Here is a 230,686-nt window from a genome sequence, read left to right on the forward strand (position 1 = left end):
CGGCGCCGCGACCACCACGATCTACCCGTCGACCAACGCCGAGGAATCGTCGTTCATCCTCGCCGACTCCGAGAGCCGGGTGCTGATCGCCGAGGACGCCGCCCAGCTGGCCAAGGCCCGCGAGCGCCGCGCCGACCTGCCGAACCTCACCCACGTCGTCGTCATCGACCCGGACGGCGTCGAGCCCGACGCGGCCGACCCCGAGGGCTGGGTGCTCTCGCTGGCCGATCTGGAGGCCCGCGGCGCCGAACTCCTGGCGAAGAACCCGGGAGCGGTGAAGGAGCGGGTCGACGCGATCACCGCCGAACAGCTGGCCACCCTGATCTACACCTCGGGCACCACCGGCCGCCCCAAGGGCGTACGGCTGCCGCACGACAACTGGTCGTACATGGCCAAGGCCACCGTGGCGACCGGCCTGATCACCAAGGACGACGTCCAGTACCTCTGGCTGCCGCTCGCGCACGTCTTCGGCAAGGTCCTCACCTCGGGCCAGATCGAGGTCGGCCATGTCACCGCCGTCGACGGCCGGATCGACAAGATCATCGAGAATCTGCCGGTGGTCCAGCCGACGTACATGGCCGCAGTGCCCCGCATCTTCGAGAAGGTCTACAACGGGGTCGCGTCCAAGGCGCGGGCCGGTGGCGGCGCCAAGTACAAGATCTTCCAGTGGGCGGCCGGGGTCGCCCGCGAGTACGCGAAGGTGTCCCAGGACAACTTCCGGCGCACCGGCACGGCCTCGGTCCCGTTCGGCCTCGGCGCCAAGCACAAGGTCGCCGACGCCCTGGTGTTCGCCAAGATCCGTGAGGCCTTCGGCGGCCGGCTGCGCGCCTGTGTCTCCGGCTCCGCGGCGCTCGCCCCCGACATCGGCTACTTCTTCGCAGGTGCCGGCATCCACATCCTGGAGGGCTACGGACTCACCGAGTCCAGCGCCGCCTCCTTCGTCAACCCGGGCGAGGCCTACCGCACCGGCACGGTCGGCAAGCCGCTCCCCGGCACCGAGGTACGGATCGCCGACGACGGCGAGATCATGCTGCGCGGCCCCGGCATCATGCAGGGCTACCACCGGCAGCCGGAGAAGACCACCGAGGTGCTGGAGGCCGACGGCTGGCTGCACAGCGGTGACATCGGCGAGCTGTCCGTGGACGGCTACCTGCGGATCACCGACCGCAAGAAGGACCTGATCAAGACGTCGGGCGGCAAGTACGTCGCTCCGGCGGAGGTCGAGGGACAGTTCAAGGCGGTGTGCCCGTTCGTCTCCAACATCCTGGTGCACGGCGCGGACCGTAACTACTGCACCGCCCTGATCGCCCTCGACGAGCCGACCATCCTCGGCTGGGCCGCCGAGAACGGCCTGGAGGGCAGGCCGTACGCCGAAGTGGTGGCGTCCCCGAAGGCCGTGGAGCTCATCGACGGCTATGTGAAGCGGCTCAACGGGGGGTTGCAGCGCTGGCAGACCATCAAGCAGTTCCGGCTGCTGCCGCGCGACCTCGATGTCGAGCACGGCGAGCTGACGCCGAGCCTCAAGCTCAAGCGGCCGGTCGTCGAGCGCGAATACAAGGGCCTCATCGACGAGATGTACGTGGGCGCCCGCGAGGCGTAGGCACGGCCCATGGTGCGGGCGGGGCGGACTGCCCCGTCCGCACCGCTGTTCCTGGTCCCGTTCCTGATCGTGGTTCCTGCGTCTTCTCCTCCCACTTCGGTAACTCGGTGCTTCTGGGAAGGATCGGTCTGTCACTCTGTCCGTGTCGTCAGCGGCACACGGCGCGAAACAGGCCGTGCGAGAACAGGTCAGGAGCGGCGCCATGGGGCCCATTCCCTTGCAGCGGGACACCGTTCAGCGTCCCGGTACCCACGCCGGGCGGGAGGACGCGCAGCCGGTGGCCCGGACGAGCCTGCCGGGGAATCTCCTCGCGCCGGCCGCCGCGCGCCGGTTCGTCCGGGCCGCCCTCGCCGAGTGGACCGGGCTCGGGCTGCCCGCGGCCGTGGGCTTCAGCGACCGGCTGGCCGACGACGCGGTGACCGTCGCCGATGAGCTCGTCACCAACGCCGTCGTGCACGCCGGGACCACCGTCGACCTGCTCTTCCGGCTGGAGGAGGCGGCCGAGGACGAGGCCGCAGCTCTGGTTCTGGAGGTCGCCGACCACCACCCCGCCCGTTCCGTACGCAGCGAACGCCCCGGCCCGGTGCCCGCGGCGGACCCGGACGACCCGGCCGAGGGCGGGCGCGGGCTGCAGGTCGTCGCCGCACTCGCCGAGCGCTGGGGCATCACGTATCGCACCGGCCTGAAGACCGTCTGGGCCCGGCTGCCCGTCGACGACTGGACCGCGTTGCCCGAGCCGGCCGCCGAGCCGGAACTCCGGAGCGGGCTGCGCACCGCCGAACTGCTCGCCCCCACTGCCCGGCGCGCTCTGCGCGACGACGCGGACTGGGCGGGCCGCGGTGCGCTCTCGTTCCTCGCCGAGGCCTCCGACCTGCTCGCCGGTCAGCTCGACGAGGACATCGTGGCGGCGCTCGCCGGGCAGTTACTGGTGCCCAGACTCGCCGACTGGTGCGCGATCTGGCTGGAGCCGGAGAACGGCGGGCCCGCGGCCGTCCCCCGGCTCGCGAGCGTCTGGCACCGTGACGAGGCCGAGACCGGGCAGCTGCGCACCGTGTTGGAACAGGACCCGATCCGGCTGCCGGAGCGGGTGGGCACCGGGCCGGTCTCCATGCCGTGGCCCGGGGCCGACGAGGACGGGACCGGCCCGGGCGCCGACGAGCGCTCCAGCGGCCGTGCGGGGGCCGCGCTCGCCTATCGGATAACCGCCGGCGGCCGCACGCTCGGAGCCGTGCTCCTGGGGCGGGAGGGCATCGCCCGCGTCCCTGACGGGGTGACCGCGCTGATCGAGGACTTCGTACGCCGTGTCGGCCTCGCCGTCGGCGCCGCCCGCGCCTACACCCGGCAGGCCACCATCAGCCGCATCCTGCAACGCGGACTGCTGCCCAGCAAGGTCGCCGACATCCCCGGAGTCACCAGCTCGCTGGTGTACGAGCCCAGCGACGACGGCGTCGTCGGTGGTGACTTCTACGACATCTTCGCGTGTCCCGGCGACCGCTGGTGCTTCATCCTCGGCGATGTGCAGGGCAGCGGTCCCGAGGCCGCTGTCGTCACCGGTCTCGCCCGGCCCTGGCTGCGGCTGCTGGCCCGGGAGGGCTTCCGCGTCGGCGAGGTGCTGGACCGGCTCAACCGGCTGCTCCTCGACGACGCGATGGAGACCGCCGAGGCCGCCGCCCTCATGGTCGCTGCGGCGGGCGGGCAGCACCTGCAGGAGGGCGGCCAGCGTCTGCGGGAGGACGGTCAGCAGCTGGCGGACGGCGGGCAGCCCCGGTTCCTCTCCCTGCTGTACGGGGAGATGGTGCCGCTGCCCGGCGGCGGTGTGCGCTGCACGCTGGCCAGCGCGGGCCATCCGCTGCCGCTGCTGCTGCGCCCGGACGGCACCGTGCGGCCCGCCGCCGAGCCGCAGGTGCTGCTCGGGGTCGTCGAGGACGTCGCGTACGAGAGCCAGAGCTTCGACCTGGCGCCGGGCGACAGCCTGCTCTGTGTCACGGACGGCGTGACGGAGCGGCGCTCCGGGCCGCTGATGTTCGACGACGGGGACGGTCTGGCCCGGGCACTGGCCGGCTGCGCCGGGCTGACCGCGGAAGGGATCGCGGACCGGATCAAACGGGCCGTCCACGAGTTCGCCGAGCGGCCGCCGGACGACGATCTGGCGCTGGTCGTGCTGCAGGCCCAGTGAGCGTGGGCCGGGAACGGTCGGCGGCGAGTGACAATGGACGGTATGCCTTCCGTACTGCCCGATGGTGAACCCGTGCCCGACGACGGGGCCCTGCCCCGCCATGCCCTGGAAGGCGCCGCCGACCGCCCGCTCGGCTTCTACCTGCATGTGCCGTACTGCGCGACCCGCTGCGGCTACTGCGACTTCAACACGTACACCGCGACCGAGCTGCGCGGCTCCGGCGGTGCGCTGGCCTCCCGTGACAACTACGCCGCCCACCTGATCGGCGAGGTCCGGCAGGCCCGCAAGGTGCTCGGCGACGACCCGCGGCCGGTCCGTACGGTGTTCGTCGGCGGCGGCACGCCCACGTTGCTGGCCGCCGGCGATCTCGTACGGATGCTGGCGGCGATCCGGGACGAGTTCGGGCTCGCCGACGACGCGGAGATCACGACCGAGGCCAATCCTGAGTCCGTCGATCCGGCATATCTGTCGGAGCTGCGGGAAGGCGGCTTCAACCGGATCTCGTTCGGGATGCAGAGTGCGCAGCAGCACGTGCTGAAGATCCTCGACCGTACGCATACGCCCGGGCGGCCCGAGGCCTGTGTCGCGGAGGCGAGGGCCGCGGGCTTCGAGCACGTCAACCTCGACCTGATCTACGGCACCCCCGGGGAGTCCGACGACGACTGGCGGGCCTCGCTGGACGCGGCGATCGGGGCGGGGCCGGACCACGTGTCCGCCTACGCGCTGATCGTCGAGGAGGGGACGCAGCTGGCGCGGCGGATCCGGCGCGGCGAGGTGCCGATGACGGACGACGACGTCCACGCCGACCGCTATCTGATCGCCGACGAGGCGATGGCCGCGGCGGGCTTCTCCTGGTACGAGGTGTCGAACTGGGCCAGGACGCCGGAAGGGCGGTGCCTGCACAACGAGCTGTACTGGCGGGGCGCCGACTGGTGGGGGGCCGGCCCGGGCGCGCACAGCCATGTGGGCGGGGTGCGGTGGTGGAACGTCAAGCATCCCGGTGCGTACGCGCAGGCCCTGGCGGAAGGGCGGTCCCCGGGCGCGGGACGCGAGGTGCTCTCCGAGGAGGACCGTCGCGTCGAACGGATCCTGCTGGAGCTGCGGCTGGTCGACGGCTGTCCGCTGTCGCTGCTGGCTCCGGCCGGGCTGGCCGCGGCGGGACGCGCGGTGGCGGACGGGTTGCTGGAGGCGGCGCCCTATGCGGAGGGGCGCGCCGTGCTGACTCTGCGGGGTCGGCTGCTTGCGGATGCGGTGGTCAGGGACCTGGTGGACTGAAGGGTGAGCGGGGGCGGGTGCGCCTGCGGCGGGCCTGATCCCCTACGCGCCCCTGCCTGGAAACGGGGGGCTCCGCTCCCGGACCCCGGTCCGCAAACCCCGGACGGGCTGAAGGAGCCCGGTCACGGGGGCAGAACCAGCCCCGCCTACTCCCTCGGCGCCGTGACGAAGTCGATCAGCTCCTCCACCCGGCCCAGCAGCGCCGGTTCCAGGTCCCGGTACGAGCGGACCGTGGACAGGATGTGCTGCCACGCCGCCCCCGTGTTCTCCGGCCAGCCCAGTGACCGGCACACGCCCGTCTTCCAGTCCTGCCCGCGCGGCACCACCGGCCAGCTCGCAATGCCGACCGACGACGGTTTCACCGCCTCCCAGACGTCGATGTAGGGGTGGCCCACCACCAGCACGTTCGCGTCCGTGACCTCGCTCGCGATCCTCGACTCCTTGGAGCCGGGGACCAGGTGGTCCACCAGGACGCCCAGTCGCGCGTCCGGGCCGGGGGCGAAGTCGCGGACGACGGCCGGGAGGTCGTCGACGCCCTCCAGGTACTCGACGACCACGCCCTCGATGCGCAGGTCGTCGCCCCAGACCCGTTCGACCAGCTCCGCGTCGTGCCGGCCCTCGACATAGATCCGGCCCGCCCGGGCCACCCGCGCCCGCGCCCCGGGGACCGCGAGCGAGCCGGAGGCCGTGCGGGCGGGGCGTACGGGACCGGGCGCCGACGGGCGTACGAGGGTGATGACCCGGCCCTCCAGCAGGAAGCCGCGCGGTTCCATCGGGAACACCCGGTGCTTGCCGAAACGGTCCTCCAGGGTCACCGTCGGGCCCTGGGCCGTCTTCTCGCAGCGGATCACCGCACCGCAGAAGCCGCTGGAGACCTCCTCCACGACCAGATCGGGCTCGGCGGGGACCTCGGGGACGGGGGCGGACTTCTTCCACGGTGGGGTCAGGTCCGGGTGGTAGCTGCGCATCGGACGACGATAGGACGGGAACGGGTCACGACACGCCGAACGCAGTGGACAGTTGGTCACGTTGCGCACGTACGAACGAGGCGTCCACGAGCGCACCGTGCCCCGGCACGTACACCGCATCCTCGCCGCCCAGCGCCAGCAGCCGGTCCAGCGCGGCCGGCCAGCGCGACGGGATCGCGTCCGGGCCCGCCTGCGGTTCGCCGGACTCCTCGACCAGGTCGCCGCAGAGCACGACGGCGGGGGAGCCGGGCACCAGGGCCGCGAGATCGTGGCCGCTGTGGCCGGGGCCCACGTTCGCCAGCAGCACCTGGCGGCCACCGCCCAGGTCGAGGGTCCACTCGTCGTGCACCTGGTGGTGCGGCGCCACCAGCACATCGGCCGCCTGCGCCGCGTCCCCCTCGGGCACCCCGTGGCGCACCGCGTCGGCACGCAGCTCGTCCGCTCCGCGGGCCAGGAGATCCGTCACTCCGACCGCCCCGTACACCTCGGCCCCGGAGAAGGCCGCGGTGCCGAGCACATGGTCGAAGTGGGGGTGGCTGAGTGCGATATGCGTCACCCTCCGGCCGATCAGTGCCTCGACCTGGGCCCGGACCTCCGCGCCTTCGCGCAGTGTCGATCCGGTGTCGAAGAGCAGCGCCCCGTCCGCCCCGACCACCAGTGCGACCGTCGCGTCCCACCCGGGAAGCCGCCGCCGGCCCACACCGTTGCCGAGTCGCTCCCAGCCGAACTCTTCCCAAGAGGCGTCCATGCGGCGACGCTATCGGCAACGACCTGCGCAGTCTCGGGGTAGCGTGGCCGGTCGCCCTTGCTAGGGCCCTACCCGACCGCCGTACACTGGCGGGGGATTACTGGCACTCGTACGCATCGAGTGCCAGGGCTCTTAGAGGAACGACCGAAACGACCGGGATCCACCGAGTGACACAGCTGGAGGTGTGCGCCATGCTCAGCGAACGCAGACTCGAAGTGCTGCGCGCCATCGTCCAGGACTATGTCGGCACCGAGGAGCCCGTCGGTTCCAAGGCGCTCACCGAGCGGCACAAGCTGGGGGTCTCCCCGGCCACGGTCCGCAACGACATGGCAGTGCTGGAGGACGAGGGCTTCATCGCCCAGCCCCACACCAGCGCGGGACGCATCCCGACGGACAAGGGCTACCGGCTCTTCGTCGACAAGCTCGCGGGGGTCAAGCCCCTGTCGTCGCCGGAGCGCAGGGCCATTCAGAACTTCCTCGACGGCGCGGTCGACCTCGACGACGTCGTGGGCCGCACCGTACGGCTGCTCGCGCAGCTGACGCGGCAGGTTGCCGTCGTGCAGTACCCCTCGCTGACCCGGTCGACGGTGCGGCATGTGGAGCTGCTGTCGCTGGCGCCCGCCCGGCTGATGCTCGTGCTGATCACGGACACCGGCCGGGTCGAGCAGCGCATGATCGACTGCCCCGCGCCGTTCGGTGAGACCTCTCTTGCCGATCTGCGGGCCCGGCTCAACAGCCGGGTCGTGGGACGCCGTTTCTCGGACGTCCCGCAGCTGGTGCAGGATCTGCCGGAATCCTTCGAGAGCGAGGACCGGGGAACCGTGTCCACCGTGCTCTCGATCCTGCTCGAAACCCTCGTCGAGGAGACGGAGGAGCGGCTGATGATCGGCGGCACCTCCAACCTCACCCGCTTCGGGCACGACTTCCCTCTGATGATCCGGCCGGTGCTGGAGGCATTGGAGGAGCAGGTCGTGCTGCTGAAGCTGCTCGGCGAGGCCAAGGACTCGGGCATGACCGTACGTATCGGGCACGAGAACGCCCACGAGGGGCTCAACTCCACGTCCGTCGTCGCGGTCGGCTACGGTTCGGGCGACGAGGCAGTCGCCAAACTCGGCGTGGTCGGACCGACCCGCATGGACTACCCCGGAACGATGGGAGCGGTACGCGCAGTGGCACGTTACGTCGGACAGATCCTGGCGGAGTCGTAAGTGGCCACGGACTACTACGCCGTACTCGGCGTGCGCCGCGACGCATCTCAGGACGAGATCAAGAAGGCCTTCCGGCGGCTCGCACGCGAGCTGCATCCGGATGTCAACCCCGATCCGAAGACCCAGGAGCGGTTCAAGGAGATCAACGCCGCCTACGAGGTGTTGTCGGACCCGCAGAAGAAGCAGGTCTACGACCTCGGCGGCGACCCGCTGTCCGCCTCCGGCGGCGGTGGCGCGGGCGGATTCGGACAGGGTGGCTTCGGCAACTTCTCCGACATCATGGACGCGTTCTTCGGTACGGCGTCGCAGCGCGGACCCCGTTCGCGCACCCGGCGCGGCCAGGACGCGATGATCCGGCTGGAGATCGATCTCGGCGAGGCCGCGTTCGGCACCACCAAGGACATCCAGGTCGACACGGCCGTTGTCTGTACGACCTGCAGCGGCGAGGGCGCCGCCCCCGGCACCTCCGCCCAGACCTGTGACATGTGCCGCGGCCGTGGTGAGGTCTCGCAGGTCACCCGGTCGTTCCTCGGCCAGGTCATGACCTCGCGGCCCTGCCCGCAGTGCCAGGGCTTCGGTACGATCGTGCCGACCCCGTGCCCGGAGTGCGCCGGTGACGGCCGCATCCGTTCGCGGCGCACGCTCACCGTGAAGATCCCCGCCGGTGTCGACAACGGCACCCGCATCCAGCTCGCGGGCGAGGGCGAGGTCGGCCCCGGCGGCGGCCCGGCCGGCGACCTGTATGTCGAGATCCACGAGCTGCCGCACGCGGTGTTCCAGCGCCGCGGCGACGATCTGCACTGCACTGTCACGATCCCCATGACGGCGGGCGCGCTCGGCACCAAGGTGCCGTTGGAGACGCTCGACGGCCTGGAGGAGGTCGACATCCGGCCGGGCACCCAGTCCGGTCAGTCGGTCCCGCTGCACGGCCGCGGCATCACCCACCTGCGTGGTGGCGGGCGCGGCGATCTGATCGTGCACGTCGAGGTGATGACCCCGTCGAAGCTGGACCCGGAGCAGGAGCGGCTGCTGCGTGAGCTGGCGAAGCTGCGCGGCGAGGAGCGGCCGACCGGTCAGTTCCAGCCGGGGCAGCAGGGGTTGTTCTCCCGGCTCAAGGACGCGTTCAACGGCCGCTGAGGGCCGTCCGTCGCGTCACCGCCCTCTGCAACGCACCGCCCGCCGGTCCTGGACCGGCGGGCGGTGCGCATATGGCGGTACCCCTTCCGGTCACCCTTCGGCTCCCCTTCCGGATCCCGCTTCGGATATCTTTCGGGCCGTCTCATGGCTGATTCGGCACGGTGCAGGCGACGTGGCACGATGCGGTCATGTCATCCGCGTTGACCGATCTCTGCCGGTATCCGATCGTGCAGGCCCCGATGGCGGGCGGTGTGTCCTGTCCACAGCTGGTCGCGGCCGTCGCCGAAGCGGGCGGGCTCGGCTTCCTCGCTGCCGGGTACAAGACGGCGGACGGCATGTACAACGAGATCAAACAGCTGCACCGACTGACCGGGCAGCCGTTCGGCGTCAACCTCTTCATGCCGCAGCCGAACCTCGCGGACCCGAGCGCCGTCGAGGTGTACCGGCAGCAACTGGCCGGTGAGGCCGCCTGGTACGAGACTCCGCTCGGTGACCCGGACTCGTCCGGCGACGACGGATACGAGGCCAAGCTCGCCATCCTTGTGGAGGACCCGGTTCCGGCGGTCTCCTTCACGTTCGGCTGCCCCACCCGCGACACCTTCGACGCGCTCGCCGGAGTCGGTACGTACACCGTCGTGACGGTCACCACGCCGGAGGAGGCGCAGACCGCCCAGTGGGCGGGCGCCGACGCGGTCTGTGTCCAGGGCATCGAGGCGGGCGGCCACCGGTCCACCTACCGCGACGACCCGGAGACCGACGGCACCGGCATCGGCATCGGGCTGCTCTCCCTGGTGGCCGAGGTCCGCGAGACCGTTCAGGTGCCGGTCATCGCGGCGGGCGGCATCATGCGCGGCTCCCAGATCGCGGCGGTGATCGCGGCGGGCGCGGAAGCGGCGCAGCTCGGCACGGCTTTCCTGGCCTGCCCCGAGTCCGGTGCCCATCTGCTGCACAAACAGGCGCTCACCAACCCGTTGTTCGCACGGACGGCGCTGACCCGGGCGTTCTCCGGGCGCCCGGCCCGCGGCCTGGTCAACCGCTTCATGCGCGAGCACGGGCCGTACGCCCCCGCCGCCTACCCGCAGGTGCACCATGTCACCAGTGGGCTGCGCAAGGCCGCCGCCAAGGCCGGGGACGCCCAGGGCATGGCCCTGTGGGCGGGCCAGGGCCACCGGATGGCACGCGAGCTGCCGGCCGGCCGGCTGACCGAACTGCTCGCCGAGGAACTGGATGCCGCACGCGCGGCAGTGAGCACAAGGAGCACGCAGTGACCGCACCGGTCTTCGTCGTCGAGCAGGTCCCCAGCGGCCCGCGGTTCGTCCTGGACGGGCCCGAGGGGCGGCACGCCGTATCGGTGAAACGGCTGCACGCCGGTGAGGACGTCGTCCTGACGGACGGGCACGGCCGTTGGGTGGAAGGCGTCGTGGAGGCTGCCGAGGGCAAGGACCGGCTCGTCCTGACGAGCCTCGGCACGGTCCACGAGGAGCCCCGGCCCGCGCCCCGTATCACCGTGGTCCAGGCGCTCCCCAAGGGCGACCGCGGCGAGGTCGCCGTCGAGACCCTCACGGAGACCGGCGTCGACGCGATCGTGCCGTGGCAGGCCTCGCGCTGCATCACCCAATGGAAGGGTGATCGTGGCCTCAAGTCCCTGGCGAAATGGCGGAACACGGCTCGCGAGGCGGGCAAGCAGTCGCGCCGGGTGCTGTTCCCGGAGGTGACGGACGCGATGACGACCAAACAGGTGGCCGCACTTCTGGCCACAGCGGACTTCGCGGCCGTCCTGCACGAGGAGCGGGCGTACGACAGCGAGCCGCTGGCCACCGTCGGACTCCCGGCCGGCGGCGAGATCATGCTGGTCGTGGGGCCCGAGGGCGGTGTCTCGCCGGACGAACTGGAAGCCTTCGCCGAGGCCGGTGCCCGGACCTGCCGGCTCGGCCGGAGCGTGCTGCGCACCTCCACGGCCGGCACCGCGGCGACGGCCCTGCTGCTGGGGCGCACCGGCCGCTGGGCGTAACCACCCCATACAGCAAGTACGGTGTGGCCGCAAGCGGTCTACCGCGCGGTGGGGGAGTAGTGGGACGCTTCCACGTATGGGGACATTGAGGGCATCAAGTCCATGGGGGCGCGGCCGGACCCGTCGCATTCCGGCCGTACTGTGCCTCGTCGGTGCGGCGGTTGCGGGGGCCGTCGCCTGTGAGCCGATCGACGGGCTGAACTCCGCGTCCGTCGCCCTGACCACGGACCGGACCGGCACCGGGGCGCTGGAGCGCAAAGGGGTCGATGTGCGGTGGCTGAACTGCACGGCCGAGGTCGAGGGCGGCGGTGCGACGCGGTCCTCTCCCTCACCCTCCGCGTCCGTGCGGCAGGTGGCGCAGGTCGACTGCCGCGGCCGGACCGTGGGCGGCAAGGACATCACGCTCGCCGGCAAGGTCACGAAGGAGGTCAACGGGGTCTGTGTGCGGGGGGACTTGACGGGGAGGGTCAGCGACAGGACCGTCCTGCGGGCCGATGCGCTCGGCAACTGTGACGCCGCACCCTCGACCGGCGGTGCGACACCGCCGACGGGAGGTGGAGCCGGCGGAAGCGGCGGCGGTGGCGGCGGTGCCCGGCCGACGGTCACCGTGACAGCCACGGTGACCGAATATCCCGGGGGCAAGTGAGCGCGTCCGACACGCAGGTGTGGGCGGACTCCGGCCAACCCCGTTCCCCGGAGCGCGACCGCAGCCTAGGGTGATCGATGTGACACAGCCTGCCTATCTCCGGTACCCCCATGTCCAGGGCGAATTGATCGCCTTCACCGCTGAGGACGATGTCTGGCTGGCGCCGCTCGACGGCGGCCGGGCCTGGCGGGTCAGCGCCGACAACCGGCCCGTCAGCCAGCCGCGGATATCGCCCGACGGCACCCACGTCGCCTGGACATCCACCCGGGACGGTGCCCCCGAGGTGCACCTCGCGCCCGTCGACGGCGGCCCCTCGAAGCGGCTGACCTACTGGGGCGACGCCCGGACGTCCGTACGCGGCTGGACCCCCGAAGGTGACGTCCTCGTCATCAGCACCCAGGGACAGGTGTCGCTGCGCCGCAGCTGGGCCCGCGCCGTCCCGATCGACGGCGGGCCCGCCCGGACCCTGCCGTACGGACCGGTCGGCTCCCTCGCGTACGGACCCGGCGGACGGGTCCTGCTGCTCTCCGCCACCATGGGGCGCGAGGCCGCCACCTGGAAGCGCTACCGGGGCGGCACGGCAGGCAAGTTGTGGCTCGCGCAAGCACCCGGGGAAGGCCAGGGACCGGACGGCGTCGCGGAGTTCGTACGGATCCACGAGGGCTTCGACGGCAACATCGAATGCCCGATGTGGGTCGGCGACCGTCTCGCCTTCCTCTCCGACCACGAAGGCGTCGGCGCGCTCTACTCCTCGCTCCCCGACGGCTCCGACCTGCGCCGGCACACCGAGGCCGACGGCTTCTACGCCCGCCACGCGACGACCGACGGCACCCGCGTCAGCTACGCCTCGGCCGGTGAGCTGTGGCTGCTCGACGACCTCGAAGGCGCCGGACCCCGCCGCCTCGACATCCGCCTCGGCGGCCAGCGCGCCGACCTCCAGCCGCACCCCGTGCACGCCGGGAGCCACCTCGACTCGGCGTCCCCGGACCGTACCGGCCGCGGCAGCGCCGTCGGGACGCGCGGCGCCGTCCACTGGGTCACCCACCGGGAGGGCCCGGCCCGCGCACTGGCCGTCGAACCCGGGGTACGGGCCAGACTGCCCCGTACCTTCCAGGCCGACGGCGATCAGCACGTCGTCTGGGTCACCGACGCGGAGGGCGACGATGCCCTCGAGTGCGCACCCGCCACCGGGATCGCCCCTGGCACCGCACCGCGCCGGCTGGCCGCCGGCCGGCTCGGCAGGGTGCTCGACCTGGCGGCGTCCCCCGACGGCAGCCGGTTCGCCGTCGCCTCGCACGACGGCCGGATCCTGATCGTCGAGCGGGAGAGGGGAGAGGTCCACGAGGTCGACCGCAGCGAACACGGCGACGCCTCCGGGCTCGTCTTCTCGCCGGACTCCGCATGGCTCGCCTGGTCCCACCCCGGGCCCGAGCCGCTGAGCCAGCTCAAGCTCGCGCACCTCGCCGACCTGTCGGTCGCCGAGGCCACGCCGCTCCGCTTCCGGGACTACGCCCCGGCGTTCACCGTCGACGGCAAGCACCTCGCCTTCCTCTCCGAGCGGGCCTTCGACCCGGTCTACGACGCGCACGTCTTCGACCTGGCCTTCGTCGGCGCGTGCCGCCCGCACCTGCTGACGCTCGCGGCCACCACACCCTCCCCGTTCGGGCCGCAGCGCCACGGCCGCCCGACCGAGAAGGAGAAGAGCTCCGGCGAGGGCGACCAGGACAACCCCACCGCGCTGCCCGTCACCCGGATCGACCTCGAAGGGCTCGCCGACCGGATCGTGCCGCTGCCCGTCGAGGCCGCCCGCTACTCCTCGCTGCGCGCGGCGAAGGACGGACTGCTGTGGCTGCGGCACCCGGTGACGGGCGTGCTCGGAACGGCAGGGGCGACGCCGGACTCCCGGGGGCCGGAGACCGTCCTGGAGCGGTACGACCTGGAGAAGCTGCACAGCGACGAACTCGCCTCCGACGTCAGCCGGTTCGCCGTCAGCGGCGACGGCAAGCGGCTGGTCCTGCACACCCGGGGCAAGCTGCGCGTCGTACCCGCCGACAGCCGTGTCCCGGCGGGCTCCGACGACGACCACGACGGCGGCAGCGACACCGTCGACCTCTCCCGGATCCGCCGGACCGTCGAACCGGCCGCCGAATGGCGCCAGATGTACGACGAGGCCGGCCGCATCATGCGCGACAACTTCTGGCGGCCCGACATGGGCGGCGTCGACTGGGACGGGGTCCTCGACCGCTACCGGCCCGTGCTGGCGCGCGTCGCCACCCATGACGACCTCGTAGACCTGCTCTGGGAGGTGCAGGGGGAGCTCGGCACCTCGCATGCGTATGTGACGCCGCCGGGCGGCCGGCACGAAGACACGAGCCGGCAGGGACTGCTCGGGGCCGACATCTCCCGTACGGACGACGGCTATTGGCGCATCGACCGGATCCTGCCGTCCGAGACGTCCGACCCGGCAGCCCGCTCGCCGCTCGCCGCGCCCGGCGTCGCGGTCCGCGCCGGGGACGCGATCCTTGCCGTCGACGGGCAGGAGATCGACCCCCTGACCGGGCCCGGACCGCTGCTCACCGGCTCGGCGGGCAAGCCGGTCGAGCTGACCGTCGAGCCGGCGGACGGCGGCAACCTGCGTCATGTCGTCGTCGTGCCGACCGCGGACGAGGAGGCGCTGCGGTACCACGCGTGGGTGGCGGACCGGCGGGCGTACGTGCACGAGCGGTCCGGCGGGCGCCTCGGCTACCTCCACGTCCCCGACATGGTCGGCTCCGGCTGGGCCCAGCTCCACCGGGACCTGCGGGTCGAAGTGGCCCGTGAAGGGCTGGTGGTGGACGTGCGGGAGAACCGGGGCGGCCACACGTCGCAGCTGGTCGTGGAGAAGCTGGCCCGCCGCATCGTCGGCTGGGACCTGCCGCGCGGCATGCAGCCGTACAGCTACCCCGGGGACGCGCCGCGCGGTCCGGTGGTGGCCGTGGCGAACGAGTTCTCCGGCTCGGACGGCGACATCGTGAACGCGGCGATCAAGGCGCTCAGGATCGGGCCGGTGGTCGGTACGCGGACGTGGGGCGGCGTGGTGGGCATCGACAGCCGGTACCGGCTGGTCGACGGCACGCTGGTCACGCAGCCCAAGTACGCGTTCTGGCTGGAGGGGTACGGCTGGGGCGTGGAGAACCACGGGGTGGATCCCGATGTGGAGGTCGTGATGGCGCCGCAGGACCATGCGTCGGGGCGGGATCCGCAGCTGGATGCGGCGATCCGGATCGCGCTCGAGGGGCTCGCGGAGAGCCCGGCGAAGACGGCACCGGGTCTGCCGGAGTAGGGGGCGGGGGCTTGTTCCCCTACTCGTCCGTTCCCGAAGCCGGGGCTCAGCCCCGGCTTCGGGAACGGGGCAGCCGCGCCCGATAGCATGCCCGTGTACGGATCAACCACGCGACCGAGGAGCCCGGCCATGGCGGGAGAACCGCAGCCCGACTGCCTGTTCTGCAAGATCGTCTCGGGAGACGTCCCGGCAACCATCGTCCGCGAGACCGAGACGACCGTCGCCTTCCGCGACATCAACCCCCAGGCCCCCACCCACATCCTCATCATCCCGCGCGTCCACCACCGCGACGCCGCCACCCTCGCCGCCGCCGAACCGCAGATCGCCGCCGACATACTGCGCGAGGCCGGGCACGTCGCCGCCGACGAGAAGATCACCGACACCGGTTACCGGGTCGTCTTCAACACCGGCGCCGGTGCCGGGCAGACCGTCTTCCACGCGCACGCCCACATCCTGGGCGGCCGCGGAATGCAGTGGCCTCCCGGATAACAGGCCACCGCACCATGTCCGTACGAGAACTCGTCGTCCTCGGCACCGCCAGCCAGGTCCCCACCCGGCACCGCAACCACAACGGCTATCTGCTGCGCTGGGACGGCGAGGGCATCCTCTTCGACCCGGGCGAGGGCACCCAGCGTCAGATGCTGCGGGCCGGGGTCGCCGCGCACGACATCAACCGGATCTGCATCACGCACTTCCACGGCGACCACTCGCTCGGCCTGGCCGGGGTGATCCAGCGGATCAACCTTGACCAGGTACCGCACCCCGTCACCGCGCACTACCCGGCGAGCGGCCGGCACTTCTTCGAGCGGCTGCGGTACGCGACCGCCTACCGCGAGTCCGTCGAGCTGACCGAGGCCCCGGTCGCCACCGACGGGATCCTCGCCGAGACGGACGCGTACACCCTGCACGGCCACAGGCTCTCGCACCCCGTCGAGTCGTACGGCTACCGCCTCGTCGAGCCCGACCGGCGGCGCATGCTCCCCGACCGGCTCGCCGAGCACGGGATCAGCGGGCCGGACGTCGGACGGATCCAGCGCGAGGGCTCGCTGGGCGGCGTCGGCCTCGACGAGGTCTCCGAGCGCAGGCGCGGACAGCTCTTCGCGTTCATCATGGACACAAGGCTCTGCGACGGCGTGTACGCGCTCGCCGAGGGGTGCGACATGCTGGTCATCGAGTCGACCTTCCTCGACGAGGACGAACGTCTCGCCACCGACCACGGTCATCTCACCGCCGGACAGGCGGCCCGGGTGGCCCGGGAGGCAGGCGTGCGGCATCTCGTACTCACGCACTTCTCGCAGCGGTACGCAGACCCGGATGTCTTCGCCACCCAGGCTCGCGCCGCCGGGTTCGAGGGCGAACTGACCATCGCCCAGGACCTGATGAGCGTTCCCGTCCCCACCCGCCATCAGCAGCAGTGACAGCAACAGCACCACCATTCGTTAGCGAGAAACCCGTGCAACTCCCCAAGGCTGAACTCCACCTCCACATCGAAGGAACCCTCGAACCCGAGCTGGCCTTCGTCCTCGCCGCGCGCAACGGCGTGTTGCTGCCGTACGCGGACACCGAAGAGCTGCGCACCGCCTACCTCTTCGACGATCTGCAGACCTTCCTCGACCTGTACTACGCGCTGATGGCCGTCCTGCGCACCGAGCAGGACTTCGAGGAACTCGCCGACGCCTATCTCACCCGCGCCGCCGCCCAGGGCGTGCGCCACGCGGAGATCTTCTTCGACCCGCAGGCGCACACCGCCCGTGGCGTCCCGATCGGCACCGTCGTCGAAGGACTCGGGCGGGCGCTGGACCGCAGCGAGGAGGTGCACGGCATCTCCACCCAGCTGATCATGTGTTTCCTGCGCGACCAGTCCGCTGCGTCGGCCCTGGAGACCCTCGACGCCGCGAAGCCCTATCTGCACCGGATCAGCGCCGTCGGCCTCGACTCGGCGGAGGTCGGGCATCCGCCCGCGAAGTTCCGTGAGGTGTACGAGGCGGCCGAGGCGCTCGGGCTGCGGAAGGTCGCGCACGCCGGCGAGGAGGGCCCGCCCGAGTACATCCGGGAGGCGCTCGACATCCTCGGGGTCGAGCGCATCGATCACGGGCTGCGCTGCATGGAGGACCCGGAGCTGGTGAAGCGGCTCGTCGTCGAGCGGGTGCCGCTCACGCTCTGCCCGCTGTCCAACGTGCGGCTGCGCGCCGTCGACACCCTGGAGGACCACCCGCTGCGGGCCATGCTGGACGCCGGGCTGGTCTGCACGGTGAACTCCGACGACCCCGCCTACTTCGGCGGATACGTCGGAGACACCTTCCACGCCGTCCATGAGGCCCTCGGCCTGGAGCGTGAGCAGCTGCGCACGCTGGCCCGCAACTCCTTCGAGGCGGCCTTCCTCGACCACGACGAGGAGCGCAGGTCGCGCTATCTGTCGGAGGTCGAGGCGTACGCGTTCGACTGACCGCCCGCACCCGACGGACCGGCCGTCCGGAACGCGTTCCTGCCGAGACGCCTGCGGCGCAGCGCGGGCACGCTGATCTCCGTGACGGCCTGTTCGGGCGACCCCAACTTCGGCACCGCTCCCGACAGCGTGCCGGTGGTCGCGGCGAGCAGGGCCGCGGGAGCGCCGCCCCGGCGGCGGACCGAACCGGGCACCAGCGGACGGCCACCGGTGTGCAGTGCGACGGCCGTGACCGGGGCGGCGACCAGCAGCGTCACGGCGCCCAGGATCAAGCCCATGACCGGGTAGCCGGCCACCTCGGACAGCACACTGCCGAGGACCGGGCCGCAGGCCACGCCGACGGACGACGCGGAGCCCGCAAGGACCGCCCAGCGTCCGCGTACGTCCAGGGCCGCGGCCAGACCGATCAGATACGACAGGACCACCGGGTAGACGGTGTTCCACGTGATCTCGCCGGCGGCGAACGAACCGAGGCCGCCCGCCGACGAGCTCAGCACGATGCTGGCCGCGATGATCATCGTCCCGAGACCGATCGGCAGGGCCCGGCCGAGCCGTGCGCCCAGCACCCCGGCACCCATCACACCGAGCAGCGCGGCGCCGAGCGCGGCGGCGAACACCGCTCCGACGGTGACCTCGGAGAGCCCGGCCTGGACCACGCCGATCCGGCTGCTGACGCCCCACAGTGCGTTCTGTGCCATGGACCAGACGAGCATGCCGCCCGCCAGCACCAGACCGGAGCGGCGGTGCGGCAGCCGCCCGGAGGCGGGCGTGCCGGTACCGGTGGCCGCCGAGCCGCCGAGCCGTGCGGTGGCGGGCCAGACGAGCAGGGCGACCAGCGCGATCGAGGCGAACGGCAGCCGGTGGCTGCTGCCCAGGTGCGGCATCGTCAGATAGAGGGCTCCCGCGGTCGCGGAGACGCTGAGCAGTCCCAGGGACGAGGTGCGGTGCGGATCGCGCTGCGCGGCGATGCCGGCCGCGGCCACCGCCGTCGCCGTACCGGAGCCGAAGCCGCCGATCATCGCGCCCATGACCACCAGCGGCACGGAGCCCGTCAGCGCGGCGCAGCCGTACCCGGTCACGGCCAGGAGCAGCCCGATCCGCGCCGGTCTCCGCAGTCCGTACACCTCGACCCGGCCCGCCAGCGAGAACCCGGCGGTGGCCGAGCTCAACAGCAGCGCGCTGCCGACCAGGCCGGCCTGGGCTGCGCTGAGGCCCAGATGGGAGAGCCTGGCGACAAGGGTGGGGAGCAGATAGGCGGCGAGGTAACCGGCGGTGAACACGGCGACCAGGGGCCACGCGGCGCGAGGGCGCGAGGACATGGGAGTTCCTGAAGACATGCCGAAGAAGGCAGGGGAGGGCAATGAAGGAAAATGCGGGGGAAAGCGGCGCACCCGTCGGTGACGTCGACGGCGATGCTCGCGCGCCAATTTGTATCAAGTGCGCACAGCTGACCGAAAGGCGCCCTCATGTGATCTGGATCACATTTGTGTTTACAGTTTTACGGACCGGGTAGCAGCGAATGTTTACGCAGGTCAGCGCGCGTACGCGCAGGCCGGCCGCACGCCCTCCCGGCGCGGCGGCGCGGACCCTCCGGATGTGTACGCGTATCGGGCACACTGGCGGGATCTGCCACGACCGGGGAGTGCAAGGTGAGCACAGACAATCCAGGCATCGACCCACTGGACGGACTGCGCGCCCCGCAGGACCCGGCCTGCGATGTGTTCCTCACCGGCACGGTCTTCCTCGACATCGTCTTCACCGGCCTGGACAGCGCCCCGGTGCGCGGCACCGAGTCCTGGGCGCGCGGCATGGGCTCCAGCCCCGGCGGGGTCGCCAACATGGCCACCGCACTGGCCAGACTCGGACTGCACACCTCGCTCGCCGCGGCATTCGGTGACGACCACTACGGGGAGTACTGCTGGGACGCTCTCGAGCAGGGCGAGGGCATCGACCTCTCGATGTCGCACACCGTCCGCGGCTGGCATTCGCCGGTGACCGTGTCGATGGCGTACGAGGGCGAGCGGACGATGGTCTCGCACGGCCACGAGGCCCCGCCGCCCGCCACCCCGGCGAACCGGACCTTCCCGCACTGCCCGCCGCGCGCCCGCGCCGCCATCGCCTCACTGGCTCCCGGCCGCAGCGAACCGTGGGTGGCCACCGCGGCCCGGCACGGCGCCCGGATCTTCGCCGACGTCGGCTGGGACGAGACCGGCCGGTGGGACCTGGACGCGCTGCCCGACCTGGAGCACTGCCAGGCCTTTCTGCCCAACGCGGAGGAGGCGATGCGCTACACCCGCACCGACTGCCCGCGCGCCGCCGCCCACCACCTGGCCGAGCGGGTGCCGCTCGCCGTCGTCACGCTCGGTGCGGAGGGCGCGTACGCGGTGGACGCGGCGACCGGCGTGACCGCCGAGGTGCCCGCGATCGAGGTCGAGGCGCTCGATCCGACCGGAGCGGGCGACGTCTTCGTCGCCGGTTTCGTCACCGGCACCCTGGCGGACTGGCCGCTGGCCGACCGGCTGGCCTTCGCCGGACTGACCGCGGCGCTCTCCGTGCAGGAGTTCGGCGGGTCCCTGTCGGCGCCGGGCTGGGCGGAGATCGCCGCCTGGTGGCAGCGGGTCCGCACCTGCGACGGCCAGGATCCGGCGGCGCTGCAGCGGTACGCCTTCCTGGAGGACCTGCTGCCCGCGGCCGCCCGGCCCTGGCCGCTGCGCCGGGCCGTACCCACGATCGGCTTCCGCAGACCGGCCTGACAGTGAGGCATGCGGGCACGCATGTTCGCCATGCGTACGAAAAAGCCCTCGGTGTTGTCCGTGCGGAGTCGTACGCTTGGTAATCCAGAGGTTGTCGAGCAGCGAGAACCCTGCAACGGGAGGTATGTGCAGGCCCGAGGGCCGGCCCATGACTCAGACACCCACACAGCCGCAGGCGCGTGCCCAGATCAGGATCCCGGCCGCACACCCCATGGTGATGCTCCTGGGATCGGGAGACTCGCTGCTGCGCGTGATCGAAACGGCGTTCCCGGCCGCCGATATCCATGTCCGGGGCAATGAGATCAGTGCCATCGGGGATGCGGTCGATGTCGCCCTGATCCAGCGCTTGTTCGACGAGATGATGCTCGTGCTCCGCACCGGGCAGCCGATGACGGAGGACGCAGTGGAACGCTCGATCGCCATGCTCCGGGCGAGCGGCAACGGTCAGGGGGAGCCGCAGGGCGAGACTCCCGCCGAGGTGCTCACCCAGAACATCCTTTCCAGCCGCGGTCGCACGATCCGCCCCAAGACGCTCAACCAGAAGCGGTACGTGGACGCGATCGACAAGCACACGATCGTCTTCGGCATCGGACCCGCCGGTACCGGCAAGACCTACCTCGCCATGGCGAAGGCGGTCCAGGCCCTGCAGTCCAAGCAGGTCAGCCGGATCATCCTGACCCGGCCCGCCGTCGAAGCGGGGGAGCGGCTCGGCTTCCTGCCCGGCACGCTCTTCGACAAGATCGACCCGTATCTGCGTCCGCTCTACGACGCGCTGCACGACATGCTCGACGCCGACTCGATCCCGCGGCTGATGGCGGCGGGCACGATCGAGGTGGCGCCGCTGGCCTACATGCGCGGCCGCACGCTCAATGACGCGTTCATCATTCTCGACGAGGCGCAGAACACCAGCGCCGAGCAGATGAAGATGTTCCTCACCCGCCTCGGCTTCGACTCGAAGATCGTCGTCACCGGTGACGTCACCCAGGTGGACCTGCCGAACGGCACGAAGAGCGGCCTGCGCCAGGTCCAGGACATCCTCGACGGTGTCCAGGACGTGTACTTCTCCCGGCTCACCTCCCAGGATGTCGTCCGGCACAAGCTGGTCGGCCGTATCGTCGACGCGTACGAGAAGTACGACAACCGAGACAGCCACAACGGGAAGTAGTCGCAGCGCACCATGTCGATCGACGTCAACAACGAGTCCGGAACCGAGGTCGACGAGCAGGCGATCCTCGACATCGCCCGTTACGCGCTCGCGCGGATGCGGATCCACCCGCTCTCCGAACTCTCGGTGATCGTGGTGGACACCGACGCCATGGAGCAGCTCCACATCCAGTGGATGGACCTGCCGGGTCCGACGGATGTCATGTCCTTCCCGATGGACGAACTGCGTCCGCCGGCCAAGGACGACGAGGAGCCCCCGCAGGGCCTCCTCGGTGACATCGTGCTCTGCCCCGAGGTGGCGAAGAAGCAGGGCGAGGACGCGGAGACCCAGCACTCCATGGACGAGGAGCTCCAGCTCCTCACCGTCCACGGAGTGCTGCATCTCCTCGGGTACGACCACGAGGAGCCGGACGAGAAGGCCGAGATGTTCGGTCTCCAGGCGGCGATCGTCGATGGCTGGCGCGCCGAGCACGGCCTGACCGGTCCGTCGCCCGCTCCGACCGTGTCGTGAGCGTCCCCCTCATCACCGGAGCCGTCCTGCTGATCGTCGTCGGCTGGCTGGCGGCCTGCGCCGAGGCGGGCATCGCCCGGACGTCGAGCTTCCGGGCCGCCGAGGCTGTCCGGTCCGGGCGGCGCGGCAGCGACAAGCTGGAACAGGTCGCGGCCGACCCGACCCGCTATCTCAATGTCGCCCTGCTGGTGCGGGTCGCCTGCGAGATGGCGGCCGGGGTGCTCGTCACGTACGCCTGCCTGAAGGAGTTCACGGAGACCTGGGAGGCGCTGGCCGTCGCGATGGGCGTGATGGTCCTCGTCTCCTATGTCGCCATCGGGGTCTCGCCGCGGACCATCGGCAGGCAGCACCCGCTGAACACGGCGACGGCCGCGGCATACGTCCTGCTGCCGCTGGCCAGGATCATGGGCCCGATCCCGCAACTGCTGATCCTGCTGGGCAACGCGCTCACACCCGGCAAGGGTTTCCGCAAGGGGCCGTTCGCGAGCGAGGCCGAACTGCGCGCGATGGTCGACCTCGCCGAGCAGGAGTCGCTGATCGAGGACGAGGAGCGGCGCATGGTGCACTCCGTCTTCGAGCTCGGCGACACGCTCGTACGCGAGGTGATGGTGCCGCGGACGGACCTGGTCTGCATCGAGCGGTACAAGACGATCCGGCAGGCGCTGACCCTGGCCCTGCGCTCCGGGTTCTCGCGGATCCCGGTCACCGGGGAGAACGAGGACGACATCGTCGGGATCGTCTACCTCAAGGACCTCGTCCGCAAGACGCACATCAACCGGGAGTCGGAAGCCGATCTGGTCTCCACGGCGATGCGGCCGGCCGCGTTCGTGCCGGACACGAAGAACGCCGGGGATCTGCTGCGCGAGATGCAGCAGGACCGCAGCCATGTCGCCGTCGTCATCGACGAGTACGGCGGCACGGCGGGGATCGTCACGATCGAGGACATCCTGGAGGAGATCGTCGGCGAGATCACCGATGAGTACGACCGCGAACTGCCGCCCGTCCAGGCGCTGGAGAACGGCTGCTTCCGGGTGACCGCCCGGCTCGACATCGGTGACCTCGGCGACCTGTTCGACCTCGACGAGTACGACGACGAGGACGTGGAAACGGTCGGCGGGCTGCTCGCGAAAGCGCTGGGCCGGGTACCGATCGCCGGGGCGTCGGCGGTCGTCGACCTGCCCGACGGGCGTCGGCTGCGGCTGACGGCGGAGTCTCCGGCGGGGCGCCGGAACAAGATTGTCACGGTGCTGGTGGAGCCGGTGGGGCCGGAGGAGGAGAAGGCGGAATGACTCCGCAGGAGCTGAGGGTGTTCTGCCTGGAGTTCAACGCGAGCGTCGAGGAGTTTCCGTTCGGACCGGAGACCTCGGTGTTCAAGGTGCTCGGCAAGATGTTCGCGCTCAGCACGCTGGACGCGCGGCCGCTGACGGTCAATCTGAAGTGCGATCCGGATGACGCGGTGCGGTTGCGGGAGGAGTACGCGGCGATCGTGCCGGGCTGGCACATGAACAAGCGGCACTGGAACACGGTGACGGTGTCCGGGGTGCCGGGACGGTTGCTGCGCGAGCTGATCGAGGACTCGTACGACCTGGTGGTGGCGGGGCTGCCGCGGGCGGAACGGCTGCGGCTGGACCGGGCGTAGTTCTCTGCGGGGGCGGGGCGGGGAACGAGCCACCCGCTTCGTATGCTCGGCACATGACTGAGAGCACCGACCTCGGCCCCGAGGACCGCAAGATCGTCACCCTGGCGCGCAGCGCCCGCGCCCGCAACGGTGTGCCGGAGGGCGCGGCCGTACGGGACGAGACCGGGCGTACGTATGTCGCGGGGACCGTGCAGCTGGAGTCGCTGAGGCTCAGCGCGCTGCAGACCGCCGTCGCGATGGCGGTGGCCAGCGGCGCCACCTCCCTGGAGGCGGCCGCGATCGTCTCCGAGGCCGAGGCCCCGTCGGACGCGGACCGTGCGGCGGTACGGGACCTGGGCGGGCCGGCGACCCCGGTGCTGCTGGCCGGGCCGGACGGTGTGCTTCGGCTCAGCGTGACGGCCGGCTGACGTCGGGCCGACACACCGCCGAGCGCACCCGGGCGCGGGTCCCCGGCACCGGAAAGACCCTGGCCGGCATCCCGTGCCGGGCCCGCCGGAGCCGCACCGGTACGGCCTGGGACGACGCCCGGGGAGCCATGCGGCGGCCCGCTGTGCGGCAGGGCCGTCCGGATCGGGGACAATGGGCGCCATGAGCGCTCGACCTAACCCAGAAGCTGCTGCGCAGCAGGCTGAGAACAATGCCCCCCACCGGGCCGGCTTCGCCTGCTTCGTGGGCCGCCCCAACGCGGGCAAGTCCACCCTTACGAACGCTCTGGTCGGCCAGAAGGTGGCGATCACCTCCAACCGGCCCCAGACCACCCGGCACACGGTGCGCGGCATCGTGCACCGCGAGGATGCGCAGCTGATCCTGGTCGACACCCCCGGCCTCCACAAGCCGCGCACCCTGCTGGGCGAGCGGCTCAACGACGTCGTACGCACCACCTGGGCCGAGGTCGACGTCATCGGCTTCTGCCTGCCCGCCGACCAGAAGCTCGGCCCCGGCGACAAGTTCATCGTCAAGGAACTCGCGGGGATCAAGAAGACCCCGAAGATCGCGATCATCACCAAGACCGACCTGGTCGAATCCAAGCAGCTCGCCGAACAGCTGCTCGCCGTCTCCCGCCTCGGCGAGGAGCTCGGCTTCGAGTGGGCCGAGATCATCCCGGTCTCCGCCGTGAAGGACAGCCAGGTCGACCTGCTCGCCGACCTGATCGCCCCGCTGCTCCCCGAGAGCCCACCGCTGTACCCGGAGGGCGACCTCACCGACGAGCCCGAGATGGTCATGGTCGCGGAGCTGATCCGGGAGGCCGCGCTCGAAGGCGTACGCGACGAGCTGCCGCACTCCATCGCGGTCGTCGTCGAGGAGATGCTGCCGCGCGAGGACCGTCCCGCGGACAGGCCGCTGCTGGACATCCACGCGAACGTCTACATCGAGCGGCCCAGCCAGAAGGGCATCATCATCGGCCCGAAGGGCAAGCGGCTGAAGGAGGTCGGCATGAAGTCGCGCAAGCACATCGAGGCGCTGCTCGGTACGCCGGTCTTCCTGGACCTGCACGTGAAGGTCGCCAAGGACTGGCAGCGCGATCCCAAGCAGCTGCGCAAGCTCGGATTCTGAGGCGGGTCAGCCGCGCACCGATCTCACGCGCCCTCCTTGAGGACGCGTGAGATCAGTGCGCGCTGCGCGTCGGTCAGATGCGGATCCGCGCAGTGGACGGTGCGGTCACCTACCGTGATCCGGTACTGGAAGCCGTCCGGCACTCCGGGCGGTGGGGTGCCCCGGCCGTCCGCGAGCGCGGATTCGGCCAGGGCCTCCCAGTCGGCGGCGTCGGCCAGGCCCGAGGTGTCGACCTCGCGGTGGCGTGCGATGCCGGCGAAACCGCCGGTGCGACGTACCTGGATGCGCAAGGTCCGACTCCTCTCGGGTTGTCCCCGGGGCTCTGCCCCGGACTCCGCTCCTCAATCTCCCCCCATGGCCTCAAAAAGACATGGGGACCTCCGAGGGGCTTGCTCCTGCGACTACGCAGACGGCACGCCGACCTCCGACCAGGCCTTCCGTACCGCCTCCAGTTCGTCGCCCTCGCCGTAGCGGTCCTTCGCCGCCTCGACCGTCAGACGGGCGAAGTCCGAGAAGTCCGCGTCCCCGGCCAGTCCGCCGCCCGTGAGCACGTCGAACCAGAGCTGTCCCGCCCGCTCCCACGCGTTGCCGCCGAGCGCCGTGGCCAGCAGGTAGAAGGCGCGGTTCGGGATGCCGGAGTTCAGATGTACACCGCCGTTGTCCTCGGTGGTGTGGATGTAGTCCTCCATCGACGCGGGCTGCGGGTCCTTGCCGAGCACATCGTCGTCGTACGCCGTTCCCGGCGCCTTCATCGAGCGCAGCGCCTCCCCCTGGACCCGGGGGGCCAGCAGTCCGGCGCCGATCAGCCAGTCGGCCTGGTCCGCGGTCTGGCCCAGCGAGTACTGCTTGACCAGGGAGCCGAAGACGTCCGACATGGACTCGTTGAGCGCGCCGGACTGGCCGAAATAGCTCAGGTTGGCCGTGTACTGGGTGAGGCCGTGCGTCAGTTCGTGACCGATCACATCGATGGCGACGGTGAAGTCGAGGAAGATCTCCCCGTCCCCGTCGCCGAAGACCATCTGCTCGCCGTCGAAGAACGCGTTGTTGTACTGCTCGTCGTAGTGCACGGAGCCGATCAGCGGCAGCCCGTTGCTGTCGATCGAACGGCGGCCGTACGCCGTGAGCAGCAGTTCGAAGGTGGCGCCGAGCCCCGCGTACGCGCGGTTGACGCTCGCGTCCTGCGTCGGCTGCTCCCCCTCGGAGCGGACCTTGAAGCCCGGCAACTGCGTGCCGTGCCGACAGTCGTACAGGATGCGCTCGGGCTTGTCGGACTCCGTCCCCGTCGCCACGGTGGGCACGGAGGGGACGAGGGTGGTCATCTGGCGGCGGGTACGCCGGGCGGCGTCGCCCTCCAGGGTGCGGCGGGCCGGACCGGAGAGACCGGGGTCGTCGGCCTGTGACAGCTTGTCGAGAACATGGGGCGGCACGATCGTGCAGAAGACGGGATGGAACCCGTGCTGAGGTCGAGGCTGCATGGGGTCGACTGTGGCACCGCGTCACCGTCGTGTCACTGGTTGCCATCAGGATTGACGAAATGGAGTGACTGATCACTCTTTACCCGTTACCGGCACCCGGTCCCGCATACTGATACGGACCGACATCCCAGGCACCCCTCGGTTAGTCTCGTTGCATCATGCGTTACGGGCTGCTTCTTCTTAGCTGCCGCGGCGAGGGCCTGTAGTCGTAGGCCGACCCCCTCCCCGCGGAGTCTGGTGCTGCAGCGACACAGTCGGCCGTCCCATTGCTGGACCCCGAGGAGCCGTACGCCATGACCGCCGTGAATCCCGCCCGGACCTCTGCCGAGAACTCCGTGGGCCGCCCCACGCCGATCACCAACGCCACCGCGCTGCAGAAGCCGTCCGGGATGCCGATCCACAAGTACGGCCGGTACGAGGCCGTCGACATCCCCGACCGCACCTGGCCGGACAACCGGATCACCGTGGCGCCCCGCTGGCTGTCCACCGATCTGCGTGACGGCAACCAGGCGCTGATCGACCCGATGTCGCCGGCCCGCAAGCGCGAGATGTTCGACCTGCTCGTACGCATGGGCTACAAGGAGATCGAGGTCGGTTTCCCGTCCTCCGGCGAGACCGACTTCGCGTTCGTCCGCTCCATCATCGAAGAGGGCGCGATCCCCGAGGACGTGACGATCTCCGTCCTCACCCAGGCCCGCGAGGAGCTGATCGAGCGAACTGTTGAATCACTGGTCGGTGCGCGGCGCGCCACCGTGCACCTGTACAACGCCACCGCCCCCACCTTCCGCCGCGTGGTCTTCCGCGGTTCGAAGGAGGAGGTCAAGCAGATCGCGGTGGACGGCACCCGGCTGGTCATGGAGTACGCGGAGAAGATCCTCGGCGACGAGACGATCTTCGGCTACCAGTACAGCCCGGAGATCTTCACCGACACCGAACTGGACTTCGCGCTGGAGGTCTGCGAGGCCGTCTGTGACGTCTGGCAGCCCGAGGAGGGCCGTGAGATCATCCTCAACCTGCCCGCCACCGTGGAGCGTTCGACGCCGTCCACACACGCGGACCGGTTCGAGTGGATGTCGCGCAACCTGTCGCGCCGCGAGCACATCTGTTTGTCGGTCCACCCGCACAACGACCGCGGCACCGCCGTCGCCGCCGCCGAACTGGCGATCATGGCCGGCGCGGACCGGATCGAGGGCTGCCTGTTCGGCCAGGGCGAGCGCACCGGCAACGTCGACCTGGTGACGCTGGGCATGAACCTGTTCTCGCAGGGCGTCGACCCGCAGATCGACTTCTCGCAGATCGACGAGATCCGCCGCACCAGCGAGTACTGCAACCAGATGGAGGTCCACCCGCGCCACCCCTACGCGGGCGACCTGGTCTACACCGCCTTCTCCGGCTCCCACCAGGACGCCATCAAGAAGGGCTTCGACGCCATGGAGGCCGACGCGGCCGCCCAGGGCAAGACCGTCGACGAGATCGAGTGGGCGGTGCCGTACCTGCCGATCGACCCGAAGGACGTCGGCCGCTCGTACGAGGCCGTCATCCGGGTCAACTCGCAGTCCGGCAAGGGCGGAATCGCCTACGTCCTGAAGAACGACCACAAGCTGGACCTGCCGCGCCGGATGCAGATCGAGTTCTCCCGGATCATTCAGGCCAAGACCGATGCCGAGGGCGGCGAGGTCACGCCGACGCAGATCTGGTCCACGTTCCAGGACGAGTACCTGCCCAACCCGGAGAACGCCTGGGGCCGCGTACAGATCCGTTCCGGTCAGACGACGACCGATTCCGACGGCCGGGACACGATCACCGTCGACGCGACCGTGGACGGCGCGGACACCGTGCTGACCGGATCCGGCAACGGTCCGATCTCCGCGTTCTTCGAAGCGCTGCAGGCCATCGGCATCGACGCCCGTCTGCTGGACTACACCGAGCACACGATGAGCGAGGGTGCGAGCGCCCAGGCCGCCTCGTACATCGAGTGCGCGATCGACGGAAAGGTCCTGTGGGGCATCGGCATCGACGCCAACACCACGCGGGCCTCGCTGAAGGCGGTCGTCTCCGCGGTCAACCGCGCGACCCGCTGACCCGGCGCCCGAAAGGGCGCACAGGTGCATGATCGACGAACCCCGTCACCCGGTTCCCGGGGGCGGGGTTCGGCCATCTCCCGACGGTTGTGACGATCGAGGTGCTGACGCCACATCGTGACTGTGGTTAACATCACGTCGACACGGCAATGTTGCCGGAGCGTTACGGAGGTGTGCGACGTGCGGTCAGCCCTGGGACAACGCGCCATGAAGCTGCGTATCTGCGGCATCCGCACCATCTGGGACGCCGTCGCCGACGGCGAGTTCTTCTGCCCCGGCTGCGGCGGCGACCGCAACTACCGCCGTCTCACCGGCCGTCGGCGCTTCACTGTGCTCGGCGTGCCGCTGATGCGTCGCGGCACCGTGGGCCCCGTCGTCGAATGCGCGGCCTGCCGCACACACTTCGACACCGACGCGCTCGACCACCCCACCACCACCCGGTTCTCCGCGATGCTCAAGGACGCCGTCCACACCGTCGCCCTCGGCGTCCTCGCCGCCGGTGGCACCACCTCGCGCACGGTCCTGGAGACCGCGGTGGCCACCGTGCGCGGCGCCGGATTCGACGACTGCACGGAGGAGCAACTCTCCACCGTCGTCGAGGTGCTTGCCGCGGACATCGGCCACGGCTCCGCCTTCGACGCCGCGGCCGAGGCGTGCGGCGCCGCCCTCGCCATCGAGCTCCACGAGGCGCTGGAACCACTCGCCCCGCATCTGGCGCCCGCCGGACGTGAATCGATCCTGCTGCAGGGTGCCAGGATCGCGCTCGCCGACGGCCCGTACAGCCAGGCCGAGCGCGAGGTACTGACCACGGTCGGTGCGGCGCTGCAGCTCTGCGCGGACGACACGGCCCGGCTGCTCGCCGCGGCGGCGCGTACCCCGTCCTAGCGCCTGCTCCCCGTGCCCCGGCGCGCCCCGCCCCGGCAGTTCCGGGCGGCGCAGCACGCGGTACCGGCCGGCGGAAGCCGAACCGTACGGTCTTCGGGGGCGGGCCCGCTCCGGTGCGCGCGTACAGGACAATGGACGCATGAGCTTGTTCCGGGACGACGGCGTGGTGCTGCGCACGCAGAAACTGGGCGAGGCCGACCGGATCATCACGATCCTGACCCGCGGCCACGGCCGGGTGCGGGCCGTCGCCCGCGGTGTGCGGCGTACGAAGTCGAAGTTCGGCGCCCGCCTCGAACCGTTCTCCCATGTGGACGTGCAGTTTTTCGCGCGCGGCAGCGAACTGGTCGGCCGCGGTCTGCCGCTGTGTACCCAGAGCGAGACGATCGCGCCGTACGGGGGCGGCATCGTCACCGACTACGCCCGGTACACCGCGGGCACCGCGATGCTGGAGACCGCCGAGCGCTTCACCGACCACGAGGGCGAGCCCGCGGTCCAGCAGTATCTGCTGCTCGTCGGCGGACTGCGCACCCTCGCCCGGGGGGAACACGCGCCGAACCTGATCCTCGACGCCTTCCTGCTGCGTTCCCTTGCCGTCAACGGTTACGCACCCAGCTTCGAGGACTGCGCGAAGTGCGGAATGCCCGGACCGAACCGATTCTTCTCCGTCGCGGCGGGCGGCGCCATATGCGGCGACTGCCGGGTGCCCGGCAGCGTCGTACCCTCAGCAGAGGCCGTCGCCCTGCTGAGCGCGCTGCTCACCGGTGACTGGGAGACGGCCGACGCGTGCGAGGCGCGGCATGTCAGGGAGGGGAGCGGGCTGGTGTCCGCCTATCTGCACTGGCATCTGGAGCGCGGACTGCGCTCGCTGCGTTACGTAGAGAAGTAACCGACACCGGCACAGCAGGCACAGGGAGACGAGACAGCTCATGGCAGTACGCGGGATCCTCGGTGGCCGTAACAGGCGCGTATACAAGACCCCCGAGCCGCACCCCTCCGGGGCCACGCCCCCGAAGATCCCCGGCGAGCTGGTGCCCAAGCACGTCGCCGTCGTGATGGACGGCAACGGCCGCTGGGCCAAGGAACGGGGCCTCCCGCGCACCGAGGGCCACAAGGTCGGCGAGGGCGTCGTCATGGACGTCCTCAAGGGCTGCATCGAGATGGGCGTCAAGAACCTCTCGCTGTACGCCTTCTCCACCGAGAACTGGAAGCGTTCGCCGGAAGAAGTGAAGTTCCTGATGAACTTCAACCGGGACGTCATCCGCCGCCGTCGCGACGAGATGGACGAACTGGGCATCCGCATCCGCTGGGTGGGCCGGATGCCGAAGCTGTGGAAGTCCGTCGTCCAGGAGCTCCAGGTCGCCCAGGAGCAGACGAAGGACAACGACAAGATGACGCTGTACTTCTGCGTCAACTACGGCGGCCGGGCCGAGATCGCCGACGCCGCGCAGCGCCTCGCCGAGGACGTCGCGGCCGGAAAGCTGGACCCGGCCAAGGTCAACGAGAAGACCTTCGCGAAGTACATCTACTACCCGGACATGCCGGACGTGGACCTCTTCGTGCGTCCCAGCGGTGAACAGCGCACCTCCAACTACCTGATCTGGCAGAGCGCGTACGCCGAGATGGTCTTCCAGGACGTGCTGTGGCCGGACTTCGACCGCCGCGACCTGTGGCGGGCCTGCCTGGAGTACGCCCAGCGCGACCGGCGCTTCGGCGGCGCGGTGGAAGCGTCGGAAAAGGCGGAACCGACGGTCTGACCCTTCCCGGTACGACCACGGCTCTCCCACAGCTCTGTGGGGGCCGTGAGCGAGGAACAGGGGCCGTGCACGGCGCGGTGTCGAGCTGAGATGCCGGCCGGTGCTGCAGGACTGCTCGAGGGCGCTCCGGGAGCGCCACCGGATCAGTGCGGCGGGCCGGCGGCAGCAGGTCCTGGGCGGTCGCGACCGTGTGCGGGGTCGCGTCCGCCGTGCTGCCCCTGGTGGCGGACGGCAACGTCCCGGCGGGATCGTCGACCGAAGCGGGCCGGACAGCCCGTCCGGTGAATGAGGAAAGAGGTCCGGGGGCCGAGCCCCCGGAAGCGGTCACCCCGCCGTCGGGCACTCCGCGCACTCCGCACACGTACCGAAGACCTCCACCGTGTGCGCCACGTTCACGAACCCGTGCTGCGAGGCAATCGTCGCCGCCCACTGCTCCACCGCCGGCCCCTCGACCTCGACGGCCTTGCCGCAGACCCGGCACACCAGATGGTGGTGGTGCTCCCCGGTCGAGCACCGCCGGTACACGGACTCGCCGTCGGTGGTGCGCAGGACGTCCACCTCGCCCGCGTCGGCGAGGGACTGCAGGGTGCGGTAGACCGTGGTCAGCCCGACCGAGTCACCGCGGTGCTTGAGGACATCGTGCAGCTCCTGGGCGCTGCGGAACTCGTCCACCTCGTCGAGCGCCGCCGCCACCGCGGCGCGCTGCCGGGTCGACCGGCCGCGTACCGGGGATGCGTTCGTTCCACTGATCGGCGCCGTCGCCACAGGTGCCTCCTCGTGTCGCCCGTACATGTGTCGGGCCATTGTGCCAGTCCGCCCGCGTGCCGGGGTCAAACCCGGACGTCGTCCGAGGCCGGTCGGGCAGCCGGTACGTCCGGAGTCTTCCCTTCCAGGGTGCACTGCGCCGTAGCCGTTTCGCTGCGGCGGGCGCGCCGTGCGGCCAGCGGTGCGGCGAGCAGGGTCAGGGCGACGAAGACGCCGATGGCCAGCAGCACGATCGTCGCGCCGGGCGGCACGTCCTGGTAGTACGAGGTCACGGTGCCGGCCAGGGTCACCGCCGTACCGATGACGACGGACAGCACGAACGTCACCTTGAAGGACTTCGAGATCTGTTGCGCGGCCGCGACCGGCACCACCATCAGCGCGCTGACCAGCAGCAGACCGACGACGCGCATCGCGACGGTGACGGTCACCGCCGCCGTGACCGCGATCAGCAGATTCAGTGCACGCACCGGCAGCCCGGTGACCCGCGCGAACTCCTCGTCCTGGCTGACCGCGAACAGCTGGCGACGCAGCCCCAGCGTCACCAGCAGCACGAAGGCGGCCAGCAGACAGATCGCGGTGATGTCCTCGGACGAGACCGTGGACAGCGAGCCGAAGAGGTACGAGGTGAGGTTGGCGTTGGAGCCGGTGTCGGAGAGGTTGATCAGCAGCACACCGCCCGCCATGCCTCCGTAGAACAGCATGGCCAGCGCGATGTCGCCGCGCGTACGCCCGTACCAGCGGACCAGCTCCATGACGACCGAGCCGACGACGGCGACGGCCGTGGCCATCCAGACCGGGCTGGTGGAGAGCAGGAAGCCGAGGCCGACCCCGGTCATCGCGATATGGCCGATTCCGTCGCCCATCAGGGCCTGGCGGCGCTGGACGAGGTAGATGCCGACGGCGGGGGCGATGACGCCGACGAGTACGGCGGCGAGCAGGGCCCGCTGCATGAAGGGGGGCTGGAGGAATTCCGTCATCAGGTCAGCAGTCCCGTCCGGGCGGGCTCGGAAGCCGCGTGGGGGTGTACGTGGTCGTGGCCGGGCAGCGCGTGCTGACCCAGGGCCTTCGGGGGTGGCCCGTCGTGCATCACACAGCCGTCGCGCAGCACGACCGCTCGGTCGATGAGGGGCTCCAGCGGGCCCAGTTCGTGCAGCACGAGCAGCACGGTGGTGCCGGTGGCGACCTGCTCGCGCAGCGTCTCGGCGAGGATCTCCTGGCTGGCCAGGTCGACGCCCGCCATCGGCTCGTCCATGATCAGCAGCTCGGGTTCGGCGGCGAGCGCGCGGGCGATGAGCACGCGCTGGTGCTGTCCGCCGGAGAGGGCGCTCACCGAATCCTTGGCCCGGTCGCCGAGGCCGACGAGCTCGATGGCCCGGTCGACGGCGTTCCGGTCCGCCTTGCGCAGCAGTCCCAGCTTCGTACGGGACAGCCGCCCGGCGGAGACGACCTCGCGGATCGTGGCAGGGACGCCGCTCGCCGCCGTCGTGCGCTGCGGTACGTAGCCGATCCGCGCCCAGTTACGGAAGCGGCGCAGCGGGGTGCCGAACAGCTCGACCGAGCCGCTGGTGAGCGGGACCTGGCCGATGACGGACCGGACGGCGGTCGACTTGCCGGAGCCGTTGGCGCCGAGCAGGGCGGCGACCTCACCGCGGCGCACGGTGAGATCGATGCCGCGCAGTACGGGGCGCGCGCCGAGCGTGGCCGTGGCCCCGCGCAGGGTGATCACGGGGTCGGGCTTGGTGCTCCGGGGCTCGGGCATGAGCGTCTCCGATACTGCTGTGGCGAGTGTTGCGTGGGTCACTTCGCGCCGAGCGCCTTCTGGAGCGCGGCGAGGTTGGACTGCATGACCTCGATGTAGTTATCGCCCTTGGACTTGGCGGTGATTCCCTCGAGGGGGTCGAGGACGTCGGTCTTCAGGCCGGTGTCCCTGGCGACGGTCTTCGCGGTCCTGTCGCTGGCGAGCGTCTCGAAGAAGACGGTGGTGGCCTTGTTCTTCTCCGCGATGGTGTGGATGTCCTTGACCCGGGCGGGGCTGGGCTCGCTCTCGGGGTCGACGCCGGCGATGCCCTCCTGGATGAGCCCGTAGCGCTCGGCGAGGTACCCGAAGGCGGAGTGGGTGGTGATGAACGTCTTGGTGGCGATGTCGCTCAGGCCCTTCTTGTACGACGTGTTCAGCGCGTCGAGCTTCTTGACCAGGGCGTCCGTGTTGGTGCGGTAGTCCGCGGCGTGGTTCGGGTCGGCCTTCTCCAGGGACTTTCCGACCCCCTTGGCGACCTCGGCGTACTTCACCGGGTCCAGCCAGATGTGCGGGTCGGCCCCGGCCCCCTCGCCCTCGTGCGCATGGCCGTGCTCGTCGCCGCCGGTCTCCGTGCCGTGGTCCTCCAGCGTGGTGAGCTTCGCCGCGTCCACGGAGTTCCTGACCCCGGACTGCGCGATCGCGTCGTCGACGGCGGGCTGGATACCCTTGAGGTACAGGATGTAATCGGCGTCGCCGAGCCCGCCGATCTGCCGCGGGCTGAGCTCCAGGTCGTGCGGCTCGACACCCGGCTTGGTCAGCGTGGTGACCGAGACATGGGTCCCGCCGATCTCCTCGGCCAGGAACTGCATGGGATAGAACGAGGCCACCACATCCAGCTTGTCCCCGTTCTTGCTCTCGGCGGCGTCGGAGGTGGAGCAGGCGGAGAGCGCGGTGAGACCGAGGGCGACGGCCCCGGCGACAGCGGCGGTGGGTATGAGGCGGCGTACGTTCATGACACTCATTTTCAACAAAAGTGGAAACGATTGTCAACAAGCTCGGTGAGAGGCCCTGCTCACCATCTGTCCGCGCACCGATTTGATCCAGGGGGCGTGCCCGCCGGTAATCTGAAGCATTCGCCGTTCGTCGTCGTCGTAATGAAGAGAGCACCGTGGCCGCCGACAAGATCGACTCCATCGTCAGCCTGAGCAAGCGCCGTGGCTTCGTTTACCCCTGCAGTGAGATCTACGGCGGCCAGCGCGCCGCCTGGGACTACGGGCCGCTGGGCGTTGAGCTCAAGGAGAACCTCAAGCGCCAGTGGTGGCGCTACATGGTCACTTCGCGCGAAGACGTGGTCGGTATCGACTCGTCGGTCATCCTCGCCCCCGAGGTGTGGGTCGCCTCCGGCCACGTCGCCACGTTCACCGACCCGCTGACCGAGTGCACCTCCTGCCACAAGCGCTTCCGCGCGGACCACCTGGAGGAGGCGTACGAGGAGAAGCACGGCAAGCCGCCCGTCAACGGCCTCGCCGACCTCAACTGCCCGAACTGCGGCAACAAGGGCACCTTCACCGAGCCCAAGCAGTTCTCGGGTCTGCTCTCCACGCACCTCGGCCCGACCCAGGACTCCGGCTCGGTCGCCTACCTGCGCCCCGAGACCGCGCAGGGCATCTTCACCAACTTCGGTCAGGTGCAGCAGACCTCGCGCAAGAAGCCGCCGTTCGGCATCGCGCAGATGGGCAAGTCCTTCCGGAACGAGATCACTCCGGGCAACTTCATCTTCCGCACCCGCGAGTTCGAGCAGATGGAGATGGAGTTCTTCGTCAAGCCGGGCGAGGACGAGCAGTGGCAGGAGTACTGGATGGAGCAGCGCTGGAACTGGTACACGGACCTGGGCCTGCGCGAGGAGAACATGCGGTGGTTCGAGCACCCGAAGGAGAAGCTCTCCCACTACTCCAAGCGCACCGCTGACATCGAGTACCGCTTCCGCTTCGGCGGCAGCGAGTGGGGCGAGCTGGAGGGCGTCGCCAACCGCACGGACTACGACCTCAAGGCCCACTCCGCCGCTTCCGGCACGGACCTGTCGTTCTTCGACCAGGAGGCCGGCGAGCGCTGGACTCCGTACGTCATCGAGCCGGCGGCCGGTGTCGGCCGTTCGATGCTCGCCTTCCTCCTCGACGCCTACATCGAGGACGAGGCGCCCAACGCCAAGGGCGTCATGGAGAAGCGCACCGTGATGCGCCTCGACCCGCGCCTCGCGCCGGTCAAGGTCGCGGTGCTGCCGCTCTCCCGCAACCCGCAGCTGTCGCCGAAGGCCAAGGGCCTCGCCACCGACCTGCGGAAGAACTGGAACATCGAGTTCGACGACGCGGGCGCCATCGGCCGCCGCTACCGTCGTCAGGACGAGATCGGCACGCCGTTCTGCGTCACCGTCGACTTCGACACCCTCGACGACAACGCGGTGACGGTGCGCGAGCGCGACACCATGAAGCAGGAGCGCGTCTCGCTGGACCAGATCCAGGCCTACCTCGGCGCCCGACTGCTGGGCTGCTGACGCACCACGGTTCCACGGCGAAGCCCCCGGTTCCTTGTACGGAACCGGGGGCTCCGTTGCACACTGGGCACACGCGACCACGCGTCAACAGGAGGCTCGGATGCCGTCCATGACCACCAGCAAGGTCAGCAGATGGGATCAGCACGGCCGTGAACATGTCGTCCATGTGCGGAAGTCGGGGATCCAGCGGCAGCTGAGCTGCGACACCTGCGACTGGCGCAAGGGTGTGCAGTTCCTGCCCTGGCTCAAGGCCGAGGAACACCTCGCCGAGGTCCACCAGGCGACGGTCGACCCGACGGCCTGACCCCGACGGCTGTCCGGCGGCGGCCTGCCGCGACCGGCTCCGTGTGCAGCGCTGTTACGCGCGCAGGCCGCGCAGCAGCAGGTCCGAGACGGCGGTGAACTCGGCGCCGATGGCGGGGTTCTGCCATTCGGTGGCGTACGCCGGGTCGTGGAAGCGCGCCGTCGCGTCGAAGACCGCCTGCGCGGCGACCGCCGGATCGTCCACCGCGAACTCCCCGCTGCGCACACCCTCCTCGACGATCTCCCGCAGCTGCCCGACCAGTTCGCGGATGTGCGCCTCGACGACCGTGCTCTCGCCGATCAGCACGATATAGGTCGCGAACAGCTCGGGGTCGTCACCGGCCTTGTGGCGCTTGGCCTCGAACAGCGCCGTCAGCCAGTGCTGCAGCTTCGCCGGGGCGGGCTCCGCCGACGTGTTGATGATCTCCGTGAGCGCCACCTCGGTCCGGGTCAGCCAGCGAGCGGTCACCGCCTCGCGCAGCGCCGACTTCGTACGGAAGTGGCGGTAGACGCTGCCGTGGCTGACGCCGAGCGCGCGGGCCACGTCGACCACCGTCGCCTTGGCGGGGCCGTAGCGGCGCAGCACGTCCTCGGTGGCCTCGAGAATGCGCTCGGGGGTCAGTGGGTCGGCTGACGGCATGGTGTCTGTGCTGCCTTTCGGAGGGCGCCGGTCGGGGAGCTGCCCGGCGGGGGCCGCACCCCGACGACCGTACCCGGAGCTCAGCGCTCGCTGTCGAGGTGGGCCATCTGGTTCTCCGGGTAGCGCGCACCGGCGGCCGCACCTGGCGGGACGGCCTCCTCGATCGCGGCGAGGTCGGCGGCGTCCAGCGTGACATCCAGGGCGCCGAGAGCCTCGGTGAGCCGATCGCGGCGGCGGGCGCCGACGAGCGGCACGATGTCCGTACCCCGGCCGAGCACCCAGGCGATGGCGATCTGGGCGACCGAGACACCCTTCTGCTCGGCGATCTTGCGCAGGGCATCGACCAGATCGAGGTTGTGCTGGAGGTTTCCGCCCTGGAATCGGGGGCTCATGGCACGGAAGTCCCCGGGGGCCAGCTCGCGGTCACGGCTGAAGTGCCCGCTGATCAGGCCGCGCGACAGCACCCCGTATGCCGTGACGCCGATGCCCAGATCGCGGCAGACCGGCAGGATCGCATCCTCGACGGACCGGGAGATCAGCGAGTACTCGATCTGCAGATCGGAGATCGGGGCCACCGACGCCGCCCGGCGGATCGTGTCCGCGCCGACCTCGGACAGGCCGATGTGGCGGACATGGCCGGCCTCGACCAGCTCGGCAATGGCACCGATGGTCTCCTCGACCGGCACATCGGGATCGACACGGGCGATCCGGTAGATGTCGATGTGGTCGGTGCCGAGCCGCTGGAGCGAATACGCGGCGAAGTTCTTCACGGCGGCAGGGCGGCCGTCGTACCCCGTGAAGGCGCCTTCGACCGTGCGCAGCGCGCCGAACTTCACGCTGGTGAGCGCCTGCTCGCGAGCGGCGCCGGGGGCGGTGCGCAGCGCCTCGTTGATCAGTAGTTCGTTGTGACCCATGCCGTAGAAGTCGCCGGTGTCCAGCAGGGTGATGCCCGCGTCGAGCGCGGCGTGGATGGTGGCGATCGACTCGGCGCGGTCGCTCTCGCCGTACAGCGCGGACATGCCCATGCAGCCGAGTCCCAGTGCGGAGACCTGCGGGCCGGTGGAGCCGAGCGTGCGGGTGGTGGTCATGAAGGACTCCCGTGGGGAAAAGGGGGGCGGGCCGTACACAACTGTGGCATGAGGGATGACAGATTTCAATATCTGTCAGTCCATTGTCGTGACGCTCCACCCGGGCGGCCCGAAAAGCTGGTGCTGGGCCCGGTGCGGCCGGGGTACGGTTCCCGTATGTCTTCGTTCTTCCAGATCTACGAGTGAGAGCGCGGCGGGCCCGGAATCTCTCCGCCCGCCGCCCATCGGTTCGATCCCAGGTCGCTCACGACCTCACGACTCACCACGAACGGGAGAACCCCGTGGCCAAGAGCCGCAACAACCTTCTCGGCGTCGGCGGACAGCGCAAGAAGCTGTCCCGCGCCGAACAGCAGGGCGCGGGCACCGCGCGCGACGCCGACCGCAAGACGGCGGCCGACCAGAAGCAGGAGCTGCTGCGCAAGATGCGTGAGCGCGCGCAGTCCGCCGGGTCCGCACAGTCGGACGACTCCTCGGAGCAGGACCGGCAGGCGCAGAGCTGACGCCTTCTCATCACCCGTACGACGGTGGGCCCGGATCACTCGATGTGATCCGGGCCCACCGTCGTACCTGAACCGTGCCGTGTCCGTCCCCCGCACTCACGCCACCACGCGCGGCAGCCGCAGGCTCAGCAGCGTCGTCAGCGCCACCGCCGCCAGCTGCACCAGCAGCGCTACGATCAGCGCGTCCCGCATGCCCCATCCGGGCACCAGGGCGAGGAACAGCGTCCCGAGCGTCGCCACACCCAGTGCCAGCGCGGCCTGCTGCGTCGTCGTCATCACTCCGCCGCCCACCCCGGCCCGCTCGGCCGGCACGTCGGAGAGCACGATGCGGAACAGGACCGGCAGTTGCAGCCCCTGGCCGAGACCGGCGATCGCGACGCCCGGCAGCAGGGCCGGGAGCCCCAGGTCGGGCCAGCCGAGCCACACAGTGAGCGCGAGCACCGTGACACCCGCGCCCTGGATCAGCCCGCCCGCCGTCACGACCCGGCTGCCGAACCGGCGTACCAGCCGCGGACCGGCCAGCGAGGCCGCGAAGAAGGCCACCGCCATCGGCGCCAATGCCAGTCCGGCGGCGGCCGGTCCCAGCTTCAGGCCCTGCTGCAGCGCCACCGCGATGACGAACATGAAGCCGCCGAAGCCGAGCGAGAACGGCAGTACCAGCGCCAGACCGCGCCGCAGCGAGTCGAGCCGCAGCAGGCTCGGCGGGATCAGCGGGATCTGTCCGCGCCGGTCGGCCCGCTGTTCGACGCGGTAGAAGGCGGCCGCGGCGATCGGGAACAGCGCGAGGGAGATCCAGGTCCACACCGGCCAGCCCGCGGCCCGTCCCTCCGTCAGTGGCGCCAGCAGCGTCACCAGTGAAACGGCGAGCAGCAGCGTCCCCGGTACGTCGATGGGCGCGGGCCGGTCCGAGCGTGTCTCCGGCACCGCACGGGCGGCCAGGACCAGCCCCACCGCTGCCACCGGCACGTTCACCAGGAAGACCGACCGCCAGCCCGCGCTCTCGCCGAACACCGACGACAGCGGAGCGGCGGCGACCAGTACGCCGCCGAGGATCTGGCCGGCGACCATCGAGAGCCCGGCCGTCGCCCCGTAGAGGCTCATCGCACGCGCCCGCCGGTGTCCGGAGGTGGCGGCCTGGATGGTGGCGAGCACCTGCGGCAGCATCAGCGCCGCCGAGGCGCCCTGCGCCACCCGTGCCCCGACGAGCGTCCAGGCATCCGGGGCGAGCCCGCAGGCCAGTGAGGTGAGTGCGAAGGCCGCCATGCCGGTGAGGAAGAGCCGGCGCCGCCCGGCCATGTCGCCGAGCCGGCCGCCGAGGACGAGCAGGACGGCGTACGCGAGTCCGTAGCCCGCGACGACCAGTTCGAGCAGTGCGGGGCCCGCGGCCAGATCCTTGTCGATCGTCGGCAGGGCGACGTTGACGATGAAGAAGTCGATGAGCGGCAGGGCCGCACCGATCAGCACGGTGAACAGTCCGAGCGTGCCGAGTACCGGGGTGGGATGGTCGTGCCGCACCACACGGGTGGTGAGGGCGGATGTCTGCGTCCGTGCGGTGGATTCACTCACGGCATCGACGATCGCCCGAATCGCAGCCTGGTACCAGAGTGTCTTTATCCTGGTAGAAACGGCACCTGGCACAGGGCCGGGGCGTTCGGCAGGCTGGGAGCATGACGACGATGGTGACCGAAGCGCAGCAGCTGCCCCACGGTCCCCGGTCGGCCGGTTCGGCCGAGCCGCCGGAGACAGAGGTCCGGCGGCATGAACTCGCGGGCTTCCTGCGCAGCCGGCGCGAGCGCATCACCCCCGAGCAGGTGGGTCTGCCGCGCGGCCGCCGCAGGCGCACCCCCGGGCTGCGCCGTGAGGAGGTCGCCCAGCTCTCGGCCGTCGGCGTCACCTGGTACACCTGGCTCGAACAGGCTCGTGACATCCAGGTCTCGCCCCAGGTGCTGGACGCCCTCGCCCGCGCCCTGCTGCTCGACCGGAGCGAGCGCACCCATCTCTTCTTCCTGGCGGGCGCCGTCGACCCCGCCCCGGGTACGGAGTGCCCGAGCGTCACCCCGGCGCTGCGCGAGATGCTGTGGCAGCTGGACCCGATCCCGGCCTGTGTGCAGAACAGCCGGTACGACATCCTCGCCTACAACAGGACCTACGGGCGGCTGCTCTGCGACCTGGACGCCGTCGCCCCCGAGAACCGCAACTGCATGCTGTTGTCGTACACCGACGAGAACTGGCGCGCGTCCGTCGTCGACCTCCCTGAGATGAACCGGGTGATGGCCGCCAAGTTCCGCGCCTCGATGGCCGAGCATCTCGCCGAACCCGCCTGGAAGGCACTGGTCAATCGGCTGGAGACGGCCTCACCGGAGTTCCGGGAGATCTGGGCGCGCCACGAGGTCGTCGGCCCCGGCGGCCGGACCAAGTTCTTCCGCAACCCCCAGGTCGGACTGGTGCGCCTGGACCACACCGACCTCTGGCTCGGCCCGTCGACCGGTCCGCGCATGGTGACGTACGTCCCCGCCGACGAGGAGTCCCGGGAGCGGCTCGAGCGCCTTCACGCCTTCGCGCTCACCGACGCCTGACCTCCGTACCCGGCCCCGGACCCGGTCTCGGCCCCGGCCGGGGCCTCCAGCCGTCCGGCCGTGCGCTGCGCCGTCTCGCGGGCCCACCGCCCACTGGTCAGCGCCCCCACCAGCAGGACGGCCAGACCGCAGCCGGTGATGATCCACCAGGCGGGCTTGCTCGCGTCCACGAAGGCGGTGGCATACCCGGCGCCGCGCGGGGAACCGCTACCCGCCACGCCCGCCGCCAGCACCGCGCCGATCACGGCGACGCCCAGCGTGCCGCCGATCTGCCGGCTGGTCGAGGCGACCGCCGCCGCCACGCCCGCCTGAGAGCGCGGCATCCCGGAGACGGCGGTGTTGGTGATCGGCGCGTTCACCATGCCGAAACCGAGACCGAACAGCACATAGCCGGTGAACAGCAGCACGTTCTGCGTCTCCGCGTCGAACGCCGCGAACATCAGCCCGCACGCCGTCATGGCCGCACCCGCCACGAGCAGCGAGAGCCGCGGCCCCCGGCTGCCGACGAGCCGCCCCGACAGCGGGGCGCAGACAAAGGTGAGAGCGGCCATCGGAAGCATGTACAGACCGGCGTGCAGGGCGCTCAGACCGCGCACGTTCTGCAGGTACAGCGTGTTCAGGAAGAGGAAGCCGCTCAGGGCGGCGAAGGCGCAGACCGCGATGGCGGTGGCGCCGCTGAACGGGGCGCTGCGGAAGAACCGCAGTTCGATGAGGGGCTCGGCGCGCCTGGGCTCGTACAGCAGGAGTCCGATCAGGGCGCACGCGGCGAGCGCCGCGAAGCCCAGGATCCGCGGTGAGGCCCAGCCGGCCGAGGGCGCCTCGATGATCGCGTAGGTCAGTGAACCGAGCAGTGCGATCACCAGCAGCTGTCCCACGGGGTCGGGGCGGCGCGGCTTCGGGGCGCGGGACTCGGGGACGTACCGCCAGGTGAGCAGCAGCGCGGCGAGACCGACCGGCAGATTGATCCAGAAGATCGACCGCCAGCCGACCGAGTCCACCAGCAGGCCGCCGACCACCGGTCCGGCTGCCATGGAGATGCCGACGACACCGCCCCACACACCGATGGCGCGGGCGCGCTCGCGCGGGTCGGTGAAGGTGTTGGTGATGATCGACATCGCGACGGGGTTGAGCATCGAGCCGCCGACCGCCTGCACCATCCGGAAGGCGACCAGCGACTCCAGGTTCGGAGCGACGGAGCAGAGCACCGAGCCGAGGGTGAAGAGCACGAGCCCGATCTTGAAGACCTTCGCCCGTCCGATCCGGTCGGCGGTGGAGCCCGCCAGCATCAGCAGCGAGGCGAGGACGAGGGTGTAGGCGTCGATCGTCCACTGCATGCCGGCGACGGTCGCATGGAGCTCCCGCTGCATGGAGGGCAGAGCGACATTGAGGACGGTGTTGTCGAGACTGACGATCAGCAGACTCATGCAGCAGATCGCCAGAACCAACTGCCGTCGGCGGTGGGTGAGCTCAGGCATACATAGATAGTACGGTTAACTAACGACTGCTGCCGCCGGAAGGCCCCGACCGGCGCCCCTGGTATGTCTGTCCGGCGCCATCGCCGGTACGGACTGCGGCGCCCGTCCCCCGTTCCGCGGTGCCTGCCGAAGCTGCTTCCGTCGTACGCGACAATGGAGCAATGACCACGCTCGCCCCCTCGCTCCCGCTGCTCCGGATCGGCCCGCACACCGTGCAGCCGCCGGTGGTGCTCGCACCCATGGCCGGTATCACCAACGCGCCGTTCCGCACCCTGTGCCGGGAGTTCTCCGGCGGCAAGGGACTGTTCGTCAGCGAGATGATCACGACGCGGGCGCTGGTCGAGCGCAACGAGAAGACCATGCAGCTCATCCACTTCGACGCGAGCGAGACCCCGCGCTCGATCCAGCTGTACGGAGTGGACCCGGTCACGGTCGGCAAGGCCGTCCGCATGATCGTCGACGAGAACCTCGCCGACCACATCGACCTGAACTTCGGCTGCCCGGTCCCCAAGGTGACCCGCAAGGGCGGTGGCTCGGCGCTCCCGTTCAAGCGGCCCCTGCTGCGCGCGATCCTGAACCAGGCGGTCTCCAATGCGGGTGACCTGCCGGTCACCATCAAGATGCGCAAAGGCATCAACGACGACCACCTCACCTATCTCGACGCGGGCCGGATAGCGGTGGAGGAGGGCGTCACGGCCGTCGCGCTGCACGGCAGGACCGCCGCTCAGCACTACGGCGGTACAGCCGACTGGGACGCGATCGCCCGCCTCAAGGAGCACGTTCCGGAGATCCCCGTCCTCGGCAACGGCGACATCTGGTGCGCGGACGACGCCCGCCGGATGATGCGCGAGACCGGCTGCGACGGCGTGGTCGTGGGCCGCGGCTGCCTGGGGCGCCCGTGGCTCTTCGGCGACCTGGTGAGCGCCTTCGAGGGTACGCAGACGCGGCAGGCGCCGACGCTGCGGGAGGTCGCCACCGTCATGGTGCGGCACGCGACGCTGCTGGGGGAGTGGATCGGCGACGAGACCCGTGGCGTGATCGACTTCCGTAAGCACGTGGCCTGGTACCTCAAGGGCTTCTCGGTCGGCTCCGAGATGCGCAAGAAGCTCGCGGTCACCTCGTCGCTGGACGAGCTGGGCGCGCAGCTGCACGAGCTCGACCTGGACCAGGCGTGGCCGGACGGGGCCGACGGGCCGCGCGGGCGCACCTCGGGCAACAACCGTGTGGTGCTGCCGGACGGCTGGCTGAAGGACCCCTACGACTGCTCGGGCGTGAGCGCGGAGGCGGAGCTCGACACGTCGGGCGGCTGAGGCGACGGCTCCGGTTCGGACAGGGCCCTGCGGAGGGTGTCACTCCACCCCCGCGGGGCTCTTTCGTATCCGGCATCAGGCACCGGGTGCCCTTGCCTCGCGGCTGCTCATCTGAGCGCAGATCGGGTGCGGGTTGGCGGCGAACCGGGCGGCGTGAGGTGCCGCGCCGGGCGATCGAGGCGCTCTGCTCCGATTTTACTCGCCCTGTGCGGTCGGCCAGTGACCATACGTGGCTCTCGGGGTGTCCGGATGATGACATCTGAGCGCCTGGTGCGGCGTGATTCTCACCACCCCTGAGGTCATCATTGCTCAGATGAGCGGGATTTTGGGGACTGCATTTCTCAAATGATGGCACTCGGTGCCACCCGACTTTACTTTGATCGATCGATGCATCCACTACCCAGCGTGCCGAATACCTGCCATCTTGAACGCTCTGGGTGATTATGAGTTCAAGAGTCGAATGACCGTGTCCGAGAGGCGCAGCCGTACGCAACTTTCGATCTGCTGGCGGACGAGTGGTTAAGGCCGCATGACGCGCAAGTGGACGTACCCAGGCACCTTCGATCTGGGTATGTTCCTGGCCGTCAGGGCAGCCACCCGCGTCCTCGAGGAGTCGAGACCCGTGTCGGAAAACAAAGATCCCCACGTATCCACCCCGGAGCTCCAGGGTCAGAAGTTCGTTTATGACTTCACCGAGGGCAACAAGGATCTGAAGGACCTGCTCGGCGGGAAGGGCGCCAACCTCGCCGAGATGACCAACCTCGGGCTGCCCGTCCCTCCGGGCTTCACCATCACCACCGAGGCGTGCAAGGTCTACCTCGACAGCGGCGAGGAGCCGAGGGCGCTGCGCGACGAGGTCAGTGCGCACCTCGACGCCCTCGAGAAGCAGATGGGCAAGAAGCTCGGCCAGGCCGACGACCCGCTGCTGGTCTCCGTCCGCTCCGGCGCGAAGTTCTCGATGCCCGGCATGATGGACACGGTTCTCAACATCGGCCTCTCCGACGCGTCCGTCGTCGGCCTCGCCGCCCAGGCCGGCGACGAGCGGTTCGCGTGGGACTCGTACCGCCGCCTCATCCAGATGTTCGGCAAGACCGTCCTCGGCGTCGACGGCGACCTCTTCGAGGAGGCGCTGGAGGCCGCGAAGCAGGCCAAGGGCGTCACCGTCGACGTGGATCTCGACGCGGCCGACCTGAAGAAGCTGGTCAAGCAGTTCAAGAAGATCGTCACGCGGGACGCCGGACGCGACTTCCCGCAGGAGCCGCGCGAGCAGATGGACCTGGCCATAAAGGCCGTCTTCGACTCGTGGAACACCGACCGGGCCAAGCTCTACCGCCGCCAGGAGCGCATCCCCGGCGACCTCGGCACGGCCGTCAACGTCTGTTCCATGGTCTTCGGCAACCTCGGCCCGGACTCCGGTACGGGGGTCGCGTTCACCCGCGACCCGGCCAGCGGCCACGCCGGCGTGTACGGCGACTACCTGCAGAACGCGCAGGGCGAGGACGTCGTCGCCGGTATCCGCAACACCGTCCCGCTCGCCGAGCTCGAGTCGATCGACAAGAAGTCGTACGACCAGCTGATGCAGATCATGAAGACGCTCGAGACGCACTACAAGGACCTGTGCGACATCGAGTTCACCATCGAGCGCGGCCAGCTGTGGATGCTCCAGACCCGGGTCGGCAAGCGCACGGCCGGTGCCGCCTTCCGGATCGCCACACAGCTGGTCGACCAGGGGCTCATCGACGAGGCCGAGGCGCTGCAGCGGGTGACCGGGGCGCAGCTGGCGCAGCTGATGTTCCCGCGCTTCGACGAGGACGCCAAGACGCAGCTGCTCGGCCGTGGCATCGCCGCGTCTCCGGGCGCCGCGGTCGGCAAGGCGGTCTTCGACTCGTACACCGCCGTCAAGTGGTCCCGCTCCGGCGAGAAGGTCATCCTGATCCGCCGGGAGACCAACCCCGACGACCTCGACGGCATGATCGCCGCCGAGGGCATCCTGACCTCCCGCGGCGGCAAGACCTCGCACGCCGCCGTCGTCGCCCGCGGTATGGGCAAGACGTGTGTCTGCGGCGCCGAGGAGATCGAGGTCGACACCAAGCGGCGTCGGCTGACCGTCGGCGGGACCGTCGTCGAGGAGGGCGACATCGTCTCCGTGGACGGCTCCACCGGCAAGGTGTACCTCGGTGAGGTCCCCGTCGTCCCGTCCCCGGTCGTCGAGTACTTCGAGGGCCGGATGCACGCGGGCGCCGACGACGCCGACGAACTGGTCGCCGCCGTGCACCGGATCATGGCGTACGCCGACCGTGTCCGCAGGCTGCGGGTGCGGGCCAACGCCGACAACGCCGAGGACGCTCTGCGGGCCCGCCGCTTCGGCGCCCAGGGCATCGGCCTGTGCCGCACCGAGCACATGTTCCTCGGCGAGCGCCGCGAGATGGTCGAGAAGCTGATCCTCGCGGACACGGACGAGGAGCGCGAGACCGCGCTGGCCGAGCTGCTTCCGCTGCAGAAGGCCGACTTCATCGAGCTGTTCGAGTCGATGGACGGACTGCCCGTCACCGTACGGCTGCTCGACCCGCCGCTGCACGAGTTCCTGCCGGACATCACCGAGCTGTCGGTACGCGTCGCGCTCGCCGAGTCCCGCAAGGACGCCAACGAGAACGACCTGCGTCTTCTGCAGGCCGTGCACAAGCTGCACGAGCAGAACCCGATGCTCGGTCTGCGCGGCGTACGGCTCGGTCTGGTCATCCCCGGCCTGTTCGCGATGCAGGTCCGGGCGATCGCGGAGGCGGCCGCGCACCGCAAGAACGCCAAGGGCGACCCGCGCGCCGAGATCATGGTTCCGCTCGTCGGCACGGTCCAGGAGCTGGAGATCGTCCGCGAGGAGGCCGACCAGGTCATCGCCGAGGTCGAGGCGGCCACCGGCACCGCGCTGAAACTGACCATCGGCACGATGATCGAGCTGCCGCGCGCCGCGCTGACCGCAGGTCAGATCGCCGAGGCCGCACAGTTCTTCTCCTTCGGTACGAACGACCTGACCCAGACCGTGTGGGGCTTCTCCCGGGACGACGTGGAGGCCTCGTTCTTCACCGCGTACCTGGAGAAGGGCATCTTCGGGGTGTCGCCGTTCGAGACGATCGACAAGGACGGTGTGGGCTCCCTGGTCCGCAGCGCGGTCGCGGCCGGCCGGGCCACCCGCCCGGACCTCAAGCTCGGCGTCTGCGGCGAGCACGGCGGCGACCCGGAGTCGGTGCACTTCTTCCACGAGGTGGGCCTCGACTACGTCTCCTGCTCGCCGTTCCGGATCCCGGTCGCGCGTCTGGAGGCGGGCAGGGCTGCCGCGGAGTCGAAGGGCAGCGACAGCCGCTGACCTGAATCCACCCCGGACTCCAGGGCTGTCGTCGGCTCACCCGGACCCTCACCGACTCGACGACAGCCCCGGACAACCCGGAAGCGGCGGCACCCTGTGCGGGGGTGCCGCCGCTTCGTCATGTCCGGCAGCCGCCAGGGAGGGGGCCGGGTTCCGTAGGCCGGACGGTGTGTGGAAACGGTCGGTCGTGAGTGGCCGTGGGTGAATGGGTCACCCGGCCTCGCACAAAGGAAAAAGGGCGCAAGCGCTTTCGGTGTTCGCCGTTCGCCCATCGGCCCATTGCATCGTTCAATACGCAAAGATATAGGCGGTGAACGGACCGGGGTGCGGCCCATGGATCCCCACCCATGGGCCGCACCCGGCTTACCCCCGTCGGACACGGAGCCGCACCGTCCGCCGACCGCCGCCGAACGAGCAAAACCCCCCACGGCCTTCACTCGCTCTTACGGTCGGCTCAGGTTCGTGCCCGACGTCGTACAGCTTTTCCGGTGACGGTGGGGTTCGGCGAGACGTTTCACCTCTGGCCGAAACCCCGTGGTGACGTCCTGTGACGGTGCGCATACCCTTGAGCGGGGGTAATTGCGGATGCAACAGATGGGGGTTCGGTGCTGCGTATCCATGTGTCCGGGATGGACCTTTCCAAGGTGCGGATGGCCACACGGCCGGACGCATTGTGGGAAACCATTCTGAGTTTTCACCGGCTGCGGGACCGGCGCGCTTCCACGGTGTTCGGGAAATGGCGCACGGAAACCCGGCCCCGGCTGAATGGTGAGACACGCCTGCTGGCAGCCCTCGTGCCACCTCGCGGCTATTTCCCGGACTTTCTGACGCCCTCCCGGGAAGGCAGTGAGCCGCACGGCTTCGATGCCGGAATGGAGGCGCTGCGCGACACCCCGCCCGAGCGGCTCCACGCCGAACTGGGCCTGCTGCGCGCCGACTGCCGTGAGCCCGGACGGCCGTTGTCGCTGGGCGGGCGGCACGGCGGCGGGCACGGCTCCGGGCGCGGGGTGCGGTCCGGTGGCGTACGGCCCGCGGGCGGACGGCCGGGGGACGGTCGGCCGGTGCCGCCCGTCCGGCTGGACGCGCTCTCCGAAGGGCGGACCGAACCTCTCGGGCGGCTCATCACCGCCCTGCGCGGTTACCACCGCGCCGCCGTCGAGCCGTACTGGCCGCATATCCAGGCCAGCATCGAGGCCGACCGGGCCGTCCGCGGCCGCGCCCTCCTCGACGGCGGCGCCGACGAACTCCTCGCCTCCCTCCCCTCCATGATCCGCTGGCGGGCCCCGGTGCTGGAGGCGGACTATCCCGTCGACCGTGAACTGCACCTGGACGGGCGAGGGTTACTGCTCCAGCCGTCGTTCTTCTGCCGCTCCACCCCGGTCGTCTATCGCAACTCGAAGCTCACACCCGTCCTCGTGTACCCGGTCACCCACTCCGTCGCCCCGGTCTTCGCCGAGCCCGGCCCGGGCCCCTGGCTCGGCAGGCTCCTGGGCAACACCCGGTCGACGGTCCTCCAGGCCATCGGCACGGGCTGCACGACCAGCGAGCTCGCCCGCCGGGCCGGGGTGTCCCTCGCCTCGGCCAGTCAGCATGCGTGCGTGCTGCGCGAGGCGGGGCTGGTACGCACCCTGCGGCACGGCAGTTCGGTCCTGCACACGCTCACCCCGCTGGGCGGCTCGCTCCTCAGGGGAGACGCACCGCTCGCGCTCTCATGACAGGTGGGAGCGGACGGCTCGGGGGGTGGGGACACTCCGCTCAATGGGTGGGGCGGGCTGCTCCGGATGATTTCCTCGCCCGTCGCGATGAGTTCCGCGCCGACCTGCCGTCTACCCTTCGACCGCGCTCACCCGGAGCGCCGCCGAGGAGAAGAGACGGACATGACCCAGATGATCTTCGTGAACCTTCCGGTCAAGGACCTGGAGACGACCAAGGGCTTCTTCGGCAAGCTCGGCTTCTCGTTCAACCCGCAGTTCTCCGACGAGACCACCGCGTGCCTGGTCATCAGCGACACCATCTTCGCCATGCTCATCACCGAGCCGCGCTTCAAGGAGTTCACCAAGAAGGAGATCGCCGATGCCTCGAAGACCACCGAGGCGATCATCGCGCTCAGTGCCGAGAGCCGCGAGGAGGTCGACGAGCTGGCCGACACGGCGCTCGCCTCCGGGGGATCGCCCGCCAACGAGCCCGTGGACCACGGGTTCATGTACGGCCGTTCCTTCCAGGACCCCGACCACCACATCTGGGAGGTCGTGTGGATGGACCCGGCCGCAGTTCAGGGCCAGGGCTGAGCCGTCCAGGGCCGAGCCGCAGCGTTCGCCCCGGGCCCGGTCAGGACTTGAGGCCCGGCCAGGTCACCCCCGTGAGCTGCTCGGACGCCACCCACAGCCGTTCGCCCGCCACGTCGTTCAGCGTCCAGCGCGCCCGCCAGGACGGGGCGGGCGCACCCCGCCAGCCCAGCAGCTTCGGGCCGGTGAACGAGTCGGGGCGCACGCCGGGCGCGGTGGCCGCGTACAGCGTCGGCAGCGCACCGGACGACGCGGGCTGGGCAACGAGCCGGTTGCCCAGTTCGAAGACCCGTTCCGCCGCCCTGCGGTTCTCCATCCGTACGCCCGCGGTCTGCAGATTGGTCGCCGCGTAGCCGGGGTGTGCGGCGGCGGCCACGATGTCGGAGCCGGACGCCGCGAGCCGGCGCGCCAGCTCGTGGACGAAGAGCAGGTTTGCGGTCTTCGAGCGGCCGTACGCGATCCAACGGCGGTAGTTGCGCTCGCTGTTGAGATCACCGATGTCGATGTTGGACGCGGCGTGCATCGCGCTGGACACGCTCACCATCCGGGCCCCGGGGGTGTCGAGCAGTTTGGGCAGGAGCAGGCCGCCCAGAGCGAAATGCCCGAGGTGGTTGACGCCGAACTGGGTCTCGAAGCCGTCGGCCGTCCTCCCGTACGGCAGGGCCATCACACCCGCGTTGTTGATCAGCAGATCCAGCCGGTCGAACGGGTACGCCGCGGCGAACTCCCTCACCGAGGACAGATCGGCCAGATCCAGGGGTGCGAACTCCACCCGCGCGTCCGGCACGGCAGCCCGGATGCGTGACTCGGCCTCCTTGCCGCGGCTCTCGTCACGGCACGCCAGCAGCACCCGCGCGCCGCGGCGCGCCAGCTCCCGCGCCGTGACGAGTCCGATGCCGCTGTTGGCTCCGGTGACCACGGCCGTACGGCCGCTCTGGTCGGGGATGTCGCTCGCGTTCCAGCCCTGGGTCATGGATCAAGCGTACGGCCGGGACCTGTTGGCCGGAATCGGCTGCGGAGCGTTCCTGTCCCGGGCTTCGCGGCGCCCGTCAGGCGGCGCGCACCGCGAAGACCGGGACGCGCACCTCGTCGTCGTCCAGGCAGGCGCCCGTCGCCAGGTCGAAGCGCTGCTTCAGCAGCGGCGAGGCGACGAACGGACGCCCCTCGACGGACCCGAGCAGGCCGCGCGAGAGAACGTACGCCCCGGTGAACGGATCGCGGTTGTCGATCGCGTACGCGCGCCCTGCCCGGTCGACGAAGAGCGCGACCTGCCGGCCGTCCGGGAGGAGTGCCGCGATGCCGCGCCCGGGAGTCAGCCGCGACAGCTCGCAGACCGTGAACCAGTCCGCTCCGTCGGCGAGTTGGAGCACCGGAGTCTGCTGTGCCGTCTCCATCGTCTGTGCGGTCATCGGGAAGAGGTCCCTTCGAGAGTGCGGACAGCGAGCACCGGGCCGGCGAGGATCTCCAGGTCGGGCTTGACCTGGTCGCGTTCCGGGACGAACTTCACCGACGGGTCGGGTGCGTCGGGTGCGTTGACGAAGGTGACGAACCGCCGCAGCCGCTCCGGGTCGTTGATGGTCTCGGCCCACTCGTCGCGGTAGCCGGCGACATGGTCGGCCATCAGTCGCTCCAGCTCCTCGCAGAGCCCCAGCGAGTCATGGACGACGACGTCCCGCACGTGGTCGAGGCCGCCCTCGATGCGGTCCAGCCAGGTCGAGGTGCGCTCCAGACGGTCCGCGGTGCGGATGTAGAACATCAGGAACCGGTCGATGAGGCGCACCAGTTCTGCGTCGGAGAGATCCTGGGCGAGCAGGTCCGCGTGGCGCGGTTCGGCGCCGCCGTTGCCGCCCACGTACAGGTTCCAGCCGCCTGCGGTGGCAATGATCCCGAAGTCCTTGCCACGGGCCTCCGCGCACTCCCGGGCGCAGCCGGACACCGCCGACTTCAGCTTGTGCGGCGAGCGCAGCCCGCGATAGCGCAGCTCCAGGTCGATCGCCATCCGTACCGAGTCCTGCACGCCGTACCGGCACCAGGTCCGGCCCACGCAGGACTTGACCGTGCGCAGCGACTTTCCGTACGCGTGCCCGGACTCGAATCCGGCGTCCACCAGACGCGTCCAGATCAGCGGCAGCTGGTCGACACGGGCGCCGAACATGTCGATCCGCTGGCCCCCGGTGATCTTCGTGTAGAGGCCGAAGTCGCGGGCGACCTCGCCGATCACGATCAGCTTCTCCGGGGTGATCTCGCCTCCCGGGATGCGCGGCACGATCGAGTACGAGCCGTTGCGCTGGAGGTTGGCCAGGAAGTGGTCGTTGGTGTCCTGCAGAGCCGCCTGCTCGCCGTCCAGCACATAGCCGCTCGCGCCGAGCGTCGGAGCCAGCGACGCGATGATCGAGCCGACCGTCGGCTTGCAGATCTCGCAGCCGTCCCCGCCGCGCGCGGCCTCACGGCCGTGCGAGTCGAGCAGTTCCGCGTACGAGGCGATACCGAGGGTGCGGACGATCTCGTACAACTCGCTGCGGGTGTGCGAGAAGCAGCCGCACAGACCCTTGTCCTGGCTCTGCGGCAGCAGCTGCCCGATCACCTTCACGCAACTGCCGCAGCCGGTACCGGCCTTGGTGCACTTCTTCACCTCGGGCAGCGTGGTGTGCTCGCAGATCGCGCCCTTGGTGACGTTGTGGCAGGAGCAGATCACCGCGTCGTCCGGCAGCGCGGACGGGCCGAGCGTGACCGGGCCGCCCGCACCGGCCGGCAGCACCAGCTGCTCCGGGGCGACCGGCAGGACCGTACCGGTCATCGGCCGCAGCGTGCCGTACTGCTCGGCGTCCCCGACCAGCACCCCGCCGAGCAGGGTGCCGTCCCGGCCGATCACCAGCTTCTTGTAGACGCCGGTGCGGGAGTCCGCGTACACCACGTCGAGGCAGCCCTCGGCCGTGCCGTGCGCGTCGCCGAACGACGCCACGTCCACCCCGAGCAGCTTCAGCTTCGTCGACAGATCGGCGCCGGTGAACGCCGCCGCCCTGCCCGCGATCACCTCGGCGGCCGTCTGCGCCATCTCGTAGCCGGGCGCGACGAGTCCGTACACCCGGCCGTCCGCGGCCAGTGCGCACTCGCCGATCGCGAAGACCGCCGGGTCGGAGGTGCGGCACTCCTCGTCGACGATGATGCCGCCGCGTGGTCCGACCGCGAGACCGCAGTCGCGGGCCAGCTGGTCCCGGGGGCGTACCCCCGCCGAGAAGACCACCAGGTCGGTGGCGAGCGACGAACCGTCGGAGAGTTCCATCCCGGTCACCGCGCCGTCCTCGCCCGCGGTGACCTCCTGCGTACCGACGCCCGTGTGCACGGTGAGGCCCATGGACTCGATGGTGCGCAGCAGCGCCGCGCCGCCGCCCTCGTCGACCTGCACCGGCATCAGCCGGGGCGCGAACTCCACGACGTGCGTGTCGAGCCCGAGCCCCTTCAGCGCGCCCGTCGCCTCCAGCCCGAGCAGCCCGCCGCCGACCACCGCACCGGTGGTCGCCGTCCTCGCATACTCCTCGATGGCGAGGAGGTCCTCGATGGTGCGGTAGACGAAGCAGCCCACGGCGTCCTTGCCGGGGACCGGCGGCACGAAGGGGTACGAGCCGGTGGCCAGCACCAGCGTGTCGTACGCGAAGGTCTCCCCGGAGCGTGCGGTGACCGTACGGGCCTCGCGGTCCACGCTCTCGGCAGGGTTGCCGAGATGCAGCTCGAAGCCGTGCCGGTCCATGAAGCCCGGCTCGGCGAGCGACAGGTCGTCCGGGGTCCGCCCGGCGAAGTAGGAGGTGAGCTGGACCCGGTCGTAGGCGGCGCGGGGTTCCTCGCAGAGGACGACGACCCGGGCGGTGCCCGCGGTCGCGGTCAGTCCGCGGTCGGCGAGCGCCTCCAGGAACCGCTGGCCGACCATGCCGTGTCCGACGACCACGATCGTGGGCACCGGGGCGGTGTGGTCGGTCGGGGGAGTGGACACCGGCATCTCAGAAGCCTCCGTCGTTGGTGAGCAGATGGAGCAGGGACGTTTCGGCGGGGAGCGGTTCGTCGTCCTCCCAGGTCCGGGCGAGCGTGCCGACCGCGGCGAGATCGCCGAGCAGCACCCCGCCCGCCAGCCGGTCGCCCCGCACGACGACCGAGCGGTACGCGCCACGCGTGGCGTCGGCGAGCCGGACGACGTCGTCGCCGGGCAGCGGCCGGGACTCCCCGAACGCGGCCAGATCGAAGGGGCCCGCGGGGTCGGCGGCCGGACCGTGCAGAGTGAGGCGGGTCAGGGCGCGGGTCCCCTCGTAGCGGGCGGACCGCCCGGCCAGCACCTGGGCGAGCACATCGGCCTGCTCCAGCGCCGGGCCCGCCAGGCCGTACACGGTGCCGCGGTGCTCGGCGCAGTCGCCGATCGCATGGATGTACGGATCGGAGGTACGCAGCTCGTCGTCGACGACGATGCCTCGGCGTACGTCCAGGCCGGCCGCCTGCGCGAGCCCGGTCCTGGGACGTACACCGCAGGCCAGCACCGTGATCTCGGCCGCCAGCTCGTAACCGTCGGCGAGCTCCACCGCCCGCACCGCGCTGTCGGCGCAGCGCAGTCCGCGAACCCGGCACTCGGTGTGCACCTCCACGCCGAGACTCTCCAGGTGGCGCCGGAGCAGCCCGGCCGATTCGGCGTCCAGCTGCCGCTCCATGAGGTGCTCGCCCTGCTGGGCCAGCACCACCTGCGCACCGCCTGCGGCGAGCGCCCGGGCGGCGGACACACCGAGCAGTCCGCCGCCGATGACGACGGCGCGCGCACTCCGGCTGCCGGCACGCACCGCTTCCCGCAGCGCAAAACAGTCGTCGAGGGTACGAAACGCATGCACCCCGTCCGGCATCTCGGTGCCGAGCCCGCGCAGCGGCGGCAGCACCGGGTTCGACCCGGTGGCCAGTACCAGCCGCCCGTACCGCACGACGCTTCCGTCGTCGCAGTGGACCAGCCGGTCCGCCCGGTCGATCCGCACCACCCGCACCCCGCGCCGCACCTCGGCCGGGGGCAGGGCGATGACCTCGGCCGCGTACCGTCCGGCCAGCACCTCGGCCAGCAGCACCCGGTTGTACGGGGCGTGCGTCTCCTCGCCGATGACGGTGACGCCGGGCATCCGGGCGGCGAGCCGTGCGCCCGCCATCCCGGCGCCGATCACCACCACACGTGCCGTGTCCGCCGTCTCTGTCGTCATGGTGAGCAGCCTGTGCGGCGGGTGTTACCCGACCGGATCCTCGCTGTTTCCCGGGAGGAACCTTGCGCTCAGCGTCCCCGCAAGCCGTCTGTGAGGGTGCTGCGGACCGGGAACCTCAGAGTTGGCTCAACTTTCCGATGATCCGGACGGGAAAGTTGGACGGGACACGTATCTCGTCCTTACAGTCGCGACCATGCCCGACATCACGCTGACCACCCTTGTCGTCCTCTGCCTCGCCGCTGCCGCCGCGGGCTGGATCGACGCGGTGGTCGGCGGCGGCGGACTGCTCCTGCTGCCCGCGCTGCTGCTGGGCCTGCCGCACGTCCCGGCCGCGCATGTCCTCGGCACCAACAAGGCGGTCGCGATCGTCGGTACGTCGGGCGCCGCCGTGACCTACGCGCGCAAGGCGCCGGTGAAGGTCGGGACGGCCGTCCGGATCGGGCTCATGGCGCTGGCCGGATCGATGACCGGAGCCTTCTTCGCCGCCGGGATCAGCAGTGACGTGCTGCGTCCGGTGATCATGGTGGTATTGCTGGCGGTCGCGGCATTCGTGATGCTGCGGCCGCAGTTCGGCAAGGAGGCCGCCGAGGCCACGGACCGCAAGGTCACCCGGGCCCGTACCGTCACCGCGGTCGTGCTGGTCGGCGGCGGCATCGGCTTCTACGACGGGCTGTTCGGACCCGGCACCGGCACGTTCCTGGTGCTCGCGCTGACGGCCGTGCTCCACCTCGATCTGGTGACGGCGTCCGCCACCGCCAAGATCGTCAACGTCTGCACCAACGGTGGCGCCCTCGCGATGTTCGCCTACCAGGGCAATGTGATGTGGCAGCTGGCCGCGCTGATGGCGGTGTTCAACCTGGGGGGCGGGCTGCTGGGCGCGCGGACGGCGCTCCGGAAAGGCAGTGATTTCGTCCGGGGCGTACTGCTGGTCGTGGTGTTCTCACTGGTCGCGCGACTCGCCTTCGACCAGTGGTCGTAAGGGTGCGGGCGGGGGTCACCGCACGCCGGTGAGGTGCGCGTACGCCACCACATTGCCCTGGTAGCCGGTGGTCTTCGAGAAGCCGCCGCCGCAGGTGATCAGCCGCAGCGAGGCGTTCGGCGATGCGCCGTACACCCTCTGGTCGGGGAAGTCCTTGTTCGCGTACACCTCGATGGCGTCGAGCGAGAAGATGGCGGTGTGCCCGTCCCGGCGGTCCACCTCGATGGTGCTGCCCTTCGCCAGGGACCCCAGGTTGTAGAAGACGGACCGCCCCTGCGCGTTGTCGACATGACCGGCGACGAGCGCGGTGCCCTTGGCGCCGGGCGGGGTGCCGTCCTTGTACCAGCTGACGACGTTACGGTTCTCGGCCGGCGGCACGGCGAGACTGCCGTCGGACCTGAGTCCGAGCCGGATCATCGGGGCGTCCACCCTGATGCTGGGGATGCGGAGACGGATGGGTGTCGAAGGGCGTAGCGGTTCGGCGACCGGTGAGCCGGGCTGCACTTCGGGACCGGCCGCGAAGGCCTGGGCAGCGGTCGGCTGCGGCGGCATCAGCTGGGTTTCGGAGCCGTTCCGGATCAGCCAGATGCCGACCAGCACTGCGAGGGCGACCAGCCAGCCCTTGGCCTTCTGGGGCACGGTTGTCCTCCGGGGTGGGAAAGGTGGGAAATGGGTCCCGTCCCGGTGGCGCGAGGCCACCGGGACGGAATCCTGGCGGTGACGGGGGCGTGGATACGCCTCCGTCAGCTGCCGGCCTGCGTGCCGCTCGCCCGACGACGCAGGAGCCAGGCTCCGCCGACGGCGGATGCGGCGAGAACGCCGACGCCCGCCGCGATCTGGGTGGTGTCCGGGCGGACGGAGCCGCCTACACCAGTTTTGACGTGCCCGGAAGGACCGGTGGGCGAGTCGTAGCCGCCGCCGTCCCCGTTTCCGGTGTCGCGTCCGCCGTTCCCGTTTCCGGTGTCGCGTCCGCCGTTCCCGTTTCCGGTGTCGCGTCCGCCGTTCCCGTTTCCGGTGTCGCGTCCGCCGTTCCCGTTTCCGGTGTCGCGTCCGCCGTTCCCGTTCCCGTTTCCGTTCCCGTTTCCGGTGTCGCGTCCGCCGTTCCCGTTCCCGTTCCCGGTGTCGCGTCCGCCGTTCCCGTTCCCGTTCCCGTTCCCGTTTCCGGTGTCGCGTTCGCCGTTTCCGGTTTCGCGTTCGCCGTTCCCGTTTCCGGTGTCGCGTTCGCCGTTTCCGGTTTCGCGTTCGCCGTTCCCGTTCCCGGTGTCGCGTTCGCCGTTTCCGGTTTCGCGCCCCGTGTCGCTTCCCGTGTCGCGCTCGGGTGGGGTATCGGATTGCTCGGTGGAGGTGCCGAGCCCGAAGGGGTTCGCGTTCCCGATGAGGCTCTCGCCCCTGGCGGCCAGGTCGTCCAGGGAAGGCAACTTCGACCCGGTGCCCGGGTCGTCACCGGAGGCGTTGTCCTGCCCGGTGTCCCTACCGTCGTCCTGTCCGGTGACCCTTCCCGCACCGGTCTTCTCCGGCACCCTGAACGTGTCGGCGAGCGCCTCCGTTTCGCTGGCCGGTGTCCGTGCGAATACCCCTGCCTCCAGGGAGTCCGCATGCCCGGTGGCCTTCGTTTCGCTTCCGGAGGCCGTGGTTCCGACCGTGTCCCCCGAAGCCGCGGCGGCCGGAGGTATCTCCAGTGGACCGAGCTCACCTGCGTACGCTGACGGCGCGGCAGTGAAGAGGCCGATCGCAGCAACGGTGAGAGCTGCGGCGGCGGTGCCGGTCACGGAGCGGGCAGGACGGGGCATGGGGGGTTCCTCCGAGCGAAGGCGCTGGCTGGTGTCTCCTGACTCCGAGCTAACGGGCGGCCCGCCACCCACGCCTGCTGACGTCGAGTCAGCTTTCACTCGATCGGCCCGGCCCTGCCTCCTTGCCGGGCGGTATATCCGCAGGTCACAACCCTGTTCGAGGAGGGATCGGCCCGCCTCGCGACACGCCGTGCCGATTGGGTGACGACCTTCGGGGCGGGAGTGGTGTACGTCACATGCATGGCCTCGCCGACCCCGGGCACACGCACATCACCCCCCACGGGACGGCTTCCTCCGGCCGCCCGGCCGCCGTCCCCATCGGACCCACTCCCCCCTGGGCCCGATGGGGACGGCCTCCCTGTGTGTGGGGAGGGCGAAGCTGGGCGGCCCGGCGACGGCGATGCAGCCGGCCGGACGGTCGAGCACCCCGGAGCCGCCGCGTGGGCGGCCTCAGACGGCGTCCCAGGGGGCGCCCTCGTACGCCAGCCCCACCTGCTTCATCAGTTCCTCGTCGACGGTGAACTCCGTGTCGTCGATCCGCCGGATCGGCGCGATGCCCTGTGAGTTGGTGAGGAACGCCGACCGGAAGGCGCCGATCCCGTCCAGCGTCACCGGCCGCCGTGCGGATGCCAGCCCGGCCCCCGGAAGCTCCTGTTCCAGCAGGGCCATGGTGACACCGCGGAGCGACGGGGCGGCGGGCCAGACGACCGAAGTGCTGTCCCAGAAGGCGATGTTGGTGATCGCGCCCTCGGTCACCGCCCCGTCCGGCGCGGTCAGCAAGGCCTCGTCGAAGCCGGAGCGTGCGGCGAGCCGCCCGTAATACGTCTGGCCGAACTCGCCGGGGCGCTTGATGTGCGGCACGGTGCGGACGTACGGAACGGACATCAGGCTGTGCGGTTCGGGGGACTTCTGTGCCGGTCCGCGCACCGTGACCATGACCGTCGCCTCCGTGTCGCCGGGCGGCAGGAAGGCGTACACCCGGGTCGAGGCGTCCCGTACCCCCGCACCGTCGAGTGCGTGCCGGATCAGCCCGCGGATCCGTTCGCCGTCCAGGCCATGGCCGAACAGTTCCTGATTCGCGGCGTCCAGGCGGGCCAGGTGGAAGGCGAGGCCCCGCACCCTTCCGTCCCTGACCTGCATGGCTGTGAAGTGGCCGTAGTTGGAGAAGGCGGGGATCAGGAGATCCGCCTCCGTGGCTGCGTGTCCGTTGAACTCGGCGTACAGGGGTTCGGCGGTCGTCATGTGTTCCACCGTAAGCCGAAAGGGTGGACGATGCGGCTTGACCTCAACCTTGGTTGACGTACGAGGCTCGCTGCATGGACCTCATGACACCTGCCCCTGTCGCATCCGCCACCACCGCGCCCCTGAAGGTCGCGGTCATCCTCGCCAGCAACCGCGAGGGCCGCTTCGCCCCCGTGATCGCCGACTGGTTCCTCTCCCGTACCGCGGACCACCCGGACATCGAGACCGACCTCATCGACGTCGCCGACCTCGATCTCCCGTTCGCCCTCTCCCACCGCCCCGGCCCCGACGTACAGGCGCAACTGGCCGAGGTCTCGCCCCGGTTGGCCGCCGCCGATGCCTTCGTCGTCGTCACGCCCGAGTACAACCACTCGTTCCCTGCCCCGCTGAAGAACCTCATCGACTGGCATCACGCGGAATGGCAGGCCAAGCCCGTCGCCTTCGTCTCGTACGGGGGAGTGTCCGGCGGTCTGCGGGCTGTCGAGCACCTCCGTCAGGTCTTCGCCGAACTGCACGCCGTCTCCATCCGCGACACGGTGTCGTTCCACAACGCGGGCGCCCTGTTCGATGACGACCGCAGGCACAGGGATCCGGCGGCCGTGGACGCGGCGGCGAAGACGCTGCTCGATCAGCTCGTCTGGTGGGGCCAGGCGCTGCGCGAAGCCAAGGCGGTGCGTCCGTACGGTAATTGACGGTTGACCGAGCAGGTGCAGGTCCCGAAGCGGGCAGCCGCTCCGGGACCTGCTCCAGGTCAGCCGACCGACACCGCCGACCAGGCCGCGGCCACCGCGTTCTGCTCCGCGCTGCCGGTGCCGTACAGGTCCTTCGCCGCGTCGAGCGTCGCGGTGCGGGCGCCCGCGTACTTGGTGGAGGACGTCATGTAGACGGTCAGCGCCCGGTACCAGATCTTGCCGAGCTTGTCCTTGCCGATGCCGCTCAGCGTCGCCCCGTTGCACGTGGTGCCGTTGTGCTGGACGCCGCCGATGACCTTCGGGCCGCTGCCCTCGGCCAGCAGATACGCGAAGTGGTTGGCGACGCCGGACGAGTAGTGCACATCCAGATTGCCGACCGAGGAGCTCCAGCAGTCCGCCGAGTTGCCGTCCTTGGAGGGCTGGTCCATGAACCGCAACGCGGCCTTCCCGAAGCCGGACTTCACGATCTTCTCGCCGATGAGGTAGTCGCCCGGGTCCTGCGGGTTGTTCGCGTGGAACTCCACCAGCGTGCCGAAGATGTCGGAGGTGGCCTCGTTGAGACCGCCCGACTCACCGGAGTAGGTGAGGGCCGCCGTCTTGGACGTCACGCCGTGCGACATCTCGTGCCCGGCCACATCCAGCGCGACCAGCGGTCCGAAGGTCGAGCCGTCGCCGTCCCCGTACGTCATGCAGAAGCAGCTGTCGTCCCAGAAGGCGTTGTTGTAGCCATTGCCGTAGTGCACCCGGTTGTACGAGCCCTTGCCGTCCCCGGCGATGCCGTTCCGGCCGTGCACGTTCTTGTAGTAGTCCCAGGTGGTGTCCGTGCCGTACTGGGCGTCGACCGCCGCCGATGCGCGGTCGGAGGTGGTGCCGTTGCCCCAGTGGTTGTCGGCGTCGGTGAACAGCACCGCGGGCGCCCGGCTCCAGCAGATGGTGAGGATGCAGCCGTCGGTCTTGTTCTGCGCGTCACCGGAGTAGGTGTTGCCGCGCGTCGCATCCTTGAGCTGGTACGTCGATCCCGACTGGGTCGTCTGCAGCGGGACCGTACCGCTGTACAGCGACCGGCCGTCGCCGGACGCCGTCTCCAGGCTGTCCCAGGCATCGATCTGCCGGCCCGTGCGCGCGTCGGTGAGCACGACGCGGGCGACCGGGTTGCCCAGTGAGTCCTTGCCTGCCGCCTCGGTGCGCCAGGCCAGCTTGGGCGCGCCGTGCAGGGCGTCCACGACGAGCTGCGGCTGTGCGGCGACCTTGCTGAGCTTCACGCCGCGGTGGGCCGAGCGCAGTGCGGCCGCGCCCAGGTCGGCGGCGCCCGACGCGGAGAGCGAGGGGGTCACGGTCGGCACGGCGAGATCGCCGCGGACGGCCCGGTCGGCACTCCGGTACGCGCCGCCGGGTGCGAGGTGGACGATGAAGTCGCCGCCGAGGACCGGAAGATGGCGGTAGGTGCGGTCGTAGCGCACATGCTGGCTGCCGTCCTTGTCGACGACCACATCGCGCACCGCGGTGTCCTGGGCGCCGGTGAGGCCCAGCGCGGCGGCGTGCCCGGTGAGCGCGGCCTCGGCGTGACGGACGGCGGTGGCGGGGCTCGGGGCCGGGTGGCCGGCCGCGGCGGCGCCCGTGGTCGCGGTGAGGGCGGAGGCCAGCAGGGCGGCGCCGACAGCGGCTGTGCCGAGCGGGGTGAGGCGCGATGCATGCCGAATCGATCTCATCGGACTCCTCGGGGTGCGGGGGGAAAGGGCGATCTGAGCGGTGCTTCTGAGCTCGCCTCAGATTTAAGGGTTCATGACATGTCATGTCCATACCGCAACGGTGATGAAGGAGGACACGGCACCGAACCGCCCCGACAATCGACGAGAAGGACACGCCACAGGCACAAGATCCGAAGAGCAGGGCCGAAGAGCTGAGGAGACCGACGGTGACAACGCCGGCATGGCTGACCGTTCTGACCACCACGGACAGCGAGGAGAAGGCCCACGCCCTCGCCCAGGGCGCGGTGGAGGCGCGACTCGCGGCATGCGCGCAGATCTCCGCGCCCGTCACCTCCGTCTACCGGTGGCGGAACGCCATCGAGACCACGGAGGAGTGGCAGGTGCTGTTCAAGACGGTGGCCGGACGCTACGACGAACTGGAGGAACACCTCCGGGCGGCGCACGACTACGAGACCCCGGAGATCATCGCGACGCCGGTGGTACGGGGAAGCGACCGCTACCTCGCCTGGGTGACTGCGGAGACGGCCCCGGTCACGGCCCTCTGACCATGCCGCGGACCGACCCCGAACTGCCCTTCTTCGTCTACGGCACGCTGCTGCCCGGCGAACCCAACCACGACCTGTTCCTCCGGGGCCGGGCGATCGCGGAACAGCCGGCCCTGCTGTCGGGCGCCCTGCTGTACGAAGGCCCCGGCTACCCGTACGCGATCGAGGGCCACGGCACCGTGCGCGGCACGCTCGTCACGGCCGCGCCCGCCGGGTACGCGGAGCTGCTCGTCGTCCTCGACCGGCTGGAGGAGTACGTCGGACCGGGGCACCCGCGCAATCTCTACGAGCGGGTCGCCCGCGAAGTCCGCCTTCCGGGCGCGGTCCCGCCCGCCACCGGAACCGCCCGCGCCTGGGTCTACCTCGCCGCCGCCCCCGTCACCCGCACCCTCCGTACCGGCGGCATCCTCATCCCCGGAGGCGATTGGCTCACCCGGCGGCCGCCTCCACCCGCACCGCGCACACCTTGAACTCCGGCATCCGCGACACCGGGTCCAGGGCCGGGTTCGTCAGCGTGTTGGCCCGGCCCTCACCCGCCCAGTGGAACGGCATGAAGACGGTGTCCTGCCGGATCGCCCCGGTGATCCGGGCGGGCGCCACCGCCCGCCCGCGCCGCGACGTGACCGCCACCGGATCGCCCTCCGCCACCCCGATCCGCTCGGCGAGCCGAGGATGCAGTTCCACGAACGGGCCGGGGGCTGCGGCGTTCAGCTCGTCGACCCGGCGGGTCTGCGCACCCGACTGGTACTGGGCGACCACCCGACCGGTCGTCAGTACCACCGGATACTCCCGGTCGGTCTCCTCGGCGGCCGGACGGTGCGTCACGGGTACGAACCGCGCCCGCCCGTCGTCGGTGGCGAACCGGTCCAGGAACAGCCGCGGTGTACCGGCATGCTGCTCGTCCGGGCACGGCCAGAACATCCCGTTCTCCGCCGCGATCCGCCCGTACGTGATCCCCGCATAGTCGGCGGGACCGCCCGCGGAGGCGCGCCGGAGCTCGTCGAAGACCTCCTCGGGCTCGGTGGGGAACCCCTTGCCGTGCCCGAGGAGCGCGGCCAGCCCGTGCAGCACCTCCAGATCGCTGCGGACGCCGTCCGGTGCGGTGACCGCCCGCTGCCGCAGCAGCACCCTGCCCTCCAGACTGGTCGTCGTCCCGGTCTCCTCCGCCCACTGCGTCACCGGCAGCACCACATCGGCCAGCGCCGCCGTCTCCGACAGCACCACGTCCGCGACCGCGAGGAAGTCCAGTGACCGCAGCCGCTCCTCCACATGCGCGGCGTGCGGCGCGGACACCACCGGGTTGGACCCCATCACCAACAGCGACCGCACGTCCGTCCCCAGCGCGTCGAGGAGCTCGTACGCACTGCGCCCCGGCCCCGGCAGCGAGTCCGGGTCGACCCCCCACACCTGCGCCACATGGCGGCGCGCCGCCGGGTCGGTGATCTTGCGGTAGCCGGGCAACTGGTCGGCCTTCTGCCCGTGTTCGCGCCCGCCCTGGCCGTTGCCCTGCCCGGTCAGACAGCCGTAGCCGGACAGCGGTCTGCCCGCCCGGCCGGTGGCCAGACAGAGGTTGATCCAGGCGCCGACCGTGTCCGTGCCCTTGGACTGCTGCTCGGGTCCGCGCGCGGTCAGCACCATGGCGTTCTGCGCATCGCAGAACATCTCGACTGCCTCCCGCAGTTGCGGCACCGGCACCCCGGTCAGCCGCTCCACCAGCTCCGGCCAGTGCGCCATGACTCCGGCCCTGGCCTCGTCCCAGCCGGTCGTACGGTCGCGCACGAACTCCTCGTCCACCCGGCCGGCCGCCACCACCAGATGCAGCATTCCGAGCGCGAGCGCGAGATCCGTGCCGGGCCGGGGCGCCAGATGCAGATCGGCCTGCTCGGCGGTGCGGGTCCGGCGCGGATCGATGACGATCAACCGGCCACCGTTCTCACGCATTTCGGTCAGAAAGCGCAGCGCGGGCGGCATGGTCTCGGCGAGGTTCGACCCGACGAGGATCACGCACCCGGTGCGCGCGATGTCCTCCAGGGGGAACGGCAGCCCGCGGTCGAGGCCGAAGGCCCGCTGGTGCGCGGCGGCCGCCGACGACATGCAGAACCGCCCGTTGTAGTCGATCTGCGAGGTCGACAGGACGACCCGGGCGAACTTCCCGAGCGCGTACGCCTTCTCGTTGGTGAGCCCGCCGCCGCCGAACACCCCCACGGCATCGGGCCCGTGCACGGCCCGGGTGCGCCGGAGTCCGTCGGCGATCGCGGCCAGCGCCTCGTCCCAGCCGGCCGGCTCCAGCTCGCCACTGACCGCGTCACGCACGAGCGGTCCGGTCAGCCGTACCCGTGAGGAGAGCACGGCCGGCGCGGTCCGGCCCTTGCCGCACAGGGCGCCGCGGTTGACGGGGAAATCGGTACGCTCCACGACCTCGACCACCGCGCCGCCGGTGACCGGTCGCAGATTCATCCCGCACTGCAGTGAGCAGTACGGGCAGTGGGTCGCGGTGGGGGCAGTCTCGGTGCGGGCCATGTGCCCCAGCGTGCGAGCCAGGTGTTACGCGGACGCCCGCGACCGGTTACGCCGCCGGAACGTGGACCTCAGCCCGCCTCCGCCGGGCCCGTGAGGTCGGCCTCCGCCGGGCCGGTGAGGCCGGTCGGCGTCCTCACCGCCCGCCGGTCGCCAGGGCCTCCCCGACCCCGGGCTCCTCGGGCCCCAGGAAGTGCGGATCCGGCTTGAACATCGCGTCCAGTGCCGCCTTCCCCGCCGCGAACACCTCTCGCGTCCCGCCGTAGTACCAAGTCGCATCGTGCTTGGCGTCGACCCCGACCCCGTACGCGTCGATGCCCGCGGCCCGGCACAGCGCGATTGCCCGCCGGATGTGGAACCCCTGGCTCACCAGCACGGCCCGGTCGACCCCGAAGATCTTCTTGGCCCGCACACAGGAGTCCCACGTGTCGAACCCGGCGAAGTCGCTGACGATCCGCTTGTCCGGGACCCCGTGCGCCACGAGATACGCCCGCATGGCATCCGGCTCGTCGTACTCCTCCCGGCTGTTGTCCCCGGTCACCAGTACGACCTTCACCTTGCCGTCGCGGTACAGCTCGGCGGCCGTGCTCAGCCGGTTCGCGAGGTACGGCGACGGCTTCCCGTCCCACAGCCCGGCCCCGAACACCACGGCGACCTGCTGCGCGGGCGCGTCCGCGGTCGTCCGGACACGGGCGTCGGCGACGGAGTACATCCAGGTCGCGGGAGCCAGGCCCAGCACACAGGCTGCCATCACCCCCTGCACGACCCACCGCTGCCCACGCCGCGTACGCGGCCGGCGCGGCCGCAGCCGCCCGAGCCACCCCAGCCATTGCGGCCGCTTCCCTCGCATCGGAGTCCCTCGGTCGGTGTCATTGCGTCAACTGATCGGACGAGCATCAGGTCAAAAGGGTTCTCCACGCCGCGACTTTCTCCATCCGGACCGGCCCCGGTCGCAGGCCGGCGTGCCGTACGCACACCGGGCGCGGACCCCGCCCAATAAAATCGGCCGATGTTGCTTCCCCGGCTGATCGCCTCCGACCTCGACGGCACTCTTCTGCGCCGCGACGGCACCCTCTCGTCCCGCACCCTCCGCGCGCTGCGCTCGGCCGAGAGCGCCGGTGCGGAGGTCGTCCTCGTCACCGCCAGGCCGCCCAGGTTCGTCGACCGGCTCGCCGAGGCGACGGGTCTGACGGGGACAGCGGTGTGCAGCAACGGCGCGCTGGTCTACGACATCGGGACGCGTACGGTCGTCTCCTCCCGCGCCCTGCCCGTCACCGTCGCCCAGCGCGTGGCCACCGCACTCGCCGCCGTCCTGCCCGAGGTGGGGTTCGCCCTGGAGACCGGCAACCAGGTCCTGTACGAACCGGCGTACCGGCTGCGCCTGTCGGAGGACATCGACGCCGAACTGCCCGTAGCGTCCCTGGCGGACCTGTGGCTGACCGACGTACCCGTCACCAAACTCCTCGCCTGGTCCGACCGGCTGGACGCGGACACCCTGCTGGCCGCAGCCCGGCAAGGGGTGGGCCCGGCGGGCAGCGAAGTCCAGTTCACCCACTCCGGCGGGCGCGGGCTCCTGGAGATCAGCGCGTCCGGGGTCACCAAGGCGGACACTCTCGCGGAGCTCTGCGCCGGGCGCGGAATCGACGCCACGGAGGTCATCGCCTTCGGCGACATGCCCAACGACCTGACCGTCCTCGACTGGGCGGGCACCGGATACGCCATGGGCAACGCCCACCCGGCCGTGCTCGCCGCCGTACCGACACACACGGTGTCCAACGAGGAGGACGGGGTGGCCCACGTCCTGGAGCGCCTCTTCGGGCGGCCGACCGCGCCGTGAGCCCGTGGCAAAGACCCGTCACCCCTGCGCAACGACCTGGCAACCTGCGCCCGCCACCATCGGTGCATGACGGAGTCTGCATCGGCACAGCCCCGTGAGTCCCTGCCTCTCGACAGCACAGCGCAACTGTTGACCCGAATCACCGCCCAGCTCGGCGCCCAGCTCAGCCACGTCTCCCTGAACGGAAGGCGCAGACCCATGCACCACCGCACCGGCGACTCCGCACCGGGCTCCGCCACCACCACCCACGCCCCCGCACTCGTCGCCGTGGCGCACGGCAGCCGCGACCCGCAGGCGCTGCGCACGGTCATGAAGCTGCTGGACCGGGTGCGGGAACTGCGCCCGGGGCTGGACGTCCGGCTCGGCCACATCGAGCTGAACGAGCCGCTCCTGCCGGCAACCCTGGCCGGCCTGGGGTCCGGTGACGCCGTTCTCGTACCGCTGCTGCTCGGCCGCGGCCACCACGTCAAGCGGGACATACCTGCGGCACTCGCCGCCGCACCTGCCCTGCGGGCCACAATTGCCGCGCCGCTCGGGCCGCACCCCCTGCTCGTCGAGGCGCTGTACGGGCGGCTCGTCGAAGCGGGCTGGCCGGCCGAGGAGGCCGACAGCCGCGGCTCCGCCGTGGTCCTCGCCGCCGCCGGTTCCCGCGACCCCGATTCGGCCGCGGACACCCGCCGCACCGCACGGATGCTCAGCGAACGGCTCGGCGGGGTGCCCGTCGTCGCCGCGTACACCTCCGCCACCACGCCCACCGTGCCCGTCGTGGTGCGCGCCCTCGCCGCCCGCGGCCGGCACCGGGTCGCCGTCGCCTCGTACTTCACCGCACCCGGCCGCTTCGCGACGGCTGCCGCCGCTGCCGCCCCCGGCACCGCCGCGGCCCCGCTCGGCGCGCACCCCGCGATGGCGCGACTGCTCCTGCACCGCTACGACCAGGCGTTGGCCGGCGCACTCCCGGCACATGAAGTCGCGACGAACGGCCATCTCCTGGCGTCCGCCTGAGCATTCTTGTCGGTCCGGCCGTTTACTGTCGTGACCATGGACGGTACGCGGGGCACACAGGAACACGGCACCACGCCCTATGGTGCGGCCGACACCGAGCGCTGGGACACCGAGCCCGACAAACGGCCGGGCCGCACCGCCTTCCAGCGGGACCGCGCCCGGGTGCTGCACTCCGCCGCGCTGCGCAGACTCGCCGGGAAGACCCAGGTCGTCACGCCCGGCACCCGCAGCCTCGTCTGGGACGCCAGTCCCCGGACCAGACTCACGCACTCGCTGGAATGCGCCCAGGTCGGCCGGGAGCTCGGCGCGGCGCTCGGCTGCGACCCCGACCTGGTCGAGACGGCCTGTCTGGCGCACGACATGGGCCACCCGCCGTTCGGGCACAACGGCGAGCAGGCGCTCAACGACTTCGCCTCCGACTGCGGCGGCTTCGAGGGCAACGCCCAGTCGCTGCGGCTGCTGACCCGGCTGGAGCCGAAGCGGTTCGTGCGCGACGTGCGGACCGGCGAACTGGTCAGCGTCGGGCTCAATCTGACCCGGGCGGCGCTGGACGCCGCCACCAAGTACCCGTGGCCGCGCGGCGGCCACCCCACCGACCCCGGCTCCCGGAAATTCGGGGTGTACGAGGACGACCTGCCGGTCTTCGAGTGGGCCCGCAAGGGCGCCCCGTCGTACCGCAAGTGCTTCGAGGCCCAGGTGATGGACTGGTCCGACGACGTCGCGTACTCGGTGCACGACTTCGAGGACGGCCTGCACGCCGGTCACATCGACCCCAACTGCCTCTTCGCGGAGCCGGAGCGCCGCGAGATCTGGGACGTGGCGATCGGGCGCTACGTCCCTCTCGACACCGACCCGCAGGAGCTGGCCGACGCCCTCGACCGGCTCATCGGCCAGGAGTGGTGGCCGCACGGCTACGACGGATCCGCCGTCGCCCAGGCCCGGCTGAAGGACGCGACGAGCCAGCTGATCGGCCGGTTCTGCCTCGCCGCCGAGACCGCCACCCGCCAGGCGCACGGAGCCGGTCGCCTCGGCAGGTACGCGGCCGAGCTCGTCGTCCCGCGCGAGGCACGCAATGAATGCGCGGTCCTGAAGGCGGTGGCCGACCGCTATGTGATGCAGCGCGCCGAACAGGAAGCGATCCGTGCCGACCAGCGGATCGTCATCGCGGAACTGGCCGCGGCGCTGACCGCGCGCGCCCCCGAGGGCCTGGAACCACAGTTCCGCGCGCTGTACGAGCACGCCTGCGACGACCGGTCCCGCAAGCGCGTCCTGGTCGACCAGATCGCGGCCCTCACGGACGCCTCGGCCCGCTCACTGCACACCTCGCTCACCTCCCGGGGACGGTGAGGGGCCGCCGGGCGGTACCCCGGTGCGGTCACGTCTCCCAGCGCCCTGCCGCCGCGCGCCCTGCCGGAGGCGGACCGGCCGCCCGCGCTCCGGGCCACCGTGCGCTGCGGGCGAAAGGTGCCCCGGCGGGCCGCCGTCCGGGATACGGATGCCTGCCCCCGTACCCCCGTATTCGCCTGCCTGTTCGGCGGCCGCGGGCAAGTCCTGCGGCCGTGGGGCGCGGCGATGACGGTCGGCAACGCCGCAGGTGATGTGCTGGGAGCACATGCCACGCCGGGCGGGCGCGCGGCTCCGCCCGGGGCCCGTTCCGCGCGGCGTGGGCCCCGGCCCGTGGCCACCGGGTGTGACCTGATCGGGGTACACCCTCTTTCGCCATCACGCTGCGTGCGGGACGCTCGCAGGTGGCGGCGGAGCGCAGCAAGCACCGAGGAGGCACCAAAGTGGTCGACGCACATCGGACGTTCGTCATCGTCGGGGGAGGACTGGCCGGAGCGAAGGCAGCCGAGACACTCCGTTCGGAGGGTTTCAGCGGCCGGGTGATCCTGGTCGGCGATGAGCGTGACCATCCGTACGAACGACCTCCCCTCTCCAAGGGCTACCTGGCCGGCAAGGAGGCCCGTGAGAGCGTCTTCGTCCATGAGACGGCCTGGTACGCGGGTGCCGATGTGGAGCTCCACCTCGGCCAGCCCGTCACCGCCATCGACCGTGGCGGCCGCTCCGTGGAGCTCGGCGACGGCACGGTCATCCACTACGACAAGCTGCTGCTCGCCACCGGCGCCGAACCCCGCCGCCTCGACATCCCCGGTACGGATCTGGCCGGGGTCCACCATCTGCGCCGCCTCGCCCACGCCGACCGGCTGAAGAACGTGCTGTCCGCGCTCGGCCGCGACAACGGCCATCTGATGATCGCCGGGGCCGGCTGGATCGGCCTGGAGGTCGCGGCGGCGGCGCGGGGATACGGTGCCGAGGTCACCGTCGTCGAGCCGGAGGCGACCCCGCTGCTCCGGGTCATCGGCCCCGAGCTCGGCCAGATCTTCACCGAACTCCACAGCGACCACGGCGTCCGCTTCCACTTCGGTACCAGGCTCACCGAGATCATCGGTCAGGACGGCATGGTCCTCGCCGCCCGCACCGACGACGGCGAGGAACACCCCGCCCACGACGTCCTCGCCGCTATCGGCGCCGCCCCGCGCGCCGCCCTCGCCGAAGCCGCCGGTCTCGCGATCGCCGCCCGCAGCGACGGCGGCGGCATCGCGGTCGACGCCTCTTTGCGCACCTCCGACCCGGACATCTACGCCGCCGGGGACGTGGCCAACATGCCGCACCCGCTGTTCGGCACCCGGCTGCGCGTGGAGCACTGGGCGAACGCGCTCAACAGCGGCCCGGCCGCCGCCCGCGCCATGCTCGGCCGGGACGTCGGCTACGACCGCGTGCCGTACTTCTTCTCCGACCAGTACGACCTGGGGCTCGAATACTCGGGCTGGGCGCCGCCGGGCTCGTACGACCAGGTCGTCATCCGCGGCGACGCGGGCAAGCGGGAGTTCATCGCGTTCTGGCTGAAGGACCGCAGGGTGCTGGCCGGGATGAACGTCAATGTGTGGGATGTCACCGAGACCGTGCAGGAGCTGATCCGGACCGGCCGGCAGATCGACCCGGACGCGCTGGCGGACCCGTCGGTGCCCCTGGAGTCGCTGATCTGAGCGGTATCAGGACAGTGTTCTGCGCCGTGTTCCCCGCCGTCTTCTCCGTCGCGTTCTCCGTCGCCCGGCGGTCGTGATCAGGGTGTCGTCCGGCGCCCGCGACGACGACCGCGGGCTCCTGCTGTCCGCCCTCACCCGTAGACTTCACCCGTGGCAGGCAGGATCAATGACGACGATGTGAAGGCGGTCCGGGACGCGGTCCCGATCGACGCCGTCGTTTCGGAGTACCTCCAGCTGCGGAACGCGGGCGGGGGCAACCTCAAGGGGCTCTGCCCGTTCCACGACGAGAAGTCGCCCTCCTTCCAGGTCAGCCCGAGCAAGGGACTCTTCCACTGCTTCGGCTGCCAGGAGGGCGGCGACACCATCGCGTTCGTGATGAAGATCGACCACCTCTCCTTCTCCGAGACGGTCGAGCGGCTCGCCGCCAAGGCGGGCATCACCCTGCGCTACGAGGAGGGCGGCTACAACCCCTCCCACCAGCGCGGCGAGCGCATCCGGCTGGTCGAGGCGCACAAGGCCGCCGCCCAGTTCTATGTCGAGCAGCTGGACAGTCCCGAGGCGGAGATCGGCCGGAAGTTCCTCGCCGAGCGCGGCTTCGACCAGGCGGCGGCCGCCCACTTCGGCGTCGGCTACAGCCCGGCCGGCTGGGACCACCTCACCCGCTACCTCCGGGGCAAGGGGTTCAGCGACCGGGAGCTGATCACCTCGGGCCTCTCCCAGGACGGCCGCCGCGGTCCCATCGACCGCTTCCGTGGCCGGCTGATGTGGCCGATCAGCGACACATCCGGCGAGGTCGTCGGCTTCGGTGCCCGCAAGCTCCGCGACGACGACAACGGGCCCAAGTACCTCAACACCCCCGAGACCGCGATCTACAAGAAGTCGCAGGTGCTGTACGGCATCGACCTCGCGAAGAAGGACATCGCGAAGGCCAGCCGGGCCGTCGTCGTCGAGGGCTACACCGACGTCATGGCCTGCCACCTCGCCGGCATCACCACCGCCATCGCCACCTGCGGTACGGCCTTCGGCGGCGACCACATCAAGATCCTCCGCCGGCTCCTGATGGACAACGGCAGCGCCCGGGTGATCTTCACGTTCGACGGAGACGCGGCCGGTCAGAAGGCCGCCCTGCGGGCCTTCGAGGATGATCAGAAGTTTGCCGCGGAGACGTACATCGCGATCGCCCCGGACAACATGGACCCGTGCGATCTGCGGCTCGTCAAGGGCGACGAGGCCGTCCGCGACCTGGTCGAACCACGCACGCCGCTCTTCGAGTTCGCGCTCCGCCAGATCGTCGGGCGGTACGACCTGGAGACCCCCGCGGGCCGCGGCGCAGCCCTCGACGAGGCCGCCCCCGTCGTCGCCCGGATCAAGAACAGCTCCTCGCAGCACGAGGTCGCCGTCCAGCTGGCCGGGATGCTCGGCATCCTCGACACCCAGTTCGTCGTCAAGCGCGTCGCCCAGCTGGCCCGCTGGGCCCGCGACCGCGGCGACCGGGGCCCCGCCCCTGTGCCCACCCGCGGCGGCCCCCAGCACCAGCAGGCCCGGCCCACCGCCGGCCCGTCGGGTCCCGCGCTCCATCTCCGCAGTCCCGCCCACCGCACCGAGCGCGAGCTGCTCAAGCTCGCCCTGCAGCGGCCCGCCCTGGTCGCCCCGGCCTTCGACGCCTACGGGGTCGACGAGTTCACCGCCCCGCCGTACGCGGCGGTGCGGCAGTGCATCGCCGAGGCGGGCGGTGCCGAGCGGGGCCTCGCCGACACCCGCGAGTACCTGGTCGGCGTCCTCGGTGCCGCTCCCAACGACACGGTGCGCAAGCTGGTCACCGAGCTCGCCGTGGAGGTCTTCCACGGCAAGTCCATCGACGAGGCGTACGCGGGCGAGCACCTGGTCAAGGTCCGGCTGCGTGCCGTCGACCGCCGGATCAACGACGTCCAGGGCAGCCTCAGCCGTCTCGGCAGCAATGTGGCTCCCGACCATCTGGCGGCCGCGCAGAACGAGGTCTGGGTCCTCCAGCAGTACGCCCAGTCCCTGCGCAACAACGGCGCCGACGCGCTCTGACGCGACCGGGGCCGGTCCGGCGGATCATGGCCGGGCCCGGCCTCCGCGCGCGTAACCGGCCGGTTACGGACCGGACTCAGAAAGTCCGCGCACGCCCCTCGTGGCGGTGATGTGTCTTCCCCCACACTGGGGGGCGGTGCCTGAGTCATCGGAGCGCGGTCGGCCCACTGCACGGTGGACCTCCCATCCCCGCGATCCGGCAGCGATCACCTGGAGGTCGCCCCCGTGCAGACCCGGACCGTGACCACAACCGAGCGTGTCTCGGCCGTCCCCGCGCAGAACCGGGCCATGCATCATCCGGAGGCAGCGGTGGACCCACTGACACCCGAACCGCCCGAACCGTCGGAACCGCCCGAGTCGGTCGTCGCAGCCGACGCCGTCCTGGAGGAGCAGGCGGAGGTGCCCGAACTCCCGGAGTCGCGCGGCCGCACCGACACCAGCGGCCCGTCCTCCGACCTCTTCCGTCAGTACCTGCGGGAGATCGGACGCATCCCGCTGCTCACCGCCGCCGACGAGGTGGAGCTCGCCCGCCGCGTCGAGGCCGGCCTCTTCGCCGAGGAGCGGCTCGCGAGAACCCCGGACCCGGACTCCCGACTCGCCGTCGATCTGGACCGGTTGGTGGTCATGGGGCGGATGGCGAAGCGCCGCCTGATCGAGGCGAACCTGCGCCTCGTCGTCTCCGTCGCCAAACGCTACGTCGGCCGCGGGCTGACCATGCTCGATCTGGTCCAGGAGGGGAACCTCGGACTGATCAGGGCCGTCGAGAAATTCGACTACGCCCGGGGCTACAAGTTCTCTACGTACGCGACCTGGTGGATCCGGCAGGCCATGTCCCGCGCCCTCGCCGACCAGGCGCGGACGATAAGGGTCCCGGTCCATGTCGTCGAGTTGATCAACCGCGTCGTACGGGTGCAGCGCCGGATGCTCCAGGAACGCGGCTACGAGCCGACGCCCGAAGAGGTCGCCGCCCAGCTGGACCTGACGCCGGAACGGGTCGGCGAAGTGCTGCGGCTCGCTCAGGAACCCGTCTCGCTGCACGCACCGGTCGGTGAGGAGGACGACGTCGCGCTCGGCGACCTGATCGAGGACGGAGACGCGGCGTCCCCCGTGGAGTCCGCCGCGTTCCTGCTGCTGCGCGAGCACCTCGAAGCGGTGCTCTCCACCTTGGGCGAGCGGGAGCGGAAGGTGGTCCAGCTGCGCTACGGGCTGGACGACGGCCGGCCCCGCACACTCGAAGAGATAGGCCGGATCTTCGGCGTGACACGCGAACGCATCCGCCAGATCGAATCCAAGACCCTCAACAAGCTGCGGGACCACGCCTTCGCCGACCAGCTCCGCGGCTACCTGGACTGAGGTCGTACCGAAGAGATCAGTCGACCTCGGCGACCGCCTGCGCGAACTGCGCCGCATACAGCCGGGCGTACGCCCCCTGCGCCTCCAACAGCTCGTCGTGCGTGCCCTGTTCGACGATCGACCCGTTCTCCATCACCAGGATGACGTCCGCATCTCGGATGGTGGAGAGCCGGTGCGCGATCACAAAGCTCGTACGGCCGTGCGCGAGGCGGGCCATCGCCTTCTGGATCAGCACCTCGGTACGGGTGTCGACGGAGCTCGTGGCCTCGTCGAGCACCAGGATCACCGGGTCCGACAGGAACGCCCGCGCGATGGTGATCAGCTGCTTCTCGCCCGCGCTGACCCCGGTGCCCTCGTCGTCGATCACCGTGTCGTAACCGTCCGGCAGGGTACGGATGAAGCGGTCGGCGTGGGCCGCCCTCGCCGCCTCCTCGATCTCCTCCCGGGTGACCTCGCGCGAAGCGCCGTACGCGATGTTGTCCGCGATCGACCCGCCGAACAGCCAGGTGTCCTGCAGGACCATGCCGATCCCCGACCGCAGCTCGTCGCGCGACATCTGCGCCACGTCGACGCCGTCGAGTGCGATCCGGCCGCCCGTCACCTCGTAGAACCGCATCAGCAGGTTGACCAGCGTCGTCTTGCCGGCGCCGGTCGGGCCGACGATCGCGACCGTGTGGCCCGGTTCGACGTTCAGCGACAGATTCTCGATGAGCGGCTTGTCCGGCTCGTACCGGAACGACACCTTCTCCAGCGAGACGCTGCCGAGCAGCTCTGCCGGGCGCCCACCGGTCCGGGCGTCGGGACCCTGCTCCTCGGCGTCCAGCAGCTCGAAGATCCGCTCGGCCGAGGCGACACCCGACTGCACCAGGTTCGCCATCGAGGCGACCTGCGTCAGCGGCATCGAGAACTGCCGCGAGTACTGGATGAACGCCTGGACGTCACCGATCGACAGTGCACCCGACGCCACCCGCAACCCACCGACGACGGCTATCAGCACATAGTTCAGGTTCGACACGAACATCATCAGCGGCTGCATGATCCCGCTGTTGAACTGCGCCCGGAAGCTCGCCTCGTACAGTGCGTCGTTCTGCTCGGCGAAGTCCCTCGCGGACTCCTCCTGCCGCCCGAAGACCTTCACCAGGGAGTGCCCGGTGTACATCTCCTCGATATGGGCGTTGAGCTTTCCCGTCACCTTCCACTGCTGCACGAACTGCGGCTGCGACCGCTTGCCGACCTTCGTCGCCACGACCACCGACAGCGGCACCGTCACCAGCGCGACCAGGGCCAGCAGCGGCGAGATCCAGAACATCATGATCAGCACGCCGACGATGGTGAGCAGGGAGTTGATGAGCTGGCCCATCGTCTGCTGCATCGTCTGAGAGATGTTGTCGATGTCGTTCGTCGCCCGGCTGAGCACCTCGCCGCGCTTGGCCCGGTCGAAGTACGACAGCGGCAGCCGCGCCAGCTTCGTCTGGATGTCCTCGCGCAGCTGGAACACGACCTGGTTGATGATCCGGATCGACAGCCGGGTCGCCACCAGCATCAGCAGACCGGCACCGACATAGACCGCCAGCGCCGTCAGCAGTACGTCGCCCACTGCACCGAAGTCGATGCCGTGGCCGGGGATGAAGTCGACCCCGGAGAGCAGGTCGGCCAGGCCGCTGTTGGTCTTGCGCAGGCCCTCGACGGCCTGCTCCTTCGTCGTGCCCTCGGGCAGCCGCCGGCCGATGACCCCGGCGAACACCAGGTCGGTCGCCCTGCCGAGGATCTTCGGTCCCACCACCGAGAGGCCGACGCTCAGCACGCAGGCCGCCAGCATCCCGTAGAGCGAGGCCCTCTCCGTCGCGAAGCGCTTCAGCAGCCGCTTCGAGGACCCCTTGAAGTCCATGGACCGGTCGGTCGGCGCCCCGCCCGCCATCATGCGTCCGCCAGGCCCGGCCATTACGCGGCCTCCGCTTCCGTCAGCTGGGAGAGCACGATCTCCCGGTAGGTTTCATTGCCGTCCATCAGCTCGTGATGGGTACCGGAGCCGACGACCCGGCCCTCGTCGAGCACCAGGATCCGGTCCGCGTCACGGATGGTGGACACCCGCTGGGCCACGATCACCACGGTCGACTCGGCGGTCTCCTGCGACAGCGCCCGGCGCAGCGCGGCATCCGTCGCATAGTCGAGCGCGGAGAACGAGTCGTCGAAGAGATAGATCTCCGGTCGCTGCACCAGCGTCCTCGCGATCGCGAGTCGCTGCCGCTGCCCGCCGGAGACATTGGTGCCGCCCTGCGCGATCGGTGCGTGCAGCCCGTGCTCCAGCTCCTCGACGAACTCCTTGGCCTGCGCGACCTCCAGCGCGTGCCACAGCTCCTCGTCGGTCGCGTCCGGGTTTCCGTACCGCAGATTCGTCGCGACCGTCCCGGAGAACAGATACGGCTTCTGCGGAACCAGACTCACCGTCTTCGCCAGCAGCGTCGGCTCCAGCGTCCGTACGTCCGTGCCGTCGACCAGTACGTGACCGTCCGTCACATCGAACAGCCGCGGTACGAGACCGAGCAGCGTCGACTTCCCGCTGCCCGTCGACCCGATGATCGCGGTCGTCTCACCGGGCCGCGCCACCAGATCCACCGACCGCAACACCGGCTCCTCGGCGCCCGGGTAGCGGAAGTCCGCAGCCCGCACCTCCAGATGGCCGTGGGCGCGCAGCTCCCGCACCGGCTCGACCGGCGGCACCACGCTCGAATCGGTCTCCAGCACTTCCTGGATGCGCTCGGCACACACCTCTGCGCGCGGCACCATCATGAACATGAAGGTGGCCATCATCACGGACATGACGATCTGCATCAGGTAGGAGAGGAACGCGGTCAGCGCGCCGATCTCCATACCGCCGCTGTCGATCCGGTGCGCACCGAACCAGACCACGGCGATCGACGACACGTTCACGACCGTCATCACGGTCGGGAACATCAGCGCCATCAGACGCCCGGTGGAGAGCGCCACATCGGTCAACTCGGTGTTGGCGCCCCGGAACCGCTTCTCCTCGTACCCGTCGCGGACGAATGCGCGGATGACCCGGTTGCCGGTGATCTGCTCGCGCAGCACCCGGTTCACCGTGTCGAGCCGCTCCTGCATCGTGCGGAACAGCGGCCGCATCCGCCGCACGATGAGACTCACCGCGATGCCGAGCACCGGCACCACCGCGAGCAGCACCGCCGACAGCGGAACGTCCTGGCCGAGCGCCATGATGATGCCGCCGACACACATGATCGGCGCCGAGACCATCATGGTGAACGTCATCAGGACCAGCATCTGGACCTGCTGGACGTCATTGGTCGTACGGGTGATCAGCGAGGGTGCCCCGAAGCGTCCGACCTCACGTGCCGAGAACGACTGAACCCGGTCGAAGACCGACGCCCGGACATCCCGGCCCAGTGCGGCCGCAGTTCGCGCACCGTAGAAGACGGCCCCCGTGTTGCAGACGACCTGGGCGATGGAGACGGCGATCATGATGCCGCCGTACGTCAGGATGTAGCCGGTGTCCCCCTCGACGACACCGTTGTCAATGATGTCGGCGTTGAGAGAGGGGAGATAGAGAGTGGCGCAGGTCTGCAGCAGCTGGAGAGCCACCAACAGCATGATCGGTTTCTTGTACGGGCCGAGGCAGGCCCGCAGGAGTTTTATGAGCACGCGTGTCTCTCGGAGTCGGCAGGAGGTCGGGAGTCGACTCATTTTCCGGCAAGGCCCGGCGTGACCGCGAACGTTTTTCCTCAAGCCCAGGTCAAAAACATGACCCGGTCCACCTGTCGGGGACCGAACCTCCGGCCGGGGGACCGGCCTTGTCACCCAGAGCGGTCGGATCAGAGCGCGGAGTCGAACGCCCCGGGATGGATCTGGTCCCGCGTCGCCCGGTACTGCTGCCGCACCGCCTGACCGACCGGCAGCTCCTCGCCCGGCTCCAGCACCTGCGCCGCCGCGCCCTGCCAGGCCGGGGGGGTGCGCGGATCGAGCGTCCCTCGCGAGACCCCCAGCGCCCAGGCCGCCTGCCGGGCCGCGCCCAGCGCCGCGTACTCGGCCGGCTGCGGTACGACGACCTGCGTACCGAACAGCGCAGGCGCAAGCCCCTGCACGGCAGGCAGCTCGGCCGCCGCACCCAGGAGGAACACCCGCCGCACCTCGACCCCGCGGTCACGCAGCACATCGAGCGCGTCGGCCAGCGAGCACAGCATCCCCTCGAACGCGGCCCGGGCCAGATGCTCCGGCTTCATCGACTCCCGCCGCAGCCCGCTCAGCGTGCCCGCGGTGTGCGGCAGATGCGGGGTGCGCTCGCCCTCCAGATACGGCAGCAGTACGAGCCCGGAGGCGCCCGGCGTCGACTTCAGCGCCAGCGCGGACAGCTCCTCCAGACTCTCCAGACCCAGCATCTCGGCGGTGCCGCGCAGCGCACGCACCGCATTGAGCGTGTACACGACCGGCAGATGCATCCCGGTGGCATCCGCGAACGACGTGATCATCCCGGACGGATCGGCCAGCGCCTCGTGGTGCACCGCCATCACCGAACCCGAGGCCCCCAGCGACACCACCGCGTCGCCGGGCCCGACCCCGAGCCCGAACGCCGCCGCCATCGTCTCGCCGGTCCCGGCCGAGATCAGCAGTCCCTCCGGCGTCGTCCCGGCCGCATCGGCGGGGCCGAGCACCTCCGGCAGCGCGGCCTGGTGCCCGAGCGCGAGCTCCACCAGATCGGGCCGGTACGCCTCGCTCCCCGCCGACCAGTACCCCGTCCCCGACGCGGCACCCCGGTCGGTGGTCCGCCGGTTCGGCCGGCCCAGCAACTGCCAGACCAGCCAGTCGTGCGGCTGCATCACCGAAGCGACCCGCTGCGCCGCCTCCGGCTCGGTCCGCGCCAGCCAACGCAGTTTCGACACCGGTTGCGCGGCCTGCGGTACGGCCCCGACCGCCTGGGCCCAGGCCTGCCGCCCGCCGAGCCCGTCGATCAGATCGGCCGCGGCGACCTGCGCCCGCTTGTCGTTGCCGAGCAGCGCCGGACGTACGAGGTTGCCCTGCCGGTCCAGCGGCACCAGACCGTGCTGTTGCGCGGACACGCCGATGGCCTGGACGCCTTCGAGCAACCCGCCGGTGGCCGCCTCACCGAGTGAGAGCAGCCACACCTGCGGATCGACCTCGGTGATCTTCGCCTCGACGGGATGTGCGGCGTACCCCTGCCGGAGTACGGCACCCGTGTCCGCATCGCAGACGACGATGTGTGTGAAGGCCGAAGAACTGTCCAAGCCGGCGACTATGCCCATGATGAAGATTCTGCCGCACCGCCGGAGCTTTCCCGTACGGAAGGCGGGTGGCCACCCCTGTTACGTATTGCTGGTGCCCCAGTCGTCCTCGACACCCTGGCCCTGGCTCCGCTCCCGCACCGACCGCACCCGCGCGACCACCGAGGCGGGCACCTTGTCACCGACCTTGACGCTCACCGCGTGGTACGCCTTGCCGGCGAACTCACGGCTGCTCTGTGCCGCGGACTCGGCGGTATTGCGCACGGCCGGGTTCTGGGCGATCTGACGTGCGGACTTCTTCAGCTGCTCGTAGCGCTCGCGTCCGGCCCGAGTGCCGATGACGTAACCGAGGGCCAGGCCGGCGATGAACGTGAGCCGGTACCGCATGGCTGCCACCCTTCTCCTGCTCCGTGCTTGCTGCGTATGTGCTCGGCGCGACGTGTGCTGCCCGCCTACCCGCCGGGGCCCGAGATCACCCGGGGCGATACCGATTGGCGGAGCACCCCCCTGCTTGCGCTAATGTATGTGTCGCAGCGAACGCGCGCCGCCCGGCAGCAGCCAGGCAGGTAGGGTTCGGTGCAAACGCAGCAATCCCCTGTAGCTCAATTGGCAGAGCAGCCGGCTGTTAACCGGCAGGTTACTGGTTCGAGTCCAGTCGGGGGAGCGCGATCCCCTGTAGCTCAATTGGCAGAGCATTCGGCTGTTAACCGGAGGGTTACTGGTTCGAGTCCAGTCGGGGGAGCGGAACGGAAGAGGACCCTTCGGGGTCCTTTTTCGCGTGCCGGGCCGGAGGCTGATCCGACGGCCGGTGCCGGACTCTTTCGTGTCCGCTTCGCGCCGTCCGGAACCGGGCAGCCGGCAGCGCAGTCCTCAAGGTCAGGCGAAGCCGACCATCCGGAGCGAGAGATCGTATGACCGGCTATGCTGCGGCAGACGGCGCGCACACATGTGCGCGCCACGCCGAAAAGGGGCGGTAGCTCAGCCGGTTAGAGCAGCGGACTCATAATCCGTCGGCCGTGGGTTCGAGTCCCACCCGCCCCACCATGACGGCCGCAGCGCAGGAATGTTCCAGCCTCCTGGGAACAAGGATGCACGCGCGGCGGCGTCGAACGTGTAGGACACGCTGAAGGCCGTTCGCAGGCCCCCTGTCGGCTCAGAGGCCGACGCTCACGAGGTGACGGAGCCCCGACCGTGCATGCGGCCGGGGCTCCGTCGATACCTGCCTGCAGGTCCCGAACTCCGTGTGTACCGACCGGTTTCGTCCGGACGTGCGTCAAGTGGGTCGGCTGCTGGTGGTGTTGTTGAGGCGGCGGGTGAGGGCTGTGGCGCCTCGTTGCTGCGTACTGACGCTCAGTGCGAGCATTTTTCTTTGTGTTAGCAACGCACTTCGCTCATCGTGACTCCGGTACGAACCCTCGAACGGTAGTGGCGCGCCGTCACTCTCCGGGGTCGTTCCGTCGCGCCCCGCCCATGCCCGTGGGTATCTGGCGGCTGTACACCCGGATCTGCGGGGGCGTGGGGCCGCTGCGGCCGATTTCGTCAGGGATTCTGCGGGCGTGCTCCGCTGTGCCGATGAGGCGCCCCGTAGGCCGCTTCGTGCCCGCGCATCACGCCGGGCGATGCCCAAATATTCGCCTAGTAATATGGCTTTTGCCCGAATTCGTACGCGTACGACTTGTTGGTCCCGTGAAGGCGTCGTAGTGTCGATAGTGCCGCGGCAGAAACAGGGTGCGGCATACCAAACTTCCCAAAGGAGGCGAAGATGAACGTTCGCGACATCTTCCGCCATGGGGGTGGCAGGGACCGTTGGGGCGGCTGGGGCGGCTACGGCGGCTACGGCGGTTACGGCGGTTACGGCTACGGCTTCGGCCGACGTGGACGTGGACGCCGCTTCGGGCGCCGAGGCTACGGCGGCTACGGCGGCTACGGCGGCTACGGCGGCTACGGCTACTGACCGGTCACCCAGAATCTCCAAACCCCTTACACGAGGCTGGCCCGCGCAACCGCGCGGGTCACGCCTCGTGGTTTTGGGGCCCGCGCCCCGGGGCCTCCCATTCGGATCATGTCGACCTGCGGCCCCTGACAGACGTTCCGCAGGCGCTCTTCAAGGCTTCAATCACGACGGCATCGCAGTTGGCGCCGTGATCCGGCCCCGATCCGGGAACAGGCTCCGGCGGCGGTCCGCATTCCGCACTCTTCAGTGATGTGAGGCCCATGCGCCTTCTCGGCCCCCTCGCGCGCCCCGACGAGCCGCTCCCGGAATCGGTGACGGACGTTCCGATCCGTACCGACCCCATCAGCGTGGTGCGGTCGTTCCGGCGGTTCTGGCCGCTCACCTATGGCGACCGGCGCTGGCTCCTGCTCATCTGCGTCCTCGCCAGCGTGACCGCGGTCGCGGAGACCATCACCATCCTTCTCTTCGCGGAACTGACGGACAACGCTCTGCAGCAGGGATCCGTCAGTGCCTTCTGGAAACCTGCTGGTCAGTGGCTCACCGTGGCCGTCATCGGTGCGATCGTGGGGTATCTGTGCAGCTCGCTCGCGGTCTGGACCGCCGAACGCTTCGTGATGCGGCTGCGGGCCCGCGTCTTCAGTCATCTGCAGACGCTGCCGCCCCACTTCTACCAGCGCAATCGCCGCGGTGACCTGGTCGAGCGGCTCACCGGCGATGTGGAAGCCATCGAAGCCCTCGTGGTCTCCGGCATCGTCGGGGCTGCGACCGCCCTCTTCAACACCTTCTTCTACGCTGCCGCCGCTGTGTGGCTGAGCTGGAAACTGGCCCTCGCCACGTTTGCCATGATCCCGCTCTTCTACCTCGTCACCCGCGTGTTCACGGGGCCTCTGCGCGCGGTGTCCCGGCGCGGACGTGCGGCGGACGGCGCCATCACCGCCGTGGTCGAGGAGACGCTGGTCAACGTCGTCATGACCCAGGCGTACAACAGGCAGCACGACGAGGAGGAACGGCTCCTCGGCAAGGCGCGTGCCCGGTTCAAGGCGGCGGTGAGAGGCACTCGGCTCGCCGAGCTCTACGAACAACTCGTAGAGGTCCTCGAAACTGTGTGCGTCCTGGTGATCATCGGCCTGGGGGCGTGGCAGATCTCCACGGGCGGGATCACACTCGGGCAGCTCCTCGCCTTCGCCGCCTTCGTCGGCTCCCTCTACCCGCCGATCCGCTCCCTGGGCCAGCTCGGTCTGACGGCCACCGCCGCGACCGCCGGAGCCGAGCGGCTTCTGGAGATCCTCGACACCGAGCCCACCGTCACCGACCCGGGCGCATCCGTCGCGGCCCCGGCCCGGCGGCGCGCTGTCGGCGAGGTGGAGGCGCGGCAGGTCGACTTCCACTACCCCGGTAACCCGGAGCCGGTTCTCCGCGGTCTCTCGTTCACCGCTGTCCCCGGCGAACTGCTGGTCATCACCGGCCCCAGCGGAGCCGGCAAGTCGACCCTGGCCGCTCTGCTGCTGAGGTTCTACGACCCGGACTCCGGCAGCATCCGGCTGGACGGTACATCCGTGGACCAGTTGCCGCTGACCTACCTCCGCCGGAACATCACGCTGCTGCCGCAGGACACCCTCGTCCTGCACGACACCATCGAGCAGAACATCGCGTGCGGGCGCACCGACACAAACTTCCGTGACATCGAGGACGCCGCGCGGGCAGCCGACGCGCACGATTTCATCCGTGCGCTTCCCGACGGCTACAACACCGTTGTCTCACCCGGCACGTCCCGGCTCTCCGGAGGCCAGTTGCAGCGCATCGCGATCGCCCGTGCCATGGTCCGCGACGCGCCCGTTCTCCTTCTCGACGAGCCCACCACCGGCCTGGACGCACTGGCCGCACAGCGCATCCTCGGCCCGCTGCGACGCCTCGCCGAGGGACGCACCACCATCGTCATCACGCACGACCTGGCCCTCGCCGCCGATGCCGACCGCATCCTGGTGCTGGACGAGGGGCGTCTGGTGGAGTCGGGCACGCACGCCCAACTGCTCGACCGCAGCGGCCTGTACGCCACGCTGTTCGACGCCAAGCCCTCGCGTAGCAACGGAACCGTGGACGCACTCGCCAAGCATGCGCGCCCATCGGGGATCCATTGGCGGTAGGGCCCTAGAAGGAGCCGGATCCGGACCGGTCGTTACCATCCGCTGTGACCGAAACGACCGAAGAACCTGTACATCGCACGCGCATACTCGCCGACCTGACTCCGCTGCGGACCTCGCCCGACTACCGGCGACTCTGGTTCGGGAACACGGTTTCCTGGATCGGGCAGGGGATGACGGCGCTCGCCGTGTCGCTCCAGGTGTACGACATCACCGGGTCCGCCTTCTCGGTCGGGCTCATCGGGTTCTGTTCGTTTCTGCCGCTGGTCGTCTTCGGGCTGTACGGCGGAGCCATCGCGGACACCGTCGACCGGCGCAGACTGGGGCTGGCCAGCTCCTCCGGTTCGTTCGTCCTCGCCGTCGCACTGGTCGCGGCGACCGTCGCCGGGGTCGAGCAGTTGGGGCTGCTGTACGCGGTCGTCGCCCTCCAGGCGGTCTGCTTCGCGCTCAACTCACCGGCCCGCAGCTCGATGGTCGCGCGCCTCCTGCCGGCCGAGCAGCTGCCCGCCGCAAACGCGCTCAGCTCGATCACCAGCACCACCGGTGCGCTGGTCGGGCCGATGCTGGGCGGACTCATGGTCGGCTGGTGGGGGTACCGGGCCGCGTACACCGTCGATGCCGTCACCTTCACCGCCGCGCTGTACGCGATGTGGCGGCTGCCCTCGATGCTCCCCGAGCGCGGGGACGACGCGGGGAGCGAGAAGCGGGCGTCCGTGGTGGGCGGGCTGCGGTTCCTGGCGGCGCGGCCCATTCTGCGGATGACCTTCTTCACCGATCTGTGCGCCATGGTCCTCGCCCATCCGCGGGCGCTCTTCCCGGTCGTCGCCGTGGTCTGGTACGGCGGTGACGCGAAGACCACCGGGCTGCTGGTCGCGGCTCCGGCGCTGGGCGCACTTCTGGGCGGGGTGTTCTCCGGTTGGCTGAGCCGGATCAGACGGCACGGACTCGCGGTGATCGCCGCCGTGACCTGCTGGGGCAGCGCCATCGCCGTCTTCGGGCTGACCCGTCAGCTCTGGCTCGGGCTGGTCCTGCTGGCGCTCGCGGGCTGTGCGGACACCGTCTCGATGGTCTTCCGGAACACCATGCTCCAGGCAGCGGTGCCGGACGAGATGCGGGGGCGGCTGCAGGGCGTGTTCATCGTGGTGGTGGCCGGTGGGCCGCGGCTCGGGGACTTCCTGGCGGGTTCGGTCGCCGATCTGGCGTCCCCGACGGTGGCGGCCACCGGGGGCGGCATCGCATGCGTGGTCGCGGTGTCGCTGCTCGCGTTGAAGTGGCGGGGATTCGCCCGGTACGACGCCCGGGATCCGCAGCCCTGACAGGGCCGGGGCGGGGCCGTGGCCCGAGCCCGGCCGGTCACGCTGGCCGACCGGCCGCGGCGGCGTGGCTCCTACGCTCAGGCGGTCGCGTCGGAGAACTTCGGCATCTCGCCCTCGGTCGTCTTGACGTCGATCACGGAGAACGCCGCGCCCTGCGGGTCGCTCAGCGCCGCGAACCGGCCGAACGGGCTGGCCATCGGGCCGAACCGGAGAATCGCCCCGCGCTCCGTCGCCTTTGCGACCGCCGCGTCGCAGTCCTCGACGGTGAAGTGCACATTGAGGTAAGGCGCACTCGGTGATTCGGCCCGGGTTTTCACGCTAAGGGCTGTGTCCCGTAGTCCCTGGTGGACCGGCGCGCGGCGCCGGATGCGGTACATCGCAAGGCAGAGGGGCATCCTCATAGCGACCCGCCGGCGGCCGTGGCCTCCGGGCCCGCGATGCCGCGGGCGACCCCCAGCTCCACCAGGTCCTGCGGACGCAGGCGCAACTGGTCGGCCGTGGCGTGCACGGCGTCGGGGGAGCGCTTCAGGATGGCTGCCGCGAGCTCCGGGGCGATGACGGAGAAGTAGCTGTCCTGGGTGACATATGTGTTCTCCGGCGCCGCCAGGGCGAGTGCCCCGCCCGAGCCGCCCTCGCCGATCACCAGGGTCGTCACCGGGACCCGGGCCTCGGCGATCGCCGCGAACGCATCGGCGATGGCGGCCCCCGCGCCCGCCCGTTCCGCCTCGGCGTCGTTGGCCGCTCCCGGAGTGTCGATCAGGGTCAGGACGGGCACGCCGAGCCGGTCCGCGAGCCGGATCACCCGGGCCGCGGTCCGGTAGCCGGCCGGGCGGGTCGCGGTGCCGCACTGGGCGACGTACGCGATCGGCCGGCCGCCGCGTACCCCGAACCCACAGAGCAGCCCCGGATCCGTACCGCCGCACCGGTCGCCGCTGAGCGGCAGCAGGTGATCGAAGTACGCGTCGAGATACGTCCCGGCACGCGGCCGGGCCGAGGAACGGGCCTGCTGCACCGCGTCCCAGCCGGTCGCCGGCAGGCCGGTGGCCGCGAGAGCGCCCGGGACCGGCGCGGGGACGCCGGACTCGTCGACGACTGCCGCCCCCAGCGCGCCCAGCCACCGCCCCAGCGTCCGTGGCAGTTCGTCCGGGTGGACGACCGCGTCGATCTGGCCCGCCGCCAGCTGGCCCTCCGCCGCGTACGCCGACGGGTCCGCGTCCGCCGGCCGCACCCGCGATCCGGCGAACCCGATCTGGGCCCCGGGAAGCGCCAGGATCACATCGGCGCCCGCCCCCAGCGTGGCCCAGCCGCCGCCCGTCGTCGGATCGCGCAGGACCGCGAGCTGCGGCAGACCGGCCGCCCGCAGCCGTGCCGAGGCACGTGCCACCCGCTGGAGCTGGGTGAGCGCGATCATGCCCTCCTGCATCCGGCTGCCGCCCGTCGCGACGATCGAGACGAGCGGCAGCCGCCGGGTGAGTGCGGTCCCGTAGGCGGCTTCCAGTAGATCCCCGGTGCGCTGCCCCAGCGATCCGCCCAGGAATCCGAACTCGAACGAGACCAGCACACACGGCCGGCCGCCGACCGTGGCACGGCCGTGGACGACGGACTCCTCCTCGCCGGTACGTGCCGCGGCGCGGGCCCGGGAGTCCGCGTAACCGGACCAGGAGAGCGGACCGTCCGCCGGTATCTCCGCGCCGGGCGGGGTGTCGGACTCGGTGAAGTCGTCGGTGACCGCCGCGATCGCCTGCCGCGCCGTCAGGCGCCTACGCACCGAGCGACCGCTTCATGATCTTGCCCATGTCATTGCGGGGCAGCGCCTCCAGATAGCGGACCGTGCGGGGCCGCTTGTGCGGGGCCAGCTGGGCCGCCACGTGGTCTGCGAGCTCGGCCTCCGCGGGCGGTGCGGCCGGGTCGGCCGGCACCACCCAGGCGACGATCCGCTCGCCCAGGTCCGGGTCCGGCTCCCCGGTGACGGCGGCCTCGCGGACGCCCGGGTGGTCCAGCAGCGCGTTCTCGATCTCGCCCGCGCCGATCTTGTAGCCGCCGCTCTTGATCAGGTCGGTGGCCTTGCGGCCGACGATCCGTACATAGCCGTCCGCGTCGAGGGCGGCCATGTCGCCGGTACGGAACCAGCCGTCCTCGGCGAAGGCGGCCGCCGTCGCGTCGGGGCGGTTCAGATAGCCGGCGAAGAGGTTCGGGCCGCGCACCTGGATCTCGCCCACCGCACCCTCGGCCGTCGGATCGTCGAGCGGGGTGCCGTCCTCCTCGACGAGCCGGAGTTCGACGCCCCGCAGCGGTGCGCCGACCGTCCCGGGGCGAGGCTCGCCGTCCGCCCGGACGCCCGTGTTCATCAGGGTCTCCGTCATGCCGTACCGCTCGATGACCCGCCGGCCGGTCGCCGCCGCGATGCGTTCGTGGTCATGGACCGGAAGGGCGGCCGACCCCGATACCAGCAGCCGGGCCCCGGCGAGAGCCTTCGCCAGCTGGGCCGCCTCCGGTGTCGCCGTACCGAGCGCCTCGGCGAGCCGGTGGTACATCGTCGGCACGCCGAACAGCATCGTGGCGCCGGACGACAGCTCCCGGGCCACGCCCTCGGTGGAGAACCGCCCCAGATGCCGCACCGATCCGCCCCGGCGCAGCGGCCCGAGCACGCCCAGGATCAGGCCGTGCACATGGAACAGCGGCAGGGCGTGCACGAGGACGTCGTCGCCGGTCCACTGCCAGGCGTCCGCCAGCGCGTCCAGCGAGGCGGCGATCGCGCGGCGGGGCAGGATCGCCCCCTTGGGCGGGCCGGTGGTGCCGGAGGTGTAGACGATCAGGGCGGGGGACTCGGGGGAGGGTTCGGGAAAGACGACGCCCTCGGCCGCCGTCGCTGCCGTGTCGACATCCGTACGGTCCAGCGCGGCGAGCATCGGCGGGAGCACGTCGCCCGCCCGGGCCAGCACCACCGACGGGGCGCTGTCGGCCACGATGTGCGCCAGTTCGCGTGCGCCGGTCTTCGGATTGAGGGGGACGGCGGGCACCCCGGCCCGCAGCGCCGCCACCACCGCGACGACGGTCTCGGCGGTCGGCGTGGCCCAGACGGCGACCCTTCCCGCGCCCGCGAGCCGCGCGGCGAGCGCGTCGGAGGCCGCGGCCAACTGTGCGTACGTCAGGGTGTGTTCACCGAACCGGACGGCTTCCCGGGCGGCCGCGGGGCCGGTTCCGTCATGCAGCGCAGGCAGAAGAGAAGTCACCCTCCGACCCTAAGGGCTGTCCCGTGATCCCGGGCGGGTGCACGACGACGGCGACGGCACCTCGCCGCGTTGCCGGAACGCCTGCGGGACAGCCCTCAGACAGCCGGCTCGGGCGTCCTCCGGTCCCGCTGAATGTTCCGCATCCGCCCGTACGCGTACACGCATCCGGCCAGTGCCAGGTCGGACAGCAGCATGAAGCCGATCGAGTACGAGCCCTTCGCGCTGTAGATCGCGCCCATCACCAAGGGCGGGACGAAGCCGCCGAGTCCGCCCATCGCGCCGACGATTCCGGTGACGCTGCCCACCTTCGGCTGCGGTGTCACCTGCGAGACGAGGGCGAAGATGCTGCCGCTCGACGTGCCCAGTCCGGCCGCCATGCAGAGCAGTGCGATCGTGCCGCCCGGCGCCAGCTTCGGGTCGAAGGCCTGGATGATCGCCATCAGTGCGGCCAGCCCCAGTGCCGCCGAGGTGACCAGCGCCGGGTGGATGTGGTCCGAGAGCCAGCCGCCGATCGGCCGGAAGACGACGGTGACCAGGGCGAACCCGGCGGCCTTCGTGCCGGCGTCGGTCGGCGAGAGGCCGTACCAGGTCTTCAGATAGGTCGGCAGATAGACGCCGAACGCCACGATGCCGCCGAAGCCGATCGCGTACAGCGCGGAGAGTTCCCAGGTGACCCGCAGCCGGCCGGCGTCGCCCAGCCGGTGGCCGAGGGAGTCGGTCGGTACCTTCCGGTCCGGGTGGTCGCTGATCAGCACTGCGGCCAGTGCCGCGTACACCACCAGAGCACAGGCGACCACGAGGAACGGAAGGTTGTGGCCGTGCTGGGCGATCCGCGGGGTGAAGTAACCGGAGAGTGCGACACCCCCCATGCCCATGCCGAACACACCCAGCGCGAGCCCTCGATCGGAGGGCGGGAACCACGAGTTGACCAGCGGGATGCCGATCGCGAACGTCGTGCCGCCCAGCCCCAGCAGAAAGCCCACGGTGAGCATCGCCCCGTACGAGTTCCTCGCCGGGATCAGCAGCAGTACGGGGACGATGGTCAGCGCCGAGACCAGCGGGAACATCAGCCGGGCGCCGTACTTGTCGGTGAAGGCCCCCGCCGCGATCCGGCCCAGCGAACCGACCAGCACCGGCACGGCGACCAGCAGCGACTGCTCGAACGAGCTCAGCCCGAGCCGCTCCTTGTAGTCCCCGGAGAGCGGCGCGATCAGGTTCCAGGCCCAGAAACGTGAGTCCGAAGCCGATCGTGGCTACCACAAGGTTGCGGTATGCGGCTGCGGACGGCCGGCCTGTCCGAGCGGGAGACTGCTTGACGGCTTCCACCCTGCAAGTCAAGGCCGGGCGGCGTCGGTGGGCCCGTCGGCCTACGCCAGGCGGGTCAGGGGTCCACCGGCCCGGCCGACGCGGTCTCCGCAGTCGTAATCCGGCATAAGCTGCGACAATCGCGGTATGGACCGTCTGGACAGGGAAATCCTCAGCGTCCTCCAGGAGGACGCGCGGATCTCGTACCGCGATCTGGGGGTACGGGTCGGCCTCAGTGCCAACGCCGCGGCCGACCGGGTGCGGCGGCTGCGCCGCGACGGCGTGATCCGCGGCTTCACCGTGATCATCGACCCGGCCGCCGACACCCGAACGGGCCTGGTCGTCTTCATCGATGTGACGCTGCGTATCGACACGACCAACGAGGTGTTCGAACGGGCGGTTCTCGCCCTGCCCGGCATCACCGAAGTGGTGCACGTGACGGGCGGGCACGACTACCTCGTACGGGCCACGGTCGCCGACACCGCCGCCCTGGACGGACTGCTGCGCCGGCTCAAGCGGGAAGCGGGCGTCGCCCACTCCAGCACCCGGGTCGCGCTCAGAGCGGCGCCTGCCAGGTGAACGTCGTGGAGCGCGAGCCGTCGTCGCCGCGCCCGTCGTCGGCGACCGCCAGCCGGACTGCGGCCCGCCCGTCGGGCAGCCGTGCCGTCGCGTCCACCTCCACCTCGATGGCCGACACCCCGGTCCGCCGGTGGGCCGCCGCGAGCGCGCCGCGCAAAGCCGCGAGGAGCTGCCGGTCCGCGGGCTGCCGCACGAGTGAGTCCACCGCCCCGGTGAACTGCACCGACGGCTGGAAGCCGAGGACGGAGGCCGCGCCCCCGGTCTCCCGGAGCACCCGGCCGCGAAAGGTGCTGGGTGCCTCGGTGGGCGGCTGCTGGAGGGCGAAGATCGCGGTCCGTACTTCCTGAATGGTGGAGTTCAGCTCGTCGACGGCCTGGGTGAGCAGCTCGTCCGTCTCCGGGGCGGCCGCCCGGCGGCGGGTCGACTCCAGCATCATCTCGGTCGCGAAGAGCCTCTGGACGACGAGATCGTGCAGATCGCGGGCGATCCGGTCACGGTCCTCGTACACCGCGAGCTGTTCCCTGTTGTGCTGGGCGTCCGCCAGCACCAGGGCGAGCGCGGCCTGCGAGGCGAACTGGGAGGCCAGTAGCCGGTCCACGGCCGTGTACGGGCGGCCGCCGCGCCGCCGGGGCAGTGCGAGGGTGCCGATGAGCCTGCCGCCGCTCTGCAACGGCAGCATCATGCTGGGACCGAACCGGGTGCGCACATGTGTCGTCATCCGCGGATCCGTCGCCGAGTCGTCGATGAAGACCGGCTCTCCGCCCAGCAGCTGCACCAGCACGGGGGAGCCCGGCTCGATGGTGGTGCCGACGATGCCGGCCGGGTCGTCGAGCGTGGACGCGGTGACGATCTCCATCCCGCCGTCCTCGGTCGGCTGGAGGATCACCCCGGCCGAGGCATCGGCGAGAATGCGGGCCTGCTCGGCAACGGTCATCAATGCGTCCGTCGCGTTCGTGCCGCCCAGCAGGGCCGTGGTGACGGCTGCCGCGCCCTCGATCCAGCGCTCCCGCTGGCAGACCGTCTCGTACAGCCGGGCGTTGCCGATCGCGATCCCTGCCTGAGCGGCGAGGACCCGCAGCAGCGCCATGTCCGTGTCGGTGAAGTGCCCGGTGCGTTTCTCGGTGAGATAGAGATTGCCGAACACCTCGCTGTGCACCCGGATGGGTGCCCCGAGGAAGGACCGCATCCGTGGATGGCCGGGCGGCACGCCGCTGGAGCGCGGGTCGGCGGTCAGATCGTCCGAGCGCAGCGGTTCGGGTTCCTCGACGAGCACGCCGAGCAGCCCCGAGTGCCCGTCGGGGAAGCGGCCGATGCGCTGCCGTTCGGCATCGGTCAGACCGGAGGTGAACAGTTCGGTGATGGTGTCGCGGTGGGGGTCGAGGACACCGAGCGCGCCGTACCGGGCCTCGGTGAGCGCGGTGGCGGTGTCCACGATCTGCTGGAGGGTGGCCCGCAGTTCGAGATCGGTGCCGACGCTGAGCACCGCTTCCAGGAGTATCGGCAGCTTGCGGGGTCTGCTGCTCGGGGGCCCGCCCGCCGGACCCCGGCCTTCGCTCTCGAAAGTCATCCGCCGCCCCGGCGGTCGTCAGGCGACCAGCGGGTTGAGGACCATCGGCTCGACCTTGCCGTCCAGCATGGCGCCGAGCCCCAGGACGGCGCACACATCGGGGCGCTCCGCGATGTGCACCGGCATGCCCGTCGCATCGCGCAGCATCTGGTCGAGCCCGGGCAGCAGCGCACTGCCGCCGACCATCATGATCCCGCAGTCCGCGAGGTCGGCCACCAGATCGGGCGGGCAGTGGCGCAACACCTTGCCGAGACCGTCGAGGACCGCGGTCAGCGGGGTGTGGATGGCACGCCGCACGGCGGCGGTGTCGACCTGCACCGAGCGGGCCAGGCCGGTCACCACGTCACGGCCGTGGATCTCGGTCACGGCGGGCCCGTGCGGGGTCAGGCCGTTGCCGCTGAGGGCCAGCTGCAACGGGCGTACCGACTGGCTCGGCAGCATCAACTCGTGCTGCTGGCGCAGATGCTGGATCACCGCGTGGTCGATGGCGTCGCCGCCGATCGGGATCCGTACGGCGGTCACGATCGAACCGAGCGAGAGCACGGCGATCTGCGTGGTCGCCGCCCCGCACACCATGATCATGCTCCCGACAGGTTGCTCGACCGGGAGGTCGCAGCCGACCGCCGCGGCAAGCAGGGTGTCGACCAGCTCGACCCGCCGGGCGCCGAGCCCGACCAGGGTCTCGATGGTGGCGCGCTGGGCGAGCGGATCGCTGTCGTGCGGGGTGCAGGCGGCGGCGCGCAGCCGCGGCTTGCGGCGCAGCTGACGGCGGAGCTTCTCGCCGAGCAGATGGCGGAGCATGCGCTGGGCCATTTCGATGTCGATGACGCTCCCGCCGGAGACCGGGCGGACCACCCGGATGTAGTCGGGGGTGCGGCCCGTCATCTTCTCGGCGAGCTCACCGACGGCGATGAGCGAACCGCTACGGGTGTTGATGGCGGCGGCACTCGGTTCGTCGACGACGAGCCCGAGCCCTTTGATGTACACGCGGGTCCGGGCGGCCCCGAGGTCGACGGCGACGTGGCAGCGGCGCAACTGCTCAAGACTGACGGTCACGGCAGGTCTCCCGGGAGCGCTGATGGGGGTGCCGGCGGTGGCCGGCCCTCTTCGCATCGTGCGGCGCGCGCGGTGCCGCCGCCCGCTGGGATGGGCCATCAGGGGGCGCGGAGCCGGCGGACTGCCAGGTCAGGGTTGGGGTGTGCCCTGGAGCAGTCGCTGGAACAGCCCCCAGGTGAACTCGGCGACGTACGGCGCACCCGTCCGGGGGTCGGTGATCGCGAGCGCCCACCGGGTCGGTGCGCTGCCCTCCATCGGGCGGGCCGGCGGGAAGGCCCGGGCGACCTCGTCGACAGTGCACGACCAGGGGTGCAGATCGTCGGTCGTGCGGAGCTCGGGGCCGGTCGCCCCCGGGGCTCTGACCAGCCACTCGTTCCATACGGCCCCGCCCGGTGCGACCATCACCTCGAATCGCAGCTCCGGCCAGAGCGGCACCGGCCAGAGCAGGGCGTCGCACTCCAGATCGCCGATCCGGCGGTGTACGGAGGACTCGGGTTCGCCCAGCACCGAGCGGTAGCGGCGCAACGAGCCGCGGCCGCGGGGCGCCCGCACCATCGCCTGCCAGCGGCGGTTGGCCTCTCGCATCTCGGCGAGCGAGGCGCTGAGCTCGTGCCGGGCGTCCTCGACGAGGCCGGGCTGGTGGTCGGCCATCCGGCGGAGCAGGACGAGCTGGAACTCGAGTGGACCAAAAGGGGCGACGGTCATGGAATTGACGTTTCCACACAGGATCCTCACGTGAGCGGCTTTCTCTGTTGTCCTATCGGCACTTAATCTTCGGGCGCCATGGATTACTGCCACCCGTGTCAGCGGCATCTCAACGGCGCCCTCGCCTGTGCCGGGTGCGGAACCCCCGCCGAGGCGCTGAGCCACTACGCCACGCCCGCCCTCTCCGGCCACGAACCGGACGCGGAGCGTGTGAAAGCCCTGCCGTCAGCGCCGGGCGGACGTCGCCGCCGGTCCCGCGGCGCTACCGAGCCTGCCCCGGGCGGCCGCGGTGCGCGCGGGTCCGGAGGCAGACGCGGGTCCGCGAATGCGCGCGCATCGGGCGGCTCGCGTCGAGCGCGCCGGGACGAGCGAGACGGCATGGACGAGCGCGCTGCCGGGGACGAGCTCGTCGCCGGGGAGGAGCTTGTCGCCAGGGACGAGCTTGTCGCGAGGGATCAGCGTGGCGGCCGGGGCGGACGAGGCGCCAGAGGGCAACGTGGCGGCCGGGGAGGGCGCGGCCGTCGTTCGCACCGCCGTCGCGGCCGGACCGCCCTGCTCGCCGTCCTCGGTGTCGTGCTCGCCGCCGGGGCGCTGAGCCTCGCCGAGCTGGCCATCGAACCGAAGGGCGACGACGGCGCCTCGGACTACGTACGCGAGGCCACCGACGTCACGACCGCGCCGGCGCCGAAACCCTCGTCGAGTCACGACATCGACCGCCCCGGACCGGTGGACAGCCCCTCCACCGTCCCCTCCACCGACGCGCACACCTCCGGCACCGTCCGTCCGGGCACTGGGACCGGCACCGGCGCCGGTGCCCCCGGAGGTGCGGGCTCCGGCCCGCCCGCGGCCACCATCACGCCCTCCGACGGTGCCACGTCCTCCACGGATCCGTCGTCCGGACCGAGTCCTTCCGGATCGCCTCGCGACCCGTCGGGTACCCCGACCGGCAACCCGTCGCAGCCCCCGAACCCCGCGCCGCCCAAGCCCAGCCCGACCAAGACCGAGTCGTGCTGGCTCATTTTCTGCTTCTGAGGGCTGTCCCGTGATCCCTGGTGGATCAGCGTGCGGCGTCGGATGCGGTGTATCGCGAGGCGGAGGGCGTCCTCGTACGGGGCGTGTTCGGGCGTTCCGGCAACGCGGGGAGGTGCCGTGGCTGTCGTGCGCCCGCCAGGGATTACGGGACACCCCTCGGGCCTGCAGCTCTAGGACTCCGTGTCCACGCCCAGCATCCGTCGCAGCAGGTCCCGCAGCACCGCACGCTCCGCGTGCGACAGCTCGGCGAGCGGCTCGCGTGCGAAGCCGAGCGACTCGCGGAGCTGCAGCGCGGTCCGGGCACCCTTCTCCGTCGCGGCGGCCAGCTTCACCCGCCGGTCGGCCGGGTCGGGCCGACGCTCCACCAGGCCACGCGTCTCCAGCCGGTCGACGATCCCCGTCACGTTCGACGGCTCGCACTTCAGCTTCTGGGCGATCTTGCGCATCGGCGTCGGCTCCAGGGAGAGCAGCCCGAGGACCCGGGCCTGCGCACCGGTGAGCGAGTGCGCGGCCGCGGCCCGGTCGTACTCCTCGTAGTAGCGCGCCACGACCGTGCCGATGAGCTCGACGACTTCGAGGGTCAGTGGGTCTGTTCGCGTGGTGGCCATGACACCCAGGATACCCAGTTACTTGACAACATGAAATATTCAGGAGCATGGTTGTTTCACGTCATGAAGCATTTCTGCGACGGAACCCGGCGGTCCGAACCCGGCGGGACCCGGCGAAACGCTTCCCCCACTCGTAGGACATCGAGGAGAACCCGAGCCCATGTCTGCAGCACTTCCCACGTCGAGCCGTGAATGGCACCTTGTCGCCCGCCCCCACGGCTGGCCGAAGGCCGAGGATTTCGCGCTGCGTGAGGCCCCGGTCACCGCTCCCGCCGAGGGCCGTGTCCTCGTCCGCAATCTGCACTTCTCGGTCGACCCGTACATGCGGGGACGGATGAACGACGTGAAGTCGTACACCCCGCCCTTCAAGCTGGATCACCCCATGGAAGGCGGCGCGGTCGGCGAGGTCATCGCCTCCAACGCCGAGGGGATCGCGGTCGGTGACCACGTCCTGCACGGTCTGGGCTGGCGCGAGTACGCCGACGTCCCGGCCCAGCACGCCGTCAAGGTCGACCCGGACCTGGCCCCGCTCTCCGCCTACCTCGGTGTGCTCGGCATGACCGGGCTCACCGCCTACGCGGGCCTCTTCGAGGTCGCGTCCTTCAAGGAGGGCGACGCCGTCTTCGTCTCCGGTGCCGCCGGTGCCGTCGGCAGCCAGGTCGGCCAGATGGCGAAGCTCAGGGGCGCCTCGCGGGTCATCGGCTCGGCCGGATCCGACGAGAAGGTCAAGCTCCTCGTCGAGGAGTACGGCTTCGACGCCGCCTTCAACTACAAGAACGGCCCGGTTGCCGAGCAGCTGCGCCAGGCCGCCCCCGACGGCATCGACGTCTACTTCGACAACGTCGGCGGCGAGCACCTCGAAGCGGCGATCTCCTCGCTCCATGTGCACGGCCGCGCCACCATCTGCGGAATGATCGCCCAGTACAACGCGACCGAGCCGACCCCCGGCCCGCGCAACCTCGCTCTCGTCATCGGCAAGCGGCTGCGTCTGCAGGGCATGCTCGTCGGCGACCACGCCGCGCTCCAGCCGCAGTTCGTCCAGGAGGTCGCCGGCTGGCTGGCCTCCGGTGAGCTGAAGTACCGCGAGACCGTCGTCGAGGGCATCGAGAACGGCTTCGATGCGTTCCTCGGCCTGATGCGCGGCGAGAACACCGGAAAGATGATCGTTTCCCTCGGCTGACAGCCGTTCGCCGTCACCGTTAGTCTCATCCGCAGGCCGTCGCGATCGTGGGCGCGAGTTGCGGCGCTACAGCAGAGGAAACCTCAGCATGGCCATTCAGGAAATAACCGTCGCGTACACCGCTGTCGCCACTGCGGAGAACGGCCGTGACGGCCGCGTCTCCTCCGACGACGGCCGGCTCGACGTCGTCGTCAACCCGCCGAAGGCGCTGGGCGGCAACGGCGCGGGCACCAACCCGGAGCAGCTCTTCGCGGCCGGCTACAGCGCCTGCTTCCAGGGCGCCCTCGGTGTGGTGGCCCGTCAGGAGAAGGCCGACATCTCCGGCTCCACCGTGACCGCCGCGGTCTCCATCGGCAAGACCGCCGAGGGTGGCTTCGGCCTGGAGGTCGCGATCTCCGCGACCATCCCGAACGTCGACACCGCCACCGCGCAGTCGCTCATCGAGAAGGCCCACCAGGTGTGCCCGTACTCGAACGCCACGCGCGGCAACATCAAGGTCGAGCTGTCGGTCGTCTGATCGTCCGCACTGCCTGTACGCAAGTGGGGGCCGCACCCCCCGGGGTGCGGCCCTCAACTGCGTACCGCCCTGCTCATCGCGCTGCTCCGCCACGCGGACCGGGTGACCGTCGCCCGCCTCGCCCAACTGGTCGATGTGATCGCCCCGATCATGACGGAGCGAAGTCGCCCCGCACGGCTTCGACCTGGCGAAGATCGCCGAACACCAGGTTCTCGCGGACGCCGACCCGGACGCCCGCAACACCCTCACCGATCCGGACCGCGTCACCCCGCATCCGGCGCAGGGCACGACGCTCGACGGTGCAGTGCCGAGGGCGACACTGGAACCCATGTCCTGGAACATGATCCGCCTGACCTGACCGCGGACGGATCCGACCGCGCGGAGAGCGAGGACGGAACGTCCGGGGAAGTCCGGTCCGGCCCCCAACTCCCCGGTCAACACGACCCCCACCACCCCCGTTACGCTGACGCCATGCGCGATCTAGGGGTGGGTTTCAGCTATTTGATCAAGGGGCAACGCTGGGTCGGCCGGCACGGACGCTGGTTCGGCTTCGGCCTGGTCCCCGGCCTCGTCACACTGGTCGTGTACGCGGCAGCGCTCGTCGGACTCGGCTACGGCGCCGACGACTTCGTGGCCTGGGCGACCCCGTTCGCCGACGACTGGTCCTCGCCCTGGCTCGGCCTGCTCCGGGTCACGCTCACCGTGCTGGTCTTCGCCCTCGGGCTGTTCCTCGCCGTGATCACGTTCACCGCCGTGACGCTGCTGGTCGGCCAGCCGTTCTACGAGTCGCTCTCCGAGCAGGTGGACCGGTCGGAGGGCGGCGACGTCCCCGAGTCCGGGCTGCCGCTCTGGCGCGAACTGTGGATCTCCGCCCGTGACAGCCTCCGCATTCTCGTGCGCGTCTCGCTGTACGCCGTACTGCTCTTCGCCCTCGGGTTCGTCCCGGTCGTCGGCCAGACGGTGGTCCCCGCGATCGGTTTCTGTGTCACCGGCTACTTCCTCGCCGAGGAGCTCACCGCGGTCGCGCTCCAGCGCCGCGGTCTGGTCCTGGCGGACCGGCTCGTCCTGCTGCGCGGCCGCCGCATGCTGACCCTCGGCTTCGGAGTACCGCTGGGACTCGCCTTCCTGGTCCCGTTCGTGGCGGTGTTCCTGATGCCGGGCGCCGTCGCCGGAGCCACCCTGCTCGCGCGGGACCTGACGGCGCCGCCCTCCGACGACGAGGACGCGGCCCCTTCCCCGTACGCCCTCAACAAGGACTGAGGACCGAGGAGACCCCGAGCCATGACCGAGATCATCGCCGTCGCCGTCATCACCGTCCTCGCCGTCATCAGCCCGGGCGCCGACTTCGCGATGGTCGTGCGCAACAGCTACCTCTACGGCCGGACGACCGGTCTCCTCGCGGCCACCGGAGTCGCCGCGGGCGTCCTCGTCCATGTCACCTACACGATGCTCGGCGTCGGGCTGCTGATCGCGTCCTCGACAGCCCTGTTCACCGCGATCAAGCTGGCCGGCGCGGCGTATCTCGTCTACATCGGGGTACGGACGTTCTTCGCCCGCAACGATCTCGTCGTCGATCTGGAGTCGAAGCCGGCCCTGACCCGGCTCGGGGCTCTGCGCACCGGCTTCCTGACCAACGCGCTGAACCCCAAGACCACGCTCTTCGTCGTGTCGACCTTCACCCAGGTCGTCGGGGAAGACACCGGTCTGTGGCAGCAGGCGGGCTACGGGCTCTTCATGTCCGCCGCCCACCTCGGCTGGTTCGCACTGGTCGCGCTGTTCTTCTCGCACGAGCAGCTGCGCACCGCGATGCTGCGGTGGCAGAAGGTCCTCAACCGCGGCATCGGTTCGGTGCTCATCGGGCTGGGTGTCACGCTCGGCCTCGCCCGCTGAGCGACGCTCAGCCGCTGTGCACGTCGGGCTCGTCCGGGGCGTCCGCGGGCTCCGGCCGCAACAGTCGCAGGGCTCCGGCCGCGACAGTCGCAGAACGCCGTCAGGCGTACGTCCCCGAGCGAGCGAGCCGCCTGCACCTCGTAGCTGCCGGGCACGAGGGTCCGTCCACGGAGATCAAGGAGTAACACCCCCTCGGACGGAAGAGCCCCGGAGCGGCACCTGACCCCGCCCCGGGGCTCTTCCCCTGCCCGTCGTCCGCCGCGTTCCCGCGTCAGCGCGTCGAGAACCCGTACACCGTCGTCGACACGTACTCCTCGCCCGGCCGCAGCACCGTGCTCGGGAACTCCGGCCGGTTCGGCGAGTCCGGGAAGTGCTGCGTCTCCAGTGCGATCCCGTCGCAGGGCCCGTACGGCCGGCCGTCGAAGTGGTCGGCGGTGTACAGCTGCAGACCCGGCTCGGTCGTCGTGACGGTCAGGACGCGCCCCGACGCGGGGTCGCACAGCTCGGCCACCGGACCGTCGGCGGCGGCGTCCAGAACGAAGTTGTGGTCGTACCCCCCACCGACGGTTTTCGTCTCCCGGAAGTCGAACCGGGTCCCGTCCACCGGCAGGAACTCACCCGTCGGCAGCGACTCGGCGTCCGTCGGCGTGATCCGCCCTGCCGCGATCCACAGCGTGTGCCCGACCGCGCTGCCGCTGTCGGCGCCGGCCAGGTTCCAGTACGTGTGATTGGTCAGGTTGAGCACGGTCGGCGCGTCCGTCGTCGCCCGGTACGCGATGCGCAGCGCCCCGTCCTCGTCCAGGGTGTACGCGGCCGAGACCGTCAGCCGCCCCGGGAAGCCCTCCTCGCCGTCCTCCGCGACCAGGGAGAGCTCCACACCGTCGATGAGCTCCCGCGCCTCCCACACACGTCTGTCGAAGCCACGGGCCCCGCCGTGCACATGGTTGCGCCCCTCGTTCCGGGTCACCCGGTGGGTCTGCCCGTCGAGTACGAAGGAGCCGCGCGCGATCCGGTTCGCGTACCGCCCGACCAGCGCCCCGAAGTACGGGCCGGAGGACTTCTCGTACGCCGCGAGATCCGGCAGCCCGAGCGCCACCGGGGCCCGTACGCCGTTCCGCCCGGGCACCTCGACCGACTGCACGACGCCGCCGTACGTCAGGACGCGTACGCGCGTACCGGCCCGTTCCAGCGTCCAGCGGTGGACGGCGGTGCCGTCCGCGAGGGTGCCGAAGACTTCCGCACGTATCGCCGTGCTCAAACCCGTGTTCATGATCACGGACCTTAGACCACGTGGCTGTGCTACGCCGGTGGCTTCCGCGCCGTGACATTGCGGTACGCGATCTCCGCCAGCCGGGCCTGTCCGTTGCGCCCCGGATGGAACCAGTCCCACTGGCTGAGCTGCCTGCCGGTGAACCGGTAGCCGAAGACCGCACCGCCGTCGTACCGGCAGCGCAGATCCTTCGCGCACACGTCCCGCAGCACCTTGTTGTAGGCCACGACCCGCTTCTGCACCGAGGCGCGGCGTGCCACGGCCGCGGCACTCATGTCATCCGCCTCGCCCAGCATCGACCTGCAGATGCCGAGCTTCCAGATCTGCTTGCCCAGTGCGTTGCCACGCCCCGTCGACCAGAGGCGCTTGAGATCCGGCACGCTCGACACGTAGACCTGCGTCTTCGGCGCCGTGCTGCGCAGCTGACGCATCGACGCCTTGAACGACGCCCGGAAGTCCGCCACCGGTGTCATCACCTCCGCCGAGTCCCGGCAGGCGTCATTGGCGCCGATCATCACCGTCACCAGATCCGGCTTCTGTTGCGCGGCGAGGGCCATCTGCTCCGGCAGCTGGGCGATCCGGGCGCCCGTCTCGGCGTGGTTCCAGCTGTGCGCGGCCGCGCGCGAGGTGCCGAGCAGCCGCACCGCGAGGCTCCGGACCTCGTGGTCAGTGCCGGTCGCCCAGGACACCTCCGGGCAGTCGGTCAGCACCGAACAGGCATCGAACCCCCGTGTGATGGAGTCCCCGACGGCGGCGACCGACTCGGGACTGCGGTCCCAGACGGGGGCATGCGCAGCGGAGGAGCGGTGCTTCGCGGCGGCCGTTCCCTTCGTCGTCCCGTCCTGCCCGGCGTCACAGCCGGTCAGCGCGGCTGCGGCGATGACCGGAAGCACCGTCAGCACGGCGGCAGCGGTGCGCGAGCGGTGGCTTGCGAAACGATTCTGCATCCCTCGTGCCCTCCCGTTTATGCCCCCGGCAACTCCTTATAGCCCCAGGCGGCAGGCCCGGGCGCCCTGCCGGGTGAATGCTGAGCGAATCATGGGCCCAGGACCGACGGTACGTCACACCTGGGGCGCCGCCGCACGGTAGCTTTTCCCCGTCGAACCAGCGCCACGTTCCGCCACCCGGCTCCAATTGAGTGGTATCGGAAAATCACATCACGTCACTTACTGTCCCTTTTCAGGAGATTCACTCCCGATGCTGTTTACTGATGACGACCTCGGGATCCGGCCAGGAAGAGGCGGTACGGGCGCGAGGCCGCTGGGGAAGGCGAACCTCGTCCCACACTGGAGGTCCCGGTGACGACACGTGGAGTTCTGTACGTTCACTCCGCACCGCGCGCGCTCTGCCCACATGTCGAATGGGCGGTGGCGGGTGTCCTCGGTGCGCGGGTCCAGCTCGACTGGATCAGACAGCCGGCCGCGCCCGGCACCTGGCGGTCCGAGTTCTCCTGGGAGGGCGCCGCGGGTACCGCGTCGAAGCTTGCCTCCGCGCTGCGCGGCTGGGATCTGCTGCGCTTCGAAGTGACGGCGGAGCCGTGCGCCACGGCAGAGGGCGAGCGCTACAGCTCCACGCCCGAACTGGGCATCTTCCACGCGGTCACCGGCATGCACGGCGACATCCTGGTGCCGGAGGACCGGCTGCGGGCTGCGCTGGCGCGATCGGTGCGCGGGGAGACGGACCTGGAGGCGGAGATCGCCAAACTCCTCGGCAAGCCGTGGGACGACGAGTTGGAGTCCTTCCGGCACGCAGGCGAGGGCGCCCCGGTCCGCTGGCTCCACCAGGTGGTGTGAGGGGCATCTGCGGGCGGGCCTGTTCCCCCTGCCGCCCCTTCCCGAACCGGGATCACGCGCCTCGAACGCCGGCGAGGCCGAGAACGAAGCGGACGAAGCCCGCCTCCCCGGTCGAACGGGGAAGCGGGCTTCGTCGTACAGCCTGGGCGGTGGGGATCAGACGCTGCGGAACGCCAGCACCACGTTGTGTCCCCCGAACCCGAACGAGTTGTTGATCGCAGCGATCGACCCCTCCGGCAGCGGCCGCGGCTCATCGCGCACGATGTCCGCCTCCACCGCCTCGTCGAGGTTCTCCACGTTGATCGTCGGCGGAGCCATCCGGTGGTGCAGCGCCAGAACCGTCGCGACGGTCTCGATGCCGCCCGCGCCACCGAGCAGGTGACCGGTCATCGACTTCGTCGCGGAGATCGCGACATGGTCGAGGTCGTCGCCCAGAACCTTGCGCAGAGCCTTCAGCTCCGCGACATCGCCCTGCGGCGTCGACGTGGCGTGCGCGTTGAGGTGCACGACCTCCGACGGCTTGAGATCCGTCTGGTCCAGCAGGTTCTGCATGGCGGCAGCGATCCCGCGACCGGTCGGCTCGGGCTGGGCGATGTGGTGGGCGTCCGCGGACAGGCCCTGGCCCAGCACCTCGCAGTAGACCTTGGCGCCACGCGCGGCCGCGTGCTCCGCGGACTCCAGGACGACGACACCGGCACCCTCGCCGAGCACGAAGCCGTCACGGCCCGTGTCGTACGGACGCGACGCCTTCTGGGGCTCGTCGTTGTTCTTGGACATCGCCATCATGTTGGCGAACGCCGCGATCGGCAGCGGGTGGATGGCCGCCTCGGTGCCACCGGCGAGGACCACGTCGGCACGGCCGGTGCGAATCATCTCGACGGCGTAACCGATGGCCTCGGCACCCGACGCACAGGCGGAGACCGGGGTGTGGACACCGGCCTGGGCGTTGACCTCCAGGCCGACGTTGGCGGCGGGGCCGTTGGGCATGAGCATGGGCACGGTGTGCGGGGAGACGCGGCGTACGCCCTTCTCCTTCAGCACGTCGTACTGGTCGAGCAGGGTGATCACGCCACCGATGCCGGAGGCGATGACCGAACCGAGCCGCTCGGGCTGGATCGCGTCGTCCTCACCGGCCTTGCCGGTGAAGCCGGCGTCCGCCCACGCCTCGCGGGCCGCGATCAGCGCGAACTGCGCCGAGCGGTCCAGCTTGCGGGCGAGCGGGCGGGGCAGTACGTCGCCCGGGTCGACGGCCGCGAGGGCAGCGATCCGGACGGGCAGTTCGGCGAAACGTTCGCCCTCGAGAGGCTTGACGCCGGAACGACCGGCCATCAGACCTTCCCAGGTCGACGCGGAGTCGCCACCCAGCGGAGTGGTTGCGCCGATACCGGTGACGACCACGGTGCGATTGGTCGAGTTCACTGGAAAATCTTCTCCACGTGTAGAGGGTCGTGAATCAGCGGCGCCACCGCCGGGTGGCGACACACGAGCCGGCTGGATCAGGCCTGGTGCTTCAGGATGTAGTCGGCAGCGTCGCCGACCGTCTTGAGGTTCTTGACGTCCTCGTCGGGGATCTTCACGTCGAAGCGCTCTTCGGCGGCGACGACGACCTCGACCATGGACAGCGAGTCGACGTCCAGGTCGTCGGTGAAGGACTTGTCCAGCTGGACGTCCTCGACCGGGATACCGGCGATCTCGTTGACGATCTCGGCGAGACCGTTGACGATCTCTTCCTGGGTGGCGGCCATGTTGGCGCTCCTTCGATGTATTTCAGCAGGGTTCGGACGTCCGGACCGGAAGGTCCGGTGTGCCTAGGGGAGAGTAACGACCGTCGCGGCGTAGACGAGACCCGCCCCGAAGCCGATGACGAGCGCGGTGTCGCCGCTCTTCGCCTGACCGGTCGCCAGAAGCCGCTCCATAGCGAGCGGAATCGAGGCGGCGGAGGTGTTGCCGGTGGTCTCCACGTCGCGGGCGACCGTGACGTGTTCCGGCAGCTTCAGGGTCTTCACCATCGAATCGATGATCCGCATGTTGGCCTGGTGCGGGATGAAGACGTCCAGGTCTTCCGGAGCGATCCCGGCCGCGTCCAGCGCCTGCTGGGCGACCTTCGCCATCTCGAAGACGGCCCAGCGGAAGACCGCCTGGCCCTCCTGCGTGATGGCCGGGAACTTCTCGGGACGCTCGGCGTGGAACTCGTCCCACGCCACGGTCTGCTTGATCGTGTCGGACTTGTCGCCCTCGGAGCCCCAGACCGTCGGGCCTATGGCGGGCACATTGGAGGGGCCGACGATGACCGCGCCTGCGCCGTCGCCGAAGAGGAAGGCCGTTGCCCGGTCCTCCAGGTCGGTCAGGTCGCTGAGCCGCTCCACGCCGATGACCAGCACGTACTCGGCCGAGCCCTCGACGATCATGCCCTTGGCGAGGGTCAGGCCGTAGCCGAAGCCCGCGCAGCCGGCGGAGATGTCGAAGGCGGCGGGCCTGCCCGCGCCGACCTTGTGGGCGATCTCGGTCGCGACGGCCGGGGTCTGCTTGAAGTGCGAGACGGTGGAGACGATGACCCCGCCGATCTGCTCGGGCGTGATCCCGGCGTCGGCGATGGCCTTCCCGGCCGCCTCGACGGACATCGCGGCCACGGTCTCCTCCTCGGAGGCCCAGTGGCGGGTGGCGATGCCGGACCGGGAGCGGATCCACTCGTCGGACGAGTCGATCTTCTCGAGAATCACCTCGTTGGGCACGACACGGGTCGGGCGGTAGCCACCGACACCCATGATCCGTGCGTACGGGGCGCCCTGGCTGGGCTTGATCTTCGACATGCTCTCGGGCTCCTTAGGCGTCCGCGTGCTCGGAAATGAGCGCGCGGGCCGCGTCGAGGTCGTCGGGGGTCTTCAGCGCGAGGGTCTGCACCCCGGGCAGTGCGCGCTTGGCGAGACCGGTGAGGGTCCCGCCCGGGCAGGCCTCGATGAGCGCGGTGACGCCCAGCGCCTTGAAGGTCTCCATGCACAGGTCCCAGCGGACCGGGTTGGCGACCTGGCCGACCAGCCGGGAGATGACCTCGTCGCCCGTGGCGACCGTCTTTCCATCGGCGTTCGAGACATATGTCACGGTCGGGTCGGCGACCGTCAGTGCCGCGGCGGCCTCGCGGAGCCGGTCGACCGCAGGGGCCATGTGGTGCGTGTGGAAGGCACCGGCGACCTTGAGGGGCACAACGCGGCGCACGCCCTCGGGCTTGTCCTCGGTCAGCGCGGCGATCTGCGCGGCGGTGCCGGCGGCGACGATCTGGCCGCCCCCGTTGACGTTCGCCGGGGTCAGACCGAGCTTCTCCAGGTGCGGGACCGTCACCTCGGGCTCGCCGCCGAGCAGCGCGGCCATGCCGGTCTCGGTGATCGCGGCGGCGTCGGCCATGGCGAGCCCACGGGTGCGTACGAGACGGAGCGCGGCCTCGTCGTCGAGAACGCCCGCGAGAGCTGCGGCGGTGATCTCACCGACGCTGTGACCTGCGACGACACCGGGCGACGCGTCAAGCGCGGCGGCGGACAGCAGACCCGCGGCGACCAGCAGCGGCTGTGCCACCGCGGTGTCGCGGATCTCGTCCGCGTCGGCCCGGGTGCCGTAGTGGGCAAGGTCGAGCCCGATGGCGTCGGACCATGCCGCGATGCGGTCGGTGGCACCGGGGAGGTCGAGCCAGGGAGTCAGGAAGCCGGGCGTCTGAGCGCCTTGGCCGGGAGCGACGAGTACGAGCACCCTCACACTCTCTCTTGTGAACGGTCCGGAACACCCGTGGGGACAGGGACGAAGAACCGTAGGGGGAATTGTTGAAGTCTGACAAAAGTCTAGGACTGGGGATCTCTGTCGGCCAGACGCCCCAGAATCAGGGCGATGCGCAGAGTGAACGCGGAGCGGACATCGGAAGGCGACCATCCGGTGACGTCCGTCACACGTCGGAGCCGGTAGCGCACGGTGTTGGGGTGGACGAACAACATCCGGGCGGCGCCCTCCAGGCTGCTCGCCTGTTCCAGATACACGCTCAGCGTTTCCAGCAGCGCGGAGCCCGCCTCTTCCAGCGGTCTGTAGATCTCCTCCACCAGTTGGTCACGCGCGGCAGGGTCGCCCGCCATGGCGCGCTCCGGCAGCAGATCGTCGGCCAGGACCGGCCGCGGGGCGTCCTGCCAGGCGCTGCACGCCTTGAGTCCGGCGGCGGCGGCCTGCGCGGACCGGGTGGCCGCAAGGAGGTCCGACACCACCGGTCCGGCCACGACGGGACCGGCCGCGTACGGGCCGATCAGGGCCTTCGCGACATGCAGCGGGTTGTCGCTGCCGCCCGCGATGACGACCAGCCGGTTGCCGAGCACCCCGGTCAGCACCTGGAGCTTGGCGTGCCGGGCGGCCCGCCGGATCGCCTCGACGGTCAGTTCGCTGTCGCCGTCGGGGGCCGTACCGAGGACCACACAGACATGTTCGGGGGAGTTCCAGCCGAGTGCGGCGGCCCGCGACACGGCGCCCTCGTCGGCCTCGCCGGACAACACCGCGTTCACCACGAGTGATTCGAGCCGGGCATCCCAGGCGCCGCGCGCCTCGGCGGCCTGTGCGTACACCTGCGCGGTCGCGAAGGCGATCTCCCGCGCGTAGACGAGCAGCGCCTCGCGCAGCACCGATTCGTCGCCGGGCGCGGCGACCTCCTCGATCGCGGCCTCCATCACCTCGATCGTCGTCCGCACCATCTCGACGGTCTGGCGCAGCGTGATGGCCCGGGTCAGCTCGCGCGGGGCCGTACCGAACACATCGGTGGAGATGGCCTGCGGGGTCTCCGGGTGGCGGAACCACTCGGTGAAGGCGGCGATTCCGGCCTGGGCCACCAGGCCGATCCAGGACCGGTTCTCCGGTGGCATCGCCCGGTACCACGGCAGCGACTCGTCCATGCGGGCGATCGCGTTCGCGGCCAGCCGGCCGGAGGACTGCTCCAGTCGCTTCAGGGTCGCGGCATGCAGGTGGGCGTCATTCGCAGCGGGCTGCTCAGGATCGGATCGGGGCACGAACACAAGACTGCCTTATCGGACCACGGGCACGGAGGGCCGGGGCGGCCGCGGGTCGTACTGCCGAGTAGCGGACGGCCGGTTTCCGACCGGACACGGCCGGTCCCGGACCGGGATTCGGCCGTCCCCGACCGGGACACAGGGGCGCCCGGCCGGGCTACCGTGGACCCGTGATTTCCGTACAGCGCGCGGACGACCGGTATACGGGCGGCGACGAGGCCGCGGGCATCCTGTCCCGGCACGCCTTCTCCTTCGGCTCCTTCTACGACCCGGACAACCTGCGCTTCGGCGCGATCCTGGCCTGCAACGAGGAACGGCTGGCGCCCGGTGCGGGCTTCGACGAACACCCGCACAGCCACACGGAGATCGTCACCTGGGTCGTCGAGGGCGAGCTGACCCACCGCGACTCGGCCGGTCACGCCACGGTTGTACGGGCCGGGGACGTCCAGCATCTCAGCTCGGCGGCCGGGGTACGCCATGTCGAGCGCAACGACGGGGACATACCGCTGACGTTCCTTCAGATGTGGCTGGCGCCGCTCGAACCGGGCGGCGAACCCTCGTACACGACCGTCCCCGGCATCGCCGACTCCACCCCGTACGCCCTCCCGGAAGCCGGAGCGATGCTGCATGTGCGCAGGCTGACCGCTGGGGAGCGCACGGCGGTGCCGGACGCGGCGCGGGCGTATGTGCACGTGATCGGCGGCGAGGTGCGGCTCGACGGCGAGACGCTCGGTCCTGGGGACGCGGCGCGGATCACCGGGGCGGTGGGGCTGGAACTGGTGGCCGAGGCGCCGACGCAGGTGCTGGTCTGGGAGCTGTCGGGCTGAACAAGGCCTCGGCCGGAGCCGGCTGAGGGCGCTATCCCGCTGAACGTACGAGCTCCGCGAGCACCGCGTCCGTGAGCGGCGGCCAGACCTCGACAGCCCACGGGCCGAAGGCCCGGTCGGTCAGGGCGATGCACGCCGCGCCCGCGGCCGGGTCGATCCACAGGAACGTTCCCGACTGTCCGAAATGCCCGAAGGTCGCGGGTGACGAGGAACTGCCCGTCCAGTGCGGCGACTTGTGGTCCCTGATCTCGAAGCCGAGCCCCCAGTCGTTGGGGTTCTGGTGGCCGTAGCCCGGCAGGACGCCCTTCAGGCCGGAGCGTACGACGGTCTGCGCGGCCAGCACCGTACGCGGATCGAGCAGCCGCGGGGCCTGCACCTCCGTCGCGAACCGCACCAGGTCGTCGACGGTCGAGACGCCGTCCCGGGCGGGCGAGCCGTCCATCGTCGTCGATGCCATGCCCAGCGGCTCCAGGACCGCCTGGCGCACATACTCGGGGAACGGGATGTCGGTGGCCTTGGCGATGTGGTCGCCGAGCACCTCGAAGCCCGCGTTGGAGTAGAGCCGCCGGGTGCCGGGAGCGGCCGTCACCCGGTGTTCGTCGAAGGCGAGCCCGCTGGTGTGCGCGAGCAGATGCCGGACGGTGGAACCCTCGGGTCCGGCCGGTTCGTCGAGCTCCACCGCGCCTTCCTCGTACGCCACGAGCGCGGCATAGGCGGCTATCGGCTTGGTGACGGAGGCGAGCGGGAAGCGGTGCGCGGTCGGCCCGTGACTGCCGACGACGGTGCCGTCCGCTCGTACGACGGCGGCCGCCGCGGTGGGGACGGGCCAGTTCTCTATCATCGCCAGGCTCTGCATGACTACGAGACTAAGACCTGCCGCCGAACACCCGTCATCCGGCCGGTGGCCGGAAAACCTGTCGCTGATGGCGCTTGCTTCGAGTGCACTCCAAGGTTCTAGCGTGGAGGCCATGACGGTGATGGAGAGCACTACCGCGACGACCGACGCCTGTGCATCCGCTCCACGGGCGCATCCACGCCCCGAGGGCCAGGACCGCTACACCATCAGCGAGGTCGCGGCCTTCACCGGGCTCACCGCACACACCCTGCGCTGGTACGAGCGGATCGGCCTGATGCCGCACGTCGACCGGTCGCACACCGGCCAGCGCCGGTTCACCAATCGCGATCTGGACTGGCTGGCCTTCGTGGGCAAGCTGCGGCTGACCGGGATGCCGGTCGCCCACATGGTCCGGTACGCGGAGCTGCTGCGGGAGGGCGAGCACACCTTCGAGGAGCGGCAGGAGCTGCTGGAGGCGACCCGCCGTGATGTGAAGACGCGGATCGCGGAGCTCCAGGACACCCTGGCCGTCCTCGATTACAAGATCGACTTTTATGCGGGCGCCCGGCGGGCGTCGGAAAGGCCTTGAACCTGATGACCGACAACAAGATCGCAACTGTGGAGCTCGGCAACGGCGGCCCGCAGGTGGGCGTGCAGGGACTCGGCTGCATGGGTATGAGCGAGTTCTACGGGGACACCGACGAAGCCGCCGCCCGGGACACGCTGGAGGCCGCACTGGAGGCGGGCGTCACGCTCTTCGACACCGCGGACATCTACGGCAGCGGTGCCAACGAGACGTTCCTCGCCCCGTTCGTCGGGGCGCACCGGGACGAGATCACGCTCGCCACGAAGTTCGCCATAGAGCGCAAGGACGACGACCCGCAGTACCGGGCGGTGCGCAACGACCCCGCGTACATCCGCCAGGCCGTCGAGGACAGCCTGCGCCGACTGAACACCGACGTCATCGACCTGTACTACATGCACCGTCGCGACCCCTCCGTGCCGCTGGCCGAGTCCGTCGGCGCGATGGCCGAGCTCGTGCAGCAGGGCAAGGTCAAGCAGCTCGGGCTGAGCGAGGTGACCGGCGCGGAGCTGCGCGAGGCGTACGCGGTGCACCCGATCGCCGCCCTGCAGTCGGAGTGGTCGCTCTTCAGCCGGGACGTCGAGCGCAGCGCCGTGTCCGCGGCGGTCGAACTCGGGGTCACCTTCGTGCCCTACTCGCCGCTCGGCCGCGGTTTCCTGACCGGGGCGTTCGCCGACGCCGCCAAGGACCTGTCCAAGGGCGACTTCCGCCAGTACCAGCCCCGCTTCACCGGCGAGAACGCGAGGACGAACGCCGCGCTCCTGGAACCGGTCCACAAGATCGCGGCGGCGCACGGGGCGACGGCCGCGCAGGTGGCGCTCGCCTGGGTGCAGCAGCGCGCCGAGGTGCACGGTCTGACCGTGGTTCCGATCCCCGGCACGCGCAAGCGCAGCCGGCTGCTGGAGAACGTCGGGGCGACCCGGCTCACCCTCACGCCGGAGGAGCTGGCCGTGCTGGAGCCGATCGCCGGCCAGGTGGCGGGCGACCGCTACCCGGACATGAGCTCGACGTCGGCGGCGCGCGAGTAGCCGTTCCGGGGGGGCCGGGGCGCCCCGGCCCCGTTCTCTCCGTAAGTGCCGGACGGGCTGGTTCTCTCCCGTCCGTCCGGCTACAACTCCGCGAGCAGCTGTGCCTTCTTGGCACGGAACTCGTCGTCCGTCACCAGACCCGCCTGGTGCAGCTCCCCGAGGTGACGGATCCGCTCGGCGATGTCCGCCGGATCGCGCCGCACCGCACTCGCCGGCACGGCGACGGGCGTGGACTGTTTCCTGCGCACGGACTCCAGTACGGCGGCGGCGAACGGCAGCGACTCGTGCACCGGGCCGTAGCCGAGCCCGAAGATCACCGCAGCCGGGTCCTGATCGGCCTGGGTGGGCCGTGGGGCCGATGGCTGCGGACCGGCCGGCGCAGTGTCCGTACGGAGCACCGCCGCACCGTTGCCCGTAACGGGAGACAGGCCCGTGCCCGCCCCGGCGTCCGTGTTCCGAGCGCCTCGTGGCACCAGTCGCAGATAGCCGTCGAAGGCCTCCGGCGAGCGCCACTCGACCCCGCTCAGCTCGCTGACCGGGAACGTCTGGTCGCCCGCCTTCCACTTCGCCGTGGAGGCACCCGTCCAGAACCACCGGAAAGAGATCCGGTCCCCGTCGAAGCTGGCCCTGCCGTCGTACGCCTTGAAGTGCATCGGCGCCTCGGGGGCCGCGACCAGGAACCTTTCGGCGGGCTCCGCCGCGTCCGGGCCGAGCAGCGCGCGCAGCTCGTCCGCGTAGTACTCGGCGAGTGTCTCGCGTTCTGCGGGCAGCACCAGCCGGTACGGATCGCTGCCGTCCTTCAGCTGCCCGGCCGCGGCCTCCAGCAGTGGATCGGCACCGGGTCTCGGCACCGCATGCAGAACCACCGTGCCTCGCTTGCCCGGGGTCAGTGTCACCGACGACAACGCCGCGTGCGGAATGCGGCGTTCACGCAGGCTCTGGAAGAGCTTCGGCGTGCGGATTCCCCGTTCGAAGCGGATGAGCACGGAGTCGGTGTCGAACTCCCAGGTGGCATGAATTCCGGCCAGCACATCACCCATGTGCCTCATCGTATGCGGCACTCGTCCGCACGTCCCCCCTCCGAGCGGACCGCAATTCACCGGCGGCTGCGGTGCTCTACGCGCGTCAGACGACCTCGGCGCCGGAAATTCCGTCGCGGCAGGCGCTGTCGGCGCTCGCACAGGTCACCGAACCGTATGCGCCGACGCCGATGGCGGCGAAGTTGCTGAGGCTCTCGGTGCCCGGCTCGAAATAGCCGCTGTGCCCGATCGCGTCGCCCGCCGAGACGACGCGCGCACCGAAGCCGCGGTCCACCGGATCGGCGCCGTGGCCGAGCCCGCCGACCTCCATGTTCGGTACGTCCTGGATCCAGTCGTCGCGGTCCCGCATCGCCCAGACATCGGCCGTGGTGTGCAGTTGGGCGGCGCTCTTCGCCCGCATGCCGGGGCTGCCCGCGACCGCGATGTCGGCGACCCTGGACGGCAGTTCGTTTGCGGCGACACCGCACAGCACGGAGCCGTAGCTGTGGCAGAACAGCGAGATCTTCGACGTGCCGGGCAGGGCGTCGACCAGTGCGGTGAGCCGGACGGCCCCACGCTCGGCGAGGTTCCCCAGGGCCGCGTCCATGCCGATGCCGGCGGGCGCGGTGTAGTCCGCCCAGGCGATGACCGCGGTCCGGGTGCCGGGGCTCGCGGCGCGCTCCGCCGCGTACAGCGACTTCGCCATGCCGACGGGTGCGGCGTTGACCTTGGGCCCGGTCCGCTCCAGCGTCAGCAGGCTGGTGTCGACACCGGGCACGACCAGCGAGACCCGCTCGGCCTCGTCGAGGTCGCCGAACACCTCGGCGGCGTGGCCCTTCCCGGACGGGTCGAACGCCAGGAAGTGCCGACCGTGGGCAAGCATCGACTGGAAGCGCTCCATCCGGCGGAACGCGTCGCTGCGGCCGTCGGGGGAGAGCCGGACGTCGTGCATGCGCTGCTGCTCGACCGCCCGCGCCTGCACCAGGGCCCGCCGGTTGGCGTGGTAGCGCAGGGTGACCGGCGCGCCGTTCAGATTGCCGACGACCAAGGGGTACTTGTCGGCGAGAGCGGTGCGCTGCGCGGCGGTGAGCGAGGCGAAGAACTGGGCCAGCCGGTACGGGGACGCATCGACGTCCGGCAGGGGGTGACCCGCTATCCGGCCCCGCGCCCAGGACGAGAGTGCGATGTCGCGTGGCTCGTCGGAGCGTTGGTGACGTACGGCGGTCCAGCCTGTGGTCGCCAGCATCACAAACACGACCGCGACGGCGAGAAGTGCGCGCCATGCGGTGAGCGTGGGGGAGGAGTCGAAGGAAGTCACTGCCGCCCACATTAGGAGACGCGCGACGGCAGCTGTGAAGCGGGTGACGCACATCACTCGTCGATGGGGAATTGGAGGGGCGCCTCCTTACGCTCCGTGCGCGCCTCGCGCACGCTCCGGCGAACTCCCACGCCTGGCGGACGCTCCATGTGGCAGTCCTGGCAAGGCTGTTGTGAAGTCCGTCATGTTCCCCTTTGAGGTGTTCGGCACATTCGGGTGCGGAACTACCCGGCGGAGGTGTGAGTTGTCTCGGCCGTCCGTTCGACCGGTGTGCGCCAGTTCCCCGCGAGCGCCGCTCCGAGGTGGTCCAGGTAGGTCTCGGTCAGCGTCCGCAGTGAGTCGACGCTGGTGTCCCGCCCCTGCCCCCACAGCTGCCCGGTCACCCGCATCACGCCGGAGAATGCGGCGACGGCGACCCGCGGCCGCGGGTCCGTCGCGATGTCGAGACCCTCGCGTGCGGCGATCACCTCGGCGATCTGGTTCTCCAGATCGATGCTGCGCCGCAGATGGGCCGCGAGCAGGGAGGGGGTCGACTCGATCATCCGGTACGTACGCATGTGGAGTTCGACCGTGACGAGTTCCTCGATCGCCTCGCCGATGCTGTTCCATGCGCACAGCACCGCGCTGCGCATGGCTTCGAACGGACTTTCCGCGGCGGGTCGTCGGCGCAGCTCCGAGAGGAAGCGCGACTCCACCATCTCCTGGACGGCGAAGGCGGTCTCCTCCTTGCTGGCGAAGTAGCGGAAGAAGGTGCGCTGGGAGACGTCGACGGCGTCGACGATCTCGTCGACGGTGGTCTCCTCGTACCCCTGGGTGGTGAAGAGCTCGAGAGCGGCGTGCAGCAAGGCGTCCCGGGTGCGTCGCTTCTTGCGCTCGCGCAGCCCGGTCGGGTGCTCCACGGCTCGCTGCCCGTCGGTCACTGAACTGGTCCTCTTTCTGGTATTTTGTCCGACTTGGTGAACCTGTGAGCTACGAGACAGTTACCGACTTGTGAAACAGTTTGTCAACTGTCAGTGACTGACACTAATCTCCCGGGCATGACTAGTCAGACCACCGTAGAAAAGGCGTCGCGGGAGCCGCAGGACACCCTCGCTCCCGCCCCGGCCAAGGGGCTGCGCGGCCACCCCTGGCTGACGCTCTTCTCCGTGGCCATCGGCGTGATGATGGTCGCGCTCGACGGCACGATCGTCGCGATCGCCAACCCCGCCATCCAGCAGGACCTGGGCGCCTCGCTCGCCCAGGTCCAGTGGATCACCAATGGCTACATGCTCGCACTCGCGGTCTCCCTGATCACCGCGGGCAAGCTCGGTGACCGGTTCGGCCACCGCCAGACCTTCCTGATCGGGGTCGTGGGCTTCGCCGCGGCCTCGGGGGCCATCGGCCTCTCCAGCAGTGTGGCCCTGGTGATCACGTTCCGGGTGCTGCAGGGCCTCTTCGGAGCCCTGCTGATGCCGGCCGCGCTCGGCCTGCTGCGCGCCACCTTCCCGGCCGAGAAACTGAACATGGCCATCGGTATCTGGGGCATGGTCATCGGCGCCTCGACCGCGGGCGGCCCGATTCTCGGCGGTGTGCTCGTCGAGCACGTCAGCTGGCAGTCCGTCTTCTTCATCAACGTGCCGGTCGGTGTGATCGCACTCCTGCTCGGCGTGGTGATCCTCAAGGACCACCGGGCCGAGAACGCCCCGCGCTCCTTCGACATCGGCGGCATCGTGCTGCTGTCGCAGGCGATGTTCTGCCTGATCTGGGCCCTCATCAAGGGTGCCGAATGGGGCTGGGGCGACTTCAAGACGGTCGCCTTCCTGGTGGCCGCCGTGGGCCTGTTCGCGGTGTTCGCCTTCTCGCAGAAGAACGTCAGGGAACCGCTGGTCCCGCTGGCCATGTTCCGCTCGGTGGCGCTGTCCGCGGGTGTGGTCCTGATGGTGCTGATGGCATTCGCCTTCCTGGGCGGACTGTTCTTCGTCACCTTCTACCTGCAGAACGTGCACGGCATGAAGGCCGTCGACGCGGGTCTGCACCTGCTGCCGCTGACCGGCATGATGATCGTCGGCTCCCCGCTCGCGGGCGTGCTGATCACCAAGTTCGGCCCGCGCGTCCCGCTCGTCGGCGGCATGGTGTGCACCGCGGTCGCCATGTTCGGGATGTCGCAGCTGGACACCGGCACCGGCACGGCGACGATGTCCATCTGGTTCGGTCTGCTCGGCCTCGGCCTCGCCCCGGTGATGGTCGGCGCCACCGAGGTCATCGTGGGCAACGCCCCGATGGAGCTCTCCGGTGTCGCGGGCGGTCTGCAGCAGGCCTCCATGCAGGTCGGCGGCAGTCTCGGTACGGCGGTGCTGGGCGCGGTCATGGCTTCCCAGGTCGACTCCCACCTCGCCGGCAACTGGGCGGACGCGAAGCTTCCGCCGCTCTCGCCCCAGCAGCTGGACCAGGCGTCCTCGGCCGTCGAGGTCGGCATTCCGCCGGTGGGATCCGGCGTGCCCGCGCCGGTCGTGGAGAAGATCACGAGCGTCGCACATGACACGTTCGTGTCCGGCATGAGCACCGCGTTCATGGTCGCCGGCATCGTCGCGGTGGGCGCGGCGCTGGTCGCCACGCTCACCAAGCGCGGTGAGAACGTCGAGGCAGGCGCGGGCGCAGGCCACATCTGACCCCGCCGCCGGTCGTCGTCGGCCCCTCGCGCCGATGACGCCCGAGCGTCAACACAGCGCATACGGCAGCCCCGCCGGACCTCTCCGGCGGGGCTGTCGCCTATCCGGGTGGTGTGGCCCGGAGCCCCTTCCGGTGAAGCTGCCGCGCAGGTCAGGGTGCGTGCAACTGATCCACACCAGCACGGGGGTTGATTGATATGCGTACGACCGTCCTTGCCGCCGTACTGACCGCCACCGCCCTGATCCCACCGGCCGCTTCGGCGTCACAGACCGCACCGGCCGCGCACGCGGCGCCGGTCCGCCTCGGGACATGCGGGAGCGGTCAGCTCTGCCTCTGGGCGAAGCCGGACTTCACCGGCGCCCGGCAGATCCATGAACTGTCGGACACCGGCATCGAGAGCTGTGTCCCGCTGCCGCCGGGCAGCAAGGCCCAGGCGCTCGCCAACCGCACCGGCCGTCCCGTCACCACCTACCAATCCGCGGAGTGCGCCGAGACCGGCGAGTTCGAGACGTATCCGGGCGGCGGGACCTGGGTGCCGCAGTCCCCGTACCAGGTCAGGGCATTCAAGATCTGGGAGAACTGACCGAGGAGCCGACCGGGGAACGCCGAAGGGCGGCGGACCAAGAGGTCCGCCGCCCTTCGACTCAGCTCGTCCGCCGGTTGAGCCTACGCGTCGCCGCCGGCCGCGCCGGGATCGGCCGCGGCCACATCCAGGAGCTCGTACCGGTCGATCGCCGTCTTCAGTACCGAACGGTCGATCCGGCCCTCCTTCGCGAGCTCGGTGAGCACCGCGAGGACGATCGACTGGGCGTCGATGTGGAAGAACCGGCGGGCCGCGCCACGGGTGTCGGCGAAGCCGAAGCCGTCCGCACCCAGCGACTGGTACGCGCCGGGCACCCAGCGTGCGATCTGGTCCGGCACGGAACGCATCCAGTCCGAGACCGCCACGAACGGGCCCTCGGAGCCGGAGAGCTTCTGCGTGACGTACGGGACACGCAGCTCCTCCTCCGGGTGCAGCAGGTTGTACCGCTCCACGTCCACGGCCTCGCGGCGCAGCTCGTTCCAGGAGGTCGCCGACCAGACGTCCGCCTTGACGTTCCACTCGTCGGCGAGGATCTGCTGCGCCTCGACCGCCCACGGGACCGCCACACCGGACGCCATGATCTGGGCCGGGATCATGCCCCGCTCGCCACTCTTGAAGCGGTAGACGCCCTTGAGGATGCCCTCGACGTCCACGTTCTCCGGCTCGGCCGGGTGCTGGATCGGCTCGTTGTAGACGGTGAGGTAGTAGAAGACGTCCTCGCTGTTCTCGCCGTACATCCGGCGCAGACCGTCCTTGACGATGTGCGCGATCTCGTACCCGAAGGCCGGGTCGTACGCGACACAGCCCGGGTTCGTCGAGGCGAGCAGCTGCGAGTGGCCGTCCGCGTGCTGCAGACCCTCACCGGTCAGCGTCGTGCGGCCCGCGGTCGCACCCAGTACGAAGCCGCGCGCGAGCTGGTCGGCCATCTGCCAGAACTGGTCACCGGTGCGCTGGAAACCGAACATCGAGTAGAAGACGTACACCGGGATCAGCGGCTCGCCGTGCGTGGCGTACGCCGAACCCGCGGCGATCAGCGACGCCGTGCAGCCGGCCTCGGAGATGCCGTCGTGCAGCATCTGACCGGTCGGCGACTCCTTGTACGCGAGCAGCAGATCGCGGTCCACCGCCTCGTACTGCTGACCCAGCGGGTTGTAGATCTTCGCGCTCGGGAAGAACGCGTCCATACCGAAGGTGCGGTACTCGTCGGGCGCGATCAGCACGAAACGCTTGCCGATCTCCTTGTCCCGCATGAGGTCCTTCAGGATGCGGACGAACGCCATGGTCGTGGCGATCGACTGCTGGCCCGAACCCTTCTTCGCGGTCGCGTACGTCTTGTCCTCGGGCAGGACCAGCGGCTTCGCGCGCACCACACGGGTCGGGACATAGCCGCCCAGACCCTTGCGGCGGTCGTGCATGTACTGGATCTCTTCCGAGTCGCGGCCCGGGTGGTAGTACGGCGGGTAGCCCTCGTCCAGCTGCTTGTCCGTGATCGGGATGTGCAGCCGGTCGCGGAACCGCTTGAGGTCCTCGACCGTGAGCTTCTTCATCTGGTGGGTCGCGTTGCGGCCCTCGAAGTTCGGTCCGAGCGTCCAGCCCTTGACCGTCTGCGCGAGGATCACCGTCGGCTGGCCCTTGTGGGCCTTGGCCGCCGCGTACGCCGCGTAGACCTTCTTGTGGTCGTGACCGCCGCGGCCCAGGTGCAGGATCTGGTCGTCGGTCATGTCCTTGACCATGTCGCGCAGCCGCGGGTCGTCCCCGAAGAAGTGCTCACGGATGTACGAGCCGGACTCGGTGGCGTACGTCTGGAACTGGCCGTCCGGCGTGGTGTTCAGCTTGTTGACCAGGATGCCCGTGCGGTCCTGCGCCAGCAGCGGGTCCCAGGAGCGGTCCCAGACCAGCTTGATGACATTCCAGCCGGCCCCGCGGAACTGCGACTCCAGCTCCTGGATGATCTTGCCGTTGCCGCGCACCGGGCCGTCGAGGCGCTGCAGGTTGCAGTTGACCACGAAGGTCAGGTTGTCCAGGCCCTCACGGGCGGCGATGGAGAGCTGGCCGAGCGACTCGGGCTCGTCCATCTCGCCGTCGCCGAGGTACGCCCAGACGTGCGACTGGGAGGTGTCGGCGATGCCGCGCGCCTCCATGTACCGGTTCATCCGGGCCTGGTAGATCGCGCCCAGCGGACCGAGGCCCATCGAGACGGTCGGGAACTCCCAGAAGTCCGGCATCAGCCGCGGGTGCGGGTAGCTGGACAGGCCGTTCGGCGCCTTCGACTTCTCCTGGCGGAAGGCGTCGAGCTGCGCCTCGCTCAGCCGGTCGAGGAGGAATGCGCGGGCGTAGATACCGGGGGAGGCATGCCCCTGGAAGAAGATCTGGTCGCCGCCGAGGCCGTCGTCCTTGCCCCGGAAGAAGTGGTTGAAGCCCACGTCGTACAGCGAGGCGGAGGAGGCGAACGTGGCGATGTGGCCGCCGACGCCGATCCCCGGGCGCTGGGCGCGCGACACCATCACGGCCGCGTTCCAGCGCGTCGCGTTGAGGACCTTGCGCTCGATCTCCTCGTCGCCGGGGAAGAACGGCTCGTCCTTCGTGGCGATCGTGTTCACGTAGTCCGTGCTGCGCATCTCCGGCACGGCGACACGCTTCTCGCGCGCGCGCTCGATGAGCCGGAGCATCAGGTAGCGGGCCCGCTCACGCCCGCGCTCGTCGACGGCGGCGTCGAGGGAGTCGAGCCATTCCTGGGTTTCTTCGGGATCGAAGTCCGGGACCTGGCTCGGAAGGCCGCCAATGATGATCGGGTTGCGATCGGATCCGGAAGCCACGCTGTTCCTTCGCTGTTCGGTGGTGCTCTACGGGGCCTGATAACGGGAGGCATGCCCCCGGGATGTATGCATGTACGTCATCACCATCGTGTACCGCGAGGACGCAAACGTCATCTCTACCCAGGGGTAACCGTCAGGTTGTGAGACATCACGTCCGGTACGCGAGGAGGGTCCGGCAGACGGGTGGGACCAAACCGCAACCATACGCCCAACCCGTCCAAGCGTTCCCAAAGGCTGTTCGACTCCGATTGGCGGACCGAAACGGCATAAGCTGTTCAAGGACGTAATGCTGTTCAAGCACGTAAAGGGTGTGGACGGCAGCGCCGGGCCCCGCAAGGGACATGCCGATCGTGCGGCGACGTGGCAGGGAACGTCACCGTTTAGGCGGTCTCGCACGCTGGGTACTTGCGCGATCCGCCGCGCCCGTGTGGACTACGGCCAACGCCCCGCGCACGCGCGTGGCTGAAGCATTTTCCGAAACATGATCAGGAGGCAACCCGTGAGCGCGACCGCGGACCACGCGGAGGAACGGACCAACTCGGCTGCACGGCTGGGGTTCGAGCCCGGACAGGTGGTCCAGGAGATCGGCTACGACGACGACGTCGAGCAGGAGCTCCGTGAGGGCATTGAGGCCACTACCGGCCAGGAACTCGTCGATGAGGACTACGACGACGTCGCTGACGTCGTTCTGCTCTGGTTCCGCGACGAGGACGGCGACCTTACGGACGCGCTGGTGGATGCCATTGGTCTGATCGAGGACGGCGGTGCGGTCTGGCTGATGACGCCGAAGACCGGCCGCGAGGGATACGTCGAACCGAGCGACATCAACGAGGCTGCACAGACAGCCGGTCTTTCCCAGACCAAGAGCATCAATGCGGGCAAGGACTGGACGGGCAGCCGTCTTGTCACCCCGAAGTCGGCCAAAGCCAAGCGCTGAACCGCACTCACCACGAGGCCCCCGCCGGTCGTGCACCGGCGGGGGTCTTCGTATGCCCGGGAGCGGGCCCGCAGGCACCGGTACGTGGGTGGCGTGTGGCGCGCCGAGGGGCCTGCGGGTGGGCTCTGCGTAGGGTGGGAGTCCACCCGGACAGCCCAGCCCGGTGAAGCAGTGAAGGGACGCGTATCCATGGCGATCGAGGTCGGCACCAAGGCCCCGGATTTCGAGCTCAAGGACAACCACGGCCGGACCGTGAAGCTCTCCGACTTCCGCGGCGAGAAGAACGTGGTCCTGCTGTTCTACCCGTTCGCCTTCACCGGCGTGTGCACGGGTGAGCTCTGCGCCCTGCGCGACGAACTGCCGAAGTTCGAGAACGACGACACGCAGCTCCTCGCCGTCTCCAACGACTCCATCCACACCCTCCGTGTCTTCGCCGAGCAGGAGGGCCTCGAGTACCCGCTGGTCTCGGACTTCTGGCCGCACGGCGAGACCTCGCGGGCCTACGGCGTCTTCGACGAGGAGAAGGGCTGTGCGGTGCGCGGCACCTTCATCATCGACAAGGAGGGCGAGGTGCGCTGGACCGTCGTCAACGGCCTGCCCGACGCGCGCGACCTCAACGACTACATCAAGGCCCTCGACGCGATCTGATCCGGATCCGGCGGATCTTCCGGCGACGATCCGGGCGATCTCCCGGCCTCCCGGCCAAAAGCCTGTTTTGGCCGGGAACCGGTCACTAGGATCCACTCGTTGATCCGATGCCAACGCACGATGGAGGCGCCGGCACCTGTCGGCCTCTAATGAAACCAATGGGAGGACTCGTGGGAGTCAGCCTCAGCAAGGGCGGCAACGTCTCGCTGACCAAGGCCGCGCCCAACCTGACCGCGGTCATCGTCGGTCTCGGCTGGGATGCCCGTACCACCACCGGCGGAGACTTCGACCTCGACGCCAGCGCCCTGCTGACGAACGCGGCGGGCAAGGTCGGCAACGACGGGAATTTCGTCTTCTTCAACAACCTCAAGAGCCCCGACGGCTCCGTCGAGCACACCGGTGACAACCTCACCGGTGAGGGCGAGGGCGACGACGAGGTCATCAAGGTGAATCTGGCCGGCGTTCCGGCCGATGTCGACAAGATCGTCTTCCCGGTCTCGATCTATGAGGCCGAGTCCCGCCAGCAGAGCTTCGGCCAGGTGCGCAACGCGTACATCCGCGTGGTCAACCAGGCCGACAACAGCGAGCTCGCGCGGTACGACCTGAGCGAGGACGCCTCGACGGAGACCGCCATGGTCTTCGGCGAGCTGTACCGCAACGGTGCGGAGTGGAAGTTCCGTGCCATCGGTCAGGGTTACGCCTCGGGTCTGCGCGGCATCGCGCAGGACTTCGGCGTCAACGTCTGAGCACGGCCCAGAAGGCGTGACCGGGCGGCGCCTGCGAAGGCACCGCCCGGGCCACGTCCAGCACGTCCCCGTCCGGCGCCGCACCCAGTGCGGCGCCGGACGCGCACAACAGACGGTCCGTCGACGGTCGGTTCATCGATAGACGGTCACTGACAGACGGTTCATCGACTCGGGGAGGACACACACCATGGGCGTCACGCTCGCCAAGGGAGGCAATGTCTCCCTCTCCAAGGCCGCACCCAACCTCACCCAGGTGCTCGTCGGCCTCGGCTGGGACGCGCGATCCACCACCGGAGCCGACTTCGACCTCGACGCCAGCGCTCTGCTGTGCCAGTCGGGCCGGGTGCTGGGCGACGAGTGGTTCGTCTTCTACAACAACCTCACGAGCCCCGACGGCTCCGTGGAGCACACGGGCGACAATCTCACCGGTGAGGGCGAGGGCGACGACGAGTCGATCATCGTGAACCTCACTCAGGTGCCCGCCCACTGCGACAAGATCGTTTTTCCGGTCTCCATCCATGAGGCAGACAACCGCGGGCAGACCTTCGGCCAGGTCAGCAATGCGTTCATCCGTGTGGTGAACCAGGCGGACGGCCAGGAACTCGCGCGCTACGACCTCAGTGAGGACGCCTCGACGGAGACCGCGATGATCTTCGGCGAGCTCTACCGGTACAACGGCGAATGGAAGTTCCGTGCGGTGGGTCAGGGGTACGCGTCGGGGCTGCGAGGCATCGCTCTAGACTTCGGGGTCAACGTTTCGTAAAGCCGCGCACGGCGCGGGGGAGCCCCGCACACACCCGGGGGAGACCCGTTACATACACGATGGGGTAGCCAGTGCTTCTGAAAACCTTCGGCTGGTCGTTCGCGATTACCGCGCTCGGCCTGGTCGCAGCGGTGTTCTACGGGGGGTGGGAGGCCCTCGGGGTGGTCGCGATCCTTTCCGTCCTCGAGATCTCGCTGTCCTTCGACAATGCGGTAGTCAACGCCGGAATCCTGAAGAAGATGAGTGCCTTCTGGCAGAAGATCTTCCTCACGGTCGGCATCCTCATCGCGGTCTTCGGTATGCGGCTGGTCTTCCCTGTCGTGATCGTGGCCATCACCGCCAAGCTGGGGCCCATCGAGGCGGTCGATCTCTCGTTCAACCAGCCCGACCGCTATCAGGAACTGGTCACGGACGCCCACCCGGCGATCGCATCCTTCGGTGGCATGTTCCTGCTGATGATCTTCCTCGACTTCATCTTCGAGGAGCGTGACATCCAGTGGCTGCGCTGGATCGAGCGTCCGCTCGCCAAGCTCGGCAAGGTCGACATGCTGTCGGTCTGCATCGCGCTCATCGTGCTGCTGATCTCGGCCGTGACCTTCGCGACCCAGGCGCACCAGCACGGCGGCGGTCACGCGAACAAGGCGGAGACCGTTCTGCTCGCGGGTGTCGCGGGCCTGATCACGTACCTCATCGTCGGCGGTCTCTCCAGCTACTTCGAGAACAAGCTCGAGGAAGAGGAGGAGCGCGAGCACGAGGCCGAGGAAGAGGCCAGGAAGAGCGGCAAGAAGCTCTCCGCGGTGGTCCTCTCCGGCAAGGCCGCGTTCTTCATGTTCCTCTACCTCGAGGTACTCGACGCGTCCTTCTCGTTCGACGGCGTCATCGGCGCCTTCGCCATCACCAACAACATCGTGCTGATGGCCCTCGGCCTCGGTATCGGCGCCATGTACGTCCGGTCGCTCACGGTCTACCTGGTCCGTCAGGGCACCCTCGACGACTACGTCTACCTGGAGCACGGCGCGCACTACGCCATCGGTGCGCTGTCCGTCATCCTGCTCGTCACCATCCAGTACCAGATCAACGAGATCATCACCGGCCTCGTCGGCGTCGTGCTGATCGCCTGGTCCTTCTGGTCCTCGGTCCGGCGCAACAAGGCGCTGGAGGCCGGAGGCGGCGGCGACAACTCGGGCTCCAAGGCGGAAGTCCCGTCCGGGGTGTGACCCGGTAGGGATTGAGGAACGCTCTCAGCGGGGCGGTCCGCACGGCGACGGTTCTCCGGGGACACCCGGAGCCGGCCCGGGGGCCGCCCCGCAGTGATGCGCGCGGGGCCGGGCAGTACCGAGATGCGTGGGGGTTGGGGATGGCGTTCTGGGACGGCCTGTGGCCGAGGCGAGAAGCGCAGTTCGAGTCGGGCAACGCGGCCACCAACTCCATCGTGCTCTCCAAGCGGCACGCCACGGTCTCGCTGACCAAACAGGGCGCGCTGACCGGCAACCTCCGGGTCAATCTCTCCTGGCGGATGCGTACGTCCGACATCGAGGGCCGATCGCGGCAGAGCGGCCGGCTGCTGCGGCCGTTCAAGCTCTTCCAGCCCGATGTCGTCCAGGCGCACACCCAGGGCGTGGTCAACGTCGACCTGGACCTGGGCTGCATGTACGAGCTGAAGGACGGCACCAAGGGCGTCGTGCAGCCGCTGGGCAACCTGATCGGCGACCTGAACGGGCCGCCGTACATCAGGCTCAGCGGGGACGACCGCTTCGGGGCGCCGTCGGGGGAGACCGTGTACGTCAACCTCGATCAGCGGGACCAGATCAAGCGGCTGCTGTTCTTCGTCTACATCTACGACCAGACGCCGGCCTTCGACCGTACGCACGCCAAGGTGACGCTCTACCCGGGCAACGGGCCGCGGATCGAGATCGAGCTCGACGAGAGGGCCCCGCAGGCCCGCTCGTGCGCCGTGTTCACCGTCGAGAACGTCAAGGACGAGCTGATCGTGCGGCGCGAGGTGAAATTCGTCTACGGCTTCCAGTCGGAGCTGGACCGGCTGTACGGCTGGGGGATGCAGTGGGGCCGCGGCTACAAGTCACGGGCCTGAGGCCGCCTGTGCTCGACTCCCGGGCCTGAGACCCGAGTGCCGGCCCTGAGTCCCGGCTGAGACCGATCGCCGGTCCTCGGACCCGGATCCGGCCCGCGGCGCCGGGCCGGTCAGGACCGGACGAACTGCGGGCCCTGCGGCGGCAGGACGAAATTCGGGTCCGGGGCGGGCTGTGCGGCCGCCGCGGGCTGCGGATAGCCGTACGCAGGCTGTGCGGAGGCCGGCTGCGGATAGCCATAGGCCGGCTGGGGAGCCGGGACGGGCGCTGCAACCGCTGTCGGCTGCGGGTAGCCGTACGCGGGCTGCTGGTGCTGGACCGTGGCCTGCGGGTCGGGGCCGGGCGCCGGGGCGGGGGGAAACACGGGGGCGGGCGGTGCGGCAGCCGGCCCGGTGACCGGCGCCGAGGCGGGCGAAGGGCTCGACGATGCGACCGCATCGGGTTCGGCCGCGGCCTCCGCCTCGTCGACCGAGATACCGAACGCGGTCGCGAGACCCACCAGACCCGTCGGGTAGCCCTGGCCGACCGCCCTGAATTTCCAGCCATCGCCACGCCGGTAGAGCTCGCCGCAGATGATCGCGGTCTCCTCGCCGGTCTCCGGCCGCACATCGAACACGGCGAGCGGATCCCCGCCCGCCGAGCCCGCGTCGTACAGCAGGATGCGCAGATCGCGGACCTGCTGGAAGGCCGCGCCGTCCGAGGACGCGGCGATGACCACCTGCTCGACGGAGGGGTCGAGCGCGCCCAGGTCGGCCTCGATGGTGTCGGTCAGCCCCTCGGCGACACTGCGCTTCGGCAGCCGTCGTACCAGGCCGGAGGGGTGCCTGGGCTGGTTGTAGAAGACGAAGTCCTCGTCGGAGCGCACACGGCCACCGGTGCCGAGAAGCAGGGCCGAAGCGTCCACATCGGGGACCCCGGCGCCCGGGGTCCAGCGCAGCACGGCCCGTACGGCCGTGGTGTCGAGGGGGACGTTCGAGCCCTTCAGCATCGCGTGCGTCATGGCGGTCATCCTGCCTGCTGGCAGCCCGCGCAGACAACGCGGGGGTCACAACCCATGTCTCGGCAGTGCGTCGGAACCACGCCGTCCGCGCTCTGTGGAACCGTCGGGAAATGGACGAGTTACCCGAAATTCATGCACGCAGGGAACTGCCGACACCAGTCCGTACGTACTATTACCGGCCATACGTTGTCGGGCCGGTCAGGCAGTTCGGGGGAATCACATGCGTCATTTCGGGCACATCTCGCCCGCTGCGCGGAAGGGCCTGTTCCACCGGGAGCCGGCCGAATTCGATGCGGGCTCGCCCGCCGGCATGCTTTCGGCTGCCCTGGGCGCCACCCTTTACTCCCCGGCCACCCGGCCGCGGCTCGCGGACGACATCATCAAACAGGCCGGGCGCGGTGTCGTCTCGATGGTGCTGTGCCTTGAGGATTCGATCGACGACTCCGAGGTGACGGCGGCCGAGGAGAACCTGGTCAGGCAGTTCGCCGACCTCGCGGCGCGCGGCGTCGAGGTGCCCCTGCTCTTCATCCGGGTCCGTGAGCCGGAGCAGATAACGGACCTGGTGAACCGGCTCGGCAGCTCCGCCGGATTGTTGTCCGGTTTTGTACTTCCGAAGTTCACCGAAGAGCGTGGTGTGCCGTTCATGGAGGCACTCACCAAGGCCGAGACGGCCAGGAGCCAGCGGCTCTTCGCGATGCCCGTCCTCGAATCCCCGGAGCTGCTGCATCTGGAGTCCCGCGGCGCGACGCTGCAGGGAATCGCCCGTACCGTTGACAGGTACCGGGACCGGGTGCTCGCACTGCGGCTCGGGGTCACCGACTTCTGCTCGGCGTACGGACTGCGCAGGGCGCCCGACATGACGGCGTACGACGTGCAGCTCGTCGCCGCGGTCATCGCCGACGTGGTCAATGTGCTGGGCCGGGCGGACGGCACCGGTTTCACCATCACCGGCCCGGTGTGGGAGTACTTCCGACTTCAGGAGCGCATGTTCAAGCCGCAGCTGCGCCGCAGCCCCTTCCTGGAGGGCCGGGCCGAGGAGCTGCGCACGGAGCTGATCGAGCACGACCTGGACGGGCTGCTGCGGGAGATCGAGCTCGACCGGGCCAACGGGCTGCTCGGCAAGACCTGCATCCACCCGTCGCACGTCGCGCCCGTCCACGCACTGTCCGTGGTCAGCCACGAGGAGTTCAGCGATGCACAGGACATCCTGCGGCCGGAGCGGGGAGGCGGTGGAGTCATGCGCTCCGCGTACACGAACAAGATGAACGAAGTGAAGCCCCACCGGGCCTGGGCCGAGCGCACCCTGCGGCGGGCCGAGGTCTTCGGCGTGGCGAAGGAAGACGTCGGGTTCGTGGATCTGCTGGCCGCGGGCCTCGCGGAATGAGCGCGTCTCGATGAGCGAGCGCGCAGCAAGGAAAGAGACGGCGAACGTGGTGTGGTCGGGTAGCTGGGTGGCGGAGCGACTGGGCGTCGAGCTCGTCGGCAACGGGGCGTCCGGAGGGGACGGGGAGCTCCGGGAGCTGCTGGGCCTCGCTCTGCGCCGCAACCCCAAGCGGGCCCACCTGCTCGTCTCCAACGTGCTGGGCAAGCACGTGCCGCAGAGGCCGTCCGTGGTCTACGGGGCGGGCTTCGAACTCGGCCTGCGGGTACGTGAGCTCCTCGGGGAAGCGCTGTCGCGCCGGTCGGTGGTCCTCGGGTACGCGGAGACGGCCACCGGTCTCGGCCACGCGGTCGCCGACGGGCTGGGAGTGGCGCCGTATCTCCACTCGACGCGCCGCCCGGTCGAGGGCGTGGCCCGGGCGGGCGGCTTCGAGGAGTCGCACTCGCACGCGACCTCGCATCTGCTGCTGCCGGAGGACCCGACGCTGCTCGCCGGCGGTGGGAGCGGGCGGGCGGGAGAGCCGCTCGTGCTGGTGGACGACGAGTTCTCCACGGGCAACACCGTGCTCAACACGATCCGCGCGCTGCACGAGCTGTACCCGCGCGACCGGTACGTGATCGTGGCCCTGGTGGACATGCGGTCGCCGGCCGACCGCGGACGCCTGACCGAGTTCGCCGCGGAGATCGGCGCACGCGTCGACCTGGTGGCGAGGGGAACGGGCACGGTCCGCCTCCCGGACGGCGTCCTGGAGAAGGGGCAGGCGCTGGTCGCCGCCCATGAGCGGGCTGGCGAGGCAAGCGAAGGCGGCCGTGTGGCTGCTGCAGCCGGGGCCGGATCGTCGGTACCGAGGCAAGAGACCGATGCCTTCTGCACCCGAGTGGAGCTGGAGTGGCCGGCCGCGGTGCCCGACGGCGGCCGGCACGGCTTCACCCCCGCACATCGCGCGACCCTGGAATCGGCTCTTCCCGCCATGGCCGCCCGTATCGCCGACGCCCTGGACGGCGACGCCTGCCGCGTACTGGTCCTCGGCTTCGAGGAGCTGATGTACGCACCGCTCCGGCTCGGCACGGCCCTGGAGGAGCACACCGAGGCCGAGGTGCGGTACTCCACCACCACGCGTTCCCCCGTTCTCGCCGTCGACGACCCCGGCTACGCGATACGCAGCCGTCTGGTCTTCCCGGCCCATGACAACCCGGCCGACGGCCCGGGCGACCGCTTCGCCTACAACGTCGCGGGTGCCGGTTTCGACGCGGTGGTGGTGGTCGTCGACTCCGCTGCCGACACTCCGGAGCTGCACGCCCCCGGCGGCCTGCTCGCGGAGCTCGCCGCGCACACCTCCCACGTCCTGCTGGCCGTCGTTCCCTCGTACGTCCCCTCACCCGCCCCCGAACGGCAGGAACCCCCCATGCTGCCCGAGCCCCTTCGCGGCCCCGTCTTCTCCTCCTACGAGCCGGACGACGTCGGCTGGCTGCTCCAGGACCTCTCGGACACCGAGCTGGAGGCGCCCACCGAGGAGCGCGAGGAAGCGATACAGAGCGGTGGCGCGCACTACGCCGAGTCGCTGCCCGTCGAATACCAGCCGTCCGCCGAGTACCAGGACCTGTTCAAGGCGGCCCTGGACCTGTCGGCCGCGCGCATCGCGCGGGCCGTCGGCACCGTCACCGAGACGGTTCTCGCCGAGCGCAGCCCCCGTCCCGTTCTCGTCTCCCTCGCCCGGGCCGGAACCCCGGTCGGTGTGCTGATGCGCCGCTGGGCGCAGCACCGCCACGGACTCGATCTGCCGCACTACGCCGTCTCCATCGTGCGCGGACGGGGCATCGACGCCAACGCCCTGCGCTGGCTGGCCGCCCACCACGACCCGGCGGACGTCGTCTTCGTCGACGGCTGGACCGGCAAGGGGGCGATCACTCGTGAACTGTCTGCGGCGCTCGCCGAGTTCGAGGGCTTCGATCCCGAGATCGCGGTCCTGGCGGACCCGGGCGGCTGCGTCCGCACCTACGGCACCCGCGAGGACTTCCTCATCCCGTCCGCCTGCCTCAACTCGACGGTGTCCGGACTGATTTCGCGCACGGTGCTCCGCTCCGATCTGGTCGGCCCGCAGGACTTCCACGGCGCGAAGTTCTACCGGGAGCTGGCGGACGCCGATGTGTCCGGCCACTTCCTCGACACCGTCGCCGAGCACTTCGACGAGGTCGTCGACGCGGTGGACGCCGAGGTCAAGGAGCTGCTCGCCGCGGACCGCGCCCCGACCTGGGACGGCTGGGCGGCCGTCGAGCGCATCAGCGAGGAGTACGGCATCCACGATGTGAACCTGGTCAAGCCGGGCGTCGGCGAGACCACACGCGTACTGCTGCGACGCGTCCCGTGGAAGATCCTCGCCAAGCGCGGCGCCGGCGCCGACCTCGAGCACATCAGGCTGCTGGCCGAGCAGCGCGGAGTGCCGGTCGAAGAGGTCGACGAACTCCCGTACACCTGCGTCGGACTGATCCACCCGAAGTACACCCGGGGAGCGACCGGCGCGGACGGCAAGGCGGTGGCGTCACAGTGACCACCCCGAGCTCCCGGACCACCCCGGGCTCCGTGACCATCCCGACGCCCACGGCCGCCCCGGCCCCCCTGGCCGCCCCGATCGCTCGGGCCGGCCCCGTGACGCTGATCGCCAGCGACCTCGACCGCACCCTCATCTATTCGACGGCGGCGCTCCAGCTCTCCATGCCGGACGCCGAAGCCCCCCGGCTGCTCTGCGTCGAGGTGTACGGCCACAAGCCGCTCTCCTATCTCACGGAGACGGCCGCCGCACTCCTCGACGAGCTGGCCCGCACCACGGTCTTCGTGCCCACGACCACCCGCACCCGTGAGCAGTACCACCGCATCAGGCTCCCCGGCCCCACACCGAAGTTCGCCATCTGCGCCAACGGGGGACACCTCCTGGTCGACGGGGTGTCCGACCCCGACTGGCAGACACAGGTGGCCCGCCGGCTCGCCGACGAATGCGCCTCGCTCGCCGAAGTCCGCGCCCACCTCGTCGCCGCTGCGGACCCTGCCTGGCTCCTCAAGGAACGGGTCGCCGAGGACCTCTTCGCCTATCTCGTCGTCGAACGCTCGCTGCTGCCCGCAGGCTGGGTGAGTGAGCTGGCCGAGTGGGCGGAACCCCGTGGCTGGACCGTGTCGCTCCAGGGCCGCAAGATCTACGCCGTGCCCAAGCCGCTGACCAAGAGCGCCGCGATGAACGAAGTCGCCCGCCGCGCCGGCGCCACGCTCACCCTCGCTGCCGGTGACTCGCTCCTCGACGCCGATCTGCTTCTCGCCGCCGACCACGCCTGGCGCCCCGGCCACGGCGAACTCGCCGACACCGGCTGGAGCGCCCCGCACATCGACGTACTGACGGAGAACGGTGTGGTGGCAGGTGAGGAGATCCTCCGGCGTTTCCTTCGGGCTTCCGTCCCGCAACAGGGCCTCCGGCAGGGAACAGTGGTACCTGAGGCCGTGACCGGTCTGCCCGGCAGGTGACCAGCGTGCCGGGCAGTGACCGCCTGCCCGGCAGGCACAGAGGGAGTGCGCGATGAGCAAGGGAAACGAAACCAGGATCACGGACGAGCTGTACGCGTACATGCTGGCGCACAACCCGCCGCTCGACGCGGTACAGCGTGAACTCGTCGAGACCACGTACGCGCAGCTTCCCGAACAGGCGGGGATGCAGTCCGCCGAGGAGCAGGGCCCACTGCTCGCCTTCCTCGTACGGCTGACGGGTGCCCGGCACATCGTCGAGGTCGGGACGTTCACCGGGTTCTCGGCCCTTGCGATGGCGCAGGCACTGTCCGCCGACGGGCGGCTGATCGCCTGCGACATCTCGGAGGAGTGGACCGCATACGGCCGCGAGGCGTGGGAGAAGGCGGGCGTCGCCGACCGGATCGAGCTGCGCATCGCCCCCGCTCTCGACACCCTGGGAGCGATGCCGTCCGAGCCGCACATCGATCTGGCCTATCTGGACGCGGACAAGGGCAACTACATTCCGTACTGGGAAGAGCTGGTGCCCCGGATGCGCCGGGGCGGCCTGATCGTCACCGACAACGTGCTGTTCCACGGCGGTGTGACCGACCCACGGGCGACCGGCGGAGCGGCGGCCATCAAGGAGTTCAACGAGCATGTGGCCGCCGATGCGCGGATGGACAGCGTGATGCTCACCGTGGCGGACGGACTGACCCTCTCCCGTAAGCGGTAGCGACCCGCCCGCCCGGCCGGGTCAGCCGCAGCAGCCCCCACCGCAGCAGCCGCCGCCCGACGGGGCGGCGGGCGCGGACTTGGCCGACGCCCCGCCCACGGCCACCGTGGAGAGGAGCTTCACCGTGTCCTCGTGTCCGGCGGGGCAGGAGGCAGGGGCAGACGAGTCGGCCATCGGACGGCTGAGTTCGAACGTGTCTCCGCAGGAGCGGCAGCGGTATTCGTAGCGAGGCATGGCCCCAGGCTAACCGGCGGGCACCACGGCTACCGCGTAATACGGCTCCGGCCGGCAACCGGCATCGACGAACTCCGGTCGTGGCGCTGTCCCACGGCGGGCTCATCGGGATGGCGGGCGCGCCAGTACGGGTTGTCGTGCGGGAGCCCGCCGCTGACCCTTCCGTACATCCCGAACATCATCAGCATCAGCCCGACGACAAAGCTGAACAGAACGTTCTGCATACGGAAGGCGAGGAAATTGAAGTCGGTGTCGAGCAGTGCCAGGTTGACGAAGCCACTGAGGATGAACGCGATGCCCAGGACCATGTTGACCGTCGAGGCGAAGTTGCCGCCGATCACCATCCCGACGAACAGGAGCAGGCCGACGCAGATGGAGAGGACGCTGAGCGCTCCGTTGGTGTTCAGGCCCGCGACAGTGGCGTCGCCCGTGTTGAAGAAGCCGATCTTGTCGATGATTCCCAGGATGCCGAAGGCAAGCAGCACCAGCCCCATCAACCCCGCCCCTATGCGGTAGACGCTGTTGAGCCGGTGATCGACCGGGAGATGGTCGTCGAACCGGGCGGCTCTGCTGCGCCGTGCGGGCTTCTGTGCACGTCGCCGCGGGGGATGCACTGCATGGGTAGCCATGGTGGCCTCCTTCGCGCTACCACCAGGATCCGCCCCGCGCAGGGCCGCGACAACTCGGCTCAGCCGTCAGCCGCCGGCGCCCCGCTCCTCACGGATCTCCGAGACCACCCGCGCCGCCGTCTGCCGCACGGCTTCGGTCTCGGTCAGGAAGTGCCAGTAGTCGGGGTGGCGACCCTCCAGCCCGGCGATCGCGTGCTCCAGCCGGGCCACGGCATCGTCCAGCGGCCGGGCGTGGCGCGGCTCGGGTGTACTGCGCCCCGCCATGGCCAGGCGCTGGGCGTCGCGGATGGCGAACCTGGTCCGCTGGATCTCGTGCTGGGGGTCCTTGGCCACGTCGTCGAGGCGGCGCAGCCGGTCACCGGCCGCGGACACGGCCTCGTCCGTAGCGTTCAGCAGGGCCCGTACGGTGGACAGCCGCGACGTCGCATCGGCCCAGCGCTGCTCGTTCCGCGCCTTGGTGGCCTCCTTGAGCTTCTCCTCGGCCTGCCGCACATTGACCGCGGCCTGCTCGGGCACGGGCTGGAGGTCCTGCCAGCAGGCAGCGGTGAACCGCCGCCGCAGCTCGCTCAGCACGGGTTCCACCGAGCCCGCGCGTGTCGTCAGTGCCTGGGCTCGCGTGCGCAGCGACACCAGCCGGTGGTCGATCTCGGCGGCGCGCTCGGGAAGCTGCGCCGCCTCGGCCCGCACGGCCTCGGCGCCGCGCAGCACGTGATCGGCGCGTTGCAACGTCTCCGGTACGCCGTGCCGGCCGGCGCCCTGGTTGAGCTTGGTCAGTTCGGGGGCGAGGGCCGCCAGGCGTGCAGCGAGATCGTCTGCCCGCAGTCCGGACGCGCGCGCCGCATCGAGAGCATTGCTCGCACCGAGGAGCGCCTGTCGCGCCCGTTCGACGGCGGGCGCGAGCCGGGCGAGCTGCGTCTCGGCGTTCCCCAGGAGCGGACCGAGTCCCTGCGCGAACCGTTCCAGCTCGCCCTTGACCCGCACGAGTTCGTCCTTGGCGCCGGTCAGCTCCGTCCGGGCACGTGCCGCGACCGCCGGTTCAAGATCGTCGCGGTCCAGGTCGTGGGCGTCGACCGCCGTGATGTACGCATGGCTGGCCTCGTCGATCCGCCGCCCCAGCGCGGCGAAATCGTCCACGACCTTCCGCGCGGCGGGGGAGCTGTCCACCGCGGTGATCGTCTCGATCGAGATCTGCAGATCGCGCTGAGCCGTGTCCAGCTCGTAGAAGGCCTCCGCGGCCGCGTCCTTCGCCGCCTGAGCGTCGGCGCGCTGACTCTCCCCGCGACCGCCGAACCAGCGCCGCGTACCACCACCGGCGAAGGCAGCCGGCAACGCCGCGGCCAGCAACGGCACCGGCAGCAGCATCAATCCGAGGACGTCCCTGACGGCGGTTCTGCCACCCGCTCTTGCCTGCGGCCGCGCGTGTGTCGCCGTCACATCCCTCTCCCGTGCCGTATCGCCTTGCCCGGTTCATTCTCCCACCAGGTAAGGACGAACACACGGGCCCGTTAGTTCGCGCTTCGAACCGTGATTTCCCCGTTGTCGCTGTGGGCCTTCACCACATGCGGACTGCTGTCGCTGCGCGGAACCCGCACCGAGATGTCCCCGTTGTCGGCGACGGCGGTCACCGCGTACGCCTGCGACCCCTTCGGCAGCTCGATGGTCACCCGACCGTTGTCACTGACGGTGTCCACCCGATCCGGCACGGCCGTGAACCCGAGCCGGATCTCTCCGTTGTCGGACTGCGCGGAGACGGACGTGCTGGAGATCCGCTCCGTGACGATGTCCCCGTTGTCGCTCTCCAGCTTCAGCGGCGCACTGGAGTCACGGACGGTCACCTTCCCGTTGTCGGAGCGGAGAGTGAGAGGAGTGTCGAACCCGGAGGCGACGACCCTGCCGTTGTCACCCTCCACCGTCACCGCGACCCCACGCGGCACCTTCACCTGATGCAGGGCCTCGCAGTTGCTGACGACCGCCGTGCACTTCATCTGGAGCGTGAGCTTGCCGTCCCGCATCGTCCAACGCGCGTCGGGCCCCTTCCCGAGCACCACCCACCCGTCGACACGACGCGTCACCTCGACCTTGTCCACATCGGCCGGCACGAGCTCCACGGCCGTATTGCCGGAGTCGATCGTCAGGGACTTCCCCTCGAACGCGAACGACTTGTGCTCGACCGGCGCGTCATCCACATCCGCACTTCCGCAACCGGACAGCCCCAGGGCGACGACTACGGCCCCGACGGACCCGACGAGTGTGCGAGTGCGGGTATGGAGTGCCATGGTGATCGATCCCCCGTCCGGTCCGGGGGGTCTTTCCCGCCGGTGTGGGACCACCGTAGGGAGCGCGACAGCCCAGGGAGAATCCGGACGGCTACCGTATGCGGGGTGGGGATATCCCCCCGATCCCCCGCTCCTCGTCGTCCCGGGCAACCGTTTGTGAGCATGGGCCATACGCCATGTACGCTGTTCCTTCATCCACGGGTGCGTAGCTCAGGGGTAGAGCGCTGCTCTTACAAAGCAGATGTCGGCGGTTCGAAACCGTCCGCGCCCACCAGGCAGAACGCCCCCGCAGCGAGCCGCTGCGGGGGCGTTGACGGTAGTAAGTGACGGCAGTTCCTCAGGCGCATCGCGTAGCGGTGGGTTGCGTGAGTAGAAACTTTCTCTACGGGTTCAAGGCGCCGCGCAAGCGCGGCGCGCGCCGCAGCCCCCGGCCGCGGGCTGCCTCTGTCTTCGCCCCGGCTGCCCTCGGCCGGGCGGCGGCGCACCGAGCGCGGCACCAGCCCGAGAGAAATGGCCGGCACAGTGGTGGGGAAACCCCGCCGAAGCCGGGCCGACAGAGTTTGAGCAGCCGAAAGAGATGCCTCCGGCGGGGGCGCTCAGACTCCGGGATGGATGGGGCGCCACTGGCGACTGCTGGTGCATCGGGGCGAGCGTTGGGGGCTCCCATCCCGACCACCTTCGACCCAGGCAGAGCCGAGCAGTCGCGGCCCAGGGCGTCAAGGTCGTTCGTACAGTGGCGCGCTCCACCTTGACGCCCTGAACCACGCCCGCTCCACGGTGTGTGGGCCGAAGGCGGACGGGATGGAAGCTGGGGAGAGTGGTGGGGCGGGCTCTGGTGAAGGGATCCCGTGCCCGACACTGGGGGAAGTAACGGGGTGCCCCTTCAGTCATGGAGACTCCGCCGACCGCGATAGTGTTCCCGCACACTTCTGCAGGCTGGGGGGCATGTGACGTTGAGAAGTACACTTATGCGGCACCGGGCCGTCCTCATTGCTCTGATCGGGGCGGCTGCCCTCGTGACCGCGTTCTGGTCGGTATCGTTTGAGCGGCTCTTGTACGGCCCTCCGCGTCCATTGCCCGAGGTTCGGCGTAGTTTCGCACTAAATCTTCCTGAGGGAGCCCGAGACGTCTCCTACAAGGACCTCGGCCGGTTCAACGGTGACGCCGCGATGATCCGATTCACCGCAACGGAACAGCAGCTCCTGCAGTTCACCTCAACTCTTCGGAACGGGTCGGGTGGTTCGGTCGCTCTGGAGAGAAGCGGACTCCGTTGGATTGACGCTGAAGCGGGTGAGGACGCTGGGTGGGAGCTCGATGAGATCACCCAGTATTCAAGCGCGCAAGTGTACTCAGGTAAGAGCGACAGCTTTTATGGCGGGCAGATCTCGATCTTGGTTGATGAGCGCAAAGGCCCCTCACGGCTGGTGGTGTATCTCTCGGCGCTCAAGGCGTGATGACATGCAGTAAAAGGCGGTCCGTGGAACATCTGTGGACGAGCCACAGCTCACCGAGTTGGAAGCCCTCGACCTTCACACACGACGGGGACACAGGCCTCCGGAGCCGTTGCCGCTTCTATGCTTCAGCGGGGGTGTCAATGAACAATCGAGACTGGTGCGACGACGGCGACTACAAGAGCGCGGTCGAGCAGGCTGAGCACATGACTCGGGTCGGCTGGAAAGCGATCGGGGCCGTGACGGGGCTGCTGGGCATCGCCGTGATTGGTGTCTTCGTTGTCTGTTTGGCCGTCGCGGTCGCCATGGCATACGTCGTCGTTGCCATGCCCTAGCACGTCAGAGGACTGACCCGGTCATTGCTGATCCTTGCATTCCTGTCCATCTGCGTTGTAACGACCTTGCAGGGCGGCGGCAATGTGCGTGGCATCCGCCAGCCCATAGTTACCCGCCTCCCTGATCATCCTGATGCCCTCAAGCCTGTTACCAGCTTGTAGCAAGCGCAGGGCCTCGTCCTGGACCTCGGCAGGCAGGGACAACTCACGCGCTCGCTCCGGATCAGCTTGCTCGATTCGCCGCTGCAAGTCGCGTTCAATCCAGGGCTGCCGCACCGTTTTCGACCCACGGCGAATACTGAACACCGCACCTCCCTGATCTTGGTCGCCGTAGGCGACTCGGCGGCAGGTCTCTGTGCCACAGCCGTGCCAGATCGGGCGGAGAAGCACGGGGAACGACGGCTGCCGGCAGGGGCTACACGCAGCAGACGCCAAAGGCTGCATCCCGCAGGTCACACCCCAACCCGCCCCACCATGCTCCTAAACCGGTGCTGGCGCCTCAGGCCGGGCCGTCTCTGGGCCGCCCGAGGGCACCCAGCAGTGGCCGAGAATGACCAATGACGACCACTCGGCGGTAGCCGCATCCCGCCGGGACCAGCGAGAACCCAGGCGGCGAGATTCGGCATCAAGACCCAGGGCAGGAAGGCACAGCCGTCTTTTTCGTTGCCTCCCTCGCGAAATCCTGCCCTAGACCGCCCTAGACCTCCGGATGTCCTCCGGAGGTATCGGCTCTACCGGCGAAGCACGCGAGCTGCACCGCACCGTCCGAGATCTACAACGTGAGCACCAACGAAACGAGAGCGGCAAGGAGGAAAAGGCACACCGTGAGTCCAAGTATGAACACATCCGGAAATCCAAGAGTACTCACCCTGCCGAGCCTCTTCCCCTCTCCTCGGGACTCCTCCTTTCTTCTCATCAACTCGAGGGCCACCAAGTCTCTTTTCCGTCTCCCAAGAAAAGAGGCGTCAAGGGCATGGACGGGAATTTGATCATGACTTCTTGTGTTTATGAGAAGGCTGCGCTTCCCGCCGCACGACGAGATTTCTGCATACGGGATGCTGTATCTTTCGAAAGCATTGTTAACGCAGACCTCGTCCTCCCCGTACTTCACGTATGGATTAAGGAAGAGGCGCCATATTACGTACATTCCAAACGGCATCCGGCCGCGACCCGGGGTGCGACAAGGGTCGGCTGCCTCACCGCCACCGCAGGACCGTGCCACTCTCGTGCCAGAACGGGCGGGGACTCACGGGGACTCAGCTGCAACAACGGGTCAGACGAGAGGACTTGGCCCAAGAGAGGTCTGCGCAGGTCACGCCAGCAACCGCCCATCCTCTCTCCTAAAGCGGTGGTCGACCGCGGCTATGTCGCTCATCATGGCGCCATGATGTTCCGAGGCGAACCCGTAGGTACCGGCGACCTGATCCGTTGCCCTGGCTGAACGCCTGATGACCCGGCCGCTTCAGCGTGCCCTATCGTTCCCTGTCCCCCGCGAAGAGGGCATAGGCCAGTCGTTCGTCGAGACCATAGGTGGACTATCTGTGGACCGTCCAACGGAAGAACAGCCTTGAGAGCTCTCTGACCTGCGTAGACGATTTGGACGCAAGGGGCCTCCGGAGCCGTTGCACTACAGCAGCGAAGTACGGCAACCACCGCAACCGCACGCGAGCTCAGTCGCTTGGCATCAGCCCCCGAGCGGCCGATATGACGGACCGCTGAGCGTGACAGGGGCGGAGCGGGGGTCGGTCATGTGCATCTGGCGTCGTTTTTCGGTCGCAGGCCCGGCTCGCGGATCATCGCGGTGATCTCGGCGGCGGCACGCTCAGCACGGCCTGGGTGGCGCAGCCGTCGCTCCAGCGGCGGGAAGCCGACACTGCCGACGCGGGCGTCGTCGACATCGGTGCGGCAACGGACGATCAGCTCACCTTCGGGGGTGTAGACAGCGCGGATGACATCCGCCCACGGGAGGTGGAGAGTACGCCACAGGCCGCGAACGTGCAGTCCGTTGGAGTCGGCGGTGATCCGCCAGATCATCATCCGGAGGCAGACGCTCACCCAGTACAAACCACCCACCGACCAGATGGGCAGCTGCCACCACGTAGGGGAACCCGTGAAGAACGTCCCCAGCAGCATGATGGTCACGACGATGAACGCCGCTCCGACGGAGCGCGCCACCGGACCTGCCTGCCACCGGACCGGTCCGGTAGCAGGGGTCATCGCGGCGAGGGCGTCTTGGACGCGGGCCTCGGCCGCTCGGCGGTGTGCGGCCGTGCGTGCTGTGCCTGCCGGGACGGTATTCCCCGGGCTTACCCGTGCCGTCGGGAGAACCGTGCCGTATCGGGGACGCGGTCACCTCGACGAGCCACTGCCCGGACTCCGTGGCGCTCGCCAGAATCAACTCACCGCCCTCGCCAGGTGCACCGTAGAGCAGGGCCTGGCGCAGTGCCGTGCGGGTGCGGGTGTGGGGCTCGTAGCTCAGCACCGGGCGCAGGGCGGCGATGTCGTCGGCGGCGAATATCTCCGTACGTCCCTGATGGTGACGGGTCAGGACGCGCAGCACCGGAACCGGGGCGCGGCGCAGCGCCACCGCCCGGCGGCGGGAGAGCAGGCCCGAGCCGAGCACGGTGACACCGAGCCCGGCGAGGACGAGTGCCAGCGCCTGGCGGCCGGTGCGGTCGCCGTAGGGCTCAGTGGCGAGCCGCACCCAATCGCTGTGCATCAGCACCGGCACGCTGCTGCCGACCCGATAACTGCCCTGCGCGTCGAACCTGTGTCGTGTGCTGTCTGGGAGGCGGACGGTGACGGTGTAGTCGTCAGTGTTGTAGGCCACGACCCGGGCGTTCTCCGACGTGGCCGTACGGGCCAGGCGGTCGTCTGTCCGGTCGTCCACGATGACGGTCGTGATCAGGGCACCGGCCACCGCGGAGAGGATCGCCCCCGCAATGCCGCGGACCAGGCCCCGGCGCCAAGGGCGGACGTCGTCTGTCGCCGGGGCGGGCACCGTGATGCCGCCGGCCGCGTCGAGCACGAGCGACCGCTGGCGGCCGCGCGCCCGCAGCCGCGCCACGACGGCCGCCCAGCCCCAGCACAGCGCCGCCACAACGACGGCGTCCGCAATCTTCTCGGCTGGCCCACCCAGCCAAGTATCGGGATTGCTCATCCAGATCAGCAGCAACGGAGCCGACACGAGCGCGAGTTCCGGTAGCACAAACAGCCACACCAAGTGCGGCAGGAAGAGCATCGTTCCGGCCGCATCGAGCCAGTCCGCCCCACAGGGTGCGGCCACCGTGCACACCGGGTCGGGCGAGAACATCACCGCCATGACCACGGCCACCAGCAGCACCACCGCCGGCCCCACCGGCCGCGCCCACGCGGGCACCCGCGCGTCCGCCCACCGCCTGGCATCGGCGGACACCCAAGGGCGAGCGGGGACATCCGCGTACGGCACTGAACTCGTCGTCACCCGCGTATTATGCGGTCACGGCTGTGCGCCCCCTGCGCCTGGGGCCATCGGGTGCCCCTTTGTCGTGGGTCACGTCCGCAGTCCGGTGCCCGAGCTTGTACGAGCTACTCGGCGCAGCCTCAGTATGTTCTGCGGCGCAGGCTCCGCACGAAGAGCGGCACCGACAACAGGAGCAGGGCTCCTTCGACAGCCAGGCTGACCAGCCCGAGTGGCTCCGTCCAATAGCCGATGTCGTCGCTGTAGTCGGGCAGTCCCGGACCCCTGGAGAGGATGTAGCCCAGCAGAGGACCGACGGCGACCACGGCTGCCAGCAGCCATCCCAGTCGGACGAGGCCGTTGAGGAGCAGCACGGCGGCGACCACGGCAGCGATCTCCAGGACGTGGTAGGCGACGCCGATGTAGTAGGGGTCCCTCGTTGCACTGATGCCGCCTTGGTCCACGACATGGATGGCGGCCACCGCGAGGCACAGCAGGGCTCCCGCCCACCTGGCCACCCAGGTAGCCTCCGGCAACCTCGGTGCAGCGGTTCCGGCGCAACTGGCCCGGGCTCATGCACGGGCTCATGCCGTGCACCTTACGGCTCGGCTGAAGAAGCGAAGTCCCTACGGTGCCACCCTCGCGGAGGCGGTGCGCGAGAACCTGGCCGATGCGGCACGGGTGCTAGATGAAACCGTGCGGGACGTACGCGGCTACGAGTACGCAGTCATCAACGACCATGCGCTCTTCCCCTTCAAATACGCCGACCGTCCGAGGCCGCTTGTACGTGCCCGGCTGGCTTCAAATGCATCCCCCTACACGTCGCCGGATGCTCTTGAGGCACGGGCCGCAACCTCAAGAGGGACTGTTTCCCCTCGACGACGACCTGACGACAGAAGAGTACGAAGAGCTGCACGAGACATTTGAGGCGCTGGGTGCCTCCACGAAGCTCGTCTGTGTCTTCTTCACCGCGGACCCGGAAAACGGCATCCATGCCATCCACTGGGGAGACGCGCATCTCGAACCGGACCGCACCTTCACGTGGCTCTACGGCGAGCAGCTCCCGGTCGCTCCCCAGCCTCTTGTGTGACGACCAAGGACGGTCGCTGCCTGTGGCAAGTGACTAGGCGAGTTGCCGGTTGCCGACTAGAGTCGCCTCATTACTGTTAGTTGTGGGGCCAGGACTAGGTGAGCGGGGACGCCGAGGGGGGCCTTCCCCGTGATCGTGGACACCGGTTGTCATGCGGCGGTGGCCAGCGTAGTTGATCGCTGTTCGTAGTGATCGGGCTGATCTGGCCGAGGCGGGAGTGCCGTCGGCGGGTGTTGTAGCGGGTCGCCCAGCGGAAGACGGCGAGGCGGGCCTCACGGGCTCCGTTCCACCGCTTGCGGCCCTGGAGCGTCTCGCGTTTCATGGTCGCGTTCAGACTCTCCGCGGCGGCGTTGTCCGCGCTTGTGCCGACCGCGCCGCGCGATCTGGTTACGCCCAGCTCCGAGCAGACCTGGGCGAACTCCTTCGACACATAGTGGGCGAGTTCAACCGGTCGTTGCAACACCGGGCTGTTGTAGTGAGCGTAGTTGCTCCTCGAAGACCTCGGCTGGTGTCCACCAACCGAGGGTCTTGCGGGGCCGGTTGTTGATCGCCAGGGCGACGGCTTCGAGGTCTGCGGACGACCACCGGGACAGATCGGTGCCCTTCGGGAAGTACTGACGCAGCAGCCCGTTCGTGTTCTCGTTCGTCGGTCGTTGCCAGGGCGAGTGCGGATCGGCGAAGAACACCTTCGTCCCGGTTTCGACGGCGAACTGGGCGTGGCCAGAGAGTTCCTTTCCGCGGTCCCAGGTGAGGGTTTTGCGCAGCTGCTCGGGCAACTGCGCCATCGATGCCGTAAGCGCCGTGTTCATCGCGATGGCGCCATAGCCCCCGAGCGAGGGACCGTTCTTCACGGGCGGATTCTCGCCCCAGCCCTCGAGCCGAGGCAGGTGCACGAGGAGCGTGGAGCGGCTGCTGCGCTCGACAAGCGTGCCGATCGCGGATCGTCCCGTCCCGATGATCAAATCTCCTTCCCAGTGTCCGGGGACCGCACGGTCCGCAGCCTCGGCGGGGCGTTCACGGAGGACGACCTCCGCGGTGACATGCCCCTGCGGCTTGTTCTGCGACCGGGAACGGGGAGTCCGCAGCGCCCGGCCAGTGCGCAGACATGCGACCAGTTCCCGCTTGAGCGCGCCACGGCCCTCAATGAACAGCGACTGATAGATCGCTTCGTGGCTGATGCGCATGGACTCATCATCGGGGAAGTCGGCACCAAGTCGGTGCGAGATCTGTTCCGGGCTCCACGCCATCGCCCATCGCCTGTCCTGCCGATGCGGCTTGTTCAAGCCCTTCCAGGCGCGGGTCTCAGGCCCGGTGACGATCGTGCCGTCGGGTCGACGGACACTGCCGGCGAGCCGATCCTGCACGTACTCACGCAACCTGTCGTTGCCTACGAGTTTCGCGGTCTTCGGACGCTTCGCGGCCTGCTGCGCCTTCCACTGCGCCACCAGAGCCCGGTAAACCGACTTGCCACTCCGGGTCGCCGCGTTGCGGCGCAGCTCGCGTGAGATCGTGCCCGGGTCGCGTCCGATCCTGCGGGCGATCTCGCGCACGCCGATCTCCTGGGCGCGCAGCAGCGCGATCTCCTCACGCTCGGCGAACGACAGGTAGCGGCCCGTGGGCTCATCCAGGCTGATCGGCGGCATGCCGCCAGCGTGACGGAACCACCGGGATCCGACCGGCCATGAAACGCCAACAGCCACCGCGGCCTCTGCCGTCGTCACTCCCGACGCGATCCGCCGCCAGAAGTCCCGCTGCACCGCACGAGACGGCTCCGGTCGGCCTGGCGAACGCATCGACGGTCGCAACGCCCGATCCGCCGCCCACTGCCGTCGCGCACCCGCAGGCAACTTCGGCACCTTCTTCTCGTCTCGCCCCATCGCGCACCTCCGTGATCAAGGTGTTGCGACGACCAGTTGAATCCGCCTTGCGCCCCGTTGTCGCTGTGAAATATCGCCCCGCGCAGGCCGTCGGCGCCGCGGGCTCTCGCTGCGGCCCTGAGCGCGTCGGTGACCAGCGAGGTCCGCATGTGGTCGGCGATCGACCAGCCCGTCAGGCGTTTCGAGCACAGGTCCAACACCGTTGCCAGATAAAGAAATTGGCCGTTGCCGACGGGGAGATAGGTGATGTCGCCTACGTACTTGGTGTTCGGCACCTGGGCGGTGGAGTCCCGCTGGAGCAGGTCCGGAACCGGCGTCGCCGACGGCTCGGGAATGGTCGTGCGGACCTTCTTGCGCAGGTGCAGCCCGACGATGTGGAACTTGCGCATGACGCGCTCGACCCGCTTGTGGTTGACCCGCACCCCGGCATCCTTCAGCTCGGCGGTGACGCGCGGGACCCCGTAGGTGCCGTCCGATTCCTGATGGATCCGGTTGATGTGCTCGGCGAGTTCGACGTCCGCCTGGGCCCGGCCGGCCCGCGCGTCCGTGCCGGCCAGCCACCGGTAGAACCCGGACCGCGAGACCGTGAGTATCCGGCACAGCCGCTTGACGCCGAAGGCGCCACGGTGATCGTCGACGAACTGGAAGCGGCTGCTCAGGAGCCGTAAATTATCTACTGCCGGACTTGATCTCTTTGTCGTACTGCTCGGTCACGCGGTTCAAAGCTTCGAGTGTGCGGGGCGGGTGTGTCCTGTGGAAGACGAGGATTCTCGCGAGCTCAGGCCCGGCGAAGGCCAGGAGAGGCTTGGCCCTCCCGGCGTGGTAGCTCAGCACGTTGCGTGTGCGGCCCATGAGCTCGGCCGCGAGGGTCAAGGTGACGGTGTTGCGGCTGCGGAGCACGGCGGCCAGGACACGGTGGCGGTGATCGAGGATGCCGAAGCCGGGGTTGCGACCGCGGTGGTCCCTGCCCTCACTCTGTCGTTCGGCTTCGGCCAGGACTTGTCGGCACGGTTCGAGCTGGAGCACGAGCTGCTCGAACTGTTCTCGGGTCATGCCGGTGAGTGCGGGGTGGGTGAGGAGGAAGGTGGCCTCGGGCGGGACCGGCGGCCCTGGCTCGTCGTGTGGATCTTCCGGAAGCTGCTGGTCGGGGTTCTGCGGCGCGATGGTGTAGTTCCATTCGCCGTGGAATGCATCGCGCTCGACCCGCCGATCGACGCCCTTGCGTTCGGCCCGGGTGAGCACGCGGCCGGTGGGATACGCATTCTCGTCGAGCATGGCCTGGACCGTCAGTCCGGTGCTGGTGCGGGTGGCCGAGATGGTCTGCAGCAGAACTTCGTAGCTGGTCAGCGGCTGTCCGCGCAGACTGTGGGTGATCCGGGAGAACAGCCGGTGTTCCACTTTGTTCCATTTTGAAGTACCGGGAGGGAAGTGGGCGACGGTGATGCTCAGCCCGCACTCGTCGGCAAAGCCGGCCAGGCCCATCTTGAACAGGCGGGAGTCGGCCGAGTTTGCCCCTCCTGCGTCGGCGGTGACCAGCAAGCGGTCCACTCCGGGGTAGTCGAGGTGCCCTTGGAGCTTCCACCAGCGGCGCAGAGACTCCACCGCGAACGCGGCGGTGTTGCGGTCGGTGCCCACATTCACCCAGCCGCTGTCACGTCCCAGGTCATAGATGCCATACGGAATGGCGACCGGGGTGTCGGGGCCGATGAAGTCGTGGTCCGGGGCAGTGATGGGCCGGCCTTTGGGACGGTAGGTGCGGCCGGGGCGGGCCAACTCGCCGATCGGCTCCTTCTGCTTCGTATCCACACTCACCACCGGCAGGCCCCCCGCCAGAAAGCGTTCGGCAGCGGAGTTGATGTGCCGGAACTGGGCATCACGGTCGGGAACCTGGCTTCCGGACCGGGTCTTGGCCATCCCCTGCAGACTGAAGCCCATCGCACGCAGCAGACCGCCGACAACCGGGGCACTGGCCGGATGACCGGCTTCGGCCAGCTCCCGGGACAAGTCCCGCAGCGAGGCAGTGGTCCAGCGCAGCGGGGAGACCGGGTCTCCCAGCTCACGCGGCTCGATCAGCGACTCGAGAGCCGCCACCAGGCAGGGGTCACGTTCAGCAGCTGACTTGCGTCCGCCGCCAGTCCTGCGCACCCGCCCCAACGGTGCTGCCCCTGCGGCAAGTTCCTCACGCCCCCTTGCGACCGTCGACTCGGAGACCTCCGCGATCCTGGCCACAGCCGCGATCCCGCCATGCCCCAACGCCTCGGCCTCGGAGGCCAGGTACAGACGACGCTGACGCTCATCCAGATGCGGCAGAATCACCGCGAACTTCATATCCAGCCCCGCCAGAACTTCACCCGGAATCGTCACAACAACCCAACTACCACATAAAACAGCGACGTTGCCTCGAATCCGGCAGTAGATAAATTACGGCTCCTCACCAGCTGGTCTCGCCCGCAAAATACTTCGCGGCCCTCCGCAGGATCTCCCGCTCGAGCTCGAGTTCCTTCACCCGCGCCCGCAGCTGCCGGTTCTCCTTCTCCATCGCGGTGGCCTCCACCGCCCCAGGCCGGGCTGCCTGCTCGGCATCCCGCACCCACGTGCGGAGCGTCTCGTGGTTGATGCCCAGGTCCTTGGCCACCGACGCGTACGTCCCACCCGGGCTCGAGTGGTACCGCGCGACGGCATCGGCCCGGAACTCAGGCGAGTACTTTGACGTCCCCAACGGGAACTCCTGTCCTATGGATCATCACGATCCAATGATCAGGGTGTCCACGATCAAGGGGAAACGCCCGACAGCCATACGAAGCACCAGCGTCTGTCGGCCAGCCTGCAAGAGTGCTCAGGCGACCGTCTTGAGCATGTGGCTGAAGCCATCCTCGACAGCGAGCCGCTTCCCACTTGGGAACGCAATCAATTCCAGGACGTGCGGTGGAGCGGACGCCCCGGACCGTGGCTCGGAGCCAAGGTCCGTACCGACGGTGCAGCGCTCAGGTGGTCAGGCTGGTTCACCGTGCCCGGGGCCTGCGCGAGTCCGGTGGCCCACAGCTGGTCGACACGCGAGCGCTCGGTGGCGTTCGGGTAGCGGTTGGTGCAGGACGGGCCGGGGCCGCCGCCCGACATCAGCTCACTGCACGGCCCGCTGTAGTCGTCCGGCAGGCCCAGCACGTGCCCGGTCTCGTGGGTGACGACGCGGACCGAGTCGTTCTGCTGGTTCTGGGCGTAGTCAAGGAAGATGTTGCCGCCTCCGTGGCCGTTGGTGGTGGCGTAGGACCCGCGCGAGTAATTGCCCTCGTGGTAGGAGAAGTCGGCACCGCTCGAAGCCTCCTGGAGCTTGACGTTGGACTCGGAGCTGTTCCAGATCGAGGCCGCGCTCGATATCTGCGAACGGAAGCTCGGTGCCTGGGAGACGTTGTAGTAGACGGTCACCGCCTGCGCGTTGGGCTGGGCCGCGCGCTTTTCGGCGACCGACTTGAGCACAGCCTCGAAGAACGCCTTGTTGTTCGCGGCCTCCTCAACCGACCCGTTGTAACGCGCCACGGAGGTACCGGCGGAAGCGGACTGGGTGGCGGCCGCCTGGGCACTCGCCGGCACCGCCGCGCCCAGCGCGCTGGAGGCCAGACCCAGGCCGAGAGCGAGGGCGAGGAGTTTCGCGGACGTTCGGGACGACTTCATGTGGGGCTCCTACTCACTCGGTGACGCCGAGCGCCCGGTGCGCGGTCGGCTCTGCGTGAACACCGGTTTCGAACTGCAGCGACGTCCTGTGGGTCGTCATTCTTAGAACGGCTCGACAGGGAGCGCAAAGGGTCCCGTCACTACGTCGCCTCGTAGGTCCCAGGACCTCGCCAGGGCAGTGCGCGGGTCTCCAATCCGCACATGGCGGCGGGAGAGGGAAAGCTGTCACGACGTCAGAAGCCTTACGCCACGGGGCAGCGGGCGTGCGGGTCGGCCGGGCGGAATTCCGGGACACACGGCGGGATCCGCATCTAAGACAAAACGGACAAATCCTCAGATATCTGCCACTCCGCGTCTACTAAGTGCGTGGGTTGGTTGCCGGGACGCTGTGACCGACGTCATAAAATATGGGCTTCCGCTTCTTTCGCGCTCCACCGGCCCCGAGTCGCCCCCCAGGGAGTGACCCTCGGCAATGAGCGGCATCCCTCACCGCTGAGCTGCCGCCGCTCAGTCTTGATCAGGATGGAAGCCGGGCCTGCGGTGCAGCGTGGCGAGCGGCGTGGGGGAGAGGTCGGTCGGCTCCTCGCCCGCCTCACGCAGCGTGTCCGCCGCACCCAGTGGCTTCGGGACTGTGCGGGCCGGGCTGTCGTCAGCCACGTAAACGAGGTGCGTGCCCTGCCGTAGGCAGTGGTCGGGCTGACGTCTCAAAGCCGCTGACCGTCGGGTTGCTGCGTATGTGGCCCTCTACCTTGATGCAGCCGGCCCGTACGGACCCAGCAACAGGGCTGGGTGAACTGTGGCCTGCGGCGTAACTCCAGCCTGGCGAGGCCCGTCTCGTACGGCCTGGGAGACATCAATGCTGGGCTCGTGTCGGAGCCTGGGCCGGCGGTGGTGGAGATTGTTGCGGGAGATGTAGCGGCGCTGCACGCGATCGGCGCCCGCCGCCGACCGATGGGCATCGGCCGGCGTCCCGGTCGACCACGAGGCGGTGGGCGGCGGTTTGGGGTGTCGAGGCAGTCGGTGCACTCCGGGGCGCACAAGTACGAATCCCGGGACCCGACTTGAGTGACCGGAACCCCTGCGGCGACCTCCATGACCACGTGTTACCGCCGCTCGACCACGCTCAACTCCACCAGCACGGCCCCGAACCTCAACGACTTGCCCATAGTTCGCGTCGAGGAGGCAGGCGCAGCCCCAGGCCCGTGCCACTCTCGTGCCAGAAGGGGCGGGGACCCGCGGGGAACTGGGGCGATGAGTGGGCAGTACGGCCGCACTGCGCCAAGCCAGGAAAGTCGCAGTTCGGGCACGTGATCGCCCAACCTCGCTTACAAAGCAGATGTCGGCGGTTCGAAACCGTCCGCGCCCACCAGTGCAAAGGCCCCCAACCGATCATGGTTGGGGGCCTTTGACATCTGCTTTTGACATCAACCGGGGCGGTCACTCACGGCCGGGACGCCGCTTCAGCATGCGGTCCAGGTGGCTCATGGCCTCGCGCTGCGTGTCCTGGACGACGTGGCGTAGACGTTCATCGTGACGGCGATCTGCCTGTGCCCAAGGATCTCCATGACGACGCGGGGAGCGACCCCGGCGGCGGTCAGCAGGGTTGCGCAGCCGTGCCGGGCATCGTGCAGCCGGATCACGCGGAGTCCGGCGGTCTTCGCTACGCGGGTGAACGAGCGGTACAGGTTGCGCGGCTCGATCGGCCGGCCGGTACGGGTGGTGAAGACGTAGCCGGGCTCCTCCCACTGGTCACGGGCAGCGTTGCGCATGGCTGTCTGCCGCATCCTTTGCCGGCGCAGGGGAGCGAGGCAGATGGCGGGCAGGGACCGGCCGTTGTCCGCAGGGATGCACTCCCCTGGTCAGTGGGTGAAGGGGCCGCCGAGCGTGGTGTACGACAGCTTGAGCGAGATCACGGTGTACGACTTCGAGCCGGTGCCGATAGTCCCGGACGTCGAGCCCTTCAGCATGTGGACAAGGCCCGACCGGGTGTTGTCCAGCCAGTCGTTCGTGTCCACCATGAGGTCGGCGCGGCCATCCCGGGTGTAGTCGGTGAGCTTGAGGTTCCGTCCGAAGTAGTCGTCGTTCTCCACGGCACCCGCGATACCGGAGGTGCTCTGGTCGTACGCCTTGGCTCCGCTGCCGGACAAACCCCCTGCACGGCCGAGCAGCACCGTGACCATGCCGGCCTGGCGCTTGCCCGCCAAGCCCTCGTTGGGGGCCCCGATGGCGAGGTCCGCGTATCCGTCGCCGTTGACGTCGCCGGCGGCGACGGCGGCGCCGAAGCGGTCCCCGTTCTCCGAAGAGCCGGGTACGCCCGCCGTGTCCTGAGTGAACTTCATCGGTTTGCGTGCCGTGTTCGGCCCGGCGGAGCCGCCGTACTGGACTGTGACGTAGCCCCGTTCCCCGTCCGGCAGCTCGTAGGCGCGGCCGATGGCGAGGTCGCCGTAGCCGTCCTTGTCGAAGTCGCCGATGGTGGTTGTGGGGCCGCTGCCGATCTGGTGGCCGCCGTCGTCGGGCACGCGCATCTCGCCCGCGCGCCGGGTGAAGTCGCTGCCTCCGCGGTGGAAGTAGGCTCGCAGGTCCACGTCGTCGTAGCCGCCTTGGAGATCGCGGCCAAGGATGTACAGGTCAGTGGCGGCATCGGCGGTGACCCGGCCTGCCACCAGCTGGGAGGCGTCCAGATAGCCGTAGCCGTCGCCGAGGGACTGCCAGCCGCCGAGCCCGCCGGTGCGGGTGAAGGGGCCCTTGAGCAGGACGACACCAGCCCGGCTGTTGCTGAGAGCGGTGAGGTCCTGGTCACCGTCGCCGTCGAAGTCGCCGGCCACGACGTCCAGCCCGAACTGGTCGCCCTGGCCCGGGTACTCCGACGCGACGGGCGAGTGGAAGACGGTGCCGGAACCGAGGCCCTTGGCACCGCCCCAGACGACGGTCAGCCCCCCGCGGCCCTGGATGTCGCCGACGTCCTCGCCCGGTGAGGCGACGACCAGGTCGGCGTAGCCGTCGCGGTCGAGGTCGGCGCTGGTGGCGGCGAATCCCCAATCGTCACCCTGCTCCACCGCGCCGGGTATACCAGGCGAGTCCTGATGGATGGTCTGGACTCGTGTGCCGGGGCCGGTCGACGTGCCGTAGACGACGGTGACCCTGCCGTCCTTGCCATGCGCCCCGCCGAGCATGACGAAGTCGCGGTAGCCGTCGCCATTGAAGTCGTCGGCCAGCTCGGCGGAAGCCGCGACCGCCGAGGGGGCAGCGAGGAGCAGGCTGCAAACCGCTGCCGCGAGCGCCGTGGCAGTTGCGAGGACGGTACGTGTGACGCGCATGGTTCTCCGTTTTCCGATAGCGGGCGGTGGCGCTTGAACTGCGATCTTCGACCTGTACGGATGCCCAATGGTTGTACGTCAATGACGGGCGTGGTCGATGTGCGGCGGCGTCAGCCGTCTGTAGGGCCGTCTCTGGGCCGTCCGAGGCCGCTCAGCAGTAGCCGAACAACGACCAATGGCGATCACTCAGGCAGACATGGCGAAGCCCCGGAGCTGCAGGAACGCAGGTCCCCGAGATCCCCTACAAGACCCAGGGCGAGAAGACACAGTGATAACCACCGACAGCTAGGTCGCAGCGTTGATCGATTGGGTTGTGACTGGCGTGCCGGTTCCATGCCCGGTCTGGCGTGATCTTCCGGAGACTCACGGGGAACAGCGGCGACAGTCGCGTTCCGGACCAGGTCAGGAACTTGGCAGGTCAGCCGTGGTCTGCATACGGCGTCTTCCGAACAAGTGCCGCAGAACCCGGGCAGCGGCGCTTGACCAGGCGATTGATGCTCCGCCTGCCTAAGCGCAACATCTACCCGTATGTCTCCGAGCCGGGTTCCTCAGTGAGGAGGTACAGGCCCAAGTGCTGGCGGAGAAAGCTCTCCAACCGTGGAAGCTCGATCGCGTCGGCCGGGAGATCACCGGAACGGGGACGGTAGAACTCAACCAGTTTGGCCATCAGCTCTTCGTCAAGCAACGGCGCCTGATAGCGATCGATCGTCCCGATGTAGAAGAGCCAGCTGTGCAGCCGGTTGGCAGGGCAGTGCCCTTGGCCCGCATACAGATTCTCCGGCTCGTGCTCGTCACCCCAGGAACCGACGTAGAGGTAGGAGGCGCGACGCAAGCCCTCGTCCAGAACCGGGGTCGGATCGTCCTTGCAGTTCCAATAGATCCGAGCCTCTTCCTCAGGTATGGGGCTCGGCACGGCCGCCAACCACAAATGGTAGATCTCCTCCACGGCCGCAGTCTGGCATGCCGAGCCAAGGCGAAGCCCAGGATTGGCCAGTCCTGGGGCCGTCTTGGGGCCGTCAAGGGTGCTCAACGACGACTGACACTGACAACCGTCGTCAACTAAGCCACGGGTCACAGCGTTGATCGTTTACATGGCCGCAGGTCACGACCGCCCAAAGTCTGTTGTGGCTATTCAGATCACGCAGCGCCGAGCTGAGCGGCGAGGAACACCGCTGCCACCGATGGGCGGACTGCGTACGTTGCGCCCGCGCTCCCCTCAGGAGCCTCCCACCAGTAGAACGGAAGTCGCCGTCCACTGTTGCTGTGTCCCTTGCTCATTCCCCCCACCACGCCTGCTACGCGCTGTGCCGGAGCGCCCGCAGTTGGACCGCCCAGGGCCATATCCACCAGCTCCGTGCAGTGGATCCTCCGGCCAGGGTTGCACAGCAGGTACTCGAGCATCTGCCGGGCCTGCGGCGCGAGTTCAGCCAAGAACCTTGTAGCGCGCTCCAAGTCCTCCGGGCCCCATTCCGGGGCACCGTAGTGCCCCATTTCGCCAGAGTGCTTAGCCCAACGCGGATCAGCCTCAGACAGATACTCCGTCATGCCCGCCCCCAACAGTTAGTCCCCGGCCTGTGTGTCGTTCGCACCGTACAGATCCGCCGGGACACTGTGTGTCGAACCCGTGTCGAAGTTCTACCGGCAAGCCGCTCAGCAGAGGAAGAGTCAGAGGTCAAGAGGGAGTCGAGACGCAGCCACAACGCGCCTTCCAAACACCTGCTCCAGTGCGTCGACTGGCATCACTACCCGACATCAACGGCGACGAATACGACTGCGGATCAGGCCGCGTGCCGAAGGACCCGATGCTGCCCAGAAAGGAGTACGGCGTGACCGCCAGCAGACCGTCGGCGCCCGCCTTCTCGGCCTCCAGCGCGAGCTCGACCGTGTGCCGGGTGTCGGAGCTGCCGACGCCCGCGACGACCGCCGCCCGGTCGCCGACCGTATCGGCCACCGCGCGTACCGGAGCCGACTTCTCGGCGTCGGTCTTTGACGGTAGTAGTTGACGGCAGTTTTTTGGGCGCACCGGGTAGGCGGTGCACTGCGTGACTAGAAATATTCTCTACGGATTCAAGGCTCCTCGCTCCTTGTCGCGCGCTCCCCGGCTCATCGCCGGGGCCCTGTGCTCCTGTCTCCGTCTCGCGCAGGGCCCCGGCTGCGCCGGTCGCGCATTTGTTCATGCTTCGACTGCTCTTCACTTGTTTCCCGTCGCGCGGCCGCGTGGAGCCCAGCGAGCGGTCACTCGAGGCAACCCCTAAGCCATTACTGGTTGAATCCGGGAAATCCTTCCGCGCGACATCCTCGAAGAGAACGCGCAAGGTGTAAGGGCGGGGGTTCAACCTGGAGTTACACGGAGTTGCTTCTGCCAGTCCCGCCACTACGTCAGCGTCACGCCGTAGCCATGATGGTTATGGCCTGCCGCTCACGACGGCACGCGACTGGGATCGCAAGCACAGTGCCGAAAAGGAGAAAACCATGAGAGGGAAGATCGCCCTGAGTGCCGCCGCGGCAGTTGCGCTTGTCGGAGGGATGGCTGCGATCACGGTCGAGCCGGCTTCCGCTGCCCCGAACCAGAAGTGTCGGGTAGTAGCAAGTAGCCTGACCGGAGAGAACTTCGCTCCCAATGGGACGTTCAACGTCTCGCCTGCTGGGATGATGGTGCGCTCTTCCTCTGACGGTCGCATCGGACCGACCACCGTTACGGGTGCGGGCAACTTCTCCGTAGGTCCTGTGGCCTGTACCGGGGCGGCAGCGACATCGGCAGGAAGCGGAACAGATGCAGCCGCTGCGACAGCTGCCGGGACGCGTGCAGCACAAGCGGCGATAAATAGAGGCGCCTCCCCGCAAGCTGCAAAGGCGCAAGGCATCGCAGCGGCACAGACCACGGCGAGAACCCTTGGCTTGTCGCAGACGATGATAAACCAAGTCATCAATCAGACAACCAACAACATGACCCAAATCCAGAATTCCAGCGTCATCAATGCCCCCGTCAATGTTGCCCCCGTCAATGTGGGGACGGGGCCGATTACGCAGCCGACGACGACCACGACCGGCACGCAGCCGACGACGACCACGACCGGCACGCAGCCGACGACGACCACGACCGGCACGCAGCCGACGACGACCACGACCGGCACGCAGCCGACGACGACCACGACCGGCACGCAGCCGACGACGACCACGACCGGCACGCAGCCGACGACGACCACGACCGGCACGCAGCCGACGACGACCACGACCGGCACGCAGCCGACGACGACCACGACCGGCACGCAGCCGACGACCACTTCGACCGGCACGCAGCCGACGACCACTTCGACCGGCACGCAGCCGACGACCACTTCGACCGGCACGCAGCCGACGACCACTTCGACCGGCACGCAGCCGACGACCACTTCGACCGGCACGCAGCCGACGACCACTTCGACCGGCACGCAGCCGACGACGACCACGACCGGCACGCAGCTGACTACCACCACCCCGGCCAGCAGCCAGTGATGGAGCAGGCGCCGCGTGGGCACTTCGCCGGCGTCCTGCGTCCGTAGTTGATCGTTAGCCTCGATCGGTCATGAGCCCTCATCGGTTTCTTGATGAGGGCTCATGTGCCTGTGCGGTGCGTCCTCTCCGGAGCGGGGGCAGCCTGGCGGCCCGGCTGTCGCGCGTCGGGTCGGCGCCGGGTTCTACTCTCCCGCGCACTCCCCCCGTCAGTTCACTTCTAGCCTTTGGGCTGATGAACATGAAGAAGACAACCCTGCGGAGCGTCAGTGTCGCAGCGGCGGCCTCTTTCTGCTTGGAGGTCGGCATATTGGGCACATCAGCGAGTGAATCCGTTGCTTCACCACAGAATTCTCAGGTCGCACCGGAGGTGCTTAAGTGCTATACGACCATCAGTGATCCAGACGCGATCGTGTGCTATCGGGTTTCGAAGCGGATCCTGAACAGGGGCGGCCAGATTACATTCTTCCCCTTCCTTATCCAGGTGCCCACGCCTTCGAATGCCCCAGCTCCGGTCGTCGTGAACGGTTTGCCCCCGCCCCCGCCCGATCTGCCAGGGGAACTTCGACCCGAATCCTCCAGCGGCACTGAATACTCACCACAGTCACCAGCTGGCTGAGATCGTCTTCACCGGGTACCGCCGAGCTCCCCGCGGACCGCAGGCCCGGAGGCCATCGACGGCCTCATTGCGTTGGCCTGGTCATTGATCGCAGGAAATCTCGGCCAACCACTCCGGGGTGTAGCACTCAGCGAACGACCACTTCCGGTCCGTGTAGCGGTCGTCCGTGCTGTCGGTGTACACCTCAAGCCTGCCTTGCGGCGTCAAGCGGTAGTACTCGCGAATCGGGTCACCCTCCACGGTGGGATAAGTCACCTTCAGTTCTGCGCTCTCGCCACTCTTCAGGGCTCGCCGGAGGCAGACGATTTCCGGAACCGCCTGCTTCTGCATCTCCTCACCCTGAGCCAAGCTCACCTCGCCACAACTTGAAAATTCGGTTCTGGACTCCCAGCGGTCCTTGACCGGATCGTCCAGCGTGCCGCAACTTGCAGCCAGCAAGGACGTGGCCGCTACCGCGACGAGCCGCGCGCGGACCGAGACCGCCGCCACACAGCGACGAGAGGCCACACTCCGACCCGTCGTCCGCGCCAGGTCCGTTGGCCCCACTCGTCGCAACTGGTCCGACACGTCGTTGTCGGCGTACCCGAGCAGACCTGTCTTCGCTCTCAAAGCCCCTCCCCAACTCAATGCTTGATCGCGGCCGCACCATACCCGCAGCTCCGACATGAGATACACCGATGCCGCCTCTTCGGGCCGGTACTTGGCGTTGCGCGCCTCCGTGGCGACGCCGAAGCCGTTCCGTCGCTCTTTCCGTGGGAGCAAGCGGTCCTTCGACCGTGTCGGGCGGTGGCCGCCGTGCCCGTCAATGGTTCGAGTTCTTGATCCGACGATGAGTGACCTGTTCCCGTGCCGTGCGCCACCGGGACCGGGTCTGCTCGACCACGCTGTCCCACTGCCGGCGGACCTCATGGTCGGAAGGGCGGTGGCCCTGACGGATCCGGCCGAGCTCGTCTTGTACTTCTCGTCCCAGTGCCGCCGACGCAACCAGGGCGAGCATGGCTGCGAAGAGCGCGGAGAGCATCGCGAAGACAGCACCGACCACCCCGTAGCGTGCTGCGGAGGAGTTGAAGAGATGCGGCATGTAGATGGTTGCGCCCACTGAATAGGCCGCCGTCAGGACGGCGCCGGTGACGCCGAAAGGAAGCAGGTCCGGCCAGCTGATCCGCTTCGCCGACAGGATCCGGCCGCTCCAGACGAGGAATACGGCGGTCACCAGTATGCCGACCACCGCGACGGCCAGACCCAGCGCGCCCTCGCCATGGAGCGTGGAGAGCAACGTGGTGACCACTACGTAGCCGCCGAGACTGAGGATCCACCACAAGCCGTTGCGCGTGTTGCGCACACTGAGGGGCTTGAGGTCCCATGCCTGTTCGAAGAGTCGCTGTGCGGCTCGCGCGAAGCTCAGCACCGAGATCGTCAGAAACACGACCCCGAAGATGCCCACGCTTGCGCTGGTCGCTTCGGCAGGAGAGAACAGCGAGCTGACTGCCGTGGCGCCTGCTCCGGTGAGGTTGTAGCGCCTGATGATCTGCTCTGCGGCGTCGAAGTGCACGAAGTTGCTCAAGACAGCGCCGAGGAGGATGGAGAGCGGGACCAATGCCGTCAGGGCGCTGGACGCCAGGGCCATCGAGCGGTCGAAACCCACGATCTTCTGAAACCGGTTGATGACCCGCAACGCGAAGGCAGGCCGCAGCCAGAACGTCAGTGTTCTGACGAGGCGCTCTCGATTGATCCCCGTCGTCCTGCCCTCCGTGAAGATCGGGACCTCTGTGGCGACGCGAGCCTAACGGTCGGTCGCCTGACCGATGAAGGGCGACACGAGAAGCAGCATGCCGGCCGCACGACATCCCGATGCCTCACATCATCCGTGGTCCGCTGTGCTCCGGTAGATCGGGGCTGACGGGGAGCACGACAAAGACCCAGGTCACCGGTTGTAGGCCGGGAGCCTGGGCCTTGATCGTTCCCCGCGATTGCGGCGGGGGCGTGGCTTCGTGCCACTCACGTGCCGGATGCCTCCTCCGGGTCCTCCCCGGAGGGGCCGTCCGGGCGGGATTTTTGATCTACTCATCGCCGTGGGCGGAGATCGCGTGGTCCCGCCCTTCGACCAGGCGCTGATGGATCAGTGCGGCCCGCACCGACGAGTGCCCCATGTTGCTGCATCACGTCGCGCATTGCTGTGCCACCGGTCGCAGCGAGGATGTCGACGCGCGTTTCTGGTTCCGGATCGTTCCGTTGGTGCGGGGCGGCCGGCCGTCAGGGCACGGTGTACCCGCCGTCGACGGGCAGCGCGATGCCCGTGACGAAGCTCGCCTTGTCCGAGCAGAGCCAGACCACGGCGTCAGCGATTTCGCCTGCGTCGGCGATGCGTCCCAAGGGGTGGGCAGCGATGAGCGCTCTCAGCGGGTCCTCGTTCGGGTCCAGGGACGCGAGCATCGGAGTCTCCACCAGACCGGGGCACACGGCGTTGATCCGGATGCCGTGCGGCGCGACCTCGAGCGCCGAGCTCTTGGTCATGGCGACCTCGGCGGCCTTGGTGGCCGTGTAGCCGGAGAACCCGGGGACACCCACCAGCGCCGCGCCGGAGGACATGTTCACGATCGAGCCGGAGCCTTGCGCCACCATGTGCCGGAGCTCGTGCTTCATCGACAGGAACACGCCGCGCACGTTGAGGGCGATCATGTGGTCGAGCATCTCGGTCGAGTAGTCCTGGGTGAGCTGGAACTCGCCGTCGTAGCCTGCGTTGTTGACGGCGACGTCCAGGTGGCCCATGTCTGCGACAGCGGCCCGGACGGCTTTCTCCACCTGGGACTCGTCCGTCACGTCGGCCACCACGTAGCGGGCCGAGCCGCCGGAGGCCTCGACCAGACGAACAGTCTCCTTCAGGGTCTCCGCCGTGCGGCCGGCGACTGTCACCAGCGCCCCTTCGGCCGCCAGGGCCAGCGCACTCGCCCGCCCGATGCCGCTGCCGCCCCCGGTGACGAGCGCCGACTTGCCTGCAAACTGCTGGTTCATTTCTTTTCCTCTCTGTACCTCGTACCTCTGCGCGTGTTGTCTTTGTTGGAGTGGTCGGTCAGGAACGCTCAGGCCGGGCATGCTGTGCGCCGCGGCCGTCACGTGCGATCCGGACCGGGGAGGTCACCGCCGGCGCAGGCGCTTGTCGACCAGGGCCGGCGGGGTGGCGTTGTAGTTGTCGGCCGCATTGACCTCGGTGCCGGGCGCGACGATCTCGTCGATCCGGTCGAGGATGTCGTCGCCCAGTTCGGTGTCGGCGGCGGCCAGCAGACCGTCCAGCTGCTCGCGGGTCCGCGGCCCGATCAGTACCGAGGTGACGGCCGGATGCGATCGGACGAAGGCCAGGGCCAGGTGAGTCAGCGGCATGCCGGCTTCCTGCGCCACCTTGCCGAGCTCACGGACAGCCTCGATCTTGGCCTGGTTGGCGGGCATGCTGAGATCGAACTCGCCTCCCGCGATCCGGGCGCGGACCTTCGTCGTCGGGTCGGCGCCGGACAGCCAGCCGCCGGACAGGGGGGCGTAGGTCAGGACGCCCATGCCGTAGCGCTGCGCGGTGGGCAGAACGGCCTCCTCGATGGTGCGGCTGAGGATCGAGTACCGCGGCTGCTCGGTGAGGAAGCGGCGGTGACCGCCCTTCTCGGCGGCCCACTGTGCCTCCACGGTGCGCTCGACCGGAAAGGTGGAGGAGCCGATCGCGCGGACCTTGCCGGCGCGGACCAGGTCGGACAGTGCCGACAGCGTCTCGTCCAGGTCGGTGGTGTAGTCGGTGCGGTGTATCTGGTAGAGGTCGATGTAGTCGGTGTCCAGCCGTCGGAGGCTGTCCTCCACCGCGCGCTTGACCCACCGCGCGGAGCCGCCGGCATGGTTGGCGTCGGGGCTCATCGGCAGGCCGAACTTCGTTGCGAGCACCACGTCTTCGCGACGGCCCTTGAGGGCCTTGCCGACGATCACCTCGGATTCGCCGCCGGAATACACGTCAGCGGTATCGATGAAATTGATGCCGGAATCGAGCGCCGCGTGGATGATTTCGACGGCGTCCGCGTGGTCTGCATTTCCGGAGCTGCCGAAATCGCCGAAGTTCATCGCCCCGAGAGCGAACTCGCTCACCGATACTCCGGTGGCACCGAGAATCCTGCGCTTCATGCGTGGTCTCCCTTGGATGATCTGCTCCGGCCCTGTTGGCCGGGGTCAGTGACATATCCAGAGCACCACCGGCGCAGATATCCCGGAAGGGCACGCCTTGACCCGGGGTGTGGTCTACGGGGGTACAGCAGAACCCCTCACGGCTGAAGACGCGCCCCGCTCGCAGAGCTAATAGCCTGACAATCATGAGTGAGAACGTTCCCGAGACTGATCTTCGGGAATTCCTGCGGACCCGCCGGGCTCGCATCACCCCGGAGCAAGCAGGCCTTCCCCCGCATCCTGGCGTGCGCCGGGTGCCTGGTCTCAGACGCGAGGAAGTCGCCCAGCTGGCCGGAGTCAGCGTCGACTATTACGTACGGCTGGAACGCGGTGCGCAGGAGCCCGGTCATGGTCGGTCGCCGAGGCCGCCGCCCGGCTCGAAGGCGTCGCCCGACGCCGAGCCCGACGACAGATCAACTGGCACGCTTTCGGGACAACCCACCAGACTGCGCTGGAGGAGACCTGACATGAACGAGCTGCTCACCCGGGCAATCGAAGCCCACGGTGGGGTCACACGCTGGCAGGAGCTGACCCAGGTGCAAGCCGTCATCGTCAGTGGTGGCCACCTGTTCGCCATCAAGGGCCTGCCGCAGGATTCCGCGCCGCGCGAGATGACCGTCCGCCTCCACGAGGAGCACGCCTCGGTCAAGCCCTTCGGTGCCCCTGACCAGAAGACCGATTTCACGCCCGGACGAGTGACCATCGACAAGCTCGACGGGCGGGTGGTGGCCGAACGCAAGGACCCGCGGACGTCCTTCACAGGCCACGTCCTGGAGACCCCCTGGGACCCGCTGGACCGCACCTACTTCAACGGCTATGCACTGTGGACCTACCTCAACACGCCGTTCCTGCTGTCCATGCCCGGCTTCGCGGTCACCGAGATCGAAGCGTTGCGGGAAGGAGGCGAAGTACGGCGAGGACTGCGCGCCACCTTCCCGTCCGAGATCGCCAGTCACAGCACCCACCAGGACTTCTACTTCGGCCCAGACCACCTCCTGCGCCGGCACGACTACCACGTCGACGTCGCCGGTGGGTTCGCCGCCGCGCAGTACGTATACGACTACGTGGAAGCGGACGGCATCGTGCTGCCCACCAGACGCCGGGCCTACCGCCGCGACACCAACGGCCACCCCGTCCTCGATGAGGTCATGGTCTCGATCGACCTCAGCAGCATCCACTTCAGCTGACAGAAGACTTGGCCGAGGCCGTCAAGGCTGCGGGCGTCCCACCGCAAGCCTCATGAGGGGCCGTCAGCCCCTCGACGATCGTTCACTTTCAGAGCGGAGCAAGGATCATCAGGACCTCGTCACGGGTGTCGTCGGGTGTGAGCCGGAGGGCGCCGGGCCAGCGCCCTATCTCTCGCCATCCGAGCCGTCCGTAGAAGTCCTCCAGCCCCTCGCCTCCCCGGGCTGCGAGGTGCAGCTGTTCAAGGCCCAGCTCATCGCGGGCGATCTTCCGGAGCTCGTGGACGAGGGCCGATCCGATGCCACGTCCGCGGAAGGCGGGACGGGTCTGCAGATGATGGACCGTGCCCCAGTGTCCGACGAGCCGGTAAGGGTCGCGGTTGAGGATGACCCATCCGGCCAGGAGGCCGTTGGTGCGGGCGACGAGAAGTCTGCTCTGTTGTGGGTCGAGGCGGCCGAGGAGCTTGTCCGCGACAGGGGTGACGTCGTCCTCGCTGACAGGCGGGAACGGGAATCCCGCGGCGCCGCCGGTGTTGGTGACCGTGACCCAGCAGTCGATCAACTCCCGCCGGAGGTCAGGGGCGACATCGCGAGGGTCGGTTATCTGTACCAGGTCGAGGGCGCTGTCGTGCGGCATGAGGAGGAGGATGCCAGAGGGATCCGACATCCTCGCCGCGGTCAGGATCTCGCGGTGCGTTCGCCGGCTTCGGCCGATGCAGTTCCGTGGTCGTCGTGTGCGTCGTGACGCCTTCGGCGCCGGGGGCGGAGCTACACGTGTTGGCGTGACCTTCCTGGTGGCCCATGGTGGTGTCTCGCCTTCTCGCCGGGGCTGGGCGCCCACGTTCGAGCGCATCCCGAGCAGTGCCAGTGCCACAGGTGCGGGGCAGCCGGTGTCGTGCGACTCGTGTCGCGCCAGAGTGCCCGGTGATCCAGGCAGTGGGGGCAGTTCGGCGACTGGTGCACCACGGCGTCCTCCTGCGTCGATTGATGGCCAGCGTGGTACGGCGGCCGGTGGTTCGGTGTGCCGACCCGCCCTTCCCACTCGTACGGGGGACCCGTGCCGGGGGTCGGGGCCGCGATGCCGTCACCCGAATGGATGCGTACAGGTGGTCGCACGGGAACGGGCCGCGCAAGGTCGGTTCTGTCCGGCTCCATCCCGTTCCGGCCCAGGAGTTTCCATGGCACAGACAGCGCCCACGCCCGGCACGTCCGCCCGTTCTTCCGGTCCGGGGGACGGCAGCAGCCCCTGGGCGGCCGGTGGGGTCATGTTCGCCGGTGTTCTGCTGATGGTGGACGGCGTCCTGGGAGTGATCAAGGGCATTGCCGGTATCGCGTCCGACGATGTCTACGCACGCATCAGGAACTACACGTTCAAGTTCGACGTGACGGGTTGGGGGTGGATCCATCTCGTTCTCGGCGTGATTCTTGTCGTGATCGGTCTGGGCATCCTCAAAGGCGCCGGGTGGGCCAGGGTGCTGGGTATCGTGATCGCGGCGCTCAACATGATCGCCAACTTCATGTGGCTGCCGTACGTGCCGATCTGGGCGATCATCTCCATCGCCATCGACACGTTCGTCATCTGGGCCCTGTGCACGGACCGATCCAAGGCGCTCGTCTGAGTGCTGGTCGTGACGGAGGACGTGCACTCATGGCTGCTGCATCCGATCCGTCGGAAGAGCTCGTCGCTCTTGCCGCCGAGGCGTATGTCTACGGGTATCCGCTGGTCTTCGACCTGTCGACGGCCGAGGACTTCATGCAGGTGGGTGTCGGCCCGCTGGCGCCCACCCCGTTCAATCACTTCGCCCACTCGGGCCGATTGGCGGACCCCGGCACCCACCTCGCCTCCGTCGGCAACGACACGCTCTGCTCGGTCGCCCAGCTCGACCTGTCCGGTGGGCCGATCCGGCTGCATGTCCCCGACACCGACGGTGCGTACTACGTGCTGCAGTTCGTGGACACCTGGACCAACAACTTCGCCTACGTCGGCCGCCGCGCCACCGGTACGGATGAGGGCGACTGGCTCGTCGTGCCGCCGGGCTGGGCGGGCAGTGAGCCCGGTGGGGTGCGTGGGGTGATCGACGCGCCGACCTCCGTGGTCTCCGTCGTCGGCCGCATCGCCTGCGACGGCCCCGACGACGTGGAGCGGGTCCGGGCGCTGCAGAAGCAGCTCACGCTCACCCACCTCGAACCCGGGACGCACCGCACGGGACTGCCCGCGCCCGACACCGACGTACCGGAGCAGCTGCGCTTCTTCGAGCAGCTCAGGGTGTGGATGGCCGACTTCCCGCCGGCTGCCGCCGACTGTGCGTACCAGGACCGGTTCCAGCCGTTGGGGCTGCTGGAGGAGGGGCCTTCGCCGTACGTCTCGGCCGATCCCGCCCTGGTACGCGCACTCGTCGAGGGGATGGAGCGCGGCAGGGCGCGCGTGGCGGGGGCCGGGCGGCCGGGTGCGGAGGAGGGTGGGCGCTGGGTGATGGATCCGCATCTCTTCGACTACAACCTCGACCGTTTCGGGGTGGGGACGATCGACTCGCCGGAGTGGAAGATGGCCGACCGGGTGGCGTCCTACCTGGTCAGGGCAGTGGCGGCGCGCACCGCGCCGTGGGGGGCCCATGGGTACGAGGCCGTGTTCGCACACACCTCCCACGACACCGACGGTCATCGGCTGAACGGCGCCCACTCCTATGTGCTGCGCTTCGAGCAGCCGCCGCCGGTCGGGGCGTTCTGGTCCGTGACCATGTACGACGCCCCGGACGGCCGCCTCGTCGAGAACCCGGCGGGCCGGTACGCGATCGGTGACCGCACACCCGGGCTGGTGCGTGCGGACGACGGGTCGCTGACCATTCACCTGGGGAAGGAACGCCCTGCGGACCCCGCGGCGGCGGCGAACTGGCTGCCCGCGCCGGACGGGGACTTCCGGCCCGTGCTCAGGCTCTACACACCGGGGCGTGCGGTGCTCGACGGCAGTTATGAGATCCCCGCGGTCGAGCGGGGCTGAGACCGGTCCGGGGGCACCCGCTTGCCGGGGGCGATGTCAGTGGGCCGGTACAGACTGGAGGCATGTGCCGCAGCATCAAGACCCTTCGCCCGCCCGCCATCCCCGAAGAGGCCACCGAGGAGGACATCCGGGCCGCCGCCCTGCAGTTCGTACGCAAGGTGTCCGGCTTCCGCGCTCCGGCCGCGCACAATCAGGAGGTGTTCGACCGGGCCGTCGACGAGATCGCCGAAGCGACCGCCCGACTGCTGGACGGTCTTGAGGTGAGGGGGGCGCCCGTCAGGACGTCTTAGGTGCCGAAGCCGCTGCGGTGGCCGTCGCGGGGGTGGCTGCTGCCGCAGCGGGGCGGCGCATCAGGTACGCGGCCAGCGCGCCGGCCACGAACAGGGCCAGCACCGAGACCGCCGTGCCCAGCCATGTCGTGCCGAGCCACTGCCCGCCGAAGTAGCCGAGGCCCACGCTGTAGCCCGCCCAGGCCACGCCGGCCAGGGCCGACCAGGGCAGGAATTCCTTCACCTTGCGGTGCGCCGCGCCCGCGCCCAGGGAGACGACCGAGCGGCCCGCCGGGGCGAAGCGGGCGATGACGACGAGGATGCCGCCGCCGCGGCTCAGGGCCGCGCCGAGACGTTCCTGCGCGGTGGTGAGGCGGCGGGAGCGGGCGATGGCGCGGTCCAGCCGGTCGCCGCCGCGCCAGGCCAGGCGGTACGCGACGAGGTCGCCGAGCACCGAGGCGGTGGCCGCGCTCAGGATCAGCGCGAGGAGCGACGGAACCTGAGGGACCTCTCCGGCGGAGCCGGCCGCGCCCGCGACCGAGGTCGTGCCGGCGGCGGCCGCAGTGGCCGCGGTGATCACCAGGACCCCGCTGGGCAGCACGGGCAGGAAGACGTCCAGGAGCACCGAGAGGGCGACCACCGCATAGATCCATGGGCTGCCGGTCAGCGCACCCATACTCTCGAGCACCTTCGCGTACTCCCCGTTCGTTTCAACGCCGCGACGTCGCAGGGGAGCGGCAGGGGCGGCAGGGGCGGCAGGGGCGGCAGGGGCGGCAGGGCCAGCTGTACAGCGTACGCCTGCCGTTTACCTGCACATCATTACGCGCGGCGGATGTTGTGCACCTCACGTGTCACATGTGACACGTCTGCCCCACAGGCCTCGGGGCCGGTGGGGCAGGCGCGGCAACACGGGACACGCTGCGGCTCAGGGTGTGACCGCCGGTGCCTGCTCGCGGGTGCGGTCCTCGCTGGGCTCCGCATCACTCCGCCGCGCGAACAGCCGGTCCAGGGCCAGGGAGCCGGGGCCGGTGAAGACCAGCAACGCCCATCGCGCCGCCGAGGACTCCGAGGAGCGAGGCGGCGCGGTGGCGGGCGAAGAGCAGGCCGACGACGATCCGGAACAGGCCGAGAGCGTGGGGCTGTGCCCGGTCAAGGCGTGCGTACACGGGGGGAGGGCTCCTTCGGTCGGTGGGGGACGAGAACCGATTGAGCGCCTCAGGTCGGGGTGACATCACCAGTGCTTGCAAGTTCAACATTTTGCCGACTGGCTGAAAGTTGCTTACTCGCCGGCAGTCAATGTCTGCTCCAGCACGGTCTCCAGCTGCGCACCTGTGGCCTTCTCTTTGGCCTGAACCAATGTCAGCGCAGCATTCCGGCCATGCAGTGTCAGCGTCATCAGCTGATTGCCGAACCACGGTCCGCCGGTCTTCTGCCACCGGATCGGCGCCGGGCCGGTCCGGCCGTGCCGCGCCAGCAGCCGGCCGAGCCGCCGCCCTGCCCGGCTCCAGCCGAAACGGAATCCCGCTTTGAGCAGGCCGGGGACCGAGTTGTGCACGGGAGAGCAGGTCAGCTGGAGGATGCGCGCCCCGGGGTCGGCGTCCGGTGCGTCGGCCGGCCACGCGGGCTCCGCGATGTACGCATGGTGCACATCGCCTGACAGCACACAAACCGTCGCCGGGGCGTCGGGGCCGCTTCCCGCCTCCCTGATCAGCTCCGTCAGCCGACGGAAGGAGTCCGGGAAAGCCGCCCAATGCTCCAGGTCGGAGCGGCGCCGCAGATTCTCGCCGAACCGCGCCCATCGCCCGCCGGGCCCGCCCCGCTCGCCCCGGCACAGCGCGGCGTTCCACTCCTCCGCGTCATGGACGAGCGGGGGCAGCAGCCACGGCAGCGAGGTGCCGATCAGGAGATGGTCGTACGAACCGGGGTCGGCGAGGGCCTCCTCTCGCACCCAGTGCGCCTCCTTGTCGTCGAGCATCGACCGGCGCTCCTCGTCGAGTACGCGGGCCGCACGGGTGTCCACCATCAGCAGCCGTACTCGGCCGAAAGCACGCCGGTAGCTCCAGCGGGTGCGCGTGGGGTCGGCGTCCGCCTCGGCGGCGAAACGACGCAGCGTCTCGGTGCCGTCCGGGTCGGCGCGTACGGCCGCGTAGACCGGGTCGGCGGCCAGGGCGGCGGGGGAGAGGTTGCCGAGGTGCTGATAGACCCAGTACGACGCCAGCCCGCTGACGATCCGCTCGTGCCACCAGGGGGTCGAACGGATGGAGGCGAGCCACGCGGCGCTGGTGTTCCAGTCGTCCACCACATCGTGGTCGTCGAAGATCATGCAGCTTGGGACGGTGGACAGCAGCCAGCGCACCTCGGGGTCGCGCCAGGACTCGTCGTAGAGGTGGGTGTACTCCTCGTAGTCCGCGACCTCGGCGCCCGGCGGCTCTGCGAGGTCCCGGCGCGCGGCGAGGCGGCTGCGGGTCGCCTTCGACGTCTCGTCCGCGTACACCTGGTCGCCGAGGAGGAGCAGTACGTCAGGGCGTACGGCGCCGGGGTCGGCGGCGAGCCGGGCGGCAAGGGTGTCGAGGGCGTCGGGACCGGCGGCGTCCCGCTCGCCGATGGGGGGAGCGGCCCAGCGGCAGGAGCCGAAGGCGATCCGGACGGGCGTCGGCTCTGCGTTCTCGTTCGGCGCGGAGGGTGCGGCGCATATGGGGGGTGTGGTGATCGTGCTCGCGGGGAAGCGGGAGTCCTCGAGCGGCCAGACCTTTCGGCCGCCGAGCAGCACCTCGTACGCCGTGGTCGAGCCCGGTGTCAGGCCCGTCACCACCACCAGCGCGTAGTGGTGACCCGCGATCGCGAACGTCCGGGAGGAGCCCGACGCGCCGTCCGCGCACCGGACTTCGGCCGTGGTCGGCCGGTCGGCCTCGACCCAGACGCTCGCGGTGGAACCCGTCTCCCAGTCGACGTACCGCAGTAGTGGTCCCAGGCGCAGTCCGGCCATGAGGTGTCCTCCTCGCGTCGTTCCGTACGGACGGGGCCCGTGCACGTACGGACGAAGCCCGTCGCGTGCGAGTGGGCTCCGTACCGTACGGAACGGCGGGGGAGGGGTGAGCGGTTCCGGTCAGCAGCCGTTGAGAACGGACTGGAGTGCGCTCTTCTCCGCCGAGTCGACCTTCAGGTTGTAGTAGTGCTTCACGTGCACCCAGGCGCGTGCGTATGTGCAGCGGTACGCGGTGCGCGACGGCAGCCACTCCGCCGGATCCTGGTCGCCCTTGGACTGGTTGACGTTGTCCGTGACCGCGATGAGCTGTGGGCGCGTCAGATCGTTGGCGAAGGACTGGCGTTGGGCGGTGGTCCAGCTGCTCGCGCCGGAGCGCCAGGCCTCGGCGAGCGGGACCATGTGGTCGATGTCCAGATCGGAAGCGGCGGTCCAGGTGGCGCCGTCGTACTGCGAGTACCAACTGCCGCTGACGGCCGAGCAGCTGGAGTTCTGCGTCACGTTCGTGCCGTCCCGCTTCAGGACGACCTCACGGGTGTCGCAGGCGCCCGACTGGGTTATCCAGTGCGGGAACAGGTCCCGGCTGTAGCCGGTCGACGAGCCTTCCGCCGAGACGGTCAGCTCGCTCAGGTAGGTGCGGGCGGTGGACGCGGCGACCGGCGTGGGCATGGCGGCCTGGGCGGTGGGTGCGGTGAGCAGTCCGCTGGTTGCGGCAAGTGCGGCGGATGCGACGACGACGCCGATGTGACGCGCGTAGATACCTGACATGCGAACTCCCTTGATGTGGGGGGATCTTGGGCGGGCGGCCTGTGGACCCGGTCATCGTGGCGGCGCCAGGTTTCTGTGGGGTGGGCGCCAGGTAACAGAGTGGCGACATGTGCACGTCACATCAAGGGGTACGACAGGTCTGACGCACCGACAGTTCGATGCCGCGGGGAGCCGATTCGTGTCGGATGCCGGGGTGGGCCCGTCCTATGGTGGCCGCGTGCTGCTTCCGGTCAACATCACGCTCGGCGTCGTCCTCGCCCTGTTGCTCGCGGCGGCCGCCGTCGTCGCCGCCGTGGCCTCGCTCGGCCGGTCGCGCGAGATCGTCCTGGCCGGGCTGCGGGCCGCGGTCCAACTCGCCGCCGTCTCCGTGCTCATCGGCTGGGTGGTCCGCTCGTTGCCGGCGCTGCTCGGCTTCGTGGCGCTGATGTACGCGGTCGCGGTACGGACCGCGGGGCGCCGGATCACCGCGAACCGCACCTGGTGGTGGGCTGCCCTGCCGATCGCCGCGGGGGTCGCGCCGGTGATCGCCGTCCTGTTGCTCACCGGGCTCCTGCCGGTCCGCGGCATTGCGCTGATCCCGGTCACGGGCATCCTCATCGGAGGTGCGCTCACCGCGACCGTGCTCGGCGGGCGGCGCGCCCTGGACGAACTGACCATGCGGCGCGGGGAGGTGGAGGCGGGGATGGCGCTCGGGCTGCTCGACCGTGACGCGCGGATGGAGGTCGCCCGGCCCGCGGCGTCGGAGGCGCTGCTGCCGGGGCTGGACCAGACGCGGACGGTGGGGCTCGTCACGCTGCCCGGGGCGTTCGTGGGCATGCTGCTGGGCGGCGCCTCACCGGTTCAGGCGGGCGCTGTGCAGCTGTTCGTGCTGGTCGCGCTGATGGCCGTGCAGGCAGTGGCCGTCGCGACGGTCCTCGAACTCGTGGCGCGCGGACGGATGTACCGGGACTGAGCTCCCGGGAAGAGCCCGGGGGCTGTCCTCGGCCGACCGGCCGGACGCTACTGGAGGGCGCTGATGTGCAGGTGGATCGAGCCGTCGGCCGACGCCTCCACGCGGATCTGCGTCAGATCCTCGACGTGCGCGTCCGGCGCCAGCGCCGCGGCGCGCGGGCCGACGCCCACGACGCGCATGCCGGCCGCCCGGCCCGCTGCGATGCCGGCCTCCGAGTCCTCGAAGACGATGCAGTCCGCCGGGGCGAAGCCCAGTTCGGCCGCGCCCTTGAGGAAGCCCTCGGGGTCGGGCTTGCTGGCGCCGACGCATTCCGCCGTGACGCGGATGCTCGGCATCCGCAGTCCGGCTGCCGCCATCCGGGCCCGGGCCAGCGCCTCGTCCGCCGAGGTCACCAGGGCGTGCGGGAGTGCGGTGATCGCGTCCAGGAAGGCGGGGGCGCCGCCGATCGGGACCACTCCGTCGGTGTCGGCGGTCTCCTCGGCGAGCATCACGCGGTTGTCCGCGTAGTTCTGCTCCATCGGGCGGTGGGGGAGAAGCACCGCCATCGTGGCGTACCCCTGGCGCCCGTGGACCACCTTGAGCGCGGCCTCCGGATCCAGACCCTCCCGCAGTGCCCACCGCCGCCAGCAGCGCTCCACCACGGCGTCGGAGTTCACGAGGGTGCCGTCCATGTCGAGCAGGAGGGCACTTGCGGTGAGGACGGTGGCCGGCATCGGCGGTCTCCAGGCGGGGGGAAAGAGGGCAACGCGGGGTGACACGAACAAGCGGGGTGACACGAACAAGCAGGTGAAGAGAACAAGCAGCCCCGCCCGCCGGTCAGGGAGTGCGGGCGAGGGCTACTTTGTTCCATCACGATACAAAAACCTGCCCAGGAAAGCGAATCCCCACCGTGGCGTATCCCTGCCGTCAGGACCGGCCGCGGCCCGTCGTCTCCGCCTCCAGCGCGCGCCGGGTGTTCGGACCGTAGACGCCGGCCGGATCGCCCTCGATGGACTTGTACGACTGATAGACGCTCACCGCGTGCTCGACCTGGCCCGTGTAGTCGCCGTCGTCGGGCCCCCGGTACAGCCACACCTCCTGCAGCCGCCGTTGCAGCTCGGCCACCGCGGGGCCGTGATCGCCGCGCTGCAGCGTGCGACCGTGCGGTTTCGCGATCGACGGGGCGGACGACGTCCCGGCGGACTCCTCGGCGGAGGCCGGGGCCGACGGCGCGGTCGGATGCGACGAGCCGGCGGACGAGGAGGGCGAGGCGCTCGCCGACGGCGAGGCGGAGGCGGATGCGGACGGAGACGCGGAGGCCGAAGGTGAGACGGACGGAGATGCGGACGCCGACGGCGATGCATCGGGTGAGGTGGCCGCATCGGGGGCGGTCGACACCACGGTGCTCGGCAGAGCCTGCTCGCGGTCGGCGTCCCCCTGGCCGTCCCCGCTGAACAGTCCGCCGACGAACGCCGCGGCGCCCACCACCGTGATCACGGCCGTGCCCACGGCGAGCGCCGCGAACGGGCGGCGACGGCGTGGCTGCACCGGATCCACCCGGCCCACGGCGTCCATGGTGTCCGTGGCGTCCATGGTGTCGTAGCGGGGCTCCGGCGCTCCGGTGCTCGCCGGCAGTGCGGACGGCGGACCCGCCATCGCCTCCCGGTCGAGGAACAGCGGCATCGTCGTGGCCGCGGCCGCGTCGTTCCCCGGCGGGGTGTCGGCCGCCATCGCGTCGGCCGCCGTCCCGTCGCCCCCCAGCGTCACGTACGGCCGGATCCGCAGCGGATCGAAGTCCTCCGCCGCCGCTGTCTCCGCCTGCGCGGCGGCCCGTCGCGCCGCCCGCTCCGCGCACCCGCAGCCGGGCCCCACGGAGGGTCTCCCCTCCGGTGTCCCTTCGGGTCTCTCCGCCGATCTGTTGTCCGTACCGCACTCCGGGCAGACCTGTCCGGTCATTGTGGGTCCCCTCCCCTTGAACTGCCTGCGATTATGCAGTCCGCCGCGGTGACGCCCCAACAGGCCATAACGGTCCACTGCAGCCAGGATGGGGATGTAGCGGACCCGAGGAGAGTTTTATGGCCAACCAGCTGAGCCCCCCGGCCCTGGCCCCCGGCGAAGCCCGCTCCCAGCGGACCGTCCTTGTCGCCATCGGCGCCCTGCTCCTCGGCATGCTGCTCGCCGCACTCGATCAGACCATCGTCTCCACCGCCCTGCCGACCATCGTCAGTGATCTCGGCGGCCTGGAGCACCTGTCGTGGGTGGTCACCGCCTATCTGCTGGCGTCGACCGCCGCGACCCCGCTCTGGGGCAAGCTCGGCGACCAGTACGGGCGCAAGAAGCTCTTCCAGATCGCCATCGTCATCTTCCTCGTCGGCTCCGCACTCTGCGGCATGGCCCAGAACATGCCGCAGCTGATCGGCTTCCGCGCTCTCCAGGGCCTCGGCGGCGGCGGTCTGATAGTGCTGTCGATGGCGATCGTCGGAGACATCGTCGCCCCGCGCGAACGCGGCAAGTACCAGGGCCTGTTCGGTGCGGTCTTCGGCATGACGAGCGTCCTCGGACCGCTGCTCGGCGGCCTCTTCACCGAGCACCTCAGCTGGCGCTGGGTCTTCTACATCAACCTGCCGATCGGTGTCGTCGCGCTGCTCGTCATCGCCGCGGTACTGCACATCCCGGTCCGCGCGGCCAAGCACACCATCGACTACGTGGGCACCTTCCTCATCGCCGCGGTGGCCACCTGTCTGGTCCTGGTCGCCTCACTGGGCGGCACCACCTGGGCCTGGGGCTCGGCACAGATCATCGGGCTGGCCGTCCTCAGCGTGCTGCTGCTGATCGCTTTCGTGTACGTCGAGCGGCGCGCCGCCGAACCCGTACTGCCGCCGAAGCTGTTCCGGATCCGGACGTTCAGCCTCGTCGCCGTCATCAGCTTCGTCATCGGCTTCGCGATGTTCGGTGCGATGACCTATCTGCCGACGTTCCTGCAGGTCGTGCACAACATCACGCCGACCCTGTCCGGTGTGCACCTGCTGCCGATGGTCGTCGGCCTGCTCGTCACCTCGACCCTGTCCGGCCAGATCGTCAGCCGTACCGGCCGCTGGAAGGTCTTCCCGATCCTGGGCACCGCCATCACCGCGATCGGCCTGATGCTCCTGCACCGGCTGACGGAGTTCAGCAGCACCGGGCAGATGAGCGCCTACTTCTTCGTCTTCGGTGCCGGGCTCGGTCTGGTGATGCAGGTCCTCGTGCTGGTCGTGCAGAACGCCGTCACGTACGAGGACCTGGGCGTCGCCACCTCCGGGGCGACGTTCTTCCGTTCCATCGGCGCCTCGTTCGGTGTGGCCATCTTCGGCACGATCTTCACCAACCGGCTCACCGACAAACTCGTCGCGGCGCTCACCGGCATCACCTTGCCACCAGGCGTCGACGCCGGCCGGCTGGCCGCCGACCCGCGCGCCATCTCCCAACTGCCACCCGCACTGCGACCCCCGGTGCTCCATGCGTTCTCGACCTCGATCACCGATGTCTTCCTGTACGCCGCCCCCGTCGTCCTGGTCGCCTTCGCCTTCGCCTGGTTCCTCAAGGAGGACAAGCTGCGCGGTTCGGTGACGGCCCCCGACAGCACCGAGACCCTGGCGTCGAACCCGGTCGAGCGGTCCTCGTACGACGAATGCGCACGGGCCCTGTCGGTGCTCGCCACCCGCGAGGGGCGACGCGATGCCTATGTGAAGATCACCGAGCGTGCGGGGTACGACCTGCTGCCCGCGGCGAGCTGGATGCTGCTGCGCATCAAACGGCACGGCGCCGTCGAACCCGGGCTGCTCGCGGACACCGTCCCGGTGCCGCTGCGGGTGATCAGCGACGCGGCGCGGCAGCTCGAGGAGCGAGGTCTGGCCCGGCGTGAAGGGGTGCAGCTGGTACTCACCGACAAGGGCTCGGAGGTCGTGATGAAGCTTGCGCAGGCCCGCGAGGAATCGCTGGCCGAGCTGTTGGGCGACTGGTGGGGACCGGAACGGCCGACCGACCTGCGCAGACTCGTGGCGGAGCTGACCGCCGAGACGTGCGGATCGAGGGAGGAGCAGCCGCACGGTCCGGAGCCGAAACGGGACCACGCGGCCTGAGCCGGGCGGCCCGGTCCGCGCGGCCCGGCAGACGCCGCCCGATCCGGGGCAGCCTCGCCCGGTCTACAGCTCCTTGGCGAACCAGCGCTCCGCGTAAGGGCTCCGGTGGTGGAACGCCGGGACTTCCGCGTAACCGTGCTTGGCGTACAGCCCGCGCGCCTCCACCAGATCGTGACGGGTGTCCAGCCGGATCTGCCGTATGCCGAACGCACGCGCCGCGCTCTCGACGGCCGCCAGCAGCAGCCCGCCGCCACCCGTGCCGCGGAACTCCGGGCGTACGAACACCCGGGTCAGCTCCGCCACGTCCGCGTCGACCAGGAGCAGCCCGGCGCAGGCGGCCGGCTTCCCGTCGAACCTGCCGACGACGAACTCACCGGTCGGCGGGGTGAGCCGGTCGACACCGTCGTCGGCGAGCCCTTCGTCGATCTCCCGGGCGGTCGCGGGCCGCCCCCAGTACCGGCTGGCGACCTCGTCGTAGTAGTCCCGCCGCAGCGCGGTGGAGTCGGGGGAGTCGAAGCGATCCGGGGCAACGGTCCAGGTCATGTGCGTGATTGTGACTTGTGCATGATCGGAAGCCAAACGGATTGACCGGCGGACCGGCCGACGCGGATCGCCCCGTGGACCGGTCGGTGCCGGATCCCCGTACCGCGCTTCACTCTGCGCACAACTGTTCGTGGCCCCTCTCGTGGCCGACGCTCATGCCAACGGCGGCGGGCCTCCCCGCCGATCGGACTGCTCGGCTCCATCCGGTGAGCGACCAGCACGTACAGGCCCGGCCGCGGGGTCGGTCGCCGCCGGGCGCGCCACCTCGAACGGGCCGAGTTGCTCCCTGCCGACGACCGTCACCGGCGGTGCGGGAGCGGATGGTGCGGCCCCGGCCACACTCCCGGCCACTGCGTCCGGGGCCGATCGGCGATCCGAGCATTCTTTCGGACAAAAGCGGAGTGACAGGCAGGCGGAGAGGGGGTTGATTGGGTCTATCTCATAGCGTAATGCGAAGGTTTCACAGCACGTCCTGGGACGAGGACGGCGGATGAAAAGCAGTGGGAGGGTCGGCGCAGCGTGGCGAATGCGGAGCACAGTGTGCGCGGAAACGCGGCGACGGGGGCGAGGACCGGGGCAGCCCGGGCTGTGCTCTGGCTGATTGTCGCCTTGCTGGCGGGACGGCAGATGGCGGTGGTGCTGCGGCAGCCGCCCGGCGAACGGCTCACCGATCTGGAGACCTGGATCGGTGAGAACGGTGTCCTGCATGTGACGGGATCGCTCTACGACAGCGACCGGTTCACCGGCACCCCCTTTGCCGGGCTGGTACTCAAGCCGCTGGCCCGGACGGCCGAACAGAGCCTCGGCGTCGCCTGGACCTTCGGTTCGCTGCTGCTCGTCGCCGCACTCGGCCTCGTCGCGGCCCGCGCCCTGCCAGGGCCCGTCTCCCGTCGCACCGCCCTGCTGGCCGCCCCCGTCGCGATCAGCCTGCTGATGCTGTCCCTCCCGGTCCGTAACGCCCTCCACCTCGGCCAGACCAGCATCCTGCCGGTCCTGCTGGTGCTCCTCGGCTGTTTCGTGGCCCGGGGAGAACGCGCGTCCGGCGTACTGATCGGGATCGCGGCCGCGCTCCAGCCGACCGTGCTGCTTTTCGCCGCCCTGCTCTGGCTGACAGGCCGCCGCCGGGCCGCCGTGACCGGTGGCACCGCATTCGCCGCCTGCACCGCGCTGGCCTGGGCCGTGATGCCGCACGACTCGTGGTCGTACTGGGTGCACCATGTCGCGGGCGCCGGACTCGGCGACAGTGCGGACAGCCTCGCCAACCAGTCCCTGCACGGCGCGCTGCTCCGCTTCGGCCTGGCGGGCCCGCTCGAGGTCGGGCTGTTCCTGCTGCTGGCCGCCGCCGTCTGCTACGTCGGGCTGCGGCGCGCCGTGCGGTACGCGAACGACGGCCAGCTGCTCCTCGCCGTCGCCGTGACCGGCTGTGTCGCCGTCGCCGTCTCACCGACCGCCTGGCAGCACCAGCTGCTGTGGGTGCTCCTTGCCGTGGTCGGCCGGGCCGGCGAGCGGGCTTCCGACCGGCTGGTGTGGCCGGCCATCGTGGTGCTCGTGATCACGCTGCCCGGGAAGATACTTCTGCCGAACATCCCGGTGGCCTTCCCGGTGCGGGACAACGTGCTGCTCCTCGCTGCGCTGGGCGCCGCCTGCGCCGCGCCGTTCCTGCCGCGCACCTCGCCGTACTGGCAGCGGCCGATCCCCACGGACTACGCCGTCCCGGTTCCGGCCCGCTGGAGCCGCGTACCGCTGGTGCCGTTCTGGCGGCGGGTGCTCAGCCGTCCCAACCTGCTGCTCGAACTCCTGCTGATCCGGGTCGTCTACTCGGGGTATGCGCACGTCAGGCTGGCGGCGACGGCCGGCCGCGGCACCGCCGAGGCGCACGGCCGGCAGATCCACTCGCTCGAAAAGTGGCTGCACATCGACATCGAGCACTGGGCCAACCACGCGGTCGTCCACATCGGCTGGCTGAAGAGCTTCTTCGACTACTACTACTCGACGTTCCACTTCATCGTGCCGCTGGCCATCCTCGGGGTGCTGTACGTACGACGCCCCGCGGACTACCGCTGGGCCCGCTCCACTCTCGGCTTCGCCACCCTGGTCGCGTTGCTCGGCTTCTGGCTCTACCCGCTGGCGCCGCCGCGGCTGATGCCGGGGCTCGGCTTCATCGACACGGTCCATGGTGTCCAGGACTTCGCGAAGCCGGACTACGGGACGCTCACCTCGATGACCAACCAGTACGCGGCAATGCCCTCGCTGCATTTCGGCTGGTCGCTCTGGTGCGGCGTCATGATCGTGATGCTGGCCCCGAAGCTGTGGATGAAGGCGCTCGGACTGCTGCACCCGCTGTTCACCGTCTCGGCGATCGTCGCCACGGCCAATCACTGGGTGCTCGACGCGGTGGGCGGGGCGCTGGTCATCGGGTTCGGCTTCGTGCTCACGTACGTCCTCGCGGGACCGCGGAAGCTGCAACCGGTGGTGGACCGGGCAGCGGCAGCCGGGGCGGAACGGAACCCGCCCGCGGCGGATCGGGCCGCTTCCCCGGAGGCGACCGGCGAGACGGTGGGCAGCAAGACCTGAGTGGCGACCGGCTGCACGTGTGCCGAAGGGGTGCCTGAACGACCTGTGTCGTCCGGCACCCCTTCGGCGTGGATCGCCGCTTACTCAGCATCCGCCTGTCCCGGGCGTCCCGCCACTCGAACAGCTCACCCCTCACTCGAACGGCCCAAGGGGCGGTCAGTGGGACGGCCCGAGCGCCCAGGTGGCGAACGACAGGGTGGCCATGGAGGCGACCGTGGAGGCGACGACGGAGTTGCGGGCGAGCCTGGTGTCCAGACCGTACTGGCGGGCGTAGATGAAGGCGTTCTGGGCAGTCGGCAGCGCGGAGCACACCACTACGGCCAGCAGTTGATGGTCCGGCAGCCGCAGCAGCGGGCCGCCGACGAGGAACGCGATCAGCGGCTGGACCAGCGTCTTCAGCACGACGGCGACCCCGACCTCCGCACGCTCCCCGGAATCCGTCGTCGTATCCGATGGTGCTCCGGTCGCCGACGGGCGTCCGTTCAGCGACAGGCCGAGGGTGATCAGGGCCGTGGGCACGGCCGCCGCGCCGAGCAGATCGCAGGAGTGCGTGAGGGCCGTCGGCAGTCGCAGCCCGATCGCGGAGACGGCGACGCCGAACATCGAGGCCATGATGATCGGGTTGCGGACCGGCATGGTCAGCATCCGCCGGAACGTGACGCCCCTTCCGGAGCCGGCCCCCGTCCCCGTGTCCAGCAGTGTCAGGATCACGGGGGAGACCAGCAGCACCTGGAACAGGATGATCTGCGCGACGAACGACGCGTCGCCCAGCACCTGGACCGCCACCGGGATGCCGAGATTGGCGGAGTTCACGTAGCCGGACGCCATGCTGCTGATCGCCTGGTCGGCGGTCTTGCGGCCGAAGAGGCGCCGGGCCAGGACGAAGCCGAGGGCGCAGACGAGCGCCGTGCCCGCGCCGAAGGCCACCATCGAGGAGTTGGCGAAGGCGTCCAGCCGTGCGCCGGAGACCATGATGAACAGAGCTGCGGGCATGGCCACGTGGAAGACGAACCGGCCGAGCACGGCTTCCGCCTGCTCTCCGAGGAGGCCGCTGCGGCCGACCACGTAACCGATGCCGGTGAGCGTCCAGATGGGGGCGAAGCCGGAGAGCAGGGCGTGCATGGACGCCATGATCCTCGTACGCCCCTGTGCCTCCCGGAGCGGGGTGCGGGCAGGCCGCGGATGGCCGGTGGCCGCTGACAGGTCGCGGGACACGGACGGGCGGCGGGGGCCGGGGCGTAGGGGGGAAGGCCCCCGCCGCCCGAAATCCGCGAACCGGTCAGCCGGCGGGCGTACCGGCCTTGTCCGCCGTACCGGCCGTGCCGACCTGGAGTTGTTTGATCCCGTTGAGCCAGGCGGAGCGCAGCCGCCGCGGGTCGCCGACCAGCCGCAGGTCCGGCAGCACGTCCGCGATCGCGTTGAAGATCAGGTTGATCTCCATGACGGCGAGGGACTTGCCGAGACAGAAGTGCGGTCCGCCGCCGCCGAAGCCGAGATGGGGGTTGGGGTCCCGGGAGATGGAGAAGCTCTCCGGGTTCTCGAAGACCTCGGGGTCGTTGTTGGCGGAGGAGTAGAACAGCCCGACCCTGTCCCCCTTCTTGATCCGCTGCCCGCCCAGTTCGACGTCCTGGGTGGCGGTCCGCTGGAAGGAGACCACGGGGGTGGCCCAGCGCACGATCTCCTCGGCGGTCGTCTCCGGCCGCTCGCGCTTGTACAGCTCCCATTCGTCGGGGTGGGTCAGGAAGGCGTGCATGCCGTGGCTGATGGCGTTACGAGTGGTCTCGTTACCGGCGACGGCGAGCAGGATCACGAAGAAGCCGAACTCGTCGGAGGAGAGGTTGCCTTCGCCCTCCGCGGCGACCAGCTGGGAGACGATGTCCTTGGCCGGGCACTCCTTGCGATCCGCCGCCAGGTTCATCGCGTACGAGACGATCTCCATGGCCGCCTCGGTGCCGACCTCTTCGGTGATCGCGTACTCGGGATCGTCGTACGCGGCCATCTTGTTGGACCAGTCGAAGATCTTCGACCGGTCCTCCTGCGGTACGCCGATGAGCTCGGCGATGGCTTGGAGCGGCAGTTCGACGGCGATATTGGTGACGAAGTCGAAGGAGCCGTCGTCGTCGGCGGAGGCGAGCGCCGTCTCGACGATCGAGCGGGCGCGGCTGCGCAGCGCCTGCTCCAGGGACCGGATCGCACGGGGCGTGAAGCCACGCTGGACGATCTGGCGGACCCGGGTGTGCTCGGGCGGGTCCATGTTCAGCATGATCAGCTTCTGGACCTCGATCTGGTCGCGGCTGATCGACTCGTTGAAGCGGATGACTGCCGTGTTGGTGTGGGACGAGAACAGTTCAGGGTGTGTGGAGACGTACTTGACGTCCGCGTGCCGGGTGACCACCCAGTAGCCCTCGTCGTCGAAACCGGAGATACCGGCCGGCTGGGTGCACCACCAGACCGGGGCGGTCTCCCGCATCCGGGCGAACTCCGGGTACGGGATGCGGGCTTGGAGCAGGTCGGGATCGGTGAAGTCGAACCCTTCGGGCAGATGGGGGCAGGGCATCGGCAACTCCAGGTCGGTCCGAGGGCCGCCCGAGCCATGTCTGACGACCCATCAGAAGTTGCCGGAAAGGTAGTAACGAGTTCTACAACTCGCAAGGGGCATGGCCGGATCTGTTGCGTGAAGACTGGGTGCGCCAGGCAGGAAGTGGGTGCAAGGTGCGTGCACGGCTCTTGCGTACCGGGGGTAAGCCTCATAAGACTGCTTGCAGAACTAGAACGCGTACTAGTTCCTTCCGTGGGCGCCGGGACGCCCCCTGCGGAAGTGCGAGGAGAGGACGAGCTCATGGCCGCGGAACCCGTCATCGTCGAAGCCGTACGCACCCCCATCGGCAAGCGCGGAGGCGCGCTCGCCAATCTGCACCCCGCCTATCTGCTGGGCGAGACCTACCGTGAACTCCTCGGCCGGACCGGCATCCATGCCGACTGCGTCGAACAGATCGTCGGCGGCACGGTCACCCATGCCGGCGAACAGTCCATGAACCCGGCGCGCAACGCCTGGCTCACCGTGGGACTTCCGTACGAGACCGCCGCCACCACCGTGGACTGTCAGTGCGGCTCCTCGCAGCAGGCTTCTCACATGGTCGCCAATATGGTCGCCGCCGGAGTCATCGACGTCGGTATCAGCTGCGGTGTCGAGGCCATGTCGCGCGTACCGCTGGGCAGCGGCTCCAAGCACGGCCCCGGGAAGCCCTGGCCGGACGAGTGGAACGTCGATCTGCCCAACCAGTTCGAGGCCGCCGAACGCATCGCCCGCAAAAGGGGCCTCACGAGGGAGAACGTCGACTCGCTCGGGCTGATCTCGCAGGAGCGGGCAGCCGTGGCCTGGGCCGAGGAACGCTTCAAACGGGAGACGTACGCGGTCCAGGTGCCGACCACCGAGGAGGAACAGGCGGCGGGGCAGGGCATGTGGCGCCTCGTCGACCGCGACGAAGGGCTGCGGGACACCACCATGGAGGGGCTCGCCCGGCTCAAGCCGGTCATGCCCACCGCCGTCCACACCGCGGGCAACTCCTCGCAGATCTCCGACGGTGCCTGCGCGATCATGTGGGCGTCCAAGCGGATGGCGCGGGCGCTCAAGCTCAAGCCGCGCGCCCGGATCGTCGCCCAGGCGCTGGTCGGCTCCGACCCGCACTTCCACCTCGACGGGCCGATCGACGCGACCCGCGCGGTGCTCGGCAAGGCCGGGATGTCGCTGAGGGACATCGACCTCGTCGAGATCAACGAGGCGTTCGCGTCGGTGGTGCTGAGCTGGGCGCAGGTCTTCGAACAGGACCTGGAGAAGGTCAACGTCAACGGTGGGGCCATCGCGCTCGGCCACCCGGTGGGAGCCACCGGGGCCCGGCTGATCACCACGGCACTGCACGAACTGGAACGCAGGGACAAGGAGTTCGCGCTCATCACCATGTGTGCGGGCGGCGCGCTGGCCACCGGCACGATCATCCAGCGGCTCTGAGACGACCCCGGCCGGGGTTGTTGCCAGGTACACCCCGGCCGGGGGTCACGCCGTCCGGGCAGGGCGAAGGCCCCGACCGGAACCCGGTCGGGGCCTTCGTGCGAAGCTGCTCGCCACCGGCTCAGTACCAGTGGTTGGCCTGCCAGAACGTCCAGGCGGCGCACGGGCTGCCGTAGCGGGAGTTCATGTAGTCCACGCCCCACTTGATCTGGGTCGAGGGGTTGGTCTTCCAGTCGGCGCCGGCCGAGGCCATCTTCGAACCGGGCAGTGCCTGGACCAGGCCGTAGGCGCCCGAAGAGGCGTTGGTGGCGCTGGGGTTCCAGCCGCTCTCGTGCGACACGATGTTGCTGAAGCACTGGAACTGCGCCTCGTTGCCGATCATCGCTCGCGCCGTGCCCTGTGCGCCGGTGGCGACGGACGCCGGCGCGGCCATGGCCGGGGTGACGCCGAGGGCCAGACCGGTGGCGCCGAGGACCGCGGCGGCTCCGGCGACGGCGGCCTTGCGGCGAGCGGTGCGGGGCTGGGCGAGGAGGTTACGGACGAACGACACAGGCGAACCTAACCGTTGGGGACGGGGGAGTCGCGGACCGGGCCCAACAGTGCGGGGACCGGTGCTCGTTGACCGCGTTCCGTTCCGGTGAACGCTTGCGGTGCTCGGCGACGTGACCAGTGTTAGCCGCGGCCTTCAACCGTGGCAATGACCCCTTATACGGCCTTGCCTCGCATCAAGGACCGAAAGCCCTGAACGACCCCAAAAGACTCCATAGCAGGTCGGAGGGGGTGAAGTGGGTTCTATGTGCTGCTGGAAACGCTACTACTCCCGATAGTGGAGGACTAAGGTCCTGTGGGCGCCTTCACGCCTTCGGGACCGTCGAATGTGACCTGGGCCTCGAAGGATGCGCGGCGTGTGGCCCGTCGCAGCGCCTTCAGCAGCGTGGCGCCGATGGTGAGGGTCAGCGCCATGGTCAGTACGGCCCGGCCCAGGTCCCAGCCCAGTGAGGTGGCCAGGCAGTACGCGAGGAAGCGGACCAGATTGTCGGGCAGCGGGTCACCGGGGTGGAACGAGATACCCGAGCCGAGGCCCGGCACGATCGTCCAGCCGTACAGGTTCATCACCGTGCCGTACGCGAAGGCCGCCACACCGCCGTACGCCGCCAGCATCAGCAGCTCGGCCCGCCCGCGCAGCCGGTCCGGGGCCGGCAGCAGGCCGGCGCCCATCGTGAACCAGCCCATCGACAGCATCTGGAACGGCATCCACGGGCCCACCCCGCCGGTGAGCAGGGCGGACGCGAACATCGTGATCGAGCCGAGTACGAAGCCGAAGCCGGGGCCGAGCACCCGGCCGCTCAGCACCATCAGGAAGAACATCGGCTCCAGGCCCGCCGTACCTGCGCCGAGCGGACGCAGCGCGGCACCGACCGCGGCGAGCACACCCAGCATCGCCACCGCCTTCGCGTCCAGGCCGGAGTCAGCGATGGTGGCGACGACCACACCGACCAGGAGCGGAAGCAGTGCGGCGAACAGCCACGGTGCGTCCTGGGAGTGGGCGAGACCGGAGTCCGCGTCCGCGAGCAGCGGCCAGCCGATGGAGGCGACGCCGATCGCACTGACGAGGAGGAGTGCGGCGATCGCACGGGGGCCCAGTCGTACCGGACGGCTTCGGAGGTCGCTCATGCGCCGGCCTCCAGCGCCCCGCGCACCTGCGTCACGGTCAGCCACTCCTGCGGAGCGAGGATCTTCGCGGTCTGCGGTGCGAATGCCGGTGACGAGACCACCACCTGCCGGGTCGGCCCGTCCGCGACGATCTCCCCGTCCGCGAGGATCACCACCCGGTGGGCCAGCTCGGCGGCGAGTTCCACGTCGTGCGTGGCCAGCACGATCGCATGGCCCCCGGCCGCCAGGCCGCGCAGCACACGTATCAGCCGGGCCTTCGCCGCGTAGTCCAGACCGCGGGTGGGCTCGTCCAGCAGCAGGAGCGGGGGCCGTGCGGTCAGCACAATGGCCAGCGCCAGGGCGAGCCGCTGCCCCTCGGAGAGATCGCGGGGGTGGGTGTCGTCCGGTACGTCGGGCAGCAGCTCGGAGACCAGGGCCCGGCAGCTGCCCGCCGCCGCGCCCGCGTCGGCGTCGGCCGCCGCGCACTCGGCAGCGACCGTGTCCGCGTACAGCAGATCGCGCGGTTCCTGCGGCACGAGCCCGACCCGGCGCACCATGTCGCGCGGATGCGTGCGGTGCGGGGCCCGGCCGCCGACGAGGACGCTGCCGGTCGTGGGCTCGACCATGCCGACGAGGGCGGCGAGCAGCGTGGACTTGCCCGCGCCGTTGCGGCCCATCAGGGCGACGGTCTCGCCCGGCGCGACGGAGAACGTCACCCGGCGCAGCGCCTCGACACGCCCGCGCCGCACCCCCACGCCCTCGACCCGGGTGGTCGCTTCCGCGACTGCTTCGGGAGCGGATCGGGGAGCGGGCACGCGACGGCGCCCGAGCAGACCACGGCGTACGGGCGCGGCCGCGGGCAGCGGCGCCGGGGCGGCGGGCGCCGGCGGAGCGGGTGGCGGTGGTTCGGCCGAGGCCAGCCGCTCCCGCAGATCCGTCGCGCGGCGCCGCGCATCGCGTACCGACAGCGGCAGCGGCTCCCAGCCCGCCAGCCGGCCCAGGGCCACCACCGGCGGGTGGACCGGGGAGACCGCCATGATGTCGGCGGGGGCGCCCATCACCGGTGCGGCGCCCGGCGACGGCAGCAGGACGACCTGGTCCGCGTACTGGACGACGCGTTCCAGGCGGTGCTCCGCCATCAGGACCGTCGTGCCCAGGTCGTGCACCAGCCGCTGGAGCACCGCGAGGACCTCCTCGGCCGCCGCCGGGTCCAGCGCGGACGTCGGTTCGTCGAGGACCAGGACCTTGGGGTGCGGGGTCAGCACCGAGCCGATCGCGACCCGCTGCTGCTGGCCGCCGGAGAGCGTGGCGATCGGCCGGTCGCGCAGCCCGGCGAGGCCCAGCAGGTCGAGGGTCTCCTCGACCCGCCGCCGCATCACGTCGGGGGCAAGTCCCAGCGACTCCATGCCGTACGCCAGCTCGTCCTCGACGGTGTCGGTGACGAAGTGGGAGAGCGGGTCCTGTCCCACCGTGCCGACCAGATCGGCGAGTTCGCGTGGTTTGTGGGTACGGGTGTCACGGCCGTCGACCATCACCCTGCCGCGCAGCGTGCCGCCCGTGAAGTGCGGTACGAGACCGGAGACGGCGCCCAGCAGCGTCGACTTGCCGACCCCCGAAGGGCCGACGAGCAGCACCAACTCGCCCTCGGGGACGGTCAGATCGACCCCGGACAGGGTCGGGCGCGCCGCCCCCTCGTACTGCACCGAGACCTGCTCGAACCGGATCACTGGCTCTCCTCGGAGTTCGCGACGGCCACAACGGGCGGCGCGGGCGCCACCACCGCGGGCAACAGCCCGATCAGCACCGCCGCCGCGGGCCACAGCGGGAACACCGGCGCCGTCAGCGGTACGACTCCGGGCTGCAGCGCCTCCGTGTCGGCACTGCCCGCCCAGATCATCGCCGCCGCGACCACCGCACCCGACCCGGCCACCAGCCAGGCCCTCGCCCCCCACCGGTCGGGCCGGTAGCGGGTGCGGACCGAGCGGGCACCGCCGAGCCGGAGCCCGGCCATCGCGGCGACGAGCCCGGCGAACAGCAGCGGCAGCCCGTACACCGCACCCTGCGAGGCCAGCAGACCGTACGTGCCGGCGCAGACCCCCAGCAGCCCGCCGAGCGTGAGGACGTTCGTGGTGTGCCGGACGGCGCGCGGCACCTGGGCCGTACGCCCGTATCCGCGCGCGTCCATCGACGCCGCCACCGCCACGGACCGCTCCAGCGCACCCTCCAGCACCGGCAGTCCGATCTGCAGGACGGCCTTGATGCCACCGGCCGGGCGGCCCCGCAGCCGCCGTGCGGTACGCAGCCGCACCACATCGGCAACCATGTTCGGTGCGAACGTCATCGCGACGACGACCGCGACGCCCGCCTCGTACAGCGCGCCCGGCAGCGACTTCAGCAGCCGGGCCGGGTTGGCGAGCGAGTTCGCCGCGCCGATGCAGATCAGCAGGGTGGCCAGCTTCGCCCCGTCGTACAGCGCGAAGAGCAGCTGTTCGGCGGTGACCCGGCCGCCGATCCTGACGCCCTGCGCCCAGTCGGGGAGCGGGACTTCGGGGAGGGTGAACACCGGGTGCGTACCGGGGATCGGCGAGCCGAGAAAGACGGAGAACAGCAGCCGCACGCCGACGACGAACAGTCCGATCCTGATGAACGCCCCGTACGAACGGGCCCACGGCGCATCCGTCCGGCGCGCCGCCACGACGTAACCGGCCACCCCAACCAGCAGCCCGAGCAGCAGTGGATTGCTGGTCCGGGAGGCGGCGGTGGCCAGCCCGAGCGCCCACAGCCACCAGGCCCCGGCGGGCAGGGCGTTGCTGCGGGTCGCCTCTGGGGCGCGCAGGGCACGGCCCGGCCGGGCCGTGCCGGCGGAGACGGTCATCCGCGGCGGCGGGCCTGCACGACTGCGGCGACGCCGAGCAGAAGGACGGCGGCGACACCGGCGAGCACCCCGGCGGACGGACCGCCGCGGCCGCTTTCCGGGTGGGCCGAGGCGGACGGGCTCGCGGGTGCCTGCGACGTACCGTCGGCGTGCCCGGTGCCGGAGACCTGCTCACCGCAGCCCGAGGCCGGATAGCCGGAGATCGCGCAGAGCAGTGCCTCGCTGCTGTAGCGCAGCGGCTTGGCCACGGAGGCGAGGGCCTCCGCGGCGCTCGCGTCCTCGGCGACCTGCGCGCATGCGGTACGCGGCGCGGGCGGCGTCTCCCCGTCCGGGGCGTCCGCCGTCGTGCCGGGGTCGATGACGAGCGCGACCCGCTTGGTGCCGTCCTTGGCGGGGGTGTCCGCACAGATCACCGCGAAGTCGGGGGCGCGGCGCGGTTTCGCCGAGTCCTGGGAGTCCTCGCTCACCGAGAACCGGAAGCCCTGCACCGCACCGTCGTCGGGCCGGACCAGCGACGGGCCCTGGGTGGCGTACGCCCAGCCCGTCCCCTTGCCCTCCCAGAACGACCAGTAGCGGTAGCCGGCCGCGTGGGCGGTGCCTGCACCGAGCACGGTCAGGACAGCGCCGAGAACGAGCAGCAGGGCGCCCGCCGCCGGCCACCCGGATCGATTGCCCGCCCGGTTCACAGCTGCGGGGTCTTCCGGCGGCTGCTGATGAGGAAGCCGACACCGGCACCGGCGGCGAGACCGATACCGACGAGCCACCACACGCCGAGACCGGCGTCGTCGCTGGTGCCGTCCTGCGCCGCGTAGTCGCTGGTGGCCGGCGAGGGTGTGTGGGCGGCGGCCGGCTTCGGTCCGGTCGCGTTCAGCCGCTCGACCAGGTCGACACCGCCGAAGTCGCGGGCATCGGCGCCGGTCGTGTGCGCAGCCACGACCAACTGGGCGTAGGCGGCCGGGCCGTTCTCGGCCGCCCAGGGCGCGGCGTTCTTCTTCAGCCAGCCGAGCGCGTCGGCCGCCTTGTCCTGATGGCCCGTGGCGGCCAGGGCGACGACCGCGTCCGCGGTGTTGCCGAAATCGGGCTGCTCGGTGGTGCCGGTGGCGCCCGGCATCGGCGGCTGGTTCAGGTGGCCGGTCTTCGCGAGGGCGCCCGCGAGATAGTGGGCGCCGTTCTGGGCGGCCTGCTCGGGCTTGACGACGGCACCCTTGTGGCAGGTGGGCGCCTTGTCCTCGGACGCGGAATTGTTCCAGGCGGCCAGCCCCTTGCCCATCGAACCGAGCACGCCGGCCGCGGTGGCGTCCGCGTTGGCGGCGAGCTTGCCGGCTTTGTCGGGCTGGTACGCGAACGCGCCGCCGTCCTTGCCGCCGCACGGGATCGCCAGTTCGAGCAGCGCGTCGTACGGCGTCCTGCCGCCCTTGGTCGTCACATCGCCGAGCCGCTGGCCCCGCTTGGCCAGGGCGCCGATCACGATCGAGGTGGAGTTGGCGTCGCTGGGCGAGCCCGGGTTGTAACCCCAGCCGCCGTCCTCGTTCTGAACGGACTTCAGCCAGTCGACCCCGTTGTCGACGGCATCGCCGTGCCCGCCGACCTCGGCCAGTGCCTGGACCGCGGCGGCGGTGGCATTGGTGTCCGTCATGGTCTTCGCGTCGCACGGCTTGCCGGCATCTGCGCGGTACGAGGCGTAGGCGCCGCTGTCGCACTGCTGGGCGACCAGCCAGTCGACGGACACGGCCGCGGGCGTGACCCCTTCGAGCCGCTGGGCGATGAAGGCCAGCGACTGCCTCCAGACCCCGTCGTACGTCGGGTCCTTGGTGCCGTACAGCCCGGACGGCAGTGCGACGGACGGGGTGGGCGACGGAGACGGCGCCGCCACCGCGGCCGGGGCAGCGGCCGCACAGAGCACGGTGGCGGTGGCGGCGAGCGTTGCTGCGGTGCGGCGAACGGTCATGGTGGGCTGGGCCTCTCCTGCGGTGGGAACCGGGCACAGGCACACTCAGGCACCAGGCTCCGGCCCCGTATGCCTCGACGGTGCCGGTCACCGGGGTTCCGGTGACGCGAGCCGGTCACGACCGCGGACAGGGCATTCCGACTTACCGCTGTGTCAGCGGCTCACGGTTGCGTGGTCAGCGCCGGATTCGCACCGGCTTCCCCCTGAACGGGCATGATGACGACTCGCACACTCTACCGGGGCGTAGCCCGCCCCTTCGGGCGGAGGGGCGCCCGGAACAGCGACGTACGTCACCCGTGGGGCCGGGGCGGGACGGAGCGGTGGGAGAGGAGGTCAGCCCCTGATGACCGCCAGTGCCTCGTCGCGAACCCTGGCCATGGTGACCTCGTCCCGCGCTTCGACGTTCAGGCGGAGGAGCGGCTCGGTGTTGGAGGGGCGGACGTTGAACCACCAGTCCGCTGCCGTGACGGTCAGGCCGTCGAGTTCGTCGAGGGTGACTCCCTCACGGCCGGCGTAGGCAGCGGTGACCGCGGTGAGGCGGTCGGCCCGGTCGGTGACCGTGGAGTTGATCTCGCCGGAAGCGGCATAGCGGTCGTACCCCGCGACCAGTGCGGACAGGGGACCGTCCTGCCCGCCGAGCGCCGCCAGCACATGCAGGGCAGCGAGCATCCCGGTGTCGGCGTTCCAGAAGTCCTGGAAGTAGTAGTGCGCGGAGTGCTCGCCCCCGAAGATCGCCCCGGACCGGGCCATCTCCGCCTTGATGAAGGAGTGCCCGACGCGCGTACGCACCGGGGTGCCGCCGTGCTCACGGACCACCTCCGGCACCGACCACGAGGTGATCAGATTGTGGATGACCACGCCCGAGCCGCCGTGGCGGGCCAGCTCCCGGGCCGCAACCAGCGCGGTGATCGCCGACGGCGAGACCGGATCGCCGTGCTCGTCGACGACGAAACAGCGGTCCGCGTCTCCGTCGAACGCGATACCGAGGTCGGCGCCCTCGTCACGCACCCGCTTCTGCAGGTCGACGATGTTGGCCGGATCGAGCGGGTTCGCCTCGTGGTGGGGGAACGTCCCGTCCAGCTCGAAGTACATCGGGACCAGATCCAGCGGGAGGCCCGCGAAGACCGTCGGCACGGTGTGCCCGCCCATTCCGTTGCCCGCGTCCACCACCACCTTCAGCGGCCGGATCGACGTCACGTCCACCAGAGAGAGCAGGTGGGCGGCGTAGTCCTGCAGGGTCTCCCGTTCACCGACCGCGCCCGGTGTCGCGACCGGCTCCGGGGCGCCCGACTCCTGCCATGCCTCCACCAGCTCCCGGATCCGGGACAGGCCGGTGTCCTGGCCCACCGGCGCCGCGCCCGCACGGCACATCTTGATGCCGTTGTACCGGGCCGGGTTGTGCGAGGCCGTGAACATCGCTCCCGGCAGGTCCAGCGCCCCCGACGCGTAGTACAGCTGATCCGTCGAGCACAGCCCGATCAGTGTCACCGCTGCGCCACGGTTCGACGCACCCCGCGCGAAGGCCGCCGCGAGCCCGGGCGACGAGGGCCGCATGTCATGCCCGATCACGATTGCCTCCGCGCCCACGACCTGCACGAAGGCCGCCCCGAACAGCTCGGCCAGCGACTCGTCCCACTGGTCCGGAACCACCCCTCGTACGTCGTACGCCTTGACGAGCTGCGACAGATCAGCCATGGGAATGACCGCTTTCTTCCTTGGTGGTGAGCCAGACGGCAGTGTCCGGCGGGAGGGTGCGTCCCTGCAGGGGGGCGCTGCTCAGTACGGGGCGGCCGGGCAGGCCGAGGGTGTCGAGCGACAGTGGGTCGGGCCCGAAATTCACCACGCACCCCAACTCGCCCCGCCGGAAGGCGAGACAGTGGTCGCCGGGAGCGGTGTACCAGCGCAGGGCTGCGTGGGCCTCGGCCGGGTGCTCGCGGCGCAGGAGCAGCGCGGCCCGGTAGAGCGCGAGGGCGGAGTGCGGGTCGGCCAGCTGGGCCTCCACCGTGTGGGCGGCCCAGCCCTCCGGCTGGGGAAGCCAGCAGTCGTCCGGGGCGGCGGTGGTGAAGCCGTAGGGCGGCCGGCTGCCGGACCAGGGAATCGGGGTGCGGGCGCCGTCGCGTCCGCGGTCGGTGTGACCGGAGCGTTCCCAGAGCGGGTCGCGTATGCGGTCGTCGGGGACAGCGGCCTGCGGCAGGGCGAGTTCCTCGCCCTGGTAAAGGTAGGCGGCTCCGGGGAGGGCCAGCATCAGCAGGGCCGCGGAACGGGCCCGCAGCTCGGATCCGTAGCGGGTGACGGGGCGTACCGCGTCATGACTGGAGAGCACCCAGGTGACGGGTGCGTCCACGGAAGCGGTCGCCGCGAGGGAGTCGTCGATGACGCCGCGCAGCGCCTGCGCCTCCCAAGGGGCCTCCAGGAACGCGAAGTTGAAGGCCTGCTGCATTTCGTCCGGGCGTATGTACCGGGCGAGGCGTTCCGGCGCGAAGACGGCGGACTCGGCCACCAGCACACGGTCCGTCGGGGCGACGGCGCCCGGCGGGGCCGGATGGGTGCTGAGAAGGGCGCGCCACTCCCGGTAGAGGGGGTGCAGCTCCTCCTGGTCGTAGTAGGGCATGAGGTGGTTACGGAGCGGGTCCTGGTGCTGGCCGGGGCCCGCGTCGGGCAGGCCCTCGGCCTTGAAGAGGGCGTGGGCCACGTCCACGCGGAAGCCGTCCACGCCGTGGTCCAGCCAGAACCGCAGGACGTCGGCGAAGTCGGAACGCACCTGCGGGTTGCGCCAGTTGAGGTCCGGCTGTTCGGGGGCGTGCAGGTGGAGGTACCAGTCGCCGTCGGCGACGCGGGTCCAGGCCGGGCCTCCGAACGCCGACTGCCAGTCGTTCGGGGGCAACCCGCCGTCCGGCCCCTGTCCGCGGCGGAAGAGGTAGCGGTCGCGGGCCGCGCAGCCCGGTCCCCCCGACAGCGCCTCCTGGAACCACGGGTGCGCGTCGGAGGTGTGGTTGGGGACCAGGTCGACGATGACCTTCAGGCCGAGTCCGTGGGCGTGCCGGGTGAGCGTGCCGAAGTCGTCGAGCGTGCCGAGGTCCGGGGCGATACCCGTGTGGTCGGCGATGTCGTAGCCGCCGTCGGCGAGGGGGGACGGATAGCAGGGAGTGATCCATACGGCGTCGGCGCCCAGGTCCCTGAGGTGACCGAGGCGTTCGGTCACGCCCGGCAGGTCCCCGATTCCGTCACCGTTCGAGTCGGCGAAGGACCGGGGGTAGACCTCGTAGCACACGGCGTGCCGCCACCAGGTCATGCGGCGCTTCCCTCGGAGAGGGCGACAGCCGGCCGGGGGGCAGCGGCGGGCCGTCCGGGAAGTACGACCTTCTGTTCCGTGCCGGTCTCGGCTGCGAGCGTCGCTGCCCGGGCCACGGCCACGGCGGTCAGTCCCGCGTAGGCATCCGCGACCGGTGCGCCGCCCCCGCCGGCGCTGTGCAGCAGGTCGGCGACGGCGGCCCGCACGCTCTCCGTATACACATACGGCTTGCAGGGCTCGCCGCCGAGGTCGATCACGGCTTCGACGAGGTGCGGGACGGTGCGTTCCGTACCCCTGCCGCGGGCCGGGGCGGCGTCGCCCGCATCGCGGTGCACGGAGACCGTGATGCGCTCGCCGCCGTGCGGACGAGATCCCGGAACGGTCAGCAACTGACCGGATCTGTCGGGGAGTTGCTCCCATCGCGCGGCTTCCTGATCGTCCACCCAGGCCGTGATGGTGGCGTACGTCGGGATCCACCCGGTGATACGGGTCTCGGCGAAGCCGTGGTCCAGGCGCATCAGCTGGCGTTCGCAGCGGTGGGCGTGGGTGAAGGAGTGCAGATGGGTGGCGAGCACTCCGCCCGGGTGCACGGCGTCCGCGATCACCATGTCGACGGGGCCGCCGGGGCGGCGCACCGCCGTCGCGCGGACCGATTCGGGCTCGCTGCCCAGCAGCGCACGGGCCGCGTCGAAGAAGTGGACGCCGTGTTCGACGAAGATGCCGCCGCTGTGCTCCGGGTCCCAGAACCAGTGGTCGGGGCCGAGGTCCTGGTCGGCCGCGTCGTTCTCGAAGAGGAAGCGGCGGGGCGGGTCCAGCAGCCCTTCGGCGATGAGCTGCTGGACGGCGCGCAGCAGGGGGTTGTAGCGCAGGACGTGGTCGACGACGAGAGTGCCGGCCGAGCGGTCCGCCTCGTCGCGCACCCGGGCGGCGTCCTCGGTGGTGGTGGCAAGCGGCTTCTCGCAGAAGACGTGCTTGCCGGCGCGCAGGGCGGCGACGGCCATTTCCGCGTGGGTGGCCGGCGGGGTGGCGAGGGCGATGATGTCCACGCCCTCGGTGCCGAGCAGGGCGTCGAGTCCGTCCAGGGCGGCGACGCCGTGACGGTCGCCGAGCGGCTTCGCGCGCGACGGCTCGGGGTCGGCGACGGCAGCGATGTGCAGACCGGGCAGGCCGGCCACGGCGTCCAGGACATACGCCCCGAACGATCCGCAGCCGACCAGTCCGAGGCCGAGGGACGGCACCGTCACGAGGTGCGCTCCAGGAGAGCGACTCCGATGTGGGCGTCGGCCATGCCGTAGAAGACGTACAGCTTGCCGTCGACCTCCTCGATGGCGGTGGGGAAGACGACGTTCGGGACGGTGCCGGAGCGCTCCTCCTCCGTCTCGGGTGCCATCAGCGGCTGGTCGGAGCGTGCGATGACCTGCGACGGGTCGGCCGGGTCGAGGATCATCGCCCCGGCGGCGTAGGACACCTTCTGGTTCTGCGCGAAGGGGTCCTCGATGGAGCCGGACACACCGTGGTGAATGAGCAGCCAGCCCTCGTCCACGCGGATCGGCGCCGGACCGCCACCGATCTTCAGGGACTCCCAGGGGTACTCGGAGAGGGCGACCAGACGGTGCTGACGCGGGCGGGTGAGGGCGCGGATGTCCTGCTCGACCTCGGCGACCGGAACGTACGAGATCCAGATGCCGGGCCGCTCGTCGGTCACTCCGGCCGGGAGGTGGACGCCCTCGCCGGGGCGGAACCAGCCGAGGTCCCACATGGGGCGGTGCAGCATCGCGTACGCCATCTCGCCGTCCGGGCCCGGGACCGGCTCGGGGAAGTGGACGACGTCCTTGTTCGGGAAGAGGTTCAGGTCGGTGTCGAGGTCCGGCTGGTACGCGAACTGGATGGGGCCGAGCCGGGTCCAGTCGGTGAGATTCTCCGAGACGGCGAGAGCCGGCTTGGGGCCGAGCGGACCGTAGGCGACGTACGACATGACGTGCTTGCCGAGGGAGGGGACCCAGGTGACGCGGGGGTCCTCGACACCGGCGTTGTTCTTGCCGCGCTCCCAGCCCTCGTCGGGGGCGAGGACCACGCCGCGGCGCTCGACGCCGGAGGGGACCCCGTCGGTGAAGGTGACTTCGGCGAGGCCGACGCGGGAGACATTGCCGTCGGCGACCAGACGCGGCAGCAGATGCAGCCGGCCGTCAGGGGTGCGGCCGGAGGCGGGGTTGAGGACTCCCTCGACCTCCGTGGACTCGCCCGGCAGCGGCGACATCACGACGCCCTTGCGGACCAGACGGAAAGGAATGTGGGTGGGGGTGGTGGTGCTCATACGGGGTTCAGCCCTTTGTTCCGGAGTCGATGTCGGTCGAGGTGAAGTGGCGCTGGAAGAGAAGGAACAGCACCACGGCGGGGGCGGCCAGCACACAGGCGCCGGCCATCAGCGCGCCGGTCGGGTTGGCGACCGTGCCCTGAAGGTTGCTGAGGAAACTGGCCAGGGAGACTGCCAGCGGCTGCATATCGGTGTTCTTGGTGACGAGGAAGGGCCAGAGGAATTCGTTCCACGGGCCGATGAAGGTCAGCAGGACGCCGCTGAGCAGTGCGGGCCGGGCCATCGGAATGGCGATCCGGGTGAGGATCTGCAGTTCGCCGGCGCCGTCGATGCGGGCCGCCTCGAAGAGCGAGGCGGGCATCTGGATGAAGAACTGGCGGAAGAGGAAGACCGCGGTCGAGTTGATCGCGAACGGCAGGATCATGCCGAGGTAGTTGTCGCCGAGGCCGTAGTCGCGGACGACCAGGACGTACAGCGGGAGCATCAGCAGCTGGAACGGGATCATCTGGACCAGCAGCAGGGTGGCGAAGAGGCTGCCGCGGCCGCGGAAGTGCAGCTGGGCGAGGGCGTATCCGGCGAGGAGCCCGAAGACCAGGGTGCACAGCAGTACGCCGCCGGTCATGATGCCCGAGTTGAGCAGCGAACGGCCCAGCGAGATGGCGCTGTTGATGGCCGCGTAGTTGCCGCCGGTGAGGTCACCGGGGACGGCGGAGGAGAGATCGCCGGTGGTGGTTCCCCGAAGCGACCCGACCACCATGTAGTAGAAGGGGAAGAGAAAGGCGACGGCACCGGTCAGGAGGATCACGAGCCGGACGGTCCGGCTCAGCCGGCCCCAGAGCCGCGGGGGCGCGGTGGCAGTGGTTGTGCTCATGGCGTCAGTTGCCCCTCTCGGTGAGCTTGCGGGCGACCAGCGAGACGGCGAGCACGACGGCCACCAGGACGATGCCGAGCGCAGCGGCGAAGTCGGGGTGCCCCTGCTCGATGCCCTTCTGGTACATGATCAGCACCGGGGAGGCGGAAGCGTGGTCGGGGCCGCCTCCTCCGGTGAGCAGATAGGGCTCGCTGAAGAGGTTGGCGCCGGTGATGATCGCGTAGATGACGACGAGGGTGGTCGCGGGGCGGACACCCGGCACGGTGACGGAGAAGAACTGGCGGATCCGGCCCGCCCCGTCGACGGATGCGGCCTCGTAGAGCTCCTTGCCGACGTTCTGCAGTGCGGCGAGATAGAGCATCACGAAGAATCCGAGCTGTTTCCAGGTGACGAAGAAGGCGATCACCGGCATCGCGAGTTCCGAGTTGACCAGCCAGGACGGGTCGGGGGCCAGCCCGCCGAGCAGGTTGTTGACCAGCCCGTCGCCGCCGAACAGGAACTGCCAGACCGCGACCAGGGCCACGCTCGCGGTGACGTACGGCACGTAGTACGCGGCCCGGAAGAAGGACCGGAACGGCAGCTTGGCGTTGAGTGCCGAGGCGAGGACCAGGGAGAGGCCCACGGTGAGCGGCACATTGATGACCAGGAAGATCAGGATGTTGAGGAAGGCGCGCCCCACCACCGGATCCGTGAACACCGCCTGGTAGTTGTCCAGCCCCACCCAGGGGGTGTCGGCGTCCGCACCGGGGGCGGTGAAGTAGAAGCGGTGGAAGGAGATCCACACCGTGTAGCCGAGCGGGATCGCGAACACGGCGAGGATGAACAGGACGTACGGGGTGACGAAGAGCGCGCCTATCCGGGAGGTGCTGCGCCGGGCAGGGGCCTTGGTGTGCAGGAGAGTCATGGCAGGCCTCAGTACTCGGCGAGGATCTTGGCGATCCTGACGTCGGCGTCGTGCAGGGCGGATTCGGTGGACTGACGGCCGAAGATCACTGATTTCGTCCAGGCGTCGCGGAACGCCTGCCACATGTCGATCGATCCGGGCACGTTGGGGACCTCGACGACGCGTTCTGCCTGGTCGGCGAAGGCCTTGTAGGACGGGTTCTCGGCGAAGAAGCCGGGATAGGTGGAGGTCAGGTTCTCCCGCATCGGCATCTGGCCGGTGGTGGCGAGGAACTTGCCGTCCTGCTCCTTGGACGTGGCGAACTTCATCACGTCCCAGGCGGTGGCCCGGTTCTCGCAGGAACTGAACATCCCGATGGACTTCTCGTCGCTGAAGGTGTGGACCTCGTTCGCGGGTCGGCCGTCGGAGGTCGGGACCGGGACGACACCCCAGTCCAGGCTGTCCTTGTAGGCCGCGACGGCCCAGGGGCCGACCGTCGACATCGCGGTCTTCTGCTCGCCGAGCGCGTCGCCCGGGTAGGACTCCTGCGGGGCGAGCTTCTCCGCGTACAGCTGCCGCCAGAAGTCGGCGACCCTGCGGCCCGCTGCCGTGTCGAACTGCGGTTTGCCGTCCTTGACCAGCTGCTTGCCGCCGCTCTCGGCGATGAAGGCCGGGTAGAAGTCGAACCACGACTGGAAGAACTCGCTGCTCGGGGCGGGCCAGATCGCGGCCTTGGCGGCGCCGCTCCTGACGATCTTCCGGGAGCTCTCCAGGAACTCGTCATACGTGGCGAGCCGGGGGTGCTCCGGGTCGAGGCCGGCCTTCTTGAAGATCTTCTTGTTGTAGAGGATCATCCCCGGATTGCTCTTCCACGGCATCTGGTAGTACGAGCCGTCCGCGGAGCGGTACTGGGCGGCCAGCGAGCCGCTGCGCCCGTCGATGTACTTGTTGCCGTCGGGGAAGTCGCTCAGCGGGACCAGTCCGACCTGCTTCTCGAACTGCGGAACGGACGCCGGTGGTGTGTTGAACACCAGACAGGCAGTGCTCCCGGCAATGATCGAGGCGCTGATCGCCTCCTCGGAGGTCTTGCCCGCCGGAATGTTCCGCGCCGTGATCTTCTGATCAGGGTGCTGACCGTTCCAGTCGGCGACCATCTTTTTGCCCCACTCGACCTCTTGGGCGTTGTTGGACAGCCAGACGGTGATCGGGCCGCGCGACGCGGCAGCGGTGGCCGCGTCGGGCCCCGACCGGGCGCATGCCGTCACCGTGGCCGACAATGCGAGCCCGAGCAGCGCGTACGCCGTTCTCCTCAGCATGAGTGTCTCCGAACTGTGCGTGCCCGGCTTCGTTGCCGGGCGGATACCCCGCCACTTCTTGGACCGGACCGCTCGCGCCTAGTCGCGCGGGGCAGGACCGATCGAGCCTCGTGGAAGGAATTCGGCGGGCGGCAGCTCCACATCGGGGGCGCTGCCGTCGGCGATCACCGCGTCGAGTGCACGGGCGGCCGCCGCTCCCCAGCCCTGCGCGTCCGCGCGGGCGGAGGTCAGGGGCGGGTGGGTGTACTGGGCGAGGATGGTGTCGTCGTAACCGACGATGGACAGCCGGTCGGGGACCGGGACTCCGAGCTCCTGGGCCACAGCCAGGCCGGCGGTGGCCGACAGGTCGTTGCCGTAGACGATCGCGGTGGGCGGTTCGTCGAGCGCCAGCAGCTCGCGGGTGGCCGCGGCGCCGCCCTCGGCGGTGAATCCGCCGGGGCGCAACGGCCCTTCGGGCAGACCGAGTTCGCGGAGGGTGTCCGCCCAGGCGGCCCGGCGCCGCTGTGCGTGCCGGTACTCCTGGGGGCCCTCCACATGGGCGATCCTGCGGTGGCCCAGTTCGGCCAGGCGCCGGATCGCGCTGACGAACGCCGGCCGGTCGTCGAGCTCGACCGCGCACAGCCCGTCCGCCCAGCCGCGGCGGCCCACGGCGACGGCGGGCAGGCCGAGTGCGGCCAGCAGGGCCGGGCGCGGATCGTCCTGGCGGACGTCGGTCAGCAGGACGCCGTCGACGCGACGGCCGGCCGCGAGCCGCTCGTACACGCTGCGTTCCTTGTCGGCCGGCGTGACATGCAGGACCAGGCCGTCGCCGCGCCCGGCGAGGACGGACTCCACGCCGGCGATGAAGGCCGGGAAGAAGGGGTCCGCGCCGATGAGTCCCGGCTCGCGGGTCACCACCAGTCCGACGGCACCCGCTTTGCCGAGCGACAGCGCCCGCGCCGGACGGCTCGGCGTCCAGCCGAGCTCCTCGGCGGCGGCCAGGATGCGCGCCTTGGTCTCCTTGGCCAGACCGGGGCGGTTGTTGAGCGCGAAGGACACGGAACTACGGGAGACGCCTGCACGACGCGCGACATCAGCGATGGTGGGCCGCTGCCCCATGACGCCTCCTCGAGGGAATCCGACCGGCAGCGGGTGAGCCCGCTCTAAACCGGTTTAAGTGATCCAGTGAGCGTTACTAAACCGGTTTGAATTAACGAAGTCAATACGCTACGGATGTGCAAAACCGCACCCGGGACGGGTCGCCTGCAGAGGCTCCGCGCGGTGCGCTACGGGTGCTGAGCGGGCCCGACGGGCGTCGAAAGGGGTCGCCGGTGGGCGCACCCGTCACACTGCGATGTACGTCACGGGGGTGCTGCCCGTCACCACTTCCGCGCGCCCCAGCTTCACCAGTCGGCGGACGTGGGCCTCGGCCTCGGAGACCGCGATGTTCCGGGAGCCGTGCGGGATCTGTTCCCACGGCCGGTTCCACTCCATCCGCTCGGCCAGCTGCCACGGCGTGAGCGGGGTGGCGAGCAGTGCGAGCAGGCCGGTCAGCCGTTCCTCGTGGTGGGCGAGGAGTTCCTGTACGCGCCTGGCCGCGTCCGGGAAGGCGTGCTGGTGGGCGGGCAGCACCTCGGCGACCCCCAGCCGGCCGATGCGCTCCAGCGAGTCGAGATAGTCGCCCAGTGGGTCGGTGGCCGTCGCATCGTCCGGGTCCTCGTACAGCCCGATGTGCGGGCTGATTCCGGGCAGCAGATGGTCGCCGGAGAAGAGCCGGCCATGGCCGGGCAGGTTCGCCGGGTGGTCCTCCTCCAGATGCAGGCATACATGGCCGGGGGTGTGGCCCGGCGTCCAGACCGCCCGGAGCCGGCGGCCCGCCAGGCCGAGCAGCTCGCCGGGGACGATCTCGCGGTCCGGGAGGGCGGCGCGCAGGCCGGGCAGGGTGCGCATCCGGCCGGTGGCGCGGGCGGCGCGCAGTGGGGCGAGGTGGTCCTCGGGGGCGCCGACCGCGGTGAGTTTCGCCGTCAGGTAGGCCAGCCAGGTGCCCGGCTCGGACTCGCGGGTGCGGCGCACGATCGCGGTGTCCGCGGCGTGCATCGCGATCCAGGCCCCGGATGATTCGCGGACCTGGCCGGAGAGGCCGTGGTGGTCGGGGTGGTGGTGGGTGATGACCACGCCATGGATGTCGGTGATGTCGACTCCGATGGCGGTGAGGCCCGCGACCAGGGTGTCCCAGGCCTCCGGGTCGTCCCAGCCGGTGTCGATCAGGACCGGTCCGCGGTCGGTGTCCAGGACGTGCACCAGGGTGTGGCCGAGCGGGTTGTCCGGGATGGGGACCTTGATGGACCACACGCCGCCGCCGTGCTCGGTCACCTGTGTCATGAGGTCCCCATCTCTCGTCCCGGCATGCGGCCGTGCTGCGCCGAACCCACTGTAACGAGAACTCGTTCCAGTAGTAGCCCCGGTCGACTATTCGTCCGAGGTCGATCGCCGTCGGATCCGTGGACTCCTGGAACTGGAACTGGTATCAGTTCTGACACAGAGTCAGGTATGGAGTCAGGTGCGGAGTCGGTACGTGCCGGGTCGCGGGAGGCAGCAGCCATGACCGAGCTTGTCGAACACGGAAAACTGTTCATCGGCGGGGAGTTGGTCGATCCGCTCGGCCAGGGCGTCATCGAGGTGATATCGCCCCACACCGAGCAGGTCATCGGCCGGGTGCCGCACGCCTGTGAGGCGGACGTGGACCGGGCTGTCGCCGCCGCCCGCCGGGCCTTCGACGAAGGGCCCTGGCCGCGGGCGTCCCTCGACGAGCGGATCGCGGTGATCACGCGGATCAAGGACGCGTTCGCCGTGCGGTACGAGGAGATCGCCCGCGTCATCAGCTCCGAGAACGGAACTCCGTACAGCTCCAGTGTGATGGTGCAGGCGCTCGCCGCGATGATGGTGTGGGACGCGGCGATCACCGTCGCCCGTACCTTCCCGTACGAGGAACGGCGCGACGGCGTCCTCGGGCCGCTGTTGGTGCGCCGGGAGCCGGTCGGCGTCGTCGCGGCCGTCGTGCCGTGGAACGTCCCGCAGTTCACCGCCGCCGCCAAGCTCGCGCCCGCGCTGCTGGCCGGCTGCACGGCTGTCCTCAAGGTCTCGCCCGAATCACCCCTGGACGCCTACATCCTGGCCGAGATCGCCGCCGAGGCCGGGCTCCCCGAGGGCGTACTGTCGATCCTTCCGGCGGACCGTGAGGTCAGTGAGTACCTGGTCGGGCATCCGGGCATCGACAAGGTGTCGTTCACCGGCTCCGTCGCGGCCGGCCGCCGGGTCATGGAGGTCGCTTCGCGCAACCTCACCCGGGTCACCCTGGAGCTGGGCGGCAAGTCCGCCGCCGTCATCCTCCCCGACGCCGATCTCGACGCGGCCGTCGCGGGCATCGTTCCGTTCGCCTGGATGATCAACGGCCAGGCGTGTGTCGCCCAGACCCGCATTCTCGTCCCGCACTCCCGCTACGACGAGATCGCCGAGGCGTTCGCCACCGCGGCGGGCGCGCTGAAGGTCGGCGACCCGCTCGATCCCGCCACCGAACTCGGCCCGCTGGTCGCACGGCGTCAGCAGCAGCGTTCCCTCGACTACATCCGGATCGGCCAGGAGGAAGGCGCCAAGATCCTCACGGGCGGCGGCCGCCCGGCCTCCCAGGAGCGCGGCTGGTATGTCGAGCCGACCCTCTTCGGGTCCGTCGACAACTCCATGCGCATCGCCCGCGAGGAGATCTTCGGCCCGGTCATCTGCCTGCTGCCGTACGGCGACGAGGCGGAGGCGGTGAAGATCGCCAACGACTCGGAGTACGGGCTCAGCGGCAGCGTCTGGACCGCCGACACCGAGCTCGGCATCGACATCGCCCGCCGGGTCAGGACCGGCACGTACAGCGTCAACACGTTCAGTCTCGACATGCTCGGCCCGTTCGGCGGCTACAAGAACTCCGGCCTGGGACGGGAGTTCGGCCCCGAGGGGTACGGCGAATACTTCGAGCACAAGATGATCCATCTGCCCGCCGGGTACCAGCCCGTGCAGCCCGGACCGCAGGAGGCGTGATGGGGGACCGCTGGCACGTGGAGGTCGACCGGAGCGTCTGCATCGGCTCCGGGATGTGCGTGAACCACGCTCCGGACGGCTTCCGGCTGGACTCCGCCCGGCAGTCCCACCCGGACGCCCCGGAGACCGACGCCAACGAGCAGGTGCTCGCGGCGGCGGAGGGGTGTCCCGTCGAGGCGATCACGCTGACGCTGCTCGACTCGCGCGAGGTGGTGTTCCCGCCGGAGGACTGAGGACTCTGCCCTGCGGCGGGGAACGTGAGCGCGAGGTGCGGCCCGACGCGGGACCGTCGGGCCGCACCGCCGATGGCCGGGTACTACGCGGTGCAGCCGGTGTCGGCGATCACGAAGTAGCCCGCCGGTGACTCCCGCAGGGTGTGCGTGACGAACACGTTGTACAGCCCCATGTTCTGCTCCGAGCCGTTGGCGTACACATAGCCGCCCGTGGTGTGCGCCCTGCCGGCCGCCACCTGGGCGTAGTTGGTCGCCGTGTAGCAGGCGCCGCCGCCCGTCCCGCCGGTCGTGGTCGCCGTCACCGCCGCCGAGACGGTACCGACCGCGCCCGATCCGTCGACGGCCGCCACCGTGTAGCGGTACGCAGTCCCGGCGGACAGCCCCGCGTCGGTGAACGCCGTCGACGTGGGCCGGCCGACCTCGGTGCCGTTGCGGTAGACGGCGTACGAGGAGGCTCCCGTCACCGTGCTCCAGGACAGCGAGGCGCTGGTGCCCGTGACACCGGTGACCGTCAGACCGGAAGGGGCCGGGAGCGGGTTCTCACCGCCGCCGGGTGCGCCCTGGTCCAGCCCCCAGAAGACGCCGGTGTAGTACGACGAGCAGATCGAGTTCAGGAAGTACGCGGCCGTGGACCCGCACCGATCGGTCCCCGAGCCGGGAGAGACGGGCAGGCCGTGGCCCATGCCGGAGATGGAGTACGTCTCCACCGCGGGCTTCCCGGAGGCGTCGTTGTAGACGCTCCGGGTGGTGTTGCCGGGGAGCGTGTCGGTGCTCGACGGGGTCTGGCCGATGCCCCACACATCGGTCCACTGGTCACGCAGCGCGGTGGCGTTGGCCGGGTACACCGTGTAGTCGGACGTGCCCTGCCAGATGGCGACGCGTGGCCATGGGCCGGTGTAGCCGGGGTAGCCTGCGCGGACCTTGTCGCCCCACTGGGCGGGGGTCAGCTTCTGCGGGCCCGTCTGGCAGCCGGAGGCGGCGGCCTGGCTGGTGGCGCACTGCGCGGGCAGGCCGGACGCCACGGAACCGCCCGCGAACACGTCCGGGTAGGCGGCCAGCAGGTCTGCGGTCATCCCGCCGCCCGCCGACAGGCCGGTGACGTACACCCGCCGCCCGTCGGAGCCGTACTGCTGCTTCGCGTGCTCCACCATCTGCACGATGGAGGCGGCCTCGCCCTTGCCCCGGGTGTCCTCGGCCGGATCGAACCAGCCGAAGCAGGAGAGCGAGTTGTTGGCGGACGTGGTCTGCGGGAAGACCACGGCGAACTTCCACAGGTCGGCGTATTTCGGCCAGCCCGAGTTGGTGTAGTAGTCGTTGGCCGTCTGCGTACAGCCGTGCAGGGCGATCACCAGGGGTGCGCCCGCGGGCAGATCGGCGGGGGCGTACTCGTACATCTGCAGGTTGCCGGGGTTGGTGCCGAAGCCGGTGACCTGCTGCAGGCCGCCGGCGGCAGCGGCGGGCTGGGCGACGCCCACGGTGCTCAGCGTCGCCGCGGCGACGCCGAGGACAGCCGTGGACGCGACGCGCCGTAGCAGGCGTCGCAGGATCGATGGGCGCACGGGGGGCCTCCCTGTTCGGAACGTGCGGGCGTGCGGGCATACGGACTGCTGCCGGAACCTACGAGTCCGCGTCGCCCCGGCCCATGGGGCGGGCTGACATCCCTCGGGCCCCGCTGTGTGCGGCGCCGCCCTTGCGCCGCGAGCACCGGCGGGGAGTGGGCGTTGACATCGAGTGCGCTCGAAGATGCAGACTCCCGGTCAGCAACGCCCTTATCCACAAAGGGCTGTTGGGAGGGAGACAGGAATGCGCTACCGCACGATCGGCACGGACCCGAAGACCCGCCGCGAGGTGAGCGTGCTCAGCCTCGGCGCCATGCTGATGGGCACCCTCACCGACGAGGCGACCTCGTTCGCCGTCCTCGACCGGTACGCCGAGGCCGGCGGGACCTTCATCGACACGTCGAACAACTACGCGTTCTGGGTCGACGGCAGTCAGGGCGGGGAGAGCGAGCAGCTGCTCGGCCGCTGGCGCCGGAGCCGTGGTGTCGGCGACGAGATCGTCATCGCCACCAAACTCGGTGCCCGGCCGAATACCCCCGCCACCGGCTTCACCCGCGACATCGAGGGACTCTCGCCGAAGGTCATCCGGGAGTCCGCGGAGCGGAGCCGGGAACACCTCGGCGTCGAGAGGCTGGACCTGCTGTACGCGCACGTCCAGGACCACGGCGTGCCGATGCGCGACACCGTCGAGGCGTTCGGAGAGCTGGTGACCGAAGGGACCGTCGGACTGCTGGGTGTGAGCAACCACTGGGCGTGGCAGGTGGAGCGGGCCCGGGCCCTTGCCGAGGCCGCCGGACTGCCGGGGTACGAGGTGCTCCAGTACCACCACAGCTATCTGCGGCAGCGCACGGACCTGCCGAGCCTGCGCTCACCGGACGGCCAGGAGGGCGTGGCCGCCGGGGACCTCCTCAGCTACCTGCGGGCCGAACCCGCCCTCGTACCGGTCGCCTACTCGCCACTGCTGGCCGGGTCCTACGTCCGGGCGGACAAGCCGCTCGGCCCGGAGTTCGACCACCCGGGCACACGGGCGCGGCAGGCGGCACTGCGGACGGTGGCCGAGGAGACCGGGGCGACCGTCAACCAGGTGGTCCTGGCCTGGCTCATCGGCGGCGAGGTCCCGGTCGTCCCGCTGGTCGGCGCCTCCTCGTTGGCGCAGCTGGAGGAGAGCCTGGCGGCGGTGGACCTGGAGCTGACCACGGAGCAGCGGGCGGCGCTGGACGCCGCCCACTGACCGCCCGCACCATGTACGCCGCCACCATGGCGACGTACGACGGTGTGTGCACCGACCCCGTGTGACGTGGGCTTCGACCTCCTTACGGTGACGACCATGGAGACTCCCCAGAGCCCGGTCCACGGGCCCGCGCCGCTCACCGTTCCCCCACCCCGCGCCGCCGCTCCGTCGCCGTCGCCCGCAGATCCGTTCCTGGCCGGGCGCACCGCCCTGGTGACCGGAGCGGCGAGCGGCATCGGGCAGGCCTGCGCCGAGGCCCTTGCCGCCGCGGGTGCCCACGTGTACGTGGTGGACAAGGCCGCCGACGCGGCCAAGAGCCTGGCGGAGCGGATCGGCGGGACGGCCTGGGTGGTCGACCTGTCCGTACCCGAGGCGGTGGACACGCTGCCGGACGACGCGGACCTGGTGGTCAACAACGCGGGGCTGCAGCACGTCGCTCCCGTGCACGAGTTTCCGCCGGACCGGTTCGCGCTGATCCACCGCGTCATGGTGGAAGCACCGTTCCGCATCTTGCGCCGCACCCTGCCCGGCATGTACGAACGCGGCTGGGGGCGCGTCGTCAACATCTCCTCCGTCCACGGGCTGCGTGCCAGCCCCTACAAATCGGCGTACGTATCGGCGAAGCACGCACTGGAAGGACTCAGCAAGGTGGTCGCTCTCGAGGCAGCACCGCACGGGGTGACCAGCAACTGCGTCAATCCCGGCTACGTGCGCACCCCGCTCGTCGAGAACCAGATCGCCGACCAGGCCCGTACGCACGGCATCTCGGAGGAGGAAGTGGTGGGCAGGGTGATGCTGGAACGCAGCGCCATCAAGCGCCTCATCGAACCCCGGGAGGTCGCCGAGGCGGTGCTGTGGCTGTGCGGACCGCACACCGGGCACATCACCGGCACCTCGCTCGCGATGGACGGCGGCTGGACCGCTCACTGACACTCTCCAGGTACGCATCGAATCCCCGACGAACGATGGCCGCCCATGTCTGCACCGCCCCACTCCGCCGCGCCCCACCTGCGTCGCCTCCTCGACCTGCTGACCGAGGACGCTCCCGCCGAGGCGCTGGGCGCCGTCTCCTCCGAGGCGCGGGCCGCCGGTGTGCCCGCGGGCGACCTCGCCGAGGTGGAGCGGGCCACCGCCACCGCACTGCGGATCAGGGGCGCCCTGCGCCAGCACCGGCGCCGCGAGCTCCAGCTCACCGCGCTCTTCGACACCGCTGGCGATCTGGCGGCCTCCCGCGATCTGGACGACGTACTGAAGGCGATCGTCCGGCGGGCCAGGATGCTGCTCGGCACGGACACGGCGTATCTCACCCTCCCCGACGAGGAGGCGGGGGACACCTACATGCGGGTGACCGACGGTTCGGTGTCGGTCCTCTTCCAGCGGCTGCGGCTGGAGCTCGGCGAAGGGCTCGGGGGTCTGGTCGCCCAGACCGCGAGTCCGTACGCGACCCCCGACTACCGCACCGACAACCGCTTCCGTCACACCCGCAACATCAACGCCGGGGTCCTGGACGAGGGGCTCGTCGCCATTCTGGGCGTGCCCCTGCTCCTCGGCTCCAGCCGCGGCGGTACGGGGAAAGTCATCGGAGTCCTCTTCGCCGCCGATCGCGCGCCGCGCGTCTTCAGCCCCGACGAGGTCGCTCTGCTCTGCTCGCTCGCCGCACACGCCGCAATCGCGATCGACACCGCCCGCGCCCTCGCCGACACCCGCTCGGCCCTCGACGAACTCGCCGGCGCCAACGCCGAGCTGGCCGAGGCCAACGCTGCGGTACGGGAGCACTCGGCCGCCATGCAGCGGGCCGAGGAAGCGCACGACAGGCTGACCGACCTGGTGCTGCGCGGCGGTGACGTCAAGGACGTCGCGACGGCCGTCGCGGGGCTGCTGGACTCCCCGCTCACCATTCACGACCCGGGCGGGCGCCCGCTGGCGGCCGTCCGGCCCGACGGTGCGGACCTCGCCGCCGACAGCATGGACGCCGGATGGCTGGCCGAGACCGCCGAGGAGTCCCGCACCGGAGCGCGCGCCGTGCACCGCGACGGCCGGTGGATCTGCGCCGTACTCGCCGGGCAGGAACTCCTGGCCCAACTGGTTCTGCACCAGCGCCGACGGCTCGACGACTCCGACCGGCGGCTCTTCGAACGCGCTGCCGTGGTCACCGGCCTCCTTCTCCTGTTGCGGCGCACGGTCGCCGAGACCGAGAACCGGATACGCGGCGAGCTGATCACCGACCTGCTGACCGACGCGGAACGCGACCCGGCCGGTCTCGCCGAGCGCGGCCGCCGCCTCGGCATCGACCTGGACCGCCCGCATCTGCTGCTGGTGGCCGAGGCCGGCGCCCGGGAGAAGCTGTGTGCCGCTGCTCTGCGCTACCTGTTCGGCGGGGACATTCACGGGGTGAGCGCCGAACACGCGGGCACGGTGGTGCTGTTGGTCGCATGCGACGACGAGGATACGGGCGCCGGTGACGCGGCGCGGGCGGCGGCGGCCCAGCTCGGCCAGCTCGTCCAGGCCCCCGTCACCGTCGCCGCCACCGGGCCGGCCCGTGGCCCGCGCGAGCTGGCGGCCGCCCACCGGGAGGCCGCCCGCTGCCTGCGCGCGATGCGGGTGCTGGGGCGTACGGGTGAGGGTGCCTGCGTCGACGAACTCGGCTTCCTCGGCGTGGTGCTGGGCAACGCGCAGGATGTCGACGGTTTCGTCAACGCGACGCTGGGGCCGCTGCTGCGGTACGACGCCCAGCGTGGCACCCATCTGGTGCGCACGCTGAGCGCGTACTTCGGTGCCGGTGGCAGCCTCATTCGTGCCAAGGACGAGCTGCACGTCCACGTCAATACGGTGGTGCAGCGGTTGGAGCGGATCCAGGTGCTGCTGGGGCGGGACTGGAACGAGCCGGACCGGGCGCTGGAGCTTCAGCTGGCGCTGCGGCTGAACCTGTTGGCGGGGGGCCAGGAGCGGTCGTGAACCGGGGCGGCCGGTTACTGCCGTTCCGTCCTCGAGCGCCGGACGGGCTCGAAGGATGTCCTCAAGCGCCGGACGGGCTGGGTTGCGCCCGGGCGGTCCTGAGGGTGTCGTCGAGCGCCGGACGGCCCGGTGTGTTCGCCAGTGCCACCAGTCGTGTGGCGATCTCTCGCGCGCCCGCGCCACCCGTGAGCACCGTGTAGTGGTTGACGTCCGGTACCGCCACCGGCTCCACTCGCGTGTCCCCGAGGCCGGCCGCCGCCAGTCGCTTCTCGTCGTACAGCCCCTGCTCCTCGTCCATCAGGCCGCGAGCCGCCCACAGCAGCGTCGCCGGTACCGGCAACTTCCTTACGGCCGAAAGCACTTCGTCGTCGAAGAGGCCGATCCCGTCCGTGCGCACCGCCTCGATCCGGCAGGTGGAGTGCATCGCCGGTTCCTCGCCCGTCAGGTCGCGCTGGATGTACGCATCGACCTCCGACGACCAGGCGTCCCCGGCGAACGCGGGGTGCGCCTGCCAGAACGCCCGGTAGGCGGCGCGGTCGGCGAAGGTCATCGACAGCCGGTCCATGGCCGGGCCGATCACCGCCGTCATGAGTTCGTCCGGGGACAGATGGGTGGGGGCCGGGAAGCCGACCCCGCCGTCGACGAGCAGCAGCGGACCGAACCGGTCCGGATGCCGTACGGCGGCCAGGGCCGCCACGAACGCGCCCATCGAGTGACCGGTCAGCGCCACCCGGTCCAGGCCGAGCGCCTCGGTCAACGCGGCGATGTCGTCGGCGTGTGCCGCGATCCCGTACGGGCCGGGCAGCCCGGCGCTCGCCGCCCGGCCGCGCAGGTCCGGGGCGATCAGCGTGACCCGGCCGGCCAGCAGCCCGGCCACTGTGCCCCAGGAGAGCGCGTTGGCCGTGATGCCGTGCAGGGCCACGACCACCGGCGCACCGGACTCCCCGGCCGGCCAGCGCAGCGCCGCCAGCTCGCCCCCGGCGACCGGGACACGTATCTCCTCGTACGGGGTCATGAGTGCCGGTTCTCCTTCCGGGCGGCTGCGCCCGCTCTGGTTGCGCCTCTGGGTGCACGGAGTGCGGAGCCCAGCCGGGACGGCAGCCGTGCCAGGCCGCCCGGCAGCAGATGTACCACGGCCACGAAGAGCACACCGAGCAGGAACAGCGGCTGGGAGAGCGGTACCCGCAGCACCGCGGGCAGGTCGGCGACCGCACCCGAGCCGGCGAGATCGCCGAGCCGGTGATCGGCCCAGGTGTACAGGATGCCGCCGACCATCGGCCCCCAGCGGGTACCCGACCCGCCCAGCACCACCATCACCAGCAGCGACAGTGTGAAGTCCGAGGTCGTCGTCTGGGGTGTGGAGCCGCCGGTGAGCAGCAGATGGACGAGTCCGCCGAGCGCTGCAAGCGCACCGGCGAGGACGAAGGCCGTCAGCTTGAACCCGTACGGCCTCAGCCCCAGCACCTCCACCCGGCGCTCGTTCTCCTTGATGCCCTCCCAGACCCGCCCGGTCGGGGAGCGGACCGCCCAGTGGACGACGGCCAGGGTGAGCACCAGATAGCCGAGCGCGACCCAGTACAGGTTGGCCGTGTGCTCGATGCCCACCAGCCCGGACGGCAGCAGCTCGGCGGGTGCGGCCCGGCCCTCCTCGCCGCCCGTGAAGCCACCGGGGTTGCGGGAGACCAGGATCGAGCCTGCCTGGGCGAAGGCCAGCGTCACCATGGAGAAGCCGATCCCGGTGACCCGCAGGCTCACCGACCCCAGCACCAGAGCGAGCGCGATCCCGAAGCAGACGCCGACCAGGGCCGAGACGGCGAACGGCAGACCGGCCTCCAGCATGATCGTGTTGGTGGCGTAGCTGCCCGCGGCGAAGTACAGCGCGTGGCCGAAGGAGAGCAGTCCGGTACGGCCGAGCAGCAGGTCGTAACCGGTGGCCAGGGCGCCGAACAGCAGGCAGGTGGCGAGGAGTTGCAGGCTTCCCGCACTTCCGACCGGGCCGTCGAGCAGGCCCGGCAACGGCAGCGCGCTGTACGGCGCGACGATCAGCACCACCAGCACGGCGGCCGGCCACCAGCGCAGCAGCCGGGCGGTGTCGGCGGCCGGTGCGTCGGACGGCGCCGCCGGTGTTCCGCTCGTGCGGTCGGGTGTCCCGGTCACGGTGCTCACGCGAGCCTCCCGGTCAGTCCGCGCGGCCGTACGAGCAGCAGCGCGGCGAGCAGGACGACGACGGCCAGGTCGCCGAGGCCCGCTGCGGTGTAGTAGTTGGCGAACTGCTGGACCAGGCCGATCACGACGGACGCCGCGGCGGCGCCGGTCACCGAACCCATGCCGCCGGTGACCACCACGACGAACGCGAAGATCAGCAGCGAGGTGCCCTGCCGGGGGTCGACCGAGCCGAAGTACAGCCCGCCGAGCGCCCCGCCGAGCGCGGCGGCCGAGCCGCCGATCGCGAAGACGAGGGTGAACGCCTTCCGTACGTCGATGCCGAGCGCGGTCACCATCGCCCGGTCCTCGACCCCCGCCCGTACGACCAGTCCGTGCCGGGTCCGCCCGAGGAAGAGCCGCAGCGCGACCAGCACCACGGCCGCGGTCGCGACCAGCACCAGGCGGTTGACCGGAACTTCCGCGCCCAGCAGGGAAAAGGTGCCGGACAGTGCCTCGGGCCCGGGGAAGCGCAGGGCGTCCGAGCCCCAGATGCCCGACAGCAGCGCCGGGACGGCGAGCCCCACCCCGACCGTGGCGAGCACCTGCTCGCGCGGCCGGGTGTAGAGCGGGCGGACGACAGCGAGCTCCAGCACCACGGCGGCGACGGTGCCCACTGCCGTACCGAAGAGGACCGCGAGGACGAAGCCCGCGCCGCCGGGGCCCGCGCCCGGCAGGTTCCCGGACGCCGCCCACCAGGTGCCGTACGCGCCGATGGAGAGCAGCGCGCCGTGCGCGAAGTTGAGCACGTCCATCAGGCCGAAGATCAGCGAGAGCCCGGAGGCGATCAGGAAGTAGAGCGCTCCCAGACCGAGTCCGGTCATGGTGAGCAGAACGACGGTGGACATCAGGAATCCGCCTCCACGGAAGGTGCTTCGGTGGCCGGGCCGCGCCCCACGCCCAGCAGCCGGCGTGCCGCCTCCGCGTCGCCCAGCAGCTCACCGGCCGGGCCCTGGTGGGCGGTTCGGCCGTCGGCGAGCACGGTGCAGTGTGCGGCCAGGCGCCGTACGACCGCGAGGTTCTGCTCCACGAGCAGCACCGGCACCGCCTCGGCGGCCCGCTCCAGCACCTCGGCGACCTCGGTGACCACCCTGGGCGCCAGTCCCTTGGTGGGTTCGTCGGCGATGATCAGTCGGTTGCCGTTGAGCAGGGTGCGGCCGATGGCGACCATCTGCTGCTGACCGCCGGAGAGCGTCCCGGCCAACTGCCTCTCGCGGAGCTTCAGTTCGGGGAAGAGTTCATGGACGAGCGGGTACGCCGGCTCGCCCGCCCCGCGCCGCTCGGCCAGCCGCAGGTTCTCCGCCACGGTCAGCCCGGCGAAGACGCCGCGGTCCTCGGGGGCGTAGCCGATGCCCCGCCGGACCAGCGTGTGGGTGGGCAGCGCCACGGTCTCCTCGCCGTCGAGCCGGACGCTGCCGGTGCGCGGAACGAGGCCGAGGATGCCGCGGACGGTCGTGGTCTTCCCGGCGCCGTTCCGGCCGAGGAGCGCGGTCACCCCGTGCCGGGCGACGTCCAGGTCCACCCCGTGCAGGATGTGCCGGCCGCCGATGAGGACCCGCAGGTCCCGTACGGCGAGAAGCGTTCCGGTCGTCACAGCCCCTCCCCGAGGTATGCCTGCTGCACGGTCGGGTCGGCGATCACGGCGTCGGGGGTGTCCAGCGCCAGCAGCCGGCCGTGGTGCATCACGGCGAGCCGGTCGGCCAGCCCCAGCAGGACGTCCATGTGGTGCTCGACCATGAGGACGGTGCGGCCCTCGTCCCGGTGCAGGGTGCGGATCAGTTCGGTGAGCGCAGGGACCTCCTCCGCGCTCACCCCGGCCATCGGCTCGTCGAGCAGCATCAGCCGCGGCTCTCCCACCAGCAGCACCGCCAGCTCCAGCTTCCGTTTCTCGCCGTGCGACAGCTCGGACGCCAGGGCCCCGGCGCGGTGGCCGAGCCCGGTGCGCTCCAGTACGCCGTGTACGTCGTCGGTGTACGGGGAAGCGCGCCGCCACACGCGGTACGAACCGCCCCGGGCGGCCTGCGCGGCCAGCCGGACGTGGTCGGCCACGCTCATCCCCGGCCAGAGGGTGGACGTCTGGAACGTCCGGCCGATCCCGCGCCGGGCCCGGGCGTGCGCGGGCCGGCCGGTCATGTCCGTGCCGTCCAGCGCGATGGTGCCCGACGTGGCCGTGGTCAACCCGCTGATCAGGTTGAACAGTGAGGTCTTGCCCGCCCCGTTGGGGCCGATGAAGGCGAGAAACTCGCCCTCGCGGACGTCCAGCGTGATGTCCTCGACGATGGTCGCCCCGCCGACGCCCCAGCCGAGGCCGGTCAGCCGGAGCACGGGGGCGGTAGTCCGCGCCCCGCTCCCGTGTTCCGTCGTGATGCCCGGTGCGGCCATCGGTCAGCCCGCCGAGGGCTTCGCGGGCGGCGCCACCTTGTCCATCGGCTCGGTGGTCACCAGCTTCGGCTCGGCGGTTGCGCCCTTCCCGGTCAGCTTCGCCACGAACATCGGCTGAATCAGGGCGTGGTCCTCGGCCCGCACCTGCTCCTTGCCCTTCACCCCGTCGAAGGTCCAGCCCTCCAGGGCCTTCGCCATGGCGGCGGGATCGGTGGCGCTGCCCTCCTCCACCGCGTGCACGATCATCTGGGCGGCGGTGAAGCCGTCGGGGGTGAACAGGTCAGGGGTGCCGCCCGCCTTGGTCACCGCGTCCAGCATCGACTTCTCCACGGCGTTGCCGCCGCCCGCACCGGGGAAGTAGTGCGCCAGGAACGAGACCTTGGAACCGGCGGCGCCGAAGATCGGGTACGAGGCCGTGCCGGCCAGCCCGGTGACGACCTTGGACGCGCCCAGCACACCCTGCTGGTCCAGCGCGGTCCACAGCGCGGGGGCGGTGGAACCCGCCCAGGCCACGAAGACCAGATCCGGACCGGCGGCCTTCACCTGCCGGGCGAACGGGGTCAGGTCCGTGGCGCTCGGCGGGGCCAGCACGGAGCCCACCGTCGCGCCCTTGCCGCCGAGGACGGCCTTCACCGCGGCGACGTTGGCCTGGCCGAAGGTGGAGTCCTGGGCCAGCACGGTGACCTTCTTGCCCTCTGCCTCGCCGAGCATCGTCCCGGCGGTGAGGATGTCCTGGTAGGACTGCCGGCCGGAGCGGAACGTGTAGTCGTTGATCCCGGTCACGGCGTCGGTCGCGGCCGGCCCGCTGACGTACAGGACCTTGTTCTGCGCGGCCAGCGGCGCCATCTGCAGGGCGACCCCGGAGTCCGTGGTCCCGGCGAGCACCTTGTAGCCCTTGCCGATCAGGTTCTTCGCGGCGGAGACAGCCTTGCCCGGGTCGCCCGCGTCGTCCTGCTCGGTGACCTCGATACGATGCCCGGCGACCTTGCCGGTGCCGTTCGTCGCGTAGTCCAGGCCTGCCATGAACCCGTCGCGGTACTGCTTCCCGTAGTCCGCGAGCAGCCCGGTCCGGGAGTAGACCAGCCCCACCTTGACGGTCTGGCCCTTCGTGCCCTTGCCGGCCGCGGAGTCCGCCTCACCCGCCTTCCCGGCGGCGGTGCAGCCGACCAGCAGGAGTCCTGCGGCGGCCAGGGTGACGACGGCGGAGAGGGATCTGCGGTGGTGGACGGTGCCTGTGGCTCTGCGACGCATGGTGACCGGCTCCTCGGCGGGATTCCTGTGATGTCGCCGAACCGTATGAACACCGTGGCGCCGTCGACATGGTGCAGGACGCCCCACCTGAGGCATTGTGCATGTGCGGCCCGCACATGGGCCGGGGCCGGGGGTGAAGGGGCAGGGCCCGCAGGTGGGAACCCGTCAACACCCCTTCATCTGCGGGGACATGACGTGGGCCGTGGCCCGTCGGTACGGATCGCTAGGACGCTTCCGGGGGTGTCGTCACGTCGATCAGCCGGCACACCGTCTCGATGTCTATCTTCACCTGGGCGATCGACGCCCGTCCCGACAGCCAGGTGATCAGCGCCGAGTGCCAGGTGTGCTCGATGACCCGGACCGCGGACAGCTGCTCGGGCGTCGGGTGCTCCAGCCCCATCGAGTCCAGGATGATCGCCGTCGTGAGCCGCGAGACGGTGTCCACCTCGGGGCTCACGCTGCGGTCCGCGAAGGTCAGCGCCCGCACCATCGCGTCCGCCAGATGCGGTTCGCGCTGCAGCGCACGGAACGCCCGCATCAGGGTGTCGGCGACCCGCTGCGCCGCGTCGTCCCCGGCCGGGGGTCGTTTGCGCAGCGTCCCGTGCATGTGCTGGAGCTGGTCCTGCATGGTGGCGACCAGCAGATGGATCTTGGACGGGAAGTACCGGTACAGCGTGCCCAGGGCGACCCCGGCGGCCTCCGCCACCTCGCGCATCTGCACCGCCTCGAACCCGCCCCTGCTGGCGAGCTGGGCGCTGGCGTGCAGGATGCGGCGGCGACGGGCCTCCTGCCGTTCCGTCAGGGGCGGCGATGCCGGCTTGGCTTCCGCTGTCATGTGTCCCCATCCATGGCTTCTGTCCGCAACCGGAGGAGGCGCGTGGGCTCCCGGCGGCGCACAGCATGCCAGGGTGCCGGTCGTGGCGCGAATCACCTGATCCGGCCGTTGCGCCGACGCTACCTGCCGGTAGATTCGTAGCTCATTGCACGATCCAGTCTGAAACTTGTTCTAGATTAGCGTGAGCGGTTACGCTCCGGCGAACACGCAGTGAGAAGGGGGCCGAGTGTGACCGCTGAGGCCATAGAGACGGGCCCCCGCACGGGCAGTGACACGTCGGCCGCCACCGCCGACGGGCGACCGTTGCGTATCGCACTCCTCACCTACAAGGGCAACCCCTTCTGCGGCGGCCAGGGTGTGTACGTACGCCACCTCGGCCGCGAGCTCGCCCGCCTCGGTCACAGCGTCGAAGTGATCGGCGCCCAGCCCTATCCCGTACTCGACGAGGGCGTCCCGCTCACCGAGCTGCCGAGCCTGGACCTGTACCGCCAGCCCGACCCGTTCCGCACCCCGAAGCGCGGCGAGTACCGGGACTGGATCGACGCCGCCGAGGTCGCCACCATGTGGACCGGCGGCTTCCCTGAACCGCTCACCTTCAGCCTCCGCGCGCGCCGCCATCTCGCCGCCCGTCGCGGCGAGTTCGACGTCATCCACGACAACCAGACCCTCGGGTACGGACTGTTGGCGGACCTCGGTGCCCCGCTCGTCACCACCATCCACCACCCCATCACCGTCGACCGGCAGCTGGAGCTGGACGCCGCCGACAGCCGTCTCCGCCGCGCCTCCGTGCGCCGCTGGTACGCCTTCACCCGCATGCAGAAGCGGGTCGCGCGCCGGCTGCCGTCGGTGCTCACCGTCTCCGGCTCCTCCAAGCAGGAGATCGTCGACCATCTCGGGGTGCGGCAGGACCGGATCCATGTCGTGCACATCGGCGCCGACACCGACCTGTGGTCGCCCGACCCGTCGGTCGCCGAGGTGCCCGGCCGGATCGTCACCACCTCCAGCGCCGACGTCCCGCTGAAGGGCCTCGTCCACCTCGTCGAGGCGCTCGCCAAACTCCGTACCGAGAACCCGCAGGCGCACCTCGTGGTCGTCGGCAAGCGGGCCGAGGACGGACCCGTCGCGCAGGCCATAGAGCGGTACGGACTCCAGGACGCCGTCCGGTTCGTCAAGGGCATCAGCGACGCCGAACTCGTCGACCTGGTGCGCAGCGCCGAGGTCGCCTGCGTCCCCTCGCTGTACGAAGGGTTCTCGCTGCCCGCCGCCGAGGCCATGGCCACCGGCACCCCGCTCGTCGCGACCACCGGCGGGGCGATCCCCGAGGTCGCGGGTCCGGACGGCGAGACCTGTCTGGCCGTGCAGCCCGCCGACGCCGGGGCCCTGACCACCGCGCTCGCCCGGCTGCTCGGCGACCCGGAGCTGCGGGCCCGGCTCGGCACCGCGGGCCGAGCCCGGGTGCTGGCCCGGTTCACCTGGAAGCAGGCGGCCATCGGCACCGCGGAGCTCTACCGGCAGGCGATCGCCGCCCGCGCCGCCACCACGCAACCCGGCGGCCGAAGGTGATCCCGTAGTCCGTCCCCGCTGTCCCCGCCCCCTGAACCCCCTCGACCGCGAAAGCAGGCACTTGTGCTGACCGTGGACTTCACCCGCTTCCCGCTCGCCGCAGGCGACCGAGTGCTCGACCTGGGCTGCGGCGCCGGACGCCACGCCTTCGAGTGCTACCGGCGCGGCGCCCAGGTCGTGGCACTCGACCGGAACGGCGAGGAGATCCGCGAGGTCGCGAAGTGGTTCGCGGCGATGAAGGAGGCCGGGGAGGCCCCCGCGGGCGCCACCGCCACCGCGATGGAGGGCGACGCGCTCAACCTACCGTTCCCCGACGAGTCCTTCGACGTCGTCATCATCTCCGAGGTGATGGAGCACATCCCCGACGACAAGGGCGTGCTCGCCGAGATGGTCCGGGTCCTCAAGCCGGGCGGCCGGATCGCGATCACCGTGCCGCGGTACGGCCCCGAGAAGGTGTGCTGGACGCTCTCCGACGCGTACCACGAGGTCGAGGGCGGCCACATCCGCATCTACCGGGCCGACGAACTCCTCGGCAAGATCCGCGGTGCCGGCCTCAAGCCGTACGGCACCCACCACGCGCACGCGCTGCACTCCCCGTACTGGTGGCTCAAGTGCGCATTCGGAGTCGACAATGACAAGGCGCTGCCGGTCCGCGCGTACCACAAGCTGCTGGTCTGGGACATCATGAAGAAGCCCGCCGTCACCCGGGTCGCCGAGCAACTGCTCAACCCGGTCGTCGGCAAGAGCTTCGTCGCGTACGCCACCAAGCCACACCTGCCCAAGGCCGCTGCCGCTGCCGCGAATGACCTTTCGAAGGCTGAGGCGTGACCACTCCCGAGCAGACCGAACACCTCGTGCTGCCCGGAGTGCTCACCGCTGAGCAGGCGACGGAGACCGTCGCCGCGCTGCTCGCCGTGCAGCGCGCGGACGGTGCGCTGCCCTGGTTCCGAGGCCACCACCTCGACCCGTGGGACCACACCGAGGCCGCCATGGCCCTCGACGCCGCGGGCGAGCACGCCGCCGCGGAACGCGCGTACGACTGGCTGGCCCGGCACCAGAACAAGGACGGCTCCTGGTACGCCGCCTACCACGACGGCGACCCGGACCGGCCGACCGACCGGAGCCAGGAGTCCAACTTCTGCGCGTACGTGGCCGTCGGCGTCTGGCACCACTACCTCGCCACCGGCGACGACGGGTTCATCGACCGGATGTGGCCGACCGTGTACGCGGCCGTCGAATTCGTGCTGCGGCTCCAGCAGCCCGGCGGCCAGATCGGCTGGAAGCGCGAACCCGACGGCACCCCCGTCGACGAAGCCCTGCTGACCGGCAGCTCCTCCATCCACCAGGCGCTGCGCTGCGCACTCGCCATCGCCGAGCAGCGGGAAGAGCCGCAGCCGGACTGGGAGCTGGCGACCGGCGCGCTCGCGCACGCGATCCGCAGCCACCCCGAACGCTTCCTCGACAAGAGCCGCTACTCGATGGACTGGTACTACCCGGTCCTCGGTGGCGCGCTCACCGGAGCGGCCGCCAAGGAGCGGATAGAGGAAGCCTGGGACCGCTTCGTCGTCCCCGGCCTGGGGGTGCGCTGCGTGCTGCCCAACCCCTGGGTGACGGGCGGCGAAAGCTGTGAACTCGCTCTGGCTCTCTGGGTGATGGGGGAGTCCGACCGGGCGCTGGAGATCCTCCAGTCCATCCAGCATCTGCGCGCCGAGGGCGGCATGTACTGGACGGGGTACGTCTTCGAGGGCAACCGGGCGTTCTGGCCGGAGGAGCTCACGACCTGGACCGCCGGATCGCTGCTGCTCGCCGTTGCCGCCCTGGGGGGCGACGAGGCGACCATCGCGGTCTTCGGCGGCGAACGGCTGCCGACGGGCCTGGAGCCGGACTGCTGCGCCCTCTAGGGGCCCAACGGCCGAGCGTGGAGCTTACGGACGGCGGATTCGGCCCGCCACCGCATGTCCGATGAAGAGATAGACGATGGCGGCGAGGCCGTATCCGGAGACCACCCGCGCCCAGGCCTCGTCGAACGTGAACAGGTCGTACGACCAGCCGGCCAGCCAGCGGGCGGCGTTCTTGACGAAGGCCACGAGGTCGTTGCCCCGGTTCGCGTCCAGCAGGTACATCAGGATCCACAAGCCGATGATGAAGGCCATGACATCGGCCACCACGGCTATGACACGTGCGGCGGTGCTGCTTCTCGTGCCTATTCCAGGAGACATGGATATCGAGTTGCCGTTTTCCGCGGCCCGAAACCCGGTCGGCACCTCTTGAGTGGCGCGGCCCCCGGACCCGGGTGAGCCTGGCAGGGCGTGCCGCACTGCGGTACCCGCCGGAGAACTCACCGTTGATGTGCCCCGTCAGGGAGGCTCGCTGTGCCCAGTTCCGTACCGCTCCGCCGTCTGTTCGTGGCGTTGCTGTTGTCCTGCACCGTAATGGTGAGCGCCACGGCGTGCGGCAACGACTCCGGCACCGGCGCGAGCGCCTCCGCGTCACCGAGCGGTACGGCGTCGGCGGAGAGGCAGAAGCTCGCCAAGACGCGGTTCGTCGCCAACGCCGGGCTCGCCGCGGGCGCGACGTACCAGTGGATCGTCAAGCCGTACCGTGCGGGCAAGTTCAAGAAGGGCGCGGACGGACGGACGTTCGCACTGGTCAAGGCCGGGCTCGCGGGCGGCTTCGCCTACAACCGGCTCAAGGCGGCAGCGGAGAACGCCAAGGGCGACCCGCTGCTGTCGAAGGCGGTCGCACCGCTGACGGCAGGCATCGAGTCGCTCAAGGGACTCGGCACCAAGCTGCGCAACGGCCAGGCGGGCGCGGGGGACGTCGGCGCCTTCGAAGACGTCATCACCAACATCAAGGACGCCGGCAAGAGTGCGGGCGCCGAGGTGAAGGACCAGGTGCCGTCCACCTCCCAGCTCGGCGGATAACCGCATGGGGGAGGCGTCACACGAGCAATAGGGTGCCGTCATGACGCTTCTGGCACACGACCACTACTGCGAAGAGATCCTCCGTCAGACCGACGGACTGAGAGCCGTGATCGACGGCGCGGACCTCGACGCGAAGGTTCCGACCTGCCCCGAGTGGACGCTGCGCGACCTCGCCGTCCACGTCGGCGGTGCCCACCGCTGGGTCAACGAGATCGTCCGTACCCGGGCGGCCGAGGCGGTCCCGGACGAGCGCGTGCCGCAGTTCACTCCGGACGGTGACGACCCCGCGGCGCTCGACGCGTGGCTGGCCGACGGGGCCGCGAAGACCGTCGCCGCCCTGCGCGAGGCCGGTGCCGGGCAGCCGGTCTGGGCCTGGGCATGGGACCGGAGCGCCGGGTTCTGGGCGCGGCGCATGGCCCACGAGACGGTCGTCCACCGTGCGGATGCGGCCGTCACGGTGAACGCCGACTACGAAGTGGTGCCCGAGCTGGCGGCCGACACGATCGACGAATGGCTGGAGATCGTCGCCTTCGCGCAGTCCGAGGGGGACAGAGAGGCCGTGGAGCTCCGAGGGGCCGGAAGGTCCCTTCATCTGCATGCCACGGACACGCCCGGGGCGGAGTGGCTGATCGAGTTCGGCGACGACGGATTCACCTGGCGGCGGGCGCACGAGAAGGCGACGGTCGCGGTGCGCGGGCCGCTGACCGATCTGATGCTGGTGTTCAACCGGCGCCAGGGCGTGGACAGCGGGCGCGTCGAGGTGCTGGGGGATCGGGAGCTGCTGGACTTCTGGCTGGAGCGGGCGAGGTTCGCATGATGCCGGCACTCAGGCGTTGTTGAGATCTGCCAGTACGCGCAGCGTGTGGGGGTCCGGTGCCGTGACCAGCAGGTCGGTCACCGGGCCCTTGCGCCACAACTCCAGCCGTTCCGCGATCCGTTCACGCGGTCCGACGAGCGAGATCTCGTCGGCGAACGCGTCCGGCACGGCCAGTACCGCCTCCTCCTTGCGGCCCTCCAGGAACAGCCGCTGGATCCGCCGCGCCTCCTCCTCGAAGCCCATCCGGGCCATCAGGTCGGCATGGAAGTTGCGGGCGGCATGCCCCATCCCCCCGATGTAGAAGCCGAGCATCGCCTTCACCGGCAGCAGCCCCTCCGCGACATCGTCACAGACGTGCGCGCGGGCCATCGGCGCGATCATGAAGCCGTCGGGGAGACCGGCCAGCGAAGCCTCGTACACATCGGTGCGCAGCGGCGACCAGTACAGCGGCAGCCAGCCGTCCGCGATCCGCGTCGTCTGTGCGATGTTCTTCGGCCCCTCCGCGCCCAGCAGCACGGGCAGTTCGGCTCGCAGCGGGTGGGTGATCGGCTTCAGTGGTTTGCCGAGGCCAGTCGCGCCCGGACCGGTGTACGGATGCGAGTGGAAGCGCCCGGCCAGCTCAACAGGGGCCTCACGCCTGAGCACTTGACGGATGACCTCGACGTACTCGCGGGTGGCGGTCAGCGGACTCTTCGGGAACGGGCGCCCGTACCAGCCCTCCACCACCTGCGGCCCGGAGAGCCCGAGCCCGAGCATCATCCGGCCGCCGGAGAGATGGTCGAGGGTCAGCGCGTGCATGGCGGTCGCGGTCGGGGTGCGCGCCGCCATCTGCGCGATGCCGGTGCCCAGCCGGATACGGGAGGTGTGGGCGGCGATCCAGGTCAGTGGAGTGAAGGCGTCGGAGCCCCAGGCCTCCGCCGTCCACACCGAGCCGTAGCCCAGCCGCTCCGCCTCGCGGGCGAGCTCCAGATGGGCGGGGTTCGGGCCGCGGCCCCAGTAGCCGAGAGCGAGTCCGAGCCGCATAACGTTCCCTCCGACCATGGGTGACGAGGCGTCAGATCAATCCGCACGGACGGAGGGTACGACAGCGGCCCCCCGCCCGGAAGGGGCGAGGGGCCGGCAGGAAGGGGTTGTGGTCAGCCGCGCTGGATGCCCGTGGTGTCCTGAAGCACACCGCGACGGCCGTCCTGGGTCTGGGCGATGAGGCCCGGGCCGCGCTGCTCCACCGCGAGGTACCAGGTGCCCGGAGCCAGTTCGGCGATCGGGCTCGGCGAACCGTCCTCGCCGTACAGCGGACGGGCCACCGGCACCGCGAACCAGAACGGCGTGAAGTCACCGGCCGGCGCCGAGCCGCCCTGCGGGGCCTGCGGCGCGTGCGCCATGGCGGGATCGGGCTGACCGGGCTGCGGCTGCGCACCGTACGGCTGCGGCTGGCCGGGCTGGGCGCCGTACGGCTGCTGCTGGGCGCCGGGGTAGCCGTAACCCGGGCCCGGCTGCGGCTGGCCACCGTACGGCGGCTGCACGGCCTGCGGACGCGGTGCGCCCACCAGGGGAGCCTTGAGCGCCGGGACGAGCGGCGTCGCGACCGCACCGCCGGCGAGCACGATGGCCGCGAGCAGGCCGAGGATCAGGCCGGTACCCGCGTCGCCGGCGTCGATGGTCGTCCAGAAGGCCGTCCACAGCGCGAAGACACAGAAGGCGGCTCCGAATTGACCGAGGTCGAGGCCGACCACCTTGCGGCCCGGCATGGCTCGGCCCACAACCACCAGCGCCGCACCGATGATTCCGGCCAGGAAGACGCTCATGAGGACCCCGAGGGCGTCCCAGGCATTCGGGGTCTCGTAGCTGGAGCAGTTGAGGCCCGCAGGGCAATCGAAGCCGGAGAGGTCGAGGAAAGAGGCGATGAACAGCACCACCGCTGCGCCGATCACCACGCCATCGCCTCGAGTGAGGGAGCGGATATTCACGTGAAGGTCCTTAGTCGGTCGTCTCGTCGGGGCGGTCGTCGCTGCCGCCGGTACGGCGGGCACGGCGCGAAGCTCGGAGGCGGCTCCCCACCGTACGGATGAATCTATCGTCTGCCCGGACGGGTTGCGTCCCGGCCCGGACGTTGGGCGGTCATCCCCGGAATACCACCGCACAACTACCGCACAACTCCCTCTGCTTTACCCCTTGAAGTAGGAGCTGATGCCGTCCGCAATGCCTTGTGCGGCCTTCTGGCGCCAACCCGCGCTGGTGAGCAGAGCGGCGTCCTTCGGATCACGCATATTGCCGCACTCGATGAACACCTTGGGCACGGTCGACAAATTCAGCCCGCCCAGATCACCACGGGTGTCCAACCCCGTATTGCCGCCAACGTAATTGGAAGGTGCACTTCCGGTGGCGCGGACGAAGAGCCCCGCGATACGGGTGCCGAGATCGCGCGACGGATCCACGATCTTCGAGGTGTCGGCGGCTCCGCCGCGCACGAGCGCGGGAAGGATCACATGGAACCCGCGGTTGCCGACCGCGGAACCGTCCGCGTGCACCGAGACGACCGCATCGGCCTCGGCGTTGTTGCCGATCCGGGCTCGCTCGTCGACGCACGGGCCGTACGGGCGGTCGTTGTCGTACGTCAGGATCACCTTCGCGCCCTGAGCCCGGAGCAGCGCACGCAGCCGGTGCGACACATCCAGCGTGAACTGGGCTTCCGCGTAGCCGGAGTTGGTGGACGTACCGGTGGTGTCGCACTCCTTGTGCGTGGTGCCGATGTCCACCTGGCGGCTGATCTCGCGGGTGTGCAGATGATTGTTCGGGTTGTGTCCGGGATCGATGACGACGGTCTTCCCGGACAGCGGCCCCGACGCCCGGCCGCCCGTGGACTTCGAGGGCGACGCGGACGGCGGCGATGCGGACGCCTTCCCCGGCGCCGGAGCGCTCTTCGACGGCGAGAGCGATGGCGGCGCGGCGGAGGTGGCGCTGTCGCCCTGCCGGGGCCGGGCCTGCGCCCCGCCGCTGTCACCGCCCGCGCCGCAGCCCGCGGCACTCAGGCACACGGCGGCGAGCGCGGCGGCGACGAACAGGGGCCGACGGTGCGGGGTGGGGGAAACGCTGTCGTCGTACGGCACCCGGCGATGCTATCGGGGCGGCTCAGATCCCCGTTCCCGTACGGCGCAGGACGCGCAGCGAGTCCGTGACCGACACCTCGGTGAACGCCCCGGACTCCAGCGCCCGCAGATACACCCGGTACGGGGCCTGGCCGCCGTGCGCGGGATCGGGGAACACGTCGTGGATCACGAGGAGCCCGCCCTCGGCGAGATGCGGCGCCCAGCCCTCGTAGTCGCCGTTCGCATGCTCGTCGGTGTGCCCGCCGTCGATGAAGACGAAGCCGAGCTTCCCGCCCCAGACGGCCGCGACCTGCGGGGACCGGCCGACGAGCGCCACGACATGGTCTTCGAGCCCGGCCGCGTGCAGGGTGCGGCGGAACGTCGGCAGTGTGTCCATCCGGCCGACCTCCGGGTCCACGACGGTCGGGTCGTGGTACTCCCAGCCGGGCTGCTGCTCCTCGCTGCCACGGTGATGGTCGACGGTGAGCGCCGTCACACCGGCTGCCCGGGCGGCATCGGCGAGCAGGATCGTGGACCGCCCGCAGTACGTCCCGACCTCCAGCAGTGGCAGACCGAGCGCGGCGGCGTCGGTGGCGGCCGCGTGGAGGGCGAGCCCCTCGACCACCGGCATGAACCCCTTGGCGGCCTGAAAGGCGGCGAGAATCTCGGGCTTGGGCTCGGCGGCCACGGGGTTCCTCCTGGCGGTACGGGGATCGAACGGCGCCCCATGGTGCCGTACGGCCTGGTCGGCGGTGTCGGCGGGGGTCAGAAGCGAGGCATGTCGGGGATGGCCTTCGCGGCGACGTCGATCAGCGCCTGAACCTTCGGCAGATCGGCCGCGACTTCCTCCGCCGTCACAGCCGGTGCTTCGGTGGAGCGGTACTCGACTTCGTTGCGGCGAGTGCGCCGGGCCCACCGCTCCCTGCTGAGTCGCTCGGGTTGCTTCCGCGTCGCTCAACCGCTCACGACGACACCGCGGTTCGACGCTCCGGTGCGCTGACCGTCAGTACGAGGTCGACCTCGGCCGGCAGGCCGTTCGCCGGGTACGTCGCCGGGCAGGCGCGCGGCGCGTATCCGGTGGCGGAACCGGCCAGGACGAAGGTGCCGGTGGACGGGGCGGCCAGGGTGTACCGGCCGGCTTCGTCCGTCACGGTGAGCCCCGCCTGCCGCCCCATCCGGTCGATCAGCGTGACGTTGGCGTGGGCCACCGGCGTACCGTCCGCATCCAGCACCCTGCCCCGGAAGCCGTCCGATCCGACGACCGGACGCGAGGCCTCCCGGTCGGACGCCGCCGCGTCCGTGTTGCCGGCCAGCAGCACCGGCCGCAGCGCGTCGCGCTGCGACGGCAGGAACGCGGCCAGAACCAGACCGATCAGCACCGCACCCGTCGCGATCATGAACGAGGTCCGGAATCCCTCCATCGAAGGCACCTGTACCGGACCCATACGCACCGAGGTGTTGGCCAGCACCATGCCGATCACGGCGCTCGACACCGACGTACCGATCGACCGCATCAGGGTGTTCAGACCGTTGGCCGCGCCGGTCTCCGACGGATCGACGGCCCCGATGATCAGTGCGGGCAGCGAGGAGTACGCGAGCCCGATACCGGCCCCGAGCACCACCGCGATCATCACGGTCTGCCAGGCGGCACTCATCAGGCCGAGCCCTGCCCCGTAACCGATCGCGATGACCAGCATGCCGAGCATCAGTGACACCTTGGGGCCGCGGCGGGCCGACAGCCGGGCGTACAGCGGGGCGACGAACATCATGGTCAGACCCAGCGGCGCCACGCACAGCCCCGCCACGACCATCGACTGCCCGAGGCCGTACCCGGTCGACACGGGCAGCTGGAGCAGCTGCGGCAGGACGAGCGAGACCGCGTAGAACGCGACGCCGACCATCACCGAGGTGAGGTTGGTGAGCAGTACCTCGCGCCGGGCCGAGGTCCGCAGGTCGACCAGCGGCGCCGGGCTGCGCAGCTCGAAGAGCCCCCACAGCACCAGGATCAGCAGGGATGCGGCGATCAGTCCGAGTGTGGTGGCCGAGGTCCAGCCCCAGTCGCTGCCCTTGGTGATCGGCAGCAGCAGGCAGACCAGGCCGAGCGAGAGCCCGAGCGCACCGGGCAGATCGAACCGGCCGGGCGCGCGCAGCGAGGTCTCCGGTACGGCGAGGACGGTCAGCGCCATCGACAGCACCCCGAGGCCGGCCGCGCCGAAGAACAGCGTGTGCCAGTCGGCGTGCTGGGCGACCAGCGCGGCGGCGGGCAGCGCGAGCCCGCCGCCCACCCCGATCGAGGAGCTCATCAGCGCCATCGCCGAGCCGAGCTTCTCGCGCGGCAGCTCGTCGCGCATGATGCCGATGCCCAGCGGGATGGCGCCCATGGCGAAGCCCTGGAGCGCGCGCCCCGCGATCATGACCACGAGTTGATCGGTGAAGGCGCAGATCAGCGAGCCGATCACCATGACGGCGAGGCTGGTGAGCAGCATCTTCCGCTTGCCGTAGAGGTCGCCGAGCCGGCCCATGATCGGTGTCGCGACGGCACCCGCGAGCAGGGTCGCGGTCAGCACCCAGGTGGCATTGGACGGATCGGTGTGGAGAAGGGCGGGCAGGTCCTTGATGACGGGGACGAGCAGGGTCTGCATGACCGCGACGGTGATACCCGCGAAGGCGAGAACCGGGACGACACCGCCACCCGCACGGTGGGTCCGCGGATCGGGGAGCGGCTGCTCCCCGGCGTGCTGATCGTGCGTCGCTTGTGGCATGCGTGCGGCCTCCGGGCAGCGGAAGAAAGCGGGTGGAGGTGGAGTGCGGTCCGGCGGCGGGCAGCAGTGACCGCCAAGTACGTGCAGCTTGAACACTTCCGGATGTCCGCCGTATTCCTGTGAACGCCGGGCGAATGGGACGCGCCGCGGTACCCGGCGGGAAGCATACGGTCGTCCGACCTTCCATCGGATTGGAACGTGTTCTACTCTTGCGCCGTTCCAGTGGCCGCGACCGGCGAGGATCCGCACATGGGCATCGCAATCACCCAAGAACAGAGGGAGCTGGCGCAGTCCGTACGGGGGTGGCTGGCGCGTGCCGTGCCGCCGGAGGAGATCCGCAAGCTCCTCGACGCGAGCGCCCCTTCTGCGCCAGGCGTGCGCCCCTTCTACTGGGACGGTCTCGCGGAACAGGGTCTGCTCGCCCTCCATCTGCCCGAGGAGTACGGGGGAGGGGGCGGTGCTCTCCTCGACCTCGCCGTGGTCCTGGAGGAGACGGGGCGGGCCGCGCTCCCCGGCCCCTACCTGGCGACCGCACTCGCCTCGGCGGTGCTCGGCGAGGCAGGTCTGAGTGACCTTGCACCCGTCCTTGCGGCCGGCACCCGCATCGGCGCCGTCGCCCTCGGCCCGGGCACCCTCACCGCCGTGGAGTGCGAGGGCGGCCATCTCCTCGACGGCGTCGCCCCGCCCGTGCTCTGCGGCGCAGACGCCGACCTGCTCATCCTCCCCGCCGAATCGGCCGGCGGCACCCGCTGGTTCGCCGTCGACTCCGCCGCCGAAGGGCTGACCGTACGCCCGCACCGCGGCGCCGACCCGACCCGCCCCACCGCCGAGGTCCGCGCCGGCGGCGTACTCGTCCCCGCGGCCCGTGCCGTGCGCATCGACTCCGGGACCGTCCGCGACCTCGCCGCCGTCCTGTTCGCCGCCGAGGCATGCGGCACCGCTGCCTGGGCGCTGGACACCGCCGTCGCGTACGCCAAGGTCCGTGAACAGTTCGGCCGCCCCATCGGGCAGTTCCAGGGCATCAAACACCTCTGCGCCGACATGCTCGTACGCGTCGAGCAGGCCCGCGCGCTCGTGTGGGACGCCGCCCGCGCGGCGGACGAAGCCCCGGAGACACGCGCACTGGTCGCCGCCCTCGCCGCGGGCGCCGCGCTCGACGCCGCCTACAGCTGTGCCAAGGACTGCATCCAGATCCTCGGCGGTATCGGCTTCACCTGGGAGCACGACGCCCACCTCCATCTGCGCCGGGCCCTGGTGACGCGCCAGCTGCTCGGGGCCGGGGACGCCCACCGGCTGCGGGCCGCCCGGCTGGCCGAAGGCGGGGCGCGCCGCGAGCTCTCCCTGGAACTCCCCGCCGAGGCCGCCCGCCACCGCGCCGAGGCGCGCGAGACCATCGCCGCCGCCCGGGGCCTCGACCCGGAGGCGGCCCGCCGCGCCCTCGCCCCGACCGGCTACGCCGCCCCGCACCTGCCCGCCCCGTACGGCCTGGACGCCGGACCGGTGCAACAGCTGGCCGTGCAACAGGAGCTGGAGGAACAGGGCGTGAAGGTGAGCGGCCTCGGAATCGCCACCTGGGTGGTGCCGTCGCTCCTCGCACACGGGACACCGGAGCAGCAGGACCGCTATCTCCTGCCCACCTTGCGCGGCGAACTCCTGTGGTGCCAGCTGTTCTCCGAGCCCGGCGCCGGCTCCGACCTCGCCTCGCTCCGCACGAAGGCCGAGCGGACCGCCGACGGCTGGCGGATCAACGGCCAGAAGGTGTGGACGAGCGCCGCCCAATGGGCCGACCACGGCATCCTGCTCGCCAGGACCGACCCGGACGCCCCCAAGCACCAGGGGATCGGCTACTTCCTCGTCGACATGAAGAACACCGCAGGCATCGACATCCGCCCGCTGAAGGAGATCACCGGCGAATCCCTCTTCAACGAGGTGTACTTCGACGACGTCCTGCTGCCCGCCGACGCCGTCGTCGGCGACATCGACGCAGGCTGGCGGGTCGCCCGCAACACTCTCGGCAACGAACGCGTCCACATGGCCGACCAGATGACCTTCGACACCGGCCTGGAAGCGATGATCGCCTGCTCCGGCGAACTCGACGGCACGTACCGGGCACGGATCGGTGCGCTCGCCGCCGAGGCGCACGGGCTCGCCTGTATCGGGCTGCGGACCACCATGCAACAGGTCTCCGGCCTGGAGCCGGGCGCGGGGGCATCCATCCGCAAACTCGTCCAGACCACGCACCAGCAGAAGGTCGCCGAGCTCGCCCTGGAACTGCTGGGACCGGCCGGTGCGACCGACGAGGGCACCGGGGCGCGGGCCCTGCACAGCTTTCTGATGTCCCGCTGTCTGACCATCGCGGGCGGCACCACCCAGGTCCAGCTCAATGTCGTCGCCGAACGCATCCTCGGCCTGCCCCGGGACCCGTGACACCCGGCCCGGTCCGGTCCGCCGGCGCCGGGCCGGCATTGTCTGAGGGGTTGCCATCTGCTGTCGGTCTGCTGAGCCGAGTGAGCCCTCGCCGGAGTACCCGGTGATCCGGCACCTGAACACCTGGAGTCCATCGCTCACCGGTCACGCAGCCTTCCACTGACCGGTCGCCGCTGCCATTATCTGACGCATCGTCAGATGAGTCGGAGCGTGGCAGCGGCCCGGGAGGAAGACCATGAAGGCGTACATCGTCGGTGTCGGAATGACGAAGTTCGAGAAGCCCGAGACGCGCGACTGGCAGTACTGGGACATGGCGAAGGAGGCCGGGAGCGCGGCGCTCGCCGACGCCGGGGTCCGCTACGAGCAGGTGCAGCAGGTCCCCGTCGGCTACTGCTTCCAGGCCTCCACGGCCGGCCAGCGCGCCGCGTACGAACTCGGACTGACCGGCGTACCCGTCTACAACGTCAACAACAACTGCGCGACCGGCTCCACCGCGCTGATGATGGCCCGCCAGTTCGTCGAGGGCGGCATCAGCGACTGCGTGCTCGCGCTCGGCTTCGAGAAGATGGCGCGCGGGGCGCTGGGCGGCGGCGGATCCGACGGCGGCGCCGCCGACTTCCGGACGTCGCCCGTTGCCCGGCACTACGGGATCATGGCCGCCGCCCACGGCTTCGAGATGTCCCCGCCCACCGCCCAGATCTTCGGCAACGCGGCCCGCGAACACATGGAGCGGTACGGGACGACCGAGGCGCAGCTCGCGGAGGTCGGCGCCAAGAACCACCGGCACTCGGTGAACAATCCGTACGCCCAGTTCCAGGACGCGTACACGGTCGACGAGATCCTCGCCGCCCGGACCATCCACCGCCCGCTGACCAAGCTCCAGTGCTCGCCCACCTCCGACGGGGCGGCCGCCGCCGTCGTCGTATCGGAACGGTTCGTCGAGAGCCACGGGCTGGGCGACCGGGCGGTCGAGATCGTCGCCCAGGCCATGACGACCGACACCGGTGAGTCGTTCGCCTCCGGCACCTGCATCGACGCCGTCGGCCGGCCCATGTCCCGGGCCGCCGCCCAGCAGGTGTACGACACCTCGGGGCTCTCGGCCGCGGACCTCGACGTCATCGAGCTGCACGACTGCTTCTCCATCAACGAACTCCTGACCTACGAGGCGCTCGGCCTGTGCGGCGAGGGCGAGTCCGGCAAGCTCGTCGAGTCCGGGGCCACCACCTACGGCGGCCGCTGGGTCGTCAACCCGTCCGGCGGGCTGATCTCCAAGGGCCACCCGCTCGGCGCCACCGGTATCGCCCAGGCTGCCGAACTCACCTGGCAGCTGCGCGGCGAAGCGGGCCCCCGGCAGGTGCCCGATGCCCGGATCGGACTCGCCCACAACATCGGGCTCGGCGGCGCGGCGGTGGTCACGCTGCTCCGTCGCTAGTCGGAGGCGGGGCCGGACCATATACCGATGTACGGGGCGCAGAGTGCCTGCGAGTATGACGCCCATGGCAGACGTCACGACCCCCGCGCATGTGCAGAACCGGCGAACACCCCGCACCTGGGCGGTGGTGCTCGCCGCCTGCGTCGGCCAGTTCCTCGTCGTCCTCGATGTGTCGGTCGTCAATGTGGCGCTGCCGTCCATGCGGTCCGACCTGGGGCTGAGCGCCGCGCAGCTGCAATGGGTGCTCAACGCCTACGCGATCGCGTTCGCCGGCTTCATGCTGCTCGGCGGGCGGGCCGCAGACCTGTACGGCCGCAAGCGGATGTTCTTGGTCGGACTCGGTCTGTTCACCGCCGCCTCGCTGGCCGGCGGATTTGCGCAGGAGGGCTGGCAGCTGCTGGCCGCCCGCGCGGCGCAGGGGCTCGGCGCCGCCGTACTGTCCCCCGCGACCCTCACCATCCTCACCGCCGCCGTCCCCGAAGGCCATGCCAGGACCAGGGCGATCGGCACCTGGATGGCCGTCGGGGCGGGCGGCGGCGCGGCGGGCGGGATGGTCGGCGGGGTGCTCACCGACGTCCTCAACTGGCGCTGGGTCCTGCTGATCAACGTGCCGTTCGGCGTGCTCGTCCTGATCGGCGGCGCCGCCTGGCTCGCCGAGAGCCGGGCGCGCGAGCGGCACCGTATCGACCTGCTGGGCGCGGTGCTCGTCACGGCGGGCCTGGCCGCCGTCGCCTACGGCATCGTGCAGACCGAGCAGGAGGGCTGGGCCGCACCGGCCACCCTGGTGCCGCTGCTCGGCGGACTCGCGCTGCTCGCGCTCTTCGTCCTGGTGGAGGCCCGGACGACGGCGCCGCTGATGCCGCTGCGGGTGCTGGGCACGCGGGCGGTGGCGGCGGCGAACGCGGCGATGATCGTGATGGGGTCCGCCACCTTCTCGATGTGGTACTTCATGACCGTGTACGCACAGTCGGTGCTGGGCTATACGCCGATGCAGGCCGGATTCGCGCTGCTGCCCACCTCGTTGGCGGTCGTCCTCGGCTCGACGTTCGCGCCGCGGATGATGGCACGGGTCGGTGCGAAGAATCTTGTCCTGATCGGTCTGGCGGTCACCGCCGCGGGCTTCGGATGGCAGTCCACGATGGGCGCCGACGGCTCGTACGTCACGTCGATCTGCGGACCGGGCATCCTGATGATGGCCGGTGCGGGATTCGCGTCGACCCCGCTCGCCTCCCTCGCCACCTCGGGCGCGGCGCCCGGGGATGCCGGGCTGGTCTCCGGGCTGGTCAACACCTCGCGGACGATGGGCGGTGCGCTGGGTCTCGCCGTGCTCTCCACCGTCGCGGCGGCGCGCACCGGGGGCGGAACCGGGGCGGAGGACCTCACCGCCGGTTTCGCGCTGGCGTTCCGCACGGCGGGCTCGGTGCTGCTCGGCGGGCTGCTGCTGATGACACTGTGGCTGCCGCGTCACCGCTCGCCGCGCTCCGGTACGCCGAGCCCGTCGGGCACATCGAGCCCGTCCCGTGCGTCGAGCCCGTCCGGGACGTCAAGCGCGTCGGGCATGTCGAGGTCGTCCGGCGACTGAGGACGAGGCGGCCGCCGGCCGCTTCCCGGAGCCGACCGCCTACAACCACCCCTGCTGCCGCGCCGCCCGCACCGCCTCCATGCGATTACGGGTCCCCGTCTTCCCGATCGCGGACGACAGATAGTTGCGCACCGTCGACTCCGACAGATGCAGCTTGGCCGCGATGTCCGCGACCGTCGCCCCGTCCACCGACGCGTTCAGCGCGTCCCGTTCACGCGCGGTGAGCGGGCTGGGCCCCGCGCTCAGGGCCGCAGCGGCGAGGGCGGGGTCGATGACGGTCTCACCGGTCAGCACCCGGCGGATCGCCGCGGCGAGCTCCTCCACCGGGCCGTCCTTGACCAGAAAGCCTGCGGCCCCGGCCTCCATCGCGCGGCGCAGATAGCCGGGCCGGCCGAAGGTGGTGAGGATCAGCACCCGGCAGTCCGGCACCTCCTCGCGCAGATCGGCGGCGGCGTCCAGTCCGCTGCGGCCCGGGAGTTCGATGTCGAGGAGCGCCACATCGGGACGGGACATCAGCGCGGCGTCCACGATCTTGTCCCCGGCGGCCACCTGGGCGACCACCTCGATGTCCGGTTCCAGACCCAGCAGCAGGGCGAGCGCGCCGCGCATCATGCCCTGATCCTCGGCGAGCAGCACACGTACGGCCTTGGTCGGCCGGTGATTCTGGGGCATCTCGTTCACCGGCCCAGCGTATGGGGTGGGACCGAGCAGTCGGCGGTATCCATCCCGTCCGCGGCGTCCGTCGCGTCCACCGGCAGTTCCGCCGTGACCCCGAAGCCGCCGTCCTGACCGGGACCCGCCATGAGCGAGCCGCCGGCCGCCGCGAGGCGTTCGGTGAGGCCCTTCAAGCCGGTGCCGCCGATGCCCGGAGCGGGCGGCTCGGCGGCCTGCCCGCGGCCGTCGTCGGTGACGGTCAGCCGGACCCGCTCGGCCGTGCCGTCGACCGTGAACGAGCAGGTGGTCGCATCGCTGTGGCGTACGACGTTGGTCACCGCCTCCCGTACCACCCAGCCCAGCAGCGCCTCCGCCTGCGGGGCGAGCGGCGGTCCCGATCGGCGGACCACCGGTTCGATCCCGGCGGCGGTCAGTGCGGACCTCGCCCGGTCGAGTTCGGTGGCCAGACTTCCCTCGCGGTAGCCGGTGACGGCCTCCCGGATCTCGGTGAGGGCCTGGCGGCCGACGGACTCGATGTCGGCGACCTGGAGCAGCGCCGCGTCCATGTCCCGCGGGGCCAGCCGGCGCGCGGCCTCCGATTTGACGACGATCACGGAGAGCGTGTGCCCCAGCAGGTCGTGCAGATCGCGGGAGAATCGGAGCCGCTCCTTCTCCACGGCGGTCCGGGCCAGTTCCTGCCGGGTGGCCCGCAGTTCCATCACGGTCTCCGACAGGGTGAGGATCGCGGCGGTCACCGCACCGGAGATGAAGGTGCCGTATCCGATGGCCCACGGTTCCGAGACGTTGTCCCCGCGCCAGACGGCGACGAGACTGGCGACGGCCGCCAGACACAGCAGGCCGAACACCAGCTGCCGGTGACGCAGCACGGTGCCGCAGGCCAGCGAGAGCAGCGGGAAGAACAGCAGCCAGCTGCCGCCGTAGCCGATCGCCAGTCCGAACGTGACCACGGCCATCGCGGCGAGCAGCCAGTACGACACCGGGCTCTCGCGCTTCTCCTTGACGAAGGCCCGGAACACCATAGAGATGTAGAGGGAGTTGAAAGTGAGCAGACCGAGACCACCGATCCAGGGGTTCGGGGTCTGCCCCTGGAAGAGGTTGGAGAAGGCGCCGAGACCCATCAGCAGCCAGGGCAGCAGGGCGTACGGGCCGGGCGGCCCGGGGCGACCTTCCTCCCGGTACCGCCTGCGCCGTTCCTTGCGCGATTCCGATCCGTCCCGGGTCATGCTCGCTCCGCTCATGCCGTCCTCGCGGACCGACGGTACGAGAAGACGGCATACGTACCGAACAGCAGGAGCCACCCGGCGAGCACGGCGATCGTCCCCACGGACGGTGCGTGACCGCCGGTGGCCGCCCAGCCCAGGTCGGCGAACCGGTGGGCAGGGGTGTACGCGCCGATGCTGCGCACCCACGACGGGAACAGGGAGAGCGGGAACCACAGCCCGCCGACGATCGCGAAGCCCATCAGGGCAGCCACGTTGACCACCCCGGTGGCCTGCGGGGTGAGCCGGTAGCCGTTGCCGATGCCGAGCAGGGTGAACGGCAGCGCGCCGATCCACAGCAGCAGCGTCAGGGCGGTCCACTGCCAGACCTCCAGCCGTACGCCGTTGACCACCGCCCCGGCCAGCAGCACCACCAGGATGGTCGGCAGTACGGTCACCGAACCGCTGATCGCGCGGCCCGCGACCACCCGGGACGGGTCGAGCGGAGTGATCCGCAACTGCTGGAGCCAACCGAGAGACTTGTCGGACGCGACCCCCGTGCCGATCGACATGGCGGCACCCAGCGCCCCGTACGCCGCCATGCCGACCATGGACATGACCTTCCATTCGGCCGCGTCGTCGCCGTTCGCACCGAGGTTGGTGAAGAGCAGATACATCAGCACCGGCATCCCGATCCCGAAGATCACGAAGAATCCGTCGCGCAGGGTACGGCGGATCTCGAGCACGATGTAGGGAAACATCAGACGGTCTCCTTCTCCGAGAGGGTGGCGGGGGTGGTCAGCGAGAGGAACGCGTCTTCGAGCGTGGGCCGGGAGACCTGGAGATCGCGGACCCGGCCGAGGCGGGCCAACTCGATCACCGTGGCGTCCGAGTCGTCCGTACGCAGCAGGGCACGGTCCCCGCGGACCTCGACTGCGTTGACGCCGGGCAGCAGTTCCAGGCCCTCGGTCGGTCCTCCCGCCAGGTCGAAGGAGACGTGACTACCGCCGACCGACTCCTTGATCCGGTCGGCGCTGCCGTCGGCCACTATCCGGCCGTGGTCGATGACGACGATCCGGTCGGCGTTCTCGTCGGCCTCCTCCAGATAGTGCGTGGAGAAGAGGACTGTGTTGCCGCGCCGGGCGTAGGCCCGCATGGCGTCCCAGAACGCCCGCCGGGCCTCGACGTCCAGGGCGGCGGTCGGCTCGTCGAGGACGATCAGCTCCGGGTTGCCGGCCAGTGCGACGGCGAACCGGACGCGCTGGACCTGCCCGCCGGAGAGCTTGTCGACGCGCCGGTCGGCGTACGCGGTGACGCCCGCCAGGGCGAGCGACTCGGGGACCGGCATCGGGCTGGGGTAGGTGGAGGCGACGAAGGCGATCAGTTCGCGGACCGTCACCCGGGGGATAGGCTGCCCGTCCTGGAGCATCGCGCCGATCAGGCCGGCCCGTACCGCCTGCTCGGGGGTCCGGCCGAGCAGCCGCACACCGCCGGAGTCCGGCTCGTCGAGTCCGAGCAGAAGGCTGATGGTGGTGGACTTGCCCGCACCGTTGCGGCCGAGCAGGGCGACGGTCTCGCCGCGTTCGACGGTCAGGTCGATCCCGTCGACGGCGCGTACGGTCTGTGCCGCCCGGCCGAAGGTCTTGACTGCCCCGGTGAAGATCACCGCGGGCCCGCTCCCCGTTGTCTTTTCCATGCCCCCGACGCTACGGAACCGGGTGGCTGTCCCGGCAGAGGCGCATGTACGGACTCCGGGATGACAAATGTCATCGCCGGCCCGTCGTCACGCGTTGCCCGGTACGGCTTCTGACGGAGTGTCAGCAGTCTTCACAACTACTGAGAGCTGCGTTATACATAGGGCCAACCGGCTAGAACGCGTTCTAGAAGGGGCGCCGCGGCCGGCCCCGCACGACCTCGGTGCGGCCGACGGTGCGGACGGCCGTGCCGAGGTCTTCCCACCATCAAGGAGCAGCTTCCCCATGCCCATTGATGCCGTAAAGGCGGTCGCCGCCGAACCCCGGACCGCCGAGATCTCCTGGGACCACAAGGACATCCAGCTCTACCACCTGGGACTCGGTGCGGGCGCCCCCGCCACCGACCCCGCCGAACTGCGCTACACCCTCGAATCCCGGCTCCACGTCCTGCCCAGCTTCGCCACCGTCGCGGGTGCGGGCACGGGCGTCGTCGGCGGACTGTCCTCGCCAGGGATCGACGTCGACCTGGCCGCCGTGCTCCACGGGGGCCAGACCGTACGGGTGCACCGGCCGATCCCGGCCGTGGGCAGGGCCGTCCAGACGTCGAAGGTCGCGGCGGTGTACGACAAGGGCAAGGCGGCCGTCCTCGTCCTGCGCACCGAGGCCGCCGACGACGAGGGGCCCCTGTGGACCAACGACGCCGAGATCTTCGTCCGCGGCGAGGGAGGCTTCGGCGGCGAACGCGGGCCGTCCGGGCGGCACGCCGACATGGCCGCCGCCCCGAACCACACGGTCGAACGGCCGGTCCGCGAGGACCAGGCGCTGCTCTACCGGCTCTCCGGGGACCGGAACCCGCTGCACGCCGACCCCGAGTTCGCCCGGAAGGCAGGCTTCGACCGGCCCATCCTGCACGGGCTGTGCACCTACGGCATGACGCTCAAGGCCGTGGCCGACACGCTGCTCGGCGGTGAAGTGGTCCGCATCCGCTCGTACCGCACCCGATTCGCCGGGGTGGTCTTCCCCGGCGAGACCCTCCGCATCCGGATGTGGACCGGGGACGGCCACGTCCGGGTCGCCGTGACCGCCGTCGAGCGGGACGAGGCACCGGTCCTGGCCGACACGCTCGTCGAACACTCCTGAATCACCCAAGGACCGACACACGCCACGACTTGAGGGGAGCCGCACCATGCGCGCAGCCGTACTGCACGAGATAGGTCAGGACAAACTGGAAGTCCTCGACGACGTCGAGGCGGTGGGCTTCGGCCCCGGCAAGGTCAAGCTCCGCGTCCGGGCCACCGGACTGTGCCACTCCGACGTCTCGGCGATGAGCGGCGTGCTGCCGCAGCCCGCCCCCTTCATCCCCGGCCACGAAGGTGCCGGCGAGGTCATCGACATCGGCGACGGTGTGACCGGGCTGAGCGCGGGGGACCGGGTGCTGGTCTGCTGGCTGCCTGCCTGCGGGACATGTCCCGCCTGCAGGCGCGGCCAGACGCAGCTCTGTCTGGCCGGCTTCATGAACGCGGGGACGCCCAACTTCAAGCGTCCCGGCGGCGATGTGTTCGGCTTCGCCGGGACCGGCACCTTCACCGAGGAGGTCGTCGTCGACGCGGGTTGCGCGGTGCCGATCCCCGACGACGTGCCGTTCGAGATCGCCGCGCTGATCGGCTGCGGAGTCACCACCGGACTCGGCGCCGCGATCAACACCGCACAGGTGGAGGCCGGTTCCTCGGTCGCCGTGATCGGCTGCGGCGGCGTCGGCATCTCCACCATCCAGGGCGCCAGGGTGCAGGGCGCCGCCCAGATCGTCGCCGTCGACCCGGTCGGGTCCCGGCGCGAGGCGGCTC

The 230,686-nt window shown here is 70.2% G+C and carries 201 protein-coding genes, 4 tRNA genes, 10 pseudogenes and 1 riboswitch (2 of these 216 cut by a window edge); of the genes and pseudogenes, 98 read left to right on the top strand and 117 right to left on the bottom strand.

All coding sequences use genetic code 11. From position 1 onward, the window contains the following. The 3 genes from OHA03_RS20415 to hemW form a co-directional block, all read left to right on the top strand. Window positions 1-1,600: the 3' portion of a long-chain fatty acid--CoA ligase gene (locus OHA03_RS20415; RefSeq protein ID WP_267005246.1), read on the top strand. 290 nt of this gene lie to the left of the window's left edge; only the last 1,600 of its 1,890 coding nucleotides appear in the window; its start codon lies off the left edge, out of view; it ends in the stop codon at window positions 1,598-1,600. A gap of 202 nt (window positions 1,601-1,802) precedes the next feature. Continuing rightward, complete coding sequence (locus OHA03_RS20420) at window positions 1,803-3,776, top strand: ATP-binding SpoIIE family protein phosphatase (RefSeq protein ID WP_267005247.1); 1,974 nt, start codon at window positions 1,803-1,805, stop codon at window positions 3,774-3,776. A 33-nt stretch (window positions 3,777-3,809) separates the two neighbouring features. Further along, window positions 3,810-5,051, top strand: coding sequence for a radical SAM family heme chaperone HemW (hemW, locus tag OHA03_RS20425; RefSeq protein WP_267005248.1), 1,242 nt, complete (start codon window positions 3,810-3,812; stop codon window positions 5,049-5,051). A 146-nt stretch (window positions 5,052-5,197) separates the two neighbouring features. On the opposite strand, the gene OHA03_RS20430 is transcribed toward hemW, so the two are convergent. Both OHA03_RS20430 and OHA03_RS20435 read right to left on the bottom strand, forming a co-directional pair. Beyond that, window positions 5,198-6,019 carry a DUF3097 domain-containing protein gene (locus tag OHA03_RS20430; RefSeq protein ID WP_267005249.1) on the bottom strand — a complete coding sequence of 274 codons (822 nt, stop codon included), beginning with the start codon at window positions 6,017-6,019 and terminating at the stop codon, window positions 5,198-5,200. 25 nt (window positions 6,020-6,044) lie between these two features. Further along, window positions 6,045-6,767: an MBL fold metallo-hydrolase gene (locus OHA03_RS20435; protein ID WP_267005250.1), complete on the bottom strand. Its 723-nt coding sequence runs from the start codon at window positions 6,765-6,767 to the stop codon at window positions 6,045-6,047. A 191-nt stretch (window positions 6,768-6,958) separates the two neighbouring features. Here OHA03_RS20435 and hrcA point away from each other — a divergent pair, with 191 nt between their 5' ends. From hrcA to OHA03_RS20480, 9 genes are all read left to right on the top strand, one after another. Continuing rightward, window positions 6,959-7,975, top strand: coding sequence for a heat-inducible transcriptional repressor HrcA (hrcA, locus tag OHA03_RS20440; RefSeq protein WP_267008107.1), 1,017 nt, complete (start codon window positions 6,959-6,961; stop codon window positions 7,973-7,975). Further along, the gene (gene dnaJ, locus OHA03_RS20445) at window positions 7,976-9,112 is read left to right on the top strand and encodes a molecular chaperone DnaJ (RefSeq protein ID WP_267005251.1); all 1,137 of its coding nucleotides are present in this window, start codon (window positions 7,976-7,978) and stop codon (window positions 9,110-9,112) included. Window positions 9,113-9,300: 188 nt separating this feature from the next. Then, entirely contained in the window at window positions 9,301-10,380 is a 1,080-nt protein-coding gene (locus tag OHA03_RS20450) for a nitronate monooxygenase (protein ID WP_267005252.1), read from the top strand. Continuing rightward, window positions 10,377-11,123 carry a 16S rRNA (uracil(1498)-N(3))-methyltransferase gene (locus tag OHA03_RS20455; RefSeq protein WP_267005253.1) on the top strand — a complete coding sequence of 249 codons (747 nt, stop codon included), beginning with the start codon at window positions 10,377-10,379 and terminating at the stop codon, window positions 11,121-11,123. Before OHA03_RS20450 ends, OHA03_RS20455 begins: the two co-directional genes overlap by 4 nt. A gap of 76 nt (window positions 11,124-11,199) precedes the next feature. After that, the gene (locus tag OHA03_RS20460; RefSeq protein ID WP_267005254.1) at window positions 11,200-11,769 is read left to right on the top strand and encodes a hypothetical protein; all 570 of its coding nucleotides are present in this window, start codon (window positions 11,200-11,202) and stop codon (window positions 11,767-11,769) included. A 79-nt stretch (window positions 11,770-11,848) separates the two neighbouring features. Further along, window positions 11,849-15,091: a S41 family peptidase gene (locus tag OHA03_RS20465; protein WP_267005255.1), complete on the top strand. Its 3,243-nt coding sequence runs from the start codon at window positions 11,849-11,851 to the stop codon at window positions 15,089-15,091. A 129-nt stretch (window positions 15,092-15,220) separates the two neighbouring features. Then, window positions 15,221-15,580 (top strand): histidine triad nucleotide-binding protein, encoded by a 360-nt coding sequence (locus OHA03_RS20470; protein WP_267005256.1) that lies wholly within the window; start codon window positions 15,221-15,223, stop codon window positions 15,578-15,580. 14 nt (window positions 15,581-15,594) lie between these two features. After that, window positions 15,595-16,509 carry a ribonuclease Z gene (locus OHA03_RS20475; protein WP_267005257.1) on the top strand — a complete coding sequence of 305 codons (915 nt, stop codon included), beginning with the start codon at window positions 15,595-15,597 and terminating at the stop codon, window positions 16,507-16,509. 35 nt (window positions 16,510-16,544) lie between these two features. Next, the gene (locus OHA03_RS20480; RefSeq protein ID WP_267005258.1) at window positions 16,545-17,537 is read left to right on the top strand and encodes an adenosine deaminase; all 993 of its coding nucleotides are present in this window, start codon (window positions 16,545-16,547) and stop codon (window positions 17,535-17,537) included. On the opposite strand, the gene OHA03_RS20485 is transcribed toward OHA03_RS20480, so the two are convergent. Further along, window positions 17,501-18,856: an MFS transporter gene (locus OHA03_RS20485; protein WP_267005259.1), complete on the bottom strand. Its 1,356-nt coding sequence runs from the start codon at window positions 18,854-18,856 to the stop codon at window positions 17,501-17,503. The genes OHA03_RS20480 and OHA03_RS20485 overlap by 37 nt on opposite strands. Before the next feature lie 330 nt (window positions 18,857-19,186). On the opposite strand from OHA03_RS20485, the gene OHA03_RS20490 reads away from it, so the two are divergent. The 7 genes from OHA03_RS20490 to era all read left to right on the top strand — a co-directional run bounded on the left by OHA03_RS20490 (window position 19,187) and on the right by era (window position 25,158). Continuing rightward, window positions 19,187-20,290, top strand: a complete 1,104-nt coding sequence (locus tag OHA03_RS20490) for a carbohydrate kinase family protein (protein WP_267005260.1) — start codon at window positions 19,187-19,189, stop codon at window positions 20,288-20,290. Between the two features lie 148 nt (window positions 20,291-20,438). Beyond that, on the top strand, window positions 20,439-21,455 hold the full coding sequence (locus OHA03_RS20495) for a PhoH family protein (RefSeq protein ID WP_267005261.1): 1,017 nt from the start codon (window positions 20,439-20,441) through the stop codon (window positions 21,453-21,455). 12 nt (window positions 21,456-21,467) lie between these two features. Then, window positions 21,468-21,965: an rRNA maturation RNase YbeY gene (gene ybeY, locus OHA03_RS20500; RefSeq protein ID WP_030921061.1), complete on the top strand. Its 498-nt coding sequence runs from the start codon at window positions 21,468-21,470 to the stop codon at window positions 21,963-21,965. Continuing rightward, on the top strand, window positions 21,962-23,254 hold the full coding sequence (locus OHA03_RS20505; protein WP_267005262.1) for a hemolysin family protein: 1,293 nt from the start codon (window positions 21,962-21,964) through the stop codon (window positions 23,252-23,254). Before ybeY ends, OHA03_RS20505 begins: the two co-directional genes overlap by 4 nt. Further along, window positions 23,251-23,604 carry an MmcQ/YjbR family DNA-binding protein gene (locus tag OHA03_RS20510; RefSeq protein WP_267005263.1) on the top strand — a complete coding sequence of 118 codons (354 nt, stop codon included), beginning with the start codon at window positions 23,251-23,253 and terminating at the stop codon, window positions 23,602-23,604. The genes OHA03_RS20505 and OHA03_RS20510 overlap by 4 nt, the downstream gene beginning before the upstream one ends. 53 nt (window positions 23,605-23,657) lie before the next feature. Then, window positions 23,658-24,011, top strand: a complete 354-nt coding sequence (locus tag OHA03_RS20515; RefSeq protein WP_267005264.1) for a cytidine deaminase — start codon at window positions 23,658-23,660, stop codon at window positions 24,009-24,011. Between the two features lie 172 nt (window positions 24,012-24,183). Further along, complete coding sequence (gene era / locus OHA03_RS20520; RefSeq protein ID WP_267005265.1) at window positions 24,184-25,158, top strand: GTPase Era; 975 nt, start codon at window positions 24,184-24,186, stop codon at window positions 25,156-25,158. A 23-nt stretch (window positions 25,159-25,181) separates the two neighbouring features. Here era and OHA03_RS20525 read toward each other — a convergent pair whose 3' ends face one another. Then, window positions 25,182-25,448, bottom strand: coding sequence for a protealysin inhibitor emfourin (locus OHA03_RS20525; protein WP_267005266.1), 267 nt, complete (start codon window positions 25,446-25,448; stop codon window positions 25,182-25,184). Between the two features lie 111 nt (window positions 25,449-25,559). After that, on the bottom strand, window positions 25,560-26,633 hold the full coding sequence (locus OHA03_RS20530; protein ID WP_267005267.1) for a M4 family metallopeptidase: 1,074 nt from the start codon (window positions 26,631-26,633) through the stop codon (window positions 25,560-25,562). Between the two features lie 293 nt (window positions 26,634-26,926). Here OHA03_RS20530 and leuA point away from each other — a divergent pair, with 293 nt between their 5' ends. The 4 genes from leuA (at window position 26,927) to OHA03_RS20550 (ending at window position 31,353) form a co-directional block, all read left to right on the top strand. After that, the gene (leuA, locus tag OHA03_RS20535; protein ID WP_267005268.1) at window positions 26,927-28,714 is read left to right on the top strand and encodes a 2-isopropylmalate synthase; all 1,788 of its coding nucleotides are present in this window, start codon (window positions 26,927-26,929) and stop codon (window positions 28,712-28,714) included. A gap of 207 nt (window positions 28,715-28,921) precedes the next feature. After that, window positions 28,922-29,599: a TerB family tellurite resistance protein gene (locus OHA03_RS20540; protein WP_267005269.1), complete on the top strand. Its 678-nt coding sequence runs from the start codon at window positions 28,922-28,924 to the stop codon at window positions 29,597-29,599. A 139-nt stretch (window positions 29,600-29,738) separates the two neighbouring features. Continuing rightward, entirely contained in the window at window positions 29,739-30,485 is a 747-nt protein-coding gene (gene recO / locus OHA03_RS20545; RefSeq protein ID WP_267005270.1) for a DNA repair protein RecO, read from the top strand. Between the two features lie 40 nt (window positions 30,486-30,525). Further along, window positions 30,526-31,353: an isoprenyl transferase gene (locus OHA03_RS20550; RefSeq protein WP_267005271.1), complete on the top strand. Its 828-nt coding sequence runs from the start codon at window positions 30,526-30,528 to the stop codon at window positions 31,351-31,353. Window positions 31,354-31,677: 324 nt separating this feature from the next. On the opposite strand, the gene OHA03_RS20555 is transcribed toward OHA03_RS20550, so the two are convergent. From OHA03_RS20555 to OHA03_RS20570, 4 genes are all read right to left on the bottom strand, one after another. After that, a complete protein-coding gene (locus OHA03_RS20555) occupies window positions 31,678-32,118 on the bottom strand; it encodes a Fur family transcriptional regulator (RefSeq protein ID WP_030921032.1) in 441 nt (146 codons plus the stop codon). 65 nt (window positions 32,119-32,183) lie between these two features. Continuing rightward, window positions 32,184-33,098: a metal ABC transporter permease gene (locus tag OHA03_RS20560; RefSeq protein ID WP_267008108.1), complete on the bottom strand. Its 915-nt coding sequence runs from the start codon at window positions 33,096-33,098 to the stop codon at window positions 32,184-32,186. Further along, entirely contained in the window at window positions 33,095-33,877 is a 783-nt protein-coding gene (locus OHA03_RS20565; protein ID WP_267005272.1) for a metal ABC transporter ATP-binding protein, read from the bottom strand. The genes OHA03_RS20560 and OHA03_RS20565 overlap by 4 nt, the downstream gene beginning before the upstream one ends. 38 nt (window positions 33,878-33,915) lie before the next feature. After that, on the bottom strand, window positions 33,916-34,869 hold the full coding sequence (locus OHA03_RS20570; protein ID WP_267005273.1) for a metal ABC transporter substrate-binding protein: 954 nt from the start codon (window positions 34,867-34,869) through the stop codon (window positions 33,916-33,918). Window positions 34,870-35,024: 155 nt separating this feature from the next. Between OHA03_RS20570 and OHA03_RS20575 the strand changes: the two genes are divergently transcribed. After that, window positions 35,025-36,407: a glycine--tRNA ligase gene (locus OHA03_RS20575; protein WP_267005274.1), complete on the top strand. Its 1,383-nt coding sequence runs from the start codon at window positions 35,025-35,027 to the stop codon at window positions 36,405-36,407. A 100-nt stretch (window positions 36,408-36,507) separates the two neighbouring features. Beyond that, entirely contained in the window at window positions 36,508-36,711 is a 204-nt protein-coding gene (locus OHA03_RS20580; protein WP_267005275.1) for a hypothetical protein, read from the top strand. Window positions 36,712-36,765: 54 nt separating this feature from the next. Here OHA03_RS20580 and OHA03_RS20585 read toward each other — a convergent pair whose 3' ends face one another. Both OHA03_RS20585 and OHA03_RS20590 read right to left on the bottom strand, forming a co-directional pair. After that, window positions 36,766-37,350: a TetR family transcriptional regulator gene (locus OHA03_RS20585; RefSeq protein WP_267005276.1), complete on the bottom strand. Its 585-nt coding sequence runs from the start codon at window positions 37,348-37,350 to the stop codon at window positions 36,766-36,768. Window positions 37,351-37,430: 80 nt separating this feature from the next. Beyond that, window positions 37,431-38,438 (bottom strand): aldo/keto reductase, encoded by a 1,008-nt coding sequence (locus OHA03_RS20590; protein ID WP_267005277.1) that lies wholly within the window; start codon window positions 38,436-38,438, stop codon window positions 37,431-37,433. A gap of 281 nt (window positions 38,439-38,719) precedes the next feature. On the opposite strand from OHA03_RS20590, the gene OHA03_RS20595 reads away from it, so the two are divergent. Next, window positions 38,720-38,938 (top strand): DUF6243 family protein, encoded by a 219-nt coding sequence (locus OHA03_RS20595; protein ID WP_267005278.1) that lies wholly within the window; start codon window positions 38,720-38,722, stop codon window positions 38,936-38,938. Window positions 38,939-39,034: 96 nt separating this feature from the next. Here the strand turns inward: OHA03_RS20595 and OHA03_RS20600 are convergent, their stop codons facing one another. After that, window positions 39,035-40,456 (bottom strand): MFS transporter, encoded by a 1,422-nt coding sequence (locus OHA03_RS20600; RefSeq protein ID WP_267008109.1) that lies wholly within the window; start codon window positions 40,454-40,456, stop codon window positions 39,035-39,037. A 149-nt stretch (window positions 40,457-40,605) separates the two neighbouring features. Between OHA03_RS20600 and OHA03_RS20605 the strand changes: the two genes are divergently transcribed. Continuing rightward, entirely contained in the window at window positions 40,606-41,514 is a 909-nt protein-coding gene (locus OHA03_RS20605) for a helix-turn-helix domain-containing protein (protein ID WP_267005279.1), read from the top strand. Here the strand turns inward: OHA03_RS20605 and OHA03_RS20610 are convergent. Then, entirely contained in the window at window positions 41,487-42,989 is a 1,503-nt protein-coding gene (locus OHA03_RS20610; protein WP_267005280.1) for an MFS transporter, read from the bottom strand. The genes OHA03_RS20605 and OHA03_RS20610 overlap by 28 nt on opposite strands. Before the next feature lie 161 nt (window positions 42,990-43,150). Between OHA03_RS20610 and dusB the strand changes: the two genes are divergently transcribed. The 4 genes from dusB to OHA03_RS20630 all read left to right on the top strand — a co-directional run bounded on the left by dusB (window position 43,151) and on the right by OHA03_RS20630 (window position 49,948). After that, window positions 43,151-44,299 carry a tRNA dihydrouridine synthase DusB gene (gene dusB / locus OHA03_RS20615; protein ID WP_267005281.1) on the top strand — a complete coding sequence of 383 codons (1,149 nt, stop codon included), beginning with the start codon at window positions 43,151-43,153 and terminating at the stop codon, window positions 44,297-44,299. Between the two features lie 529 nt (window positions 44,300-44,828). Then, complete coding sequence (gene ppdK / locus OHA03_RS20620; RefSeq protein WP_267005282.1) at window positions 44,829-47,660, top strand: pyruvate, phosphate dikinase; 2,832 nt, start codon at window positions 44,829-44,831, stop codon at window positions 47,658-47,660. 605 nt (window positions 47,661-48,265) lie between these two features. Next, window positions 48,266-49,375, top strand: a complete 1,110-nt coding sequence (locus OHA03_RS20625) for a helix-turn-helix transcriptional regulator (protein ID WP_267005283.1) — start codon at window positions 48,266-48,268, stop codon at window positions 49,373-49,375. Window positions 49,376-49,537: 162 nt separating this feature from the next. Next, window positions 49,538-49,948: a VOC family protein gene (locus OHA03_RS20630; RefSeq protein ID WP_267005284.1), complete on the top strand. Its 411-nt coding sequence runs from the start codon at window positions 49,538-49,540 to the stop codon at window positions 49,946-49,948. A gap of 40 nt (window positions 49,949-49,988) precedes the next feature. On the opposite strand, the gene OHA03_RS20635 is transcribed toward OHA03_RS20630, so the two are convergent. The 4 genes from OHA03_RS20635 to OHA03_RS20650 form a co-directional block, all read right to left on the bottom strand. After that, on the bottom strand, window positions 49,989-50,918 hold the full coding sequence (locus tag OHA03_RS20635) for an oxidoreductase (protein WP_267005285.1): 930 nt from the start codon (window positions 50,916-50,918) through the stop codon (window positions 49,989-49,991). Window positions 50,919-50,994: 76 nt separating this feature from the next. Then, the gene (gene nirD / locus OHA03_RS20640) at window positions 50,995-51,354 is read right to left on the bottom strand and encodes a nitrite reductase small subunit NirD (protein ID WP_267005286.1); all 360 of its coding nucleotides are present in this window, start codon (window positions 51,352-51,354) and stop codon (window positions 50,995-50,997) included. Further along, complete coding sequence (gene nirB / locus OHA03_RS20645) at window positions 51,351-53,939, bottom strand: nitrite reductase large subunit NirB (protein WP_267005287.1); 2,589 nt, start codon at window positions 53,937-53,939, stop codon at window positions 51,351-51,353. The genes nirD and nirB overlap by 4 nt, the downstream gene beginning before the upstream one ends. Window position 53,940: 1 nt before the next feature. Next, window positions 53,941-55,164: an NAD(P)/FAD-dependent oxidoreductase gene (locus OHA03_RS20650; protein WP_267005288.1), complete on the bottom strand. Its 1,224-nt coding sequence runs from the start codon at window positions 55,162-55,164 to the stop codon at window positions 53,941-53,943. Between the two features lie 193 nt (window positions 55,165-55,357). On the opposite strand from OHA03_RS20650, the gene OHA03_RS20655 reads away from it, so the two are divergent. Next, window positions 55,358-56,143, top strand: coding sequence for a TSUP family transporter (locus OHA03_RS20655; protein WP_267005289.1), 786 nt, complete (start codon window positions 55,358-55,360; stop codon window positions 56,141-56,143). Between the two features lie 15 nt (window positions 56,144-56,158). Here the strand turns inward: OHA03_RS20655 and OHA03_RS20660 are convergent, their stop codons facing one another. The 3 genes from OHA03_RS20660 to OHA03_RS20670 form a co-directional block, all read right to left on the bottom strand. Further along, complete coding sequence (locus OHA03_RS20660; RefSeq protein WP_267005290.1) at window positions 56,159-56,782, bottom strand: class F sortase; 624 nt, start codon at window positions 56,780-56,782, stop codon at window positions 56,159-56,161. A 104-nt stretch (window positions 56,783-56,886) separates the two neighbouring features. Further along, on the bottom strand, window positions 56,887-57,933 hold the full coding sequence (locus OHA03_RS20665) for a hypothetical protein (protein WP_267008283.1): 1,047 nt from the start codon (window positions 57,931-57,933) through the stop codon (window positions 56,887-56,889). Between the two features lie 450 nt (window positions 57,934-58,383). After that, window positions 58,384-59,175: an aminotransferase class IV family protein gene (locus OHA03_RS20670; protein WP_267005291.1), complete on the bottom strand. Its 792-nt coding sequence runs from the start codon at window positions 59,173-59,175 to the stop codon at window positions 58,384-58,386. A 74-nt stretch (window positions 59,176-59,249) separates the two neighbouring features. Between OHA03_RS20670 and OHA03_RS20675 the strand changes: the two genes are divergently transcribed. Then, on the top strand, window positions 59,250-59,867 hold the full coding sequence (locus OHA03_RS20675) for an NADPH-dependent FMN reductase (RefSeq protein ID WP_267005292.1): 618 nt from the start codon (window positions 59,250-59,252) through the stop codon (window positions 59,865-59,867). 59 nt (window positions 59,868-59,926) lie between these two features. Here OHA03_RS20675 and OHA03_RS20680 read toward each other — a convergent pair whose 3' ends face one another. Beyond that, window positions 59,927-61,576 (bottom strand): M4 family metallopeptidase, encoded by a 1,650-nt coding sequence (locus OHA03_RS20680; protein WP_267005293.1) that lies wholly within the window; start codon window positions 61,574-61,576, stop codon window positions 59,927-59,929. Between the two features lie 206 nt (window positions 61,577-61,782). Between OHA03_RS20680 and cutA the strand changes: the two genes are divergently transcribed. Together cutA and OHA03_RS20690 are read left to right on the top strand one after the other, a co-directional pair. Beyond that, a complete protein-coding gene (gene cutA / locus OHA03_RS20685; RefSeq protein ID WP_030970255.1) occupies window positions 61,783-62,121 on the top strand; it encodes a divalent-cation tolerance protein CutA in 339 nt (112 codons plus the stop codon). Between the two features lie 2 nt (window positions 62,122-62,123). Further along, window positions 62,124-62,591 carry a gamma-glutamylcyclotransferase family protein gene (locus OHA03_RS20690; protein WP_267005294.1) on the top strand — a complete coding sequence of 156 codons (468 nt, stop codon included), beginning with the start codon at window positions 62,124-62,126 and terminating at the stop codon, window positions 62,589-62,591. Here the strand turns inward: OHA03_RS20690 and OHA03_RS20695 are convergent. Both OHA03_RS20695 and OHA03_RS20700 read right to left on the bottom strand, forming a co-directional pair. Continuing rightward, a complete protein-coding gene (locus OHA03_RS20695; protein WP_267005295.1) occupies window positions 62,551-64,641 on the bottom strand; it encodes a molybdopterin oxidoreductase family protein in 2,091 nt (696 codons plus the stop codon). The genes OHA03_RS20690 and OHA03_RS20695 overlap by 41 nt on opposite strands. 133 nt (window positions 64,642-64,774) lie before the next feature. After that, on the bottom strand, window positions 64,775-65,488 hold the full coding sequence (locus OHA03_RS20700) for a vancomycin high temperature exclusion protein (protein WP_267005296.1): 714 nt from the start codon (window positions 65,486-65,488) through the stop codon (window positions 64,775-64,777). 174 nt (window positions 65,489-65,662) lie between these two features. Between OHA03_RS20700 and OHA03_RS20705 the strand changes: the two genes are divergently transcribed. From OHA03_RS20705 to OHA03_RS20730, 6 genes are all read left to right on the top strand, one after another. Next, window positions 65,663-66,475, top strand: a complete 813-nt coding sequence (locus tag OHA03_RS20705; protein WP_267008110.1) for a Cof-type HAD-IIB family hydrolase — start codon at window positions 65,663-65,665, stop codon at window positions 66,473-66,475. A gap of 66 nt (window positions 66,476-66,541) precedes the next feature. Next, on the top strand, window positions 66,542-67,477 hold the full coding sequence (locus OHA03_RS20710) for a sirohydrochlorin chelatase (RefSeq protein WP_267005297.1): 936 nt from the start codon (window positions 66,542-66,544) through the stop codon (window positions 67,475-67,477). A gap of 36 nt (window positions 67,478-67,513) precedes the next feature. Beyond that, the gene (locus tag OHA03_RS20715) at window positions 67,514-68,824 is read left to right on the top strand and encodes a deoxyguanosinetriphosphate triphosphohydrolase (protein ID WP_267005298.1); all 1,311 of its coding nucleotides are present in this window, start codon (window positions 67,514-67,516) and stop codon (window positions 68,822-68,824) included. Between the two features lie 440 nt (window positions 68,825-69,264). Then, complete coding sequence (locus tag OHA03_RS20720) at window positions 69,265-70,524, top strand: NAD(P)/FAD-dependent oxidoreductase (RefSeq protein WP_267005299.1); 1,260 nt, start codon at window positions 69,265-69,267, stop codon at window positions 70,522-70,524. A gap of 150 nt (window positions 70,525-70,674) precedes the next feature. After that, window positions 70,675-72,579, top strand: coding sequence for a DNA primase (gene dnaG / locus OHA03_RS20725; protein WP_267005300.1), 1,905 nt, complete (start codon window positions 70,675-70,677; stop codon window positions 72,577-72,579). A gap of 225 nt (window positions 72,580-72,804) precedes the next feature. Further along, on the top strand, window positions 72,805-73,932 hold the full coding sequence (locus OHA03_RS20730; protein WP_267005301.1) for an RNA polymerase sigma factor: 1,128 nt from the start codon (window positions 72,805-72,807) through the stop codon (window positions 73,930-73,932). A gap of 16 nt (window positions 73,933-73,948) precedes the next feature. Here the strand turns inward: OHA03_RS20730 and OHA03_RS20735 are convergent, their stop codons facing one another. From OHA03_RS20735 to OHA03_RS20750, 4 genes are all read right to left on the bottom strand, one after another. Further along, complete coding sequence (locus OHA03_RS20735) at window positions 73,949-75,874, bottom strand: ABC transporter ATP-binding protein (RefSeq protein WP_267005302.1); 1,926 nt, start codon at window positions 75,872-75,874, stop codon at window positions 73,949-73,951. Then, window positions 75,874-77,607: an ABC transporter ATP-binding protein gene (locus tag OHA03_RS20740; RefSeq protein WP_267005303.1), complete on the bottom strand. Its 1,734-nt coding sequence runs from the start codon at window positions 77,605-77,607 to the stop codon at window positions 75,874-75,876. Before OHA03_RS20740 ends, OHA03_RS20735 begins: the two co-directional genes overlap by 1 nt. Before the next feature lie 170 nt (window positions 77,608-77,777). Then, window positions 77,778-79,223, bottom strand: a complete 1,446-nt coding sequence (locus tag OHA03_RS20745) for an FGGY family carbohydrate kinase (protein ID WP_267005304.1) — start codon at window positions 79,221-79,223, stop codon at window positions 77,778-77,780. A 60-nt stretch (window positions 79,224-79,283) separates the two neighbouring features. Continuing rightward, window positions 79,284-79,589 (bottom strand): YtxH domain-containing protein, encoded by a 306-nt coding sequence (locus OHA03_RS20750; protein ID WP_267008111.1) that lies wholly within the window; start codon window positions 79,587-79,589, stop codon window positions 79,284-79,286. A gap of 204 nt (window positions 79,590-79,793) precedes the next feature. Here OHA03_RS20750 and OHA03_RS20755 point away from each other — a divergent pair. The 6 genes from OHA03_RS20755 to OHA03_RS20780 all read left to right on the top strand — a co-directional run bounded on the left by OHA03_RS20755 (window position 79,794) and on the right by OHA03_RS20780 (window position 84,613). Beyond that, a tRNA-Asn gene (locus tag OHA03_RS20755) sits at window positions 79,794-79,866 on the top strand. A 5-nt stretch (window positions 79,867-79,871) separates the two neighbouring features. Further along, a tRNA-Asn gene (locus OHA03_RS20760) sits at window positions 79,872-79,944 on the top strand. A gap of 225 nt (window positions 79,945-80,169) precedes the next feature. After that, window positions 80,170-80,246 (top strand) — tRNA-Ile (locus tag OHA03_RS20765). A 718-nt stretch (window positions 80,247-80,964) separates the two neighbouring features. After that, complete coding sequence (locus tag OHA03_RS20770; protein ID WP_267005305.1) at window positions 80,965-81,156, top strand: hypothetical protein; 192 nt, start codon at window positions 80,965-80,967, stop codon at window positions 81,154-81,156. 260 nt (window positions 81,157-81,416) lie between these two features. Beyond that, window positions 81,417-83,300: an ABC transporter ATP-binding protein gene (locus OHA03_RS20775; protein ID WP_267005306.1), complete on the top strand. Its 1,884-nt coding sequence runs from the start codon at window positions 81,417-81,419 to the stop codon at window positions 83,298-83,300. A 44-nt stretch (window positions 83,301-83,344) separates the two neighbouring features. Further along, the gene (locus OHA03_RS20780) at window positions 83,345-84,613 is read left to right on the top strand and encodes an MFS transporter (protein WP_267005307.1); all 1,269 of its coding nucleotides are present in this window, start codon (window positions 83,345-83,347) and stop codon (window positions 84,611-84,613) included. A 77-nt stretch (window positions 84,614-84,690) separates the two neighbouring features. On the opposite strand, the pseudogene OHA03_RS20785 reads toward OHA03_RS20780, so the two are convergent. The 4 genes and pseudogenes from OHA03_RS20785 to OHA03_RS20800 all read right to left on the bottom strand — a co-directional run. Next, window positions 84,691-84,900, bottom strand: a pseudogene (locus OHA03_RS20785) (VOC family protein); the annotation flags it as partial. Between the two features lie 110 nt (window positions 84,901-85,010). Then, a complete protein-coding gene (locus OHA03_RS20790; protein WP_267005308.1) occupies window positions 85,011-86,381 on the bottom strand; it encodes a carboxyl transferase domain-containing protein in 1,371 nt (456 codons plus the stop codon). Further along, window positions 86,374-87,846, bottom strand: a complete 1,473-nt coding sequence (locus OHA03_RS20795) for an acyl-CoA synthetase (RefSeq protein ID WP_267005309.1) — start codon at window positions 87,844-87,846, stop codon at window positions 86,374-86,376. The genes OHA03_RS20790 and OHA03_RS20795 overlap by 8 nt, the downstream gene beginning before the upstream one ends. Window positions 87,847-87,941: 95 nt before the next feature. After that, window positions 87,942-89,184: pseudogene (locus tag OHA03_RS20800) on the bottom strand (nitrate/nitrite transporter). A gap of 114 nt (window positions 89,185-89,298) precedes the next feature. Between OHA03_RS20800 and OHA03_RS20805 the strand changes: the two are divergent. Then, window positions 89,299-89,730, top strand: coding sequence for an Lrp/AsnC family transcriptional regulator (locus OHA03_RS20805; RefSeq protein WP_030925866.1), 432 nt, complete (start codon window positions 89,299-89,301; stop codon window positions 89,728-89,730). Here the strand turns inward: OHA03_RS20805 and OHA03_RS20810 are convergent. The 3 genes from OHA03_RS20810 to OHA03_RS20820 form a co-directional block, all read right to left on the bottom strand. Continuing rightward, entirely contained in the window at window positions 89,708-91,297 is a 1,590-nt protein-coding gene (locus tag OHA03_RS20810; RefSeq protein ID WP_267005310.1) for a GAF domain-containing protein, read from the bottom strand. The two genes, OHA03_RS20805 and OHA03_RS20810, sit on opposite strands and share 23 nt — an antisense overlap. 18 nt (window positions 91,298-91,315) lie before the next feature. Next, on the bottom strand, window positions 91,316-92,353 hold the full coding sequence (locus OHA03_RS20815) for a rod shape-determining protein (protein WP_267005311.1): 1,038 nt from the start codon (window positions 92,351-92,353) through the stop codon (window positions 91,316-91,318). Between the two features lie 129 nt (window positions 92,354-92,482). Further along, window positions 92,483-93,058, bottom strand: coding sequence for a hypothetical protein (locus tag OHA03_RS20820; RefSeq protein ID WP_267005312.1), 576 nt, complete (start codon window positions 93,056-93,058; stop codon window positions 92,483-92,485). Window positions 93,059-93,436: 378 nt separating this feature from the next. Between OHA03_RS20820 and OHA03_RS20825 the strand changes: the two genes are divergently transcribed. Next, complete coding sequence (locus tag OHA03_RS20825; RefSeq protein ID WP_267005313.1) at window positions 93,437-94,090, top strand: hypothetical protein; 654 nt, start codon at window positions 93,437-93,439, stop codon at window positions 94,088-94,090. Between the two features lie 170 nt (window positions 94,091-94,260). Here the strand turns inward: OHA03_RS20825 and OHA03_RS20830 are convergent, their stop codons facing one another. Then, on the bottom strand, window positions 94,261-94,698 hold the full coding sequence (locus OHA03_RS20830; protein WP_267005314.1) for a MarR family winged helix-turn-helix transcriptional regulator: 438 nt from the start codon (window positions 94,696-94,698) through the stop codon (window positions 94,261-94,263). Between the two features lie 160 nt (window positions 94,699-94,858). On the opposite strand from OHA03_RS20830, the gene OHA03_RS20835 reads away from it, so the two are divergent. From OHA03_RS20835 to OHA03_RS20855, 5 genes and pseudogenes are all read left to right on the top strand, one after another. Continuing rightward, entirely contained in the window at window positions 94,859-95,878 is a 1,020-nt protein-coding gene (locus OHA03_RS20835) for an NADP-dependent oxidoreductase (protein WP_267005315.1), read from the top strand. An 88-nt stretch (window positions 95,879-95,966) separates the two neighbouring features. Then, window positions 95,967-96,395 carry an organic hydroperoxide resistance protein gene (locus OHA03_RS20840; RefSeq protein WP_267005316.1) on the top strand — a complete coding sequence of 143 codons (429 nt, stop codon included), beginning with the start codon at window positions 95,967-95,969 and terminating at the stop codon, window positions 96,393-96,395. A gap of 69 nt (window positions 96,396-96,464) precedes the next feature. Beyond that, window positions 96,465-96,753: pseudogene (locus OHA03_RS20845) on the top strand (alpha-L-arabinofuranosidase C-terminal domain-containing protein); the annotation flags it as partial. A gap of 113 nt (window positions 96,754-96,866) precedes the next feature. Further along, the gene (locus OHA03_RS20850) at window positions 96,867-97,655 is read left to right on the top strand and encodes an EI24 domain-containing protein (protein WP_267005317.1); all 789 of its coding nucleotides are present in this window, start codon (window positions 96,867-96,869) and stop codon (window positions 97,653-97,655) included. Window positions 97,656-97,676: 21 nt separating this feature from the next. Next, complete coding sequence (locus OHA03_RS20855; RefSeq protein WP_267005318.1) at window positions 97,677-98,285, top strand: LysE family translocator; 609 nt, start codon at window positions 97,677-97,679, stop codon at window positions 98,283-98,285. 271 nt (window positions 98,286-98,556) lie between these two features. Here OHA03_RS20855 and OHA03_RS20860 read toward each other — a convergent pair whose 3' ends face one another. Next, complete coding sequence (locus tag OHA03_RS20860; protein ID WP_267005319.1) at window positions 98,557-99,555, bottom strand: aldose epimerase family protein; 999 nt, start codon at window positions 99,553-99,555, stop codon at window positions 98,557-98,559. A 29-nt stretch (window positions 99,556-99,584) separates the two neighbouring features. Then, window positions 99,585-100,502, bottom strand: coding sequence for an SGNH/GDSL hydrolase family protein (locus OHA03_RS20865; protein ID WP_267005320.1), 918 nt, complete (start codon window positions 100,500-100,502; stop codon window positions 99,585-99,587). Between the two features lie 351 nt (window positions 100,503-100,853). On the opposite strand from OHA03_RS20865, the gene OHA03_RS20870 reads away from it, so the two are divergent. After that, window positions 100,854-101,348: a DUF3145 domain-containing protein gene (locus OHA03_RS20870; protein ID WP_267005321.1), complete on the top strand. Its 495-nt coding sequence runs from the start codon at window positions 100,854-100,856 to the stop codon at window positions 101,346-101,348. Between the two features lie 156 nt (window positions 101,349-101,504). Here OHA03_RS20870 and fabF read toward each other — a convergent pair whose 3' ends face one another. From fabF to OHA03_RS20895, 5 genes are all read right to left on the bottom strand, one after another. Beyond that, a complete protein-coding gene (fabF, locus tag OHA03_RS20875; protein ID WP_030925891.1) occupies window positions 101,505-102,767 on the bottom strand; it encodes a beta-ketoacyl-ACP synthase II in 1,263 nt (420 codons plus the stop codon). Between the two features lie 77 nt (window positions 102,768-102,844). Then, complete coding sequence (locus OHA03_RS20880; RefSeq protein ID WP_030925892.1) at window positions 102,845-103,093, bottom strand: acyl carrier protein; 249 nt, start codon at window positions 103,091-103,093, stop codon at window positions 102,845-102,847. A 63-nt stretch (window positions 103,094-103,156) separates the two neighbouring features. After that, a complete protein-coding gene (locus OHA03_RS20885) occupies window positions 103,157-104,158 on the bottom strand; it encodes a ketoacyl-ACP synthase III (protein WP_267005322.1) in 1,002 nt (333 codons plus the stop codon). 13 nt (window positions 104,159-104,171) lie between these two features. Further along, window positions 104,172-105,086: an ACP S-malonyltransferase gene (locus OHA03_RS20890; protein ID WP_267005323.1), complete on the bottom strand. Its 915-nt coding sequence runs from the start codon at window positions 105,084-105,086 to the stop codon at window positions 104,172-104,174. A gap of 89 nt (window positions 105,087-105,175) precedes the next feature. Beyond that, window positions 105,176-106,375, bottom strand: coding sequence for a CdaR family transcriptional regulator (locus tag OHA03_RS20895; RefSeq protein WP_267005324.1), 1,200 nt, complete (start codon window positions 106,373-106,375; stop codon window positions 105,176-105,178). A 170-nt stretch (window positions 106,376-106,545) separates the two neighbouring features. Here OHA03_RS20895 and OHA03_RS20900 point away from each other — a divergent pair, with 170 nt between their 5' ends. Further along, window positions 106,546-107,202, top strand: coding sequence for a pirin family protein (locus OHA03_RS20900; RefSeq protein ID WP_267005325.1), 657 nt, complete (start codon window positions 106,546-106,548; stop codon window positions 107,200-107,202). 31 nt (window positions 107,203-107,233) lie between these two features. Here OHA03_RS20900 and OHA03_RS20905 read toward each other — a convergent pair whose 3' ends face one another. Next, window positions 107,234-108,058: a serine hydrolase gene (locus OHA03_RS20905; protein ID WP_267005326.1), complete on the bottom strand. Its 825-nt coding sequence runs from the start codon at window positions 108,056-108,058 to the stop codon at window positions 107,234-107,236. Window positions 108,059-108,170: 112 nt separating this feature from the next. On the opposite strand from OHA03_RS20905, the gene OHA03_RS20910 reads away from it, so the two are divergent. Together OHA03_RS20910 and OHA03_RS20915 are read left to right on the top strand one after the other, a co-directional pair. Then, window positions 108,171-108,626, top strand: a complete 456-nt coding sequence (locus OHA03_RS20910; RefSeq protein ID WP_030925902.1) for a MerR family transcriptional regulator — start codon at window positions 108,171-108,173, stop codon at window positions 108,624-108,626. Window positions 108,627-108,631: 5 nt separating this feature from the next. Next, a complete protein-coding gene (locus OHA03_RS20915; protein ID WP_267005327.1) occupies window positions 108,632-109,648 on the top strand; it encodes an aldo/keto reductase in 1,017 nt (338 codons plus the stop codon). A gap of 80 nt (window positions 109,649-109,728) precedes the next feature. On the opposite strand, the gene OHA03_RS20920 is transcribed toward OHA03_RS20915, so the two are convergent. The 3 genes from OHA03_RS20920 to OHA03_RS20930 all read right to left on the bottom strand — a co-directional run bounded on the left by OHA03_RS20920 (window position 109,729) and on the right by OHA03_RS20930 (window position 112,905). Then, window positions 109,729-110,688: a DUF4429 domain-containing protein gene (locus OHA03_RS20920; protein WP_267005328.1), complete on the bottom strand. Its 960-nt coding sequence runs from the start codon at window positions 110,686-110,688 to the stop codon at window positions 109,729-109,731. Window positions 110,689-110,773: 85 nt separating this feature from the next. After that, the gene (locus OHA03_RS20925) at window positions 110,774-111,985 is read right to left on the bottom strand and encodes an alpha/beta hydrolase (RefSeq protein WP_267005329.1); all 1,212 of its coding nucleotides are present in this window, start codon (window positions 111,983-111,985) and stop codon (window positions 110,774-110,776) included. Between the two features lie 224 nt (window positions 111,986-112,209). Beyond that, a complete protein-coding gene (locus OHA03_RS20930) occupies window positions 112,210-112,905 on the bottom strand; it encodes a TetR family transcriptional regulator (RefSeq protein ID WP_267005330.1) in 696 nt (231 codons plus the stop codon). Window positions 112,906-113,022: 117 nt separating this feature from the next. On the opposite strand from OHA03_RS20930, the gene OHA03_RS20935 reads away from it, so the two are divergent. Both OHA03_RS20935 and OHA03_RS20940 read left to right on the top strand, forming a co-directional pair. Further along, the gene (locus OHA03_RS20935; RefSeq protein WP_267005331.1) at window positions 113,023-114,633 is read left to right on the top strand and encodes an MFS transporter; all 1,611 of its coding nucleotides are present in this window, start codon (window positions 113,023-113,025) and stop codon (window positions 114,631-114,633) included. 197 nt (window positions 114,634-114,830) lie between these two features. Then, on the top strand, window positions 114,831-115,217 hold the full coding sequence (locus OHA03_RS20940) for a peptidase inhibitor family I36 protein (protein WP_267005332.1): 387 nt from the start codon (window positions 114,831-114,833) through the stop codon (window positions 115,215-115,217). 83 nt (window positions 115,218-115,300) lie between these two features. On the opposite strand, the gene aceE is transcribed toward OHA03_RS20940, so the two are convergent. Then, complete coding sequence (gene aceE / locus OHA03_RS20945; RefSeq protein WP_267005333.1) at window positions 115,301-118,033, bottom strand: pyruvate dehydrogenase (acetyl-transferring), homodimeric type; 2,733 nt, start codon at window positions 118,031-118,033, stop codon at window positions 115,301-115,303. 499 nt (window positions 118,034-118,532) lie between these two features. Here aceE and OHA03_RS20950 point away from each other — a divergent pair, with 499 nt between their 5' ends. The 3 genes from OHA03_RS20950 (at window position 118,533) to OHA03_RS20960 (ending at window position 120,364) form a co-directional block, all read left to right on the top strand. After that, window positions 118,533-118,970: a DUF3052 domain-containing protein gene (locus tag OHA03_RS20950; protein ID WP_030925917.1), complete on the top strand. Its 438-nt coding sequence runs from the start codon at window positions 118,533-118,535 to the stop codon at window positions 118,968-118,970. Window positions 118,971-119,159: 189 nt separating this feature from the next. Continuing rightward, window positions 119,160-119,618, top strand: coding sequence for a peroxiredoxin (locus OHA03_RS20955; RefSeq protein WP_267005334.1), 459 nt, complete (start codon window positions 119,160-119,162; stop codon window positions 119,616-119,618). A gap of 170 nt (window positions 119,619-119,788) precedes the next feature. Continuing rightward, a complete protein-coding gene (locus tag OHA03_RS20960; RefSeq protein ID WP_030925919.1) occupies window positions 119,789-120,364 on the top strand; it encodes a TerD family protein in 576 nt (191 codons plus the stop codon). Here the strand turns inward: OHA03_RS20960 and OHA03_RS20965 are convergent. Further along, on the bottom strand, window positions 120,354-120,500 hold the full coding sequence (locus OHA03_RS20965) for a hypothetical protein (RefSeq protein ID WP_267005335.1): 147 nt from the start codon (window positions 120,498-120,500) through the stop codon (window positions 120,354-120,356). The two genes, OHA03_RS20960 and OHA03_RS20965, sit on opposite strands and share 11 nt — an antisense overlap. Window positions 120,501-120,551: 51 nt before the next feature. Here OHA03_RS20965 and OHA03_RS20970 point away from each other — a divergent pair, with 51 nt between their 5' ends. The 3 genes from OHA03_RS20970 to OHA03_RS20980 all read left to right on the top strand — a co-directional run bounded on the left by OHA03_RS20970 (window position 120,552) and on the right by OHA03_RS20980 (window position 123,219). Continuing rightward, window positions 120,552-121,127, top strand: a complete 576-nt coding sequence (locus OHA03_RS20970; RefSeq protein WP_267005336.1) for a TerD family protein — start codon at window positions 120,552-120,554, stop codon at window positions 121,125-121,127. Window positions 121,128-121,198: 71 nt separating this feature from the next. Continuing rightward, on the top strand, window positions 121,199-122,344 hold the full coding sequence (locus OHA03_RS20975) for a DUF475 domain-containing protein (RefSeq protein ID WP_267005337.1): 1,146 nt from the start codon (window positions 121,199-121,201) through the stop codon (window positions 122,342-122,344). A 140-nt stretch (window positions 122,345-122,484) separates the two neighbouring features. Continuing rightward, window positions 122,485-123,219, top strand: a complete 735-nt coding sequence (locus OHA03_RS20980) for a Tellurium resistance (RefSeq protein WP_030925925.1) — start codon at window positions 122,485-122,487, stop codon at window positions 123,217-123,219. 110 nt (window positions 123,220-123,329) lie between these two features. Here the strand turns inward: OHA03_RS20980 and OHA03_RS20985 are convergent, their stop codons facing one another. Next, window positions 123,330-124,217, bottom strand: a complete 888-nt coding sequence (locus OHA03_RS20985; RefSeq protein ID WP_267005338.1) for a TerD family protein — start codon at window positions 124,215-124,217, stop codon at window positions 123,330-123,332. Window positions 124,218-124,437: 220 nt separating this feature from the next. Here OHA03_RS20985 and OHA03_RS20990 point away from each other — a divergent pair, with 220 nt between their 5' ends. From OHA03_RS20990 to OHA03_RS21005, 4 genes are all read left to right on the top strand, one after another. Next, a complete protein-coding gene (locus OHA03_RS20990; RefSeq protein WP_267005339.1) occupies window positions 124,438-125,601 on the top strand; it encodes an HpcH/HpaI aldolase/citrate lyase family protein in 1,164 nt (387 codons plus the stop codon). Between the two features lie 10 nt (window positions 125,602-125,611). Then, on the top strand, window positions 125,612-128,146 hold the full coding sequence (locus tag OHA03_RS20995) for a phosphoribosyltransferase (RefSeq protein ID WP_267005340.1): 2,535 nt from the start codon (window positions 125,612-125,614) through the stop codon (window positions 128,144-128,146). Between the two features lie 80 nt (window positions 128,147-128,226). Continuing rightward, window positions 128,227-129,108 carry an HAD family hydrolase gene (locus tag OHA03_RS21000; protein ID WP_267008112.1) on the top strand — a complete coding sequence of 294 codons (882 nt, stop codon included), beginning with the start codon at window positions 128,227-128,229 and terminating at the stop codon, window positions 129,106-129,108. Window positions 129,109-129,160: 52 nt separating this feature from the next. After that, complete coding sequence (locus OHA03_RS21005) at window positions 129,161-129,820, top strand: O-methyltransferase (RefSeq protein WP_267005341.1); 660 nt, start codon at window positions 129,161-129,163, stop codon at window positions 129,818-129,820. A 21-nt stretch (window positions 129,821-129,841) separates the two neighbouring features. Here the strand turns inward: OHA03_RS21005 and OHA03_RS21010 are convergent, their stop codons facing one another. The 4 genes from OHA03_RS21010 to OHA03_RS21025 form a co-directional block, all read right to left on the bottom strand. After that, entirely contained in the window at window positions 129,842-130,054 is a 213-nt protein-coding gene (locus OHA03_RS21010) for a zinc ribbon domain-containing protein (protein WP_267005342.1), read from the bottom strand. Window positions 130,055-130,083: 29 nt separating this feature from the next. Then, entirely contained in the window at window positions 130,084-130,683 is a 600-nt protein-coding gene (locus tag OHA03_RS21015) for a DUF4383 domain-containing protein (protein WP_267005343.1), read from the bottom strand. Window positions 130,684-130,749: 66 nt separating this feature from the next. Beyond that, window positions 130,750-132,117, bottom strand: a complete 1,368-nt coding sequence (locus OHA03_RS21020) for a hypothetical protein (protein ID WP_267005344.1) — start codon at window positions 132,115-132,117, stop codon at window positions 130,750-130,752. A gap of 71 nt (window positions 132,118-132,188) precedes the next feature. Further along, complete coding sequence (locus OHA03_RS21025) at window positions 132,189-132,959, bottom strand: DUF4097 family beta strand repeat-containing protein (RefSeq protein WP_267005345.1); 771 nt, start codon at window positions 132,957-132,959, stop codon at window positions 132,189-132,191. A gap of 199 nt (window positions 132,960-133,158) precedes the next feature. Between OHA03_RS21025 and OHA03_RS21030 the strand changes: the two genes are divergently transcribed. From OHA03_RS21030 to OHA03_RS21040, 3 genes are all read left to right on the top strand, one after another. Further along, window positions 133,159-133,233, top strand: a tRNA-Val gene (locus OHA03_RS21030). A gap of 742 nt (window positions 133,234-133,975) precedes the next feature. Further along, window positions 133,976-134,413 carry a hypothetical protein gene (locus OHA03_RS21035; protein ID WP_267005346.1) on the top strand — a complete coding sequence of 146 codons (438 nt, stop codon included), beginning with the start codon at window positions 133,976-133,978 and terminating at the stop codon, window positions 134,411-134,413. Window positions 134,414-134,553: 140 nt separating this feature from the next. Continuing rightward, window positions 134,554-134,745, top strand: coding sequence for a hypothetical protein (locus OHA03_RS21040; protein ID WP_267005347.1), 192 nt, complete (start codon window positions 134,554-134,556; stop codon window positions 134,743-134,745). A 21-nt stretch (window positions 134,746-134,766) separates the two neighbouring features. Here the strand turns inward: OHA03_RS21040 and OHA03_RS21045 are convergent, their stop codons facing one another. The 4 genes from OHA03_RS21045 to OHA03_RS21060 all read right to left on the bottom strand — a co-directional run bounded on the left by OHA03_RS21045 (window position 134,767) and on the right by OHA03_RS21060 (window position 138,702). Next, on the bottom strand, window positions 134,767-135,051 hold the full coding sequence (locus tag OHA03_RS21045) for a hypothetical protein (protein ID WP_267005348.1): 285 nt from the start codon (window positions 135,049-135,051) through the stop codon (window positions 134,767-134,769). Between the two features lie 466 nt (window positions 135,052-135,517). Beyond that, entirely contained in the window at window positions 135,518-135,856 is a 339-nt protein-coding gene (locus tag OHA03_RS21050) for a hypothetical protein (RefSeq protein WP_267005349.1), read from the bottom strand. A gap of 810 nt (window positions 135,857-136,666) precedes the next feature. Then, entirely contained in the window at window positions 136,667-138,208 is a 1,542-nt protein-coding gene (locus tag OHA03_RS21055; RefSeq protein ID WP_267005350.1) for a hypothetical protein, read from the bottom strand. A 119-nt stretch (window positions 138,209-138,327) separates the two neighbouring features. After that, window positions 138,328-138,702, bottom strand: coding sequence for a hypothetical protein (locus OHA03_RS21060; protein ID WP_267005351.1), 375 nt, complete (start codon window positions 138,700-138,702; stop codon window positions 138,328-138,330). A 311-nt stretch (window positions 138,703-139,013) separates the two neighbouring features. On the opposite strand from OHA03_RS21060, the gene OHA03_RS21065 reads away from it, so the two are divergent. Then, window positions 139,014-139,274, top strand: a complete 261-nt coding sequence (locus tag OHA03_RS21065; RefSeq protein ID WP_267005352.1) for a hypothetical protein — start codon at window positions 139,014-139,016, stop codon at window positions 139,272-139,274. 149 nt (window positions 139,275-139,423) lie between these two features. Here the strand turns inward: OHA03_RS21065 and OHA03_RS21070 are convergent. The 17 genes and pseudogenes from OHA03_RS21070 to OHA03_RS21150 form a co-directional block, all read right to left on the bottom strand. Next, window positions 139,424-139,695 (bottom strand): annotated as a pseudogene (locus OHA03_RS21070) (integrase core domain-containing protein); the annotation flags it as partial. 22 nt (window positions 139,696-139,717) lie between these two features. Beyond that, complete coding sequence (locus OHA03_RS21075) at window positions 139,718-140,917, bottom strand: IS30 family transposase (protein WP_267005353.1); 1,200 nt, start codon at window positions 140,915-140,917, stop codon at window positions 139,718-139,720. A 74-nt stretch (window positions 140,918-140,991) separates the two neighbouring features. Then, window positions 140,992-141,810, bottom strand: a pseudogene (locus OHA03_RS21080) (IS3 family transposase); the annotation flags it as partial. Window positions 141,811-141,820: 10 nt separating this feature from the next. Further along, entirely contained in the window at window positions 141,821-143,515 is a 1,695-nt protein-coding gene (locus OHA03_RS21085) for an ISAzo13 family transposase (RefSeq protein WP_267005354.1), read from the bottom strand. 67 nt (window positions 143,516-143,582) lie between these two features. Further along, window positions 143,583-143,870, bottom strand: a complete 288-nt coding sequence (locus OHA03_RS21090) for a transposase (protein ID WP_267005355.1) — start codon at window positions 143,868-143,870, stop codon at window positions 143,583-143,585. Window positions 143,871-144,058: 188 nt separating this feature from the next. Continuing rightward, window positions 144,059-144,820, bottom strand: a complete 762-nt coding sequence (gene snpA / locus OHA03_RS21095; protein WP_267005356.1) for a snapalysin — start codon at window positions 144,818-144,820, stop codon at window positions 144,059-144,061. A 507-nt stretch (window positions 144,821-145,327) separates the two neighbouring features. After that, window positions 145,328-145,447, bottom strand: a pseudogene (locus OHA03_RS21100) (polyphosphate kinase 2); the annotation flags it as partial. Between the two features lie 810 nt (window positions 145,448-146,257). Continuing rightward, window positions 146,258-146,643, bottom strand: a pseudogene (locus tag OHA03_RS21105) (tyrosine-type recombinase/integrase); the annotation flags it as partial. 36 nt (window positions 146,644-146,679) lie between these two features. Further along, the gene (locus OHA03_RS21110) at window positions 146,680-148,137 is read right to left on the bottom strand and encodes an FG-GAP and VCBS repeat-containing protein (RefSeq protein ID WP_267005357.1); all 1,458 of its coding nucleotides are present in this window, start codon (window positions 148,135-148,137) and stop codon (window positions 146,680-146,682) included. Between the two features lie 520 nt (window positions 148,138-148,657). Continuing rightward, entirely contained in the window at window positions 148,658-149,083 is a 426-nt protein-coding gene (locus tag OHA03_RS21115; RefSeq protein WP_267005358.1) for a hypothetical protein, read from the bottom strand. Window positions 149,084-149,274: 191 nt separating this feature from the next. After that, complete coding sequence (locus OHA03_RS21120) at window positions 149,275-149,682, bottom strand: DUF6416 domain-containing protein (RefSeq protein WP_323181240.1); 408 nt, start codon at window positions 149,680-149,682, stop codon at window positions 149,275-149,277. Between the two features lie 274 nt (window positions 149,683-149,956). Further along, window positions 149,957-150,121, bottom strand: a pseudogene (locus OHA03_RS21125) (dihydrodipicolinate synthase family protein); the annotation flags it as partial. Window positions 150,122-151,067: 946 nt separating this feature from the next. After that, window positions 151,068-151,595, bottom strand: coding sequence for a hypothetical protein (locus OHA03_RS21130; RefSeq protein ID WP_267005360.1), 528 nt, complete (start codon window positions 151,593-151,595; stop codon window positions 151,068-151,070). Between the two features lie 734 nt (window positions 151,596-152,329). Next, entirely contained in the window at window positions 152,330-153,010 is a 681-nt protein-coding gene (locus tag OHA03_RS21135; RefSeq protein ID WP_267005361.1) for a hypothetical protein, read from the bottom strand. 40 nt (window positions 153,011-153,050) lie between these two features. Continuing rightward, window positions 153,051-153,893, bottom strand: coding sequence for a YhjD/YihY/BrkB family envelope integrity protein (locus tag OHA03_RS21140; protein ID WP_267005362.1), 843 nt, complete (start codon window positions 153,891-153,893; stop codon window positions 153,051-153,053). 608 nt (window positions 153,894-154,501) lie between these two features. Then, window positions 154,502-155,260 carry an SDR family NAD(P)-dependent oxidoreductase gene (locus tag OHA03_RS21145; RefSeq protein ID WP_267005363.1) on the bottom strand — a complete coding sequence of 253 codons (759 nt, stop codon included), beginning with the start codon at window positions 155,258-155,260 and terminating at the stop codon, window positions 154,502-154,504. A gap of 123 nt (window positions 155,261-155,383) precedes the next feature. Next, window positions 155,384-156,403 (bottom strand): aldo/keto reductase, encoded by a 1,020-nt coding sequence (locus OHA03_RS21150; RefSeq protein ID WP_267005364.1) that lies wholly within the window; start codon window positions 156,401-156,403, stop codon window positions 155,384-155,386. A 185-nt stretch (window positions 156,404-156,588) separates the two neighbouring features. Here OHA03_RS21150 and OHA03_RS21155 point away from each other — a divergent pair. After that, window positions 156,589-156,771 (top strand): annotated as a pseudogene (locus OHA03_RS21155) (transcriptional regulator); the annotation flags it as partial. A 138-nt stretch (window positions 156,772-156,909) separates the two neighbouring features. Beyond that, window positions 156,910-157,629 (top strand): hypothetical protein, encoded by a 720-nt coding sequence (locus tag OHA03_RS21160; protein ID WP_267008113.1) that lies wholly within the window; start codon window positions 156,910-156,912, stop codon window positions 157,627-157,629. An 88-nt stretch (window positions 157,630-157,717) separates the two neighbouring features. On the opposite strand, the gene OHA03_RS21165 is transcribed toward OHA03_RS21160, so the two are convergent. Beyond that, on the bottom strand, window positions 157,718-158,263 hold the full coding sequence (locus OHA03_RS21165; RefSeq protein ID WP_267005365.1) for a GNAT family N-acetyltransferase: 546 nt from the start codon (window positions 158,261-158,263) through the stop codon (window positions 157,718-157,720). A 541-nt stretch (window positions 158,264-158,804) separates the two neighbouring features. On the opposite strand from OHA03_RS21165, the gene OHA03_RS21170 reads away from it, so the two are divergent. The 3 genes from OHA03_RS21170 to OHA03_RS21180 all read left to right on the top strand — a co-directional run bounded on the left by OHA03_RS21170 (window position 158,805) and on the right by OHA03_RS21180 (window position 160,914). Beyond that, window positions 158,805-159,245 (top strand): hypothetical protein, encoded by a 441-nt coding sequence (locus tag OHA03_RS21170; RefSeq protein ID WP_267005366.1) that lies wholly within the window; start codon window positions 158,805-158,807, stop codon window positions 159,243-159,245. 29 nt (window positions 159,246-159,274) lie between these two features. After that, the gene (locus OHA03_RS21175) at window positions 159,275-160,624 is read left to right on the top strand and encodes a DUF1254 domain-containing protein (RefSeq protein WP_267005367.1); all 1,350 of its coding nucleotides are present in this window, start codon (window positions 159,275-159,277) and stop codon (window positions 160,622-160,624) included. 62 nt (window positions 160,625-160,686) lie between these two features. Further along, complete coding sequence (locus OHA03_RS21180) at window positions 160,687-160,914, top strand: DUF2277 domain-containing protein (protein WP_267005368.1); 228 nt, start codon at window positions 160,687-160,689, stop codon at window positions 160,912-160,914. Here OHA03_RS21180 and OHA03_RS21185 read toward each other — a convergent pair. The 4 genes and pseudogenes from OHA03_RS21185 to OHA03_RS21200 all read right to left on the bottom strand — a co-directional run bounded on the left by OHA03_RS21185 (window position 160,901) and on the right by OHA03_RS21200 (window position 164,644). Beyond that, on the bottom strand, window positions 160,901-161,581 hold the full coding sequence (locus OHA03_RS21185; protein WP_267005369.1) for a DedA family protein: 681 nt from the start codon (window positions 161,579-161,581) through the stop codon (window positions 160,901-160,903). The two genes, OHA03_RS21180 and OHA03_RS21185, sit on opposite strands and share 14 nt — an antisense overlap. A gap of 237 nt (window positions 161,582-161,818) precedes the next feature. Beyond that, window positions 161,819-162,059 (bottom strand): annotated as a pseudogene (locus tag OHA03_RS21190) (hypothetical protein). Between the two features lie 113 nt (window positions 162,060-162,172). After that, window positions 162,173-163,879 carry an alkaline phosphatase D family protein gene (locus OHA03_RS21195; protein ID WP_267005370.1) on the bottom strand — a complete coding sequence of 569 codons (1,707 nt, stop codon included), beginning with the start codon at window positions 163,877-163,879 and terminating at the stop codon, window positions 162,173-162,175. Window positions 163,880-163,999: 120 nt separating this feature from the next. Further along, complete coding sequence (locus OHA03_RS21200; protein WP_267005371.1) at window positions 164,000-164,644, bottom strand: HNH endonuclease family protein; 645 nt, start codon at window positions 164,642-164,644, stop codon at window positions 164,000-164,002. 217 nt (window positions 164,645-164,861) lie between these two features. Here OHA03_RS21200 and OHA03_RS21205 point away from each other — a divergent pair, with 217 nt between their 5' ends. Next, entirely contained in the window at window positions 164,862-165,596 is a 735-nt protein-coding gene (locus tag OHA03_RS21205; RefSeq protein ID WP_267005372.1) for an ABC transporter permease, read from the top strand. A 47-nt stretch (window positions 165,597-165,643) separates the two neighbouring features. Here the strand turns inward: OHA03_RS21205 and OHA03_RS21210 are convergent, their stop codons facing one another. Continuing rightward, complete coding sequence (locus OHA03_RS21210; RefSeq protein WP_267005373.1) at window positions 165,644-166,309, bottom strand: HAD-IA family hydrolase; 666 nt, start codon at window positions 166,307-166,309, stop codon at window positions 165,644-165,646. Window positions 166,310-166,502: 193 nt separating this feature from the next. After that, window positions 166,503-167,447 (bottom strand): peptidoglycan-binding domain-containing protein, encoded by a 945-nt coding sequence (locus OHA03_RS21215; RefSeq protein WP_323181241.1) that lies wholly within the window; start codon window positions 167,445-167,447, stop codon window positions 166,503-166,505. Window positions 167,448-167,650: 203 nt separating this feature from the next. On the opposite strand from OHA03_RS21215, the gene OHA03_RS21220 reads away from it, so the two are divergent. Further along, window positions 167,651-169,693, top strand: coding sequence for an MFS transporter (locus tag OHA03_RS21220; protein ID WP_267005375.1), 2,043 nt, complete (start codon window positions 167,651-167,653; stop codon window positions 169,691-169,693). Between the two features lie 63 nt (window positions 169,694-169,756). Here OHA03_RS21220 and OHA03_RS21225 read toward each other — a convergent pair whose 3' ends face one another. Then, the gene (locus tag OHA03_RS21225; protein ID WP_267005376.1) at window positions 169,757-170,236 is read right to left on the bottom strand and encodes a GNAT family N-acetyltransferase; all 480 of its coding nucleotides are present in this window, start codon (window positions 170,234-170,236) and stop codon (window positions 169,757-169,759) included. 588 nt (window positions 170,237-170,824) lie between these two features. Here OHA03_RS21225 and OHA03_RS21230 point away from each other — a divergent pair. After that, window positions 170,825-172,810, top strand: coding sequence for a bifunctional glycosyltransferase 87/phosphatase PAP2 family protein (locus OHA03_RS21230; RefSeq protein ID WP_267008114.1), 1,986 nt, complete (start codon window positions 170,825-170,827; stop codon window positions 172,808-172,810). 156 nt (window positions 172,811-172,966) lie between these two features. Here the strand turns inward: OHA03_RS21230 and OHA03_RS21235 are convergent, their stop codons facing one another. Continuing rightward, window positions 172,967-173,941 carry an AEC family transporter gene (locus OHA03_RS21235; RefSeq protein WP_267005377.1) on the bottom strand — a complete coding sequence of 325 codons (975 nt, stop codon included), beginning with the start codon at window positions 173,939-173,941 and terminating at the stop codon, window positions 172,967-172,969. Between the two features lie 148 nt (window positions 173,942-174,089). Further along, the gene (locus OHA03_RS21240; RefSeq protein WP_267005378.1) at window positions 174,090-175,367 is read right to left on the bottom strand and encodes a cytochrome P450; all 1,278 of its coding nucleotides are present in this window, start codon (window positions 175,365-175,367) and stop codon (window positions 174,090-174,092) included. Between the two features lie 282 nt (window positions 175,368-175,649). Here OHA03_RS21240 and OHA03_RS21245 point away from each other — a divergent pair, with 282 nt between their 5' ends. After that, the gene (locus OHA03_RS21245) at window positions 175,650-176,819 is read left to right on the top strand and encodes a steroid 3-ketoacyl-CoA thiolase (RefSeq protein ID WP_267005379.1); all 1,170 of its coding nucleotides are present in this window, start codon (window positions 175,650-175,652) and stop codon (window positions 176,817-176,819) included. 121 nt (window positions 176,820-176,940) lie between these two features. Here OHA03_RS21245 and OHA03_RS21250 read toward each other — a convergent pair whose 3' ends face one another. From OHA03_RS21250 to OHA03_RS21320, 15 genes are all read right to left on the bottom strand, one after another. Further along, on the bottom strand, window positions 176,941-177,369 hold the full coding sequence (locus OHA03_RS21250; protein WP_267005380.1) for a transglycosylase SLT domain-containing protein: 429 nt from the start codon (window positions 177,367-177,369) through the stop codon (window positions 176,941-176,943). Window positions 177,370-177,653: 284 nt separating this feature from the next. Then, entirely contained in the window at window positions 177,654-178,493 is an 840-nt protein-coding gene (locus tag OHA03_RS21255) for an ECF transporter S component (protein WP_267005381.1), read from the bottom strand. Then, window positions 178,490-180,199: an ABC transporter ATP-binding protein gene (locus tag OHA03_RS21260; protein ID WP_267005382.1), complete on the bottom strand. Its 1,710-nt coding sequence runs from the start codon at window positions 180,197-180,199 to the stop codon at window positions 178,490-178,492. The genes OHA03_RS21255 and OHA03_RS21260 overlap by 4 nt, the downstream gene beginning before the upstream one ends. Then, the gene (locus tag OHA03_RS21265; protein WP_267005383.1) at window positions 180,196-181,347 is read right to left on the bottom strand and encodes an energy-coupling factor transporter transmembrane component T; all 1,152 of its coding nucleotides are present in this window, start codon (window positions 181,345-181,347) and stop codon (window positions 180,196-180,198) included. The genes OHA03_RS21260 and OHA03_RS21265 overlap by 4 nt, the downstream gene beginning before the upstream one ends. Then, window positions 181,344-181,988: an SCO2322 family protein gene (locus OHA03_RS21270; RefSeq protein ID WP_354006165.1), complete on the bottom strand. Its 645-nt coding sequence runs from the start codon at window positions 181,986-181,988 to the stop codon at window positions 181,344-181,346. The genes OHA03_RS21265 and OHA03_RS21270 overlap by 4 nt, the downstream gene beginning before the upstream one ends. Window positions 181,989-182,029: 41 nt before the next feature. Continuing rightward, the gene (locus tag OHA03_RS21275; protein ID WP_267005384.1) at window positions 182,030-183,295 is read right to left on the bottom strand and encodes a prenyltransferase/squalene oxidase repeat-containing protein; all 1,266 of its coding nucleotides are present in this window, start codon (window positions 183,293-183,295) and stop codon (window positions 182,030-182,032) included. 108 nt (window positions 183,296-183,403) lie between these two features. Next, window positions 183,404-183,538, bottom strand: a riboswitch (cobalamin riboswitch). A 90-nt stretch (window positions 183,539-183,628) separates the two neighbouring features. Further along, window positions 183,629-184,990: a phosphomannomutase/phosphoglucomutase gene (locus OHA03_RS21280; RefSeq protein ID WP_267005385.1), complete on the bottom strand. Its 1,362-nt coding sequence runs from the start codon at window positions 184,988-184,990 to the stop codon at window positions 183,629-183,631. Beyond that, entirely contained in the window at window positions 184,983-186,587 is a 1,605-nt protein-coding gene (locus tag OHA03_RS21285; protein ID WP_267005386.1) for a glycoside hydrolase family 13 protein, read from the bottom strand. The genes OHA03_RS21280 and OHA03_RS21285 overlap by 8 nt, the downstream gene beginning before the upstream one ends. After that, window positions 186,584-187,831 carry a Gfo/Idh/MocA family protein gene (locus tag OHA03_RS21290; protein ID WP_267005387.1) on the bottom strand — a complete coding sequence of 416 codons (1,248 nt, stop codon included), beginning with the start codon at window positions 187,829-187,831 and terminating at the stop codon, window positions 186,584-186,586. The genes OHA03_RS21285 and OHA03_RS21290 overlap by 4 nt, the downstream gene beginning before the upstream one ends. Next, window positions 187,828-188,901, bottom strand: a complete 1,074-nt coding sequence (locus OHA03_RS21295; RefSeq protein WP_267005388.1) for a glycosidase — start codon at window positions 188,899-188,901, stop codon at window positions 187,828-187,830. Before OHA03_RS21295 ends, OHA03_RS21290 begins: the two co-directional genes overlap by 4 nt. A gap of 7 nt (window positions 188,902-188,908) precedes the next feature. Continuing rightward, window positions 188,909-189,772, bottom strand: coding sequence for a carbohydrate ABC transporter permease (locus OHA03_RS21300; RefSeq protein ID WP_267005389.1), 864 nt, complete (start codon window positions 189,770-189,772; stop codon window positions 188,909-188,911). Between the two features lie 4 nt (window positions 189,773-189,776). Then, entirely contained in the window at window positions 189,777-190,676 is a 900-nt protein-coding gene (locus OHA03_RS21305) for a carbohydrate ABC transporter permease (protein ID WP_267005390.1), read from the bottom strand. Window positions 190,677-190,684: 8 nt separating this feature from the next. Beyond that, complete coding sequence (locus OHA03_RS21310) at window positions 190,685-191,971, bottom strand: extracellular solute-binding protein (RefSeq protein ID WP_267005391.1); 1,287 nt, start codon at window positions 191,969-191,971, stop codon at window positions 190,685-190,687. 78 nt (window positions 191,972-192,049) lie between these two features. After that, on the bottom strand, window positions 192,050-193,069 hold the full coding sequence (locus OHA03_RS21315) for a LacI family DNA-binding transcriptional regulator (protein WP_267005392.1): 1,020 nt from the start codon (window positions 193,067-193,069) through the stop codon (window positions 192,050-192,052). 225 nt (window positions 193,070-193,294) lie between these two features. Next, on the bottom strand, window positions 193,295-194,332 hold the full coding sequence (locus tag OHA03_RS21320) for an MBL fold metallo-hydrolase (RefSeq protein ID WP_267005393.1): 1,038 nt from the start codon (window positions 194,330-194,332) through the stop codon (window positions 193,295-193,297). Window positions 194,333-194,551: 219 nt separating this feature from the next. On the opposite strand from OHA03_RS21320, the gene OHA03_RS21325 reads away from it, so the two are divergent. Together OHA03_RS21325 and OHA03_RS21330 are read left to right on the top strand one after the other, a co-directional pair. Further along, entirely contained in the window at window positions 194,552-196,033 is a 1,482-nt protein-coding gene (locus OHA03_RS21325) for an aldehyde dehydrogenase (RefSeq protein WP_267005394.1), read from the top strand. After that, entirely contained in the window at window positions 196,033-196,266 is a 234-nt protein-coding gene (locus OHA03_RS21330) for a ferredoxin (RefSeq protein ID WP_267005395.1), read from the top strand. Before OHA03_RS21325 ends, OHA03_RS21330 begins: the two co-directional genes overlap by 1 nt. A gap of 83 nt (window positions 196,267-196,349) precedes the next feature. On the opposite strand, the gene OHA03_RS21335 is transcribed toward OHA03_RS21330, so the two are convergent. Further along, entirely contained in the window at window positions 196,350-197,825 is a 1,476-nt protein-coding gene (locus OHA03_RS21335; protein WP_267005396.1) for a PHB depolymerase family esterase, read from the bottom strand. Window positions 197,826-198,069: 244 nt separating this feature from the next. On the opposite strand from OHA03_RS21335, the gene OHA03_RS21340 reads away from it, so the two are divergent. From OHA03_RS21340 to OHA03_RS21350, 3 genes are all read left to right on the top strand, one after another. Further along, window positions 198,070-199,056 (top strand): aldo/keto reductase, encoded by a 987-nt coding sequence (locus OHA03_RS21340; RefSeq protein WP_267005397.1) that lies wholly within the window; start codon window positions 198,070-198,072, stop codon window positions 199,054-199,056. A gap of 96 nt (window positions 199,057-199,152) precedes the next feature. Next, on the top strand, window positions 199,153-199,986 hold the full coding sequence (locus tag OHA03_RS21345; protein WP_267005398.1) for a 3-hydroxybutyrate dehydrogenase: 834 nt from the start codon (window positions 199,153-199,155) through the stop codon (window positions 199,984-199,986). A 45-nt stretch (window positions 199,987-200,031) separates the two neighbouring features. After that, window positions 200,032-202,011 carry a GAF domain-containing protein gene (locus OHA03_RS21350; protein ID WP_267005399.1) on the top strand — a complete coding sequence of 660 codons (1,980 nt, stop codon included), beginning with the start codon at window positions 200,032-200,034 and terminating at the stop codon, window positions 202,009-202,011. A 61-nt stretch (window positions 202,012-202,072) separates the two neighbouring features. Here the strand turns inward: OHA03_RS21350 and OHA03_RS21355 are convergent, their stop codons facing one another. The 7 genes from OHA03_RS21355 to OHA03_RS21385 all read right to left on the bottom strand — a co-directional run bounded on the left by OHA03_RS21355 (window position 202,073) and on the right by OHA03_RS21385 (window position 208,681). Further along, complete coding sequence (locus tag OHA03_RS21355) at window positions 202,073-203,026, bottom strand: alpha/beta fold hydrolase (protein ID WP_267005400.1); 954 nt, start codon at window positions 203,024-203,026, stop codon at window positions 202,073-202,075. Further along, a complete protein-coding gene (locus tag OHA03_RS21360) occupies window positions 203,023-204,177 on the bottom strand; it encodes a branched-chain amino acid ABC transporter permease (RefSeq protein ID WP_267005401.1) in 1,155 nt (384 codons plus the stop codon). Before OHA03_RS21360 ends, OHA03_RS21355 begins: the two co-directional genes overlap by 4 nt. Continuing rightward, a complete protein-coding gene (locus tag OHA03_RS21365) occupies window positions 204,174-205,061 on the bottom strand; it encodes a branched-chain amino acid ABC transporter permease (protein WP_267005402.1) in 888 nt (295 codons plus the stop codon). Before OHA03_RS21365 ends, OHA03_RS21360 begins: the two co-directional genes overlap by 4 nt. Then, window positions 205,061-205,807 (bottom strand): ABC transporter ATP-binding protein, encoded by a 747-nt coding sequence (locus OHA03_RS21370; RefSeq protein ID WP_267005403.1) that lies wholly within the window; start codon window positions 205,805-205,807, stop codon window positions 205,061-205,063. Before OHA03_RS21370 ends, OHA03_RS21365 begins: the two co-directional genes overlap by 1 nt. Beyond that, on the bottom strand, window positions 205,804-206,595 hold the full coding sequence (locus tag OHA03_RS21375) for an ABC transporter ATP-binding protein (protein ID WP_267005404.1): 792 nt from the start codon (window positions 206,593-206,595) through the stop codon (window positions 205,804-205,806). Before OHA03_RS21375 ends, OHA03_RS21370 begins: the two co-directional genes overlap by 4 nt. 3 nt (window positions 206,596-206,598) lie before the next feature. Continuing rightward, entirely contained in the window at window positions 206,599-207,846 is a 1,248-nt protein-coding gene (locus OHA03_RS21380) for a substrate-binding domain-containing protein (RefSeq protein ID WP_267005405.1), read from the bottom strand. 223 nt (window positions 207,847-208,069) lie between these two features. Continuing rightward, window positions 208,070-208,681: a TetR family transcriptional regulator gene (locus OHA03_RS21385; RefSeq protein WP_267005406.1), complete on the bottom strand. Its 612-nt coding sequence runs from the start codon at window positions 208,679-208,681 to the stop codon at window positions 208,070-208,072. A 228-nt stretch (window positions 208,682-208,909) separates the two neighbouring features. Between OHA03_RS21385 and OHA03_RS21390 the strand changes: the two genes are divergently transcribed. The 3 genes from OHA03_RS21390 (at window position 208,910) to OHA03_RS21400 (ending at window position 212,145) form a co-directional block, all read left to right on the top strand. Then, window positions 208,910-210,244: a glycosyltransferase family 4 protein gene (locus tag OHA03_RS21390; protein WP_267005407.1), complete on the top strand. Its 1,335-nt coding sequence runs from the start codon at window positions 208,910-208,912 to the stop codon at window positions 210,242-210,244. Window positions 210,245-210,307: 63 nt separating this feature from the next. Continuing rightward, window positions 210,308-211,072, top strand: coding sequence for a class I SAM-dependent methyltransferase (locus OHA03_RS21395; protein WP_267005408.1), 765 nt, complete (start codon window positions 210,308-210,310; stop codon window positions 211,070-211,072). Then, window positions 211,069-212,145, top strand: a complete 1,077-nt coding sequence (locus tag OHA03_RS21400) for a prenyltransferase (protein ID WP_267005409.1) — start codon at window positions 211,069-211,071, stop codon at window positions 212,143-212,145. The genes OHA03_RS21395 and OHA03_RS21400 overlap by 4 nt, the downstream gene beginning before the upstream one ends. Before the next feature lie 24 nt (window positions 212,146-212,169). On the opposite strand, the gene OHA03_RS21405 is transcribed toward OHA03_RS21400, so the two are convergent. Beyond that, window positions 212,170-212,463, bottom strand: coding sequence for a hypothetical protein (locus tag OHA03_RS21405; protein WP_030970483.1), 294 nt, complete (start codon window positions 212,461-212,463; stop codon window positions 212,170-212,172). 153 nt (window positions 212,464-212,616) lie between these two features. On the opposite strand from OHA03_RS21405, the gene OHA03_RS21410 reads away from it, so the two are divergent. Continuing rightward, entirely contained in the window at window positions 212,617-213,168 is a 552-nt protein-coding gene (locus tag OHA03_RS21410) for a hypothetical protein (protein WP_267005410.1), read from the top strand. 40 nt (window positions 213,169-213,208) lie between these two features. Further along, a complete protein-coding gene (locus OHA03_RS21415; protein ID WP_267005411.1) occupies window positions 213,209-213,985 on the top strand; it encodes a maleylpyruvate isomerase family mycothiol-dependent enzyme in 777 nt (258 codons plus the stop codon). Window positions 213,986-213,994: 9 nt separating this feature from the next. Here the strand turns inward: OHA03_RS21415 and OHA03_RS21420 are convergent, their stop codons facing one another. From OHA03_RS21420 to OHA03_RS21440, 5 genes are all read right to left on the bottom strand, one after another. Next, on the bottom strand, window positions 213,995-215,008 hold the full coding sequence (locus tag OHA03_RS21420; RefSeq protein WP_267005412.1) for an LLM class F420-dependent oxidoreductase: 1,014 nt from the start codon (window positions 215,006-215,008) through the stop codon (window positions 213,995-213,997). Window positions 215,009-215,121: 113 nt separating this feature from the next. After that, window positions 215,122-215,952 carry a DUF5336 domain-containing protein gene (locus OHA03_RS21425; RefSeq protein WP_267005413.1) on the bottom strand — a complete coding sequence of 277 codons (831 nt, stop codon included), beginning with the start codon at window positions 215,950-215,952 and terminating at the stop codon, window positions 215,122-215,124. A 198-nt stretch (window positions 215,953-216,150) separates the two neighbouring features. Further along, entirely contained in the window at window positions 216,151-217,092 is a 942-nt protein-coding gene (locus OHA03_RS21430; protein ID WP_267005414.1) for an N-acetylmuramoyl-L-alanine amidase, read from the bottom strand. 22 nt (window positions 217,093-217,114) lie between these two features. Next, a complete protein-coding gene (locus tag OHA03_RS21435) occupies window positions 217,115-217,759 on the bottom strand; it encodes a class I SAM-dependent methyltransferase (RefSeq protein ID WP_267005415.1) in 645 nt (214 codons plus the stop codon). A 274-nt stretch (window positions 217,760-218,033) separates the two neighbouring features. Further along, on the bottom strand, window positions 218,034-219,833 hold the full coding sequence (locus tag OHA03_RS21440; RefSeq protein ID WP_267005416.1) for an MFS transporter: 1,800 nt from the start codon (window positions 219,831-219,833) through the stop codon (window positions 218,034-218,036). Window positions 219,834-220,082: 249 nt separating this feature from the next. Here OHA03_RS21440 and OHA03_RS21445 point away from each other — a divergent pair, with 249 nt between their 5' ends. The 3 genes from OHA03_RS21445 (at window position 220,083) to OHA03_RS21455 (ending at window position 225,274) form a co-directional block, all read left to right on the top strand. Next, a complete protein-coding gene (locus tag OHA03_RS21445) occupies window positions 220,083-222,260 on the top strand; it encodes an acyl-CoA dehydrogenase (RefSeq protein ID WP_267005417.1) in 2,178 nt (725 codons plus the stop codon). A 235-nt stretch (window positions 222,261-222,495) separates the two neighbouring features. After that, window positions 222,496-223,692, top strand: coding sequence for a lipid-transfer protein (locus tag OHA03_RS21450; RefSeq protein ID WP_267005418.1), 1,197 nt, complete (start codon window positions 222,496-222,498; stop codon window positions 223,690-223,692). 55 nt (window positions 223,693-223,747) lie between these two features. Then, entirely contained in the window at window positions 223,748-225,274 is a 1,527-nt protein-coding gene (locus OHA03_RS21455; RefSeq protein WP_267005419.1) for an MFS transporter, read from the top strand. Window positions 225,275-225,313: 39 nt separating this feature from the next. Here OHA03_RS21455 and OHA03_RS21460 read toward each other — a convergent pair whose 3' ends face one another. From OHA03_RS21460 to OHA03_RS21475, 4 genes are read right to left on the bottom strand one after another with little or no spacing between them, the layout of a single operon-like run. Beyond that, on the bottom strand, window positions 225,314-225,946 hold the full coding sequence (locus tag OHA03_RS21460; protein ID WP_267008115.1) for a response regulator transcription factor: 633 nt from the start codon (window positions 225,944-225,946) through the stop codon (window positions 225,314-225,316). A 5-nt stretch (window positions 225,947-225,951) separates the two neighbouring features. After that, complete coding sequence (locus tag OHA03_RS21465) at window positions 225,952-227,172, bottom strand: sensor histidine kinase (RefSeq protein ID WP_267005420.1); 1,221 nt, start codon at window positions 227,170-227,172, stop codon at window positions 225,952-225,954. Between the two features lie 11 nt (window positions 227,173-227,183). Next, entirely contained in the window at window positions 227,184-227,909 is a 726-nt protein-coding gene (locus tag OHA03_RS21470) for an ABC transporter permease (protein WP_267005421.1), read from the bottom strand. Then, the gene (locus OHA03_RS21475) at window positions 227,909-228,844 is read right to left on the bottom strand and encodes an ABC transporter ATP-binding protein (RefSeq protein ID WP_267005422.1); all 936 of its coding nucleotides are present in this window, start codon (window positions 228,842-228,844) and stop codon (window positions 227,909-227,911) included. Before OHA03_RS21475 ends, OHA03_RS21470 begins: the two co-directional genes overlap by 1 nt. 283 nt (window positions 228,845-229,127) lie before the next feature. On the opposite strand from OHA03_RS21475, the gene OHA03_RS21480 reads away from it, so the two are divergent. After that, window positions 229,128-229,982, top strand: coding sequence for a MaoC/PaaZ C-terminal domain-containing protein (locus OHA03_RS21480; protein WP_267005423.1), 855 nt, complete (start codon window positions 229,128-229,130; stop codon window positions 229,980-229,982). Between the two features lie 46 nt (window positions 229,983-230,028). Continuing rightward, window positions 230,029-230,686: the 5' portion of a Zn-dependent alcohol dehydrogenase gene (locus OHA03_RS21485; RefSeq protein WP_267005424.1), read on the top strand. The gene runs 419 nt beyond the window's last position; only the first 658 of its 1,077 coding nucleotides appear in the window; the start codon lies at window positions 230,029-230,031; the stop codon falls past the right edge of the window.

Source organism: Streptomyces sp. NBC_00154 (assembly GCF_026342835.1).
Classification (GTDB): domain Bacteria; phylum Actinomycetota; class Actinomycetes; order Streptomycetales; family Streptomycetaceae; genus Streptomyces.

Bases quoted from the DNA above. Each gene is read 5' to 3' on its own strand.
- OHA03_RS20485 (WP_267005259.1), bottom strand. From the start codon at position 18,856: ATGTCCTCGCGCCCTCGCGCCGCGTGGCCCCTGGTCGCCGTGTTCACC.
- OHA03_RS20995 (WP_267005340.1), top strand. From the start codon at position 125,612: ATGAGCGAGCGCGCAGCAAGGAAAGAGACGGCGAACGTGGTGTGGTCG.
- OHA03_RS20985 (WP_267005338.1), bottom strand. From the start codon at position 124,217: ATGACGCACGCGATGCTGAAGGGCTCGAACGTCCCCCTCGACACCACG.
- OHA03_RS21475 (WP_267005422.1), bottom strand. From the start codon at position 228,844: ATGGAAAAGACAACGGGGAGCGGGCCCGCGGTGATCTTCACCGGGGCA.
- OHA03_RS21350 (WP_267005399.1), top strand. From the start codon at position 200,032: ATGTCTGCACCGCCCCACTCCGCCGCGCCCCACCTGCGTCGCCTCCTC.
- OHA03_RS20515 (WP_267005264.1), top strand. From the start codon at position 23,658: ATGACTGAGAGCACCGACCTCGGCCCCGAGGACCGCAAGATCGTCACC.
- OHA03_RS21455 (WP_267005419.1), top strand. From the start codon at position 223,748: ATGACGCCCATGGCAGACGTCACGACCCCCGCGCATGTGCAGAACCGG.
- OHA03_RS20605 (WP_267005279.1), top strand. From the start codon at position 40,606: ATGACGACGATGGTGACCGAAGCGCAGCAGCTGCCCCACGGTCCCCGG.
- OHA03_RS20665 (WP_267008283.1), bottom strand. From the start codon at position 57,933: ATGCCCCGTCCTGCCCGCTCCGTGACCGGCACCGCCGCCGCAGCTCTC.
- OHA03_RS20805 (WP_030925866.1), top strand. From the start codon at position 89,299: ATGGACCGTCTGGACAGGGAAATCCTCAGCGTCCTCCAGGAGGACGCG.
- OHA03_RS20865 (WP_267005320.1), bottom strand. From the start codon at position 100,502: ATGCAGAATCGTTTCGCAAGCCACCGCTCGCGCACCGCTGCCGCCGTG.
- OHA03_RS21325 (WP_267005394.1), top strand. From the start codon at position 194,552: ATGACCGAGCTTGTCGAACACGGAAAACTGTTCATCGGCGGGGAGTTG.
- OHA03_RS21340 (WP_267005397.1), top strand. From the start codon at position 198,070: ATGCGCTACCGCACGATCGGCACGGACCCGAAGACCCGCCGCGAGGTG.
- OHA03_RS20470 (WP_267005256.1), top strand. From the start codon at position 15,221: ATGGCGGGAGAACCGCAGCCCGACTGCCTGTTCTGCAAGATCGTCTCG.
- OHA03_RS20750 (WP_267008111.1), bottom strand. From the start codon at position 79,589: ATGCGGTACCGGCTCACGTTCATCGCCGGCCTGGCCCTCGGTTACGTC.
- OHA03_RS21310 (WP_267005391.1), bottom strand. From the start codon at position 191,971: ATGCTGAGGAGAACGGCGTACGCGCTGCTCGGGCTCGCATTGTCGGCC.
- OHA03_RS20430 (WP_267005249.1), bottom strand. From the start codon at position 6,019: ATGCGCAGCTACCACCCGGACCTGACCCCACCGTGGAAGAAGTCCGCC.
- hemW (WP_267005248.1), top strand. From the start codon at position 3,810: ATGGACGGTATGCCTTCCGTACTGCCCGATGGTGAACCCGTGCCCGAC.
- OHA03_RS21405 (WP_030970483.1), bottom strand. From the start codon at position 212,463: ATGTCTCCTGGAATAGGCACGAGAAGCAGCACCGCCGCACGTGTCATA.
- OHA03_RS21280 (WP_267005385.1), bottom strand. From the start codon at position 184,990: ATGGCTGATCTGTCGCAGCTCGTCAAGGCGTACGACGTACGAGGGGTG.
- OHA03_RS20825 (WP_267005313.1), top strand. From the start codon at position 93,437: ATGGACGAGCGCGCTGCCGGGGACGAGCTCGTCGCCGGGGAGGAGCTT.
- leuA (WP_267005268.1), top strand. From the start codon at position 26,927: ATGACCGCCGTGAATCCCGCCCGGACCTCTGCCGAGAACTCCGTGGGC.
- OHA03_RS20580 (WP_267005275.1), top strand. From the start codon at position 36,508: ATGCCGTCCATGACCACCAGCAAGGTCAGCAGATGGGATCAGCACGGC.
- OHA03_RS20715 (WP_267005298.1), top strand. From the start codon at position 67,514: ATGGACGGTACGCGGGGCACACAGGAACACGGCACCACGCCCTATGGT.
- OHA03_RS20970 (WP_267005336.1), top strand. From the start codon at position 120,552: ATGGGCGTCACGCTCGCCAAGGGAGGCAATGTCTCCCTCTCCAAGGCC.
- OHA03_RS20840 (WP_267005316.1), top strand. From the start codon at position 95,967: ATGGCCATTCAGGAAATAACCGTCGCGTACACCGCTGTCGCCACTGCG.
- OHA03_RS20495 (WP_267005261.1), top strand. From the start codon at position 20,439: ATGACTCAGACACCCACACAGCCGCAGGCGCGTGCCCAGATCAGGATC.
- OHA03_RS21075 (WP_267005353.1), bottom strand. From the start codon at position 140,917: ATGCCGCCGATCAGCCTGGATGAGCCCACGGGCCGCTACCTGTCGTTC.
- OHA03_RS20885 (WP_267005322.1), bottom strand. From the start codon at position 104,158: ATGTCGAAGATCAAGCCCAGCCAGGGCGCCCCGTACGCACGGATCATG.
- OHA03_RS20655 (WP_267005289.1), top strand. From the start codon at position 55,358: ATGCCCGACATCACGCTGACCACCCTTGTCGTCCTCTGCCTCGCCGCT.
- OHA03_RS21120 (WP_323181240.1), bottom strand. From the start codon at position 149,682: ATGACGGAGTATCTGTCTGAGGCTGATCCGCGTTGGGCTAAGCACTCT.
- OHA03_RS21200 (WP_267005371.1), bottom strand. From the start codon at position 164,644: ATGTCAGGTATCTACGCGCGTCACATCGGCGTCGTCGTCGCATCCGCC.
- OHA03_RS21235 (WP_267005377.1), bottom strand. From the start codon at position 173,941: ATGGCGTCCATGCACGCCCTGCTCTCCGGCTTCGCCCCCATCTGGACG.
- OHA03_RS20650 (WP_267005288.1), bottom strand. From the start codon at position 55,164: ATGACGACAGAGACGGCGGACACGGCACGTGTGGTGGTGATCGGCGCC.
- OHA03_RS21220 (WP_267005375.1), top strand. From the start codon at position 167,651: ATGGCCAACCAGCTGAGCCCCCCGGCCCTGGCCCCCGGCGAAGCCCGC.
- OHA03_RS21480 (WP_267005423.1), top strand. From the start codon at position 229,128: ATGCCCATTGATGCCGTAAAGGCGGTCGCCGCCGAACCCCGGACCGCC.
- OHA03_RS21040 (WP_267005347.1), top strand. From the start codon at position 134,554: ATGAACAATCGAGACTGGTGCGACGACGGCGACTACAAGAGCGCGGTC.
- OHA03_RS21470 (WP_267005421.1), bottom strand. From the start codon at position 227,909: ATGTTTCCCTACATCGTGCTCGAGATCCGCCGTACCCTGCGCGACGGA.
- OHA03_RS20550 (WP_267005271.1), top strand. From the start codon at position 30,526: ATGGCAGTACGCGGGATCCTCGGTGGCCGTAACAGGCGCGTATACAAG.
- nirD (WP_267005286.1), bottom strand. From the start codon at position 51,354: ATGACCGCACAGACGATGGAGACGGCACAGCAGACTCCGGTGCTCCAA.
- OHA03_RS20695 (WP_267005295.1), bottom strand. From the start codon at position 64,641: ATGGCCCGCACCGAGACTGCCCCCACCGCGACCCACTGCCCGTACTGC.
- OHA03_RS21465 (WP_267005420.1), bottom strand. From the start codon at position 227,172: ATGACCCGGGACGGATCGGAATCGCGCAAGGAACGGCGCAGGCGGTAC.
- OHA03_RS21385 (WP_267005406.1), bottom strand. From the start codon at position 208,681: ATGACAGCGGAAGCCAAGCCGGCATCGCCGCCCCTGACGGAACGGCAG.
- OHA03_RS20680 (WP_267005293.1), bottom strand. From the start codon at position 61,576: ATGAGATCGATTCGGCATGCATCGCGCCTCACCCCGCTCGGCACAGCC.
- OHA03_RS20450 (WP_267005252.1), top strand. From the start codon at position 9,301: ATGTCATCCGCGTTGACCGATCTCTGCCGGTATCCGATCGTGCAGGCC.
- OHA03_RS20835 (WP_267005315.1), top strand. From the start codon at position 94,859: ATGTCTGCAGCACTTCCCACGTCGAGCCGTGAATGGCACCTTGTCGCC.
- OHA03_RS21380 (WP_267005405.1), bottom strand. From the start codon at position 207,846: ATGCGTCGCAGAGCCACAGGCACCGTCCACCACCGCAGATCCCTCTCC.
- OHA03_RS20460 (WP_267005254.1), top strand. From the start codon at position 11,200: ATGGGGACATTGAGGGCATCAAGTCCATGGGGGCGCGGCCGGACCCGT.
- snpA (WP_267005356.1), bottom strand. From the start codon at position 144,820: ATGAAGTCGTCCCGAACGTCCGCGAAACTCCTCGCCCTCGCTCTCGGC.
- OHA03_RS21275 (WP_267005384.1), bottom strand. From the start codon at position 183,295: ATGACCGTTCGCCGCACCGCAGCAACGCTCGCCGCCACCGCCACCGTG.
- OHA03_RS21460 (WP_267008115.1), bottom strand. From the start codon at position 225,946: ATGCCCCAGAATCACCGGCCGACCAAGGCCGTACGTGTGCTGCTCGCC.
- OHA03_RS20910 (WP_030925902.1), top strand. From the start codon at position 108,171: ATGACGGTGATGGAGAGCACTACCGCGACGACCGACGCCTGTGCATCC.
- recO (WP_267005270.1), top strand. From the start codon at position 29,739: ATGAGCTTGTTCCGGGACGACGGCGTGGTGCTGCGCACGCAGAAACTG.
- OHA03_RS20965 (WP_267005335.1), bottom strand. From the start codon at position 120,500: ATGAACCGACCGTCGACGGACCGTCTGTTGTGCGCGTCCGGCGCCGCA.
- OHA03_RS21150 (WP_267005364.1), bottom strand. From the start codon at position 156,403: ATGAAGCGCAGGATTCTCGGTGCCACCGGAGTATCGGTGAGCGAGTTC.
- OHA03_RS21240 (WP_267005378.1), bottom strand. From the start codon at position 175,367: ATGCCCTGCCCCCATCTGCCCGAAGGGTTCGACTTCACCGATCCCGAC.
- OHA03_RS20675 (WP_267005292.1), top strand. From the start codon at position 59,250: ATGGACCTCATGACACCTGCCCCTGTCGCATCCGCCACCACCGCGCCC.
- OHA03_RS21160 (WP_267008113.1), top strand. From the start codon at position 156,910: ATGAACGAGCTGCTCACCCGGGCAATCGAAGCCCACGGTGGGGTCACA.
- OHA03_RS20510 (WP_267005263.1), top strand. From the start codon at position 23,251: ATGACTCCGCAGGAGCTGAGGGTGTTCTGCCTGGAGTTCAACGCGAGC.
- OHA03_RS20530 (WP_267005267.1), bottom strand. From the start codon at position 26,633: ATGCAGCCTCGACCTCAGCACGGGTTCCATCCCGTCTTCTGCACGATC.
- OHA03_RS21450 (WP_267005418.1), top strand. From the start codon at position 222,496: ATGAAGGCGTACATCGTCGGTGTCGGAATGACGAAGTTCGAGAAGCCC.
- OHA03_RS20830 (WP_267005314.1), bottom strand. From the start codon at position 94,698: ATGGCCACCACGCGAACAGACCCACTGACCCTCGAAGTCGTCGAGCTC.
- OHA03_RS21320 (WP_267005393.1), bottom strand. From the start codon at position 194,332: ATGACACAGGTGACCGAGCACGGCGGCGGCGTGTGGTCCATCAAGGTC.
- era (WP_267005265.1), top strand. From the start codon at position 24,184: ATGGGCGCCATGAGCGCTCGACCTAACCCAGAAGCTGCTGCGCAGCAG.
- OHA03_RS21005 (WP_267005341.1), top strand. From the start codon at position 129,161: ATGAGCAAGGGAAACGAAACCAGGATCACGGACGAGCTGTACGCGTAC.
- OHA03_RS20880 (WP_030925892.1), bottom strand. From the start codon at position 103,093: ATGGCCGCCACCCAGGAAGAGATCGTCAACGGTCTCGCCGAGATCGTC.
- ppdK (WP_267005282.1), top strand. From the start codon at position 44,829: ATGACGCGCAAGTGGACGTACCCAGGCACCTTCGATCTGGGTATGTTC.
- OHA03_RS20775 (WP_267005306.1), top strand. From the start codon at position 81,417: ATGCGCCTTCTCGGCCCCCTCGCGCGCCCCGACGAGCCGCTCCCGGAA.
- OHA03_RS20670 (WP_267005291.1), bottom strand. From the start codon at position 59,175: ATGACGACCGCCGAACCCCTGTACGCCGAGTTCAACGGACACGCAGCC.
- OHA03_RS20745 (WP_267005304.1), bottom strand. From the start codon at position 79,223: ATGGGCATAGTCGCCGGCTTGGACAGTTCTTCGGCCTTCACACACATC.
- OHA03_RS20980 (WP_030925925.1), top strand. From the start codon at position 122,485: ATGGCGTTCTGGGACGGCCTGTGGCCGAGGCGAGAAGCGCAGTTCGAG.
- OHA03_RS21195 (WP_267005370.1), bottom strand. From the start codon at position 163,879: ATGGCCGGACTGCGCCTGGGACCACTACTGCGGTACGTCGACTGGGAG.
- OHA03_RS20420 (WP_267005247.1), top strand. From the start codon at position 1,803: ATGGGGCCCATTCCCTTGCAGCGGGACACCGTTCAGCGTCCCGGTACC.
- OHA03_RS21330 (WP_267005395.1), top strand. From the start codon at position 196,033: ATGGGGGACCGCTGGCACGTGGAGGTCGACCGGAGCGTCTGCATCGGC.
- OHA03_RS21165 (WP_267005365.1), bottom strand. From the start codon at position 158,263: ATGCCGCACGACAGCGCCCTCGACCTGGTACAGATAACCGACCCTCGC.
- OHA03_RS21110 (WP_267005357.1), bottom strand. From the start codon at position 148,137: ATGCGCGTCACACGTACCGTCCTCGCAACTGCCACGGCGCTCGCGGCA.
- OHA03_RS20990 (WP_267005339.1), top strand. From the start codon at position 124,438: ATGCGTCATTTCGGGCACATCTCGCCCGCTGCGCGGAAGGGCCTGTTC.
- OHA03_RS20590 (WP_267005277.1), bottom strand. From the start codon at position 38,438: ATGACCACCACCCGCACGCTCGGCTCCACCGGCCCGCAGGTCTCCGCA.
- OHA03_RS21145 (WP_267005363.1), bottom strand. From the start codon at position 155,260: ATGAACCAGCAGTTTGCAGGCAAGTCGGCGCTCGTCACCGGGGGCGGC.
- OHA03_RS20940 (WP_267005332.1), top strand. From the start codon at position 114,831: ATGCGTACGACCGTCCTTGCCGCCGTACTGACCGCCACCGCCCTGATC.
- nirB (WP_267005287.1), bottom strand. From the start codon at position 53,939: ATGCCGGTGTCCACTCCCCCGACCGACCACACCGCCCCGGTGCCCACG.
- OHA03_RS21265 (WP_267005383.1), bottom strand. From the start codon at position 181,347: ATGACCGTCTCCGCCGGCACGGCCCGGCCGGGCCGTGCCCTGCGCGCC.
- OHA03_RS21210 (WP_267005373.1), bottom strand. From the start codon at position 166,309: ATGCCGGCCACCGTCCTCACCGCAAGTGCCCTCCTGCTCGACATGGAC.
- OHA03_RS21375 (WP_267005404.1), bottom strand. From the start codon at position 206,595: ATGGCCGCACCGGGCATCACGACGGAACACGGGAGCGGGGCGCGGACT.
- OHA03_RS21445 (WP_267005417.1), top strand. From the start codon at position 220,083: ATGGGCATCGCAATCACCCAAGAACAGAGGGAGCTGGCGCAGTCCGTA.
- OHA03_RS21175 (WP_267005367.1), top strand. From the start codon at position 159,275: ATGGCTGCTGCATCCGATCCGTCGGAAGAGCTCGTCGCTCTTGCCGCC.
- OHA03_RS21065 (WP_267005352.1), top strand. From the start codon at position 139,014: ATGCTCTTGAGGCACGGGCCGCAACCTCAAGAGGGACTGTTTCCCCTC.
- OHA03_RS20700 (WP_267005296.1), bottom strand. From the start codon at position 65,488: ATGCGAGGGAAGCGGCCGCAATGGCTGGGGTGGCTCGGGCGGCTGCGG.
- OHA03_RS21010 (WP_267005342.1), bottom strand. From the start codon at position 130,054: ATGCCTCGCTACGAATACCGCTGCCGCTCCTGCGGAGACACGTTCGAA.
- OHA03_RS20915 (WP_267005327.1), top strand. From the start codon at position 108,632: ATGACCGACAACAAGATCGCAACTGTGGAGCTCGGCAACGGCGGCCCG.
- OHA03_RS20540 (WP_267005269.1), top strand. From the start codon at position 28,922: ATGAAGCTGCGTATCTGCGGCATCCGCACCATCTGGGACGCCGTCGCC.
- OHA03_RS21180 (WP_267005368.1), top strand. From the start codon at position 160,687: ATGTGCCGCAGCATCAAGACCCTTCGCCCGCCCGCCATCCCCGAAGAG.
- OHA03_RS21440 (WP_267005416.1), bottom strand. From the start codon at position 219,833: ATGCCACAAGCGACGCACGATCAGCACGCCGGGGAGCAGCCGCTCCCC.
- OHA03_RS20475 (WP_267005257.1), top strand. From the start codon at position 15,595: ATGTCCGTACGAGAACTCGTCGTCCTCGGCACCGCCAGCCAGGTCCCC.
- OHA03_RS21295 (WP_267005388.1), bottom strand. From the start codon at position 188,901: ATGAGCACCACCACCCCCACCCACATTCCTTTCCGTCTGGTCCGCAAG.
- OHA03_RS21015 (WP_267005343.1), bottom strand. From the start codon at position 130,683: ATGGCTACCCATGCAGTGCATCCCCCGCGGCGACGTGCACAGAAGCCC.
- OHA03_RS20920 (WP_267005328.1), bottom strand. From the start codon at position 110,688: ATGGGTGATGTGCTGGCCGGAATTCATGCCACCTGGGAGTTCGACACC.
- dusB (WP_267005281.1), top strand. From the start codon at position 43,151: ATGACCACGCTCGCCCCCTCGCTCCCGCTGCTCCGGATCGGCCCGCAC.
- OHA03_RS21255 (WP_267005381.1), bottom strand. From the start codon at position 178,493: ATGAGCGACCTCCGAAGCCGTCCGGTACGACTGGGCCCCCGTGCGATC.
- hrcA (WP_267008107.1), top strand. From the start codon at position 6,959: ATGCTCAGCGAACGCAGACTCGAAGTGCTGCGCGCCATCGTCCAGGAC.
- OHA03_RS21300 (WP_267005389.1), bottom strand. From the start codon at position 189,772: ATGAGCACAACCACTGCCACCGCGCCCCCGCGGCTCTGGGGCCGGCTG.
- OHA03_RS20565 (WP_267005272.1), bottom strand. From the start codon at position 33,877: ATGCCCGAGCCCCGGAGCACCAAGCCCGACCCCGTGATCACCCTGCGC.
- OHA03_RS21245 (WP_267005379.1), top strand. From the start codon at position 175,650: ATGGCCGCGGAACCCGTCATCGTCGAAGCCGTACGCACCCCCATCGGC.
- OHA03_RS20810 (WP_267005310.1), bottom strand. From the start codon at position 91,297: ATGACTTTCGAGAGCGAAGGCCGGGGTCCGGCGGGCGGGCCCCCGAGC.
- OHA03_RS20710 (WP_267005297.1), top strand. From the start codon at position 66,542: ATGACGGAGTCTGCATCGGCACAGCCCCGTGAGTCCCTGCCTCTCGAC.
- OHA03_RS20735 (WP_267005302.1), bottom strand. From the start codon at position 75,874: ATGGCCGGGCCTGGCGGACGCATGATGGCGGGCGGGGCGCCGACCGAC.
- OHA03_RS21315 (WP_267005392.1), bottom strand. From the start codon at position 193,069: ATGGGGCAGCGGCCCACCATCGCTGATGTCGCGCGTCGTGCAGGCGTC.
- OHA03_RS21025 (WP_267005345.1), bottom strand. From the start codon at position 132,959: ATGGCACTCCATACCCGCACTCGCACACTCGTCGGGTCCGTCGGGGCC.
- OHA03_RS20850 (WP_267005317.1), top strand. From the start codon at position 96,867: ATGCGCGATCTAGGGGTGGGTTTCAGCTATTTGATCAAGGGGCAACGC.
- OHA03_RS21345 (WP_267005398.1), top strand. From the start codon at position 199,153: ATGGAGACTCCCCAGAGCCCGGTCCACGGGCCCGCGCCGCTCACCGTT.
- OHA03_RS20570 (WP_267005273.1), bottom strand. From the start codon at position 34,869: ATGAACGTACGCCGCCTCATACCCACCGCCGCTGTCGCCGGGGCCGTC.
- OHA03_RS20905 (WP_267005326.1), bottom strand. From the start codon at position 108,058: ATGCAGAGCCTGGCGATGATAGAGAACTGGCCCGTCCCCACCGCGGCG.
- OHA03_RS20435 (WP_267005250.1), bottom strand. From the start codon at position 6,767: ATGGACGCCTCTTGGGAAGAGTTCGGCTGGGAGCGACTCGGCAACGGT.
- OHA03_RS21225 (WP_267005376.1), bottom strand. From the start codon at position 170,236: ATGACCTGGACCGTTGCCCCGGATCGCTTCGACTCCCCCGACTCCACC.
- OHA03_RS20820 (WP_267005312.1), bottom strand. From the start codon at position 93,058: ATGACCGTCGCCCCTTTTGGTCCACTCGAGTTCCAGCTCGTCCTGCTC.
- OHA03_RS20585 (WP_267005276.1), bottom strand. From the start codon at position 37,350: ATGCCGTCAGCCGACCCACTGACCCCCGAGCGCATTCTCGAGGCCACC.
- OHA03_RS21285 (WP_267005386.1), bottom strand. From the start codon at position 186,587: ATGACCTGGTGGCGGCACGCCGTGTGCTACGAGGTCTACCCCCGGTCC.
- OHA03_RS21420 (WP_267005412.1), bottom strand. From the start codon at position 215,008: ATGCGGCTCGGACTCGCTCTCGGCTACTGGGGCCGCGGCCCGAACCCC.
- OHA03_RS21355 (WP_267005400.1), bottom strand. From the start codon at position 203,026: ATGACCCCGTACGAGGAGATACGTGTCCCGGTCGCCGGGGGCGAGCTG.
- OHA03_RS20630 (WP_267005284.1), top strand. From the start codon at position 49,538: ATGACCCAGATGATCTTCGTGAACCTTCCGGTCAAGGACCTGGAGACG.
- OHA03_RS21170 (WP_267005366.1), top strand. From the start codon at position 158,805: ATGGCACAGACAGCGCCCACGCCCGGCACGTCCGCCCGTTCTTCCGGT.
- OHA03_RS20770 (WP_267005305.1), top strand. From the start codon at position 80,965: ATGAACGTTCGCGACATCTTCCGCCATGGGGGTGGCAGGGACCGTTGG.
- OHA03_RS20935 (WP_267005331.1), top strand. From the start codon at position 113,023: ATGACTAGTCAGACCACCGTAGAAAAGGCGTCGCGGGAGCCGCAGGAC.
- OHA03_RS20635 (WP_267005285.1), bottom strand. From the start codon at position 50,918: ATGACCCAGGGCTGGAACGCGAGCGACATCCCCGACCAGAGCGGCCGT.
- OHA03_RS21415 (WP_267005411.1), top strand. From the start codon at position 213,209: ATGACGCTTCTGGCACACGACCACTACTGCGAAGAGATCCTCCGTCAG.
- OHA03_RS21305 (WP_267005390.1), bottom strand. From the start codon at position 190,676: ATGACTCTCCTGCACACCAAGGCCCCTGCCCGGCGCAGCACCTCCCGG.
- OHA03_RS21365 (WP_267005402.1), bottom strand. From the start codon at position 205,061: ATGTCCACCGTCGTTCTGCTCACCATGACCGGACTCGGTCTGGGAGCG.
- OHA03_RS20955 (WP_267005334.1), top strand. From the start codon at position 119,160: ATGGCGATCGAGGTCGGCACCAAGGCCCCGGATTTCGAGCTCAAGGAC.
- OHA03_RS20610 (WP_267005280.1), bottom strand. From the start codon at position 42,989: ATGCCTGAGCTCACCCACCGCCGACGGCAGTTGGTTCTGGCGATCTGC.
- OHA03_RS20690 (WP_267005294.1), top strand. From the start codon at position 62,124: ATGCCGCGGACCGACCCCGAACTGCCCTTCTTCGTCTACGGCACGCTG.
- OHA03_RS20860 (WP_267005319.1), bottom strand. From the start codon at position 99,555: ATGAACACGGGTTTGAGCACGGCGATACGTGCGGAAGTCTTCGGCACC.
- ybeY (WP_030921061.1), top strand. From the start codon at position 21,468: ATGTCGATCGACGTCAACAACGAGTCCGGAACCGAGGTCGACGAGCAG.
- OHA03_RS20855 (WP_267005318.1), top strand. From the start codon at position 97,677: ATGACCGAGATCATCGCCGTCGCCGTCATCACCGTCCTCGCCGTCATC.